Origin of the sequence: Desulforapulum autotrophicum HRM2, from assembly GCF_000020365.1 — a bacterium.
Classification (GTDB): domain Bacteria; phylum Desulfobacterota; class Desulfobacteria; order Desulfobacterales; family Desulfobacteraceae; genus Desulforapulum; species Desulforapulum autotrophicum.
The window spans coordinates 1,152,585-1,383,270 of sequence record NC_012108.1 but is presented as its reverse complement, the minus strand read 5'-3'; the positions used below and the strand labels follow the sequence as shown (position 1 = coordinate 1,383,270).

Here is a 230,686-nt window from a genome sequence, read left to right as displayed (position 1 = left end):
TTGACCAGTGCAGGACAGGTGACAACCCCGTCAATCACCCCGGTTTCCATGGACAAATACACATCCCCCAGGGGCATGAATACGGGTGTGGCCCCCAGGGCCTGGATGGCCCGAGTCTGGAGGCCTCCCGGGCTTCTAATCTTCATGCCCTGCAGATCCTCAAGCCGGGTCACAGCCCGGGTTGTCCAAAGATGGGCCATGACGCAGTTGTTGATGTGGAGCACCTTGACATCCTTAAACTCGGGGCTGAGCATTCTGTCGTACATGGCCATGCCCGCCTCAACCCCCTTCCACTTTGCCGGACAGACAATGGGGGAAGAAAGCACATCGGTCAGAGGAAAACGGCCCGGGGTCCAGCTAAGTGTCGCATACCCCATATCCGAGAGCCCTGTTTTGACGATGTCAAAATGGTCGGGCCCCTTTCCAAGGGCACCACCCGAATACATGGTATAGGTGATGCGGTTGTTGCTTCTCTTTTTCATCTCCTCAAGCATGGGTATCCAGAGTTTCTGAACATCGGCCCCGGATGGCACATGCCAGGTGCTGAAACGGATGTTAATCTTTTTCTTGTCTGCAAAAACGGGGTCAGAAGAAAAAGACACAATTACCATTGCCGATAGAACCGCTAAAAAGAACCTTGTTATTCTATGTTTTTGAGCCATTGTACTGCTCCTTGTATTTTTTCCATTTAAATACTCCAGGGACCCGGGGTTCAACCCGATCTTTCATCCTAATATCTAAATAGATATCAGCATCCTCGATCAAAAGCACTATTTTTTTATATTGAATTCCAGAAAAAAGTCTGTAATAATTTCATCCCTAAAATAGATGTATCATTCAAGGCAGACTGTTCAAGGAGTTTAATGCCACGTAAAAATTATCGGCTCATCATCATCATAAGCCTACTGCTGCTCACGGGGTTCATCGGCACAAGCGTTACAAGCTATCTTGTATCAAGTGCTGCCCTGAACCACCACATCACCCACACAGAACTTCCCCTGACCGGTGACAACGTCTACTCGGAGATCCAGAGGGACCTGCTGAAACCCACTTTTATCGCCTCCCTCATGGCGGCAGACACCTTTCTTCGGGACTGGGTCATCCAGGGAGAAAGGAATCCCCAAAAAATTGCCCGTTACCTTGAAGAAATTAAAGTCAAGTACAACACTTTTTCCAGCTTTTTTGTCTCAGACAACACCAAACAATACTACTACTCAAAGGGCATATTAAAAACCGTTGAAAGACAGGAGTTTCGTGACCAATGGTATTTCCGCATCAAAGACCTTGACACGGACTACGAGATCAACCTGGATCCAGACATGGCCAACCAGGACACCATGACCATTTTCATCAACCACAAGGTATATGACTATGACGGGAACTATATTGGCGCAACAGGGGTGGGCCTTGCCATCCATGCGGTGAAAAAAATGGTCAACACCTACCAGGAACGGTACAATCGTACCATTTTTTTTACGGACAAGGAGGGCAACATCACCCTCCACGGTCAAAATTTTTCAAAACCTGTTAAAAACATCTTTGAGGTCAAGGAAATTGCTGAACACCGCCAGGAAATTCACGCGGGCAGCCCCTTGTCATTTCAATACAAAAAAGACAACAAAAACATCTATGTGAACAACCGGTACATCCCTGAATTTGGCTGGTATCTCTTTGTGGAGCAATGCGGAGATAAGGCCATTGCAAAGGTCCGCAACACCCTTGTGCTAAACCTCGTCTTTTCCTTTGGCATCATCGGCCTGATCCTCATTGTCACCAACCTCACCATTGCCTCGTTTCAAAAACGCCTTACAAAAATGGCGTCAACGGACAAACTCACGGGAGTCTACAACCGCAGAGCCTTTGACATCATCATTGACCAGACCCTCAAGGAGATTCAACGAAAACAGACCCCCCTGTCGATCATCCTGTTTGACCTTGACCACTTCAAACGGGTCAACGATACCTACGGCCATCTGGCAGGCGACTATATCATACAAACGACCGTTGGAACAGCGGCCCGCACCATACGTAACAGCGATATTCTCTGCAGGTGGGGCGGAGAGGAATTTCTCATCCTCCTCAAGGGATGCGACCTTGGGGATGCCATGAAAACAGCGGAAAAGATACGAACGGCTGTGGCATCACAACCCGCCCGATATGGGGACGATCAGATCTGCGTCACCATCAGCGTGGGTGTCACTGAACATACAGGCCAGGACACCAAGGAGACACTTCTCAAACGAGCGGACAAGGCACTTTATCTGGCAAAGGCCAGCGGAAAAAATCGCTGTGAAACAGAGACCGTTCGTCCCGGCCCCATCACCCCCTGATACAGGCGTTTTGTCCCCATGGACAGGTTTCCCCGGCTCACCTTCATGGAATAATCGGGTTCACCCCCTTAGATCCTGGAATGGATCAGTCCAGTACCACGAATTCAGGGTCACTACCCGACCCTTCCACATGGGTTTGCGTCCGGTAAAGCATACCGCCAGGCCCAAACTCATACTCGGGCATCAGACTTATCCCTTGAAGATGGTGCTTTGTCCGATAAAATTTTCCATCCGACCCAAATTTATAATCGGGACACTCGGACCACCCCATGGGATGGGCAATTGTTCGAAAGAGCAACCCATCCCTCATGGTATAAATCGGAAAATTGTCTGTAACGACCCCATTGCTTCCAATCCTGTTGATTTTCAACACATGGTCTTGGTTCATTTTTTTGCCTCCCATAAAAAACAGTTGGGTAAAATGGTTCAAGGCAAACAAAAAACCCCGAACCGATGAATATCGATTCAGGGTATCCCTTTTCTTCTCCTGAATATCGCCAGGCGTTCCCTGTCCACGGGGAGTCCGACATGTCAATCAACCAGGCAGGTCTTCTGACTCACGGATCATTCTAATGGCTGCGTCTTCCCATCGTCTCACAACACGAAAGTGACATATTGCAGCGTTCGTTCCCGTTTACAGCGGCGGGCCCATTCCGGAATTTCACCGGATTCCCTATTATGCTCGAAAAGAGCACCTGATTATGTTTAAATAGATGCAACCCGGATAAAATGTCAACAGTGAAATAATCTTTAACCCAAAACAAGCAGAGAAACCATGGATAAAAACAAATTGTGCATCATTGATGAGACCCTGAGGGAAGGTATGCAACATCGGGGCATGGTATTTTCCTCGAACCAGGCCATGACCGTGCTCAACTTCCAGGAACGCTTAGGCGTTGACATCTGCCAGGCAGGTTATCCCCCAGCCCATGAATCGGAACAGGCAAAGCTCAAACACTTGTCTGCGTCAGCAGTTGAAAAAGGTTATTCCATACGGGTTGCCGCCATGGGCCGGGCATGTCTCGAGGATGTACAAACCCTTTCAGAAACTGGCACTTTGGACTTCCACCTCCATGCCCATGTGTCAAAAGAAAAGTGGAACAGCCCCATGGACCAAGCATTTCCAGACCTTGGAACAACAGTTGAAACAATCAGGGCCAACTGCCCGGGATCCCAAATCTCACTTGCCTTTCTGGACATTGGACGCACCGATCCTGAATTCCTTTCAAGGGCGGCCCTATACCTAATCAAAGAACTCGCCCTGGACATTCTCTCCCTGCCCGATACCTCGGGCATCATGGGCCCCAACCAGGTGCACGACGCCATTGCCCCCATTGCCAGGCTTTCCAGGAACAGTTCCACACGGCTTGCCGTCCACTGCCATAACGACCTTGGCATGGCATCGGCCAACACGGTCATGGGGGTTGTGGCAGGCGCAACCGTTGTTGAAGCCTCCGTGTTCGGCCTTGGGGAGAGAAACGGGCTTGCTGACCTCTACACCACGGCAAGGGTGCTAAAGGATCAGGGGTATGCCCTGGATCTGCGACTTGAAGATGTCGACACCTTCAGGGAATACTACCGTTACATTGATGGGGTATGCCGGCAACAGACAGGGGAACCACTTCTTACCTACAACACCCCCTTTTTCGGGGATGGGGTAAAGACCCATGTGGCAGGTACCCATGGCGGTTCAGGGTTTGGCCTTGGCGGCGAGGAAAAAATATTTCTAAATGTTTTGTGCGGCCAAAGGCTGGTGAAGCAGTACCTTGACCAGAAACAGATTCCCCATGACCTAAGTGGACTTGCGTCACTGACCCAGTCGATAAAAAGGGAAAGCGCACGTTTGCACCGGCGCCTTGAGCACAATGAGATCGCAGCCCTTGCCGCAGCACCTGCCCTGAAAAATTGGGTTGACGAAAATGCAAGGGAGTAATAAAAAGGCCTTTTATCAACTTTAACTGTTGGTTTTTTAAGCCATACAGGAGCCATCCCCCATGAACAGGTATAAGGATGAGATCATCCCCCTTTTAAAAGAGCTGATTGAATTTAAGAGCACGGCCTCAAGACCCATAGAAATCAGCAGGTGTGCAGACTTTATTGAAACCTACGTCAAACAGACCGGTGCCCGATATACAAGAATTGACCACAACAACATTCCCTCCATCCTTGTCACCCCAAAAGGCAAAGTAACCCCGGTGCTTCTCATGGCCCACTTTGACGTTGTGGAGGCTGAGGACCCTCTTTTTACCGCCGTTGAAAACCAGGGGAATCTCTATGGCAGGGGCAGCAATGACGACAAATATGCAGTGGCCGTCTGCCTTGTTCTGTTAAAAAAATGGATGGCAACCCTTGAAAAAAATCAGCAGAGCCAGGCCCATCTCCCCTTTGGCATCCTGATCACCGGCGATGAGGAGACAGGCGGTTATGACGGGGCCCAATACGCATTGAGACAGGTCAAGGCCAATTTTGCCATTGCCCTTGACGGCGGGAATCCTGAAAAGGTGATTCTCAAGGAAAAAGGAATGCTCCAACTGGAACTTGCGGCCCATGGCAAGGCGGCCCACGGTGCAAGGCCCTGGCTTGGGGTCAATGCCATTGATCTCCTGGTCGACGACCTTCAAAAAATCCGCCCCCTGTTCATGGACAAGGCAGAGGGCCACTGGCACAAGACCCTGAACCTGGGCATCATCCGGGGGGGAGACTCGGTTAACCAGGTGTGTGACAAGGCCTGGGCCCTCCTTGACATCCGATACACGGAAAACGACGACCCAGACCAGATTGTGGCAGATATTGACGGTCTTACCCACTCGACAATAACCATCAAGGAAAAGGAACCGCTGTTCACAGGAGGGCATTCAGACTACCTTGACAAACTTCTATCCCTTGTTCCCCAAGCAGTCACGGGCAACGAACACGGTGCAAGCGATGCACGGTTTTTAGGTGACTTAAACATTCCCGGCATCATCTGGGGTGCCAGGGGCAACCAGACGGCCCATGCAAAGGATGAACATGTGGAGATAAAGAGTGTAATCATGGTGTTTGAGACCCTGGACAGATTCATGGATTTAATCGAAAAAGAGAATTCCCCTAACAGACGTTAACCCGATTTCATTTAACACAAATTTATGCTATCTTTTCCCCCTGAAAATTTAACGGTAATTGTGTGATGTGCAATAATGGGGGAAGGATGGTCAAATTGAAGTCAGACAATGCAATTATTTTAAAGAATGTCTCATTTTCCTACAACCGGGGCCTTGTGCTTGACAGGGTCAACCTCTGCGTCGAAAAGGGGGATTTTGCTACCATTGTGGGTCCCAACGGCGGCGGAAAGACCACCCTGCTCAAACTTTTTCTCGGGCTGTTGAAACCTGACACCGGCACCATTGAGGTGCTTGGCACCTCTCCTGAAAAGAGCCGGCTCAGGGTCGGGTACATGCCCCAGCACTCAACCCTTGATATGCATTTTCCCGTAACCGTCATGGATGTGGTACTCATGGGCCGGCTGGGCAATAACTTCTGGGGCAGATACTCAACCGATGACAGGGCAAGGGCCGTAAAAGCCCTTCATGAGGTGAACCTTGGCGAACATACACGACATCATTTCAGCCAGCTGTCAGGCGGTCAAAAACAACGGGTGCTCATTGCAAGAGCCCTTTGCAGTGATCCGGAACTGCTGCTCCTTGACGAACCCACATCCAACATTGACGAAGAATCTGAAGAGGCATTGTTTACAATATTAACGGAGCTCAACAGCCGCATGACCATACTCCTTGTCTCCCACGACATTGGATTTACCTCCCAGGTGGTAAAAAGCGTAATCTGCGTCAATCGAAAGGTGAACATCCATCCGACCACCACCATGGACGGCACCCTGATCAAGGATATTTACGGCGGGGATCTCAAAATGATCCGCCATGACCACCGATGCAGCGAAGGGGGCCACTCCAATGACTGATGTGTTAAACCTGCTCACAGACCCTGACCTTGTTTTTCTACGAAACGCCCTGATGGTCGGCATCCTGGCAAGCGTTTCCTTCGGGGTGATCGGCACCTACGTGGTCACACGAAGAATCAGCTATCTGGCAGGGGCCATTTCCCACTCCGCCTTTGGCGGAATTGGTGCAGCCCTATACATGAATAAGGTGCTGGGATTTTCCTTTGTCCAGCCCATTCATGGGGCCATTGTCTCAGCCCTTGTGGCTGCCGTTATCATGGGTCTTGTAAGCCTCTATGCAGGGGAAAGAGAAGACACCGTGATCGGTGCTATCTGGGCCGTTGGTATGGCAACAGGGCTTTTGTTCATCGACATCACCCCGGGTTATTTTGAAATCTCAAGCTTTCTGTTCGGCGATATTCTCCTGATCTCATCCCAGGATATTGTTCTGGTGGTGGTGCTTGACCTTGTCATCCTTTTGATCACCACCCTTTTTTTCAACAAGCTCCTTGCCGTATGTTTTGACGACGAATATGCCACCCTACGGGGGGTAAATTCGGGCAGGTATTATATTCTTCTGCTCTGCCTCACGGCACTGACCATCGTACTGCTGGTTCGGATTGTCGGCATCGTCATGGTCATCGCGCTTTTAACCCTTCCTTCCGCCATTGCCGGAAAATTCACCTCCAGCATGGGAAGAATGATGCTGCTTTCGATCTTGCTGTGCATGGCATTCAACGGTGCCGGGCTTGGAATCAGCTATTCTGCCTCACTTTCAAGCGGGCCCACCATTATCGTCCTTGCAGGCCTCACCTATCTTAGCGTCATTGCCGTACAGCGACTCATCTCCCTTGTTAAAAATGGCTCACACTGAATTGGCAGGACAAAAATTCAGGCAGGGACATTGACCGTCATGGCCACAGTTTCGGGCAAGACAAGGGCAGGTTTTATCTGATAAAAGAATCCATCAGACAAAACCTGCCTCGTTTTTTTTGTATTAAACACCACAGACCTATTTCAATCAAAGGTTTTCATCGATCGCTGAGACCAGGGCAGAGACTACTTCGGCCAGCCGGTTATTTAGCGGCTGACCGAAAATCCGTGCTTGAATGGCTCAAACACTGACTATGTTGGTGGTACTGTAAGAAGGGAAAGCGGGGCAAATGTCAATAATCGTCATATCTGACAGCTACAGGTGTACTGGAAAACCTCAAACCATATAATTGTCAAATATGACGATATAAGTATGCGAGATGTTAAGCTCTTTATTTTTTATATTTCTTAAATGTTAGAAATGGACAGAGTTTACAAATATCAAATCCAGGATAGGTTTCACCGGTTCGTGGGAAAGATACTCCTCCGTCTCTGACGGTTCGTTCTAACATCCAGTGAACGGTTGGTTCCATTTGTGTATAGGGCATTATCCAGTTAATTTCGCCTTGCTCTGTCTTTCCGGCAGTGTAACTACTGCTACACATCTGGGTAATGTTGAATTTTTGGGTTACGTGGCATTGAACGCAACCATGGCAAATTGATGAATTCATGGTCATGATATTTTGCAGGGGATGGTTATCAAAAGCTGCATTCCAGTCATTTCCCAAATGGTAGGATTGGAGAGTATCGCACATACCATGAATAAGATCAGGTGTAAAAGGGGCTTTGTGCAAAGGAGCTGTAGCAAAGGCTAAAGGCTCTTTAGCCAATCGTTTTTTTGTTTTAACAAAACGTTCGGCCTGATCCCAGTCTTTGGTATATTTCAAATGACTCTTTATTTCAGCATCGTCAATTTGTTTCCAATTTAATACAAATTTTGCATTTGCACAGCCCATTTTATCTGCTGTTCCAAGGAGGACTTCTCCGCCTTGTCTGGATGCTGCGACATAGGCACAAAAAGTAATCGGTTTGAGAGCAGTTTTAAACTCAACATTCTCTTTAAAAGCATCCAACTCAGCCTGATCAAAAAAGTATTTAACTGCTACTGGATAATACTTCATTTTCAAAAGGTTTCTTAACGTAAAAACGATATCTGAATCAGACAGTTTACCGCCATTTTGTTCAGCATTTTCTAAAAGACGTTTAGCTAGCTCCACATCATCCATATACATATCTGTATCTATAGCTTTTGAAACTCCCACATCAGTCATACTTAGTCTCCCTAAATTAGATAATAATTATTAAAACAATATTTCCTGCTACAATCCATCAAATCGGGCATAACTATAATCCCGACTAATGATGGGACCTACACTACAAATCGTATCAACATAACCGACCTAACGTATCAACCATACTGAGCTTGTTTTTGTAAAACAATAATTGATTTACATACATCACAAAACATCAGGTTTTCACGTGGTCGAGCATAGCAATATCCATACCAACCGTTATAGGATTAAAACGGGCGGGCAACTCCCGGCCTGTAAAAGAATCAGCCGTTTCGCAGCCATCTCCAGGCAGGGGCAAATGAGTTATTACCCGTTTCAAGACCGTGGAACACCTTAAAATGCAATAAAAAAGATGCGGTGCAATAAAAAAGATGCTATTCACAACCCACCGGGATCAAACCATTTCCCACCCCAGAAGCAATTAAGCAACGTTTTTATTGCACCTCTTGTCCATCAAATCCCAGCCATTCCCCCCATCCACCGGTCCGACCGAAGGGTTAATCAAAATTGACGTTGGGTTAAAAAAAATATTGTACTGCAAAATCAGGGGATTAAAAAAAAAAGTTTTTTTTTATCCAGAATCCGGCAACAGGGAGGCACACAGTTTGCTAAAGGTACTATCCTGAAATTTACACTGTTCTGCACCTCAGCGTTTGGGAGTACCCGGCTTTTAAGAGGGGTGTATCAATTAATTTGTTTTAAGGAGAAGATAGATGAAAAATGTTTTTGCTCGATTATCTACTTTTACAATGGTTCTCCTGTTTTGTGCCATGCCCGCCCTGGCCCAAAACACGGGAACCCTTTCCGCATCAAGTTATAGCGTAGGCGATGTGGTCACTGTGACCGGTACCATTGAACCCGGTGCCGAGTTATTCCTGAGCATTGCCGCCAAGGAACGGTTTGCACCCCAGGACACCACGGGAAAGACCGAAGTTAAACAGCTTGCCAAGGATGCCGATAAAATAGGCTTCACAAAGGAAACCAGCATCCCGGTCCTCTACTATATGATCACCTCCAATCCGGAAAAATTCGGAACAGTTGTGAAAAAGAAATTCGGTGGCCCCTCGTTCTTCACCCAAAAGGGAAAAAGAGGGCTCTACAGCACCACCATGTTCAAGCTCAACAGCTGGAAGGATCTGGACGATCAGACCCGGTCAATGCTCAACGCCATCACCAGCGAAGCCGAGTGGAACTTCTACAAATACGCCCACGAATCAAACTACGGTATCAACACCATCACAAAAGAACTGACCCGGGTGGGTAAGGTAACCATCTTCTCCAGAAGCATTCTCAACGACTTTGAGAAATCAGGTTCTTATTGGGACAAGGGCACAATAATTGACCTTGATAAAACCACAGGAAAGTTCACCGCTTCATTCAAAACCTACCGTCACACACCCCCTGACACAGCATTCAATGTATCTGTAAACGGAGAACCTGTCGGAGATTACACCCTTAAATCCAAAGGTTTCTGGCTCACCAAGGGTGGCCGGTACATGAATCCATTATGGATTATCATTGGCGCCATCCTTGTGGGGGCTTACTTCTCCATGATCGGTGCTGCCGGCGGACTGCTCATGGCCGCCTTCCAGGCAATGGTGGTTCAGACTGCAGGTCCCATCGGTATCAACGCGGCCAACGTTCTTCGTCCGTCCAACATCGCCCTGACCCTGTTCTCACCCCTGGGTTCCTTTTACCGGTTTGCCGTAAAAGAAAAAAGGGTGGCATGGCCCGTGGGTCTTTCGTTTGGTGTGGGTATCTTTATCGGTTCCGTATGGCTGGGCAAGTATGCCATTGAATACCTGCCAATGAGTTCATACAAGGAATGGCTTGCCGTCCTGGTTGTGCTCATGGGCATCAAGACCCTCCAGGAACTCACCCCCAAGGCCATGGAAAAGAGAAAAAACATCAAGGCCATGGTTCAAAAATTCAACGCAGCCGTTGCCAAGGCAAAGAAAGAAGGTACTGCCGCAGAAATGGGTTCCATCGAGCCTGTCAAGGCAAGCCTGGTCGACTACCGCTTCAAGTTCTGGGGTGAAGAGTTCAGGATCAATCCCCTTCTCTTTGGTATCCTGGGTTTAGGTATTGGTATTGTTTCAAGAAGTTTCGGTATCGGCGGCGGTTTTCTCCTTGTGCCGGCCATGACAAGCCTTGGAGCACTGCCCATGTACGTTGCCGTTCCCATCGCCCTTGTTGGAACCTGCTTTTCAAGCATCGGGTCGTTCATCGGTTATATCCTGAACGGTTACCTTCCGGATCTCTGGCTTGCCATCTCCATCATCATCGGCGGTTTTGCCGGCGGTATGCTCGGAAGTCGTCTCCAGACCCTGTTCAGCGAAATTCAGCTCAAATGGGTTCTGGCCATCACCCTGTTCTTCCTGTTCTTCAGATTTTTTAAGATTGAGATCTGGATCTAACTCTGGTAGATTCATCATATAACCAGGCAGCAAATGACAGGGGCGTTGCAGTGGCAACCCCCTGTCTGATTTTAACCATCTGAGAAAATTGTTTTTTACAAAGGTGCAAGCCCCATGGACGCTTTCCTTGACACCCTCTGGGATCAGATTTTAATTCTCAGCCTCAAGACAGCAGCCCTGCTCGATATTCTGCTGTCACCCCTTTCCTTCCTAGGTCCGGTTGTCATCATATTTTTACTGGCATTGGCCGCAGTCGGAGTCTCTGCTTTTTTAAGTGCCGTCTACTCCACAAAACGGCATCAGCACCTTGAAAAGGAATTTAAATACTGGTTTGACCTGCGCCAGGAGGCCACAAACCACCCGGAAACGGACAAGGGAAAAGCCATGGCCAAAAACATCGACCAGGCCAAACTCAACCGGGCCTATTACGACTACTTTTTCGAAGGATTGATGAAGAGCCTCCTCACCACCTGGCTGCCGATCTTTACAATACTGGCCTATGTGAACCTGTCCTACAATCCTGAAGCCCTTGGCAAAAAGTTTGGCTCCGAAACTCTTTTTGTGATTGGAACCCTAAAAGCAAGCGCCATTTTCTGGTATGTTGTCTCCCTGGTGGTGTCGTTTGTTATCGTCGGCATTACAAAACATCTGTATAAAAAACGCAAGCCATAAGCCCAATGAGACAAATCCGCATTACATACACCCTTTTCACCCTCATCATCTGCGGTGGTATCTTTTCTCCCTGCCCTGCCCTTGCCACCCAGATGCATGCAGGATCCGAAGGCATCCTTGTCCACCAGTTGGGTCACCTTTTTTTTCTCATCTCCATGGTGACCCTTATCTTCACCATCAACGGCCAGGGTCTTGACAGGGAACGGGGATGGAGACAGATTCAGTTTTCAGCCGCTTTATTCATCGTCTGGAACCTGGACGCCATGGCTGTCCATTTCCTGGACAACCAGATATCGGCCGTGGATGTAAAGACCCTTTCCGTGTGGGCCATCAACATCGATCCAGTCAACGGCAGTAAGGCCCTTGCCAATTTCTATTATATTCTCAAGCTGGATCATCTCCTGTGCGTTCCTGCCATTTTTCTCTTCTTTCAAGGCCTGTCAAGCCTGTTAAAAAAGGAGGAGACATGATTTTTCCATACATGCCTATCCTTGCAGTGGATGTCATGGGAGCATTTGCCATGATCATCATCGCAGCCATGTCCCTGCACAAGGCACGCCTGCTCAGGGAGAAAGTCCCGGACAACATGGTCTATCTCTACCTCATGTGGATCTGTTCAGGCTTTACCATCTTTGCGGTGTCACGATCATTCGGCCACATCGTCAAACAGCTTCTGATACTGTCTTCCAACAACGACGTCTGGCAGATCATCTCCCCCTATTCAGGCACCATCAACACGGTATCGTTCATGCTGGTGGGTCTGATCACCCTGTTTTTCAAGCAGAGCTGGAACATCAACCGGGAAATCCTCAAAAGTCAGCGGGACCTTGAGACCACCCACATTGAGCTTGTTCACCTCAACCAGAACCTTGAACACAAGGTCATTGAGCGCACGGAAATGCTCACCACAAGCGAGCACAAATGCCGAAGAATTTTCGAGCAGTCCCTTGACACCATTCTTGTAACCGACAGCCAGTGGCGGATCATAGAGATCAACCCAGCCGGCATCACCATGACCGGTTACACCAAGGAAAAGATGGTCAGGGGCAAAATGCATGTCAAGATGCTCTTTGCCGACCAAAACGAGTGGATGGGCCTCCAGGAGCATATCAACGCCCATGAATTCATTCTCAACGAGGAAACCCTTTTTGCCCGCCCCAACGGAGAGACCCTGCTGGTCATGATCACCTGCGGTGTGGACTATGGTGCCTTTGGCTGCCAGAAAACCTACCACTTCATCATCAAAAACATCAACGATAAAAAAATGATGGAAAAGCAGATGGCCCAGGCAGAAAAACTTGCGGCCCTGGGCGAACTTTCGGCCGGGGTGGCCCATGAAATAAACAATCCCCTTGGGATTATCCTCGGCTATACCCAGCTGATGCTCAAAAACGAACCAGAGGGAAAAAGCAACAACCACGACGATTTAAAAATCATAGAAAAACATGTACATGCCTGCCGAACCGTTGTTTCCGACCTTTTAACCTTTTCACGAAAAAGCTCAACGGACAATGGCCAGGTCAATATCAACAAGGTGATTGACGATGTGGTAAAATTTCTGGGGAACCACCCGGACCTGAGGATGGTTGACATCCTCCTGGACCATGACCCCAGCAATCAGCTAATGGTTACGGGAAATGAGCAGGAGCTTCGTCAGGTCATGATCAACCTTCTCATCAATGCGGGCCATGCCGTAGAAAAGAGGGGGGTCATAACCATAACAGCCCGGGCAAACACAAAAAACCAGGTCCTTATTTCCGTTTCTGACAATGGATGTGGCATTGATAAAAAAGAACTGTCTGATATATTCAACCCCTTTTTCACCACAAAACCCGTGGGCGAGGGAACAGGCCTGGGCCTGTCGGTCAGTTACGGCATCATCTCCAACCACGGCGGCGACATCACGGTTAAAAGCACCCCTGGGACAGGCACCGTATTCACAGTGATACTTCCCCGGACACCTGAACAAAAAGAGGCAGATCAATGAAGGGAAATGTTCTTGTTGTTGACGACGAACGGGACATGGCCATGCTCCTTAAGCGCACCCTGGAACCTGAACTCGACTGCACCGTCACAACGGTATTTTCTGCTGAAATGGCCCTTACCGTGCTTTCAAGGGAGTCCTTTGACCTTGTTCTCTGCGATATCCGTATGCCCGGCATGGATGGATTTGAACTCCTCGACCAGGTGGGCGATCTTTTCCCAGATCTCACCATGGTCATGATCACAGCCTTTGGCAGCATCGATGTTGCCATAAATGCCATCAAACAAGGGGCCTATGATTTCATATCCAAGCCCTTTGACCGGGACGAAATCATCTTCAGGGTAAAAAAAGCCTTGGAGCGCAGCCTGCTTTTAAAAGAGAATCAAAAGCTCCACAACGAAAAAAAAGGACAGTTTGGAAAGCTCATAGGGGAAAGCCCTGCCATGGCGGCCGTGTTCCAGAAAATCGCCATGGTGGCCGAAAGCAATATCACAGTGTTGATCACTGGAGAATCAGGCACGGGCAAGGACCTTACTGCCCAGTCGATCCACAGCCTGAGTCCCCGCAGGGATCACCAATACATTCCCATCAATTGCCCCACCGTGCCGGAACACATCCTGGAAAGTGAACTCTTCGGGTATAAAAAAGGCGCTTTTACCAATGCCATCCGGGACAAAAAAGGGCTGTTCCAGGAGGCGGACCAGGGCACCCTTTTCCTTGACGAAATTGGCGACATCTCCCCCACCGTCCAGACAAAACTGCTTCGTGTTCTCCAGGAACGCGAAATCAAACCCCTGGGAGACACAAAATCAATAAAAATAGATGTGAGGATCATTGCCTCAACCAATCGGAACCTCCAGCAGAAAATCATTGACGGCGAGTTTCGGGAAGATTTCTTCTATCGCCTCAACGTTTTTACCATTGAACTTCCACCCCTGCGGGAAAGACTCACCGACATTCCGAGCATCGCCCAGCACCTTGTGATCAAGCACTGCAAAAAGCTGGGCCGTCAGGAAAAAAAAATCTCCCCACGGCTGATGACACTGCTGATGGAACATGCCTGGCCCGGAAACGTGCGTGAACTGGAGAACACCCTGATCCAGGGCATCCTTTCAGCCGACACAGACACTATCACCTGCTCAGACGTCTCCCTGGAACCCATGGTTCCCCACCTGTACAACCCTGACGCCATGAATTATGATACCCTCCAGGGTCTGCCCTACAAGGAGGCGAAGGAGGAGATGCTCCTCCGGTTCAACCACAACTATATCGGGGCCATGCTGTCGCTTTCAGGCGGTAATGTCACCCAGGCCGCCAAAAAATGCGGTCTTGAACGCCAGGCCCTGCAGCAGATCATGCGCCGGTTTGACATTTCAGCAGATATGTATCGGTGAAAGAGATCAACTGCCAGCAAAGGCTTAAATGCCTCTGTTTGCAATACTTCGGTGTTTCATAAAAAGATTAAAAGGAAAATTTTTGAAGAACTGGAAACCCTACCTTGCCGGTGTATTGGTGGTGCTTATATGGTCAGGTTGGATAACAATCTCCCGGTATGGGGTGCACACCCGACTTACCCCGGCAGACATAACCCTGCTTCGCTATTGTACGGCGTTTTCCGTCGTTTTACCCTTTGCCGTTCGCTATCCGTGGAGAAAATTTACGCTGTATCAGTATCTGGTCGTTGGCCTGGGTGTTGGTTTTCCATATACCATGGTGTCGTTCTACGGCCTTATTGAAATTCGAGCGGCCCATGCCGGGGTGCTGGTCAATGGAATGTTGCCTGTGTTTGGCGCCATTGCCGCATTGTTGTATTTCAAGCAACGGGTTTCAGCTGTGTGCTATGGTGCCATTGCGCTTATTTTTGCGGCAAATATTGTCATGATCGGGGGAAACTTTTTTTCATCCGAGCATTTGTTGGGAATTGTCCTGTTGCTCTGCGCCGCTGTTATTTATACCTTTCACATGGTGGGTGTACGGCTGTGGGGATTCACCTGGAAAGATGTTTTTGTAGTCGTTCCAGTTGTAAATGTGGCACTTTTTCTACCGCTCTGGTTCTTTTTCCCATCAACGGGTTTCAAGGTGCCTGTCCCAGAGATGGTTTTACAGGCAACATATCAGGGACTTGTCGTGAACATTGTGGCATTGTCCTGTGTAGCCTATGCCATACGCCATTTAGGAACAATTACCGTCTCATTATTCATGTCATTTGTTCCTGTAATCACTGCAATCTTTGCCTGGCTGTTACTTGGAGAAAACCTGACTGGTCAAGAGATTACAGGCATTGTAGGTTGCACCGGCGGACTGCTCATCTATAGTCGGGGATAATTTATTACCCCTGGAGATTGTCTCAATTACCAGTCCCCCTCTTCAATGACATGAGATTAAAAATGGATCCATCCCTCAGACTGGAAATTTCTCCGTTCCATGGCAAGCTCAAATTAATCCAACTTTGAAATATGTGCCCATTAAGGCAACGAAGAAGACGGCTTAAAAGACAAGCCATGTGGGAGGTTTTATTTTGATCATGGGCCTAAGTTAAATTAGTGTCGAAATTCTTGAATCTTTACAACCATAATAAAAACTTGATATAATACATTCTTAAATGCCCTACTTTAACATAACGATTTAAGATAATTAATGTTGCACTTAAGCTTTTTATGCCAATTGCCGACGGTGTAATCGCAGATCCAAGGAGAAAAAGAACAATGGGCATAAAAGTTTTTATGGATAAAAATAAAATGGCGACATTTTCCTGTCCAGAATGCAAAAAAATCAGACAAATGGATGTCTCCCAATTTTATAATATTGTTAAAGAAGTCAAATTAAAATATACCTGCACTTGTAAACATAAAATATCTGTAATTCTTGAAAGACGTCAATTTTTCAGAGAAAAGGTATACTTGGAAGGATGCATCCTAAAAAATTTAAAAAAATACGCCATGATGGTGGTTGATATTTCAAGATTTGGTCTGAAAATAGAACTTATAGAAAAACTTGAACTGAAAGTGGGTGAAAAAATTCATGTTGAATTCATACTTGATAATTTAAATCGATCAAAAATATATAAAGGCGTAATAGTGAGGACCGTATCTTCCAAAGAAATCGGAGTACAATTTGAATCCTCTGACCATTATGACAAATTTGGACCCTACCTTCTTTTTCATTTTAGTTAATTCAAACCTCAGTGAAATCTGTTTGAGAAACAAGGCATTGCATGCGGGGTCATCACACTGAAAATTTTAAAACGGATAACATCATTGTTATCGCAGCAAGGATGGCAGACCTTGCTTATATTCGGCTAACTGAAGCTTAATCAAATTCCCCCCCTAAAGACGGTAATAAGGATTTGCCTGTGGAACCTTTCCCGGAAAAAAGAAAATATCAACGACATTTACATAAGTCTCCAATAGATCTCTACCGCATTGATTATAAAAACAACCGTTATTCCGCTGAGATGATTGATTATTGTTATACCGGGCTATCCCTGATGACCAATGAAAAATTAGTTTTAGGTGAATTGGTATATGTTGAGGTGAAAAATTGTGACTCGACCATCCCCTTCCCAACAGAAAAAGCAAATTACAGTGGCATAGTCAGGTGGGGGATACGATATCCTTTAACCAACACTGAAACGAATTCTCTTTACAAATATGGAATCGAATTTTCAACAAATAGTCATTGATAACTCAACCTTCGGGGGATTGGCTGCTTAAATTTTTCTCAAACTATAAAAAGTCGATACTGATAAAAAAGCTCCGTTTTCAAGTCAGGGACACCGCCAAAATTTGGTACATACCAGATATGGTGGTAGGCGTTTGTGATAAAAATAGGCCAATCTACACATTTTATGTTGCAGGGGTCTAATAAAATAAGATATTAATCAAGAAGATTTAAAACCTAAAAGTCAAAAACAATATGGCTTGCCTTGTCCCATTAAGATCACTAGTGGTTAAATTTATACTTATTTCAAAAAGGTTTGAATAATGAAAATAACAATTACAGTAGAACTTGATCAAGAAGCGACTCAGATGATCGCAAACCCTTTGGAAAGCATTTCACAAAAGATAACCAATCTGATCGAGTCTTTTGAGAAACATAGCCAGGTAATAAAAGCTACCCCGGAAGAATCAGCGGTCCCACCGAACGAAATAAAAGAAGACCCTATCCACGATAGGCCTGTACAAACCCAAGAGCCGGCGAATAGCATATCCGACAGAAAGAATATTAGAAAATCCATATTAGAGGCGATTAAAAGCAAAAAAACCGGTTTCAAGGCCAAACAAATTCAGGAAATAACCGGTTTCACGGGCAAGCAGATCTCGAACAATATTTTTCATCTAAAGAAGGCTAAACTTGTCAGGAAAACACCTAAGGGCTTTTTTGTCTATATTCCACCCCAGGAACCCAGTATCAACTCAGACTTGGATTAAATCTATTTCGCAGCAGGGGATTTCCCTTTTCCACCGTCTCTGATATAACTCTTTGGATGAACCATCAAAAATCGAGGGAGGGCTGAGCAGGTGGCAAACTTTTGGACAGGTCTTTTTTTCAGGTGGATGATTCCGTTAATATGTTGTGTTTTTCTGATAACCGGTATGCCCGGAAAAAGTTTTAGCTACAGCCAGTCAGACTATCGTAAATTCAAGTCAGATATCATTGACTACCAGGGACATCTGAATCCTAAATTTAAAAAAAAGAGTCGCAAAAAAACCCGGTATATTATCGTCCATACCTCAGAACTTGGACTTTCAGCCACATTAAGGGTGGTGTCCGAAGGCAAGCAATTTAAAAACGGGCGCTCGACACCGGGGGGGCATGCCAACTATGTAATAGCCAGAAACGGCGTGACGTATCAGATCATGGACAAACAATTTCGTTCAGACCATGCCGGGTTATCCATGTGGAATGGCCAAAATGACATAAGTTCAGTTTCCTTGGGCATTGAGCTTGTCGGACACCATTATGCCCCGCTTACATCAGCACAATACCGGTCAGTTGCCATGCTGATTGATATGCTTCAGAAGGCATACGGACTTGATGACAAGGCCGTCCTGACCCACAGCCAGGTCGCCTATGGAAGACCAAACCCATGGTTCAATGAAAATCACAGGGGACGAAAACGGTGTGCAAAGAACTTCAACCGGTCCAAGGCAGGTGTGGGCCTTGGCTGGCAATATGACCCCGACATCCGGGCAGGACGACTCATGCCTGACCCACAACTTGCAACCCTGTTTTATGGAAAGAAAACACCCATAGCCACAAAAGACACCCCAGGAGAAGATCCGGCCCTGGGATCCAATGTGATATCCAGACAGAACACTGCCTGGTCCATAGCAGGGGATGAATATAACAGTCCTACCACGGCGTATGTTCTGGCGGATGGGCGGGTGGTTCCCGGGGATCAGGTGGAGAAAAAAATCGGCTGGGACCGCATACCAGCCCACACCCGTGTGTTGCTCAACCAGGAAAACAACCAGCCCCGGGTGGCAGATTTAACGAGTCCTGTAAAAATAATTTCAGACAATTACACAGCATGGTTCCTTGCAGGCCCGGCCTACAGGGATAAAACCACGATTTATTTTCTACCTTCAGGCAAAAGCGCTCCTGGTTCCAGGATATCTGACTGGGACGACCTGCCCAAGCAGACAAAATTAATTCTGGGATATAGGGGACCGTTCAATATTACCGATATCCAGACCGCTTTTAAAATTGCCGGCCATCACTACAAGGACGGTAAAACCGTCTATTACCTGCCCAGGGGCGAGTTGATCTGTGGAGATCAAATCACTGATTTTTCAAACCTGCCCAGGGGAACCCAGGTCTACCTGCCGGCCATTTAATCCAGGAATTGCGCAAATTTTACGATGTGTCGATCCCTGGCAGGAGTCAGCGCTTTCAAAAGCCGTTTTTTATCAGGAACAAGGCCGGCACTGTCGAAAGTTTTTCCCAAAAAAATTCAAAAACGTAACTCTTTCGACCTTAGAACACCAAAATTATAATATTCATCCCCCCTGTCAAGGTATTCTTTCCATCCACTTTTCAAACCAACAACGGAAATTACAGGCCATTGGCCGTTTTAAAAACCTTGGCATAAAATATGCTTTGCATTTTCTTTGTTCGGGGATGACTTTATTTATTGATAATTAATTGACATGATAATTTATATAATATAATTTTTTTAGATGTAAATATCATTTTAATTAAATCAAACAGGAAACCATGGAAGACAAAGAGATCGACATGATAGACAGGCAATTGATCAAACTGCTTTCTGAAGACGGCAGAATGCCGGCCAAAGAGATCGCCAAAAACCTCAAAGTTTCAGCCCCGACAATTCACACCCGATTGAATTCCCTTATCAAGCGAGGGATCCTCAAGGTTGCCGGAATGGTGGACACATTCAAGGTCAAAAATATGCTGGTTGCCATTATTGCCATCCGGGTGGATGACAATGGAAAAATGGGCCAGGTTATTGACCAGCTCATGGAGTTTAAAAATGTCCATTGGGCCGTTGCCGTTACAGGCCGCTACGACATCTTTGCCGAAGTGATTGTCACCAAAGGAATCGAATGGATGTTCAAATTTTATGAAGAAGAGATGAGTAAGATAGACGGAATCAGCCATGCCGAATCTTTTATGGTAACAAACACACGCAGAAAATGGACGCTGCTTCCGCCCCAGATCAACGGCTGGATCCCGGAACAACCTTAAGGAAACTTCTATGAAAATTAAAGAAATAACCATCTGGAAAGAGGACCTGGCTCTCACACGACCCTACACCATTGCCTATGAAACCATCAGCGCTGTTGAGAACGTGTTTGTGCTTCTTGAAACAGACAACGGCATCACCGGCATTGGCGCTGGATCCCCTGCTGAAGATGTAACCGGGGAGACAATCACGGCAACGGAAACCGCCCTGAGCCTCAAACTTGCCCCCATTCTCCAGGGAAAAGATATCAGATCCTGCTTTTCCCTGCTAAAAGAGTTAAATACGGCCCTGGCAGACACACCGGCAGCCCTGGCTGCTGCAGACATCGCCCTCCACGATCTTGCAGCCAAGACAATGGGTCTTCCCCTGGTGGATCTTCTTGGCCGGGTCCATGACCGGTTACCCACATCCATCACCATCGGGATTATGCCGGTAAAAGAGACACTGGCAGAGGCCGAGGAGTATCTGGGCAGGGGGTTTTCTATTCTGAAAATAAAAACCGGTCTTAATGTTGAAGAGGACATTGAGCGTATCATCCGGCTCAACGAGACCTTCAAGTCAAAAATTTGCATGCGTGTTGACGCCAACCAGGGCTATGAAGTTGAAGAACTCCACCATTTTTTTAAAAAAACCGTCGGCCTTGTGGAGTTCATTGAACAACCCCTCAAGGCAGAACATCTCGAAAAAATGGGGCAGCTTCCCCAGGCCATCCGGCGGGTTTCAGCGGCTGATGAGACCCTTCTCGGCCCCCGGGACGCAGCTCAGATGCTCCATGCCCCAAGACCCTTTGGCATTTTTAATATTAAGCTCATGAAATGCGGCGGTATCGCCCCTGGATTGGAAATCGCAAACATGGCCGGGCATGCCGACATTGATCTCATGTGGGGATGCATGGATGAAAGCATTGTCAGCATTGCAGGGGCACTCCATGCGGCTTTTTCCTCAAGGGCAACCCGGTACCTGGACCTTGACGGCAGCCTTGACCTGGCGCGCGATATTGTTAACGGCGGATTCATCCTGGAAAACGGATGGATGAGAACCACGGACCAACCTGGATTGGGAGTTAAAAGAATCTGATGAAATCTGAAGTAAACAACGATAAAACAAACACCGGCCTGGACAAAAAAAAGCAACCCATGATGGGATCTGCCGTTATTCTGACCAACGGCCGCCTGGACACCATAGATGCCAAAACAGCCCACGGGCTGATCCGGGGAACGGAGCGGTTTGAGATAACCGGTGTTATTGATGCAAATAGCGCAGGCCAGGATGCAGGAATGTTAGTGGACGGAACCCATCGCAACCTGCCGATTTATGCAGACATGGATACCTACCTGGCAGCCGGGGGCAAACGACCCGATTTTGCCATCATTGGCCTTGCATTGTGCGGCGGCAGGCTGGATGAGCAATGGCAGGCCCTGGCACTGGATATGATCAACCGGGGAATTTCCATTGTCAACGGCATGCATATGCTCCTGGGTGATATTCCCGTATTTAAAAAAGCGGCCAGGGACAACCATGTCCAGATTATCGACATTCGCAGGCCCAAACCCTTTGACCAGCTCAGCTACTGGTCCGGTCGTATCTTTGACATGAAAGTTCCCCGCCTGGCCGTGCTGGGAACGGACTGCGCCCTGGGCAAAAGGACTACGGCCCGCTTGATTATTGAAGCCTGCCGCAGACAAGGAACCACTGCCGAAATGATCTATACCGGCCAGACAGGCTGGCTCCAGGGCAGCCCCCATGGATTTATACTGGATACCACCACCAATGATTTTGTCAGCGGAGAGATCGAGTCCGCCATTGTCCAGTGTGAGCAAACGTCTTGCCCGGATCTCATTGTTGTGGAGGGTCAGTCTGCCATGAGAAACCCCCTGGGCCCCTGTGGCGCTGAGATCATTGTTTCGGGTAATATCAAAGGGGTGATTCTCCAGCATGCTCCGTTTCGCGAACTTTACGATTCTGCGGAAAACCTGGGATGCCTTCTGCCGGAACTGGAGAGTGAAATAAAACTCATTGAAATGTTTGGAACAAAGGTGATTGCCATTGTCCTCAACGGAACGGGTGGCAGTGACTCAGCCCTTAAATCCTGGGGACAACGCATTGGAAAAAGTACAGGCATTCCCGTGGTCTGTCCCATGCTGGAATCCATGGATAAACTCCTGCCCCTGATCAGACAATTTATCCAGGACCATGATCTGTTGCCCGACACCACGGCCCGGAAACCAAGAGCTGCCAGTCAAACGGATAACACCCATGACTGATCTGATCATTAAAAATACCAGGGTGATCTATGGGAGCAGGACAGACGTGTTTCGGGCAGGGCGTGACAACGGAGGTCACGGGAAATTGTGGCGGATCCCCGTGGAACAGGTTTTCACAACCCCCAGCCCCCTATACCCTTGCGCTGGGAAAAAGTCGCCGGGGAAAATGCCATAAATTCAACCCCGATTGGAGGACGGCATCATGACACCCTTGGTTGAAATTCACCATCTGTCCAAATTTTACCCAATCACAGGCGGGCTGCTGCACCGTAAAATGGGTGAAGCCACAGCCTATCACCTTGTCATTTTTTTTGCTTCACGCCTGTCCATGACCCCATTGCAGTCCATAAAGAGTCGTTCAGGGACAAAGCTTGCCGATTGACAATTGACCCGCCCTAACCTATAAAAGCCATAAAGGTTAAATACATTTTATTATCAATATGAGGCATTGAGAAAATGGATACACAAACAAACGGACAGCAGCGGATCGGAGTTGTAGGCGCTGGAAGCTGGGGTACGGCCCTTGCCAATCTTCTGGCACTCAAGGGTTATGGGATTGATCTGTGGGCCTATGAGCCCGAGGTAAAGGCGGACATCATCAACCACCGTGAAAACAAACTCTTTCTGCCCGACATTACCCTGTCTGAAAATATAGTTCCCACGAACGACCTTGGACAGGTTGTCAGTAACAACAAAACAATCCTCATTGTCGTACCCTCCCACACCATGCGACAGGTGGCCCTGAACATGGCAGACCAAGTGTCTAAGGAGACCATCATCATCACAGCCTCCAAGGGTATTGAAGACGGAACCTATCTCACCATGTTCGGGGTTCTTGAGCAGACACTTTCCATGCTTGACACCAATAACCTTGTGGTGCTCTCGGGCCCGAGCTTTGCAAAGGAGGTGGCCTGCAAGGTTCCCACGGCCATCAGCATTGCCTGTAAAGATCTGACGGTTGCCACACGTGTTCAGCATATGTTTGCAACCGAATATTTCAGGGTATATGTGAACGATGATCCCATCGGTCTTGAATTGGGTGGAGCCGTTAAAAACATCATTGCCATTGCCGCAGGGTTTGTGGATGGTATGGGCCTTGGACTCAACACCCGGGCTGCCGTCATCACCCGGGGGCTTGCCGAGATAAGACGTCTCGGCATACATCTTGGGGCCAACCCCCATACCTTTTCAGGACTTTCCGGGGTCGGGGATCTCATCCTCACCTGCACCGGGGATTTGAGCCGGAACTACACTGTGGGCAAGGAACTTGGCCAGGGAAAAACCATTGCCGACATCCAGGCGAAACGCAGAACAGTGGCCGAAGGGGTGAGGAACACCAAATCAGTGTACAACCTCTCAAAGAAACTCGGCATTGAGCTTCCCATCATCAACGAGGTTTACAAGGCTCTTTACGAAGGTTCCACGCCGGAAAATGCAGTCAAGCGACTCATGACAAGGCCCCTTGGAAACGAAACAAGTGAGCTTATTTGACGCCCACTGCCACCTCCAGGACAAGCGGATCAATCAAAAGAGGGCTGATCTTCTGGAAAGGTGGGACCAGATGGGCAAGGGGTACCTTGCCTGCTGCGCCACGGATGAGTCAGACTGGGCAAAGGTGGCGGCCATTGCCCAGGATCACCCCAGGGTTCTTGCAAACTTCGGGGTTCATCCCTGGCAGGTAAATACACTGACGGACAAATGGGCAAAACACCTTAAAGGGTGGCTATGCCGGATGCCGTCGGGCATTGGCGAGATCGGCCTTGATTTTACAGACCCGTCCGTTGATCAATCCCGCCAGGAAGCCGTGTTCCTGCGCCAGCTGGATCTTGCAAATCAATTGGGACGCCCCGTATCCATTCACATTCGAAGGGCCTGGGACAGGTTCATACACATCCTTAAAAGCGCAGCCCCCCTGTCCCATGGGGGGCTCATTCATTCTTATTCAGGCTCGGCAGACATGGTTCCCCTTTTTGAGCGATGCAACCTTTACATCTCATTCTCAGGATCAATCACCAACCCACGCAACAAAAAGGTGGCAAAGGCCCTGGGTGCGGTTTCGTTTAACCGTCTTCTCATTGAAACGGACAGCCCTGACCTGATGCCGAGGATTCCGGGAAAAGGCCCGGACGAAATAAACACCCCGGACAACCTTGTGGTCGTTGCACAGGCTGCAGCAGACATTCTCAACCGGCCCGTTCAGGACCTGGTGGATCAAACCTTTGATAACGGAATGCGCCTGTTTGGGGCTCTAATAACAGAAGATTAAAAATTTTATTGTCAGATCCCCGTGCACCTGTTAAATTTCCGTTTCTGTATTTTTAAGCAGCCGACCTGAACCTTATAAAGGAAGAACCTGATGAACAAGAACACCCCAGTGTACGGGGAGATAGCCGCACGACTCCGGGGATTGAGGGATGCCATAGATCTCACCACGACTGAAATGGCCCAGCGGGTTGACATGCCCGAACAGAACGTCATTGACTATGAATCCGGTGCCATGGATATCCCCGTGAGTTACCTGTTTTCAGTTGCCAAGGCGTTTAACCTGGATCCCACGGTCCTCATGTCCGGGGATGAATCCCGCCTCCACAGTTACTCCCTTGTTAAAAAAAACAATGTCATGGCCGTTGAACGACACAAGGCCTATGACTACCACAGCCTTGCCCACAAATTCTCAAACCGGACCATGGAGCCCTTCAGGGTCATTGTTCCGCCAAAACCAAAGGAGGAACTCTCCTTTAACGACCATCCCGGACAGGAGTTCATCCATATGCTGTCGGGTCGACTAGAAGTCTGCCTGGGCAAAGAAACCCTTGTCATGGAGCCGGGGGACAGCCTCTATTTTAACTCCCACATTCCCCATGCCATGCGCGGCCTTGATGACCAAGAGGCTGTTTTTCTTGATGTGCTTGCATAACCCCTTTACCGATGGAGTAACCCCCTTTATGGACAAATTATCCCCTGCAACCTATGATGGGTTTCTTAAAAGTTATTCAATAGACCCACCTGAAAATTATAATTTCGCATTTGACTTTATCGACAAACGAGCCATGGAAACCCCTGGCATGAAGGCCATGATCCATGTGGACAACCAGGAAAACTGCCATAAATTTGACCTTGATTTTTTCTCAAAGCAATCCTCAAGGCTTGCCAACGGGCTTGTCAGCAAAGGAATCACCAAGGGAGACAAGGTCATGCTGCTCCTCTATAGAAGGGTGGAATTCTGGGTGGCCATGCTTGCCCTGCACAAAATCGGTGCCATTGCCATCCCCTCACCGTTTCTACTGACGGAAAAGGACCTGGAATACAGGATCAATTTTGCCGAAATAAAGGGCATCATAGCCGAGGATACCCTCATCCCTAACGTGGACCGGGCAAGAAAAAAATGCCCGGACCTCACGGTGTTCATCGGGGTGGGTGAAAAAACACCTGTCAATGGATGGGAACGCTACACCCCCCTTGTTGACCAGGGCTCTGATTTGTTTCCACGCCCCACGGACAGCGCCGGAGGCAATGACCCCCTTCTCATCTTTTTCTCATCCGGCACCACGGGCGCACCAAAGATGGTTGTCCATACACACACCTACCCCCTTGGCCACGTTCCAACGGGCCTCTACTGGCACGATCTTGAACCCGGAGACATCCAGCTCACCCTTGCCGACACGGGCTGGGGCAAGGCCGTGTGGGGTAAATTCTACGGGCAGTGGATGGCGGGTGCCACGGTATTTGTCTATGACTTCAGGGGAAAGTTTGAACCTAAAAACCTGCTTAAAATGATCTCCCGGCACAGGGTGACTACCTTTTGCGGGCCTCCAACGGTCTACCGTTTCCTCATCCAGGAGGATCTTTCCCAGTACGACCTGTCGTGCCTGAAACATTGCACCACAGCAGGGGAATTACTGAACGACAGCGTTTTTCATACCTGGAAAAAAGAGACCGGACTCTCTATTTTTGAAGGATACGGCCAGACCGAAACCACCCTGCTTGTGGCCACATTTCCCTTTATGGAACCCAAACCCGGATCCATTGGAAAACCCGTTCCCGGTTACACCATTCATCTTCTTGACATGGACGGCCAGATCTGTCCTGCCGGGGTTGAGGGTGAAATCTGCATCAAGCTCGGTGATTGTCACCCCACGGGACTTTTCAGCGGTTATGTAAAGGAAGCGGACAAGACAGCCAGAGCCTGCGCCAATGGCTATTACCACACGGGGGACAAGGCATGGGCCGATGAGGACGGCTACCTCTGGTTCCTGGGAAGGGTGGACGACCTGATCAAGAGTTCAGGTTACAGAATCGGACCCTTTGAGGTCGAAAGCGCCCTTGTGGCCCATGCTGCCGTATTGGAGGCTGCTGTAACGGGCGTTCCAGATGATGTAAGGGGCCAAGCCGTAAAGGCCACTGTGGTACTTAAAACAGGCTTTATACCGTCGAGCACCCTGACCCGGGAACTCCAGGACTTTGTGAAAAAAATCACAGCTCCCTACAAGTACCCGAGAATCATCGATTATGTTGACGAACTGCCAAAAACCATCAGCGGCAAGATCAAACGGGCCGAAATCCGGGCAAAGGACAACGCCTGATCCATGGATATGATTGCCCTCCGGATAAGAATCCTGCCAGCAACGCCACGGCGGATGAATCCGGAGAGAAAATCAATAAATCATAGACCGCTAGGCTGGAATCCTGATAACGCGTTTTTCCGGATTTTTGTGCTCGCGGTAATAGATGGCTACATGGCCGATGAGGCCGGCAAGATGGGATGCGGTTGACGTTTCAATCTCCTGGGCAAGGGAGGTCTTGACCGTTTTTTCCTTGTAATCCACAAACTTAACCTTGATCAATTCCGAGGCGTCAAGGGCCTCGTTGATCTCGTTGACCAAGGCATCGGTCAACCCTTTCTGGCCGACAAAGGCCGAAGGTTTGATGTCATGGGCAAGCCCCCTCAGGTATTTACGCTGTGATCCTTTGAGTTCCTTCACTGTTTTCAATTTCCTTACGAAGGGGATTTTTCACTCTCCCCCCATGGTTGGGTTTGTTTAACATTTCAGGAAACAATAAAACGTTTCCTTTAAAACCGTTATAAATAGTATATTATCACACAAAGGACAACATTATTCTGCCCGAGAACTCAATCAATTTAAGGAGTAACGACCATGGCTGGTCAAGAAACGACACCAACCGACCCGCTGCAACCGGTTTCAACCCAGATCAGTTTTTTAAGAACACCCAAGGGTCGTCAGCTTCGGCGCCACTTCCGGGGAGGGCTTCGCTCCCACCTGTTTGAACTGATACGGACAAAGGATCTTGACGCAGAGGCCTACGGCACCCGAATCAATAATATCCTCATATTTCCAAGGGCAAAGCCCTTGAAAATGCTCAGGATACTCAGAAACCGCTTTAACTCTCCTGCCATGGCCTTAGAGGAAATCAAAAAGTACAGAATCCTCCTGAAATTTTTGGGGACAGATCTTGTTGCCGCAAGCGAAGAATTTATTGTGGAACACCATGAACAAGGCCTGTCCCAAATTCTTCTGTGCGGACTCCAGGAGTATGTTGAGGGAACAATCCTTGATCCCTGGCACCTTTCAGGACAAGACTGCCTGGGACATTTTTACACCCCAGATCCCGGAACCTGCGCAAGGGAATTTATCCAACAGACAGTATCCGACATCAGCAATTTTGTCACGGCCATCACCGCCATGATCAAAACAAACAGCCAGATCCCGGATCTTGCTGGGGATGGGAACCTCATGCTCACACCCCAGGGCCGATTAAAGCTTGTGGACATCAACAATATCGTCATCATACAACAGGGGCCTCAGATCCAGCTGGACGACAAGGGCTATCCCTGCTGTGATAAATCCGTGGAGGTCCTTTCCATTCTTGCCCATAAAATTCTCAACCGCCCCCTATCCCTTGACGCCCCATTTTATCAAAGGTTTCTTGCACCGGATCGAAAACAGCGGGTCAGGAAACTTGAACAGCAATTTTACCAGAGCCTTCAATGAAAAGTCTGCTGACACATTCCAATCACAGGGATTTCGTCATCCCTTATCCAAAAAACCTGTACCCTGCTATAAGGTCATGATCGAACACCATCTTTCATATTCGGTTTCAACAGGAAGAGTCTCCTTTTCCATGCGGGCGATCATGGCAGGCGCGTTGAACCTTAAATAGGGATTCACCCTTAACTCATCGTCCAAGGTTGAGACGACGTGGCCGGGATCATAGGCTTTAAGAAAGGAATCAATATGGGGGTTTTCCGGATCAATGCTTTTTGCAAAGGCCATGGCCTCCCTGACATAGTCATGCCCCGCGTACACAAGGCTCGTTCCGGGAAAGGCCGTCAACAGCTTGATGGAGGTGAAGAACCCTGCCAAGTCCCCTGAAAAGCAATTGCCAACGGTTCCGTTAAAAAGCGTGTCTCCGGTGATAAGACTATTACCCGCCTTAAAGGTAAAGCTGTCGGCGGTGTGGCCAGGAGTGTGAAAGACCCGAAGAGGCTCACCATCGATTTCAATGAATTCCCGACCTTTAAGGGCGGTGCAGGGCACAAGTTTTGCCCGGGTCCGGTCAAGCATTTCCCTGTTTCCGGAAACATGGTCATGGTGGGTGTGGGTGTTGGTCACCCATTCAATGGTTAAATTGCGTTCCCTGGCAAATTCAATCATGGGGTCTACGGCACCAGGATCAATGGCTACAGCATGGCCGTCACCATGGACAAGATAGCCAAGATTGTCCCCATTGTAAAAAAACTGTTTCACATGAAGCGCCATAAACCTTATTCCCCTTTTTTATTTCACCTAAAAGTTGCAACTTTTAGGTTTCATATTCCTGATTATGGATCACCATCACCTAAACCTGTCAACGAAAAAGAGACTTCAGCCAACCCAGCAACCCTTTCTTTTTTAGTGGGGAAGATATTTTTTCAGGCTCATTTTTATGTTTTGCAGCCGCTGTTTTCTGTTCCGATGAACGCTCTTTAGGTTGGGGCGAAATCCCGGTCACACTTTCCGATTTTTTATTCAGGGAGATTAATATCTCTTTAATAATCCTTTCCTGGTTCTCTTTTTTCGACAGCTGCAGACCTGTTTGTCTGGATAACCAGGTGGATTTCAGGTCCATCAGGGCCCCATCCCCATTGCTTCCAATCCCGGACACGCCTGCGATGTAATAGGCAAACTGAATCAATGCGGCTATATCTCTGTATTCTTTGGGTGCGGAATCTGGTTCCTGGTGGAATTCCACCCCTTTACAGATACGGGAAGGAATATTCCAGATGGTCATCAGCTTGGATGCAACAAGGGCATCCGTGGTTCCAAATTGGTCAAGTTCGACCTCGTGCAGGGAGCATCCTGCCTCACGGGCTTTGCGTACACATTTTGAAAATTCCGCAGGATGATGGATGGCCAGAATTAATTTTCCAATACCATGGAGCAAACCGCCAAGGTAGAGTTCTCCTGCCAGGGCATTCATATTTAAATTCGGATGGCCAAGACGCTTGGCTGCCGTTGCACAGGCCCAGGAAAAGGCCCAATAATCCTTAGTTGAAAACCCGGCTATCTCTGGAATTTCGGGAAGCATACGCTGGAAAAAATAGAGATTAACTGAATGAATCGTTTCTTGGAGACCGACACGGACTATTGCTGCCCGTAGGCTGAAGATTTCATCCTGTTCCCTGAAATAAATGGAATTTGCCAATTGGAGGACCATGGAAAAAAGGCCTGGATCCGGCTCAATCAACTGAACAAAAGATGAAATGTCTATTTCGTTTACCGGTTTTTGAACCAAAGCCATAAGCTTTGATCCGTTTGCCGGCATGGGAGGAAATTTAAAATCTGCGTCTAGGATACTCAATGTAATTGAATTTGCAATATTTTCTTCCACCTGCGTTTGTTTCTGTATATTCATTCTTTTTTTCCTTTCGATAGAATCCTATTTCAAATAATTTTAGCAGGTTTCAGGAATAATTCTATAAACATTTAAAACATTTTTTTTACCCTTTAGCTTTATCTCTCCAAGCAGAGCAACACTTCGTATGTTTTTCAACTCGTCCAGGTCATCTTTTATTTCATCAAACACAGTGCTGGACAAATAAATCTGGTTTGTCTTGGCAAGTGACTGGAGTCTCTGGGCAGAATTTACAGTATCACCAATCACCGTATAGTTCAGATGATTTTCCGAACCTATAAAACCTGCAACAAGCTCCCCGGTATTAATGCCAACGGTCATTTGAAGACTGTTATACAGACCGCCATGATCCTGTTTAAAGTCACGGAATGCAAGAAACATTTCAAGGGCAGTTTTTACGGCATTATAACTGCATCTTATGTCATCAATGGGGGCACCGAAAATGGCCATGATGCAGTCTCCCATAAGTTTATCAAGGGTCCCTCTGTTCTTAAAAACAATGGGAATCATGCATGAAAAGAAATTATTCAGTATATTTACGACTTCTTCTGATCCTATCTTTTCAGAAAGAGTGGTAAACCCCCTTAAATCAACAAAGATGGCACAGGCTTTTTTCCTTTCTCCACCAAGTCTGGGCACCCCGCTTTTCAAAATTTCATGAACTACATTTTTAGAAAAGAATCTTGACAACTGAAGGATTTGCTTCTCTTCTTTAATTTTACCGAAGTAAAACCTGCGAAAGGCCACAATATTCATCAAGTGGCCGCAGACAATCGAGTAGAAAAGGCCATCATTTTTTTTAAAGCCATCTTTGTCGTTGGTTAAAAGAATGAGTACACCGTAGAGATTTTCTCCGGAAACCACGGGCAGCGCATAAAGCCCACCTTCCAACCCTTTAACCGCTCCATTTTCAGCAAGGTTCTCTACGATCGTTGCTCGTTTCTCACCAACGGCAATTTTAAAGGCATCGATATTTTTAAAAACAGAACCATCAATGGGATCCTCAAAGCCTGAGTATATATATTTTTCTTCTTTATTCTGAAAATCTTCAATAATATAAAAGATAGCCCCTGAAAGATTCTTGTATTTAACCAGGCAATCAAGCTGCATGCGCCAAATCAGATCCTGATCCTTTAAATCAATGGATTTCATTGATTCAACCATTTCTTTTAAAATGGATAATTCATAAATTTTTGTTTCATATTTCTTCTGAATTGCAAGAAAGGTCTTTCTGAACTGATCTAATTGAGATTCATTCAGGTCATTCACCCCCACAAAATCATCTTTCATTGAGTTCCTTTAACATTATGAAATAATCTCAAAAACACTATCATTATCACATAGCATTCCCCTGACCTCCTCCACAATTTCAGCAATGGATCTGCTATCAAGTTTTTTGGGAATACTGTTTAAACCTTCCAGATGGTCCTTTAACAACCCATTGGTGTTATCATTATTATCCAGATCGAAAGCCATATGAAACAAGGCATTTGCAGTACCTGTAATTGCAGCAAGCCTTGAATGGATCTCTGAAGAGGATGGGTGATGGTGAAAAGAAATCGCCTGGACCAGTGAATCGGGCAAATTCCATTTTTTTGCAATTATGCCGCCGACTCTTCCATGGTTGAACCCCAAATGCTCCTCCTCAATATCGTAAACAGGCAAATTCTTTTCCTTGGATATCTCTAGAATTTTCCTGTACAGGTCGGAACAATTTTCAATTAAAAACAGTTTTCCAAAATCATGGAGAATACAGGCCGTAAAGATATCCACCCCTAAGGGTATTTCCATCTTACGGCACAAATACTTTCCAACAAATGCGGTCCCAACCGAATGCTTCCATAATTGCTTGGGATCAATCAACCCTTTCAGGTTTGAAGCTGTAAACGCCTTTGACAAACTCAACCCCAAAGCCATGTTAATTATCTCATCGGTTCCAAGCACGACTACTGCCTCTTTTACCGAATCAATTTTTTGTGAAAGGCCATAAAAAGCAGAATTAACTATTTTAAGAAGTTTTAAAGTCAGGGCTTGATCAAGTTGAACCATTTTTTGAATATCATCACTATCTGCCGCTGGATCCAATGCCAAACGATAAACCTGCAATGCTACCGATGGAATAGTTGAAAGCGTCACCCGCTGATTTAATGCTGTCAGGATCATCGCTTGATTTTTTTTAATTTCAAGCAATTTTTTTTCAAACTGCATTTCAGAAAAAAACGCTTTAAATTTATATTCAGGATCATAGGTCAGCTTATTTTCCGTCGGTTTTTCCAATTTTTCAGATAGAAAATCGCTCAAGGAAGAGTTATAGGGGAATCTCAAAAAGAATTTCTTTTGATCAGAAGAGGAAAGTTGCTTTAAGCCATAACATAAAAAATCTGATTCCATTTTTAACAGTTTTTGAAAGGTCTCCCCCCTTGCATTGTTAAAACAGGTACCGTAAACATAATCCCCGGCAAATTCTTGGTGCGCCCCATGGGAAATTGCCTGGGTTTGCTTTGCTGCAACAAGGGCACCATGACCATCCTTCGCAAAGGGATGAAGTTTTTTTTCTATTTTATGGAACAATTCTTGAAAAGAATATCCATCTTCAGGAAAAATGGATACACCGGTTTTTATAGCTGCTTTGTTTTCTACTGTTTTCTCTATTAACTGAACAAATTTAGGAATGATCTTCAGGCAACTCGATTTATCAGACGAAAATCCAAGAAATACTATTTTATTATCATCAATCACATAAACAGAATCACTGTCCCGGAAGCCCTCTTCGATCTGGGTCTGTCTTCCTATGAGTGAAACGAGTCGATCTTTGGCATTCGAGGGCTGAACTTCTGCATAAACCAGAGCTGTATCAACGCCTGCTCTAAGGCTCATACTCAATACTTTCGACATCATTTTAAGCTGCTGTATATCAACAAAAACAGAACTTTTTTCAAATCTGACAAGATTATGGATGGTAATGCCTGCACCCATTGCCCTGAGATCTTTTGCAACTATTTTTATTCTATTTTTATTGGGACTGTCGCACAAAACGGATGGTGCAAAGTTGATTAAATGAGCTATTTTTTCTTTTGAAAATTTAAATTCCTGAATAAGATATTGACCCAAGATCTTAGAATCTTCTGAATACAATTTCCTAAATATTATTCGATACTTAATCTCTTGCATAGAGGGATTACTTTTTTATCATTTCATTAAAAGTTCACGACCATAGGGGCATCTGAAACGAATAATACGACCCTGTATCGTTCACTGTCAATAAAAATATAAGAAACAGATCTTTGTGAAAATACCCCCAGGGAACAGATTTAATATCTGCCCCCTGGGAGCACGGATCAGGCGAGAAGCTTCTCAACCCTAACGGACCCGACCTTGAACTCGGGGATTTTGGCAATGGGATCAAAGGCCGTCGAGCTTGTCAGGGTGTTTGTGGGATTTTCTCCAAAATGGATGGGAAGAAAAATATCTCCCTGGGGGACGTCACTTGTGACCCTTGCAGGGGCTTCAATTTTTCCCCGTCGTGAGGTCAGAAGTACCATTTCACCGGTAGAGATGTTCAGTCGTTGGGCATCTTCAGGATTGATTTCCACGTAGCCTGTCTTCTGTTCGACATCCAGACTGTTTGAAACCCGAGTCATGGTGCCCGTATGGAAATGGGCAAACATCCGGCCCGTTGTCATGAGCATGGGAAATTCTGCGCTGATCGACTCAGCAGGTTCCTTGTACTCGATGGCATGGAACTTACCCAGCCCCCTTGCAAAGGTGGTTTTATGCAGGTAGGGGGTACCCGGGTGCTCCGGGGTCGGACAGGGCCACTGGAGTCCGTCAATGCCCATCCGCTCATAGGTCATGCCCTGATAGCTTTTGGTCAACCCGGCCATCTCATTAAAAATTTCTTCTGAAGACTCATAGGACATTGGATATCCCAGGGCCGTTGAAAACTTCGCAATAATCTGCCAGTCCGGGCGGGTGTTACCCACGGGTTCAACGGCCTTTCTTGAAAGCATGCACCTTCTTTCTGTGTTGGTAAAGGTTCCCTCTCTCTCTCCCAGGGCGGCTGAAGAGAAAACAACATCGGCAACCTGGGCGCTTTCGGAAAGAAAAATATCCTCGACCACCAGACAATCAAGCTTTTTAAGGGCATGGTCCAGATGATTTTTATCGGGGTCACTGAGCTTTGGATTTTCACCAATGACGTAGAGCCCCTTTATTTTTCCAGCTTCAATACCTGCGATCATGTCAGTCATGGTCATGCCCGGCGATGAAGAGAGCTCACAGCCCCAGGCCTTTGAAAATTTATTCCTGGCATTCTCATCGGCAACGGGCTGATAACCGGTAAAGACATTGGGAAGCCCTCCCATGTCACAGGCCCCCTGTACATTGTTCTGGCCCCGCAATGGGTTGACACCACCGCCGGCTACACCTAAATTACCGCAGAGCATGGCAATGTTGCAGCAGGACTTGACGTTATCAACCCCGGTGGTGTGCTGGGTGATGCCCATGGCGTAGAGAAGGGCCCCCGGTGCATTGGTGGCGTAAAGTTCGGCCATTTGTTCAATATCACGGGCTTCAACGCCCGTAATCTTTTCCACACGCTCGGGAGTGTAGGCCTCAACCATGGTTTTAAGCGCCTCAAAATCCTCGCACCGCTGGTTGATATATTCAGCCTGATGCCAATTATTTCGAATAATCACATGCATCATGCCGTTTAAAAGGGCAACGTCGGATCCCAGGTGATGGTGAACGGTTAAATCGGCAAATCGTGCCAGCTGGATATTTCTGGGATCAGCAACGATGAGCTTGGCACCCTTTTCCTTGGCCCGAATGATACGGGTTGCAATCAAAGGATGACAGGCCGTGGTGTTGGATCCGATAACAAAGATCACCTTGGAATCATTTTCAAACTCGGCAATGGAGTTCGTCATGGCTCCACTTCCAAATGCAGCGGCAAGCCCTGCCACTGTGGAAGAATGTCACAGCCGGGCGCAGTGGTCGACATTGTTGGTGCCAACCGCCGCCCTGGCCAGCTTCTGGGCAAGGTAATTCTCCTCGTTGGTCACCTTGGCCGACACAAGAACACCAATGGCGTCCGGGCCATGGACCTCTTTGATCTTGTTAAATTTTTTAGCTGCATGGTTGATGGCCTCATCCCAGGTGGCCTTATGCAGGCGATCTCCCTCCCTGACAAGGGGCGTCTTAAGGCGCATGAAACTGTTGATATATTCGTGGAGGTTCCAGCCCTTGATGCAGAGTTTTCCCTGATTAACCGGATGGGATTTCAGGGGCAAGGTGGAATTTATTTTTCCATCAATCACCTCAAAAAGAACACCGCACCCTGTTCCGCAGTATGAGCAGACCGATGGTACAAACTTACAGTTCATTGCTTTCTCCTATTTTCTCAGGCATCCATTGGCTTGGGTTCCAATGTGACCTTATCTCCAATGATGGTAAACGGTGATTTTTCAATGCTCTTGCCTGGTATGTAACCAAATACCTGCTCAACGATGTCATTCATCTGGCGGTAGAGAAACCGCAGGGGGATCTCAGCCGGGCAGGCATCCTCACACAGTCCGCAATCCACACATCTGCCGGCCATATGGACGGCACGGACAAGATGAAAGATCGGAATCTCGGGAGGAAGGAACCCCGGTTCCACCAGATCTGGATTTTCAAGGCTGCAGTCGGGACAGAAACAGACCGGACAGATGTTTCTGCAGCCATAGCACTTGATGCATTTACTGAACTCGTACATCCACCGGGAAAAACGCTCACCGTTATCATTCTCTGCCATGAAATCCTGGGGATCTGCATTAAAATCAATACCGTTTTTTTGTTTAAAATTTCCGGTTTTTTTAGGCTCAAGCAATGAGCAGTCAGCGTGTTCACGTGTCCTTGAGGGGCAACAGTTGACGTCTATGGTTTCAATCTTTTCAGATTTAAGCTGGTTCCAGGTGTAGAGCACGTTTAGCGCCCGTTCCGTGCAGTCCCTTGCAATCAGTCCGATCTTTAAATCCGGATTTTTTTCAGCAAGATGGGTGGCCACTTTTTCAAGGCTGTAGCGAACAGAACTGGTCTTGAGATTGTCAAGATCTTCAAGGTTGTCAAGGGTATACCCATGGGGAATGAGGTGACCACAAAAATCTCTGTAACCCAGAAAGATATCCACTGTTTTCTGTTTCAAAAGACGTTCAACCTGCCCGGTGATATCCATGTCCCCCCCCTGTCTCGTTACCAATGGCCCCAATGGGATTGGGTCCAAGGTGCCTTATTTTTTCGGTAAAATCCGTTACCACCCGTGCAAATTTCTGGGCCTCGGCAGAAGAAATCCACTCCAGATGAAGCCTTCCCTCAAGGCCCATGAATTTGAGCATCTCCTGAACAAAGGTGATCCGCTTGATCGTCATGTTATTACCATACAGGTAATGGCAGTCGCCAATGTGTCAACCACCCACCAGGACACCGTCGGCCTTGCTCTGGAAAGCCCTCAAAATATGATGGGGACTCACGCTTGCCGAGCACATAACCCGGATAATTCTCATGTTCGCTGGATACTGCATACGGCTGACACCAGCAAGATCAGCAGCACCATAGGTGCACCAATTGCACATAAAAGCAACTATTTTCGGTTCAAATACCTGTTCTTCCGAAACCTTTTCCAAAAGATACACTCCTTTATCAGACCCGGCAAAGAGCAAAAAAGCGAATCGCCGAATCCTGCGGTTTTTTTTATATGAAACCCCCACAGAAGCATTGCAACCACGGGCGTTTCATTATTCGTTGAGGCCAGGGTAATAACCCGGCTCCAGCCATACCGGTTATACTGCCATGGCACTCTTGATCTGTGCATACAGCTGCTCATTGTTAAATCCCATCAACGACGGCGCTTCAGAAGGACAGGTTGCGGCGCAGGCCCCGCACCCCTTACAAAGGGCGTCGTTAACCACGGCCACATGATTGACCTTGTCCATGGTAATGGCATTATACGGACAGACCGCAATACACCCACCACAACCGGCGCAACGTTCCGGGTTGATCTGGGCAACAATACCACCAATGTTGATGCTGTCCCTTGAAAGAACAGTCAATGCCCTTGCCGCTGCAGCTTTTGCCTGGGCAATGCTCTCGTCCACAGGTTTTGGATAATGGGCCATGCCGCAGAGAAAGACACCGTCGTTTGCAAAATCCACGGGTCTCAACTTTTGATGGGCCTCAAGGAACCACCCGGCATTGTCCGATGTCACCTTAAAGGCCTGGCCAAGCTTTGTGTTGTCCCGGGCATCAATACGGGCCGCAAGACAGAGAATGTCAGCATCCACACAAAGCCTTTGCCCAAGAACATGGTCCTTAAAAGTAACGGTGACATGGTCGCCTTCTGGAACCACCTCAGGCTTATTCTCCAGGTCATACTGGAAAAAAAGTATTCCAAGTTCCCTTGCCTGTTTGTAGAGGAATTCACGTTCTCCATAGGTCCTGATATCCCGGTATAGAATGTAAACGCCCATATCCGGGTGACGTTCCTTTAAGGCAATGGCGCTTTTGATGGAATGGGTGCAGCACACCTTGGAGCAATAGGGATGTTCTTGGTTTCTGGAACCCACACATTGAATAAAAACCGTATTTTCTGCAGTTTCAAGCCGCTTTGCATCGTCCAGAAATCTTGCATCAAGCTCTAGAAGGGTCATCACAGCTTCGTGCTCACCATGGCAATATTCAGAAGGGCTGGATTCAACGGCACCAGTTGCGATAACGGCAACCCCGTGATCCACTGTCCTGTTATTCTCACCCGTGGCAATGGTTGTCTTGAAATTTCCAACAAACCCATCAACCTTATCAATGACCGAACCCAGAAGAATTTCGATTTTGTCATCGGTCTCGACCTCATTGATAATTTTTTTCATAAAGGCAGGGACATCTTCGTGTTTATAAGTCTTGTAAAGCCGCCGGCCATTGCCGCCCAGCACCTGATTTTTTTCAACCAAAGTAACAGGATACCCCTGATGGGCGAGTGAAAGGGCCGCCGTCATGCCGGCAATTCCACCACCCACAACCAGGGCGGACTGGGTTACGGGAAGCTTGCTCTCAAACAAAGGATCAAGGCGAAATGCCTTTGCAACGGCCATGCGGACCAAATCCTTGGCCTTTGCCGTTGCAAGCTCGGGTTGATTGGAATGAACCCAGGAATCCTGGTTCCTGATGTTGGCCATCTCAACAAGGTACTTGTTGAGCCCTGCATTGATAAGGGTTTCCCTGAATAAATCCTCATGGGTCTTTGGCGTACAGGCGGCAATGACAATACGGTTCAATCCCTTGGCCCGGATCACCTCAACCAGTTTATCCTGGGTATCCTGGGAACAGGTAAAAAGATTTTCCTCCACATAGGTCACCCCGGCAAGGGTTCTGGCATAGGCAGCAACAGACGGCACGTCAACGATACCGCCAATGTTGGTGCCACAGTTACAGACAAAAACACCGATCTGGGGTTGTTCATCTTCCACCCGCCGCTCTTCTGGAAGGGTGACTGTCCGGGTTTTTGTGTTCCTTGCAGTAGATAGACCTTCAGTTGCGGCAGAGGCTGCTGCACTTGCCTCCATCACCGATTGGGGGATATCTTTAGGGCCTGTAAACACACCGCAGGCGTATACCCCGGGAATGGATGTTGAAACAGGATTAAAACTGTCGGTCTTGATGAAATTGGATGGGGTAAGTTCAATGCCCATGCCCGTTGCAAGCTCAAAACTTTCAGCACTGATTTCAAGGCCCGTTGAGAGGACCACCATGTCAAAATGTTCCCTGTTCATCACACCGAGTTCATCGGCATACCCCATGATCAGGTCGCCCGTTTCTGTGTCCGGGAGGATGGAATGGACCCTGGACCGGACAAACCTAACCCCTTTTTGCTTTGCCGTTTCAACGTAGGTGTCAAAGTCTTTTCCCTGGGTTCTCATGTCCATGTAAAAAATGGCGCAGTCCAGCGGCTGTTTGCTGTGGTCCTTTGCCATGACCGACTGCTTTACAGCATACATGCAGCAGACAGACGAGCAATAACCGTTATTGCAGCGATTCTCATCCCTTGAGCCCACACACTGAAGCCAGGCAATCTTTTGGGGCTCCTTTTCATGCTTCTTATCCGAAGGCAGCACCAGGTGTCCACCCTGGGGCCCGGTGGCTGAAAGCACCCGCTCAAACCCCATGGAAGTGACAATATCGGGATGACGCCCAAACGAGAGGTAATCAAGCTTTGACGGATCAAACGATTTAAAACCGGTTGAAAGCACCACAGAGCCCACGTTAATGGTTATCTCACGGGCCGTATCAAGGTAATTGATGGCATGGGAAGGACATACCTTTTCACAATTGCCGCACTTTCCCTTTGTGAGGTAGAGGCAATTTTCAGGATCAATGGTATATTTCAACGGAACTGCCTGGGAGTAGGACACGTAAATGGCCTTTCTTTTTCCAAGCCCTTCGTTGTATTCGTCATCCACCTTTTTAGGACACTTTTCAGCACAGAGTCCACAGGCAATGCACTTGTCCGTGTCCACATACCTCGGGTGCTGTGTCAGGGTGGCAGTGATATCACCCTCCTGTCCGGAGATACCTGTAACTTCTGTTAATGTAAGTAATTCAATGTTTGAATGCCGGCCGACCTCGACCAGTTTTGGTGAAATAATTCACATTGCACAGTCATTGGTCGGAAAAGTCTTGTCCAGCTGCGCCATTTTGCCACCAATGGCTGGTGAACGTTCCACAAGATAGACATAGAACCCAGAATTTGCAATGTCCAGAGCCGCCTGCATTCCTGCAATGCCACCGCCAACAACCATAACTGCCCCGGAGACCTTGGTCAGGGCACCCTTAATTTTATCCATAAAACAACTCCATCTGCTTTTATTGGTCTTTGTTTAACAAATCATTGTTTAACAAATCTTTTACTGCTTTGATGAGTTCATGGTCAGCAAAAGGCTTTGAAAGATAATCATTGGCTCCAAGTTTCATCGCCTTTACCGTATTGGCGAGGGTCGAATAGCCCGTAATAACAATCACATAAAGGTCAGGTTTCTCCTTCTTTACCCGCTCCAGGATCTCCATGCCGTCCATATCCTTGAGCTTCATGTCCAAAAGAAGCATGTCATAGGACCCGTTCATCACCCGTTCAAGCCCCTCAACACCGGACAAACAATGATCGCATGAAAATTCCTGTTCATTTAAAACCATTTTGCATGCCTTGCAGATCACATCTTCATCATCTATAATCAGAATTTTACGTTGAAACATTCCATTGCCTTTTTCATCTAAGATGGTTCTCCTCCTCCAAAACAGGTAGGTTTAATGTGATCAAGGTGCCAACGCCAGGCTCACTTAGAATCTTAATCCTGCCCTGATGATTTCTTATGATTCCATAACTGACAGAAAGCCCCAAACCTGTTCCACTGGACCGGGTGGTATAGAACGGCTCAAAAATTTTCTTTAAATTGTCCTTATGAATCCCGCACCCGTTGTCTTCTACCTCCACAACAATGGATTTTCCATCCTCACTGTTTTTTGAACGAATGGTAATGAGGCCCTTTTCCTCTACGGCGTGGACGGCATTGAACAAAAGATTGACCAGCACCTGTTCAAGCTGGTCTGGATCAAGGGAAAAGCTTTTGATATCATAATCAAAATCGCGCACCACCTTGATCCGCCGGATAAAAAGTTCATTGTCCATCAGGGCAAGGGATTTTTCGATCACCTTGTTTATGTTGGCCTGAATCTTCTGGGGTTTTTTCTCCCTTGAAAAATCCAGCAATCCCTGGATGATCTTCTTGCACCGCTGGGTCTCGTGCATGATAATCTCAAGTCCCTCCTTAAAGGGGCCCGGGTCCGCCTTTTTCGACAAATTTGAACTATAGAGCAGAATCCCGGTCAGGGGGTTGTTGATCTCATGGGCAATGCCTGCGGCCATACGGCCAAGGGAAGACATGCGATCGGCCTTGCTGGCAAGCTGGTTATACTGGAGAATGTGGGATTTGATCTCCTCATCGTGGTTGATGGCACAGGAAGTCTGTTCATTGACGGCCCAGGCAAAATCCAGCTCATCCTCTGAAAATTCACGTTTTTCTGAAAAATATATCCGGGTAAACCCAAAAATCTGGTCCTGGACCTTGAGGGGCACATCCACCATCATGCGAACTCCCTCATCCCAGGCCTCCTTGGGAAATTTCACCCTTGGGGCATTAAAGATATCATCAATGATGTGGATCCCATCGTCGGGTTCAGGCCAGGCCAATAGATCCTTACCGGCCAAAGGCGCCAGGGCAAGATAGCTTTCGGAAACACCATAGGAGGAGCGCACACGAAGACTGCCCAGGGAATTGTCCATGACGCAAAGAGCCCCGCCACTTGCACCAATTCCCTGGACAATCCTTGAAACCACAAGGTCAAGCACCTCATCAATATCGCTCTTAGCATGAACAACCCTGCTGACATCTCTGAAAAGCTGATAAAAAGTCTTGAATTTTTGTAGATCTGTCATTAATTCTCCCCACAGGTTATGATACGGCCTTTGGACGACGAGACTAAAAGACTACCACACCTCCAACTCAAGGCGCTTATACACGTACATGAGCTGTTTCTGGGTCAACTCACCCACATGTTTGTTGATCCACCCAAGATCTCCCGAACCAATGGCTGCCTTTGCCTCGTTCGAAAGGGTATACTCCCACAGGGCATCTCCGCCTTTTTTCATGAGGTTGTTTGAAAAACGCCTGTCTTCACTGGTTCGATTCAGAACCTTGAGCACCTCGCGTTTTTGGATGGAAATTGCGTCCAGGGAAGACTGGGAGCCGACCTTTGCAGTTTCCATATTTTTAAAATGTGCTAAAAGAGCCTCGTCAATGGAAGCTTTGATCTGATCCTCAGTAAAGGGCTTTGCAATAAAATCGCTGGCACCCAATTTTAAGGCATCCACAGCAAGAGCACTTGTTGCATACCCGGTCATTACAATGACACCTGTTTCAGGATTTGACTGTCTTACCTGCTTAATAACCTGCATACCGTCAATATCCGGCAGTCTCAGATCAGCCATGAGCAGATCGTACTCATACTGGCCGATGGCGTCCAGGGCACCGTATCCGGTATCCCTTAGATCCACATCATATCCTTGTTCATCAAGAACCATCTTCAGCCCCCTTGCAACATTGAGGTCATCCTCCATAATAAGGATGTGAGCTGCTTTCGTTGATTCAGTCTTGGTCTTTTCCTTTAATGCACCCATGCGTAACTCCTTTTTTTATATAATTTCCATAATCGGGTTTCCTGTTGTTACTAAAGGTTCTCTAAGCATGGAGCATACCAACAAAAGAAAAAAAAACGTAATACGTACAAAAAAAATCAAATCCTCATTAAAAATCAGCACCTTAAAATTTCAAATCACTCTGAACAAGCACCCACGAACCCGGTCAGTTTATTGAAAATCGTATAAAAATGCATACGGTCTTTATTAAAAGATTTAAGATTCAGCCCCCCAACAGGGACGCTCGGGCTGAATAAAAAAAAATACACCACTGGTTATATGCTTATTCAGGGAAAAATCAAGCGTGAATATCATTTTTTTTCATCATGGCAGAAAAATTTGAGCGCTGCATACCAACGGCTTTTGCGGCCTGGGTGATATTACCTTTTGCATCATCCAGGGCACGAAGAAGAAATAACCGTTCAACCGGCCGAAAACTGTCTTCAAGAAAATCTTTTCTGGCCCGCTTCAGCTCTTCAAGGGTCAGGGGGATGTCCCGTACCAGGGCGACCGGTTTAATTTCAAGGTTGTCCATGAGTTCCCGATGATCAAGCTGTTCCTTGTCACACATAATCACAAGCCGTTCAACCACATTTTTTAACTGCCTCACATTACCAGGCCAGTCAAAATTGACAAGGGCACTCAATGCATCATCGGAAAAACCATGGATTTTTTTATGGGCCTTACGGCAGAACAACCGCAGAAAATGGTAGGCAATTTTAGGAACATCATCCCGCCGCTCCCTCAGGGGGGGGATCTTGATGGGAAATACGTTCAAACGGTAAAAAAGATCCTCCCGAAAGGTTCCTTCTTTGATCATTTGAACAAGATTTTTGTTGGTTGCCGCAACAACACGGGCCTGGCTCTTTTTGATCTGGTTTGAGCCAACGGGTTTATACTCTCCTGTCTCAAGGACCCGCAGCAATTTCCCCTGGATATCCAGATCAAGATTGCCAACCTCATCCAGGAAAAGGGTGCCATCGCAGGCAGCGCCAAAAATGCCTTCATGGGCAGTTTCGGCACCGGTAAAGGCACCCTTGACATGTCCAAAAAGCTCACTTTCCATAACTGTGGATGAAAAGGTACTGCAATCAACGGCCAGAAACCTGCAAGATGCCCGGGTGCTTCTCACATGAATCGCTTTGGCAAACAACTCTTTTCCCGTGCCGCTCTCCCCATCCAGGAGTACCGTACTGTCCATGGGAGAGACCCGTTCAATTTTTTCAAATATTTTTTTAATTTCAGAGGTTTCCCCAATAATGTTACTGAAATCAAATTTATCATAGAGCTGTTTTTTTAACGAATTATTTTCTTTTACAAGCTTGATGCTTTCAAGGGCCTTGGTAACGCTGCATACAAGCTGTTCCTCACTAAAAGGCTTGGTAATAAAATCAAATGCCCCGCTCTTCATGGCATCAACCGCATTGTTTACCGTTCCATTGCCCGTCATAATGATCACGGCAAGATCCGGGCGTTGTTTTTTCACTTCTTTGAGGATATCAATACCGTTGATATGGGGAAACTGAATATCCAGGAGCACAAGATCAAAGGGGGAACTCAAGAGTTTTTTAAGCCCTTCACGGCCCGAGATTTCGATCTCCACTCTGTACCCCTGCTCTGAGAGTATCATCTTACAGCCGCTTGCAATGGCAGGCTCGTCATCAACCACAAGAATCCTTGACTCAATCATCCTGGCAACCTTTTTTCATTGATCAATCTCCATGGGTCTCCCATCCCGGTAAAGCAGAAGATACTTTACAGGGTAAGGGCTGTTTCGTCAACCCAACCTGCAATGAAGCAAGGTATCGCCCCTGGTCGCAACGAAGTTTGAAACACCTGAGTTTGTAATGTTTTGGAGAAGGTGTCATATAGAACCTAAAAGTTGCCGAAATGAATCAACCGGACCCGCCACAGGAGAACAATCCAGTTACGGCCCTGATGTTTGGCAAGACACAGGACCTGATCCGCATATTGAATAAAACGCGCAAACATCTCTCTTGCCCTGACAATTACCGGATGTCATTGGGCTGAAATTCGCCAAGCTCTTTATTTACATCCTTATAGCTCTGCTTGAATATTTTCACATGGATAACCAGCAGATATCCAACAATAAGATAGGTTAAGATCATTCTGAAGGTATGGCTCATGGGGACGGTGTTCTGGGTCCAGAAGGCCATCAAGAAATCAACCGTCAAAAGAAAGGCAAAGAGTACAAGAATATTTCTGGCACCCAGGCGAACGGCAAAGTATGAAGCAAGGAAAAGGCCGGCCAGGGTCACCCCGGGCACTGCCGAATACCATAGCGCAAGGGGCACTGAATTAAAGACAAGATTTAGAACCGTCCCCACAACGGACAGGGCCGCCATGAGGGAAATACTTGTCACAATTGCCATGGCAGGGTTGATCCGGTACCAAAAGGTTAAAAGAAAATAAAATATCGTGTCTATGCCAAACCCGATCCAACCGGAGATAATGCCCCCAACAAGGGAAAAGACAAAGAGGACGATAACATTAGAGCGGTTTAGATCTATCGTAAAATTGGGATAGGTGCGTTTGAGAAGGATTGAAAAGAAAATGATCTGGGTAAAGATAAAACCGATGGAATTAAAAATCAGGGTCAATATTTCAGGCGTGTCAATGGGAACAAAAACAATTCCGATAACAATACCAATGGTGCCACCCAAAAAACAGAGGGGAAGAAGTTTTACCATGAAAAGTTTTTTGTTGAACAAAAACCATTTAAAGGAGCCAAGTCCCATGCCATAGGCCTGGATGATGAGACTGAACTGAACGGCCGTTGCAGGATCAATGGAAAGCCTTGTCAAGACGGGAAAATAGACGATCCCAGCGGCGGCGGGGGTGGTGTTGGCAACGGTTGCGGCAACCACACCCAGAAAGGGCATAAAGTAGAACTGTTTGAGAAACGCTTGTCTGAAATGGGGGAAAAAAAACAGCCACACCAAGCCAACCAAAGCGGCCACCATATATAGCAGACGGTTTGTTCTATTCATCCGTTACAGCTTAAGCCCCCTCCCTAAAGAACATTTTTCCAGGGACTGTTCTTGGTTGCCAGAAACAATTGTTCGACTTTGCTCCTGGCCCAGGGGGTTTTTCGAAGAAATTTAAGGCTCGATTTCACCGAAGGGTCACTGTTAAAGCAACGGATATTAATCAGCTGACCCAAAGCATCCCAACCATAACGATCAACCAGGCTTTCCACGATCTGCTCCAGGGTTACCCCGTGCAAGGGGCTGTTGTCCTGCTGTTTTTTCATATAAAAATAAACCCCATGCGTAAAAAAAATCAAATTCTGACATAACACATGAGTGGGCAAAAAGAAACATCAGATTCAACCCAAATCCACCGTCTGTTTTTTTATACCTCTCCAAAGGCAGTAGTCCAAGGCTTTCTGGAACCCGAAATTTGCAAGCGTCCCCATAGAGGTTCTTATTGAAAAACTAAAATATTAATTCAGACTGCACGCATTATTTCCTTTTTTCCTGCCCACGGCAGTATGTGCGCCAATTCATCCAGAGCAGTCGTTCATTATTGAAACGGTAAGCAAAATCTTTTCCCGTAAAACAGAATCAACGGCCCTGTATGTTGAATAAAATGTCGGCAGTTTCAATGTTGATCCAAGTCGTATAAAAAAATCAACCGGAGAGATAAAACTCACCTTTTTGGGTTCTAATATCATATTTATTTCTCCCCAAAAAAGAACTTTATTGCTCAAACATATGCAAGTTTAAAACATTTTTTTAGAACACTGCATTTTTATATATATCTGGACCCTGGTCAAATATTACAAGCCGGTTCCTATTTGTTTTTATCTTCTTAAAAGATCTTATCATGGGTCATGATTACCGTGAGATCCATTATAGATGTCAACCAATTAAAAGAACGAAATTTTGCAAAACAAGGGCCGCCGAGATGGGCAGAAATGAATTTTACCCCTATCCATCCCTTCCACTAAAACACCTGAAACTATATTTGATATTCTTTAATAAGAATGATATTCAACGAATCTTGAAGATAATTAGTCTCAATTGCAATCAATCCGTCATTTTTTTATTATCAGGTTGATTATCTGTTTGATTGATGGAAGTCCCACCAATCGAAAGACGTGGGCCTTGGTTACAGCTTCAACCCCCCAGACTTTTAATAATAGTCCTGGCTTCTATATTTAGCATTTGGTGGGAAAAAACATAGGCAAAGTCTTCACTATTTGTGTCTAATTTGTGTCACTTTAAAATTGAAAAGAACTGTAATCTTGTCTATACCTTCATTGGGGGCATATTTCTGAAATAATCGTATCAGTACTGGTCTTGAGTTTTTCAAGACTGTCTTTGGCATTGAGTGACATCTGAGCGAAACTGTTTCAATTTATGTGAGCACTATAGGTATACATTTCATTTGAAAGAAAAAAAGTATAACCAATCGCTGCAAAAGCCTGCTTGATGGTGAACAGTAGAAAAAAAACAAAAATTTATTTTTTTTTTAATAGCTGGGCGTTGAGGAAATTTTGACAAAAGCAAAATCCAGATTTAATGGATTCATAATTTTACTAATAATTGTTTCTTGGCTTTTCCGCATTGTATCATTAGGACTTTTTACTTCTAAAAATTTAACTTCCCCATCTTTCCAAATTGTTAAATCTGGCCAACCTTTTCTATATTTATATGGATCTGTTGCAAATATTTGAGCTATCTTATAAATCGAATCACCACCGAGGTTTTCATACAATTGAATAAGCATCCAACCTTCTAAAAATGGAAAGTATTGCAGAACAGACTCACTTTTTGTTTGTGTCCAAGTATCGCCACCCATTTCATATACAACTTCATATTCTTCCGTTGAGATCATCCTCGCAAAGTTCTTTTTTACCTGATTTTTAGTTGCCGATTTAATGTTTTTTAGGAGCCAAGGGATTTCAAATCTATCTTTTTCAAAGGCAACATTCTGTGCATAAAGAGCCTCAATAAAAGTACATCTATGATCCATGCCTATTTCTGGAAAAGACATTGCTTTTATAAGATTAAGAATCAAACCACCTTCATGAGAATAACCTTTCCAACCACTTAGTCTATAGTAATCTAACACTGCTTCTTCAATTAAAACCCATTTGTTTGTCAGGGGGCTTTTCCATTTCTTTTTACCTCTCCGTATTAAATTAATATCAACAACTGGTGCTTTTATCTGTGCCTTTTTCTTATATGGGATTTTTTTACCTTCGAGTAGTAGTTTTGCTTTGACTAAACGATCTTCAATCGCGGCATACGTTGACCCTGCTTTAATACCTACTTTTTCATTTTTAGGATAAATTTTATTTAGCAATGAAATATATTGCTCGCAAATTGAAACCACCAAAGCGTAATCTTTTTTTTTCCTGGCCAAAATTGCAATTCTTTCAACACAATATGGTGCTGGGATCTTACCATCCCTGATTGCTGTTTCCCAATGTTCAAGCATGTCATCTAAGTTGTGTTCATCCATATAGCATTCCTTTTTTGATAGTTTAACCAGTTACTATCGGAATATCAGATGAACGTAATTTTGTAAATTGCTTTTATCTTAATACAATGTGTTTGTATTCTTATCGTGAAATATCAAGGTGTTATAGATAGAGAGCTATTACAGGGATAGTGGGGACGGATTATTGAATTCTGAGGAGCCAAGACTACAGCCAGTATTCTGCTCTGAGTTCGTTTCATTTTTAAATATTATTGAGTGTAATCCGAGGTGCTTAAACGCTGATAGCATTTTAATGTATTAAGTTGCATTCGAGAATGCACTTTCACATCTCGTAAAACGCCAATTTTAGCCAAAATAAATCATTTTTAAAGCTATTGTTATATTTCGATTGCACTAATTCCTTTAACGTCTAAATAATAATTGTTAAAATTTGAAGCTAACCAAAAATATTTCAAGGCAATCTTTTTATCGGCGCGGTTTTCAGCCATGCTTTGTTCAATTTTCGCTTTTAGAAATACAATAAAGTCATTAAGAGAATTTATGCCCAATTGTTTGTGAGCAGCATTTATTGGCACCGAGTTTGGAAACGGATTCAAAAAATAAAATCCATCATCATCTTTGAAAATGTTATTTTTAAGCATGAGTCTTTCATAGGGGCCATCCGCAGACTTTAATGCTTCAGATATGGGGCCAATCTCACATTCTATTTTTTTAAATAAATTATCAGAAATTATAATCCTTGGGTAAATTGCATGTTCACTTTCAATCATATAAGCCTCATTCATGGCAGAACCAAATACCACCCTATCTTTGTGGTATAATTCTCCATATGTAATTCCACCACGAAGGAATAATCCGTATTTTATAAAGGCTGCTGAAAGGTCTTTAACATGTGAAATAAGGTGTAATATCTCTTTGAATTCACAAGAAATAATTATTGAGTCAGAAAAAAATGTTACTTCCCTCGTATGGAGTTCATCTAAACCGAATTTTTGATATTGTGTTTTTTGATCATTATTAGATTCTTCAGCAAAATAAAGAGGGCTAATAAACTTCAATAATAATTCTTCCTGATTGTCAGCAACTAATTTCTTAAAGCCCAAAATATCCAAAAATGCTATAATTCGATTATCCATTTCATATCTCCAAGTGATACTGATAAGTATCCAAAGCATCTCCCTGGAGGATTGTCAATATGTATTGAGATTTTTAAAAATCAGAATACTTAAATCAAAGCTTATTGGAGATAAACCTTTTTGTGAGTAAACGGTCCACATGGGCATACTAAATGTTTAATTCTACCCAACAATAAATAAGGTCATTGAACTAGATAGATTTACTGCCAGTTCAGCATGACGTGGAGCAGGTAGAAGCAGAGCGAAGAGAGTTATTGCCATACCGATCTTTCGTTTATAAGCCGACAACCCTCTTGGTCACAATCCTCAATCTTGCCTTCACATGGCGGTTCTTTACATCCTGGTCCGGCATTTTTTTCGGGATACTTATTACTAAGGGGTACAAGTTTACAAAAATAATATTTTCGAGATTTCGGTTTTTTGATGCCGCGGCTATCACTAATAGGATTTCTTACAGGTTCATCAATACATTTGAAATCGTAGAAAGTACACTCCGTCATAATAAATCTCCTATTTAGGTAGTTTTTTTAGACCTAAAAACCTTAGTTTTAAAGAAAAAAAATGTCAACTTTATAATATAAAAAATTGACAGCATACTTCTGTCTATAGCCAACCCTTTTCAGGATTCAAAAATCCCCCCCGGACTATCCCTGTCAGTCCACACCTTTTTTTTAAAATCACTAAAGGAGAATGATCCTTACATCAAGATTAATCTTTCAACTGACGGTATCAGGTTTTGTATTGTACTGGTATCTTAAACATTTTTAACCTCAAAAGATTCAACCAGGGGACAATTATTCGAAACTCCAGCGTGACCCAACATTGCTTCTGTTATTCATGACTTTTTCAAAATCAGCGCCGGTCACTAATCATAGACAGATCGAACGGTTTTTAATTGCGATTTTTTAAAAGAATATAGAATACATCCCCACATATCGAGTCCTTTTGTTTTTTTGCTAAAGCTGTTATTTTAAACAAGAATTTAGTAATAACTTAGTATAAACTCCGGTTCCTATTACATGGGAGGTCTGACAAAATTGTTTTCTCAACTAAAGGAATACGTTTTAGGCCATGAAGATTGGCTTATGGAAAAAATCCTGAGTTATGCAAAGCAAAGGAATTATACAAAATACACCTCTACTTTGAAAGAAGCATGGAGGCTTTCGATCACCGGCTTGTCAAAATCCTTAATTGAGGCCTTGGATGTGAAAGGTAAAGATCTTGAACTGGGACCGCACGAAGAATACACTTCTGACCCCGCATCACATTTTGGCAGAATTGAAGCTGAAAGACACAGACAAAGAGGTATCAGTATAGACATGTTTTTGGGACTGATGAAATATTATCGTCAGTCCTATTCTGATCTAATACGTGAATCAAAATTTAAGGATGATATTAAATACCAATATGAACAAATCATCAAGAGATTCTTTGATCGTGTAGAAATAGGATTTTGTACAGAATGGGCATCTACTGGAGACGAAGATATCGTAAAGGAATTGCAGCGTAACAATCGAGTGATGACCAATGAGAAAAATAAATATCTCACTATTTTTGAAAGTCTGTCCATGCCAGTTTTTATTGTGGGTCTGGACGGGACTATAGAAAATATGAATCATGCTGCATCAGGAATGCTTCATTATGATACTGCACCGGGCACACAATACTATGGAGAGAAAGATACACTTAAATTATTTTTCATAGAAGTATTTCCTTGGTTAGATAAATCTTTCAAAAATTTCATATCAGGAACTGACACGAAAAAAACATTTGAAACGGCTATAAATGATAAAGGTCAATTCTTTTTCATTTCCTTTTCCCGCTCTCTTGATATTTCCGGTAAATTCTCTAACGCCATAGCTATTATAGAAGATATTACAAAAAGAAAAACCATGGAAAAGGAGTTAGAAAAGCTTGCCACAACAGATCCCTTAACTGGAGCAAAAAACAGAAGATCTTTCCTTAATTTGTTTGAAAAAGAAATGAAACGGTCTAAAAGATATAATTACACTCTGGCTCTGGTTATGATTGATATTGATCATTTTAAAAAAATAAATGATAATTTTGGGCATGAGACAGGTGACAAGATATTAAACCTGCTCGTCGCTAAGTGCCATAGTGTTTTAAGAGATTCAGATATTTTTGCCAGATGGGGAGGAGAAGAATTTATTATACTTCTTCCTGAAACTGATCTTCTCCAGGCATCTTCTGCAGCCGAAAGGTTACGAGGTGCATTGGCCCAAAGTGAACTGAGGACTAACGATGGCACAAATATTAATTTTACTGTCAGTATTGGCTTTACGATTTTTGGAAACAAAAACATATTAATAGATGAAATTATAAAAAAAGCAGATAAAGCTTTGTATCTGGCAAAAAAACAAGGGCGGAATCGAGCCGTTTTCTTGTAAAAAACAAGAGCGAGGAATTATGGTATTTAAGCTCAGCCCTTCACATTATTTAAGGACGCTGTTTTAATTCGTTAATGATCACTATTAGCCTGAAATAACAGTCAAGTCTCCTTGCATTCATAACACACCCGATGCTCAATAATTCAAACGGTATTTTTGAAATTTTCCAATGAATAATTTTTCAATCACAAAATAGTTGAATAGTCACGAAAAATCATCGTCGAATCAAGCCAGTCAACCGCCCACGACATATTGCAATCTGCAAGCTTAAACCTCAAATCTTATTGGAAATTATTTAATCCTCTATACCTATAAAATATAAAATGGCAGGTAATCCCGATCCCTCAATTCCCGGTTCATTTTGGAAATCCCGCAAGGTCACATTGATAAAAACAAAGACCATGGAATCGAGGATCAGGTTTTTCAAATTTGGAAGATAAAAAGATGTGGAGAATCATTAGGATAAATCTGCATTTGACGGGAATGCCAGTACTGGTATTTCCGCCAAATGGTTACGAATCGCTTCCATGGATTGTCCCAGTCGTTTTGCGATCCGCTCCTCGTTTGGAATCGAACAGTTTCTGCAGGGTTGTGTCAAAAAAGAAAGTGGGCAGGGCTAAGGGGCTCAGAAATAAATAATTCCTCAATCTTGCTTGTCTTTCAGTTCGTCTTCTGCGTTGCATCAAAGGGCACATATTTCAATATGTTCCCTTTGATACGCCTTGAATACGAGCTGAAATCCTGCACCATATTTGTGGAATTATTTATATCTGAGCCCCTAAGGCCCTGGATTGCTCCAGGGCCTTTTTTTCTATCAGCAGTTGGTAAACAGAGTTTTACCGGTTGAATCTACAACATTGAGTCCAATCACAGGACCGCCATCCAGGCGGTGGGTTGCGCAGCTGACTCAGGGGTCGTAGGCGCGGACCGCCATCTCTACCTTATTTAATATGGTCTCGTCCACCTGGCCGTTTTTGATGAGCATATTGGCCGCCTGCTTTACGCTCATGGAAATGGGCGCAAGGTTGTGGGTGGTGCCGACAATGAGGTTGGCCGTTTTAATACAGCCGTTCTCGTCGGTTGTGTAGTCATGAATCAAGGTTCCCCTGGGAGCCTCCACATGGCCGACGCCCCTGCCTGCCTTGGGGGTCACCGTGCAGCGGGTCTCCTTGCCTGTGATGGCTGGATTGTTCAAAAGCTCCAGGGTCTTTTCACAGGAATAGACAAGCTCAATGAGACGTGCCCAGTGATAGAGCAGGGTATGCTGGGCAGGCTTGCCAAAACTTTTCCTGAACTCTTCCAGTTCTTTCTGGGCAAGGGGGGTCGGAATCTGATCGCAGCAGTTGATCCTGGCAAGACAGTTAGAGCGGTAGATCCCCTTGGGTGCATCAAGATCCATGGAGAATCCCTCGTTCCAGGACTTGGCGTAGGGGTATTTTCCATAGGAAACATCCAGAGTGCGCTCGGAGATATAGTCCAGATAGTCGGTGTCTTCAAAATCGTCAAAGGAACCATCGGGGCGCATGAGACGTATCTTACCGTCGTAGAAGTTGAGGCTTCCGTCTTTGTCCACAGTGCCGATGAAACCCGTGGTAATGGTACCAAGGGTGGTGACAAGGTCAAGATACTTTGGAAAAATTTCTTCCTTGGCATGCTTGATGGAAAACTTCGCAAATTCAAGCAGTTCCTTGCTATCCTCGACCATCTCCTGCCTCTGGCTTTCGTTCATGGGTTTTGAAAACCCGCCAGGGACACCTGCAATGGGATGAATCACCTTTCCGGCAAATTTCTCCATCATCATCTGACTCTTCTGGCGCATGCGAATCACCTGACGTGCAAGATCAGGTGCGGCATTGGCAATACCCATGACGTTCCGGACGGAATAGTCGGCATCCGGTCCCATGACAAAGTCCGGGGCCGCAAGGAAATAGAAATGAAGAATTTTATCGTTGATGTGGGCCATATTCTGCATGCATTCACGCAGCAGGTGACCGGCGGGAGCAACCTCAGCATCAAAGCAGGCATCAACGGCCTTTACGCTTGACATGTGGTGGTGCCAGGGGCAGATACCGCAGATGCGGGTCACGATCCTTGTGACCTCTTCGGCAGGTTTTCCTTCTACAAATTTTTCAAATCCCCGGATCGAGTTAAAGTGGGTAATGGCGTCGGCCACATTACCCTGGTCGTCCAGCTTGATCTCGATACTGGCATGACCCTCGATCCTTGAAAGGGGCTGTATATTTATCGTTTTTCCCATAATTATCTCCTGGTTTTTTTCCCTTGTTTGACCACAAGCCTGTTGTGGGCCCCTGAAAATCTCAGCAGGCTGTCCCGATCCGGCAGCTGCGACAGGTCAATGCCGTTGCTTGCAAGGGCGTTGAGCATGTCAAGGAGCTGGTTGCCCTTTTGCTGAACAGGGCCATAGCAGCCCCGGCAGGGGACCCTGGCGGAAATACAGCGGGGTGCTTCGCCATTGGTGCCGGCACAGCCCGCCCGTGTCACAGGTCCCATGCACAGATACCCCTGTTCAAGCAGGCAGCGCATTTCGTCAATGGGTTTATCCGGATCAAATTCTGGACACTCCACAGCCCGCTTGATGCCCTTGACAGCCCCCTTGCCCATACGTTTGGTCGGACAGGTATCACAGACACTCTTAAAGGGCAGCTCAGGGGTCTCACCGTTCAACAGGGCAAGAATGGCTGTGGCAATTTGATCGGGATGGGGAGGACAGCCAGGAAGGTAGATGTCCACCTTAATGTGCTCGTCCAGGGCATAACACCGGTCGAGCAGGGGCGAGATACCCTTGGTTGGCACCTGGGCACCGGAATCCGTACTTTCCGTTGCATAGTACCGGTCAAAGAGCTCCTCATTGGTAACCGAATTGATGAGTGCAGGAATCCCGCCGTGGGTGGCACAGGTGCCAAGGGCGATGACAATGTCGCATTTTTTGCGCATCTCCATTGCCACTTCCAGATGTTCTTCATTCCTGATACCGCCACTCACAAGCCCAACGGTTGCCTTGGGGATATCGATGTGTTGTTTATCCCCAAGTTGTCCCAGATGCTTGTGATCCATGAGCACGGGAATATGAACAAAATTGATCTTGGGAAGCAGGTCCAGCAAGGTTTCTCCAAGATTCAAGATCGCAATTTCACAGCCTGAACACGAGTTCAGCCACTCACTGGCTACGTTAACGGCCATTATGCCACCTCCTCGAGGTTGAACCGGTTGGGGCCAAGCTCCTTAATTTTATTGGTGAACTCGGTCACTTTTTTTGCAAATCTGGGGCCTTCCGCCCCTGAGACCCACTCAATGGCAAACCGTTCCGGATCAATGCCGGCATCCTCAAGTATCATGTTGATAACAGCTGCTCTTGCCAATGCTTTGTTATTACCATCCAGGTAATGACATTCGCCAAGGTGTCACCCCATAACAATGACGCCATCGGCCCCTTTCTTCAAGGAATCCACCACAAGATCTGGATGGACCATTCCAGAGCACATAACCCTTATGGCCCTCATGTTGGTGGGATACTCAAACCGTGACACCCCAGCCAGGTCTCCACCGGCATAGGCGCACCAGTTGCAGAGAAAACCGATGATGGTCGGTTCAAAATTATCTGACATTATAGTTCTCCTTCATTATATTTTGCATCAAACCTTCTCAAGAATGGCATCCACCTGGGCCCGCAACTGGCCCGGAGTAAATCCATCGACCACAATTCCTTCTTTGGGACAGGTGGCAGCACAGATGCCGCACCCCTTGCAAAGGGCCCTGTCTGTCTTGATCCGCCGGTGCTGTTTTCCGTTTTCCTCAAACTCCACAAGCGTCAAGGCGTTGTAGGGACAGACATCAAGGCACAGGGCACAGCCGTCACAGTTCTGGGTCACATGGGATTTGATGGCATCAAGCTTCATGGTCTTTTTGGAGAGCACCACGCTTGCCCTGGATGCAGCGGCCTTGCCCTGGGCAATGGCCTCGTTTATGGGTTTGGGATAGTGGCACAAACCCGCAAGAAATAATCCGTCCACGGTGGAATCAACCGGCCGAAGCTTTGGATGGGCCTCGGAAAGAAAGCCGTCAGCATTGACACCGCATTTGAAAATGTTGACAAACGAAGCGGTTTCGTTGGGAATCACGGCAGTTGCAAGAACGATACGGTCGGCTGTGATCTCAAGGTCGAACTGTGAAATGGGATCATGGACCGTGACGATCAGATCATCTCCACTCCTGGTCACCCGGGGTTTTGTCTCAGGCGTATAAGAGATGAATAGTACCCCAAGATCCCTTGCCTCCTTGTAAATGTCTTCCCGCTCGCCATAGGTCCTGATGTCGCGGTTCAGCACATACACATCCATTCCTGGATTGCTCTTTTTCAGCAGCACGGCATTGGCCACGGATCCTGCACAACAGACCCTGGAACAATAGGGACGTTCCTTGTCCCTTGAACCAACGCACTGGATAAACACGGTGGAATTGACTGCGGTCAGGGCTGCCTGATCCGTTGATAGTTTTCGATCAAACTCAAGGGCCGTAACCACCCTTGGATCCTCCCCATAAAGGTATTCATGGGGGGTATAGGCCTTGCCGCCTGTTGCAAGGACACAGGCACCAAACTCAAGGGTTTCCGTTTCTTCACCCCTGGCAATTTCGCCGATGAAACTGCCCACAGATCCGGTTACGGACTTGAGGGTGGCGTTGGTAAATATCCGGATAAGATCGTGGTTTTCCACATCGGCGATCACCCGTTCAAGACCGGGCTTGACCAGTTCTCCCTTCCAGGTTTCATACAGGTCAAGGGCCACCCCGCCAAGGGCTGTTCCCTTTTCCAGCAGCACGGTCTCATATCCGTTGTTTGCAAGACCAAGGGCCGCATTCATTCCGGCAAGACCTGCTCCCACCACAAGTGCCCTTGGGGTGACATTCACGGAAACATCGGTCAAAGGATAGTTCCCAATGGCTTTGGCCACCGCCATTCTCACCTGATCCTTAGCCTTGGCTGTTGCCCGTTCAGGCTCATGGGGGTGAACCCAGGAATTCTGGTTCCGGATGTTGGCCATCTCGACCATGTACTTGTTGAGCCCGATTCCCTGGAGGGTCTCCTGGAACAACGGCTCGTGGGTTCTCGGGGTACAGGCTGCAATGACCACCCGGTTAAGGCCCTTTTCCCGAATCTTATCGGCAATCAGGTCCTGGGTATCGGTGGAACAGGTGAACATGTTGTTTTCAACATACTCAACCCCCGGAAGGGTAGCGGCATAAGCAGACACAGCCTTGACATCAATCACGCCGGCAATGTTGGTTCCGCAGGAACAGACAAACACGCCAACCTTTGGATCCTGGTCTGCAATATTGATCTCTTCAGGCCAGGTTTTTTCCCGGGTCAGGGTGTTCTTTGACTCGGACAGAACCGCCTCGACCTCAGCCGCTGCCGTTGAGGCATAGATCACTGACTTTGGGATGGCCTTGGGAGAATGGAATGCGCCGGTTACAAACACACCATCACGGGTGGTGGAGACAGGGGCAAAACTGCCTGTTTTGGCAAAATGGTATTGGGTTAAATCAAAACTGAATTTATCGGCAAGGACCATGGCATCCTGGGGGGCCTCAAGGCCGATGGAGAGAACAACTATATCAAAATACTCATTGTTGTGCTGAACCCCGTTTTCATCGGTGTAGGTCATGGTGACCCCTACTCCGTCGGGACCTGCAAGCAGGGTATGGGGGCGGGCCTTGACATAGGAGACGCCCTGGGTCTTGGACGCCTCATAATAGCGCTCGTATTCCTTTCCAACGGTTCGCATATCCATATAGAAGATCGTCTGCTCGTTGTCATCCGACGACAGATGGGAACCAGTCATCACGGCCTGCTTGATGGAATACATGCAGCAGACACTTGAGCAGTAACCGTTCTTGACACAGTTGGTGTTTCTCGACCCTACGCACTGGATCCAGGCGATTTTATTTGGTTCACCACCATCGGACGGCCGGGCAATATGACCGATGGTTGGTCCTGAAGCCGACAGATATCGCTCATACTCAAGGCTTGTGATCACATCGGGAATTTCATCATACCCGTAGTAATCAACGCCCTTGGGAGAATAGGGTTTAAACCCTGGAGCAAGAACCACGGCCCCCACGTTGACATCCACAAATTCAGGCTTCATCTCGAAATTGATGGCACCCGTGGGACAAATCTTTGCGCACACCCCGCATTTGCCCTTATTGATCATGATACAATTGTCAGGATCTATGGCATATTTTAACGGCACGGTCTGGCCGTACTTGATGTAGGCAGCCTTTCGATAGTTCAGCCCCTCGTTGTACTCATCCGGAACCTTTTTGGGACATTTTTCAGCACACAGTCCACAGGCAATACACTTATCTTCATCAACGTAACGCGGTTTTTTCTTGATGGTTACCGTAAAATTTCCCTGCTCACCTGTGACCTTTTCAATCTCTGAAAGTGTCAATAACTCAATATTCAAGTGCCGACCGCACTCGACCAGTTTGGGTGAAACAATTCACATGGCGCAGTCGTTGGTGGGAAAAGTCTTGTCCAACTGTGCCATGGCCCCGCCAATTCCCGAACTCTTTTCAACAAGATATACGTAATAGCCGGAATCGGCCATATCAAGGGCAGACTGGATACCGGAGATACCTCCTCCGGCAAGCAGAACCGAACCTACAGGCTTGTTTGTCATAAATACCTCACTTAAATGTTAGACCTAAATTTGTGAACCCATAAAAACATCAATCTCCCATGGGACTGAAGAACCGATGTCATATTTGTCGTTTAAATCGCTATTTGTCTTTAAGCAATTCCATGATCCGTTGACAGGCCCTTGGTACGGCAGCCTCAACTTCAGGGGCAAGCCCTGGATTGATCTCATTTGGTATGGCATCTGTGTGCATGCCAATGACCCTCACGTCAACACCGCCCTCATCCTTTAGCTCCTTCAGAAGATTGGAGGACGGGCTTTGGTGCAGTGAGAAATCACTGAGTTTTTCCCGGGGGACGTCCGTTAAATCAATATCAAAGACCTCACCAGGGCTTCGGCTGGGAACCGTAACCGCATCCACAACAATCAGCATTTCAGGTTTATCCTCCATGAGCAGAAGATCAAACATGAAATCCCGGATACCGGTGCCGGCGTCCAGGGCAAGGGCTGTGTCAGGCAGGGTGTAGTTTCGGTTAAGGTGCTCCACCACAGCCGGACCAAATCCGTCATTGGCAAACAAGGTGTTGCCGCACCCGAATATCAATATTTTTTTTGTGTAAATATCTGTTGTCACAATCCTTCCCTTTCCCCCACAAAAAGCACCTGCCCAAAGACCCACATTAGATAAACTGGCGCTGTTTCATCTAAACAAACTGGTGCCACACCAGTGATTGAATTCCCGTCATTTTCTGTACGCTCCATATCAAAACCAAAAGAGTCATGATTACCAAATTAAAATTTTTATGTCAAACCTATTTTAAATTTTATCAAACCATTTAATTTAAAGGTTTTTTTAATCGTCTTCCACCGATAAACCAGCCGTTGGAATGCAGGTTAAAGAGCCAAATTACACCCGTGGGAATCTTCCAATGTCCCCCATAGTAAAGGTTGACAGAAATTATTTTGTTACGCTATAGTTACCCGCGTATATATTTGTTTTACCTATATGGTCTATCAACCATCGGTAAAAGGTCGAAACCCTGATATTTTACAAAAATAAAGGTTTGATGTTTTACTGTTTATCTGTAACTCGTTGTACTTCTAACAGCATCAAGGAGGTGCCATTGAAAGAAGAACAGAATTTGTCTGATGATCAAAAAGAGGGCAGCGGCGTATCTCGAAGGGGATTTCTCAAAGCCCTGACCGGAACAGCCGCAGGTATCGGCCTTTCCCAGATGATCAACCCTGCCCTTGTTTCTGCAATGAAAAAAGGGCTTGAGAATCACCCGGTTCTCTGGATCCAGGGTCAAGGCTGTACAGGATGTTCCGTGTCGCTTTTAAACAGCGTAGAGCCCACCATTGCAAAGGTGCTGCTTGACATTATCAGTCTCCAGTACCACCCCACGGTCATGGCAAGTGAAGGAGAGACCGCCCTTCACAATCTCTACAGGGTCGCCGAAGAGTACAAGGGAAAATTTTCCCTGGTGGTGGAGGGTGCCATCCCCCTGGCAGCCAACGGTAAGTACTGCATTGTTGGCGAGCGTGACAACAAGGATATCACCATGGTCGAGATGACCACTGAACTTGGAAAAATGGCTGGGAGCGTTCTTGCCGTCGGTACCTGCGCAGCCTATGGCGGAATTCCTGCGGCTAAGGGAAACCTTACCCAGGCCACCGGGGTTCAGAATGTTTTCAAAAAATTCGACATCACGACACCTGTCGTGAACATTCCAGGATGCCCCCCCCATCCGGACTGGATCGTTGGTACCATCGCCCATCTTCTCACAAAGGGCCTGCCGGAACTGGATGAAAATGGACGTCCGCTTCTCTTTTTTGGTGAAAACATCCATGAAAACTGCCCCTACCTTGACTACTTTGATCAAGATATATACAGCAAGACCTTTACCGACAAAAAAGGCTGCAGAATGGAACTCGGTTGCAAAGGGCCTGACACCTATGCCGACTGCTTCAGGCGCAAATGGAACTCCGGCCTCAACTGGTGCATTGAAAATGCTGTTTGCATTGGCTGTGTAGAACCCGGTTTTCCAGACGCATCATCCCCTTTCTATGAGCAATCGTAAATCAAAGTTCTTAACTGAAGCCAAGGAGATTTTATCATGGCAGGTTGCAAGCCTGAAGCAGTACCCGTAGGCGCTGCGGGAAAAAAAATAAAAGTTGCCATCGACCCGGTTACCAGGATCGAAGGCCACCTGAAAGTTGAAGTAGAGGTAAAGGGCGGAAAAGTCGTTGATGCCAGGTGTTTTGGCGGCATGTTCCGCGGTTTTGAAAACATTCTTACAGGAAGGGATCCAAGGGATGCCACCCAGATCGTCCAGAGAATCTGCGGCGTATGCCCCACGGCCCATGCCACGGCATCCAGTCTCGCCCTTGACGATGCCTTTGGTGTAAAACTCACCAACAACGGCAGGGTCGCAAGGAATCTCATCCTTGGAGCCAATTTCCTCCAGTCCCACATCCTTCACTTTTATCACCTGGCCGCCCTGGACTATGTCAATGGACCCGAGGTTGCCCCGTTTATTCCAAGATACAAGAACAATGATGTAAGACTTGACAAGGCCACCAACCAGGTGGGCGTTGACCAGTACCTCGAAGCCCTTGAGATCAGAAAAATCTGCCATGAAATGGTCGCCCTTCTTGGCGGAAAAATGCCCCATGTCCAGGGCATCGTTGTCGGCGGTACCACGGAGATCCCCACCAGGGAGAAACTGGATGCATACAAAGAGCGGTTCAAAACCGTCAGAAAATTCATCGAGGAAAGATACCTTCCCCTCATCTACCTTCTGGCAGGGCCCTATGGTGATCTTCTCAAAACCGGCACAGGTTACAAAAACTGCATTGCTTTTGGTGTCTTTCCCCTGGATGACGCAGGCAACACTCTTTTAAAATCTGGTGTTTTCACGGACGGCAAATACACGGACTTTAATTCAGACAACATCAAGGAATATGTAAAGCATTCTTTCTTTGCTGACAATACAACGGGCCTGCATCCCAGCAAGGGCAAGACCGTTCCTGATCCTGAAAAAGCCACGGGTTACAGCTTTATCAAATCCCCAAGGTACAATGGCAAACCACATGAAGTGGGACCCCTTGCAAGGATGTGGATCACCAACCCAGAGCTTTCCGCCACTGGCCAGAAGGCCCTTGGCGTCAAACGCATGAGGGACATTGGAGATGCCGCTTTCTCCATCCTTGGCCGCCACATTGCAAGGGCCGAAGAGACCCTTCTTGTGGCAATGCAGATGGAACGCTGGCTGGAAGAGGCAAAACCCGGCCTTGAAACCTTTGTTGCTGCGCCGATCCCGGAGAATGCAGAGGGAATCGGTCTCACCGAGGCACCCAGGGGTGCCCTTCTTCATTATATCGACATCAAAAATTCCGTCATTTCAAACTACCAGATCACCTCGGCCACCATCTGGAACGCCAACCCCAGGGATGACATGGAACAACGAGGGCCCATTGAACAGGCCCTGATAGGTATTCCGGTTCCCGATATTGACAGCCCAGTGAATGTGGGGCGGTTGATACGATCGTTTGACCCATGACTGGGCTGTGCCGTGCACGTGCTGCACGCAGAGACAGGCAAAACAAACGTTGTTGAGATTCCGCTCTAGGATTTTGCTGCAAAAGACAAAGGGGGGATGGACGTTCCATCCCCCCTTTCACGTTTAACCCTGAAACCTTGGAACAAAAAATGAAAAAACTTCTGGTACTGGGTGTTGGAAACATTCTCCTGACGGACGAAGGCATCGGAGTCCATGCCGTCCACGAATTGATGAAGGAGGAGTGGCCCGGAGATGTTGAATTCATAGATGGCGGCACATTTACCCAGGATATTTTCTATCTGTTCCAGGATTACGAAATCATCCTGGTTCTTGACATTGTCAAGGGAGGCAAGACACCCGGTACCATTTACCGCCTTGCCGAGTCTGACCTTAGAAAAGATGAAAGCCAGACCCTCTCCCTCCACGACATTGATCTTCTGGACTCCCTGAGTATGACCGAACTCATGGGCCACAGACCCGAACTCCATGTCCTGGGCATTGAGCCTGAGACCCTGTCCTGGAGCATGGAGATGTCCCCCAGGTTCAAACAACTGTTTCCTGATTTTCTTAAAATCGCCCGCCAGGAGATAAAACGGCTGCTGGCCTAATAAACCTTGGGCGTTGAGAATCCCCTGCCAAGGACATCAAAGGTATTTTCGGTAATCATGAGAGCATCATGGTCAATGGTCAGCACAATCTCTTCCAGTCGCTTGACCTGGTGACTGTGCACCACGGTCAAAAGAATTTTTTTCTCTTCGCCGGTATAGGCACCCGTACCGTTTAAAAAGGTCGCCCCCCTTTTCAGGGAGGACAGAACGACAGGGGCTATTTCGTTGTTTAAATCAGAGACGATCAACACCATCTTGCGCTGGTTGAACATGGTAAGCACCTGGTCCAGCACCTGGGAGACGACAAAGCTCAGGGCTATGGAATAAAGCACGACATCGGTATCCAGGAATCCAAAGCTGAAGATAAAAAGCAGCAGGTTGAAGAAAAAGAGAAAGCTTCCGATCCTGATACCGAACTTCTGATTCACCATGATGCTGATAATATCCATTCCACCCAAAGACCCCAGGCTGTGAAGGGCAATACCGCCGCCAGCCCCAAAAATAGTGCCACATGCCAGGACGGCCAGGAACGGATCCTTGATCTCAATGGTCCAAGGAATCATCTCCATAAAGATGGAACTGATGATCATTCCAAAAAGGCTGTAAAAGAAAAACCGCCGGCTGATAAAAATCCAGCCAACCAGAAAGAGGGGAATGTTGATAATCAGATACCACAGACCAGGGGTAAGGATTCCGCTTGTGTAGAAAAGAAGCAGGCCCAGTCCTGAAATTCCGCCTGTGATAAACTCGTGGGGGATGGCTATCGCCTTCAACCCAAGGGCGAAAAAAAAGGCGCCTGTAGCCAAGAGAAAAAGGTTCCACACGACTGAAGATTTCAGCCGTTGTTTAAAATAACTCATTGGGATTTTACCATTATAAAAAACGTTACGTTAAATCAGATCAGAATCGGCCATACCGTTCTGGCAGGAGGAGCGTATAACGCCATTTCAAACCAGAGTCAACACTTTTTTAGCCTATAGGCCAATGGCGCCCGTCATTGCTCAAGCTAGACGGTCGACCTGTGGGGTTAGCTTTCTGACTGGTACGACAAAAAATAAACGCCGATAACAGGGGTGAACGGGAACAGGTATTGCCCGAAGCAGATTAAATGGCAGAGGTCACCATGGACGCTGAATAATCTGCCATTTCCCCTCCTCTGGAACAGACGTCAAATTCGTTCCCATATCACAACAGCGGTTTGAGCCGGGTTTCAATCTCTCCCCGGGAAAGGGCTCCCACCGTGGAATCAACGACCTTTCCGGCCTTGAAAAAGACCAGACTTGGAAGGCTCATGATTCGATACCGGGCTGCTGTTGAAGCATTTTCATCCACATTGACCTTAACGATTTTGATCCTTCCGGCATAGGCCTTTGCAAGGCCCGAGAGCACCGGCTCCATGGTTTTACAATGACCGCACCAGGATGCCCAGAAATCCACGATCACCCCACCCCTGTGGGCCAGGACCTCCTGGTCAAACGTCTGGTCCGTTGCCGTCACGGGTGCCGTAAATATCTGCTCCCTGCCAAGGGGTTGCTTACAGCGACCGCAAAGGGGCCCCTGGTCAATTCGATCCCGGGGGATCCTGTTTTTAGTACCGCAGCTGTCGCAAACAACTATTACACTTTCCGCCATTTTATCCTCCTGTATGCCCGAGACCCCATCCGGCTTTCAAGGTCCCAAGCTTTCCGGCAAGATCCACTGCCAGGACGAACAGCCCCGTCACCAGCACCAATCCCACACATTTCCGCCATGTCATACAAGGCAAACCCATTGGGCTCCCGGGTACCGAATTCATGGAGGCCCCCCGCTGTTTGCATCATACCAGGCAACGGCATTGATATCATCCCTGCACGCCTGGGGATAATCCTTTCCACCACTGGAGGCAGCATACTCCCATTCGGCTTCCGTGGGCAACCTGAATTCTTTAGGGAAGAGGTTTGATTCAGCTTTTTTGCAAAAGCATTGACCTCGTTCCACGAAAAGGTTTCCATGGGATAGTTGCCACCATTTTACACGAGTCTAAATCCAACCCAACTTTTTTAACCTGCCCATGGGAAAAAATCAATCTGGTTAAGTATTATTGCCCAAATCTCACCTTTTCCCTTTATTTTTTCAACAGGGGAATGTTAGATTCGTTGAATAAAATCAATTTTAAACCAAATTTGGAAGATCCCATGTCCGTCATCCAAAACAGCACAATAAAAGCCCTTGTTGACAACCAGCACAATTTTTTCCGAACCCGGGTTACACAGGGCTATGAATTCAGAAAGAAACACTTGGAACGCCTGGGGTACGCCATCAAAACCCATGAAGCCAGGATACACAGAGCCCTTAAACAAGATCTTGGCAAGCCCGAATTTGAAGCCTATGCAACAGAAACCGGCATCTGCCTCAATGAGATCGCCCTGACACTCAAACACCTCAAGGACTGGATGCGTCCCAGGCGGGTCAAAACCGCTCTTCTTGCCCAGCCCGGAACCAGTAACATCCTTTACTCACCCCTGGGGGTCAATCTTGTTATTGCCCCTTACAACTATCCGTTTCAACTCGCAATGGCCCCCTTAATCGCAGCCATTGCCGCAGGGAATTGTGTGGTACTGAAACCTTCGGAAATGACTCCCAGAACAAGCGAAATCATATGCAACCTGGTTCAAACCAACTTTGATCCAGGCTTTGTTGAGGTTGTACCCGGGGAAGTGGAAGAGACCAGAATTCTTTTATCCCAACGGTTTGACCATATCTTTTTCACGGGCAGCAGCCGGGTGGGCCGTCTGGTCATGCAGGCTGCGGCTCTCAACCTGACCCCGGTCACCCTGGAACTTGGTGGGAAAAGCCCCTGCATCGTCCACAGGGATGCCAACCTTGAAATTGCTGCCAGAAGAGTTGTCAGGGGGAAATTTATCAATGCCGGCCAGACCTGTGTGGCTCCGGACTATCTGCTTGTACACAGCGATGTCAAATCCATCTTTCTCAAAAAATTAGCCAATCGAATCATCCTTTGCTACGGAAAAAATGCCATTACCAGCCCTGATTATGGCAGAATCGTCAACGACAACCACTTTCAACGAATCATGGGGCTGATCGACCCCGCCCGGGTGGTGGTCGGCGGAACCTCTGACCCGTCACAAAGGTTCATTGCCCCCACAGTCATGGACCGGGTCACCATTGACGATGACATCATGCAGCAAGAAATTTTTGGTCCGGTGCTGCCGGTTCTTGAATATGAGACCATGGATGACATTTACAACATTGTCGAGAAGCTTCCGGCCCATCCCCTGGCATGTTATGTTTTCAGCAACTCAAGAAAAGTGCAGAACACCCTTACCGCCAACATTCAGTTTGGTGGAGGCTGCATCAACAACAGCCTTATGCACCTTGTCAACCACAACCTGCCGTTTGGCGGCGTCGGGTTGAGCGGAATGGGAGCCTACCACGGGTTTTCAGGATTTGAACAATTTTCCCATAAAAAGGCAATTTTAAAATCCTCCCCATGGCTGGATTTGCCAATGTTCTACCCGCCCTACAGGAAGAAATTATCCTTTTTAAAGAAAATCCTGGGATAAGGGAGAAAAGAAAAAAGAGAGGATAAATGAAAAAATCCATAATTCTACTGATTTGCCTGACCACAACTGTATGTGCGGCCGAAAATTCAACCGACCGCAACTACGGAATGGGTATCCTCAACATCAGTTCCCAATCCATTGCACAGAGTTTCAGACTGACACTGCCCCTTGTCATACCCGGCGATATTAAATCCGGTTACCAGGCAATTACCCAGGCCACCTGGACCAACATCTGGGCCCAAGAGAAAAGCTACCTCCTGGATTATGAAATGTTCAGCACCACCCTTGGGTTTAGCTACGGATTCAACCAAAACCTGGGAGTGGCAATCATGGTTGACTCCCACACCTATTTTGGAGGCAAGATGGATGGTTTTATCCAGGGGTTCCACGATCTTCTGAATATTGACCAGAACGGCAGGGCCGACTATGCCCATGGCAGGGCCGTCATCACCCGATTTGATCCGGCAACAGGTGCCCAGACCCACCAATACTCGGCCCACGACCTCAACAACAGCGGTTTGAACCTGCTGGTCAACTATACCTTCAACCACAGCAACCCCCACATGCCTGGAATCAATCTCTATGGGGTTGCCCGGTATCCGCTTCAAACTGCAGAACTCATCCACCCCCAAAAAGGAATGGATCTTGGTATCGGACTCGGGTTGTCAAAAAAGTGGCAAAAGGATTTCTACACCTATGGCGTTTTGGGTTATACCCTTTACAAGGACCAAAAAGACAGGGAAAATCGCCCTATTGAATTAAAGGACCAGCAGTTCACCGGTCTGTTTGCCATGGCCTACACCCTGTCCGAAAACCTGGCTCTGCTTGCCCAATACCTTTACTCCACACCCGTGATTGAAAAGATCCACGGTCTTGACAAGGCTTCCCACGAAATTCACCTGGGCGCCAAGTTCCGAGTGGGCAAAAAAAGCGTCATGGACATTTCCATTATCGAAAATATCATTACCATGGACAACAGCCCTGATTTCGGTATTCATATGGGGTTAAATTTTGGATTCTAAACGACAAGTCACAGGGAATGGCGTTGTCTTTTTTAAAATCGTCGTTTAACAGATCCGGGGAAGCTGTTCACCCGTGAGCATGTCAATGATCCTGGAGCCGCCAATAACGGTTTCCAGAAACACCCGGCCAGGGTCATCCGCCACAACCTCACCAATGACGGCGGCATCAATCCCGAACTCGTCTTCTCGTATGACATCAAGCACCCGTTGTGCATCCTTGGCCGGAACAAAGGCAAGGAGCTTTCCCTCGTTGGCAAGGTAGAGGGGATCAAACCCCAGGAGTTCACAGATGCCGGCAACCTCTTTTTTTACGGGCAGGTCAGACTCCATGATGCGCATACCCACCCCTGACTGGGAGGCGATTTCGTTGAGGGTGGTCCCGACACCGCCCCGGGTGGGATCACGCAACACATGGATATCAGCACCCGATGCAATCATTTTTGCCACCATGTGGTTCAACGGCGCACTGTCCGTCTTAAGGTTTGAATCAAAGGTCAACCCCTCCCTTGAACTCAAGACCGTTATTCCATGGTCGGCAATGGTGCCGCTGATGATGATTTTATCCCCGGGTTTTGCCATCTGACCGGAGACATTTACACCGTCGGGAATCACCCCGATGCCCGAGGTGTTGATGAATATCTTGTCCGCCTTGCCCCTGGGGACCACCTTGGTATCCCCAGTCACAACCGTGACACCGGCCTTTTTGGCAGCCTTGCCCATGCTGTCAAGGATCACCTTTAAATCCCGGGTGGAAAAACCCTCTTCAAGGATAAGTCCCACGCTCAAAAAAAGCGGCTTTGCCCCGCACATGGCGATGTCGTTGACCGTGCCGTTGATGGCCAGGTCCCCGATGTTACCCCCGGGGAAAAAAATGGGGTCCACCACATAGGAGTCTGTTGAAAAGGCAAGCCTGCTGCCCTGGATATCAAGTTCAGCCCCGTCGTCAAGCCTTGCCAGCAGCGGATTGTCAAAGGCCGGTAAAATCATGTCAGCGACCATGGCGTGGGAAATCTTTCCCCCGCTGCCATGGTCCAGTACGATCGTCTCTTCTTTCATTTTTCTATGAACACCTCTTAAATGTTTTTAAGGGTCATGGAAATTTTAAAATGTGCCAAACCAACGCCGGATTTTTGCCTGGTTTCAAGGCGCGTCAATGGGAGCATATTGAAATATGTGCGCATTGACGTAACGCTGAAAGCAGGTAAAAAGACAAGTTGGATGGTACATTTTATTGTTTCCATGGCCCTAACCCTGGTACCGGTAAAAAGCGGCACATGAACCTTCGCTTGAAACCATGCACGGCCCCACAGGATGGGCCGGGGTACAACTACGTTTGTAAAGGGGACAACTCTCCGGCGTCCTGAGCCCCATGAGAATCTCGCCACAGGCACACCCCTTGGGCTCACCACTGTCAACCACCTTAAGATCAAAACGGCCCAGGGCGTCAAACGAGGAAAAAGCAGGCTTCAAGGCCATACCGCTTTGGGGGATGACGCCAATGCCCCGCCAGGTTGCGTCACAGGGCTCAAACACCCGGGCCATGATCTCTTTTGCCTTCATGTTTCCCTCCTCTGCCACGGCCCTGGCATAGGCATTTTCAAGGGCAGGCGCCTTGGATTCATACTGTCTGGCAAGCATGAGAACGGCCGTTAAAATATCCACCGGTTCAAATCCGGCAATGACCGAGGGTACCCTGTAACGTTCAAACACCTCTTTATAGCCGCTGGTTCCCGTAATCACCGACACATGGCCGGGCAGCAGAAACCCGTCAATTTTAACCCCTGGAGTTTCCATGAGCGCACCAAGGGCTGCAGGGGTTGTCTTGTGGGCCGAGTGGATGGAAAAATTGGAAATATGCCGCTGGTCTGCCATGAGAATGGATGCAGCCACGGTGGGGGTGGTTGTCTCAAACCCCACGGCGCAGAAGACCACCTCCCTGTCCGGATTTTGTGCCGCAATCTCAACAGCGTCAAACACCGAATAAACAATCCTTACATCACAGCCCTTTGCCTTTTCCTGCTGAAGGGACGATACCGTTCCCGGCACCCGCATGAGGTCGCCAAAGGTAGTAACAATGGTATTTTCAAAGGAGGCAAGGGCGATAAAACAGTCAATATCCCGCTGGGAGGTGACGCACACTGGACATCCCGGTCCCGATAACAGGGTGATCTGCCGGGGCAGAACCGATCGTATCCCATGGCGGAAGATGGACATGGTGTGGGTTCCGCACACCTCCATGAGGCGCATGTCATGGGTTGCAATTTTTTTTATGGCCCCTGTGATCTGTCGTGCAAGCTCACCGTCCCTGTACTCATGAACATGTTTGATACTCATTTAAAATTCCTCTTTAATCCTTTTTATTGCACCTGCAACGACTGCCTGTCCAAGGGATATGCCCCCGTCTCCACAGGGAACCCGGGTGTGGGAATAGACGGTAAACCCAAGGTCCCTGAGACCGTCTGTCATTTTTCTTAAAATAATCCGATTGTTGAAAACACCGCCGCTCAGCACAGCCGTGGTAATGTGGGCCTGTTCGCCGACCCTGGCTGCAGACCGGACAAAACTGTCAACCACGGTGTTGTGAAACTTACTGCCCAGGTTGGGGATGGAGAGCCCCAAAGCAAGGTCGTCAACTATCCCCAGGATTGCCCGGGAAAAATCCATGACAAGCATGCCTGTCTCGTCCGTCTGAATATCAATCTTATACCCCTTGTCATCTTCTGCTGTGGAAAGGGCTTCAAGGGCCATTGCTGCCTGGCTTTCAAATGTGACATGATGCCCAAGGCCCAGAATTGCCGCAACGGCGTCAAAAAGCCGGCCACAGCTGGAGGTCATGGGGCAGTTGATCCTTCGATCCATCATCTGGATCAAAAACGCAATTTTTTCCGGATCAATTGTTCGTACAAGGGGAGTATCAAGATCGGCAACACCAGGTCCCAGGCAGTGGTAGAGCCAGGAAATACCCATTCGCCAGGGTTCTGTGGCGGCTTTATCTCCCCCAGGCATGGGAACCGAAAGAAGATGTGCCCTTCTCTCAAAACGGTCCAGGGTGCAGGTGAGGATTTCACCCCCCCAGATCGTATTGTCCGTACCAAGGCCTGTTCCGTCAAGGGTGACGGCAACCACCGGTTCATCCAGACCGTTTTCAGCCATGCACGCTGCGGCATGGGCATGGTGGTGCTGCACGCCAATGGTTTCAACCCCTTTAAGGGCGCGGGCATAGGTTGTGCTCATATACCCGGGATGGAGATCATGGGCAACAATGCCAGGCCTTATATCAAGAATAGTTTTCAGGTGATCAACGCTCTTCTTATAGAATTCAAAGCTCTTTTCATCGTCAAGGTCTCCGATGTGCTGGCTCAAGAAAGCCCGGTTCTCCTTTACAAGACAGACCGTACTTTTAAGCCCGCCACCGCAGGCAAGCACCTGGGGAATCCTGTGTTTAAGACTCACCGGAAGGGGGGCATACCCCCGGGAACGCCTCAGGAATCGTGTGCCCTTCTGGTACTGAACAATGCTGTCGTCGGCCCGGAAATAAATCTCCCGGTTATGGAGAAGAAAAAAGTCCGCAATGTGGGCAAAGGCAGAAAGGGCATCATCATTGTCAATGGAAAGGGGTTGCCCGCTCCTGTTACCGCTGGTCATGACAAGCATTTCCGGCCCTGTCTCAAACAGCAGGTGGTGAAGGGGGGTGTAGGGAAGCATGATCCCAAGTCGCCTGTTGCCGGGGGCAAGACCGGATGCAAGGGGCCGCCCCCCCGGGTCCGTGCATTTGTATTTTTCAAGGAGCACAATGGGTCGGTGAAAGGCGGTGAGAAGCGCCTCCTCCGGCTGGGTGACCTTTGTATATTTTCTCAGGGTTTCAAGATCCCTGGCCATGAGGGCAAAGGGTTTGTGGGGCCTGTTTTTCCGGGTCCGCAAGGCCATGACAGCGGCCTCGTCAAAGGCGTTTACCCCAAGGTGGAACCCGCCAAGGCCCTTTACGGCAACAATGGCTCCCTGGTTCAAATGCTCGCCTGCGGCGGTTATGGCCCCCTTGTTCAAAAGGACAACACCCCTGTTGTCAGTGAGCCAGACATGGGGACCACAGACCTCACAGGCATTGGGCTGGGCATGGAATCTGCGGTTCAAGGGATCGTCGTACTCTGCCTGGCAGTCCGGACACATTGTAAATTCGGCCATGGAGGTCTTGGCTCTGTCATAGGGCAGGTCCTTGATAATGGTATACCGGGGACCGCAATTGGTGCAGTTGATAAAGGGATATCCATGGCGCCGGTTTGTCGGGTCATTCATCTCATCAAGACAGGCCTGGCAAACAGAGACATCCGGGGAAATGAGGGCAGATCTTGGCTGGTTGGACGAGGCGCTGGTAATGATTCTGAAATCATCATACCCCCTCACCCCTGTGGGTTCAACGTTGACGGTAGAAACAATGGCCAGGGGGGGACCGCTTTCCTTGATCTTTTTACAGCAGGGGGCGATATTATCCGGGTCACCCTCCAGGATCAGAGTCACGCCCTGGGCCGTATTCAACACCTCTCCCTTGAACCCGTAAGCGTTTGCAAGCTGAAATAAAAAGGGCCGAAATCCGACCCCCTGGACAACCCCGGTAATTTCCACCCTTACCGCCGCCCGCCTGTTCATCAGGGTCAATCAGTCCTCGTCATCCCTGGTGACAAACCGGACCATCTCCCGCATATCCTCAAGGGTCTGCCGGGCAACATCCTCATCAATGCGCTCAATGGCAAATCCGGCATGGACAATCACATAATCACCGATTGCCGCATTATCGAGAAGCATGAGGCTTGCCTCCCTTGTAACTCCGTCCACATCAACCGTAGCAACGTTTTCTTTTATCTCAACGATCCTTGATGGTACTGCAAGGCACATATCTTTTCCTGAAGTTAGGGTTTATTAAAACCAAAATGCAATTTTTGATTATACCAGCATACCCCATATGATCAAGGATTTTAATTAGACCCCCGGCCAAGGGTAAAAATCAGCACCCCCCGGCCCAGGTTAGGGAGAATTGACAAGTCCCTGGAACAGGGATCTCAAAATTTTCTGGGGAATTTGATGTTCAGGAAAGAGCCCCAACTGTTCAGGGGCAGAACAGGGGGTGATTTCAGATCTGGCACAGCTGTTTGATTTAACCCTTAAACGTTCCATGACTGCCATTAGTCCTGGGATCTTAAAATTCCTGTGTTTGTCCATCCAGGTGTCGCATCTGTCATGGCTTCCCACAAACAGGACATAAAAGTTTCTTCCATCCTTAACACAAACAAGACGGAACCCCTTGCCAAGGTCGTACTTCAGACAATTTTTAATCCTGGCATCACCGTGTCGGGTCAGTTTGCCTGCCCTTGCAGGTTTCGTCCCAGCAACCAGAGCTTTGATGATGGCATCGGCCTTTTTTGCGGCAAATGCATTGACGTTTTCCATCTGCTTAAATTCATCAAGTTGATTCAGAAGCCTGGAATGGACGTGGACATAATCAATCATATTCACCTTCCATCGTAGGGTAGATTCTGCTATGAACAGCAGGATCCCTTGGATCCACAGGACGAACATCCTGATGAAAGCTTCAGGCTTGATTCAAGCTTGAACCCATTGTTGCTGTAATCAACCAGAACCGGTTTGGCTTGATCAAAAAGTTTCTGGTCCATAACGTACTCAACGCCCTTATATTCAAACACCTTATCCTTTGGCGTTTTTTCATCCACGGCCATGGCAAGCTGGGCTCCCCCACATCCGTTGTTCAAAAAAATACGTACGGATTTACTCTCTTTTCCCTCAAAATATGCCAGGACCTGATCCTGAGCAGCCAAGGTGACATCGATCATTGTATTCTCCTTTATGCTTGTTAAGTATTGTTTGTATTTTTTACAGGAATCTGCCCTGATAGACAAATTGTTAATATGGATAAAAAAGTCCCCATCCATTGATCTGCCTGATACCAGAGCAGACAACAGATCTTTCAACTTGATTTAACAGTTAGGTATGCTAAAAATACAAAAGTACTACCATTGCCCCGCGGGGCACAACAGCATCATTCAACCCAGAGGGAGAATAATAGAATGAAAAGGTTTCAAAAACCGATTTTAATCTTCATGGCAGCAGCTTTGTTTACCGTGACAACCTTCACCGTCCAGGCCTTTGCCGGGACACAAACAAAGGCTCCGACAGCAGAGGCCATGGCTGCCGACCTGCTTGTACTCAAGCCCCTGGGATTGGTCACCACAGTCCTTGGCATTGCACTCTACACCGTGGCACTTCCCCTGACCGCATGGTCCAGGGAAAGAATGGATAAGGCAGAACAGCGATTCATTATCGACCCTGGCGTCTACACCTTTGTCCGCCCCCTGGGAGAATTCAGCGACGACTGACCGACAAAAAGAAATCCATGACATTTAAGGTTCTGTCTGGTATAAATTCCCCCTTAAATCAAGGAGGGAAAAGATGTCCAAGAAACACCGAGAAAAGACGGAAACTGCCGTCTTCCTGGAACCTGTAGTGGCCAATGCCCAGGGCGAGATCTTTGAGCTGGCAGGTTATGGAGCCGTTGCCATGGCGGGCCAGGAGCCGCTAATTCTGACCCGAAGCCATACCATTGATATGCCCTTTGGCAGCGAACTCATGATGCTGCCCGACAGACAGCCCATGGTGTTCAATCTTGAGACCGATCAATTTGAGACCCTCCAGGAAAACCCCTACGTCCCTGGAGAACCCATCTTTCCAGTTGCCGTTTTTAACTCACCCGGCAATGTAAATCAGTATTTTTGCGCCTATGACGCACCAGAGGCAGAGAACCTTCTGCCCCTTTTCTCCTATGGTGCTGTGGCATGGGACGGCAACAGGTTCAGATCTGCAGCCCTTGAAATAGACAAGGAGCCCCGTCAGGACCTAAGGCTCATGCCAAGGGAAGGCGTGGAAAAGGGGGTGGAGAAAATGCGCACGGCCTATCCAGACAACAGGCTCATGCGCCACCTAGAACGCTGCGGCCTCGAATATGGATGTCCCGCGGCTAAAAACTTTTTCCTCGGCCGGTTTGAAGCCCCCCTGCCAACGGCTAGGACCTGCAATGCCAACTGCCTGGGCTGTATTTCGTTCCAGGAAGAAAACAACCTTGTGGCCTGCCAGGAGCGAATCACATTCACCCCGTCCCCCACCGAGATCGCCCAGGTGGCCCTGGAACATATCAATAAAACAGACAACAGCGTAGTAAGCTTTGGCCAGGGCTGCGAGGGAGACCCCCTGACAGCATTCCATGTGATAGAACCTGCCATTGAAATCATCAGACGGGCAACAGATCGTGGCACCATCAACATGAACACCAATGCCGGTATGCCCGACCGTCTGGAACGGCTGTTTACAGCAGGTCTTGATTCCGTTCGGGTCAGCATGAATTCAGTTAGGCAAACCTGCTACACAGCCTACTTCAGGCCCAAAAGCTTTACATTCTCAGATGTTGTAAAAAGTATTGACACGGCCGGAAGCATGGGAAAATTTGTTTCAATCAACTACCTGAACTGCCCCGGGGTAACGGATTCAGAGGCAGAATTTACCACCCTGAAAAAATTTCTTGCCAACCATCCCGTCAAGATGATTCAGTGGCGAAACATGAACTTTGATCCCAGGGCCTATTGTGCCATCATGGAGACGGCCGGGGGCAAGAGTCCCACCCTTGGCATGGCCTTCATCATCTCGGAGCTGAAACAGCTGTTTCCCCATCTCATCCACGGCTATTTCAACCCCCCCAAAGAACGATTCACCATTGCACCCTAGAAAAAATCTGAAATTTAATGGGAATCGGAGAAAACCTTATTTAATTCGGCCTTAACATGGAACCGGGTAGCCCATTACCCCAGCAGAATACTGGCGTCACTATAAAAAGTTCCGGCAATGCATGCCGTTAGCAGACACGCCAGGGTCGCTGCAATCAGCGCCTTGAATGCCACCTTTGAGATATCAGCCGTTCTTGAAGGTGCCAGGGCTGTGATGCCACCCACAAAAATGGCCATGGAAGCCACATGGGCAAAACCGCACAGGGCATAGGCTGTGATCACGGCCGATCGTGGATGAATCAATGCCTTGGTTACAATGGCCACAGACAAATCCTGGTATGCGGTAACCTCTGTCAAAATCAGACGTTCCCCGATGATTTTCGAGATCACGCCGGCATCTTCAAAGGGGATACCGATGATCAGGGTAAAGGGATAAAAAAAATACCCCAGCAATCCCTTGAGGGACCAGTCAATACCTAAATGAAGCCACTGGTTGATGTAAGTTCCCATGCCGACAAGTACCATGTCCAGCAGAGCCACAAGTCCCAGCACCGCAATAAGCAGCGCCACAATGCTGAAAACCACCTTAAGACCGGCAGCGGCCGAGTTGATAATGGCTTCAAACAGGCTGGCCTCTTTTTCATAGTGGATGTCCACGACCTGCCCCAGTGTATCGGGTATTCCGGTTTCCGGAAACAAAATTTTGGACATGATCAGGGCAGCCGGGGCAGACAAAAAAGAAGCTGATATCAGGTGCCCGGCAATGGACGGGAAACTCGAATAAAGGGTAAATACGTAAAACGCCAGGACATTGGAGGCAACTGTCGCCATTCCAGCCGTGAGAATGGTGCACAACTCGGATGGGGTCATCCGTTCAAGATAGGGTTTGACCGTAAAGGTCGATTCCACACCCACAAAAATATTGCTTGCCGCACACAGGGCTTCAGCGCCAGAAATCCGCATCAGACAGGTGAACAGTTTTGCAAACTGCTGAATAATCAAGGGCAGCACATTGTAATAGTAGAGAATGGCCACCAGACTGGAAAAGAAAATAATGGTGGGAAAGGCCTGAAACGCCAGGATAAACCCCAGGGATCCTTCAGTGCCCGGGGGAGAGGCAAGGCTGCCGAACACAAATTTGGCCCCCTCCCCTGCCGTGGACAACACCCGTACAGCCAGGTCATTCACACCCTGGAAAAATGTCACCCCTGCCGGCACCACAAAAATGAACAGGGCAAAGACGACCTGAAGGCCCAAGCCCCAGCCGATCAGGTGCCAGTTGGGTTTTTCCCTGTTTTGAAAGAATAGCCGTGAAATACTCCAGGCAATGAATAACAGGATAAATATCCCGGCAAAGCTGACCCAATTGTAAAACGCCATCTGTTTCTCCCCTGCTTTCCAATAACCGGCATGGCCGAAGCATGGTATAGGCTCTGACCACAACGAATGATACACGCCTCTAATTACAATGCTTCGGTAAAAATTTCATATAACCGTCATAGCCGGAGTATGGTATCTGTTCCGGCCGTTCAAATTGTGAGAATCCTATCCCGATTTTTTCTATCTCCCAAAACCCCTTCTTTACGATTTCTGCCAATGAAAACCCCAATGGCTCGGTTCCTTTACCCATGGATAACAGCCATCTCCATATTAACCAGTTTCGGTTTTTTGACCTGTGGAATCATAAGGCTGTCCGGTGCAAGCAAAGCTGAGCATATCAAATCACTCTTTATTGTTTCAATTTTAATTGCTGCACTGCTGATTGGTATGGTTCTCCAAAAAAGAAAGGAATTCTATCAGATTAGATTTGGGGGGTCAATTTTAGGTTGTAAATTCTAACTTAAGCCATCTTTTCGACAATATGGTTACAAACTTGGTTTTTTGGCTGAATTTTATGGCACTATACAATTTCAACTCTTTAAATTCAAATATTTGGCGCTTTGTTTTTAACAAAAGTGCATTATCGTGCCATAATAACCACTTCATAAAACAAGGTGCCAATAATTATGCAGGAGAAAAAGACCAGGTCCTAACACCCGGGAAAAAACGTGAACAACAGGATCAAAAGATGAGAGATGGTATAAAAAAACAGACCTTGGCAGACAACCAAGACACAGCCCCCCTTTCCCAGACCCGGGAACTGCTCAGAGACATGATTGGGGAACTCCTGTTCCGGGGATGTGAGGAGGGGCATAAACTCATCCGCCAGGCAGGAGAGTTGCTGCCGCAGTTGAAAAAACTGGAAACGCAATTGGCAGGGGACGGCCTGCCCTCTCCTTCATCCGACCCAAAAATGCCTGTCCCAGTAGCACCGGAAAAACTGCATCAGCTGAGTGCGGAAAGGGTGTCCGACTTGAATCTCTCGGATCTGTCGGCAGAAAGGCTATCTCCCTACTCAAGAAAAGACCTGGCCGAGGCAGCCTTTACCTTTGAAAACCAGCTCATGGCTCTTTTAGAAGATGGCAACACCATGCCATGGGAAACCTATGCCCATGCCCCGGAAGAAGAGTTGATACGGATCATAAAATCTGCCGTGGAAAACATCTGCCGGCTCAGGTGCTAATTGATCACCTGAGCATGGGCTATGACTATTCTGGATCAAGTGATTTTTGCAGGATAAAAATCTCTTAAAGAAGCCCTCAAATACCTTGACACTGGGCAGCAGATCAAGGGGCAGCAGGGAGCCCCTTGCCAAGAATAGTGGTCCACACCCCGTCGGGACAGGCGGTTTCAAGGACAGTAGCCCCGCTATTCCCCAAGGAATCAAGCACTTTCAGGGCCTCGCTTCTTAAGAGCCCGGACAGAATAAACCAGGGTTTTGCGAGAAATCCCGGGGTGGTGATGAGGTCCTTCATCACGTCATAGTGGATGTTGGCCACCACAAGATCGGCCAGCATTTCAATGTAATCTTCTCCCCTTGCCTGGATGGGAAGAATTCGATCTTCAAAATGGTTTATCCGAACATTGTTAAGGGTTGTCTTGACCGCAAGCAGGTTGAAATCAAGGGCAAGCACCTGCTCACACCCAAGGGCTGCTGCCCCAAGGGCAAGAAGCCCCGTTCCCGTACCTATGTCAATCACGGTGTTGATCGGCTGGCTTACAAACAGCGCTTCCATGTGAACAAGGCATGCCTCGGTGGTGGGATGCCTGCCTGTTCCAAAGACCACCCCTGGATCAAGGAGGATATGACGGATACCAGGCCGGTTCACAAAGGGAATCTTCCAGGGCGGTGAGATGCACAGGCTGCCCGTGGTATAGGACTCGATGGCTTCCCCGTGCCATTGTTCACCGCTCATCTGGTACGAATCCACCAGGGTCAGACGATTATCAGCCGCCACAAATTCTGCCACCGCCTGGTCTGCGGCCGACGAGAAAAAAAGGAAAGATGACCCCTCCTCACACCAGTTGCCGATAAAGCCGAAGTCATCGAACCCGTTTGGAATCAGATCAGGGGTACCCTCAAGATAGTAGATATAAAGGTTCTCATAGGGGTTGACGTTAAAATTTTCAAGATCCATCAAATGGTTAATTCCTCCAAACAAATGTGGTCACGGTCTACCTCCATCTCTTTAATTGCAAAATCCGATTCAACTGGGCTTACAAGTTGCCTTGCAAGCCCCTGGGTCTTTCGCTCAGGGGTTGTTGACTCACCGACGATACCCTGATAGAATTATTTTAGTTTTCTTTGATACCCAAATACACCCAACAAATCAAGAATAAGAGTGAATTCCCATGAAATGGATACATGTTAACGCCCGTTTTGAAGCTGATGATATGGCCCTTGCAGAAGAGCTTGTCGCGCAGATTTTTTTTGACCTTGACCTCAAGGGAGTGGTGTGCGAAGTGCCCCTTCCTGAACCGGATGAAGGGTTTGGAAGCAATGCCCTTGCACAACCGGACACCCATTCAATATCCGGTTATCTCCCTGACCTCTCCACATCTGACCTGCTTTTTGCCGACATAAAAAAAAAGGCCGATGCCCTTAAAGGGATTAACGTCACCCTTTCCACCCGAATTGTTGACGACCAGGATTGGGCCGAGTCCTGGAAAGATTTTTTCTTTGTCACCCGGATAACAGATACCCTGGTGATCCGTCCCAGCTGGCGCGAATTTGAACCAAAACCAGGGGATGTTGTCATTGATCTGGATCCGGGCATGGCCTTTGGAACGGGGACCCATGAGACCACGGCCATGTGTCTTGCCCTGGTTCAGGAGCAGATCACACCGGGGGCCTCGTTTCTGGACGTGGGAACCGGTTCCGGAATCTTGATGATTGCAGCTGCAAAACTTGGCGCAGGCACCCTCAAGGGCCTTGACAACGACGAGGCTGCCGTCCAGATCGCCGGGAAGAATCTTGAACATAACCGCATCTCTCCCCAGTCATTTGAAATCCGCTGCACCACCCTTGACCGTTATCCCCATGAAAAATTTGATCTGGTGGTGGCCAATATCCTTGCCGAGGTCATCATCAGCATCCTGCCCGAAATACACTCAAGGCTTGCCCCCGGGGGCCGGGCCATCCTGTCCGGCATTATCATTGCCTGGGAGGAAAGGGTAAAGACAGCCCTTGAAGACAACGGCTTTACCCTTGTCAAAACCACCACCCAGGGGGAATGGGTGGCCTTGGTGGCAGAACTGGTGTAACAGGCTATCCCGGAATCGCCACCAGGGCGGATGCCGGGACAATTCGTATCTTCTTTTTCAGCCGTTCCATTTCCGACTTAAGGGTCAGGTATGTGGCTCTGTAGGGATGCCCGATGCCAATGGCCGTTCCATGACGTTGGGCAACCGCCAGCAACTGGGCCAGCTGTTTTTTGATATAGTCTGCATCCTGAACATTATCCAGGAACACATCCCTCTGGGCAAAGGGAATCCTCAAAAGCCTGGCAGACTGCCGGCAGAGGGATCCCTTTGCCGTGAGGCTGTCAATGAAAAAAAGATTGCGCTGCTTCAGAACGGTAAAAATCTGATTCATCTGGGGAGAAAGGGAGGTCATCCGCGATCCCATGTGGTTGTTGACCCCTGCAACAAAAGGAATGATGTCAAGGTCCAGTCTAAGCTGGTCAAGGAGTTCGTCCGGTGTCATGGTCGATAAAAGAGCACCCGGCCCTGGGTCAATCTTTGGGTACTCCATGGGCTCCATGGGAAGGTGAAGAAGGGTCTCTGTCCCCCGTTGATGGAGTAACAGGGCAATGGCCTTTGCGTGGGGGGCGTAGGGCAGGATGGAAAGGGTAATATGGGGATCCAGCCCCGAGATGGCCAGGGATATCTTTTTGTCAAATCCGATGTCGTCAATGATAATGGCAACCCGTGGGGTCTTATCCTGCAGCACAGGCGGAACCGCAGCGGGTTCCGGCCTCTGTTTCGGCGTTTCATCGGAATCATCAAACACTTCAAACACCGGATGCTTCCGGGATGTTGTCGCCTTTTTATCCGGCTTTCTGGAAGGCTCAGGCTTTATGGAAACACGTTTCTTTGACTGGACAGGCTCGGGTTCCGGCCTGTCAGGCGTTGTCCGGGCAACAGGGGCAGCCTCTCTTTTAGCCACAGGCCTGCCCATGTATAAATCGGCAACCATTGCAAGCACGGCCACCACGCCGACAAGGACGATAACCGCCGTTGATATTTTTTTAAACTCATTGGCAATGGAGATCTTCCCGGACGCTCTGCCACGGGCGGCCTTTGTCCCCTTTTTCACCGTTTTTTTCACCGTTTTTTTTGCAGCTTTGCCGGTGCTTTGCTTTGCCGTCTTTTTCTTTACAGCCATGCCTAATCAGTACCAACAACGCCCTGGTTCAAGGTGTTGAAAATCCCATAGCTGACAAGGATGTCCAATGCCCGCTGTACCTGGGTATCATGGTTGAGCCGGTCAAGGCTGATCAATCCCTGGGCAGGAGTTGCCGGATCCGTTTCCTTGCTCTCAGTTCCCGGTTTTTTAGTCACATTTTCAGGTTCCAGGTGGTTTTTCAGATCCTTTTCCCGGATCATCCTGTCAAAGGCGGTTTCAGCCTTTTTCTCCACCTTGTCCTCCATGAGGGAAAAAGGCACTTCAATGTCAGGCTTGATCCCTTCGGCCTGGATTGACCGGCCGCTTGGGGTGTAGTATCGGGCAATGGTATACTTTAAACCGAATCCGTCCTTGAGGGGTTTTACCGTCTGGACCGACCCTTTGCCAAATGAAGTGGTGCCAAGGATCAATGCCCGCCGATGATCCTGGAGGGCACCGGCAACGATTTCCGAGGCACTGGCGCTTCCACCGTTGATCAGAACAACCATGGGATAATGTCGTGGTTTTAAATTTGGATGGGCCTCAAACACCTCGGTATGCTGCTCCAGCCGGCCCTTGATGGAAACAATGATGCCCTGATCGAGGAAAAGATCCGACACCTCGTTTGCCTGATTTAAAAGTCCGCCCGGGTTATTTCTCAAATCCACGACCAGCCCTTTGAGGGGAACAGGCCCTGACTCAAGTTCCTCCAGGGCCTTTTGCACATCCTCTGCTGTATTGGCTCTAAAATTAGTAATCCAGACATAGCCGATGCCCGGTTTGAGGGTGGTACTCCTGACGCTCTCCATTGGAATGATGTCGCGTTTTAAAGCAAAATCCAGGGATTCAGGCACGCCATCCCTGACCACGGTGAGGGTAACCGTCTCTCCCCTTGGCCCCCTCATCATCTTAACGCTCTCCCACAGCGCCATGTCCCGGGTGCTCACGCCGTCTATCTTAACAATCACATCCCCGGCCATTATCCCGGCCTGGTACGCAGGGGTCCCCTCAATGGGAGAAATAACCACAAGGATTCCGTCCTTCATGGTGATGACAATGCCGATGCCGCCGAATTCTCCCTTTGTATCGTCCTGGAGCTCGTCAAAGGCCTCGGGCGGCATAAAGGTGGAGTGGGGATCAAGGCTTGATACCATCCCCTTGATTGCGTTCTGAATCAGCTTTTCACTGTCCACCGGGTCAACATAGTTGGCCTCAATCTCCTCCAGAACCTCGGAAAAAAGCTTTAACGACTGATAGGTTTTCTCATCCCCGGCCATGGGGGAACTGTAGAAACCCGCTCCCACGATTAAAACAAGGGCAAATGCAATCACAGGCAGCCACAGCCTGATTCCTTTTTTTACTGTCTTGAACATTTCACGCTCCTTTTTTGAGCCATTTCATTGGATCCACCGGTCGTCCATGGTGCCTCACCTCAAAGTGAAGGCAGGTCCCTTTGATGGATCCAGTATCGCCTGCCAATGCAATAACCTCGTCAGTATCAACCCGTTCGCCTTTTTTTTTGAAAAACTCTTCAACATGGGCATACAGGGTATAAAAATTATCTCCATGGTTGATAATCATCAGGTTTCCATACCCTTTGAGCCATTCGGCATATATGACCTCGCCCTTAAATACCGATCGTACAGGGTCACCCTTGTCTGCCCTTATATCAATTCCTGCCTCAAATGTGAAGGAGGAGTAGTTACTATTCCGGGAAGGTCCATAGGGTGTAATGATGGGCCCGTTCACAGGCATCCCAAGACGACCCTGGAACAGAGAGAACCCTTCCTTGTTCCCAGGGGGGCCAGCCTGGAAAACAACCATTTTTTTTCCAAGTGCTTCTGCCGCCGCTTTCAAGGATGCAACAGCTGCAAGCCCAAGTCGTTTTTTCTTTTGTATTTCCTCGAGAATGATTCTTCGTCGTTCACCCTCCTTTTTCTTGACTCGCATCTGTTCGACAAGGCTTGCCTCAAGTCGTTGTTTCTCCTTTTCCAGGGCAGAAAATTCCCGGGACTGGGCAGCCAGGGCTTCCATGTCCGCCATATGACGGTCCATGAGTTCAAAGTCCTGGGCAAGAATTTTTTCAAGGGCGTTCTGCTGAAGAAAGAAATCAAACATGGAGTCGGGCATGGAGGTTAGTCCCATCCGCCCGATCATCTTCACCTGGTAAAGCGCCCTGAGTCTTGTCCCCACATAATCGCTGTTTTTATCAATGGTGGCGGCCAGGACTTTTTTCTCGTCCATGACGCTGGACATCTGGGTTTTAACCGTTTGCAGATCCTTTTTCACATCAGAAATGGCAGTCCCCATATGATTAAGGGCCACCTCTATCTCGTTGAGCCCCTCAATCATAGCAGTCTCTTTTTCGGTGAACGCCGCAACCTCACTCTGCTTTGCCGCCATCTTTTGACGAATCTGTCCGGCCTCGCTCCTTGAAACGTTCTGCACGCCAGTCGTACTCCCTTCCATGGCAGGACAGGGCAAAACCCAAAGTACAACGATTACAACCAGAACAGGGATGGGGTTTAATATTTTAAGAACTGTTTTAACGAGAAATAGCATCCAAGCCAACCCAAAAAGGCACTGCCAAAAATTATAAGCACCCAGTATTTGAACGACAAAAAGTGCACCTCGAACATCATTTTCGAAGCCACGTCATTGCCAAGATTTGAAGATATGGCAAAAAAAGTAACCCACAGGATCAAAAGCCCTGCAATCCCGCCAAGGGTTCCCTGGATAAGCCCCTCAATATAAAAAGGGGTAACGATGAAACGGTCTGTTGCACCCACAAGACGCATGATCTCGACCTCCTCACGCCGGGAGTAGAGGGCAAGACGCACGGTGTTTGCCGTGATAAAAAGAGCAATCATGAAAAACAGGCTGCTCATGGCATAGCCTGTAATCCTGAAAAGATTAAAAAAGACCAGAAATCTCCCGAGCCAGCGCTGGCCATATTCCACGCTTTCCACATGGGGCAATTTTTCTACAGCACCGGCAAACCCGGTAATGCCGTCCCATTCAAGGGCATCACCATTGATTCTTATCTCCAGGGCATGGGGAAGGGGATTCTTCTCCAGGGTTTCAAGGAAAGCGCTTTCTGTGCCCATCTCAGTTTTAAGGGAGACAAGGGCCTCCTCCCTTGAAATAAAACGAACCTCCCGGGTGTCATCCATGGCCTTTACACGAGCCGTAAGCTCTGGAACCATTGACGGGACAAAATCATCATCAAGGTATGCCACAACCTTCAATCCCCTGTTCCAGGAATTGATCACCCGGTTTACATTTTCAAAGAAAAGGGCAAAGGTGGAAACCACCAGAATGGACAGGGCAATGGTCACAATGGTGATCAGGTTCAGAAACCGATTGGAGAGAATGTCTGAAACGGCACGCCTGAAAAAATAATTCATGGATTTTCCCATTTTTAGAGCATTCTTGCCGTTCCAGCAAGAACGCCGTCAACAAGGGAGATACTCCTTGCCCGGACAGTACTGCTGATCAGTTGGATATTGTGACTTGCAATGAGAATGGTCGCCCCCCTGTCATTGTACTGCATCAGATAATCCAGGACCATCTGGGCAGAACGGTTATCCAGACTGCCCGTGGGTTCATCGGCAAGGATGATCCTGGGATTGCCTACAACGGCCCTTGCAATGGCAACCCGCTGCTGTTCGCCACCGGAGAGGGATGGGGGAAAGGCATTGGCCTTATCGGCTATACCCATGGTTTTGAGAACCGTCATGACCCGGTTTTTAATCGTTAACTGCTTTACACCAGCCGCCTCGAGGACCAGAGCCACATTGGCAAATACGGACCTGTTGGGAATGAGTTTGAAATCCTGAAAAATCACGCCGATCCGTCGCCGGAGAAAGGGTACCCGGTCGTAGGAAATCCTGTCAATGTTCATGCCGTCAATAAGGATCTGACCTTGTGTGGCCCTTTCTGCAAGGTAAATCAACTTCATGAGGGTCGATTTACCTGCACCGGATGGACCGGTTACAAAGATAAATTCACCAGCTGCAATATCCAGGGAAATATCCTTGACTGCATGCTTTTTGCCATAACGTTTGGATACGTTAAACATTCTGATTATTGAATCTTTGTTCTCCATCACATCCTTTGTTCAGAATTGCCCAAAGCCGCCAGAGCAGAATTGACTCAGGCAGAATTTACTGGTATAACTTCCCCGTTGTCAAGGAGTGCTGCAAAACAGTTTTCCTTACACGGGCCTTCACTGAATCCCGCATGTCGGCTTCTTCCTTCAGTGAAGGCTTTTATATGAAACTCTCTTCAAAGCATCATCAATTACGGAGTTTCAAATTTTGTTGTGGCCGGAGGTCATACTTTGCTCTGGCCATGCCGGTTATAATCAAAATAAAAGGATAAAATCAAATGAAAAAAAGAGTCCTGGCACTTCTCTCGAAAAAATCATTTAAATACAGCGATACCCCCATATTTACCCTTGCCTCGGGAAAAACCAGTTGTTTTTACGTCAACTGCAAGCCAGTCACACTAAGCCCTGAGGGGATGTTTCTTGTGGGGAATCTCATATTTGACGCCATAAAGGACTCACACTGCACAGCCATTGGTGGCCTGACATTCGGGGCAGACCCCATCGCAGTTGCAACGGCCTTTGCATCCCACCTCAAGGGCCACCCCATCAAAGCTTTTTCCATCCGGAAAGAACAAAAGGATCATGGGGTGATCAAATGGATTGAAGGGGATGTGGAGCCCGGAGAAAAAGTGGTAATCATTGACGATGTTGCAACCTCAGGCGGATCCACCCTCAAGGCGGTGGAAAGGGCAATGGACGAGGGGTTAGAGGTGATAAAGGTCATCACACTCATTGATCGCCAGGAAGGGGGGATTGAAAACATCAGGCGGGTGGTCAAAGATACATCGGCCATCATCACCCGGGATGACCTCATGGCCTTTTCCGGGCTATAGGAGACAAATTTGCTACTGTCCCCATCTGCCTCATTCAGCCCCCCTATCTGCCTCATTCAGCAGGCAGGATATATGTGGCACAGGCATTGGCCGATTCCCAGGCAGAAACCCGTGAAACCCTGACCGGCGGATGAAAACCTTTTAAACTGGGCTTCAGCCGGTTGGCAATGTAGATGGCGATCTGCTCGGACGAGGGTTGAACATCGGCGAACGCATCTAACTCATTGAGGTATTTGTGATCAAGCTCCTTCATGATCTTTCTGACAAAGCCTTTTATAACTCCAAAATCCACAAGCACCCCTGCCTCATTCAGTTGTTCTCCGGCCACATACACCTCAACATCCCAGTTGTGGCCGTGGAGATTTTCACATTTTTCTCCAACCATGGCAAGTTTATGGGCCGCTGCAAAATGGGTTTTCACCTTTAACTCAAACATCAATCCCCCTATTCCCAGTAATGCACTGGAAAATTCAAATTTCACTTAAATACTTTTAAAAAGATTTCTCAGCCGGTTGGATATTTTTTTTGAGTTAAGAGTGTCAAACTCCTGGAGAAGACCCTCCTGCTTCTTGGTAAGCCGTGTCGGCACCTTGATATCCACCTGAATGATCTGATCCCCCCTACGCCCGGACCGAAGTGAGGGTATTCCCTGGCCCTTGAACCTGAAGGTCTCCCCATACTGTGTGCCCTTGGGAATTGTCAGCGTCCGTTCACTCTCCAGGGTCGGAATGACGATCTCTGCCCCCAGGGCCGCCTGGACAAATGATATTTCCACCACGCACAGAACGTTGGTGTTGTCCCGCTTGAACAGCTTATGGGGCTCCACCCGGATAAACACATAAAGATCACCCTTGGGTCCGTCGCCCACACTGGCTTCACCTTCACCGTTAAGCCTGAGCTTGGAGCCGTTATCCACACCGGCAGGCACCTTTACCGTGACACGTTTAGAGACCTCCACCCTGCCTGCACCCACGCACTTGGGACAGGGATGGGGAATTGACTTACCTTTACCCCGGCAATAGGGACAGGTGGTTTTCACCTTGAAAAAGCCCTGGCTCTGGATAAACTGTCCGGACCCCCGGCACTGGCTGCAGGTCTCAGGCTCTGTACCTTCCTTGCACCCTGAACCATGACAAAGGTCACAGACATCCAGTTTACGAACGTCAATCTCCCGTTCAACCCCAAAGGCTGCCTCCATGAACTCCAGAGTCATATCGTATCGAAGATCTGCGCCCCGTTGCACCCGGGCACCCCGGCCGCCCCGGTTACCCCCAAAGCCAAAGAAATCCTCAAAAATATCTCCAAAGCTTGAAAACACGTCATCAAAATTTCCAGAACCGGAAAAACCCGAGTTTTCTAGACCCTGGTGGCCGTACTGGTCGTAGATCGGGCGCTTTTTATCGTCCGACAGAACCCCATAGGCCTCTGAGGCTTCCTTGAATTTGTCTTCAGCCTCCTTGTTCCCCGGATTCTTATCCGGATGAAACTTCATGGCAAGCTTCCGGTATTTTAATTTTAATTCATCTTTTCCAGCATCCCTTGAGACGCCAAGAATTTCATAGTAATCTCTTTTTTCCGACATATTTCCTGCGTTAAGATGCTGCCCCTGGCTGCTGAAGCTTAAAGGCAACTCCTTCCATTAAAGATTGAAATTTCAACTGCAATATGCTACCCATACCTGCTTTACAAAATTAACATAAATTAACTCACAAATCAGGATTGTCAACGATGAATATGGAGCTTGATTTTATCCGGGAAATGTTTGACAGCATTGCACCGAAATATGACTTTTTAAACCGTTTCCTGAGCCTGAGACAGGATGTTCGCTGGAGAAGGGAAATGGTCCTGGCAGCAGAAATCCCTCCAACAGGGCTTGTTCTGGATGTTGCCTGCGGCACCTGTGACGTGGCAATGGAGGCCAGAAACCAGACCGGAGATGCAGCCTTCATCATTGGCACGGATTTCTCACCAGGCATGCTCACCCTTGGTCTGCAGAAACTCAAAAAAAACCGGCGTTTTGCCACCATTCCCCTTGTGTGCGCAAACGCCCTGGCATTGCCCTTTCAATCAACACACTTTGATGCCGTCCTCATCGCCTTTGGCATCCGCAACATCATGGACAGGAAGGGGGCACTCAAGCAATTTCATGATGCCCTGAAACCCGGCGGAAAGATGGTTGTTCTTGAGCTTACCGCACCTGAACGAGGACTCTTCCGACAGATCTACCTCTTCTACTTCAAACGGATACTGCCTGTCATTGGAAGTCTTTTTTCAAAAAACGCCGGAGCCTATCATTACCTTCCAGCTTCGGTGTTGAAATTTCCCTCCCCTAAAAAATTTTCCCAGATAATGGTCACCGCTGGATTTACCGATGTGCGATGGAAACCCATGACCTTTGGCATTGTTACCCTTTTTGCCGGGACAAAAAAATAACACTGTCCAGGGGCCTATAACAACGAGTTTCTCTTTTTCTTTCTGGCACTCATACCGAGGAGAATACCGACAAAAAGAACACCAGCCCCGCTCAGAAACCACTTGACATCCTCGTTACCAAGGCTTTTCTCAAGGGCTGCATTGCGCGCCTCCTGATCCTTGTACGCCTTTGCAACCTTTTCATATTTCTCCTTGAGGATCAGAAAGTCGGCCGACTCTTTTTTCAACAAGGAATAGGAATGATCAAGGGTTTCAAACTTGGCCTTGATTCCAGCCAACTCAGCATTCTCAGCCTTGACCTTTTCAATGACCTCGGACAACGCTGAATTTTCGCTTTTGAGTCTATCAGCAATCAGGGTCTTCGGCACCTCAGATGTCACATAACGGGTCAGCACCCACCCATCTTTGCCATCGACATTGCGGACATGGGACCAGCCGTCACCACTCTCGATAAGCTCAAGGTTGTCACCGGATTCCAACATGGCTATAATTTTATGTTCAACCCCCGGCCCTGTTCGCATGGTTATTTTCATGATCCCCTTGACATAGACCGTCTCCCCAAGGGCAGTGCCGCAAATCAATGTGGAGAGGATCAGAATAAAAATTGTAAAGTTCAGTGTTGATTTCACGTTTTTCTCCTCGTTTATTGCATTTCCTCTGTACAACCAATTGACACATTTATTAACATTGCCTGAGAAATTGATCAATACTTATCAGAACACGGCAGGGGAAATTGCCCGATCATAGAATCGGGTCAAATATTAGGGCTGTTTTCCCCTTTCGTTCTTTTAAAGCAGTAAAAAAATCGCACCATTCTGTTTCTTTCAATAAACAGCAGGGCAACTATATTTCGATGCTGAATAGATACGCAAACCTGATTATTCAGCAACAAATAAATAGCAAAGATATAAAATATATCGTATAAAAAATGCTACAGGTTGGTTTTTACCCATCAAGATAAGGATTCATATGAAATTGCTGAAAACAGACACAAGGGGCTTTACCCTGATCGAGCTTATGGTTGTAGTGGTAATTCTGGGAATTCTGGCAAGTCTTATCGTACCAAGACTCATGGGAAGAACGGACGAGGCAAAACAGGTCAAGGCCCAGGTGGACATCGCAACCATTGAGACGGCGCTCAAGCTTTACCGGCTGGACAACGGCAACTATCCCTCCACAGAACAGGGGCTGATGGCCCTTGTGGAACAGCCCACATCTGAACCGGTTCCTGCAAAATGGAATGAGGGCGGCTACCTTGAAAAGGGGAAAATGCCTAAAGATCCCTGGAGCAGGGAATACCTCTATCTGTGCCCGGGAGTCCATGGTGACTTTGACATTATCTCCTATGGTGGTGACGGAACTCCTGGGGGAGAAGGCAAGGACAGTGACATCAATAGCTGGGAACTTGAATAACCGGCATGGCCGAAGCATGGTATCAGCTCTGGCCGCAACGAATGATGAAAGGCCTCTAATTGCATTGCTGCTCTATGACTTTCATAGGAAAAAGCGTTCAAAAGAGAGTGGGTTTACCCTGATCGAACTGATCATTGTTCTGGTCATAACCGGGATTGTTCTCTGGTTTGCCCTTCCAAACTTCCAGGCGTTCAACCCCTTTTCCCCGGCGGACAACGTTCTTGGAAAAACAGTTCAGCTCATTGACCGATTAAAGATACAGGCCATGACCACGGGCAGGGATTATGTCATGCATGTGGACGTTGCACAGGGTCTGATCTGGGTCTCACATGATGCAATGGATGAAAACCAGACCGATGAGGCAAAAAACAAGGGTATTCAATTTTCAGGCGACACCATCCTCTCGGGTGTCGAGTATCCCCGGGCTTTGCCCAATAACACGGACGAATTTGTAATCCGGTTTTACACGAAGGGGTATTCAGACATGGCCTTGATCCATTTAACGGATGGTGATGAGGATATAACCCTTGTCATCGAACCCTTTCTCACCAATGTTGAGCTTAAAAAAAGGATCATCTCCTTTGACCAATGCATCTAACATGGAAAAAGGAAACACCGTCAAGGGCTTTACCCTTCTTGAAATATTGGTGAGTCTCTCCATTATTTCCATTGTATTTGTCTCTTTGTTCAAGATGCAGTCTTCAAACATTCTACTTGCGGAACATGGACGATTCAACTCAACGGCTCTGCTTCTTGCAAGACAGGCAATAACCATTTGCGAACGCAGTCTTGAAGAAGACTCAACCCTTGAAGGGGATTTCGGAGATAACTTTCCAGGGTATCAATGGCGTGGGGAAGTCTCTGAATACCAAACCTTTGATTCATCCCTTATTTCGGAAACTTCAGCCAAACAGCTCAAAAAGATAACGATCGAAATTCTGCATGGGAAAGACGACTTCACCCTCACCACCTGGAGATACCTTGGTCCGCAATAACCGGCATGGCCAGCTCAGGGTTTCTGCCTTGGTCACAACAAAATCTAAGATCTTGCCGAGGATTACACATCAATGGGCGTTTCAGATAAAAGGGTTCACCCTCATGGAAATTCTTATTGCCGTTGTGATCTTCGGCGTATTGATGACCACCCTTTTCACCGCATTCAACTCGTTCATCTCATCCACAACAGCGGTCTCCCGGACACTAACAGAGGACGAACGGGTGAGGACTCTGCTGGACATCCTGGAAATGGATCTCAACGCCCTGTACATTACTCGTCCCCCGCGGTACGTACGTCCCGAGACCACTTCAGACGGGGATCTGTTCAGTTTCAATGGGGTGCAGGAAGAAATCTCAGGCATTTCGATTTCACGGCTTGGCTTTGCCTCTCTGAATCACCTTACCTTTGGACCCATGAACCATCCAGGCGTGGCAAAAATCATTTATTATGCAAGGACCAATGAAGAAAATGAAAATGAAATCGATCTGTGCCGGTCAGACCTATTAAGGCCCTTTGACGACCCGGGGGAAAGCCCCTGTGACCCCGTGCTGATCCGCAACATTCAAGGCTTTGAATTAAGCTACGTTGACGCCGAAGGCGACGAACAGACCGACTGGGACTCGGAATCAAGCACCTTTGGATACACGGTTCCCTTGTCTATAAAATTAAAAATCACCCTTAAGACACAAGGATCTCCAAAGATCGTTCAGACAGAAATTCCCCTTGTTGTTTCAAGGCAGCCCCTGGAGTGACACCCATGCACCGGCAAATGGCACCCATTTTAAACAACCAAAGGGGGATTGCCCTCCTGGTCTGCCTTGCCATCATATCCGTTCTTTCCGCAGCAGGCCTTGAACTTGGAAAACGGGTCAGGCGTTCAACAGACCTTACCATCGCCCTCCAGGCAAACTTCAGGGCCACGGAAATGGCCATGGCAGGCATCCATCTTGCCATGGTGATCCTTGAAGAGGATGCCAATGCAAACGACATTGATTCCATCCAGGAGATCTGGGCCGATCCAGAAGTGATCAATGGGGCCATCGCCTCCCTTGGATTCCCATCGGGTCAGATGACCCTCTCCATTGTGGATGAACTGGGCAAGATCCAGGTCAACGCACTGCTGGATAAATTTCCCGGCAACACGTTTAATAACGACCAGAAAGAGCTCTGGGAGCGTCTTCTGGATCTCATGATCTCAGCTGACAAATCCCAGGATGAAAGGGATCCTTCAGAGATTATCAACAGTTTAAAAGACTGGCTGGATTCCGAGGATGATGATCTTGAAACCGGCACATCTGGGGCGGAATCGGCTTACTACCAGGATCTTGTTCCCCCCTATACCTGCTCCAACGGCCCCTTTGATCTGCTGGAGGAGCTTTTTCTGGTCAAGGGATTATCCCTGGGTCTTCAGGCCAGTGAAACCCTTGAAGGGTTGGATGATACGTCCCTGGGATTTCAAGAAACCTTTACCGTTTTTGGAATGGATGATACGGTGACAGAAAAAAATCGTTACCAGTTTCCCGGATTGATCAACATCAACACAGCCAATGCGCTGGTTCTCATGGCGCTTCTTCCCCCGGGCATGGAGGATCAAGCCCAGGAACTTGTTGATTTCCGGGTTCAAAAACACGAAGAAAAAGGGGATTACCTGAACGCCCTTGACAAGGGGTGGTACAAAGAGATAGTGGGGCTGTCAGATACAGAAGAAAAGCGGTTCGACCGTCTGATCACTTACTCGAGCAATTTTTTCAGGGTAGTGTGTTCCGTCACCATGGGAGAAAAAGAACACAGGGTGACCGCCGTTATCCAGAGAAAAAAGGGCGAGGAAACCAACAGATGGGGTTGCAGAATCATCCGGATATTAAGGAACCAGTAGATGAAAAGAACGATCCTTGGACTTGACATAGGAAACTGCTCAATTAAGGCTGTTGTCGTTGAAAAGCAGTTAAAGGGGTTTTCAGTATTGAAAAGCCTGGTCATCAACTTTGACGACTTTGCCCCCCAGGAGAGTTCCCCTGAAACAGAGACTGAGAGCCCCCTTTTTCAGAAGGCGATTTCAACCCTTGTGGAAAAGATTGACCCCCGGGACATCGCCACGGTTGCCATTGCCCTTCCTTCATCCTCTGTCTCCTTCAGAAACATAACCCTTCCGTTCCGGTCTAAAAAGAAGATCCGCCAGGTCCTGGAATTTGAGCTTGCTGCCAACCTTCCCCTGGCAGACAAGCGCTATGTGTCGGATTTCACAGACCCGGGAAGGGCTGAAAAAACAGATGAGAACACCCTTTTGACTGCATCAATCCCCGACAATATTCTCAATGCATATTTCACCCCCCTAGGGGAAAAAGGTCTGAAACCAGCCCTTATCACCATTCAGGGTTACATTGCGGCCGAGTATATACTGGCAGTTGAAGACAAGGAAAAACAGGACGCCCTTTGGATAGATTGTTCCGACGATCACACCACCCTCTGCCTTTCAGTCAAAGGAAAAATTGTTCAGGTGCGTTCCCTTGGCAAAGCCCTCGGCCATGACGGCTTTGTCCGGGCCATTGTTCAAACCATGGAGGGGGAGACTCAACGTTCCTGTGGCAATTTTCTTCCTAAAAAATGCACCATCACCTCCCAGGGTGAACCGTCCAAAGCCCTGTTTGTTTACCTTGAAAAAGCCCTTGATTTTCCGGTTCATCTGGCAGAACTTGACGACCATTCCAATGCCCTGGCAGCAGCCCTTGCCCAGAACACATCTCAACCGGTTCTGAATTTCTGCCGGGAACGCTACGCCGAGGATTCGATTCTAAAACGCCATGCCAGAAACATTGCCATCCTGCTCGTGTTTACCACCATGGCTTTTTCAGCCTTTATGTTCAAGCTCCACGATGATATCCATGGGCTGGAAAAAAAAGGCGCTCTCCTTGATGGTGCAAGCGTGGCGCTTTTTAAAAGAAACTTTCCCCAAAAGGGCAGAATCGTGGATCCTTTGATGCAGATGAAAATAGAATTAGAACAGTTAAAGCAGGCCCCGGGTCTTGGCAGTATGGAGAACAGCGTTGCTGCCGCACCCCAACTGAGTTGCATTGAAACCCTTGCTGAAATCTCAAACCGGATCCCCGCCACCATTGACGTTGAAACCACACGATTCATCCTCAACCCCGGGCGGATTCTTTTGTCTGGATCCACGGCAAATTTCAATGACATTGACAAAATAAAGGGGTTGCTTGAAGACTCAGATCTCTTCAAACAGGTTGAGATACAGAGCGCCGCAGCAGATAAAACAGGAAACAGAGTCAGATTTAAATTTATGATCACCCAATAGGTTATCCGGATATGACCCTTTCAAAACAGGATAAAAAGGCATTGATCGTGTGTGCCGGCTTTCTCACGGTATTTATGGTTGTTCAATTTATTCTTCTGCCAACCCTTGACCGGAAAAAGGTTCTCAAACAGCAGATTTTGTCCAAACAGGCGTCATTGACACAGCTTGTGGCCCTTAACGAGGAATATCAGAGACTCTCGGGACTCAACAGGGTTGAAACCAATGCTGTTTCAAGCCGTGACAAAAATTTCACCCTTTTTTCCTTTCTCGACACCCTGGCAGAGCAAAGCGGCGTCAAGGACAATGTGGCCTATATGAAACCCTCGTCCAAACCGCTGAACGATAAAACATATACCCTTTCCATGGTAAAGATAAAATTGGATGCCCTCTATCTCAAGGAACTTGTGGCCTTTCTCCATGGGGTTGAAAACTTGCAGAACAATGTACATATCCGTTCCCTATCGCTGTCAAAAACAGGCAAGGACAATACCCTGATAGACGCCATCGTCGAAACTGAAACCCTGGTCAAAGGAGATGCTGCATGATGGGGGTGAAGACCACCTTTCTATATATCGGGTATGCCGTCCTGGCTTTTCTCGTCCTTTGCTACCTGCTTTTTCCCGGAAAAACGGCAGGCCACATCATGGCCCAACGACTCAACAACATCACCCCGGAACTCCAGGTTGAGCTCTCCCCCGTGAAACTGGTACCTCCCCTGAAATTAAAGACCATAAACCCCGTGCTGACTCTTTCTAATGGAAAGGCCATCACCCTTGGTTCACTTACCCTCTCCCCGAAACCTTTCACTCTTTTTAGTTCAAGAAAAGATCTGGATTTCAGGATAGAGGCATTTAACGGTGTTGTCACAGGCACTGTTTCAGTACCATCCGGGACATCTCCCTCCGGGATAACCCTCGTGTCAACGCTTGCAGGGCTTGAAATTAAGTCTCTCCACTATGGCAACACCGCAATGGATATCCTGGCGGACTTCAAGCTGGATGGAACCCTTATGTACACCCCCGGGCAACCCTTGCCGGGGATTGCCAAAGGCGTCTTTCACCTTTCAAACCTCAAAACCGAACTTTACACCCCTGTTCTTGAGCAGCTCAACCTGTCTGAATTTAACTTTACCAGCGTTGAGATTTCCTGCACCCTCCAGAATAACCGGTTGGAGATTACCCGTTTAGATGCCAAAGGCGCTCAATTTGCCATGGCCCTGACGGGCACCTGCCTCCTCAATCCATCAATGGAGAAAACCCGGCTGGACCTCAAGGGCAAAATCCAGCCAACCCCCTCCTTTGTTACAGCCTTTGCAGGATTATCCTCTGTTACCATGCTTTTTGAAGACAAAAAAAATGGGGGCATTCCGTTTACCCTTTCAGGAACCGTGGAGAAACCGATTTTTAAATTATGAAAACGATTTTTACAGGTTTAAATATTGTCTTGCTGACGGTTGCCATCTACTTCTGCGTTACAATCATGTACAACCGGATAGAGACCGCAACCTTTTCCATTCCTGAACTTTCCGCTCCCGGAAAAAAAATTCCGGAATTGATTGCCCAGGATAAACAAATGCGCCCTGGGACACTTTCCACAGCCATCATCCAAAGGAATCTATTTAAGGCTGCGATTACGCCTGAAAAAGAGGAAAAGCCCACGAAGATTCAAGAGGAGACAGTGCTTGTCCCAACGACACTCAACCTGAAACTATGGGGAACCGTGGTGGGAATCGGTAGACAATCCTTTGCCGTCATTCAGGAAGAGAAGACCAGAACCCAGACACTGTTCCACGAAGGAGACTCGGTCTCAAAGGCCCTCATCAAAAAGATACTTCGATCGAGCGTGGTTCTGAACTACAACGGGGAGGACCAGATCCTGGAAATGGAAGCCCAGACACCCACGGGGCGTGCCGCCACCCCTGCCCCCATGTTGAACAACCCGAACGATACATCAACCATGACCATTGAGAAATCCGTGATCGATGATGCCATCAACAACATGGAAACCCTGACAAAACAGGTAAGGGTCAGACCCCATTTTTCCAAAGGGAAACCCGATGGATTATTGATCTACGGCATAAGAAACAATACCCTTTTCAACAAACTGGGATTGAAAAACGGTGACATCCTCATGGGTGTTGACAACAAAGAGCTCAACTCCATCAGTGATGCCCTGGCCCTTTACCAGACTCTGAGCCAGGCATCCGAAGCAAAACTGCAAATAAAAAGGCGAGGTAAGACAAAGGAGATCATTTACAATGTTCAGTAATAAACTTGCAGTGCTGCCTTTTCTTGCAACACTGGCTATCATTCTTTTTTCACCCCTTTTACATCAATTACCCCAGGCCCAATCAGCGGATGCAAACATTGCTGAAAACCATATCTCCATTGACTTTAACAACGTTGATATCAACGTATTCATCAAGTTCATCAGTGAACTGACCGGAAGAAACTTTGTGGTGGACCGGAGAGTCAAGGGGAACGTCACCATTATCTCTCCTTCAAAAATCTCTGTAAAAGAGGCCTATGGCGTATTTGAATCCGTGCTTTCCATCAATGGGTTTACCGCAGTTGAAGCAGGCCAGGTGATCAAAATCATCCCCTCGCCCGACGCACGGTCTGAAAATATCGACACCCGGATCTCAAAGGGAGGAGAATCACCCAAGGACAGGGTTGTCACCCGGATCATCGCCCTGAAATATGCCGAAGCAGATGAACTCAAGAAACTCTTCACGCCCCTGATATCCAAGGGCAGCGTGGCCCTTTCCTATTCCGACACCAACACCCTCATCATCACGGACACCCTCTCCAATATCGAACGTCTTTTGACCATCATTGAAGCCGTGGATGTCATGGGCATTGGAAAAACCATTTCCGTGATTCCCGTTGAAAATGCCGATGCCGCAAAGCTTGTCAAAAACCTCTCGACCATCTTCACAGCCAGAACCCGTACCGGAAAAGGCAAGGCTGATGTAGATATGATTGTAAAATTTGTGGCAGACGAGCGCACCAACTCCATTGTGGCCCTGGCAAGCGATATTGAAACCGACCGGATAAAAAGGCTGGTCAGCCTTCTGGATAAAAAAATCCCCAGGGGGGACGAAAAGATTCGAGTCTACTACCTGGAACATGCCACTGCTGAAGACCTTGCCAAGGTGCTCCAGGAGATGCCCGTGAAAAAAAGCGCCCAGAGCACCGAAGGAAAAAAGACAGCCCCGGTCATCTCGGACATGGTGAAAATCATGGCAGACAAGGCCACCAACAGCTTGATCATCATGGCGGAAAAAGAGGATTATCCGGTTCTGGAAGAGGTAATCCACAAACTCGATATTCCAAGGGCCATGGTTTATATCGAGTGCCTCATCATGGAGGTGAACGTCGAATCCGGTTTTGAATTGGGCACCCAGTGGCAGATCGGTGACGGATATGACACGGATTCCGACGGCAATGATCAGGGGGTCTATTTTGGCAGTTTCAAGGGCAGCGACGGCGGCAGCTTTACCAGCGCTGCGGCAGGTGGCCTGGGTTCTGGTTTTTCTGCAGGCATCATGGGCAAAAGCATTACCATCGGAGGGGTCTCCTTTCCCACCCTTGGTGCCGTAATCCAGGCCTACCAGTCAGACAAGGACAGTCACATTCTCTCCACCCCCCAGATTCTCACCACGGACAATGAAGAGGCAACCCTGACCATCGGCAAGAACGTTCCCTACCAGACCCGGTCGTCTGTTGATAATGACACCACCTTAACCACTTCCTCCTACAATTCATACGAGTACAAGGATGTGGGTATCACCCTCAAGATCACCCCCCAGATCAGCAAGGACAGGCTGGTTCGATTGAATGTTTACCAGGAAATCACCAAGCTTGACAGTTCAGCCAGCCAATCAACCGACCGCCCCACAACCCTGAAACGAAAAATAGAGACCACCCTGATCGTCGAAGACGGGAACACCGTCGTCATTGGCGGACTGATTGATGAAACCCTCTCAAGCTCAGAATACAAGGTGCCCTGCCTTGGGGATATCCCGGGCCTCTCCTATCTGTTTAAAACCACCTCCACGGGCGATGAAAAGACAAACCTGTACGTGTTCCTCACCCCCAGGGTGGTCAAGAACCCCCTTGAGGCCAGCGAACTTTATAAAATCAAACGAAAGGCCATTGATGAAGTACGCCAGCAGGGAGAGATAAAGCTGTATCAGACCCCAGGGGACAAAGAATGAGCCTCCAGACCTTTATCGAACATCTTGCCCAAAAAACCTTTGTGGATGAAGATGCCGTTCAGATTATTGAGGGAATTTATGGACATCAGAACAGGGGATTCACTGAGTCCCTTGTGGGTTTAAAGCGTTTCCCGGAACAGGCGATTCTCATGGCACTTGGGGCCACCTACACCATACCCTTTAAACCCGAACTTACCACGGCCAATACCCGGATAGAGTTTACAGAAGTGGTGTCCATCCATTTCCTCAAGAAATTTTTGATGGTTCCCCTGGTAAACGAGACCCGTCCATCAACCATTGCCATTTATGACCCTTCGGACCTACAGGCGGTGGATGATCTTGCTGCCATACTTGATCTTGGCGATTATGATCTCGTTCTTGCCCCAAAAAGCGAAATTCTTTCCGCCATCAACACCATGTTTAACCAGAGTCCCGACAATGTGCAGCAAATGGTCGAAGATCTGGAAGGCAACAGCGCCAACATCATCATGGAAATCGAACAGACGGCCGATCTTCTGGATGATACAAGCGATGCCCCTGTCATACGGATGGTCAACCACATCATCTCAAGGTCGGTCAAGGCCAATGCCAGCGATATTCACATTGAGCCCTTCCAGGAGAGCCTCCAGGTAAGATACCGCATCGATGGTATCCTCTATGAAATGCTCTCTCCCCCCAAATGGATACAGTCTGCCCTGATTTCAAGAATCAAGGTCATGGCCAAAATGAACATTGCCGAAAAACGAGCCCCCCAGGATGGCAGACTTGAGGTGAAAATCGGTGAACAGAAGATCGACATCCGGGTTTCAACGGTGCCCACGGCCTTTGGGGAACGCCTGGTCATGAGGCTTTTGAACAAATCAGGCTCCCTTTTGAAACTGAACGAATTTGGTTTTTCAAGACAAAACATGACCACCATCAAAGAGCTGATTACCCTGAACAACGGGATCGTACTTGTCACCGGGCCCACGGGCAGCGGCAAAACAACCACCCTCTATGCCTCCCTGTCGGTGATCAACTCTCCGGACAAGAACATCATCACCATTGAAGACCCTGTGGAATACAACCTCATGGGCATCGGACAGATCCAGGTCAACCGTAAAACCGGGGTCACCTTTGCCGCAGGTTTAAGATCTGTTGTCAGGCAGGATCCGGACGTTATCCTTGTGGGGGAGATCCGGGACCTTGAGACGGCAGAAATCGCCATACAGTCGGCCCTGACAGGCCACCTTGTCTTTTCAACACTGCACACCAACGACTCGGCAGGGGCCGTGACCCGGCTTACCGATCTTGGAGTGGAACCCTACCTGATCACCTCCTCGGTCAAGGCGGTCATTGCCCAGCGACTGGTCAGAATCCTGTGTGAACAATGCAAGGAATCGTACACCCTGAGCGCTGAAGAGCTTGCCCTTTTAAAAATCACCGATCCTCCTCCGGGCGGATGCAGGGCGTTTAAAGCCAAGGGGTGCGCCAGATGCTTTAATACAGGTTACTCGGGCAGGCAGGCCATCCTTGAGATTATGAAGATTGATGAAACCCTTAAATCCATGATCCTCAAGACCTCGGATTCCAACCAGATCAAAGCCATCGCCCTGGAACACGGTATGCAGACCCTTCGCCAGAACGGAATTGAAAAAGTACTCAAAGGCACGACAACCGTTGCAGAGGTGCTCCGTGTTACCCAGGAATAATCTCTTTTTCCCCATTGGCCGGGTCATGATCCTATCCATGACCCTTGCCATAATCCTGACCCTGCCCATGGTCATCGCACCGGCCAATGCCCGGGGACAGGGCGTTAAAAGCCAGAAGGACAGTACCCAAAGCCATCCTGTCATGGAGTTCTACAATCGATATATCTCCCCTGTGGACGGTAATCGCTGTCCCATGTATCCCACCTGCTCCGCCTATACCCAAGAGGCAGTGGAACGCCACGGGCTGTTCATGGGCTGGATCATGGCATGTGACCGACTTGTCCGGTGCGGAAGGGACGAGACCCGCATCTCGCCTGCAATCGTAATCAACAAATCCAGGGTAACCCTGGACCCGGTCTCGGCAAATGATTTCTGGTGGTATAAAAAACCGTGAGCCCATCGTCCCCATCAAACTGGGTTAAGGCACTTAGGGCCATGGAAACAATAAAATGTACCATCCAACTTGTCTTTTTACCTGTTTTCTGCGTTACGTCAATGCGCACATATTTCAATATGCTCCCATTGACGCGCCTTGAAACCAGGCAAAAATCCGGCGTTGGTTTGGCGCATTTTAAAATTTCCATGGCCCTTATCCCTTCGTTGTTTTTCATCCTGGTGGTCATGGCTGTTGATCCGACGTTTGGGTCAAACAAGGGGGGAATTTATATTGATGCCGACATGCAGTATGGGTATGCACAACAATGTTTTAACAGCGGGGACCCGTCAACGGCCCTGGTGGAATTCAAACGGTTCATCCATTTTTTTCCTGAAGACACAAGGGTGAGGCAGGCACAATTTTTAACAGGCCAAGCATACTATGCCACCAAGAGATACGAAGAGGCTCGAAAAATCTTTGAAACCTTTCTTTTTCCCTTTTCCCAGGATCCCCTGGTCATCGAAGCCTATTTCATGGTCTCTCGAACCCTTGAACAAATGGACAAGGCCGGTCAGGCCGAGACGGTTCTCCAGAACCTGCTACTTCTGACCGATGACATTGCAACCAAGGATCGCGTCCATGCATCCCTTGGATGGATGGGCCTGAAACAATCCCAGGGCATGACGCCCCTTGCCCTTGAAAAGGCTGAAACACATATCAACAGTCTCAGCAGGTCCGGAGCCGACACCTACAGTCGTGACAGGGTGAACAAAACCATCTCCACCATTCGTGCAACAAAAAAAAAGAGCCCCACCCTAGCGGGGCTTACGGCAATATTTCCAGGCATGGGATTTTTCTACTGCGAGCGTTACCAGGATGCCCTGGTTTCGTTTGTTCTGAACACAGCCCTGATCATGGCGGCCCATGAATCCTTTGAAAGGGGCAACCCTGCCCTTGGCGGGGCCATTACCTTTGTTGAAGCCGGTTTCTATGCCGGGAACATCTACGGCTCCATATCAAGCGCCCACAAGTTCAATCTTTTAAGAAACCAGACAAACCTTGAATTATTGGAACAGGCGGTTGACCCGCCCCGCTAGTTTGACCATCAATTTTACTCAACTTTCGGGATTGGCTGTTTAAAGTTGAAGTCCAAAAGTTGAGTCAATTTTACCCAATGGCAGAGACAATGATCAAACAGCTGCCTCACTTTGGAGAACGATGAATGAAGGCTGAAACAGCCAGAACGCTGAAGGTTGAGATTCTTTACCCCCAGGACCTGAATCTCACCTGGGAGAAAGCTGACTTCAGGGTTGGAGATAAACAGCGCATCCTGGAAGAAAAAATTTACCACAGATACACCGCCACCCAAAACACCGATAATGAAAAATCCAGTGAGCAAGAGTATTGGATGCTCTTTCTTGGATCATCCGATCCCCTGATTCCCCTCACCCCTTCCCTTGATTTCTTCAGAACTTTTGCCGATCAATTTCTGGAAGAATTAAGAACGACCCCTGATATCGAAACCCTCAGGGAACAAACTCAAATTGAACCGTTGGACCAGGCCCTTGGGATCCTTGCCGGTCAAGCCCCGCCCATGGTCGGGTCGGAATATCTGAACCTTGATTTTCTGACCCGGCTGTGGAAAAAACTCAACCTGGTCTTCACAGGTCAGATAAAAGCATACACGGGAACAGTCGAAGCATACCTGAACGAGTTAAGCCCACGCATCCACCTGGCAGGGCGGGTCTATTTTCATCTGGTTGAAAGTAAGGACCCAGCCTATCCCTTCCAGTTCCTTGCCACCTACACGGCTACCACGGGTTCAGGCAAACACAGGCCCCTGGAGTGGGCCCTGGAAGAGTACAAAGAGGACCCTCCCAAAATGCTGGAGCTTCTCACCACCGTCCACAGGGCCGCAAAACAAAGCCCTTTGCTCCAGGAAATGATCGAAACAGGAGAGCTCTTTCACCACCTGGCATGGGAAACAGGGGAAGCCTTTGCCTTTCTCAAGCAGGTGAAACATTTTGAACATTGCGGCATCCTCTGCCGTATTCCAAACTGGTGGAAGAAAAAAAGCGCTGCCCCCTGCCTTAAAATCAGCCTCGGCACAGGGGAACCATCCATTGTGGGCATGAACGCTTTAATTAATGTGGATGCCACCCTGTTCATTGGAGATGATCCCCTTACCGAGGACGAGGTAAAGGCACTTCTTGCAGAAAGCCAGGGGCTTGCCCTGATCAAAAACAGATGGGTAGAGGTGGACCCGGTAAAGCTTGACAGACTATTGTCTGCCTATACGGCAGCCATGAAGATGGCTAAAGGCGGGGCCCTCACCATTGGTGAAGCCCTGGCCCTCAAGCTTCATCCGGAAAAGCTGGCCCACCTTGATGACCTCACACATCTGGAAATCTCCAATGGTGAATGGCTGGAACAGGTGATCTCCAAGCTCAAACAACCTGAATCCATAACAAGGGTACTCCCGGACAAGAAATTTCTGGCAACCCTCAGGCCCTACCAGCAGGAAGGGGTAAACTGGCTTGCCTTTCTGGACTCCCTTGGATTTGGTGCCTGCCTTGCCGATGACATGGGCCTTGGTAAAACCGTCCAGGTCCTTGCCTTTTTAAACATTTTAAAAACACGAGACCCCGGACAAACCTCTCTGCTTGTGGTGCCGGCCTCCCTTCTTTCAAACTGGGAAGCTGAAATCCACCGTTTTCTGCCAACGCTCAACTACCATGTAGCCCATCCTGGATACCAGAAACAGTCCAGGACCCGAAAAACAGCCGATACAGACCCGGCAGATCAATGGGAAGGGTTTGACCTTGTGATCACCACCTACGCCATGGTCCAGCGCCATGGGTGGATGGCAGATGTTGCCTGGAGGACCCTTATCCTGGATGAGGCCCAGGCCATCAAGAATCCGGGAACAAAACAGTCCAGGACAGTTAAAAAACTTCGATCCCGCACCCGCATCACCATGACCGGAACCCCCATTGAAAACGCCCTGTCCGACCTGTGGTCCCTGTTTGACTTCATCAACCCAGGATTGATGGGAACGGCTGGAGAATTCAAGACTTTTTCAAAACAGCTCAAGAATAATCCCGCAGGCTATGGACGGTTAAAGCAGGTGGTCTCCCCCTATATATTGAGGCGGATGAAGACGGACAAAACCATTGTTCCTGACCTTCCGGAAAAGGTTGAGATGAAAACCTTCCCGGAACTGTCCAGAAAGCAGCAGGTACTTTATATGGATTTTGTAAAAAAACTTGCAGACAAGCTTGAATGTTCCGACCCGGGAATCCAGAGAAAGGGCCTTGTGCTTTCAGCCCTTGTAAAGTTCAAGCAGATCTGCAACCACCCTGACCAATACCTTGGCACAGGTGACTTTATTCCTAAAGAGAGTGGCAAATTCACCCGGCTCATGGAAATCTGCGCAACCATCCATGCAAAGCGTGAACGGGTGCTTGTATTTACCCAGTTCAAAGAAATGGTGGCTCCCCTGGCAGAATTTCTTGAGACCGTGTTCCACCAGAAGGGACACATCATCCACGGCAGTCTCAACGTCAAAAAAAGACACCAGGCCATTGAAGAATTCCAGGGAAAAGCGTATATTCCCTTTATGGTGATCTCCCTCAAGGCCGGTGGAACAGGGCTCAACCTCACCCGGGCCAACCATGTGATCCATTTTGACCGATGGTGGAATCCAGCCATTGAAAATCAGGCAACGGACCGGGCCTTTCGCATCGGCCAGACCCGGGGGGTGCTGGTACATAAATTCATCACAAGGGGCACCATTGAAGAAAAAATAGACCTTATGATCGAAAAGAAAAAAGCGTTGACCAACCAGATCATTTCCACCTCTGACACCCAGGGCGCCTGGATAACGCAGATGGACAACAAAGAACTCATGGAGCTCTTCACCCTTAAGATATAGCACCGGAAAGATTGATTAGTTTTTGCCCAAACACGGGTTCTCGATCAGCCACTAATTAGAACCGCAGATGAAATTTGAAATTCTTTTAGGAGTTGCACCAGGAATGAGTCGATATGGGTATGGTTATCCAAGATATGTTAGCGTTGCACAAAAAAAGGCCAAGGCCGAGAACACACTAAAAAAGCTCAAAAAAAAGGACCCCGACATCTCACCCATAGAGATCCAGGGAACAAAGCTTGCGAGCTCCTGGTGGGGCATCTCCTGGAACAAGAACCTTGAAGGGTATGCAGACTTCTCCAACAGAATTGGAAGGGGGCGCTCCTATGTACGCCACGGAGCCGTGCTCGACCTTAAAATCAAAGAGGGAAAAATCTTCTCCCTGGTCCAGGGGGGCGCATCCAGGCCCTACATCGTCAAGATCAATATTCACAAACTCAAATCCACCGCCTGGGAAACCATTCTCCAGAAGTGCCGGGGTAAAATCGACTCCATGGGTGATCTGGTGGAAGGAAAGCTTCCAAGGGCCATGGAAACCCTGCTGACCGATTCTAAAAACGGTATATTCCCCTCCCCTTCTGAAATCCAGTTTGACTGCTCCTGTCCAGATGGTGCCTCCATGTGCAAACATGTGGCAGCCACCCTCTATGGCGTTGGCGCAAGGCTTGACAATGATCCCTCGCTGTTTTTCACCCTCAGGGGAGTCAATATGGAAGCCCTTGTTTCCCAGACCCTTAAGAACGAGGCAGATACCCTTTTAAAAAGGGCCAGATCAAAGAGTTCTGGACGAATCATCCAGAATGCAGACCTTTCATCAACCTTTGGCATTGAAATGGAAGGGGGCAAAAACCCGCCCCTGGGACAAAAACACAAAAAATCCAAACCAAAACTCGTAATTTCACCGGCAACAAGTAAAAAGAGCTCTGTCCCAAAGGATGCAAAACCCCTCCTGCCTGGAATTAAAAGCAGAAAAAAGCCTATGAATAATAACCCGGACTACGACCTTGTAGTGGCTATGATCAGGCGGCGGCGGGTCAAAGGAATCGGATTCAAGGAAATAAAAGAGCGCACCGGAATCGAAGACACAAAGATACGCAACATCCTGTTCCGGGCAAAGCAGAAAAACGAGATCAAGAACATAAGCCGGGGACTCTACATCAAAGAAACTTGAGATATCTTTATTCTTCTTCTGTTTGTAGCCACGCCGGACCATCGACTGTTCTACTCAACGCTTACAGAAACCACCACTTATAGGCATCTTGAATTTTTTCCCAGGGGCAAGTGGTTTACCGAACTGGTAAATATTCGGGTCAATAATTTTTTTATCATTTTTTTAAAAAAGTCCGGGACACGAATAAAATAATTTAACACAAGAAAAGAATGAATGCTTCTTGTCAAAAAAAAGGGGGGGGCCAACCATGGGCGCCTGACTTGGCGTTACTTCACAAGCTGGTTCATCTCAAAAATGGGCAGGCAGACCGAAAGCACAATGAACCCCACCACTGCCCCCATGACCAGGATAATCAGGGGCTCAAGCAGGGCGGTCATGGCCGTTACGGACACTTCAACCTCCCTTTCGTAGAGATCAGCGGTCTTTTCAAGCATCCGTTCAAGCTGGCCGCTCTTCTCTCCGATCTTGATCATCTCAACGGCAAGGGAGGGAAAAACGCTTTCAGCACCAAGGGAAACGCCCAGTTCTCCGCCCTGCTCCACCGCCTTGGATGCCCGGGAAATGATCGCCGAAATGACCCGATTGCCTGCCGTTGCCCGGGATATCCCAAGGGCGGTCATCATGGGAACGCCGTTGGCGAGCAGGGAAGCTAAAATCCTTGAAAACCTCGCCGCTGACAGTTTTTTCAAGAGATCACCAAGCTTTGGGGTCAAAAAAAGCGTCTTGTCGATCATATAGGCTCCCCGCTCGTTCCTTGCCGTACAGTAAAGGGCAACGACGCAAAGAAAAGGCACCAGGAGGACTGCCCACCAGAACCGCTTTAAAAATGAACTGACGGAGATGAGAAACAGGGTTGGCCCGGGCAGGGTCTGATTCATGTCGGAAAAAATAGCAATGATGCCCGGCACAATATAGGCCAGAAGAAAGAGAAGGACCAGGGCACCCACAATGGCCATGAGCACCGGATAGGCCAGGGCTGCCTGGATCTTTTTTTTTGTCTCTTCCCTTTTTTCAGTAATGTCTGCCAGCCGTTCAAGCACAATTTCAAGGGTCCCGGACGATTCCCCGGCCCTTATCATGTTGATATAAATCGCTGAGAACAAAGAGGGATACATGGCCAGGGCCTCGGCAAAGCTTTTTCCCTCCTCAATGGAACCCTTGATCTTTGAGAGAACCTTTTTCAGAGGTTTAGATCTTGTCTGTGTCACAAGGCTTGACACGGCTGAAATCAAAGGAAATCCCGCAGAAAGAAGGGTGGCCAGCTGGCGGGTAACCATGGCAAGTTCAGCATTTTTGATACGTCCGAAAAAAAACCGCCCGGCAAATGATTCCCCAGGTGCATCTCCGCTCCCGGGCTGCTCGGAACCGACCTCAGCCATGGTCGTGGGGTAGATACCCTTTTCCCTTAATTTTGATCGTGCAGAAACAAGGCTTTCCCCATCTATGATGCCGGTCTTTTTCCTCCCCCGACGGTCAAGGGCCTTGTATTCAAAAACCGGCATGGATCGTCACTCCTGAAAAAAGGTTATCCCCTGCTGTGTCCAGCAATGCCGACAGCAGCCTGGAACCCCAGGTCAAAGGCGGCAAGGTTCATGTCCACAAAGGCCTTTTTGGTCCGGGTTTCAATGGCCCGCTCAACGCTTGTCCGGGTCAGGGGAAGGGCTCCGGTCTGGATCAAGGCCCCCACAAGTACGATGTTCATGGTCATGGGACTTCCGGCCTGTTTTGCAAGGGCCATGGCGTCAAATGCGATAAGCCGGGCAGTTTTCTCCCGGATCAGAGTTTTAATGGTTTCTATTTCAGGATAAACCCCCTTGCCAATGGCAACGGTAAACGGCGGAACCGGATCAAGGTTGGTGATCACGGTGGTATCCTTGTTGCATCGGTTCATGGCCCTCAGGGTTTCAGAAGGTTCAAACCCCAGAAGCAGGTCAGCTTCGCCATCGGAAATGATGGTGCTTTCGGCATTGCCAAATACCAGGGCCGATTCCACCACCCCCCCACGCTGGGCCATGCCGTGGATTTCGCTCATTTTCACCGGGACCTTGCAGGCAAGGGCCGCATCGCCAAGCACCTTTGAGGCAAGCAGGTTCCCCTGACCGCCGACCGCCACCATGATTAATCGTTTTACATCCATATCAACTCTTTTCCTTATGATTTACGGGTCATTTCTTCAGGGGAACAATGGCATTTTCCGGACAGATCTGGGCACAGAGGGCACAGCCCACACAGGTGTTGGGATCGATCTTGACTCTTCCCTCTTCAATGAAAAATGACGGGCAGGCAATGGAATCCATGCAGTCCCGGTGATTTTTGCAGCGGTCGGTCACGGTAAAGGCCCGGGGTTTGAGAAGCTTAAGGCTCCGGGCATGGAGGGCGCAGGCCTCCTTTGAGATAATGACGGAAACCCCCTTGAATTCAAGGGCCGACCGGATGGCCTCAATGCTCTTTTTCACCTTAAAGGGTTTGATGACGGTTATGTGCTCAACCCCAAGGGCCTTGACAACATTTTCAATGGAGATGCGGTTATACCCCTCAAGGTTGAAAAGCCCCATATCAACGCCGGGGTTGGGCTGGTGACCGGTCATGGCCGTGATGCCGTTGTCAAGGATCACAAGGGTGAAGTTATGATTGTTGAACACGGCATTGGCAAGGCCTGTCATGCCCGAGTGAAAAAAGGTGGAATCTCCGATAAATGCGATGACTTTTTTGTCCGTTGCCTTGGAAAACCCGCAGGCGGAACTCACGGAGGCACCCATACACAGAACAAAATCTCCCGTGGAAAGGGGTGGAAGAAAACCCAGTGTGTAGCACCCGATGTCAGACGGACAGATGGTATCCATATCCTTGGCCGCCTGTTTGACCTCATAAAAGGTCGCCCGGTGGGAACAACCGGAACACAGGTTTGGCGGACGCTGGGGGATTTCGGGAAAAGCTGAGGTGTCCACCGGGGACTTGCCCGTGTACTTGATCCCGAAATAACCGGCAATGGTCTTTTTCACCATTGCCGGATCAAACTCGTAGAGGCGTGAAAACAGGTTGTCACCCTTTCCCTTGATGGGAATAGTAATTCCGGCGGACTGGGCAATGGATCGGACCGCCTCCTCCATAAAGGGTTCACCCTCTTCAACCACCAGAACCCGTTCACACCCGGACAGAAAATCAACGATCAACTCATCGGGCATGGGGTTGGAAAGACCAATGCGCAAAATTTTGACCCGGTCCTTGATGCCAAGGTCGTTTACACCATCCACGGCATAAAGATAGCTTACCCCGCTGCAGATAATTCCCAGACTGCCGCTGCCTTCGACCCGGTTGTGTTCACTGGTATTGGAAATCTTCCGGGCCTGTTCAAGGTTATCAAGCAGCTTGACGTGGAGCTTCCTTGACACGGCAGGCACCGTAACATAGCTGAAGGGATCCTTTTTAAAATCACCCCTTGTATTTCGCTCACCCAGGGTGCCGAGCCGGACAAAGGCACTCGAATGGTTGATCCGTGTGGTTGTCCGTAAAATAACGGGTTCCTGGAGCTTTTCAGACAACTCAAAGGCCGCCTTTGTCATCTCCTTGGCCTCGGCAACGGACGAAGGCTCAAGCACTGGAATCCCGGCAAGCTTGCCATAGTATCGGTTGTCCTGCTCGTTCTGACTTGAAAACATCGAAGGATCATCCGCCGTTAGAATGACAAGACCACCCCTGACACCAATATAGGCAAGGGTAACGAGGGGATCGGCCGCAACATTGAGCCCGACGTGCTTCATCATGCACATGGTTCTGAGCCCGGAATTTGCAGCAGCAGCAGCGACCTCAAGGGCAACCTTCTCGTTGGTCGAGTATTCAAAGTAGAGATCTGTCTCCTGGGAAATCTGGAAAAGGTTCAGGGAGAGCTCAGACGACGGAGTCCCCGGATAGGTGGTGGCAAAGGCAAGGCCCGCTTCAACAGCCCCCCTGGCAATGGCCTCATTGCCCAGAAGCATGATCTCCTGTTCCGGAGTGTTCTGTAAAAGTTTGTGCATACAAAGTTCCTTTCTATTTCACGATTGTTAGGCGTATAATTTTTCAGCCTCAACAAGGGAAGCAGCATACCCCTTGAACCCCTCAACATCCTCACATGAGTTGATGGAATGGGAGGCAAAAAAGCCCTCAACCATGGTTTTTTCACCATGTTTCATAAGCCCCAGAAAGAGAACAGGAACAAGACTCAAACCCTCACCTTTGATCACCCCATGGACCATTGGCGATTCGCCCTGGTAAACAGCATAAAAGTCCTTGTGGGCAGGCATGATCTGGACGATCTCAGGATGGTGACTGTGGGTGTGATTGTGTTCACTACAATTATTACACATTGACGATACCCTCTCTTTATTTTTTAATCGTTTATGGGTTTAACCCTTGCATTGATAATATATCTGACCTCTTTGTCAAGGAATAAAATCCCAAGACACACCTCCCGAATCTGGGGACCTGAATCAGGCAGAGGGCTTGCCCAGGGTTTCAATATCCTGGCGGGTGAACCGGTAGACGCTGTTGCAGTTATGGCACCTTAACTCAACCGGGAACGGTCCGTTGTCAAGGATGTCTGCAATATCTTTTTCGGGAAGGGCTGCAAGGTGACCTTTCATGATCTTTTCACTGCACCTGCAAAAAAATTCCACCCGATGATTTTCCAGAAATACAGGATTCAATCCCTGGAAGTGAAGGTTGACAAGGGCCTCTGGTTCTTTGTTGTCGGCAAAGGAGCTGCCCAACGAATCGATATTTCGAAGCATGGTCTGGGCCTTGGCCATAGTATCATCATCGGCTCCGGGCATTGCCTGCAAGTAAAGACCGCCTGCGCCGGTCACTTCACCCTTTTCATCAAAATGAACGCTCAGGTTGAATGCCGTGGGTGTCTGCTCACTCTTGAGGAAATAGTTGGCCAGATCCTCTGCAATGGTTCCATACTCAAGCACCACCTGGCCTGAATAGGGGTGTTTTGCCTCTTCCAGGTACTTTGTCACCGTTAGGAAACCGGCGCCAAACAGGGAAGAAAGGGTGGTGGCCGCTTTGTCCATATGAGCTGAAAACCCAGGATCCTTAAGATACCCCCTTACCTCGCCAAACACATTGGACTCAACATCAAGCCCCTGAACGGGCCCTGAACACTGGATAGCCATGCTGATTCGGTCCCTGGCCTTAAGGTTTGCCGTTAAAAGGGCTGCGGCAATGTATGCCTGGCCCAGGACCAGGGTCTCAAGCCCTCCCAGTTCATGGTTTGCACGCATCTCATTGACCATACGGGTGGTCTTGACAACGGCTCCCCGGATCATGCCATCTGCCATCATGAAGCGGTAAAGTCTGTCCTGGGCCGAGGCCTTGAGCTGTTCCTTGAGATCTCCCTTAAAAATATCTTTTTTTATCATTTATCTCTCTTTTTTCAATTTTGCCCCGGGTTATAGGATCCCAGGGGATCTTTTCTGTCAATGCTCCTATACTGGATCGCCTCTGCAATGTGTCGGTGCAGGATCAAAGGTTCGTCCTCAATGTCGGCAATGGTTCGTGCAATCTTCACCACCCGTCCGTGGCCCCGTGCCGACATACCAAAGGTATCAACGGCCCTTGCCAGGAGCGCTACCGCCGCCTTGTCAAGGGAGGCAAACTGCCGGATCTGGGTTGCCCCCATCTGGGCATTACAATGGATGGGTGCCGCCTGGAACCGTTTAACCTGGTTTTCCCTTGCCCGTTCCACCCGTTCCCTGACGCTGGCTGAACCTTCGGGTCGGGTTGAGCCGGTAAGCTCCTTAAAAGGAACACGGGGAACATCAACATGAATGTCAATCCTGTCAAGCAGGGGACCTGAGATCCGTCGCCGGTAACGCTGAATTTCCCCATCAGAACAGGTACACGGTTTTATACCATCGCCATGGTAACCACAGGGGCAGGGATTCATGGCCGCCACCAGCATGAACGAGGCAGGATAGCTCACCCTTGAACTTGCCCTGCAGATGGTAACCACCCCATCCTCCATGGGTTGACGCAACGCCTCAAGCACGTTTCTCTTGAACTCGGGGAACTCATCCATGAACAGTACCCCGTTGTGGGCAAGGCTCACCTCACCGGGTTCCGGCACCCGGCCGCCCCCCACGAGACCGGCATCCGAGATGGTGTGGTGGGGAGACCGAAACGGCCTTTTGCTCATAAACGGCCGACCCGGCCCAAGAAGGCCCACCACCGAATAGATCTGGGTTGTTTCCAGGGCCTCGTCAAAGGTCAACGGTGGCAGAATCGTGGAAAGCCGTTTTGCCAGCATGGTCTTGCCGGAACCCGGCGGTCCTGTCATGCATAGATTATGACCGCCTGCTGCAGCAATCTCAAGGGCTCTCTTTGCATGGCTCTGCCCCATGACCTCACAAAAATCAGTTTCTCGGTCCGAGCACTCCCCAGTTAAGGACAAAAAATCCGTCGTTACAGGATCAATGATTGCTCGTCCAGAAATAAACTCGACAACCTCAGACAGACTCCTGGCCGGGATCACCTTTATATCCTTGACAATCGCTGCTTCGGCCCTGTTAGCAAAGGGAACGATCACCCCGGCGAACCCGTTGTCTTTTGCGGCAAGTGCTGCGGAAAGAACCCCTGGAACGGGTTTTACCCGTCCGTCAAGGGAGAGTTCTCCAACCATGAGAAATTGGGAACACTTCTCCAGAGGGACAACTCCTGACGCAGACAAAATCCCCATGGCAACGGGCAGATCAAGGCTTGTCCCCTCTTTTTTAATGGCAGCAGGGGCAAGATTCACAACGATCCTGTCAACGGGAAATTTGTACCCGGAATTTTTAACGGCGCTCTTTACCCGCTCACGGCTTTCCCTCACGGCAGTCTCAGGCATACCCACCATATTGAACATGGGAAGCCCAAAGGAAATATCCACCTCAACATCAACAATATAGGCATCAATCCCGGCAACGGCAGCGCTCTTAACCCTTGAAAGCAAAGCAGCTCTCCTTAAAAACCCATTAAAATAATTAGCGACACTATAGCATGCACCGTCTAAAAATAACAATTATACTGGGCAATGGCCAATTATTTTGCCTTTTTGGACAAAATAACATATAGATGTTATCAACATATAATACACTGGAACGGGCTGACCGCAGCCCATGAACCCAGGGAGCGATAAAAAATTTCACCATGGAACATCATTACCATCAACAAACCCTTGCCCAGCCGGTAACCTGCGCAGGCATTGGGGTCCATTCCGGGAAGCACAGCAGAATCATCATACAACCGGCCCCTGTAAACCACGGGATTCGATTCCGGCGGCTGGACCTTCCCGGAACCCCGGACATCCCGGCCCTGTTTAAAACAGTTGTGGATACAAGTCTTGCAACGGTAGTCGGTCGGGACGGCGCCATTGTATCAACCATTGAACACCTCATGGCCGCTTTTTCCGGCCTCGCCATTGACAATGCCCTGGTGGAAATCAACGGGTATGAAATGCCCATCATGGACGGAAGTGCAGAGACCTTTGCCCGGGAAATCTCCCGGGCCGGGATCCACCGGCAGGATTCACTCCGGTGGTACTTTGTCATGACCCGGCAGATCCGGATTGAAGATGGGGACAAATTTGTGGAGATCGTTCCAGGCAAGGGATTCACCATTAACTGCACCATTGAATTTGACCACCCCCTCATCGGCCGACAGGAGATTTCCTTTGATCCCGTTCACGAGGATTTCCATAAAGAAATTAGTCCAGCAAGGACATTCGGATTTCTCCAGGATCTAGAATATTTGAAAAGATTCAGCCTTGGCAGGGGAGGAAGCCTTGATACAGCCGTTGTCATAGATAAGGACACAATACTCAACCCGGGTGGCCTGAGGTTTCCAGACGAATTTGTCCGCCATAAACTCCTGGACAGCCTTGGGGATTTTTCCCTTCTCGGCATGCCCATCCAGGGTCATATTACCACCTACAAATCAGGCCACGCCCTGAACCATGCCTTTATCAAAGAGCTCCTCGCCCAGAAGGATGCCTGGGAAACAAGAACCGTGGCCGTGGAGGACCTCCCCCGCCCATGACCTTCCCCTTGGGAAAATATCTGATCAGAGGCGCATTCTCCATTGTAATCACCCTTTTCATGGTCCTGCCCCCCCTTGGTGTGCTGGCATCCCAGAATGCAATACTTGACAATATCATCCTGACAAACACCCGGGACGATCTGATTGTTTACTTTGATGTTAAAAACGCATTTACCCCTGAAATTGAAAAAGCCGTACACAATGGTATTCCCGCATCCTTCTCGTTTGTTGCAGCAATTTACAGGGCAAGGCCCGTCTGGTTCGACAAAAAAATATCTAGCCTTGAGATCACAAACACCCTTAAATATAACAGCCTCAAGCAGGAATTTACCGTCTACCGCCCCTGGCGAAAAGAGTCCCCAATTGTGGTTACCTCGTTTGACGAGGCCAAAGCCCTGATGGTTGAAATCGACAATCTCCTGGTAACCCCCCTTTCAACCCTTACCAGAGGGGAACGATACCAGATCAGAATCAAGGCGGAACTGAGCAGGGTCACCCTGCCCCTTTACCTCCACTATGTTCTGTTTTTTGTCTCCATGTGGGACTTTGAAACCGACTGGCATACAATGGAATTTATCTATTAGCACCACCCCATACAACGACAATGGTAAAAGATAAGACAAACAGCAACCCCAATTCTCCTTCATGGGAACGGGCCAGACGCAAGAGGGAAGGCACACTCATTCTGGCCATCCTCTTTACTGTGGGGCTGCTCACCTATGCAGAGACAAGGATTACAGGTTTTGACACCGGTTTTCCCGTGTCCAGCACGGTGCTGATGTTCATCCTCATCAACACGAATCTGCTGCTGCTCCTTGCCCTGATCCTTCTTGTGTTTCGAAACCTTGCAAAACTCTACTATGAGAAAAAGAGCAAAATCCTGGGCACAAAACTCAAGACCCGGCTCGTGGCAGCCTTTGTCACACTGGCCCTTGTGCCGACCACCGTGCTCTTCTTCTTCTCCATCCACTTCATCACAACTTCCATTGCCTTCTGGTTTAATGCCCCTGTGGAGCAGGCCCTTGAGAATTCCCTGTCCGTGGGGCGCCAACTCTACGGCTATGTTGAGGAAAAAAACTGCTTTTTTGCTAAAAGAGCCACCTTCCAAATCCATTCACAAAAGCTTCTGGCCCCTAAAAACAGCAAGGAGTTGAGCCGTTATGTCCAGGTGGTCCAGCGGGCGTTTAACCTGGATGGCATTGAGATTTACACCCCGGATGCCAGAAGGACCACCCTCTCCCTCTCAAAGGAGCTGAAAAACAGCTACTTCGGCATCCTTACTGCTGATGAACTCATGAACATACATGAAGGCAAGACCTCAAGGACCATTTCCGGCAACGTGGAAGGGGGTGAGACCATTCGGACCATCACCACCATTCCCTTTGGTGGTGACCCCCAGAAAAGCGACGCCTTTCTTGTGGTCACAGCCCTTATCTCCCAGGACCTGTCCCAGGATCTGGCATCCATTTCAAGGGGCGCTGAGGAGTATCAGCAGCTCAAGATGATCAAACGCCCGGTTCAGATTTCCAACTACATCGCCCTCTCCATTGTGGCGCTTCTGGTGATTTTCTGCGCCGTGTGGTTTGGGTTTTATCTGGCAAAATCCATCACCATTCCCCTGATGAAATTTGCCGAAGGGACCCAGCGGGTCACCCAGGGGGATCTAAACTACCAGATCGATTTTCAATCCGACGACGAGCTTGGCACCCTGGTGAATTCATTCAACTCCATGACAAGGGAACTTGCACTGGGCCGGGAAAAACTTGCCAGTTCCGAAAAAACCATGCGCCTGCAGAACATTGAAATCGAAAAAAGCCGCCAGTACATGGAAATTGTCCTTAAAAACATCTCAGCCGGGGTGATTTCGCTGTCCAACACCGGGGTAATCACAACCATCAACAAGGCTGCCGAAACCATGCTTGACATGGATGCCGTTGAAACACTTAACCGCAATTACAAGGAGATCATCCGGGGCGACCACCTGGCCATCGCCAAAAAGATTGCCGACACCGTCTCATTTGCAACAGAAAGCGTGGCCTTTCCGCTGTCAGCAACCATCAACGGCAGCCCCAGACATTTTGCCGTTCACTTTAATGCCCTCAAGAGTGACACCAATGAAAACATGGGGGTTGTCATGGTTTTTGACGACCTGACCGAGCTTGAAAAGGCCCAGCGCATGGCTGCATGGCGGGAGGTTGCACGAAGAATCGCCCATGAGGTAAAAAATCCGCTCACCCCCATCAAGCTGTCAGCCCAGCGTTTAAAGCGAAGATACTCCAAAACCATCAATGAAGAGGTGTTTGACAAATGCACGGAAATGATCGTTGTTCACGTTGATCTGATTCGAAACCTTGTCAACGAATTTGCAACCTTTGCACGCTTTCCAGACACCAATGCCAAACCTTGCAGAATTGAAGAGATTCTTGATGAAACCGTGGCCCTTTACCAGGAGGGACTTGAAAACGTGGAGATCACAACCGCTGTTTCCGGTGACCTTCCAGCCATTAACCTTGACCGGCAGCAAATGAAGCAGGCATTTATCAACCTCTTTGATAATGCGGTTGCCGCCATTAACAAGCAGGGAAAAATAAATATCGATATATTGTTTGACCCCATCCTCTCCATTGTCAGGATCGAGATTGCCGACAATGGAAAGGGCATCTCCGATGAGGAAAAAACCCGGCTCTTTGAGCCCTACTTTTCCACCAAAAAATCGGGAATGGGACTGGGGCTTGCCATTGTCAGCTCGATAATCACCGATCACAAGGGCATGATTCGAGTACAGGACAACCAACCCGTCGGAGCAAGATTCATCATTGAGCTTCCGGCTTAGGGAACAGGCTTCATGCCTGCCCCCGCTGATTAAGGAGAAAAGATGTATCCAGCAATTTTAATCGTTGATGATGAGGCGTCCATAATAGAATCCCTGGAGGGAATCCTCGCCGATGATGGTTTTGAAGTCTCCCACGCCTTTAACGGGTATGAAGCCCTTAAAAAAATAGAAGCTGAATCTCCCGATATCGTACTTCTTGACATCTGGATGCCGGGCATGGACGGCATCGAAACCTTAAAAGAGATAAAAAAGAATTTTCCCAACCTGCCTGTTGTCATGATCACCGGTCATGGTACCATTGAGGCAGCTGTGGACGCCACAAAATCAGGGGCCTTTGACTTTCTTGAAAAGCCCCTCTCCATTGACAAAATCATCGTAACCATTAACAACGCCCTCAACTTCAGACGTCTTGAAGAGGAAAACCGCTACCTTCGCAAAAAGACCATTGAGCGCCACTCCATAAGCGGTTTCAGCCCAGCCGTCCAGAATCTCAACCGCCAGATCATGAATTCTGCCCCCACGGATGCCGGCATCCTCATCACTGGGGAAAACGGAACCGGAAAAGAGCTTGTGGCAAGAACCCTTCACCAGTTCAGCACCCGCCCTGAGGAACCCTTCATTATTGTCAACTGTGCCGCCATTCCTGAAGAGACCATTGACAGTGAACTCTTCGGCCATGAACGAGGGGCCTTCCCGGGAGCCACGGCAAAGAACAAGGGCAAATTCGAACTGGCCTCGGGAGGAACCCTCTTCCTGGATGAGATCGGAGACATGAACCTTAAAACCCAGGCAAAGATATTACGGGCCATTGAGTCAAAAACTTTCCAGAGAATTGGTGGCGGCCGAACCTTGAGCGTGGACGTCAGAATCATCGCAGCAACTAACAAGGACCTCACGTCTGAGATTGCAGCGGGCAATTTCAGGGAAGATCTGTTTTACCGGCTCAACGTGATACCGGTCACTGTTCCGCCCCTGAGAGAACGCAAGGAGGACATTCCACTGCTGGTGGACGTCTTTTTAAAGGCTGCGGCCCAAAAATCGGTTAAAGGTCCCAAGAATATGGATTCCAAAGCCATGGCCATGCTCGTTCAGTATGAATGGCCAGGCAATGTCAGGGAACTTAAAAACCTCATAGAAAGGCTTGCCATCATGGTCCAGGAGGAGACCATAAAAGTCAGGGAAATCCCCAGGCCCTACAACAACACCTTGAAAAAAAGCGGAGACAGGGTGTCGGAACTTTTGTCTGTAAACAACTGGGACCAGGCCAGAAAACAGTTTGAGAAAGAATTCTTCAGAAAAAAAATAGATGAGGCCAAGGGAGACCTTGGAGCGGCGGCAGCCAGGGCAGGAGTAGATCAAAGCATGCTCCCTGTTGGAGTACAAAGAAATAAATGAGAATCATCAGCGGTAAATACAGGGGAAAAAAGCTTATCACACCCAGGGGCTTGGAGACCCGTCCCACATTGGATCGGATCAGAGAATCAATCTTCAACATCATCTCCCAGCGGATCGCCAACGCAAGGGTGCTTGATCTGTTTGCAGGAACAGGTGCCCTTGGCCTGGAAGCATTAAGCCGCAATGCAGGGTTTGCAACCTTTGTGGACAACAGCCGGGAAGCCTGCACCGTCATCAATAAAAACATTGCCCTCTTACAGTTTGAACATTGCACAACGGTCATCCAACATGACCTGACCCGGGCGGGCACCCTCGCCCGGATTCGTCCAAAAAAGTTTGACCTGGTGTTCATGGATCCTCCCTACCGCAAAGGCCTTATTGACGCAGTACTTGAAAACAGCGAATTCATAGATCTTCTGGCCGACAATGCCCTTGTTGTCTGCGAACATGGTGCCCAGGAAAACCCGGGAATAAATATTTCAAAACTTGACATTACCGATCAAAGGAAATACGGAAAGACACAAATTACCTTTTTAACGCTGAACAACGCTGAACTCATCTTGTAAAAGGGACGAACAGATATGAAAACCAACGAGAAAATTGCCATCTATCCCGGTTCTTTTGACCCCCTGACCAACGGCCACATGGACATCATTGACAGGGCTTTGAAACTCTTTGACCGGGTGATCGTGTCAGTGATGCACAATCCCAAAAAGAGCTCGCTATTTTCCGTTGAAGAGAGGGTGGATATGATCCGGACGTGTTTTAACAGTAAGCCAAATCTTGAGGTCGATTCCTTTGATGGACTTCTGGTCGATTACACCCGAATAAAAAATGCTATTGCCATTGTTCGAGGCATGCGGGCCATCTCAGATTTTGAAAATGAATTCCAGATGGCGCTCATGAACCGAAGGCTTAATCGTGATGTCCAGACCATATTTCTCATGACAGGCCTCAGGTGGATCTTTACAAGTTCGTCCATCATCAAGGAAGTGGCAACCTTTGGCGGAGACATCACCGGCATGGTTCCCCAACCCATCAAGCTCAAAGTGCTTGAAAAATTTCCCCTTAAACAAGGGAGTTAACTATGGACCTGTGGCAACTCAGAGTGTTTGTCAATGTGGTGGAACAGCAGAGTTTTTCCAAGGCAGGAGAGGTGATCCATCTCTCCCAGCCAACGGTGAGCAGTCACATCAAAGAACTGGAAGAATATTTTGAATGTCGCCTCATGGACCGCATGGGGCGCAATACCGTTCCCACCAAGGCGGGAGAACTACTATTTTCATATGCCAAACGGCTGCTCAGGCTCAGGGATGAGACAGAATCAGCCATCTCCGACTTCCTTGGCAAACGCAAGGGGCACCTGGTCATCGGCGGCAGCACCATCCCGTCGGGCTATATTCTTCCAGCAATGATCGCCCCCATTGCCCAGGCGTTTCCCGAAGTTTCCCTGTCGTTTGTGGCAGGCGACACGGCAGAGATAATCAACCAGATCACCAAGGGCGACATAGAGGTGGGCATTGTGGGTGCAAGGGTAAAATCCCCCCTTGTTGCCCAGGAAAAACTGGTGGATGATGAGATGAAACTCATAGTTGCGTCATCCCACAAATGGTCGGACAGAAGTTCGGTGACCCCGGATATGCTCTTGACTGAGCCCTTTCTTGCACGGGAAGAGGGCTCCGGGACCTGGCGATCCATCACCCGGAATATGGAAGAGGCAGGTTTAAACACCAAGGCTCTAAGGATCATAGCCACCATGGGAAACACGGCATCAATGATACAGGCCATTCTGGGGAATGCCGGGATATCCATCCTCTCAACCATTGCCGTGGCCGATCTTCTGGCCTCAGGTCGACTCAAGGCATTGACGGTGGAGGGCCTTGACCTCAAAAGAAGTTTTTACATTACCACACATGGTAAACGAACACTGTCTCCCCTTTCAAAAACCTTTATCAAATTCCTGAAAGAGCGGTTCCCAGAACTGTGAACCCCAGACGTCAAGGTAGCCGGGTGACACCGGGACATTCGTCGCACAACTCGTTCACGCGGGTTTTAAAATATTTCCAGAAGGGAAAGGTTCGACACTGGGAAGGTCTTGCCCCATAGATCGAGCACCCTTTTTCCGGCAAAAGAAACACACACGGACAATCATCGTCCAGGACAATCTCTCGGATGGAGAATCTGTTCCCAACCCTCCTGAAGTAACGTTCAATACCGTCAATCAGGTTGATCTTCAACAGATCACAAATGGCCTGGACCTCCTGGCGCGTGGCCCATATGTTTCCGGGTTCTCCCCTACAGCAGAGACTATTACAGGTTTCGCATGCCCTTGGATCAAAACAGAAATCAAACCCCGGTTTTGTTAGTGGCGCCATGGTCCATCCAGATTAAACAAGATATTTTATGACCACAAACCCTGCAACAAGAAGCAGGGTAAATACCGTGGCAAGAAGATTAAAATAGCGATCTATAAACCGTTTTATTCCGGGTCCAAACCAGTATATCAGGCCGCCCAGGAGGGCGAACCGCAGGGTCCTTGAAACGGCCGAAGCAAGAACAAAAACAAAAAAATCCACACCAAAGGCACCTGCGGATATGGTAAAAAGCTTGTATGGCAGGGGAGTGAATCCAGCAATAAAGATAGCCCAGGCATCGTAATGTTTATAAAGGGCCGTGATATAGTCAGCCTTGTCGGCAAGGTCGTAAAATGCAATAATTCTCCCGCCGATGGTGCCCATGAACTGCCAGCCGATAAGGTAGCCTGCAATCCCCCCCAAAAGAGAACCCACACTGCACACCAGGACGAAATAAAAGGCCCGAAACGGCGCACCCACGGCAAGGGCGATGAGCAGAAGATCCGGTGGAATGGGGAAGAAAGAGGACTCGCAAAAGGCAAGAAAAAAAAGAGCCCAGACACCACCCGGTCTCTCGGCCCAGGAAAGAACCCAGTCATAAAGTCGCTTGACCATCCCTATTCCTTCCAGCCGTGCTCGCCGATCAGCTTTACAAAACGGCAGCCTCCGAGATTATCCGTGGTAATTTTATCGGCTTTTTTTTCAATCCGAACAAGCTCCTGACTGCACAACCCTCCCACAGGCATAACCAACCTGCCGCCCACGGCAAGCTGGTCAAGGAGAGGTTGGGGAATCTGAGTACCACCGGCGGTAACAAGGATGGCATCAAACGGCGCCTCCTCTTTCCACCCCAGAGTGCCATCGGAATACCTGGCAACAATATTGTGATATTTAAGCGCATCAAAAAGTTTTCTGGTTCTTAAGAACAGAATGTTGTTACGCTCAATGGTATAGACCCTGAAAACAATCTCTGCAAGCACTGCTGCCTGGTACCCTGAGCCTGTCCCGATCTCAAGCACCCTTTCATCTCCAGTGAGCTCCAGGGCCTGGGTCATTTCGGCGATGATATAAGGCTGGGATATGGTCTGGGCCTCCCCAATGGGAAGGGGGAAATCCCCATAGGCACTGTCAGTAAGGGCCTCACTCACAAAAAGATGCCGGGGCACCGTTTCCATGGCGGCAATGACCCCGGGGTCGGTAATCCCCCTGGCCACGATCTGCCGAGCGACCATCTTATGACGCCATATCTCAAACTTTCTCTGTTCTGAATTCATGGCGGCGAGTTTACCAGCACCCTTTGTTTCAGTCAAGCAGATAGGCGGACAGATTTCAAATATCTCCTCCTGTTTAGCCCTTGCTTTTTCAATCAATGGCAGTTATAGGATAATCCAATGAACAAACTAAGAGACATCCTGATTGCCACGGCAGTATCCTTTACAGTATCCGCCATAGGTACGGCAGGATACATGATCATTGAGGGATGGACTTTCCTTGACTCACTTTACATGGTCGCCCTGACCCTGAGCACCGTGGGATACAGCGAAGTACACCCTATCAGCCCAACAGGCCGGGTGTTCACCATCTTCCTCATCATTTCAAGCGTCAGCGTGGTTTTGTACATGGCCGGCATCATCGTCAAATTTGTCGTTGAAGGGGAGATAAGATCAATACTTGGGAGAAGAAAATTGGATAAACGTATTTCCAGCCTGACGGATCACTATATTGTATGCGGCTATGGAAGAATCGGAAGAATCCTGTGCAATCAGCTCACCGAGCAGACCTCAGACGTTGTTGTCATGGAAAAAAGCCCGGAACTCGTGCCTGTCCTTGTGGAGGATAAGATGCTCTATCTGATCGGAGATGCTTCGGATGAATCCCAGCTGCTCAAGGCCGGAATCAAAAGAGCGTCCCACCTCATCGCAGCCCTTGCCACGGATGTTGACAATGTCTTCCTGGTGTTAACAGCCCGGCAGCTCAATCCGGGAATCAAGATCATGGCCCGTGCCGAAAAAAAAGCGGCAATGGGAAAGCTCTATGCTGCCGGCGCCAACCGGGTGGAATCACCCTACGACATTGGTGCCGTTTCCATGGGCATCCGGCTGTTGAGACCCAGTGTCAGCAATTTTTTGGACATTGCCCTCACCCGAAGGGAAAGGGCCATTCAGATCGAAGAGTCACCGGTTTCGGCCAAATCAACGCTTGTGAACATCATGCTCAAAGATTCAGGCATTCGGCAAAAGTACAACCTCATCATCATTGCCATCAAAAAATCAGACGGAGAAATGATCTTCAATCCCTCATTTGACACCTACATGGAAGAGGGAGACACGGTCATTGCCATGGGGAAAAGCAGTAACCTCAAGCGCTTTCACTTGGCACTTGCCCCCAAATAACAGGAGGGAACAAGCGATCGTTCCCTCCATGCCGGCTATATCTTGTAAATGACGCGCTTGTCTGTGATGATGATATCCAGATTATATTTCCTTGACTCCATCTGGACATGATCAACCACCTGTTCTTCAAAGGCAATGGATATTTTGCGGGTGGTCTCGGGAAGCTTTGCAATGAGTCGGTTATAAAAACTTTCCCCGAACCCTAAGCGACCGCCCTTTTCGTCAAAGGCGAGCCCTGGGATCACTGCAATATCGATCTGGTCAAGATTGACCTTTTTGCAGGTTTCAGGATCAGGTTCCAGAATTCCCTGGGATCCTTTAATCAGGTCCTTCTCATAATCGTGAATCCTGAGCAGGTTGATGGCATGCCTTGAATCTGAAAAACAGGGGATCACTATCCCCTTTCTGACATCAAGGCTGATTCGTATGATGTTCCCTGTTGGAATCTCATGGCTTCTCTCGATATAGAGAAGGGAAAGCTGGGCCTCCCTGAAATTGGCAAATTCAAGGAGATTCTGCTCTACCTGGGCCTGTTTCTCAGCTAATTCCGCCTTTGTAAATTTGGAAAGCTGTTGTGAGATTCCGGCAAGAAGATTTTTTTTACTATCTTTGCTGTCATCCATAAGTATAATTTTCCCCCATCAAATTTTTAAAAAATATTATACACAAGCTGGCAATTGTCAACCTGCAATAATCATTGACGTATCTTATGTGTCATGATATTTTTTTTAGATGGGCAAAATATCATATAACTCCTAAATCTTCGCACACAGGCAGGCAGGTATTTAAATGTTGGAAATCAAGTACGTTAGAGAGAACATAGAAGAGGTAAAACAGGCCTTGGCCAAACGGGCCGGCAAGGCTGATTTTGAGGGTTTTGCCAGGGCGGAAAAAAAAAGAAGAGAACTTCTTCAGCAGATCGAAGAGCTGCGGCACCAGAGGAACACTGTTTCAGACGAAATTGCCAGAATGAAACGCAACAAAGAAGATGCCGGGACAAGCATTCTTGAAATGCGGACCGTTTCAGACGAGATCAAGACACTGGACAAGACCCTTGCAGAACAGGATGATTTTATCCAGCAGTTCATGATGGCAATTCCCAACATGCCCCACCCGGATGTTCCCATGGGAGCCAGCGATGCAGACAACACGCTTGAAAAAAAAGTCGGAACACCACGCAGCTTTGACTTTCCCATCAAGGCCCACTGGGATATCGGCGAAGACCTGGGCATACTTGATTTTCCAAGGGCAGCAAAGATAACAGGGGCAAGATTTTCTCTGTACCTGGGAAGCGGCGCAAAACTTGAGCGGGCCTTGATCAACTTCATGCTTGATCTTCACACCAACGAACACGGATATACAGAGACCCTCCCCCCCTTTATCGTGAACAGGGAAAGCCTCCTGGGAACAGGCCAGCTGCCAAAATTTGAAGAGGATCTTTTTAAAATTGAGGGTCAGGAGTACTACCTCATCCCCACCTCAGAGGTTCCCATGACCAACATTTACAGGGATGAAGTTCTGAATGAAGAAAACCTGCCCATTAAATTCACGGCCTACACCCCCTGTTTCAGATCCGAAGCAGGCTCCTACGGCAAGGACACCCGGGGATTGATCCGCCAGCACCAGTTCAACAAGGTGGAGCTTGTGAAATACACGACCCCTGAAACCTCCTACCAGGAACTTGAATCCCTTTTAGCCAATGCTGAAACGGTCCTGAAACGCCTGGGACTCCCCTACCAGGTGGTTACCCTGTGCAGCGGTGACCTGGGTTTTTCCGCGACTAGAACCTATGACATTGAGGTTTGGATGCCGGGCCAGGATAAGTATCGGGAAATTTCATCCTGCAGCAACTGTGAGGCGTTCCAGGCAAGACGGGCCAACATCAAATTCAGGCGGGCAGGCCAGAAAAAACTCGAATTTGTTCACACCCTTAACGGATCCGGACTTGCCGTTGGTCGAACAGTGGCAGCAATACTGGAAAATTTTCAACAACCGGACGGTTCCGTGGTCATTCCGGAAGTCCTCAGACCATACATGGGCGGCAAGGAGACCATCACCAATGAAACCCGATAACTTTCCAAAAGAGATCCAGCCGTTTCTTGTTCCCAGTCCCTGCGGGGATCTATGCTACCGCTGCCTTGGATGCAAGGGGGAATTTCCCATCACCAAACTTCTTTATGTCTGTCCCGACTGCGGGGAGGTTCTTCTCATTGAGGATAGGGATATCCAACGGCTCAACAAAATTTCAGGCACCACCTGGCAGCAGATCTTTGACTATCGACGAATGCTCAAGATTCCGGCCCTCAAAGGAATCTACCGCTACCATGAGTTTATCGGGCCCAATATCCCCCTTGAATCCATTGTCTATCTCGGTGAAGGCCACACCCCGATTGTGGAGGCCAACCAACGACTCCAGGATCTTGCAGGGATTCGGTTCTTTTACAAGAACGACGGACAGAACCCCAGTGCATCGTTCAAAGACCGGGGCATGGCAAGCGCCCTTTCCTACATCAAATACCTCATTGACCAGCAACTTGTGTCAGACATTATTGCCGTGTGTGCCTCCACCGGAGATACCTCAGCCGCTGCAGCCCTTTACGCGTCCTATCTTCAGCCACACATCAAATCGGCCGTACTTCTGCCCCACAACAAGGTGACCCCCCAGCAGCTCTCCCAGCCCCTTGGAAGCGGCGCCAGTGTGTTTGAAATTCCCGGCGTATTTGACGACTGCATGAAAATAGTGGAGAAACTGTCCGAAGAGTACAACGTGGCGTTGCTCAACTCAAAGAACGCCTGGCGCATCCTTGGCCAGGAGTCTTTTTCCTATGAGGTTGCCCAGGATTTTGAATATGAGATGCACGACAAGGTGATCGTGGTTCCCATTGGCAATGCCGGAAATATTTCAGCCCTGATGAGCGGTTTCATCAAATTCTTCAATGCCGGAATCATTACGGACCTGCCAAAGATCATCGGCGTCCAGAGTGAGCACGCAGACCCTGTTTTCCAGTACTATCTTGAGCCAGACCGATCAAAACGGCAGTTTAAGCCCGTGACGGTGAAATCAAGTGTAGCCCAGGCAGCCATGATCGGCAATCCCGTTTCCATGCCCAGGGTCATTGCCCTGGCAGACCGATACAACACACTTGCCGGTGAACAACGGGTGTTTGTAACCCAGGTAACAGAGCAGGCCATCATGGACTGGCAGCTTGAGGCCAACCGAAACGGACACATTGCCTGTACCCAGGGCGGCGAAAGCCTTGCAGGGCTGGTTGAAGCCCTTAAACAGGGCATTGTCACCAAAACAGAAACTGCCATCGTTGATGCAACGGCCCATGCCATGAAATTTTCCGGATTCCAGGACCTCTACTTCAGTGAAAAGATACCAGAGGCCTTCAACATTCATTCCAACCAGAGGTTCATCAACCGCCCAAAACTTGTGATGCCCAAGGACAAGAAAAATATCCCCGGCCAGGGAACCCCCCTTGGCAGGGAAGATTTTAACCGGTTTGCTGAAGATGTATCAAAAACCATTGCACAGGAACTGAACCTTACCACAAACCTATGAAAATACGGCACATAGCAAGGGGCATCCTGACTTTCACCATCTGCTTTGGATTAATTTACCCCCCAACCGGGATGGCCGCAACTCCATCAATCAAAACGTCATTTAAGCGATACGCGGTCTACCCCTATAAGGACCGGAAGGTGATGTGCGAACGTTACCAGGTGGCAAAGGATGACTGGCTCTACAAGATTTTCAGGCAAAAAGGGGAAATCTCAGAAAAAGATTTCCCCCTTTTTCTGACCATGTTCAAAGTCCTGAATCCCGGAATAAGCAATATCGACGCCATCAATCCCGGCCAGCGAGTCCTTATTCCCCTGAAGACAATTTCACATGAAGATTTCGACGAAACCTCTCCTGGAATTGTGGATGTACCGGTGATCGAGTTCAGCACCCTCCATGCGAAGATGTCCACCCGCTATAAAAAACACCGGGTAAAAAAGGGAGATACCGTTTCTGAACTCATGGACTCGGAGTTCCTGAACAGGGACGGCACCCTGAACCCCCAAGGGTTAGCCCTATTTACCCTTGCCAACCCCGGAGTGAGCCGGCCTGACCTCATCCAGGAAGAAACGATATTAAACCTGCCCCTACCCAGGGCTCCGGAATCATCTTTTCCGGCCAGGCCCATCAGTTCAGAAACATTGACCGCCTTGAAAAAATACAGCCAGACACGCCATGGAGAACTCCTGGAGAGTGGAAAATATTACTTTCCGTCAAAGGGACAAGCCGATCAGGTCCTTGACCTTGCATACACCCCCCTCATACAATTTAAGAATGGCTCCAAAACCATCATGGTTCCTGAAAAAAATCTCTACCAGACCCTGGCAGCGGCCATCCGCACCTTCTGGTCTGATGTGACTCTGGTTGAGATTAAAACAGCCCTTGAGGCCATGGCAGCGCCTTCTTCCGCCGAAGTCCTGCCCGGGACGAAAAAGGAAACAGACAGCCACGGAATTCCCTTGGACCACAGACTTGCCGCAAAAGAGCTCGTTGAATATGCAGGCTTTGAGTACACCCCCGATGCCACCATAGACCTGGCTGTGGGATCCCAGGACCTTGATATCAGGGTCGGAAAAATTTCCCGCCAGGGAAAACCTGACCTTTTTGTTGAATTTGGAGATGTTTATGGTTTTGCACTGGACCGCATACACGACAAAGGGTATGAACTGATATCCCTTTTCCCCAGGGAAACGACCCATCAAATTGCCGTAAAACTCTTCACAGGGTTAGGCATACAGGTGGTCGAGAACCCTTCTTTTATCAGTACCCGAACACACAGAACCGTTACCATTCCCGGCATATACATCCCATCCGCCCCAAGGGAGATCATGCTCCTGGATGGTGATCCTGACCTGGAAACAACGGATTTTTTACGCGAAAAAAACATATCTCTTTTACGCATTGATCTCCCTGATTCGGGAGCATCGCCTTGGAAATAAGGAACACCAATGAAACAGGTTATCATTCCCATCCTCATTTGTATTACCCTCACGGCCTGCGCCACAAACACCATTGAACAAAGAAACATTGCCGAGGCCACCATGGCCCTTGGGGAAGCACACCTGAACCAGGGCAACTATACAGCCGCACTAAAGGAGCTTCTTGCTGCAGAAAAAACCCTCCCCAATGACCCCTATCTCCACAACGATCTGGGAATCACCTATATGGGAAAAGAGCGATTTGACCTGGCAGAGAATCATTTCAAACGGGCCGTGGCACTTAAACCCGACTATATCCAGGCCCAGAACAACCTGGGTGCAGCCTATCTTAAACAAAAAAGATACGACAAGGCCATTGAGTGCTATCAGCAGTTTTCAAAAAACCTCCTCTATATGACACCGCACTTTGCCTTCTCCAATATGGGATGGGCCTATCTGGGCAAAAAGGATTATATCCTTGCAGAAAAAAACTTTTCAAAGGCCCTGCATCTGGAACCCGATTTTATCAACGCCATCCATGGCCTTGCTTTGACCTTCCTTGAATCCGGCGAACTTTTCCAGGCTGAAACCCTTTTACAAAAAAAGCTGAAAAAAATGCCCCAGGCTTCGATCCTTTATGCTGATCTTGCAAAAACATATGAGCAGATGAACCAGCCGAACAGGGCTCAAAAGGCATGGAAGCAGGTCCTTGTCTTTGCCCCGGAGGGCACCCCCCTGGCCCTGGAGGCAGAGTCAAGGTTGAACAACTGAAGCCTAGGGAACCCTTTTTAAATAAACGGACATGGCCAGAGCAGGGGATCTGCTCCGGCCACAATGAAATTTGAAACTTTTCCACCGGCGCTAGGTCTGTGGATGTTGCATAGACCTGCTCAATGTCTGCATTTCAGGTGCTGGCAGGACAACCATTTGACCAAACATATCCTGTTCTCCCGTCAAAGGAGAGCTCAACAACCCCGCCATTACGGTTGTTAAAATGGTCGACAGCCCTTACGCAGACTTTCCCACTTCGACCCTGTCTCAACACCCAATGCCCCAGGGTTGAGTGTTTCTGCTCTGGGGGAGAAACAGCAGAACAACCCGCTGTGAAAGTAATATCAATCGATTTTGTATGGGGGACATGAACAGATCAATCAAGGGATGCAAGGGATGCCGTGATTATGGATGTTCCACAAATAAAAAGTTCCTGGCCCAATTCAATGGACTTTACAATGGCGGTCCCAGGGGAATTCAAAAAAAGCCCCTGGTTGTTGTTACCGTCAAGAACTGATCTGCAGGCGGAGACCCCCTTAAAAATCAATTCATTTTCTGCTCAAGCTGAACAATGGTTGGCGTGATAAATATCAACAGTTCGTTCTTGGTATCTTCAGTGCTGTCACTTCCAAATAGCTTACCTAAAAGCGGAATATTTGAAAGACCGGGAAAACCGGTCTCAGACGTTGAAGAGGTATTTTTAACAATACCGCCGATCACGATGGTGTTTCCGTCATTCACCAGAAGTTCGGTTTCCGCCTCATTGGTTGAAAGGGAGGGAACCCCGTCAACCACGCTTGCCAGATCATTCTTGGTAATCAGCACACTCATGCCAATTCGATTATCCGGTGTGACGTGGGGAGTAACCTCAAGCAGCAGATCGATATTCTTGAATAGGACCGACGACCCCCCGGAATCGTCCCGCTCCAGGTAGGCATATTCAAGTCCCTGTTTGATCTTGGCCTTTTTATTGTCAAGGGTAAGGATTTTAGGGGAGGAAATAATTTTAACGTCCCCCTTTATCTCAGAGGCGGACAGAGTGGCATCAAGTGCCAGCTCGGTTCCGAAAATACGGCTGAAATCAAACCCCAGGCTTCCATCACTTGCCACAGGATAATTCATTATCACGTCAAACCCGCTGTTTGCATTATTCTTTGACACACTCCAGTCGATCCCAAGGGATTTGGAGAAATTTTTATTCACCTCAACGACCCTGGCGGAAATCATGATCTGGGGGGTCACCTTATCCAATCGATGGATAAGTTCCTTTGCCTGATCAATCTTCTCCCTGACATCGGTCAGGATGATCATGTTGGTTCTTGAATCCACACTCAATACTCCCCGGTCCGGAGTAAGGATTTTTTCAAGGTGGGGTTTCACATCTGTTTCTGCACTAGAGTAATTAATGGGAATGTACTCAGTCACCAGAGGTTCAAGGCTCTTTCTCTGCTCAAGGGTTGCCTTGTGGGCCGTGATGGCGTCCTGTTTCTGCTTCTGCTCCTGGGCCAGGGTGGACAGGGTGGCAATGCGGACAATGGAGCCCTCCTGAATCTGGCCAAGCCGGTTCATCTTCAGGACCAGATCAAATACCTGGTCCCAGGGTACTGGCTTATCAAGGGAAATGGTAACACTGCCTGTGACATCCTTGTCAACGGCAAAGTTCTTGCCGCTCACACTCTGCAATATTCTAAAAACATTTTTGATGTCTGTTTCATAAAAATCCAGCCGGATCTTCTCACCGGTGTAGACCTTTTTTTCCATAAAACCGGGCGTTTTGTCTGCCTCCTGCTCAAGGGGAGCCTTTGCTGCAACACTGGTATCGTCGGTATCGTATTTGACGGTCACCGGCCCTCCACCCGATATAACACTTCTTCTGGCAGGCTCAAAGGGCGGCGGGTCAATGGTTGACGGCTCAAAGGTAAGAAAAATTCCATCCCCGGTCTGGGCGATATGATAGGGAACCTGTTCACGCATTTTAACGGATAGGGTTGAGGCAGACTGACCCTGGGAACGCTGGACAGGCACAATACGTTCAACGGCTGACCTGAAATATGTAGTGACCAGAGGACGACAACGATGGGCAGGAATATCAACACCATAGAGTTTGAGTTTCAGGTTATTCCCGTCGCCCTTTTCCATATCATACCGAACAGGCTGGGAGGTTTTCACAAACACCTCGGATTTACCATCCTCTGCGTTGTTAAAAAAGATACCCGTTACCTTTGCCGGCCCTTTGGGAATAAAAAGGGGAGGGGCTACTGTTTTGGACTCCGGGCTTAAGGCATTCACTGCCGCTTTTTTCTGATGGTCACTGTCAAGGTCCTTTAACTTGTGAAAAACCATGGTCAGTCCAGATGCCTGGGAACTCACCTCATAATCAAGATTTTCATTTAGAAGAATGTCCACCCTGGCTGTTTTCATCTCATTGTCGGTATAATTTGCAACAATTGAGTTGATCTGGCCCATACCTGCGAACGTGGACGACAGGACATTCTCAGAAAGCGAGGTCTCTGGGAGATAGACGGCAACCCCAAGGGGAAAGGTCTGCTTGACAGAAGTATAGGTAAGGGTATTGTTGGAAAGGATGTTCACCACCATTGTTTCAGGAGTTTGATTCAACTCAATGGCGGTTATGGTTCGCTGTTTGGCAGGTATTAATGGTGATGTCTCAATCCTGCCCACCTGTTTCTGTCCTGTACATCCACAAAAAAGAAACGCTGCCAGCATCAGGCAGACCCCTTTTCCCACAAACCTTGACAATTTGATCGCTATCACCGGATGAGACATATATTAACCCTCATTCAACTGTTTATGAAGTTTCATTTCCTTGATACGAAGAACAGCCTTACCCCTGAAGTCTTTAACCATCTCCCTGATCACAATCCTGTCTTGCAGTATCTGCTCCACTGCGCCACCGTCCTTGCCAATATACGTACCGATTTTTATCACATATCCCTTGCCGGACGCCTCTTCCACCATGGCAACTTTCCCGGATTCAGCCAGCACAACGGCAACCAGACGGATCTGGCTCAAATCAAATTTTTCAAGGGGGGTGAGCTCCCGGGTCGGTTTTTTCTGTCCCTCATCCGCTGGAATCGCCGGTTTGGCCTGGGTCTCGATCAGGGGTCTGAAAGGATCAATCTTGCCTGTTGAAGAGTAAAGCGCCAAATGAAACGGGGCAGAAAGGGAGGGACCTTGTTCGGGTGTCGGCTCTGACGGTAAAACTGGGGTAGAAACTGATTCCTCCTTTGAAATGGCCGGTTTATCGTTGACCGTCGGCAAAGGCGGTTCCTGGGGGATCTTGACCGAAATAACCGTTGGTCGTGACTCAACCTTCTGCCGGGGCGGGTCCTGACATGCGGTCAGACCCAGGGCAACCAGACACATTGCCACCACAGGGAACGACACCGTTGTTATTTTAATCCATGCATGCATGAGGTCTCTCATTTTTTCTTCTTCTTTTTATTTTTATCGTCTTCCTTTTTTTCCACAAACATATAGGTGACGGCATTGCAGGACGCTTCAAGGTCGTCCGATTTGTTTTGGGACGTCATGGTGATGTTATCAATGTTCACGATTCTATAAAGCCTTGCCACCTGGTCAAAAAAAGCGGCAATCTCATGGTATCCCCCCTGGACCTTGATGGACACAGGGATCTCAGCATAGAACTCTTTATCAACCTGGCCCTTGGGTTGAAACAAGAGAAACTCCAGCCCGGCATCACTGCCGGAGCTTGATATTCCGGTCAACAGCGAAGGGATCTCTTTTTTATCCGGCAACGCCTTCATGGCAAGGTTGAACCGGGCCTGGGCATCGGCCATCTTTTTTTCATATTTCTCAAGGGTCGCAGCCTTTTGCCTGTAGGTAACAAGGGTTCTTTTCAGGGAAGCAAGCTTGTTTTCAAGTTTTTCCATGCGTTCCTGCTTGGGCATATAGATAAAATAGACATAACCCCCTATAACGAGAACAATGGTAATCAAACACACAAGAATTCTCTGAACCATTGAGAGGTCCCCGATTTTTTCAAAAATCGGGGCGGTCTTTTTACCGATTTTAGCGCCCAGGCTCTCCTTGTTTTTATTTTTCATTTTTTCACTGTATTCTTCGTTTCTGGGTTCTTCTGAACCGTTTTGTTGCAAAGCAACTCAAACTCCTTCATCTGGAGGGTCTTATCAATCACTTTCATCTTGATATTTTTCAAATCAACACCCGAAAACAGCGGAGAAGCTTCGATGCGGGTCATAAAGTCTGCAACGGTCTTGTTGTCATAGGCGATCCCCTTCAGTGTCACAGTGGGATCTTGTGTTTTAATGCTGGTGATCCACATTTGTTCAGGAACCACAAGACTGGTCATGGCATCCAGAAGGGTAACTGGTTCCCATCTTCTCGCCTCAAGGGTCTTAACAATCTGAAATTTTTGTTCAAGAACGGCCAGATTTTTCATTATTTGGGTAACCCTGCCTGCCTTTTCCTTGTACAGGGTAATCTGGGAATTTACATCGCTGATATCACCCTCGATCCGGTCCATTCGTTGATTCATCTGAATGGTAAAATAAATCAGGGCAAGGATGAAAAAAGCAAGGGTCAGAAAAAACATGGAAACCTGTTGCCGGATATTTTCTTTACGCCGTGCGGCCCTGAAGGGTAATAGATTTATCCGTATCATTTATCATCCACCCTTCTTAGGGCAAGGCCAAGGGCAATGGGAGCAAGGGGGGCCATTTGATCGAGAAACTTGCCCGGAAAAACATCGCCATTGATGATCAGGCCTGAAAAAGGGTTAAGCATGGAAATATCCGTGGGAATCTCATGGGCAAGGGCTTCTGAAAAACCCTTTAAAAAACTTCCTCCACCGCAAAGCACCAGCCGATCAATATCGCCCTCATTGGATTTGGACTGAAAGGTGTTCACAACATTTGCGATTTCAGAACACCATTTTTCGATCCCCCCGGAGCAGATATCATCAACATCTTTTCCCAGTGTCCCGGTTTTTTCCCGACCTGAGGCCACGGTTTCCGCAACCTCCTGGGTACACCCAGTGGCAGTCATGATCTCCTCCAGAATATGTGCAGTTCCAAAAGAGCCCTCCCGCATCATAAGGGAAACATTGCCCCTTAAAATATTAAGTGATGTTTTTGAATACCCCACATCAACCAGCATGGTCACATCCTCTGGGCCTCCGGTGTCAGCGGTCTCATAGATATTCTGAAGGGCAAAGGTGTCAACATCAATGATACAGGGGTTCAATCCGGCCCTGCGGGTAAGCTCCATGTATGAGGCGACCAAATCTTTCTTTACCGCCACCAGAAGAACGTTCATCTGGTCTGGGGAAAAGGCACTGGTTCCAAGAATTTGAAAATCAATATTTACATCTTCAATGTCGTAGGGGATATACTGTTCCGCCTCAAAGCGGATGGAATCCTGAAGCACCTTTTCTGATACAGTCGGCAGACTGATGGTCTTTATAACCACGGAGTAACCGCCCGTTGATATGGCGATATTCTTTTCTTTAATTCTGTGGGTCTTGAAAAGCGCACGAATAGCCTCGGCAACCCCTTCAACATCATGAATCACGCCCTCGACAATTGCTCCCGGGTCGATCCTGGTGATGCCAAATTTCTTGAGGACAGGGCCTTTTGAGCTTTCCCTGATTTCAGCGACTTTTACCAGGGAAGACCCGATATCGAGCCCCACAAGATGATCTCGTTTTCTAAAAAGCATAGCCTCTTTTCTGTCGACCCTAAAAAGCCACTTTTAAAACAACCGGCCTTACAGGCAAAAACGACAGACCACATTTTGGTTGATAACCACAGTTATTACTACTATACTCAGACCCCTATAAAGTATCTGATAATAGAGTTAAGTCAAGTACAATCATTGATCAAATAAAAAAAAAATACGATGCAACTGATTTTTCTGCAAACAAACGGAGTAATTTAATGACGTTCGAAACAAATATCAAGGAGCGAAGACCCTTCAGGCTGGTCAAATACTTTACATTCACAAGCCTTGTTGTCATGTTTGCTGCCACCATAATCATCTCAGCCATAAACACCCACTGGGTAAGGACCATTCTACAGCAGAAGAGTGAGGAGTATGCCCAGCTTCTTGTGGAAAATCTCAACCATCAGGTTTTTTTACAGTTCATCATTCCTGTGGTCCTTAAATACGGGCAGATCAAATTAAGGGAAGAGGTACAGTACAAACGCATGGACCAGGTAGTAAAAACAACCCTGCACAGCTTTAACGTGGAAATGGTCAACCTTTACGACATGAACAACATTATTTCCTACAGTTTTGATACCTCCCGTATAGGAACAAAGAATGCCGGAGGCTCAGGGTATGACAATGCCGTCAAAAACATTTCTAGTTCCCGTCTCCTGCAACATGGATCGCCTCTGGAACTTTTTTTCGGCGTTCCAGCCGAGACCAAAATCGTAACTTTTGCCCCCCTGAAGGCTGAAAAACCCCTTTCCTCTATTTCTGGGCCTATCCTCGGGGTCGTTGAAATTGTCCAGGACATTTCCAAAGACTATAAAAAGATATTTCGAATGCAGATCCTGGTCACCATCACCTGCTGCATTGTCATGGGGTCCCTCTTTATCGTGCTTATCTTTGTGGTCAGACAGGGGGAAAACATCATTGACAGGCGTAACCAGGAACAGCTGAAACTTGAGGAAAAACTCAGGCGGGCAGAGCATCTTTCCGCCATTGGGGAGATGACCGCAGGGGTTTCCCATGAAATCCGAAACCCCCTTGGCATTATCAAGAGTTCGGCGGAACTTTTAAAGAAAAAAATGGAAAAACTTGGTACATCGACCACCATTGTGGATATCATCGTGGAAGAGTCCCTGCGCCTCAACAATATTATCAAGGATTTTCTGGATTATGCGCGTCCCAGGAACCCGGATCTCCATCCGTGCAGAATCAAAGAAGTTCTTGAGAAAAACATCGCTGCCATCGAGCCACTTATCCAGGAAAAATGCCTTGAAATTGAAACAAGATTCAACGACAATATCCCCAAAATCATGGCCGATGCACCCATGCTCTACCAGGCCTTTTTAAATGTCCTCCTCAATGCCATCCAGGCCATGGATGACGGAGGCAGGATCATCATCAGTGTGTTTGCAGACAACAGTAACATTATCATCCTGTTTGAGGACGAGGGAAAGGGGATCAGCGAAGAGGCGTTGAAAAAGATATGGAATCCCTTTTTCACCACAAAGGATATGGGCACGGGGCTTGGACTCGGCATCGTTAAAAACATCATTGAATCCCACGACGGCGAGATAGATATTTCAAACAGGGCGTCCATGGGTGTTCAGGTGGAAATTGTAATACCGGCAAAGGAGAGTTCATAATGGAAAAGATTCTAATCGTTGATGATGAAAAAAACTACCCCACCATCCTGGGAGAAGTTCTAAAGGAAGAAGGCTATACCCCTGTCACCGCATCAAGTGCCCTCATGGCCTTGGATATTCTCAACGACGATTGCATTGACCTTGTGCTGTCCGACGTCAATATGCCTGGAATGGACGGAATCGAGCTTCTGGAAAAAATCAAGGAGATCACCCCCAATACGCCTGTCATCGTAATGACGGCCTATGGTAGCGTTGAAAAGGCCGTTGATGCCATGCACAAGGGCGCCTACACCTATATTCTAAAGCCCTTTGAAAACGACACTTTAGTTGCCCACATCGCAAAGGCCATTTCCATTCAGAAGATTGTCCAGGAGAACTGTACCCTGAGGGATGCTGTAACCTCGGCCTACAGTTTTGGCAAAATCATCGGCAAGAGTAAACCCATGCAGGATTTGTATGAAATCATCACAAAGACAGCCCCGACCAGGGCCAATATTCTCATCCAGGGAGAGAGCGGCACGGGAAAGGAACTGGTGGCAAAATCCATTCACTACAACAGCCCCAGAAAAGCCAAGCCCCTCATTGCCGTCAACTCCTCAGCCTTTGCCGAATCCCTGTTGGAAAGCGAGCTGTTCGGCCATGAAAAAGGGGCGTTTACCGGAGCCGCTGCCATGCGCAAGGGTCGATTCGAAATGGCAGACCAGGGCACCCTGTTCCTCGATGAAATCGGCGAACTGCCCATGGGCATCCAGGTAAAACTGCTCAGGGTACTCCAGGAACGAACATTTGAAAGGGTCGGAGGCAATACTCCCATTGTAGTGGACTTCCGATTGATCGCTGCAACCAACAAAGACCTTGAACACGAGGTTAAGAAGGGTCGTTTCCGGGAGGACCTTTTTTACCGGCTCAACGTGGTAAAGGCAGAGATACCTCCCCTAAGGGAACGACAGGAGGATATCCCTTTGCTGATCAGTCATTTTATTGAACGGTACGGCAATGAACGCAAATCCGCCAGGCCGGTTCTGGGGGTAAACCATGATGCGGCCCAGCTCTTTTTTGACTACCCATGGCCCGGCAACGTAAGGGAACTTGAAAATGCCATTGAACGGGCCGTTATTCTATCTTCAGGCGACTACATCACAGCGGCCGACCTTCCTGCAAAGATGAGGCAGGCCATGTCACCCCCCCTTCATCTGGATGGAATTCCCGAGAATGCCGGGCTGTCCGAAACCCTTACCGCTGTGGAAAAACGAATGATTCAGCGGGCAATGATGCTCACGGACAATGTACAGACAAGGGCGGCAAAATTGCTGGGCATCGGCAAAAGCGGCCTGAATCAAAAACTCAAAAAATATGGGCTGGGATAAAGACAGCAAAAGAAATGAGTTCAAAATAATGAACCTGGCAAGAAAACGCCCAGACCCCTGTGGGATGGATCTGAAGAGCATTTTTACACCCGACAGAACAAAAACAACGACCCCATCGGTTCAAAATATTGAACTTTACGGTCCCCTGCCAAAGCCGTCACCTGGAAAAGAAAAACGGTTTTAAAATAATTTGTTGATCAAAAGGACTGTTTGCAAAGAGTTTCAGGCTTACAACAAAAAAAGATAGCAAAAATAAAACGTGTTGGCAGGAGATTTGCATTTATTTAAATCCAAGGTTAACGAAGTTTAGCCTTCATCTTTTTCCTCCTTTTCTTAAAAAGGCTGCCCTTGGAAACTTTTTTCAAAGGCAGCCTTTTTAAGTTTTAAAAAGAAAACTACAACTGATGAATTCTTGCCTTGGCCATGGGTGCGTACATGGAATCGCCATGCTCGTTAACAATTTTCTGGAACAGCTGCTGGCTTTCCGCTGTATCCCCCCTGTCTGCCAGAAGCAGTCCAAGATTAAACAGGGCCTCTCCCTTTAACAGGGTCGTTTTGGTTTTAATAATCTTCCTGAAATAGGTTTCAGCCTCAGCTTTTTTTCCAAGGAATAGACAGGTACGCCCCAGGGAGCCAAACAAAAGGTTCTCCATGGCCGGATCCGCCTTAAACTCATTGAGTGCGCCAAGATACATGTCATGGGCCTCTTCAAATTTTCCGGCGTCAAATGCGATCTTTGCAAACCGCACCCTGGCCTGGGACGACGCAGCGGTATTGGGATAGGAGGATATAAACTCGGCAACATCCGCCTTTACCGCCTCATACCCCTTTACCGGATCAGTATCACTGTACCGGGAGAGAACCTGGGCCAGGAACTCGGAAGCCTTGTCCTCTGAACGATGAATACTGTACAGGGTCCCTGAAAAAATGGCCGCAATAGCCACAATCGCCCCTATTCCCAGGGCTATCTGTTTTTTGTAACGGGTTGTTGCATTGGCCCATTTCTGAAGAGCCTCCAAAAAGGGATCCGGCTGCCCAAGCTCTTTTTTACGTGCATTTGATATTTTATCGACCATTTTTTCCTCTCATTCAACGTCTATGGATTATCTGCAATTACCACACCAGGGGCTTGTATATCCATCCCCTGTCACCATCACCATGCTCCACCTCAAGCCAGTCAGACTGTTGCTTAAGAACCTTAAATGGAACACCCCTTTCTACTGTAAAGACAATTGGATGTACGGGACCGGGCCCCGATCGAACATTACAATTGCTCTTGACCGTTATGACCGATGGCGCATCTCCCACCAGGGAACCGTGTATCCATCCCATATCCCCTTCAAAGTCCTTGAACTTCAACCAGCTGTCTTTTTTCTCCACAATCAAAATCGGATAATAGGTCTCGACCTGCCACAGGGTTTCATAGTTGGTCCCCGGGCCCGATCGGACATTGGCAATCTTTGAGGTGATACAACGTCGTTCCTGTGCCCATGCACCCTGACAAAACCATGCACCCATACAAAAAAAGATCGCCACACACAGGGTTATGTCACGGCACAGCCCTGTATTTCGTTTACCCATTGCCCTGCCGGACCTGCCTGTCAATGCATACAAAAAATACCTCCTTATCCAAAGCCCAGTAATTTTCCCCCCTGGTATACCAGAAACGAGAAACTCCATGCAACGGATGTTGTATAAAAAAGAGAAAAACATGCCCACCCCCCTGAAGTCTCTTTCCAGATGGCTGAGACCGTTGCAATACAGGGGACATAAAGAAGAACAAAAACCATTATAGAAAGGGCCGAAAGGGATGTCATGCCCGAGGCATGGAGGGCATGATCAAGGGCGTCGGTTTGACCGTCCCCGACCCCATATAAAACGCCCATGGTGGAGACCACCACCTCCTTTGCCACAAGGCCGGTGACAAGGGCCACCCCGGCACGCCAGTCAATGCCGATGGGTGAAAACACCGGGGCAAGCATTCGGCCAAAACGACCGATGAGAGAATTTTCCACAAGGGCCTTGTCCCTTTGTTTTTCAAGGGTTTCCAACCTTGAATCAACCGCCTGGACAAGATCTTTACGAGCCTGGGTTTCAGGCTGGGCCATGATTTGTGACCGTTCAAGGGTCACTGGGGCAGCAGCCCGGATATACTGGTCCACAACAGCCTGGTCCCTGGGAAAGGTGGAAAGGGCCCAGATGATGATCGAGCCCACAAGAATCACCCCTCCCATTTTCCTTAAAAACATCTTGCTTCTATCCCACATATGGATCATCAGACTCTTGAACATGGGCACCCGATAGGGCGGAAGCTCCATGACAAAAGGGGCATCCTCTCCCTTGAGAAGGGTTGACCGAAACAGTCGGCCTGACACAATGGCAACCACAATACCCGTGGCATAAAGTCCAAAAATCACCGTCCCGGCCCTTTGCGCAAAGAACGAGCCCGCCAGGACGATATAAACTGGAAGCCTTGCCGAACAGGACATGAACGGCGTGATCAAAATGGTGAGAATGCGGTCCTTTCTGTTCTCCAAGGCCCTTGTTGCCATAATAGCGGGCACGCTGCACCCAAACCCCATGAGCATGGGAATAAAAGATTTTCCATGGAGCCCCACGGTATGCATGATCCTGTCCATTAGAAAGGCAGTTCTAGCCATGTAACCGGTGTCTTCAAAAAGGGCAATGCAGAAAAAAAGAATCAAAATATTGGGCAAAAAGACAATGACACTGCCGATACCTGCTACAATCCCGTTCAGGACCAAATCCCGGAACAGCCCAGAAGGAAGAAAAGAGTCAAGCAGGTACGAAAAAAGGCCCACACCTGAATCGATCCACTCCATGGGGTAGACCCCAAGACTGAAGGTCATCTGAAACATGGCCCAGATAAAAAAAATGAAGATGGGAAACCCGAGAAATCGGTTGGTCAACACCCGATCAATGCTCCTTGAAATATCGGCCCGCTTTCTCGCTGACACCGTGACCACGGCCCTGACAATGCCTGCAATGAATCCGTATCGCTCGTCGGTAAGAACGATCTCAGGATCATCCTGGAACCGCTCTTCAATCTGGGCACGCCCGCGTTTTGCAACATCAAGGACCTCGCGGGCAGCCTGTGTTGCCATAGCGGCAAGGTTTCCCTTGACCACGCCGTCATTTTCCAGCAGCTTGATGGCGGTCCACCTCCCCGGCCAATTGTCCAGGTCAAGCCCCCCCCTGTCCATGGCTGCCTCAATTTCCCGGATAAGGGTTTCGATCTCCCGGTTGTAGGTTACCTTTCGACCGGATTTACCCCCTGATGCGGCCTGGGCCTCCTTGATGGCCGTCTCAACGAGCAGGTTCGTGCCCTGGTCCCGGTTACCAACGGTGAAAATCACCGGCAGGTTTAACAGGGTCGATAACTTAGCAGCATTGATGGAAAGCCCCTTGGATTTTGCCAGATCAGCCATGTTCAGCACAAAGACCACAGGTCTATCAAGCTCCATGATCTGCATGGCAAGGTAGAGGCTGCGCTCAAGATTTGCCGCATCAATGATGTTAACCACCACATCGGGCTTTTCATTGAGGATAAAATCCCTTGCAACAATCTCCTCCAGGGAAAAGGGAGTCAGACTATAGGTGCCCGGCAGATCCACGAATTTAAGATCAAGCCCTTTGTGTTTGACCACACCCTCTTTTTTTTCCACCGTCACCCCGGGCCAGTTGCCGACCTTTTGCCGGGCGCCGGTGAGATTGTTGAATATGGTGGTTTTGCCGCAGTTGGGGTTTCCAGCCAGGGCGATTGTAAGCTGATTCATGGATTTTTCACCGTTTTAACCCCTTCAACACTGATTTGGGCCGCCTCCTCCACACGCATGGAGACATGGTAGCCCTTGACGATCAATTCAATGGGGTCCTTAAGGGGCGCGTACTTTTCAACATACACCGTTGCACCCCGGTTGATACCCATCTCAAGGATTCTCCTTCTCAACCGGGTCTCGCCTGCCACCCTGACAACCACCCCTTCCTGGCCCTGGCGCATCCGGCTCAGGGGGATAATCTCCTGGGGTGCTTGAACGGTTCCTGAATCCCCCCGGCCCTGGAACGCCAGGGACGGGTGCCGATCTGAACCGCGCTCGACCATCACCTTCTGGGCAAGGCCCTGACCAATGACAAATCGACTCTCCCCAAGGGCGATGACCAACTGCCCCCCGGCCTGGGTGGAGACCACCTCAATAGTATCTCCTATCCTGAGACCCATGGAGATAAGGCGCATCTGTGCGTTCTTCCCCCCCTCAAACCCCTTGATCACGAGGAACTCGCCTTGCTTTGTTCGGGAAAGAGGCACAAGGAGAGACCGTTTTTCCAGACAGTCGGCACAAATGCCGTAAATCTCCATCTTGTGCTGGAGCATATGAAAACCATAGGCTGCGGCAAGGTTCACCTGCTGACGTTCCAGGGCCTCATCCCGGAACTCTATGATGGTACCGCACTTGGTGCATACCATGTGATCATGGTGAAAACCCAGATGACGGTGCTCATACCGGGGTGGCCCGTCGTCGAATTTAAGCTTCTGGGCAAATCCAAAGCGGCACAAAAGCTCCATGGTTTCGGCAAGAAACCCCGCACCCAGGGAAATCCCCTCGTGTTCGAGCCTTGCTGAAATATCCCGGCAGGTTTCATGGTTCTCACTCTTCAGAAAAGACTCTAAAACCTGAAACCGTTTATCCAGTTCATCCACTCCTTCCTGGGCCAGAAGCTTCCGAAACTGTTTTTTCTCTTGTTCATGCCTCTCATTCATAATAATATTCCTGTTTTAAAATAACAGATTAAATTATTACACACATGATGAGATGTCAACCAGAACCAGGAACAATGGGGATAGAATTCAAATCCGCCCATAGGGAATAAGATGAAAGAAAAACAACAAAACAACGGGGCCGGATATGAAACCTGCCCCCCGGGGATAGCCCAGGGGATCACCATCGGAAAAAAAGCGGTCAGCAACCGCCTCTTTCTTGCCCCCATGGCAGGCCTTGGCCATGTGGCCTTCAGGGAACTTGTGGCAGAATTCGGCGGGTACGGCCTGCTGTTCACCGGCATGTGCAGCGCAAAAGCCCTTCCCCATGAAAACCCGGCCACCTCACCGGTGTTTAAATGGCGTAAGCAGGAACTTGCCACCCTTGTCTGCCAGATCTTTGGCCCGGATCCCCAGTCCATGGCTGCGGCAGCACAACGGATTGAAGCCGAAGGCTTTTTCGGGGTTGACCTCAACTTTGGATGCTCGGTTGCGGCCATCTGCAAACGCGGATGCGGGGCCGAAATCTTAAAAACTCCGGATCTTGCCGTGGAGATCCTTGCCCGGGTAAGGGCCTCGGTCTCCATCCCGGTTTTTGTAAAATTCCGAACGGGCTGGATTAATGATCCCAGGCCTGCAATCGATCTGGCAAAACGGTTTGAAGACAACGGGGCTGACGCCCTGGTATTCCACCCCAGGGTTGCCCCGGACCGGCGGTCAAGGCCCCCCAGGTGGGAGCAGATCTCCCTTATAAAAGAGGCTGTCACCATTCCCGTGTTCGGCAACGGCAATGTCTTTGACGCCAATGACCTGTCAACCGTGGTCAAACAGACTGGCTGTGACGGCATCGCCATCGGCCGCATGGCCGTGTCAAGGCCATGGATCTTTGCCCAGTGGACCAAGGGGTTCACACCGACCATTGGCACCTACCACCACACGGCCATCAGGATGACCGAACTTCTGGCCAAACACCATGGCGAGCGGTTTGCAGTTAAACTCTACAAAAAATTTATCCCTTATTTTTCGGCAAGTTTCCGCTTCGGCCACAGCATCTGCAAGGAGTTGCTCAAGGCAGACACCATGGACGAGTTGAGAGACAACATTAACGGGGTGTTTGAACGGGACCCTGAAATCATTGCCCGGCCCAACCTCAACCTTTTCCTATAACCGGCACGGCCGGAACGAGGTATGGCTCCGGCCTCAACGAATTTTTAAACACCTTTATTGACAATGCTTTGGTGAGTGTTTCATATAAAAAAAAAAGAAGCAATGAGCCTGTGTGATGGCGGGTTGAGATTACATGGACTTCCAGGAAACCCCCACCGGACCCGTCCATGGACTGCTCCGAGGGAAATGGTAGCTCTTCCAGCGTCCTGCTGACCGCTGCCATTTAATCCGCAAGGACAATACCCGTTCCCGCCCGCCTCTGGTGTCGAGTTTCTATTTTCATTGTGCCAACCGGGACATGGCCGCTATATTGATTGTGGGGATGACAGTCGATGACCGTTTGCTGAACATTGAGAAACAAAGGGGATCAGATTTTCGGGCAAGGAAAACCCAATGGGCCGCAAACTGTCTGAGGGAGCAAAGCGACCGAGTTTTTGCGGCTTGGGTTTGCCTTGTTCGAAAATCCCCCGACTTTCTTGGTTCAGCAAACGGTCATCGACTGACATCTGACGTAAGAATAGAGCCACATCAGCGAATAAGATGCTGGCGGCGGTAATGAAAATTCAGCCCTGGCATTATTGCGGAGTCAGGTTTAAAAGCCTTGCAGCGTTTCCGCCGAGCACACGCGCTTTTTCAACATCCAGAACGCCGGACCTGTCAAGGTCTTTAAAGTAGCGGGCAGGTTTGAGCAACGGATAGTCGCTGCCAAAGAGCACCTGGTCCATGACACCTGCAGCAAGGGCCACCCGGTACACGGAGGAATCATACAGGAACGGGGATGCTGCCGTATCGTACCAGATATTTTTAAGCACATTCTTGGTCTCTTTTTTCATGAGATTGTAAAAAAGAATACCCCCCCCCCAGTGGGCAAGAATAATGTTGTTTTCGGGAAACCGCAGGGCAAGGGCATAAATCTGCTCCAGGGTCACGGGCGTCTTTCCCGGATAGTTATGGCCCACTGGCTCATTGGTATGAACCATCACCGGCAGGTTGCCTCTTTTCATGCAGATTTCCATGATCGGCTCAAGGCCGTCAAGGGCGGCCGCGTCAATACCGGACAGGTAAAAGGCAAGCTCCCCCACCCCGGAGAGTCCCGCATCAAGGCAGCGCTCCGTCTCCTTTGCCGCACCCTCAAACGAAAGATCAAAACAGGCAAACCCCCTCAATCGGTCAGGATATTTGAGTGTGGACTCAATAATATAGTCATTATTTCGACGAACAAGATCTGGATCCGCCCATGGAAATCCAAAAACCACGGAAAGATCAACCCCCTGCTCATCCATGGTGGAGATCAACGTCTCGACACCGACCAGCTTGGATTTTGGAGAGCCATACAGCAGGTTAAATGCAGGTTCCATTGTGCAGCATTGCTCACGCCCGGAACAAATATTTTCTGGAAAAATATGAGTGTGACAATCAACAATCATTTTAACGCCTCCCCTTTGTCCCCATTTTATATTGGGGGTCAGATCCATCAATCAGGACCATAAAAAAGTAGATATTGATAAAATAATCATCTTTACATATAATACCTTTTTTTTGCAAACAAGGAATTATTGGACTCTAACAGATGAAATATTACCCAGTGGGCCTGAACATTCAAGATCGAAACTGCCTTGTTGTGGGCGGTGGCAGGGTGGGGGCCAGAAAGGCAGAAACCCTTGCCCGTTGCCGGGCCAGGGTCAAGGTGGTGAGTCCCTGTTTTGATGAAACCCTCTGGAACCACCTGGTTTCCACGGTTGAACTTGTCAAAAGGGAGTACCTTCCTCAGGATCTCAAGGGAATGTTTCTCGTGGTCGGCGCAACCGACAACAGGCAACTCAACAAGACCATCGGCAAGCAGGCCAGACAGGCGGGGATTCTTTTCAACGGGGCAGACCTGCCGGAACTGAGCGATTTCATTGTGCCAGCCGTTGTGAAAAGAGGAGATCTCACCATTGCCGTGTCCACTTCGGGCAATAGTCCGGCCTTTGCAAAAAAAATCAAACACCAGCTTGAAGGCCGGTTTGGCCCTGAATATGAACGATTTCTCTCCCTGATGGGCAAAATCAGGCAGAACCTCCTTGCCCGGGAACACGCCCCGGGCAGCCACAAAAAGATATTCAAACAGCTGATTGACAGCCAACTGCTCGATCGCATGAGGGAAAATGACCAGGAGGCAATCGAGCGTTTGGTCGTGGATATCCTTGGCAACCGACACGGGGTTGAAACTCTTTTCCAGGAAAAAAACAAATGACACTTAACATCTGCCAAAAAGTTTTGCTCTTCATTGCAACAGGGGCCTATTTTTTGAGCGCAACGGGTTACATCCTCTATCTCTTTATCCAGAAAGACCGATTCCAGCACACCGCCTTCGGGCTGGTCTGTTCCGGTGCTCTCTTCCACGTCCTGGCAATAGGCCTTGCCACCTTTATCATGGGCACCCTGCCCGTTTATGACCTTCACCAGAACCTGTCCATTGCAGCCCTTGCACTTGCGCTTTCGTTTATTGTGCTCAGATTCAGGTTCAACCTCAAAATCCTCGGCATCTTCACAACCCCCCTGGTTCTCACCATGATGATTGCAGCCCTTTTCAGCCCTGAGGTCAAGCCTGAGGCAGATTCAATCCTCAGGGGGTTCTGGCTCATCTCCCACATCCTGTTGATTTTTACCGGTGAGGCAGCCCTTGCCCTTGCCTGTGGCGCAGCCCTTCTCTATCTTGTCCAGGAAAGGGCCATCAAGCTCAAACGACGTGGATTTTTCTACAAACGACTACCCTCCCTGGACCTGCTGGATTCCACCAGTTACTCATGCCTGATCACAGGGTTCACCATGCTCACCATGGGGCTTATAATGGGACTGGTCTACGCCAAGTCGGTGTGGGGCCGATTCTGGGATTGGGACCCCAAGGAAATCTGGTCTGCCGTGGCCTGGCTTGTGTATGCAGCCATTCTCCACGGCCGGCTCACATCCGGGTGGCAGGGAAGACGATCGGCCATCATGACCATTGTGGGATTTGCCGTTCTTGTCTTTACCTTTCTTGGCGTAAACCTATTGATCGGTGGTCACCACCAGATTTTCACCAAATAACCGACATGACCGGAGCGTGGTATCTGCTCTGGCCACAAAAAACAATGAAACACCTCTGTTTGCAATGCTTCGATGGAAGTTTCATATAAAATTAGGAACACAATGCCAGAAATCATTCTCATTGGACTGAACCACAAAACAGCACCTGTCTCCCTCAGGGAATGTCTCTCCTTTCCACCAGAACAGACCCTGGACGCCCTTGAAACGCTCCTGGCAACGGTGCCGGTCAAAGAGGCCCTGATTTTCTCCACCTGCAACCGCATGGAAATTCTTTTTGTCCCCGGGAACGAAACAGCCACAGACCAGGTTGTCCAGTTTCTATCCGATTATAAGGCATTGCCCATCCAGGAGTTTGAGCCTTCCCTTTACACATACCGGAACGACGATGCGGTAAAACACCTTTTCAGGGTAGCAGCAAGCCTTGATTCCATGATAGTGGGGGAACCCCAGATCCTGGGTCAAATCAAAAAAGCCTATAGAAAAGCCATTGCCAACAAGGCCTCAGGCACCATCCTCAACCGCCTCATGCACAAGGCGTTCAGCGTTGCTAAACGGGTGAGAAAAGAGACAGGCATAGGCGACAATGCCGTTTCCATAAGCTACGCCGCAGTCGAGCTTGCCAACAAGATTTTCAGCGACCTTGACCGGAGAAGCGTCATGCTCATGGGCGCAGGAGAGATGGCCGAGCTTGCCGTGGAGCACCTTATTTCAAACGGGGTGAAACAGATAATCGTGGCAAACAGAACCTTTGCCAATGCAGTCTGTCTGGCCCAGAGGTTCCAGGGGCAGGCCATTAAATTCGAAGAGATGGAAACCTTTCTGTGTGATGTGGATATCATCATCAGCTCCACCGGTGCAACCCAGCATGTCCTGACAAAACAGCAGGTAAAAAAAGCCATGGCCCAGCGGAAAAACCGCCCCCTCTTTTGCATCGACATTGCCGTTCCAAGGGACCTTGATCCCGGCATCAACCAGATCAACAACGCCTACCTCTACGACATTGACGACCTCCAGAACCTTGTCAACGACAACCTCGAAGAGAGATCCCGGGAGGCGGTCAAGGGAGAGAGACTGGTGGAAGAGGCAGTGGTTAAATTTCGTTGGTGGCTCGACAGCCTTGCAGTTGTGCCCACCATCAAGGATCTGAAACGAAAACTTGAATCCATTGCAGACAAAGAAGCGGAGAAGACCATCACAAAACTGGGTCCACTTGCACCGGAACAGATCGATGCAATAAAACGACTGACAAGATCTGTGGCACGCAAAATTATGCACGACCCCATCCTCTTTTTAAAAAATACGGGGGAACACAGAAACGACGCCCATTATTTGAGTGTAGCCCGGCATCTTTTCAACCTGGACCCTGGGTTTGAAGATAACGACCGATGATTTTAACGCTTTACATACAAAATCTTTCGGCGTATAAATATCAATTTAAAACTTGACCAGAGATTTGAACAAATTGAATTCAACTGGCTTAGTTTGATCAGCGAAAAAACGCCTAAGCAAAGGACAAAAAAATGAAAGACAACGACCTTATTTTTTTTAAGAATCTTTTGGCTGACCGACTCAACGACCTGCTTTCCCATGCCGACGATACGGTAACCGGTATGACCGTTCCCAAAGAAAACTTCGCCGATCCCACGGACAGGGCATCCCATGAGGCCAACCGGAACTTTGAGCTCAGGATAAGAGACAGGGAGCACAAACTGATCAAAAAAGTAAAGAAAGCTTTGAAACGAATTGAAGACGGGACATTTGGTATGTGCGAAACCTGCGGGGAAGACATCTCCATTGCAAGACTCAAGGCAAGACCCGTCACAACCCAGTGCATCGATTGTAAAACAAGGGAAGAAGTCCTTGAAAAAGCCCTCGGCATTTAACAGGAACTGTTAATTGATAGATCTTCACATCCACTCAACTGCATCAGACGGCACCCTTTCTCCCCTGGAGATAGTAAAAACAGCAGTAGATTCAGCCATCAACGCCATTGCAATAACAGACCACGACACCACCGACGGTGTTCGTGAGATCATTGAAGCGGGGGTTCCCCAAACCCTTGAGTTGATAACCGGTATCGAGATAAGCGCCACACCACCGCCGGGGTTTGAAATCAACGGCAGTCTTCATATCCTGGGGTACGGCATAAGCATCTACGACAGAACCCTCATCCAGACACTCGAACAACTCAAAAAGGCAAGGGCCAACCGAAATCCGAAAATCATCCAGCGACTTAACCAGCTCGGGTTCGAACTTACCCTTGAAGAGGTAGAGCAGATCAGCGGTCCGGGGCAGACAGGTCGCCCCCACATTGCCCAGGCCATGGTCAAAAAAGGATTTGTCGACTCGTTTGACCAGGCTTTTGACCGATTCCTTGCCAAAGGCAAACCCGCCCATGTGGACAAGGAACGGTTAAGCTGCCAGGCGGCCATCGACCTGATTCTCGGGGCTGGAGGACTTCCTGTACTTGCCCATCCAGGTCTGATCGACCCAGGTGAAAACAGATCCGTTAAACCCCTTATCACGGCACTTGCAGACATGGGACTGAGGGGCATTGAGGTATACTACACGGACCATTCAGAAAAACAGACAGACTATTTTGCCACCCTTGCCACCCAAAAGAACCTTTTTCCCACAGGCGGTTCAGACTTCCACGGTGCCATGAAACAGGGAACCACCATGGGCCAGGGGAAAGGCAACCTTTACGTTGCCGACGACATCTATCGTACCCTGGCCAGGGAAGTAGAAGCCCTGCAGGATGCCAACCCCAGACTTGAAATACTTGAAAAAAACCTTGGCCACACATTCGCCAACAGGGAGCTTCTGGAAAACGCCCTGCGCCACAGCTCCTATGTCAACGAACTCCAGGCAAATCAGGTTCCCGACAACCAGCGCCTTGAATTCATGGGCGATGCCGTCCTGGGGCTCACCATCGGCCAGATCCTCATGGAGGAGCACCCTGGAATGAACGAGGGAAGCCTTTCAAAGGCAAGGGCTGCACTGGTAAGCGAGCCGGCCCTTGCGTCCATGGCGCGCCAGATTGATCTTGGTCGCTTTATTCGGCTGGGAAAAGGAGAAAGACTCTCCAGGGGTTCTGAGAAAAATTCGATTCTTGCCGATGCCTTTGAGGCTGTCATGGCAGCCATCTATCTTGACTGCGGGTTCAAGCAAACCTGTGCCCTTGTAAAAGAGCAGTTCATCTCCCAGATCAAACTGATCAACTCGGCACCGGAAATCGAAGATTTCAAGAGTATGCTTCAGGAGTTTGTCCAGGAAAAAGGCAACACGCCTCCCTGTTACACCATCCACAGAGAATTTGGACCCGACCATGATAAAACCTTTTCCATTTGCGTGAAGGCGTGCGACATTGAATCCATGGGATCTGGAAAGAGCAAAAAGGCGGCCGAACAGCATGCGGCCCAGAATGCCCTGAAAAGTCTTAAAAAACTGAGCCGATAAGGCATGTTCATGCCGACAGCAAAGCCCCTTGTCGTTCCCATCTTTATTCCCCACCAGGGATGCCCCCATAAATGTGCCTTCTGCGATCAGTCGATCATCACAAGTGAACGACGAGCACTGCCCCATGAAACGCAGATACGCCAACAGGTTGAGACCTGGCTTGGATACAGGGGAGACAGGCGTTCAGTAGAGCTTGCCTTTTTCGGTGGAAATTTTTTAGGGCTTACCCCTCATGAAACAAGGACCCTGCTCCAGATCACACAGCAGCTGATCCTTGAAAAAAAAATCCACTCCGTCCGCTGCTCAACCCGACCGGACACTATCCATGAACAGAGCCTGGACATGGCAAGTCAATTCACCCTTGACACAGTGGAGATAGGGGTTCAGTCCATGGATGACCAGGTGCTTTTAAAGGCGAACAGGGGGCACACTGCCCAGGACACCATAAGGGCGGCAAAGCTCCTTGACGATTACAAGATTAACAAAGGAATGCAGATGATGGTCGGCCTTCCCGGCGACACCCCTGATAAGGCCATTGAAACGGCCAGGGTAATCGCTGATCTTAAACCTGCCTTTGTACGGATCTATCCCCTCCTGGTGCTGAAGAACAGCCTTGTTCACCATTGGTACGCCCGGGGCGAGTACACCCCCATGGCCCTTGACGATTGCGTAACCCTTGTGGCGTTCCTCCATGAAATCTTTGAGGACAAAAAAATTCCCGTAATCCGCATGGGACTCCAGACATCGGATCTTCTCCAGGACAGCGATGTAATGGTGGCCGGTCCATGGCACCCGGCCTTTGGCCATCTGGTCTTTTCCAGACGCATGCTCAACCGTGCCATTGAAATGCTCGACCAGATCACAGACTTAAAACACGGCCCCACCGAAAAAAGCACCATCATCCTCAAGGTCCATCCGGTTACAGAATCACAACTCAGGGGCGACAAAAACCATAACCTGAAAATCCTCAGGGCCCGCTACACCAAGGCCGAAATAGAAATAGCGGCAGACCCTCTGGTTACCCCTGGTCGACTTGTTGTGAATCGTCCCGGACGGTGTAGCCCTCAGATTCCAAATTTGTAAAGATCGTCGGTATCTGTTGCTATCCCTGGTTCTGGTGTTTTCATGGTGGGAGCGGTTCCGTCCTTAAAGCATTCAAACAGCGTCTCCTGGGATGCGCCACTGGGCAAAAGTCCTGTCTTTGCATCTATCTTCACAAAAACAATGCCCTCGGGAACATTAAAGGTACGAACCGGACGCCCCTCAAGGGCTCCTTTCATATATCCCAGCCAGATGGGACTTGCTGCCCTGGAACCGGTTTCTCCATTTCCAAGGGATCGTTCATTGTCAAACCCCACCCACACACCCGTGGTGTACCTTGGGGTATATCCCATGAACCAGGCATCGTGTAAATTATTTGTCGTTCCTGTCTTACCTGCGGCAGGGCGGTCTAAAGCCTTTACCCGCCAGCCTGTCCCCGACTTTACAACGCTCTCCAGCATACTGGTCATCATGTAGGCCGTGGTCATGTCCATGATCTTTTCCCGCTTGAGCTCCGAAGATTCAATCACCTTGCCGAACCGGTCTTCGATCCGCGTAATAAACACCGGGTCAATCCTGTAACCCAGGTTGGAAAAAACCGAATAAACATTGACAAGTTCCACAAGGGACATGCCCGAAGAACCCAGGGAAATTGACAAATCCCGGTTGATTTTGGCCGTAACCCCAAGCTTTCTGGCGTAGTTAATCACATAATCAATGCCGATGTCCTGGAGAATCTTTACAGTGACCACATTTCGAGATTTTATCAGGGCCTCACGCATCAAGGTCGGACCATAGAACTTCTCCTTGTAGTTGTGGGGCTTCCACACAAAATTACGGGTATGATCCTTAAAGACAACGGGGCTGTCGATGATGACGGTTGCCGGGGTATACCCCTTGTCAAGGGCTGCGGCAAAGATCACCGGCTTAAAAGCACTTCCCGGCTGGCGCCTGGACTGGATGGCTCGATTGAACTGGCTGTCCAGATAATCCCTGCCCCCGATCATGGCCTTGACCTGACCGGTTTCGGCCTCAATGCTCAAAAGAGCAGCCTCAACAAGGGGCGTCTGCTCCAGGGTGAAACGAAGGGCCTTTTTCTCCCCCGGTGAAACAGCTTTAACCAGCACGACATCCCCTGTATCAAACACCTTTTTCGGCGAATCCACCTTGTCCGCCCAATAGGCCTTCTCCACGTCGGGATGCCTTGCCCAGGTAATATCCTCCGCGGGAATAACACCCGTGACGTTACCCACCCGAACCACAGCTTCCCTGTCGTTCACTGCCGTGACAACTGCCTGGTAAACAACCCCCGGCTCCACAGAATCAACGTCCATGGTTGTGGCCACTTGTGCACAAAAGGCCTCGACCTCAAGGCCTGCAAGGTGCTTGACCACTCCCCGATACCCCTGACGGCGGTCAAGTTCCCTTACCCCCTTGACCACCTCTTGACGGGCAATTTTCTGCAACTCGATGTTCACGGCCGTGTAAATCTTCAAACCCTGGGTATAAAGGACGTCCCTGCCGTATTTTTCCTCCACATAACGCCTGACATGCTCTGTGTAGCAGGGAACCCGTTCAATAAACCAGTTTTTCCTGGGTTTAATGTCAAGAACAGTATTGATGGCGTCCGTAGCCTCAAGGTTAGTAATGTAACCATCCGCCTTCATGCGATTGAGCACATAAATCTGCCGCTGGCGGGCAAGCTCGGGATTACGGAACGGGGAGTAGCGACTCGGGGCCTGGGGCAAACCGGCAAGCAGGGAACACTCGGCAAGGTTCATCTCCCGTGCATGTTTCCCAAAGTAGTTTTCACTGGCCGCCTCCACCCCATAGGCCCCATGGCCAAGATAAATTTGATTCAGATAAAGGTAGAGGATTTCATCCTTGGTAAAGGTCTGATCAATGCGATAGGCAAGAATGGCCTCCTTGAGCTTACGCTCATAGGTCCTGGCCGGTGTCAGAAAAAAAGATTTGGTCACCTGCTGGGTGATGGTGCTCCCCCCCTGGACAATGGCACCGGCTTTCAGGTTTTTTACAAAGGCCCTGAAGATACTGAGCAGATCAATCCCGGGATGCTCCCTGAACCTTGAATCTTCAGCTGCAACAACGGCATTCTTCAGATTATCGGGCATTTCTGACAGGGGAATAACGATCCGTCGCTCATTGTAAAATTCACCGATCTTCCTGCCGTCGTCTGAAAACACACTGGTAACAATGGGAGGGGTATAATCCTTGAGGGAAATGATCTTTGGCAGATCACGGCTGATATAGAAATAGAGTCCTGAGAGTCCTGCTGCTGCAATGATTCCAGAGCCACAGAAGAATACCAGGGTCCATTTTAAAAGGGTGAAGGCGACCCCCCTCTCTGTTTTCTTTTCCCGGCGCTTTAAAATCTGAGCCTTGCTTTTCTTTTTTGTCATGCCAACCTGTTGATAATTTAAATTATGCGTACCATTTACAGACTGCACCTTATTAACAGATAACCCCGTTCAAGGCAAGCCTGGACTGAAAAACTGTTTGACATCCCCCAGATAAAAGGATAAGTATCTAAGTTTTAAAATAATTTAGAAGGGGGCACCTCCATAATGGTTGAACTTGACTTTAACAAAACAGGCGGTCTGATTCCTGCCATTGCCCAGGATCATGAAACCGGCGAGGTACTCATGCTTGCTTACATGAATGAAGCTGCCTGGAACAAAACCCTTGAATCAGGCATGGCAACCTACTTTTCCAGATCAAGGCAATCCCTCTGGAAAAAAGGAGAAACCTCGGGCCATGTGCAGGTTGTCAAGGAGATCAGAATTGACTGCGACAACGATACCGTACTTCTCAAGGTTGAACAAAAGGGCGGCGCCGCCTGCCACCTGGGATACAAAAGCTGCTTTTTCAGAAGAGTGGTGAAGGGCGATGACCCCGTAATTATGGAACAACAAATATTTGACCCAAAAAAGGTATACAAATGAAAAAACTATTAAAACTTGGCATCCCTAAGGGAAGCCTTCAGGATGCCACGATCGCCCTTTTCAAGCGATCCGGCTGGAAAATAAACGTTAACGGACGAAGCTATTTCCCGGACATTAATGACGAAGATATTGAATGTGCCCTGTGCCGGGCCCAGGAGATGTCCATCAATGTGGAGAGCGGCGTGATTGACGCAGGCCTCACCGGCAAGGACTGGATCGCCGAGCACCAATCCGACGTCCATGTGGTCTCAGACCTCATCTACTCCAAGGTGAGTGCTAAACCGGCAAGGTGGGTCGTTGCCGTTGCAGGTGATTCGCCCATGAACACCCTTGAGGACCTCCAGGGAAAAACCATCTCAACCGAACTTGTTCAGTTTACCCGCCGCTTCTTTAAGGAACGCAACATCGACGTGAACGTTAAATTCTCCTGGGGAGCCACAGAGGCCAAAATCGTATCAGGCCTTGCCGATGCCATTGTGGAGATCACCGAGACCGAAAGTACCATCCGTGCCCACAACCTCAAGGTGATCCACGAAATCATGCAGACGAACACCCAGCTCATTGCCAACAGGGCTGCATGGGAAATCCCGGCTAAGCGGGAAAAAATTGAGCAGATCGCCCTTCTCCTCCAGAGCGCCCTTGTGGCGGGTAGACTGGTCGGTATCAAGATGAATGTTCCCGAAACCGTTATCGAAAAAATCGTCTCCCTTTTACCCAGCCTCAACGCCCCAACCGTTGCATCACTGTACAAATCCACCTGGTTTTCCGTTGAGACCATTGTTGACCAGAGCATGGTCCGAGATCTGATCCCTGTCCTGATTAAAGAGGGAGCCGAAGGCATCATCGAATACCCCCTGAACAAGGTGCTTTAATGAAAACGCCCCCTCCTTTAAAAAGAATGCGTCCGGCAAAAAGGACCCAGGAGATCACTCCCTTTATTGTCATGGAGATCCTTGAACGAATCCATGAAATGGAGGCCGTGGGCATTGACGTGATTCATCTTGAAATCGGAGAACCTGACTTTGAGATTCCCAAATGTGTCAAGACAGCCACAATGGAAGGGTTTGAATGCAACCAGACCGGCTACACCCACAGCCTTGGTGATATCCGGCTCAGACGGGCCATTACAGCATACTATTTTAAAAACTACGGGGTTGAAATTGACCCGGAACAGATCCTGGTGACTTCGGGAACCTCCCCTGCCATGATGCTCCTTTTTTCAGCCCTTGTGGATCCTGGTGATGAAATCATCATCTCAGATCCCCACTACGCCTGCTATCCTAACTTCATCCGTTTTGCCCAGGGCATTCCCATTACCGTGCCTGTGTTTGAAGACCAGGGGTTTCACTACACCCCGGAAGCCATTGAGGCAAAGATAACAGATCGGACAAAGGGAATCATGATCAATTCGCCGTCCAACCCCACGGGAATTGTCATGCCCCAGGAACGGATGAAGGAAATCAAGGAACTTGCCCAGTCCTACGGCATCCCCCTGATCTCCGACGAAATATACCACGGCCTGGTCTACGGAGAAAGGGCACCGTCAATCCTGGAATTCACCCGGGACGCCTTTGTGTTTAACGGATTTTCAAAACTTTTTGCCATGACCGGACTGCGCCTTGGCTACATCATTTCACCCAAAACGTTCATGCGCCCCCTCCAGGTTCTCCAGCAAAATTTCTTTATTTCGGCCAACTCACTCATGCAGATTGCAGGAGCAGCCGCCCTTGAAGGGGCTGAAGCTGAGACACAGATCATGCGCGAAACCTATGACCGGCGCCGCAGATACATGATTGACCGACTCAAGAAAATGGGCCTTGGCATTACCAATGAGCCCACCGGCGCCTTTTATGTGTTTGCCAATGCAAAGAAGTTTTCCACAGACTCCTACGCCCTTTCCCTTGATATTCTTGACAAGGCCCATGTGGGAGTGACACCGGGAATCGCCTTTGGAAAAAACGGTGAAGGCTATCTGAGATTTTCCTACGCCAACGCCATGGAAAACCTTGAAAAGGGCTTGAACAGACTGGAACAGTACTTTAGGTCAAAAATATGATCATCAAAGATGTCGAATTTATCAAAAGCGCCACAAAACCCAGCGAATACACTGAACCGCTGTTTCTGGAGGTTGCCTTTGCAGGCCGCTCAAACGTTGGGAAATCGTCGCTCATCAACACTTTGATCAACCGAAAAAGCCTTGTCAAGACAAGCTCCAAACCCGGCTGCACCCAGCTCATCAACTTCTTTCTTCTCAATGGAAATTTATCGCTTGTGGATCTTCCGGGATATGGCTATGCAAAGGTCTCCAAAAAAATAAGGGCACAGTGGGGACCGATGATCGAACGGTATCTCACCGTCCGGGAAACCCTGAGGGCCATAGTCCTTTTAATCGACATGCGCCGGGAACCCCAGCGAGAGGAGCTGGATCTCATCAACTGGTTTACAGCCCACGCCATCCCATACCGCATTGTTTTAACCAAGGCGGATAAACTGTCAAAGACAAAACAGCAGAAAAACATCAGCGCCATTGCCAAAGGCCTTGGCATGGAGCAGGATAGGCTCATTGCCTTTTCCTCAAAAACAAGGCTGGGTAGGGACAGGCTCTGGCAAGAGCTTGACACCATGCTGAACCCTTAATCGCTGTATTCAGGAAAAAAGACCCTATGATTAAAGACACACCCCAGGAGACTGATTTTAAAGCCGGTTTCATCGCCATTGTCGGTGCACCCAATGCCGGAAAATCAACCCTTCTCAACACCGTCCTCGGACAAAAAATCTCCATCACAAGCAAAAAACCCCAGACCACCAGGGACAGAATTCTCGGCGTGGTTGAAAGACCCGGGGCCCAGATCATCTTTGTGGACACCCCCGGCATCCACAGGGCCCATTCCCTGCTCAATAAAAAAATTGTGGACCAGGCCCTTTCCGCCGTGGACGATGTGGATGCCGTCCTTCTAATGATCGATGTAACCTCCAAGGACACCGAGTCAGAAGCCTTGATTATTGAACAGCTTCAAAAAAGGAACAAGGCAGTTGTCCTGGCCCTGAACAAAATCGACCTGGTCAAGAGCAATGAGATCCTTCCCCTTATTGCCCGGTACGCATCCCTGCACGAATTCAAGGCAGTGATCCCGGTTTCAGCCAAGACCGGTGATCAAACGGAAAAACTCCTTGCTGAGGTTCAACGTTGCCTGCCTCCTGGCCAAAGGTTATTTCCCAAGGACACCCTTACCGATGTTTCCCAACGTTTCATTGCCGGCGAGATGATTCGGGAAAAGGTGTTCCGGCTGACAGGAATGGAGATTCCTTATTCCATTGCCGTAACCGTTGACGCATTCAAGGAAACACCCAGGCTCACCGAGATCCACGCCACCATCCATGTGGACCGGGATTCACAAAAAGGGATCATAATCGGCAAAGGCGGACAGATGCTCAAACAGATCGGAGCCAAGGCTCGCATGGACATCCAGCGCATGACCGGAACAAAGGTGATGCTCAAACTCTTTGTCAGGGTCACAAAAAACTGGAGCCGGGACGAACGAATCATGAAGGAATTCGGGTATTAGGGTGGATGTTTTTTATATTCCAGTCGACGACGAAACCCAAAAACGCCAGCGCCAGAAGGCAAGGGATCTCAGGAACAGCCAATGGTGGAAAAGACGCCGATCCCAGGGTATCTGCCACTACTGCAACAAGGTTTTCCCACCAAAGGAACTCACCATGGACCATCTGGTCCCGGTATCCAGGGGGGGGATGTCCGTGAAATCCAATGTGGTTCCCTGCTGCAAGGCGTGCAACACTAAAAAACGCCAACTCCTGCCCCTGGAGTGGGACGAATACATGCAGACCCTCTCAAACAAATAAAAATCCCCGGGGAATGAATTTACGCCCCAGGGATTTCAGGTGTTACTGGTGATTATTTTTTGGTATTGCAAAGCCTGTGAACCGTCTGTGCATGCCATTCCCCCCGACCTGAGAAGGTAGGCTGACCCAGTGAAACCAGGCGCTGGGCAACCTGATCAAAGGTTGCACCATCCTTTCTCATGGAGTTTACGATCTCCATGACCGCTTCCCTTGACATGATCTCAGTCCTAGCCTCTTCCTGGTCGGCGATTTTTAATTTTTCAGCCTTTGTGCGCTTGAGAACCTTTACCTTCTTCTCTTCAGGCACATCTGCAGCCGCTATTTTTTCAGCAGCCGCTTTTTCCGCAGCGGCTTTTTCCTCGGCAAGTTTCAACGCCTTTGGCTTTCTTCCCCTCCGCTTTTTAACCGGAACGACCGGCTCGGGCTCCTGGAATGCCTGGGGTGCTTCCTGGTAAACCGGCTGGGGAGCGGATTTCACAAACACCTCTTCAACAGGCGCATCTTCCTGATATTCCCCATCCTGGAAAGCATCGTCAGCAAGCTGCGGAACAGCAATCACCCTGAGATACTCGGCAATTTCTTCCAGGGAATCAGCCTTACGCTCTTCGGCAGCGGCCCTTCGTTCATGGACTGCGGCAAGAAACTCCTGATTTTTGATCATGGTATCGGCAAGGACCATTATATTTTCAATAACTTCAGATGAGGGCATCATGGGGTTGGGGTCCATGGGCATCTGATTCTGGGGGTTGGTTCGCATGGGCCGTTTCCCATTTCCAACCCTTGGATTCTGGTAGGAACCATTTGAATGAAAATGGGAAGAAGAGTTGTAGTTCGGTTGCTGACTATTGTTGTCAAATCCCCGGCGGGTCTTTGCAGCAGCACGGTTATCCTTCTGACCTCCTCGAAGGTTTTGAAGAAAATCGTTCATTTATAAAATCTCCTAAAGTTTAAGACGCCGAAAAAACTCAGCTTATTGTAACGTATTTTTCCAGGCTGATCCGACCATATTTCTAAGAATGGGGCGATACAGAGTGGAAACTGGAAATCGGCATGAAAATATGCCTCTGTTCAAGATTCATCTTTATCCTGGATTTGCCGCGAGTTGTCAAGGATTATCTGTGATATTTCTTTGTAATTTTAAAAACATACGGAATCGCACTGCAGCAAATACCTGTACAGCCCCCGGCGCTAACCGGTAATCCGGGGTTAAAATAACCCTTTAAAGAGAAATTGCCTTGACAAAGGCCTTGCTTCGGGATCATATATCCAACTTAATTTAATTTTCTCAAGAAAGGAGTCCCAATGGAATTATCCATAACTGAAAAAAAAGAAAAAGGAACCCGGCCGGAAGACGCCAAGCTTGCCTTTGGAACCACATTCACAGACCACATGTTCAACATGGACTACTCCATTGACAAGGGATGGCACAATCCCCGCATTGAACCCTTTGCCAACCTGGTCCTTTCCCCTGCCACCATGATGCTCCACTACGGCCAGGGCATCTTTGAGGGGCTCAAGGCCTACAAAACCGAAACAGGAGAAATCCGTCTCTACAGGCCAAGGGATAACTTCAAACGCCTGAACAAAAGTGCAAAGGGACTGTGCATTCCGACCATTGACATTGATTTTATCATGGAGAGCCTGAAAACCCTTCTTCGCCTTGAAAAAAACTGGATCCCAGAGACCCCGGGCACCTCGTTGTACATCCGGCCCACCGTGATTGCAACCGATCCCTACCTGGGCGTCAGGGCGTCCCACACCTACCGTTTTTTTATCATTCTGTCGCCGGTTGGGGCCTATTATTCAGCAGGATTTAACCCGGTCAACATCTGGATCTCAAAGGACCATGTCCGGGCCGTTCGGGGGGGTATCGGCGAATTCAAAACCCCAGGCAACTATGCAGCCAGTCTATTCGCCTCTGAACAGGCAAAAAAAGAGGGGTATGCCCAGGTGCTGTGGCTTGACGGGATTGAACGTAAGTACATTGAAGAGGTCGGGGCCATGAACATCTTCTTCTGCATCAACGACGAGGTTGTCACCCCGAAACTTAACGGCAGCATCCTTCCAGGCATTACCCGGGATTCCGTCCTCACCCTTGCAAAACGCTGGGGAATGAAGGTGTCGGAACGAAAAATCAGCATTGACGAACTCATCAAAGCCCATGGCGACGGCACCCTCAAGGAAGCCTTTGGATCGGGAACCGCTGCCGTCATCTCCCCTGTTGGCGAAATGCGTTATGGAGACAAGGTCCTGACCATTGCAGACGGGAAAACAGGTCCCGTGGCCATGAAATTAAACAAGGCCATCACGGACATCCAGTACGGCAAGGCTGAAGATACCGAAGCCTGGATCGAAAAAGTATAAAATCTAAAGCTTTAAATTCTTTCACAAAAAAGAAGGTGTCCCCACAGAAAAGGAAGCTGTTCCAAGGGTTGTCATGGAATTTATTCAAATTCTTGACAACCCTTTTTTTATCTGATTATGTATGACCGAGCGCTCGATCAACTTTTGGGCGTTCATCCGATAGCCTCCCGGGTCTGCACCCGAAACCCGGATTGATACAGCAGAAAAAGGAGCAAAAATGGCAAAAAAAAAGACCCCTCTTGTTCACATTGGTGAAACAATAAAAAAGGTCAGGCTGGAAAAATCCGTTGATCTTGATTTCCTTGCCAATGAAACTGGCCTGTCCATTGACTTTTTAAAGAAGGTGGAATCAGGGGAGCAGCGCCCTTCGGTGGGCTCCCTTCTCCAGATTTCCAGGGCACTGGGCATTGATTCCGGCTACTTCCTCAAGGACCAGGCGTCAAATGCGGAAAAACGGGCAGAGGCCTATACTAAACGCACGGACAACTATGCCTATACCCCCCTCACCCCAGGGGCGGAGAACAAACATTTAAAGGCCTTTCGCATCCTTGTTGAGGCAAACAAATCCCACGGAGGTGTCGGTTTTCGCCACGAGGGAGAAGAGTTTGTCTATGTACTCAAGGGAGCGGTTGAAATCGCCGTGGGAGACCATGTAAACCGCCTTAAAGCAGGTGAATCCCTTCACTTTAATTCCAGCATTAAGCACGATCTGAAAAACTCGGGTGACACGGATGCTGAACTCATTGTGGTCGTATATAGCCCCTAGGCCGGAAAAGGAGACAGAATGTCATTCAAATTAAGCGATGAACAGTTGATGATCCAGAGCATGGTCAGGGAATTTTCCAGGAAGGTGGTTGCGGCAACGGCAGCTGAGCGGGACCAGACCAAGGAATTTCCCTGGAAAAATTTCAAGCAGATGGGTGAACTGGGTCTCATGGGCATGATGATTCCCACAGAGTATGGCGGGGAAGGAGCAGACGCGGTATCCTATGTATTGGCCCTGTCTGAGATTGCCTATTCATGCGCCTCCACATCGGTGGTCATGTCTGTGCAAAATTCCATTGTATGCGAAAGCATCAACCGCTTCGGAACGGAAGAACAAAAACAAACCTTCCTCGTCCCCCTGGCACAGGGTGAGATCATCGGTGCCTTTGCCCTGACAGAACCCGATGCCGGTTCAGATCCGGTGAGCCAGACTACAACGGCAGTTCGTGATGATAACAACTACGTGATCAACGGCACAAAACGGTTTATCACCTCAGGCAAAAACTCCAGAGCCGTCATCGTAACGGCAAAAACCGACGAAACCGCCCGCCACAAAGGAATCAGCGCCTTTCTTGTGGCAAAGGACACCCCCGGCCTCATCGTTGGCCACATGGAAGACAAAATGGGGCTCAGGGCTTCGGACACCACGGATCTTATCTTTGAAAACTGCCGAGTACCGGCCTCAGCCCTCCTGGGCAACGAAGGAGACGGGTTTAAAATCGCCATGGCAGGCCTTGACAGCGGCAGAATCGGCATTGCCGCCCAATCCCTTGGCGTGGCCCAGGCAGCCCTTGACGCCTCGGTCAAATATGCAAAAAAAAGAAAACAGTTTGGCAAGGCCATTGCCAACCACCAGGGTATAAGATGGCAGATCGCCGATATGGCGACCCAGATTGAAGCGGCACGCCAGCTTGTCATGTCGGCTGCCAGCATGAAGGACAGAAAGGAAAATTACACGACCCAGGCTTCAATGGCGAAACTGTTTGCATCGGAAATGGTCAACCAGGTGACGGCAAGGGCCATCCAGATCCATGGAGGGTATGGTTTTACAAAGGATTATCCCGTGGAGCGGTTCTACAGGGATGCAAGGGTGTTCACTATCTACGAGGGGACATCCGAAATTCAGCGCATTGTCATCTCAAACAGCGTCCTCAAGTAGGGATCCAGGTAAGTTTCAACGGGGTCATAGGAGATGTGGGGGACACCCGAAGGTGTCCCCCACATCTCAGACACTAAAAAATCTTTGCGGCAAGTGCAACATCTTCAGGGGAAAAAACAAACAGACACTTGGTATCTGCCGGAGAGACCGATCCATAGACATAGTTAATGTTAATTCCCTCCGTGCCGAATTTCCTGGTAATCTCGGCAAGTTTTCCAGGAACATTCTCAATATCAATGGCAATGACATCCTTGGTGTCAAAGATATAGTCATGTTTATTCAAAACATCAACGGCAACATCGGGTTTATTCACAACAATCCGGATCAGGGCAAAATCGGCGCTGTCCCTTCGCATGGAGCTGTAATTGGCTGACGATGCGATGCGCTTCAGGGATTTTCCCCTTGCTTCGAACAGATTCTGAACATAGCTTGACGCATCCTGGATGGTGATGGCATCAATATTCACCCCGGCCTCCCCGAGAAGCGATGTAAGCGTTCCAAGTTCTCCGGGAGCATTTTTAAGAAAAAGAGCGATTTCAACCCTGATCATGCAACACCTCCTGTTATGAGTATTAATTTACATACCGGCTATCTTTAACCCCTCGTCAAAGGCTTTCATATTCAAAGGGATCAGCTTTGGTTTTTTTGAAAATTCCTTTTTAACACACTCCCTCAGAATCTCCACATCCACCATCTTGCTCTTTGCGGCAAAGGCGCTTACAGCAACAATATTGGCGCATTTTACGCTTCCAAGCCTTATGGCGGTTTCGTTGGCAGGCACGATGAGTTCGACCACATCGGTTCTGCCCGAACGAATGGGAATCAATGAAGAGTTGATCAGCACTACCCCGTCGGACTTTACCACGGGGGCGAACTTCTCAAGGGACGGTCGGTTCATGGCAACCAAGTGGGTGGGATTCTTGATGATGGGAGATCCGATGTGTTTATCGCTCACCACAACAGTGCAATAGGCTGTCCCCCCCCTCATCTCCGGACCGTAGGAGGGAATCCACATCACCTCGGATCCCTGCTCCATGGCGGCATGGGCAAGCAGCTTTGCGCTCAAGAGAATTCCCTGGCCTCCAAAACCTGCAAACATAACTTCTTTCTGCATATACTCCTCCAACAACAACGATATCTATAGGTTTTTTACGCGTCAGGCGTCTTGAACTCCCCAAGCGGATAATAGGGAAGAAGTGTATCTTCAGCCCATTTCATCGCATCCAGAGGTGTCATGCCCCAGTTGGTCGGGCAGGTTGACACAATCTCCACAAAGCTGAAGCAGCGATTTTCCTTCTGAAATTCAAAGGCCTTTTTGATCGCTTTTTTTGCCTTGTTAATATACTTGGGTTTCAGTACCGTCTCCCGGGCGATGTACCCGGGTGTGGCAAGGCTTGAAAGAAGCTCACACATGCGCATGGGCATGCCGGTTTTTTCAACATCCCTTCCGGCAGGAGCTGTGGTGGCCCGCTGACCGGGCATGGTGGTCGGGGCCATCTGGCCGCCGGTCATGCCGTAGATGGCGTTATTGATGAAAATGGTGGTGAACTTTTCACCCCTGTTAGCCGCATGGACAATCTCACCCATGCCAATGCTGGCAAGGTCACCGTCACCCTGGTAAGTAAAGACCATGAGATCAGGTCTCACCCGCTTGATTCCCGTTGCCATGGCAGGCGCCCGGCCGTGGGCCGCTTCCTGAAAATCACAGGTAAAGTAGTTGTATGCAAGAACAGCACACCCCACAGGGGCGATACCCACGGTCCTTCCCCTTATGCCGAGCTCGTCAATGACCTCTGCAACCAACCGGTGTACAATCCCGTGGGTGCATCCGGGACAATAGTGGGTGTGGGCGTCGGAAAGAGCTTCAGGCCTTGAAAATGTTTTTCCCATTATAAATGTTCTCCTTGGCAGACGCTTTAGTTGTTCAATAATGACTTGACATGGTCGATAATCTCTTCAGGGGTAGGAATATCCCCTCCGCACTCTCCATACCAGGTCACCGGGCGCTGCCCCTTGACGCAACGATCAACGTCCTCGACCATCTGCCCCATGTTGAGCTCGATGCTGACAACGTGGCTGCAGCTTGCCTTGACAGCCGCCTCGTGGACCGCTTTTTCCGGGAAAGGAAACAGGGTCTGGGGACGGATCATGCCGATCTCAAGGCCCTGGGCTTTCATGGTATCAATGGCGGTCTTGCACACGCGACTCATGGTGCCGTAACTCACGATGAGAACCTTGTAATCTGCGTCTGTGTTGTATCCCTCGTAAAGGATTTCCTCCTGTTTCATCCGTTCATAATTGGATTTAAGCAAAAGGTTGTGATCATTCAAAGCCTTTGGATCCAGAAACAGGGACTTTACAATGTTCTTTTTGTCGCTCTTTCTGGTGTCCATGCCGCTTGTGGCCCAGTCATCTTTATTGGTAGGAGTTGTGTCAAAATTTTCCGGAAACTCAACCGGCTCCATCATCTGCCCAATGAGTCCGTCCCCAAGAATCATGACCGGTCCCCGGTACTTTTCAGCCAGATTGAACGCCTTCATGGTCATTTCAACGGCCTCCTGGACTCCTTCGGGAGCCATGACCAGAAGCCTGTAGTCACCATGACCACCACCCTTGGTTGCCTGGAAGTAATCTCCCTGGGAGGGAAGAATCCCCCCAAGCCCGGGACCACCACGCATGATGTTAACAAAAACGGCCGGACAGCGGGCCCCTGCAATATAGCTCAACGCCTCACTCATGAGGCTGATGCCAGGACTTGAAGAGGTGGTCATCACCCGTTCGCCACAGCCTGCGGCCCCGAAAATCATATACCCAACGGCGACTTCACTCTCTCCCTGGACAAAAACACCGTCAACTTCAGGCATTCTCTTGGCCAGGTATTCTGCGACCTCTGACTGGGGAGTGATGGGATAGGCAAAATAATTCTTGCACCCGGCTCGGATTGCCGCCTCACCGATCGCTTCGTTTCCCTTCATCAACACCTTAGCCATCACTTGTCCTCCATTGCTTTTTCCAGATCAGATTCAATAATCGTGATAGCCACATCCGGACACATGATACAGCACAATGTGCATTGAATGCAGTCATCCGGTCTTGCCTGAAAGGCGGGAAAGTACCCCTTGGTGCTCACAGTGTCGGAAATCTCCAGCACATTTTTAGGACACACGGATACGCACAGACCGCAGCCCTTACACCTTTCAGCGTCAATAATATGTTTTAATGCCATGAACCATAACTCCTTTTAGGAACCTTGCCTCTTCCACGGGGGAACAAGCCATCTTAAAATAGGCAATACAGGGGTTTTAAATCTTGTCAGATCAAGATCGGGGAGAAGATCCCCATGGGCCGTGATAAATTCCACGCCTATGCCAGTCCGTTCCGACACCTCCTGTATCAAGTCATATCCCTTGTATATGATATCCGGCGTTGTCTCGTCCATGAGATTGGCGTTGCTCACCAAACCGGTTATCTTCAACTTTGACGAATACTCTATCTCCTCTCTTATCCTCATGCACCCCTCCACCGTCTCGGTAAAGGGCCTGAGTGGATTCACCACCTGGATCAGGTTTATCTGTCTGCCGGCAAGGGAATCTGCAAGGGCTGCAAGCACGATGCTTCCCACGTCATCTCCCCCAGCGTCAAGGATGGTCAACTCAGCCGGATTTTTGATCAAACCCGCCACTTGGGGTGCCAGTATGGGAAGATCTGCATCCATGTATTTTTCTTCAGGCAACACCAGCCGGATTCCCTTTTCAAATAAGACCTGCCTTGCCTCCCGGGTCCTGAAATAGGGATTGACAAGGTCAAGATCTGCCATGGCCACGTCAATGCCAACAGCGCGACGGTTAAAGGCAAGGTTTACGGCGGTTTCAGTTTTTCCGCTACCATAGTTGCCAACAATAATAACAATGCCGCTCAGTTTTATATCCACATTCCTCCCCACGAACCAACATGGCCTGGACAAAATCTATGCTGCCGACCACAAAAACATTCAGAAAACGACCCCTAGTGTTTTAACACAGTCTGTTAGTAAATCAGATTTACAAGGGATTTGTAAACAAAAAAAAGAATGAATTTCAAATCTTTCCAAGCGCCTTGAGCTCAGCCGTGAGGAGTACCCGCTGATCCCCCTGGATCTCAATGGTCCCCCCCTTTACCGTGCCGCCCGTGCCGCACCGCTGCTTCAGTCTTTTGCCAAGACACTTCAGTTCGTCAGCCTCCAGGGCAAGCCCCGTGATAAGGGTGACCCCCTTGCCCCTGCGCCCCTTTGTGACGTAGGAGATCCTTACCTTGCCATCCGTCTCAATCGCCTGTCCGGCTTTACGGCACCGGCACTCCGCCACGGGCAGACTGCAGGCAGGACAGACTCTGCCGATTTCAGTGGAATATACAAGGGTGGAATTTTTTGTCTGTTTTGCCATAGTTCCTCCTGATTTTCGGATCAAACAGGGATCACCCCGCCTGGTTCCATCTTCTTCCCTTTGATTTGTCAGAAACAATGTGATATTTCCTCCTGTCAAAGGAGTTAAACATAAACATCCTATTAAATTGTCACCTGGAGTTACCTACCATGACTGAAAAGCAACAAACCATAAAAAAGAAGCGCTCTTTCTTTAAAAAGAGTTTCAGCCGCCTGATGACCGCTGCCTTCAACCGGATAAGCTTTGTAAACCTGGCAGAACGAATTGCCAATAGTGAGGCCGGCCAACCCTTTCTTGATCGATACAACAAACTTCCCCTGGACTGGCAGAACACCGACGAAATAAATTGCATCGCAGTTCGTCTGACCATGGAGCAGATCGAACGGGAGGGGGAAACCGTCTCAAGGGATGAGATAGAAGCCCTGGTCGACGAGATCGCCATCCGTTACAAACGCAAAACCCATGTGGATACGGCAGCCACCATGGGACTTGCTTTTAACCACCTCTTTGACAACCAGAATCCCGACCTTCCCTTTACCTCCCCTGATAAACGTGAATTAAAGCACATTGAAAAACTCAGGGAGTACAGACGCCAGGGATTGGGCGTAGTCTACCTTGTCAACCATTCATCCCACATGGATGAGTTCCTGGTGGATCTGCTGTGGCAGGATCTTGGCATGGGACTTCCCGTATTTGCCGCAGGCCAGAACATGATGGTTATTAAAAGCCTTGAGAAGCTCCTCATGACCGGATCCTATGTGGTGCTACGCCAGGGGGCAAGCCGCCACCAGGTTGCAGCCCTTTGCAACTATTGCAGCGCCCTGAGCCGGGCCGGGGCCCAGCAGGGCATTTTTCTTGAAGCGTGGCGGGGGGGTGCAAGAACCCGGGACGGAAGCCTGAGGTATCCCAAGCGCCTTATCACACTCAAGGGAGCCATCAACGTTGAGAGCGACCTGGTCATTCAGCCCGTAGCACTCTCCTACTCCGCCGTTCCCGAAGACCTGATGATGTGTTCAAGAAAAAGCGGCATCTCCTGGCTGCGGGGCATGGGCCTGTTAAAGACCCTGGCAAGATTTCCGATTCATCCCAAGACCTTTCTATGGCGGTCTGCAAAAGCGCTGTACGGACGGGCCTATGTCACGGTCCCGCCCCCCATGCTTTTGAGCGAACTGAAACAGGCCCATGCCCAAGATAAAACAGGCATTTCCCTTGATGAATTTGTAGCCCTGTCATCCATCAAGGAAATCGCCAGAAACAAAAAAATCATGGCCAGCCAGGTAACTGCCAGGGGGCTTGTGACGGCAAGAAAACACGGTCAGAAAAATCTTACACTGGCAGTAAAATCCGAAATTGCGGCCATCAAAGAGTACCATGTGGAAACCTTTGGCGAAGCAGCTGATTTTGAAGATTTCATCATCAACAACTCTGCTGAGGAGATCGTGAGAGACGGCCTTCGGACCCTGAAACGAAGAGGCGTTGTCAATCGTTTTGGCAAAGACCTCATCGGTCTTCCCAAGGTCAAGGACGGCATCGCCCTCTCCTACTACGCCACCCACGGAGACCGGCGGCTCTACTCACCCACAGCCAGCCAGAACATCGTGATTGTTGGGGCTGGGAACTGGGGATTTGCCCTGTCTTCACTCATCGGCAACCGGCTTCTTGACGACAAACGTTACAACAACGCGAGCCTCACTATCTTTGACGCAAGAAAAGATGTGGCCGCCCAGATGGGCCTTAACCGCCAGGGTCCGGGCAGATTCAAAGACCAGCTCCTTCCAAAAAACATTTTTGTAACCTGTGACCACCCCAGCGCATTTAGAAAGGCAAGCGAAGTGATCGTGGCATCCAAACCGGAAACCTTTGAACAGGATGTCCGAAATATTCTAAAAGTCTCGGAGCAGCCCCTTACCCTCATCGTAGCCACCCGGGGATTTATTCCCGGAATGAACTGCATCCCCTTTACTGCGGTGCGGCGGCTTTTATCCGAATACCGGCGAAACGATGTGGAGATTCTGACCATTGCAGGACCTGTTTCGCCCAATAATGTTGTTGACGAGCGCCAGATCAACGGCATCCTGGCAGGCCCTGCCCCCATCATAAGAGAAATCTCAAACATGTTTAACCCCAATCCTGAACGTCCCATACTGTCAAGCGACCCCCTGGGCGTTCAGGTCGCCGATATTCTGGCAAGGATTTACGCCATCTGGGTCAACTTCATGATTTCGTCCAAACGCATCACCCAAACCCATGAGACAGGCTTTCTCATGGCTGAAATTTCAGCCGAAGCCTGTTCACTGGCCTTGGCCCTTGGGGCAAACAAGGAGACTTTCAATGCCGGAAGCATTGCCTGGACAGCCTCCTTTATCACCCTCTGCCTTGATGGCGTGTGGCGAGACTTTGGCAGAAAGGCCGGCCTTTCCGTAAAAAAAGGCAAAACCCCCGGACGGGTTGTCAAAAAACTGAACCTCCAGTGGATCGAAGAGGGTAAAAAACTCCAATCCCTGATCGACATCAGAGAGGCACTGACCTGCGCCCATGGACTGGGCGTCAGGATGCCCGTCCTCGAAGAAATGAACGCCACCTTCCTGGGAGAGCATGAAGATACAGACGATAATTCGGAGGTTTGAGCCTTGAAATGGAAACCCTATCTCACCCCGATCCGTTCGTTTGACCCGGACGAAGCCCGTGCCTTTTTAAACCATCGTCCCGTGGACCAGGTCACCCTGGTGGATGTGCGTCAGCCGGGCGAATACCAGGCAGGCCATATTCCCGGAGCGCGCCTGATTCCCCTTCCAGAACTGGTGGATCGCCTGGACGATATCCCCAGAAATTTTCCTGTGATTGTATACTGCAGTTCAGGGCCGCGCAGCCGCGCCGCCTGCCAGCTCATGACCCTGGACGACTCTTTTGGCGAGATCATCAACCTTACAGGCGGTTTCAACGCCTGGGAGGGAGAGGCGGCACTTGGCCGGGAGAATCAGGGCCTCACCTTTTTCACAGGCGCTGAAACGCCCCGGGAGATCCTTGAAATTGCCTACGGTCTTGAACAGGGGTTAAGGGAATTTTATCTTTCCATGGACAAGCAGGTCAAAAATCCTGGGGTCCGGAGGTTGTTCGCCACCCTGGCCCGCGTTGAAACCCTTCACCAGGAAAGCATCCTCAGGGAATATCAGAGAATAATCGACCCCTCAATCAAAGAAGACCAGCTCACAGCCGCGGCCCTCCAGGGAACCCTTGAGGGCGGCATGACCACCCAGGAGTACATCGACTACTACATGCCCCAGTGGGAAGACCCCGAAGATGTGGTTTTCCTAGCCATGGCCATCGAGGCCCAGGCCCTGGATCTTTATCTCCGGGCCAAAACCCGTGTGGTGGACGAAACAAGCCGTAAAATCCTCACACGAATCGCCCAGGAGGAAAAGAGCCACCTTGTCCACCTGGGAGAACTCATGGACGGTCTGATTTCAGGCACAGCGACATGAACAAATGGAAAATAATGCTCAAAGAATTGAGTTAGTGCCTGACCGAAATATTTCACCGTCCGAATTCAGGTAGAATTGAAAAGGCAGGCAAAAACTTGAAAACAATATTGGTGACAACGAATAGGAATAACTGCCCGCCTTTGACACGATAACAATATCACCGATTTTGGCCTTTGGAAGCATGGCATCCTTAACAAGTATATCCGTTGCCGTGCACAAGCTTCCAACAATACTTACTTTCTCATGGTCGAAGGTATCCCCTTCGGGAATGATAAACTCAAACGCATCTTTTGTCGTAAACAAGGGTTCAGAAGCCTTTAGATTGCTGTTTTCAGGCGTATAGTCCATTAAGAGTTCAGCAATGGAAGGCCTTGAAAAACCATTGAGCCCTTTTTCCACAATCAGATATTTTGTTCCAAGGGATTCTTTTATGTCGACGATGCGTGTAACATACCGGCCAGCTTCGCAGGTGATAAACCTGCCGGTTTCAATGATGAGTCTTACTTTTAATTTATCGTTGAATCGTTGAATTAATCCCTGGCAGTCACAACTGAGCTTTTCAATATCAAGGGGGGTGTCATTGATCAATGAATAAACAATGCCAAGCCCTCCGCCCAGGTTAATGAACTCCATCTCCCACCCCAAGGTCTCTTTGCAAAACAAACCCAGTTCAATTATTCGTTCATAGTACCGACAAATTTTACCATGATCAAGAATCTGGCAGCGCAGATGAACATGTATGCCAACTATTTTTATATTTGAGAAACCATTGAGAAACTCTTTTTGCTTGACCAAGGTGTTCTCATCAACACCAAATTTACTGCTTGTCCCTTTCTCCCCATCCATGGAGAAGTCAATATTGATTCTGAGTCCAACTTTTTTATGTATGTTTTTTTGCTGTGCAACACTATTAATTAAGACCAGTTCATTGTAGCTGTCTGCAATAATCATGGCCTTGTCTATGGTTCTTTCTATATCTTTGGACGTCTTTCCAGGAGAAGAATACAGTATCTTTTCATACGGCATGCCTGCTTTCTGGCCTGTAATTACTTCTTGGGCTGAAGCTGCATCTGCACCAAATCCTTTAGATGCAACAAATTTAACTATGGGAGGGAATGGATTGGTTTTTATTGAATACAAAAATTCAAACTGTGGAAAATTCTCTAAAAGTATTTGAATCTGGCTGGAAATTTTTTTCTCATCATAGATGTAAAAAGATCCATCGTATTGTTTCATTAAATTTTTAATAATATGAAAATCGTTTTCCATTAACGCCATTCCCTTGGGGTGAATTTGTTATTTTCCTGCCTTTGTCCGGTTGCAGGCAGGCGGTACCTGGGTTGACCGGCACCAGGCACCCCCTGGAAAATTTGCCGGCCAGGCATTGGCCCTGTTCGTTCTCTTTTCAGGAGTGCGGCCCTGAAAGAGTTCCAGGACCGCCACCTTGACCAAGGCCTTGCCCACTTCCGGAACCGAACGCTTCCGGCCCGACGTCTTGCCCCTGTAACCGTCCTTGTCCAAATGATCAGGCGATCATTCTTATGAAAGGTCTGGTTCCAGGCAGTGATTCATCAGATGTTTTACACCATCATTCTGCGAATCACACAGGGCAGAATCCCCCCGTTTTCAAAATAATCCACATCCACCTGGGTATCGAGCCTTGAGACTACCTCAAACGCAATCTCACTGCCATCTTCCTTGATCGCCTTGACCGACAGGGTCTTGCCGGGGGTCATTTTTTCCACACCGGAGATGACATAGGTTTCCCTGCCGTCAAGACCAAGGCTTTTGGCGGTGTCGCCATTGGAAAAAATCAGGGGAAGCACCCCCATACCCACAAGGTTGTTCCGGTGAATACGCTCATAGGATCCGGCAATAACAGCCTTGATCCCCAGCAGGGCTGTGCCCTTGGCAGCCCAGTCCCGGGACGACCCCGTGCCATACTCCTTGCCCCCCAGGACCACCAGGGGCGTCCCTTCTTTGGCATAGGCCATGGCAGCGTCATAGTTGAACATCTCCTTACCCTCAGGAAATTTAAGGGTAAAGCTGCCCTGTTTTGGCGCCACAAGCTCATTTTTAATGCGAATGTTGCCAAAGGTGCCCCGCATCATTACCTCATGGTTGCCCCGGCGGGCACCATAGGAGTTGAACTGTTCCGGAGCAACCCCCTTTTCAACCAGGTATTTACCGGCCGGGTACTCTTCTGGAATTTCTCCGGCAGGAGAAATGTGATCGGTGGTCACAGAATCCCCCACCACAAGAAATGCCCGGGCATCCCGGATGTCACCAGGCGGTTGAACGTTCAGGGAAAACCCGTCAAAATAGGGCGGGTTCTTAATGTAGGTCGATGTTTTGTTCCAGGCAAAAGTGGTGCTCTGGTCAATGTCAAGGGCCTCCCAGAACTGATCCCCGTCAAAAATGTGGGCATATTTTTCTTCAAAGAACGCCTGTTTGACGTGTTGTTTAACAAGTTGGTCGATCTCGTCAAATTCAGGCCAGAGATCTGCCATAAAGACGGGTTCTCCGTTGGGATCAAGGCCCACGGGTTCTGTGGTAAGATCAATGTCCACCCTGCCGGCAAGGGCAAACAGCACCACCAACATGGGCGATGCCAGAAAGTTTGACTTGATCTTCTGGTGGATGCGGGCCTCAAAGTTTCGGTTACCAGAAAGAACGGCAGCCACATTTAACTCATTGGTATCAATAATCTTTTCAATTTCAGGGTGAAGCGGTCCGCTGTTACCGATGCAGGTGGTGCAGCCAAAACCTGCCACATGAAAACCAAGGGCATTGAAAAAAGGGACGAGCCCTGCCGATTCAAGGTATTCCATCACCACCCTGGAGCCGGGCGCAAGCGACGTTTTCACAAATGGCGGCACCCTCAGACCCCTTGCAACGGCATTTCTGGCAATCAGCCCTGCCCCCATGAGCACGTGGGGATTGGAGGTGTTGGTGCACGAAGTGATGGCGGCAATGACGATGCTGCCATCACCAATCCTGATGGGCTGACCGTTTAACTCCATGTCAAACTGTGGTTTTGAACTGGCCAGACTGTCTTGAAAACGCTCTTTAAGATCTGGAAGGCAGATGCGGTCCTGGGGCCGGGCCGGGCCTGCAACACACAACTCAACCGTTGAGAGGTCCAGTTCAACCACCTGGGTGAAATCAGGCGTTGTTTCACCAGTGTAGAACATGCCCGTGGCTTTTGTATACGCCTCCACAATCTTTGCCCTTTCTTTCCTTCCAGTGATTTCCAGGTACTCAAGGGTCTTTTCATCCACCGGAAAGAACCCGAGGGTGGCTCCATACTCAGGCGTCATGTTGGCAATGGTCGCACGGTCGGTCACGGAGAGACTCTTCATGCCGGGCCCAAAATACTCGACAAATTTTTCCACCACATTGACCTTGCGCAACATCTCTGTGATTGTGAGCACTAAATCGGTGGCCGTTATCCCCGGTTTAAGACGCCCCACAAGCTTGACCCCAATCACCTCTGGGATGGACATATAATAGGGCTGACCCAGCATGACCGCCTCGGCTTCAATGCCACCAACCCCCCATCCCATGACGCCAATGCCGTTGATCATGGGGGTGTGGGAATCGGTCCCCACCAAGGTGTCGGGATAAACAACCGAATCTCCGTCTTCACTGTCTGAAATAACCACCCGACCCAGGTGCTCCAGGTTCACCTGATGGCAGATGCCTGAATTGGGCGGAACGACTTTAAAATTGGAAAAACTCTTCTGAGCCCATTTTAAAAGCTCGTACCGCTCACCATTGCGGCTGTACTCCAGGGCCACATTTTTTTCAAGGCAATCCTGGGTGCCAAAGTTGTCCACCTGGACAGAGTGATCAATGATCAATTCAGTTGGCACCTTGGGGTTCACCGATGCGGGGTCCTTGCCAAGGGCCTTTACGGCATCCCGCATGGCCGCAAGATCCACCACAGCCGGTACCCCTGTAAAATCCTGCATGAGCACCCGGGCCGGGTAGTATGGAATTTCAACCGGGGTATCATAGGATTTCTGCCAGTTAACGATATTAAGAAGATCGTTCTCGTTCACCACCTTGTTGTCAAGCTTTCGCAGCAGGTTCTCCACAAGGATTTTAATGGAAAAGGGCAGTTTATCAAGGGTGGCCCCCCTGTCTGCAGCAAACTGATTAAAGTCAAAATAGGTGTGACGGACTCCATCCACCTGGAACGATTTTAAATAATCTCGATTTTTCATGAAAAATCCTCTTTGCGGTTAAAGGCATATGGCATATGGCTAATATATACGGGGTTGAATCTCCAATATTTAAAGAAAAACCGCTCCCAGAGCAAGTAAAAAATATTTCGACAGGTTCAGTCAAGCAATGCAGGTGTGACAGCGGCCATGTATATCCCCCCGTCTTTCCAGCAGACTGCCCACGTCCAAGGAAAGGATTACCAGGGTTTTCTGGCAACACTGGCATCCATATCTGTCCCGGACGGCAACCACCGGGCATGGGGTATAGTCCCCCTGCCGCAAAAGCCCGGCAACTCAACGGATCTGGCCAAATAGCGCTCTTGCAGGGTTTCCGATTTTTTGTTTTGAACTTAAATACATTTAGGAGTGTGGGAAACCCTCCAGATCAATATCCCTTCATTTCATCCCTGGTAAAAGGCTTTTGGGGTGATTTCTTGAGTATAGCCGCCATGATTGCGTTCATTGTATTAATATCGTTATCAAACCCGCCATGGGAAGTACTGGTAGTCAACCCTTTTTTACCGCCCTTGGAATAGTTGATAGACAGGCCTGGATACGGGATCAATTTCTTTGAATAACGCTTCATCCCCAGGATCGGTTTGTCCGTTTGCCGCTCAAGGGCACGGGACACCAGACAAAGCAGTGATTTCCGATATACAAACGCAACATTATCATCCTGTTCAAGTTTTTCCGTAAGGTTATAAACAGAGAGGACTGGAAGTCTGACTCTTGGATCCCCATTCTCCTGCTTCTTCAACCTGGGTTCATAATGGGTCTTATAAAAATCCATGGAACAGGCCGGAGCCATCAGGCTGCAACTCTCAATCAGATCTGGAACCCCAAGACCATCAAGGGCATCCAGCAAATGCCCAAGTAAGACAGCACCGGTACTATGCCCAGCCAGATGAATCTTCAAATGAGTGTCCTGCAATGCCTCTGTAAACGTCTTGAGGACAAACAATCCATCGCCTATCTCTCCGTTGCTTTTTGATTCAAAGGGCCGATGAGCATCATTTTTCATCTCTTCCCAGATCGGAGTGACCGGTTTACGGACAAAATCCTCTATCAACATATCACGTTGTTCGATCAATTGATCACGCCAGTCACTGAAAAAACCCTCGGTACGCTTCCCACTGAAGGCGCGGAGTACAGAATCCTTCAACTCTTCAACCAGACCTGTATCATACATGATATGAAAAGGATAAATTCCATTACGTTTGAAGCCTTCTTTTAATGCGCGAATACGCTTGGCCGATGCGCCTGGATCGTTTAAACCGCCATGGGCGTATATAAGCAGATGATCGTATCGTTTGGAATCAGCAGATTCCTTTATAAGATCTGCTGTTTTCACAACATCATCAGGAGCACTCCAGTATTCACCGCGTTTCTTGAAATTACCATCATCAAAATGGACAAAGTGGCCCGCAATTTCCAGCCGTTTTGGTGCAGATTTTACAGATTCTGCATCAAAGGTGACCTGGGAACGGGAAGAGAGCCCAAAGACGTCGGGGGTCGGGATGGCCAGCTGAAAAACCCAGCCATCACTGATATTTTGCAGCCAATCCTGGTACAGCCAAAGGGCATACCCTTTAGTCCCCCACCTGGCTCCCCATGAATTTTGAACGATGAACCCCTGACTGTTGTAACCAACAATGGCAAAGGCATGCCCCCCTTCCGGAGTGGTTGAAGGCTTGATGATGGCCAGCGTATTCTTGCTTGCAGCCCTGGGGGAGAACCAACCCGAGTGAACGGTGGCAGAAACATAAATTGCGCCCACTTCATTGAGGGCAGCATGGTAGTCGGTAATTTCCGGGCGCAGGCGATAGTAGGCCCCCACAGTGCAGGAACGAGCAGCCTTGGCACGCTCAACAGTCAGATCTCCTGGATTCTCCGGCAAATATCCCCAGTCCCCTTCACTGCACACACCCATATTTTTCCAACCCCGTATTGCACCACGGCAGCTGGAACCGGCATAGTCTTCACCGGGCCATTCATCATGTTTTTTGGCCATTTCATAGAGCATTCGCGGACTGGCAATAAATTGCAAATTTCTTTTTTTCACATTCAGCAGATTAATGACCGCGGCCAGACCAAACCCCGTACAAGCGCCTTCTTTTCCCTGATCGAGAATATCTGTCCCCCCCCGGTAATCTATTTCCGGCAACAGTTGAATAAGGGCAGGCTCATACATACGATCGCGGATATCCGTTGTATCCTTCCGTGCATTAAGGATCCGTTGTTCGCCGGCAATCTTTACACTTGGAAATGATTTCTTTACCATACGCTCCTCCTTTCCTGGGTTTCAAGGCCTTAAAGACACGAATATCTGACGATATTATCAATTTCCTGAACTAAAAGAAAAACCGACAAAACCTTTTGGGTTATGCTGAAGCCAAATTTTCAGTATATGATAATTTTAGAAGAATGTGAGTTGCAAGTCAAGCCATACCCCGTTGTCCAGAACATTATTGGCATAATCACCGGGACTTCGCCAGAATTTGGCCGGATACGCAAGGCACCGGACATGCAGCTGTAGTCATCTACTGCAAATGTCCGTGCATCATATGCCGCCTGCATTAACGGACTTATCCAGCTTTTGGGTTGACACGCTGATCGTCTAGGCGTATTTATTTTATTAGCATATGCTAACTTAAATCAATAGTTGTTCCAGGAGGAAAGATGTCAGCATTACCCGAACCTGTAGCCCAGGCATGGAAAGAGCACAAGGGACCTGTTATTCTCACCACAGTAGGAGAGGACGGGGTCCCCAATTCAATATATGCAACCTGTGTAAGCCTTTACGGCGATGAAACCATCGTGGTTGCCGATAACTATTTTGACAAGACAAAAAAAAATATCCTTGCGGGAAGTAAGGGCACCCTTCTCTTTATCACCAAGGAAAACAAGTCCTTTCAGGTCAAAGGGTCCTTTGATTACCTGACCAGCGGCGAGATCTATGACGATATGAAAAAATGGAATCCAGCCAAACATCCAGGTCATGGCGCAGCTGCATTAAGAATAGAAGCGATCTATTCAGGTGCAGAAAAACTTTTATAGTGTTTGAGTCGCATCATTAAAAAAAATTAGCCGAAACCGGCTAATTTTTTTTAATGATGATAAATTAATTTGCGAGGTTTCCATGTCCTTCAGAATCTCTCCCATATGGTGGCCGGGAATTTTCCTGACATCTCCTGTTATCGCCCCTTGGCTACTGGTAAAAAATATCAGGTATAGGAGAAATCTGGCTCGGGCCAGCCGGCTTAACCAGCAGAGAATCAAAGCTGCCGTTTCCCTTGATCTTCCAGAACTGGATTTCCTGGAGATCACGGTGGTGGTGGACTGGAGAGCCGAACCTGATTTTATGGGAGATGCCGGTGTCTCCTACCTGTTTAAAACAGACCTTGGATCCATGCTTTTTGATGTGGGGTTTGGACCCTCCCGTCCATCCTTTAGCCAAAATGCCCACAAACTTGGGTTTAACCTTGATCAGGTTGATGCCCTGGCGATTTCCCATTTCCACTGTGACCACATGGGAGGTCTTGCAGCCCAGCATTCCCGGAAAGTAGCCCTGCCCGAAGAACTGATGCCCACCCAGGTTAAACCCTGCTTTCTGCCGGACTGGGGGGAGGCCCCGGGATTTGATACCGAGGTGGTCACGGCTCCCAGGATGCTGGCAGCAGGCATCGGCACTACCGGTCCCCTGGCAAGAAGTCTTTTTATGATGGGCTTTCTTGAGGAGCAGTCACTGGTGGCAAGGGTTCGTGGTAAGGGGTTGGTGGTTTTCACCGGTTGCGGTCACCCCACCATTGAAGTTATCCTGGACATGGCCGGCCGTTTATGTGATGCCCCCCTTCACTGTGTTGGCGGCGGGCTTCATTTTCCCATAAGCGACGGCAGGGGCAACCTTGCCGGCATTCGATTTCAAACCATTCTCGGGACTGGAAAACCGCCATGGCAGCGCATTGGAAACAGGGATCTTGACCTCACCATTGCTGCCCTTAATCAGGCTGCTCCTGACAGGGTACTTCTTTCAGGTCACGATAGCTGTGACGTTTCCATCAAAAGGATGGAAACCGAACTTTCGGCAAATACAGAGGTGTTGAGTGTCGGTAAAACCTATGCCCTAGGTTTAAGATCAAAGGAAATTTTATGCTGCTGAACACTTACAAACTTGAAATTGTCAATTCCGAATGTATGCCCCGGGCAATGGGCGTTCTTTTTTTTGCCCATCTGGACCAGGAAGTTACCAAGGCCATTCCTTTTAACTTTTGCAGCACTCGTCATGCCAAAACCGGCGGGAATCTGATGCAATCACGATCAGATACAACCCTTATCAGTCCTGGCGGTTGGTGCCCTTTCCCGCACCCATACCATTGATTAGACTCTCAAGCTTTTTTTTTGCATGTTCTACCTTAGCCTTTGCCTTGGCAACTTTCCGAAAAGCAATCTCTTCGTCTTCCAGGGCCAGATCCGCAGATTTTAAAATAACCGTAAATTCATCACTCTCTTTTGGATGATTTACAAGTTGCGCAGTCAATGCTTCGGTTTTTGCCTGAAGCTGGAGAGACTCTTTCATGGCTGCCTCATATTTGGCCGTGCTCTGCGTGACATCATCTTCAGCCTGGGCAAGCTCACCCTGGGCCCCGGTGTCAGGTTCCGCTTCCAGATCAATATCCTGGGCCGCCATGACAAGCGCTGTCATGGGAAGATATGGCAAAAGCTTCATCAATGAACCGCCATTGGCATCCAGCACCTGATTTTCCCTGATCCGGCAAGGCAAAAACACGAGTGTTGTCCCGGCAGACATTTCAATAATCGTCCTTACGCTGTCATCGGGAACAATGACAGGGTCAGCATCAATACGGATGTCTTCCATCAGTTTCATCAACTCATTGTGTTCGACATCCCTCCCCCCATCGGTCTCACATGAAAGCACACGGATGGCAGCCCCGGACCAGGTGATGTGGCGGGTTACCAGATAGGCAAGCAACAGCATCAGGCGGCTGGCGGCATCGTTCTTCCACCAGACATCAATGCAGCGTTCCTTTGGCTTTTGGGCCTCAATTTTTTGCCATCGATGATCATCGGCATTCAAAACAACAATATTTACCCCTTCCCGGTAGGCAATTCTCAGGTTTTCTGCATACCGGCTGGCATCAATGCCCGGAATGCCCTTTCCCAGTTCATCCATCCAGTTGATCAAAACAGTGTTCGCCTTCAAGGGGCCTAGACCGAACGACTGGATGATGATCGGCAGGGCCTGGGAAATATCAAAAACAGGTACAACCAATGGATAGGCCGTGCTGTTAATCTCTTTTATCTGGACGGATAATTCCTGGAAAGCCTTAACCTGCTGGCGTTTTGTCTTTATGCCCTGCCCCATAACCAGGCGGACGGCTGCCGTCATTCCGGAACCCCCTTCAAGCCATCCTGAAAAACCAAGAATGGACTTCAACCGCTTTGAGTCCCGGGTAAACGCCAGGATAAACGGCCGCCAGTCCCGATCATGCTCAACCTCTGCAGCGGCGGCATTGAGATTCTCCTTTATCTGCTTCAGATAATGGGATCGTCGGCTGTCTGCCCAGCGGGCAAGGCCTCGTTTCTGTTTTAAGTACTGATAAACCGCCAAAAGGATAAAGACCGCCATAATGCCACTCTGGATATCAATGGCCAGGATGGCACCGGCACAGGTGATAAATCCGGCCAGGCTCAGCCAGGGATTGAACCAGCGAAATCTTGGTCTGAAAGAGGGGCTTTGGGTTCTGGACTCATAAAAGGTGGCATAATTGATCAGGGCATAGGAGATCAAAAAAAACATGGACACCACCTGGGCGATAAGATTCAACTGCCCAAGCGATATGGTTGCAAGGGCGATCACGCCGGACAGCAACACCCCACGCCTCGGATTATCGGCTCCCCCCTCCCCTTTGGCAAAGGGATTCAATATTTTAAAAATCTTATCTTTTGCAATGGATTGTAAAATCCGCGGTGCTCCCAAAAAGGATGCCATGGCCGACGAAAGGGTTGCCGCTAACATACCGGCTGAAATAAGCCCGGGAACGAGTGCAACCTTTTTCATAATTGCGTAATCAACCATCAACTCTGCATTTGGAACAGTACCGGAGAGCAAGATGGCCACAAGGTAGTATACAACCATGGAAAGGCCCACGGCCAGAAAGGTACCCAGGGGGATGGCTCGCCCAGGATCCTTTAAATCTCCAGACATGTTGACCCCTTGCGTGAATCCAGTCACGGCAGGAAAAAAAACCGCAAAAAGAACCCAGAAAGGCAATCCCCCTTCCGATGCCCAGAAATTTTGTCTGATCAACCCGGAGTCCCAGTGCATCAAGCCGCCTGCAAAAAAAGATACCAATGCCAGTGCCAGCAGCGCCATAACAACATATTGAAATTTGGTTGCCCAGTCAGCGCCCAGCCATGCAAAGAGAAACAAAAGCACAACAGAGACTGCAGCAATGGAAGAGGACGACACAAAGGGCACTGGAGGCAGAAACGTCAACAGGGCTTCGGCAAACCCCACGCAGTAAAAGGCAATGGAGATGGATTGGGCCAGGAACAATACCAGGCCAATGGCGCCTCCGAATTGAACCCCCAGGGTCCTGGAAATCAGGTAATAGGCCCCGCCACCCTTCACCTGGATATTGGTTGCAATGGCGGACAGCGACATGGTGGTCAGAACAGAGACAAGGTTTGCAATGGTAATAAGGACCAAAACCTTTCCAAGCCCTGCATGTCCAACTGTATACCCCATTCTCAGGAAAAGAATCAGCCCGAGGATGGTTAGAATACTCGGAGTAAAAACGCCTGAAAAGACCCCCAGTTTGTGATCCTTTGGTTCTGGATGGTCTTTGACGGGTTTTCCATTCATTTCATTCAAGAGAAGATGTATCCTTTCTTCATTGCCTTAGACAACAAATGTGTTTTTGGCCCATGATCGGAATAAAATCTTCCAAATCAATAATTCCAATTCCGTTTATAACACGACATCAGGGTTCAACTGCTTTGTCAAAAGCAATGGTTCTTTCATGTGACAACAGCAGATCCTTCATGCTGAAAATAAACATTCTGCATGCCTGGGTAAAAAGACGGTTGACAAGAAACAGGGTAGACAGATCAAGGTGTTCCTCTTTATTTACCGATGAGGTCTGGACAATGGTCTGGATAAATAATTTATCTGCCTGTTCCACATGGGCAAATGCTTTAATAATTGTCGCATATTGCAAATCTTCATCTTTTACTGAGAGTACGGTATTGATCTCATGGTACAAGGAAACCAACCGCTCTCTGAACCGGTCATACTGGCGGTTTAAAAAGGCAGAATCAGACGATTCAAATTCATCAAAATCCGGTCGGATACCCTTGAAATTTTTTGCTGAGTTCATGATGTTTCTGGATGCAAGAATTGCTCTTTCCAGGTCCTGGGAAACAGCCTTATCCAGTTTCTGGGTCTGGATAAGTGAATAATAGGCAATAATGGCTGAATGCAGTTCTTTTATGTCAGAATAAAAAGCCTCAATTGACACTTGCTTTTTTTTCCCTTTTTCAAAGGGCAGAGGTTCCTCAAAAACAAGTGTCTTGTTTATATTGAGGGATCTTAAGGTATATAGCTGACATTCCTGCAGCAGGTGAATAATTTCATTTTTCAGCGCGACAACAGCCGCTTCAACCTCTTCTGCCGGGGTATCGATGATATGAACACACAACTGAGCCTTCCGCTCGGGAAAAAGTTTAACAAGATACCGGGTCATCACTTTGACAATCGGTAAAAAAATTATCACCCCTGTGATGTTGAACACGGTATGAAACAGGGCCAGTCCTACAGGGCCATTGGTGGTAACATCAATAAATATTTTTACGACCATAACCATTACCGGCAGTGCGACAAAAGCAATAATACCGGTCACAAAATTGAAGGCCAGGTGGCTGGCAGCCACTCGTTTTTTGGGTGGAGATCCACCAATGGCCCCCAGAAGAACAGTGGCGGTTGTCCCAATATTGGCACCGATAACCATGGCCGCTGCCATTTCAAATGTCATCAACTGGCTGTTTAAAGCGGCAAGCGTAATGGCTATGGTTGCAGCACTTGCCTGCATAAGAGCTGTGATCACGGCCCCGATAACCAGGCACATCCACAGGACCAGGTCTTTAAATTGTCCTGGATTAAAATTTTGTGAAAAATTTTCCACACTGGTTTTCATGTAATCCAGACCAAGGAACAAAAAGCCAAAACCAATCAGCAGCCGGTTGATATAAGACAACCGGGTCCCGGGTTTAAATAGAATCAACCCGGCCGCACCTAAACCGATGAACGGAAGGGCAAATGTTTCTATCTTGATTTTAAATCCCAGGGTCGCCACAATCCATGCTGTAAGCGTGGTACCGATATTGGAACCCAGAATTACGCCAATGGCATTTTCCATGTTCATGATACCTGCACCCACAAAGGCAAGGACCATAAGTGATACCGCTGAACTGCTCTGGAGCAAAGCCGTAACCAGCGTACCGTTTGCAATGGCTTTCAATCGGGTATTGGTATAATCACGAATAATTCGCCGAAAGGCCTTCCCGGACAGATCTTTGATTGAATTTTCAAGCAGTTGCATGCCAAACAAGAAAATCCCCAATCCTGCCAGCAACTTCCAATAATCAAATTCAAACATGAATGCTCGCAGAAATAAGGGTTATTGGGATATCCAACCTGATTTTGACATATCATATCTTTAATCAGAATCAAATGTGAATCAAACAAAACAGCTTTAGATAGTGAACCACCTAAATTTCATATATTTCTTTACAAAGTGTAAAAAAAATTGACAGGAATTGGGCCGACTTACACAAGAAATTTCCCCGTGGATCTGCCAACCACAGACGCTACCCTTCCATACCCCCATGGCACGCCAATTGCTTTTAAATTAGGCGTAAGCTTCTATCCGATACAGAGAACACATCGCTTAATTCTGCATCCTTTGCCGGTGCCAGGGGATGCATGGAATCGCTAACCCGCAAGGAGGATATCATGAACGATACATCTGAATCCATGGTCTACAAACCTGGCCAATACAGGAAAAAAAGGTTGAGCGTTTCTGAATGGAGCAATGCTCATATCAGAAACTGGGCAGACAAACAGCGGAAAGATGCAGCCCAGGAACTCAAGGAGATACAACCTGATGCCATCTGCTTTTCCCGGAAAATCGGCGTTGGCGCACTGGAAATAGCAGACCTTGTGGCCCAAAAAATAAATTTCCGGGTGGTGGATCGTGAAATCCTTGAGCATATGGCAGCAGATGCAAATCTTACACAACGGACGGTTGCCTTTTTCGACGAAAGATACCCGGGCAAGATGAGCGATTTAATGGCCATGCTCATAAAAGAGAAATCCTTTATGAAAAACGATTATGCAAGGCAGCTTGCAAAATCAGTCGTGGCCCTTGCCAACCTTGAACCCACCCTCTTTGTGGGACGGGGGGCTCATCTGCTCCTGCCAAGGGAAAAAGTCCTTGCTGTTCGCTTTATATGCAGCCTTGAATTCAGGGTAAAACGACTGGCCAAAGAACTTGGCATACCAGACAAGGATGCCGAAACCCGACTTAAGAAAATTGATGAAGAACAGAGAAAATTCTTCAAAACCGTGTATGATAAAAAAGATGCCTCACCCTATGAATTTGACCTTGTGATTAACAGAGATTATATCACAGATGCAGCGGCTGCAGCTGAAATTGTTGCCGCAGCCCATGGGCAGAAATTCAAACAAATCTGAACCACCTGAATATCTGAATTAATGAGTTGTGGACACCCCACGCAATTCTACCCGGGTATACCTACCCGGCAAAATCACTCAGGGTGTCCCAGACTCTTCTATCTCAGTTGAGACAGCGCTTCATCCCACCATCCTTTCTTTGCCATTTCCGTTATTCCCGACTATTTTCAATATTTTTTGCTTTTATAATCAGGCAATATTTGATATATTCAAAAATTTACCTGTAATTTCATTAATTCTGGCTGCCCAGACGGTTGCTGGAAAGAAATTACACTTTTTAAACGCGATATTTATTTTTCATCATAAATATCCATATATAAAATCCAGGGAGATTAACCATGACTGAAGCAATCAAGTCGGGCGATACAATAAAAGTTCACTATACAGGCAAACTTGAAACAGGTGAGGTGTTTGACAGCTCCGATGGCCGGGATCCCCTTAAATTCACCATTGGATCAGGTCAACTCATCAAAGGCTTTGACCAGGCAGTCATAGACATGACCGTTGGAGAAAAAAAGACCGTCACCATTCCCCCGGAAAAAGGGTATGGCGAACGCAGTGAGGACCATGTTATTGAACTTCCCAAGGCAACCATCCCAGAGGGCATGGAGCTTGCCGAGGGCATGCAGCTTCACCTGAGTGATCCCAATGGGAACCCGGTTCCTGCCGTGGTTGCCCATATTGGCGAAGATGCCGTTAAGATGGACATCAACCACCCCCTTGCAGGCAAGACTATTGTTTTTGACATTGAAGTGGTTGAAACAGGCCTTGAGCCCGATGCCCCCCACCAATGTGGCTGTGGCACCCACGGCGACAAGGGCGGCTGCGGAAGCACCGGCGGATGCGGATGTGAAACCGGCGGCGGGTGTGACTGTTAGGTTTAAATAAAACAGAGGGGGAGGCAACAGCCTTCCCCGAATCAATCGTTCCACTCGATCATCAAGTTTTTTAGATTCACTTCGAATCGGCAGACGGGAACAGGTGTTGCCCTTCTCTCATTCTCACAGCCCGTCCATGGTCTGCTCCGAGGGAAATGGCAACTCTTTCGGCGTCCATGCCGACCGTTGCCATTTAATCCGTTCAGGGCAACACCCGTTCCCGCCTGCCTACTGCTATCGTGTTCCATGGGTTGTTGTGTCCGCAAACATGGGGATTGTAAATAACTTGATAATCGAGTTCCAGGGTGACTGTCGCTATCTCAGATCACCACCACCCGGGGAAGGGGTTTGATAAACTCCTGTCGAAGACTGAAGGTGTAGGCCCCCTGGGTGGGGATCATGAGTATATCTTTTTCCCTTATTTCTTGTCCAAAATAGGCGTACCCCCACACATCATGGGGTGTGCACAGTGAGCCCAGCACATGGCAGGGCTTTTCCATTGTACCGCTCCGTGTCAGGTTGATCACTGGGAAATAATCAGTCTCAAATCGCTCCCACCCAACGGCATTTGTTCCGGCGTCGGTAATCACAAGATCAGGGGCTTTCTTGTCAATGACCTGGATGATGATGTGCATGGCATCGTTACAAATCCACCGTCCCGGTTCAAAACAGATCCGGAATGCACCCAGGGATAGAATTTTCTCCCGGATAACCTGCCCAAGGGTTTGGGCAAAGGTCTCAATGGAAGATGCCGGAATCATTTGATGCCCAAGGGGATCGTCCGATACAAGCCACTCCCCCTGGGAAGGCCAGTACCCCCCGCCAATATCGATGAACTCACAATCGTCGAAAAACGACGGTGGCATTTTTTTCAGTGTATCGCCAAGAATTCGGATCAGCTCCACCTGCCGGTCAGGAACAAGATTCCAGGACGAATGAAACTGAACCCCCTTAAAGGCCATGTACGAATGATCTTTGATCGTTTCATAAAGGGGTAAAAGCGCCTCCATGGGAACGCCGAATTTGCGCCACAGTCCAACCGTATGGTGATTCAGACGGAGACCCACCCTGAGGCGCTTTTTTCGCCGCTCCACCAGGGCCATGAGTCTTTGACACTCGCCAGGACTGTCCATGAGGACCGTTACCCGGTCAGCATTTTCAACGGCAAGTTCAAGCTCTGGATCAGTTTTCCCGGGGCCGCTGAAGATGATGTCCGTTGCCCCAAGCCCAAGGGCCGTCGAGAGCTCAATCCCGCTGGACACATCCAGCCCAAACCCCTCGCCCAGAACAATTCTTGACACGTCGGAAAGATTATTGCTCTTCATGGCGTAATAAAAGGATGTGCTGGGGAGCTGTCGTTCAAATGCAGCCCTGAACTGTCCGGCCCGCTCCCTTAAAACTGCCTCTTCAACAAGGTAAAGCGGAGAGCCATGGACCTTGGCGGCATTGAGATAAATTTGTCTTCGTTCAAGAATTGCCTGGACAAAATCATGGACAAAGGGCTCCTGCATCAACCGGGGCCGGGAATTTTCAGGTGTGGCAATATCGTTCATTGTTATTGGATCTCTACATTAATGAGCCTGGAAATCCCAAGGCAAAAGTCGTCAAAACTGTGGCCTGCCAGGCCATGGGGGAGCGCAACAATCACATGCCCCAGCAGCCATGAGTCATAATCCTGGGGGGGCATGGTGATCACATGGCCCGGCTTGCGGGTCAAATGTATTTTCCTGATGTCTGCCCGGTCGTTGAGCCGGTTCAGATCAATCCCCGTGAGAGTCCCGCCCCTGGGGGCGAAAATCCGCACGGCCATGAAGGGTTTAAACCCATGGGGGCCGTTGAGGATGAAAGGGCGTTTCTCTGCAAAGTCAAGGGTAAGGCCCAGAATGTCGAGGTTTCCCGATTCAACCAGCAAAAAAGGAAGGCAATCCCCCCCGGGCCGGGGAGTCATTTCAATGAGCATGGGTCCATCGTCGTGCATGATAAAATCAACCATACAGATACCCCGTTCAATCCCCAGGGCCGCTGCCCCCTTGAAAAGCAGGCGTTCAAGCCGGCCATGGGCCATGCCGGTCAGGACCGGTGCCGGAATCTCGTACCCCAGGATCGTTCCAAAGGGCTTGCCGGCCATTTTTATTTTACGGGCCGTTCGGACAATGGTCACGGCCCTGTTTTCAACAATAAAATCACAGCTGAATTCAATTCCATGAACCAGTTCTTCTGCAAGGATCCCACACGCCTGGCCCCCATTCGTTTTAAACAGCGGCCGTGTGGCCCGTTCTGCAAGCCCCTGGACCATGGCATCAAACGCCCGTTCACAATCAGCTTTAGTGGTGCAGCTGAAGACAAGTTCACTTCCGCTGCCCCAGGACGGTTTTAAAACAATCCCGGCTTCCATCCCGGCCATAAATCCCACAACCTGCTCCAGGGTGTTGACCCGCATTGACCGTGGACAGGCAACACCATTGGCCTGCCAGATTCTTTTACACGCCTGCTTATCCCGGCTGTTTCCAATGGCTCCTACACCTGGATAGTCAAGGGAATAACGGGCTGCAATCATGGCGGCCGTTTCCATGGATTCACAATCAAAGCAGGCTACTCCCGTGGGGTGCTGACCCCATTGGGAAAGATGGTCGTCAAGGGCTGACACGATTGTATCAATACGACCACTGTCAATGGGGCAAAGCATCTCCTCTTCCTTCCCAGGGAAGGGTTCTTCGGCCCTTTGCCTGAGTTCGGGGTCGGTCAGGAAAAGCCCGCGGCCGGGGTACTTTTTTCTAATCCAGTCGATATAATCCGGGGTGGTGCCGACAACAACCACCCTGGCATTGTCAGGCACAGGCGACCGCCATTTCCTGGAATTCTCCGTAGTAACGGGCAGAGTGTTTTTCCATGTTAAGCTGATAAAGGGGCACGGGTGTCAAATTGAACCGCGATTTCCAGTTAAAGTCACCGCAAAGAAAATCCACAGTTTCAATTTTTTCCTTACAAGAACGGTCCATATGGTGGAAATTAATCAGTTTGGCAACACCTGGAAATTCCGGGTTGGTAGCGCCGGCAAGGAGGGTGTAGCTGTTGTTCCATAGTGCCCCCATATCCACGGCTGCAATATCACCATCCACAAGCACGGTGGTGATGCGAAGCATCCCCTTTTTGTGCAAAAGAGCGGACAGGTTTTCAAAGGCGTAATGGAATCGCGAATCCCTGAAATATGAATTTTCTCCAAAAGCGGCCATGTTCATCCGCAGCATCTGATCAAGGTCATCCAGGCGGTTAAACCGATAGGTCACCTTTCGTGTGTCAAATTTCTTGAGTTCAGCCCTGAGTTTTTTCCTCATTTTTCCTGAAAAAGATTGCCAGTAACTCTCAAATGAAAAATCGTAGAGCCTGGGGAAAAACAGATATCCCAGCTCGTCCGGGGTCACCTGGTCCATGCGGCAAAACAGGGGATTCTGGACCAGGTATCGAAGATGAACCGATCCGGGAACAGAGTCCACAAGACGTTCAAACACCTCAGGGGTTCTGGCAATGATCCTGTTCTGCTCAAGCCAGGTTTTTCCATGCCAGGTTTCACCAGGGAACTGAATGTATTTATTTTCCTCTCCATCCCAGCAAAGGGGCAAAAAGCCCATAATCTTTTGATTTCCCTCAACCACATGAAAGCTCAAGGGCCTTAAGAAGGCATCATGGAAACACGACCGAACCTCCCATAGGTCAAAAAGGCCCTTGGCAGGCCATGCTTTTTCCCATACGAACCGGCACTCTTCAGGATCTTCATAGACTGAAATCTTCATGACACCACCTAATGACAGGGGGTAAGTTTGATTTTAGTTGCGAAATGGGCTGACATACGCGTGCCCCTGGTCAGTCTTGCAACGAATGAACGGTTCATGGTTTTATCTCCTTTTATCTTTTTCAAATACAGATCAGTTACAAACATGGTTTTGGATTTACCACTGTTCCTTTGGGTTTTCTTTAGTGTTTTCCTTCCACTGTGACTTTTTGCCAAGTTTCCTCCTGCGGGTCTGGATTTCCATCTCATCTTCCCAGGAAAATTCCTCGTCATAGGAGTCTTTAAATTTAGGGGTCTTCTGCTTTGGCTTTTTCTCTATTTCCTTGGTCATGTTCTCACCTTTAGGGTTTTTCCTGTGGCCGTGCAGTTCAGAATCCGCAAATCGCCCGCCAGGGTGGCTAATATGTTTCAACCAAAACAAAGCACATCCCGTGCCTCCATGATTTTTTTCCTTAAAAAAACAATTAAACAGCATAAAATTAGATGGTTAGCATTTCAATTGACCCCCACAGCCAAAAGACACTACCGGTATTTTTTTACCGAATATAAAAAAGGGGTAAGAGAATACCGATTTTTAGAATTAAACCATGGATTGAACAGGTTTAAAGCCCCCTGATCAAGCCGTCAATCTGGTTTTAACCTTGTCATTTTACAAATTATCAGTTAAGAAAGGAAGTTATCCAAGGACCAAAATGGTATTTTTTTACCGACAAGGAAAAATCCACATGCTCATCAGACTGGTGTGCGCAGTTAAAGACAAAAAACTCCATGCAGACCTTGAAAAAAGACTCTCCATTTTTGACGTTCAGTTAAAAATGATCAGCAGTCAAAAGACACCCTGGCAGAATCTGGTCCGCAGCTGTGCCGACATCTTTGTGGTCAGTAAATCACTCATTCCAAAGCCCATTGAATCCAGCGTGGCCATGCTCAACAATCTACCGGAAAAGCCGACAACCATTATCATCCACGACCGGGAATCCTCCGAAGAGCATGCCAACCTTCTGGCATCCGGGGCAGATGTGGTTCTATATTCAGGGATCTCACGGGGCAGCCTCATTGAAGCCATTGAAAGCACCCTTGAATCCAGGCGGCAATTCTACCTTGTTGACCGGTTTGACCAGCAGGGCAGAATCAAACCCAAACTCAGTGATTTTTTCTCAAACAGCAAAGAAATGCAGCTCTTCCTCGACGAGGTGCAGCAAATCGTCACAACTGATGCAACCCTTTTGATCCTTGGAGAAACAGGGGTGGGAAAAGAACATCTCTCCAAGGCCATCCATGGGGAGAGCCACAGATCCCAGGGTCCCTTTATTGCCATCAATACCGCGGCCATCCCGGAACAGCTCATCGAAAGCGAGCTGTTCGGCCACGAGCAGGGGGCCTTTACCGGGGCGGTGCGATCCCGCAGGGGGGCCTTTGAACTTGCCCACGGAGGAACCATTTTCCTGGATGAAATAGGTGAAATGCCAATGCCCCTGCAATCCAAACTGCTCCGGGTCCTCCAGGACTTTGAATTTACCCCCGTGGGGGGAGAAGTCCCCATCTGGGTGGATGTCAGGGTCATTGCTGCCACCAACAAGGATCTTGAAATGGAAATTGCCAAGGGAAATTTCCGCCAGGATCTCTATTACCGGCTGGGGGTCATGACCATGACGCTCCCCCCACTTAGAAATCGCCAGGAAGACATTCCTGCCATGGCTAACCACTTTCTCAGCGTGTGCAACAAAAAAATCGGCCGGGAGATCAAACAGTTCTCAGGGGTGGCCCTGGAAGCCATCTGCAACTACAGCTGGCCCGGAAACATTCGGGAACTGATCAATGTGATTGAACGGGCCGTTCTTCTGTGCAAGTCAGAAATCATATCCTTGAATGACCTTCCCAGCACCTTCCAGGAAAGTTTCTCCGAAATGCCCTCCCTGCCCAATCTCCAAAACATCGACACCAGCACCTGGACCGGCAAAACCCTTGTCCAGGTAAAAGAAGAGGTGCTCAACCGTGTTGAAAAAAGATACATTGAAATGGTCCTCAAAAAAACTGCGGGCAAGGTCGGGGCCGCTGCAAGGATAGCGGGAATCCATCCAAGGGGCCTGTATGGAAAGATGAAGAAACTGGGCCTTGACAAGGCAAATTTCAAGCTGTAATAGGGTTTTTCAAAAATCCTCTTAACCGACAGAAATGATCCTGAACAATTTACCAAGACCGGCCTCTCTCTTCACTATTTCTTCATGAAAGCTGTGCTATGTTCTGCATCCATGAATACACCAGCAGACCAAACAACATAGGGAACAGCGATGTACAACGGCTTTAACCCTTGGCACCCCCCCCATGGAGATAGTTTTTTCACCATGGCAACGGTGCCTTTTTTACTGATTCTTACGGCAGTTTATTTTGAATACAGCGGGCTCGACATCTGGTGGGTTTCCCACTTTTATGACGCTCAAACCCGTTCCTGGCCTTTCAGGAATCAGTGGCTGTTTGAAACTGTCATCCACCAGTGGGGAAGGCATCTGGATCTGGCAGCCGGCATGGTGTGGCTGGTGTTGTTTGCCCTGTCATTTTTCTCTCCGGCCCTTAAAAACCAGCGGCGAATTATGGTTTACTTTCTGGTGGCAGCCGGTGCCGGACCACTACTGGTGGGTGCCGGCAAGCACCTGACCCACATCTATACCCCCTGGGATCTGGCACTTTTTTCAGGCACCCTTCCCCACATCCGGCTGTTTGATCCTGTGCCCCAGGGCCTTCCCGTGGGCCATGCCTTCCCGGCAGGCCATGCCTCCGGGGGCTACGCCTTTGTATCCCTTTATTTTGTCATGGACCACCTGGGGGCTTGCCGAAAAGTATACGGTCTGATGACCGGCCTGGTCCTGGGACTCATATTTGGTCTGGGCCAGCAGGTCCGAGGTGCCCATTTCCCGAGCCATGACCTATTTACCCTGGTCATCTGCTGGTACGCGGCCCTAGTATTTTATCTTATTTTCTTTCCCCGGCAATGGTCCTGGGCCGTCAACAAAAATCCCCAAACTATGCCAACCCAAGGAGTACCCAAATGATAAATAAATTTTTCAACCATCCCAAAACACGCTTTGCCATGGTTTTCCAGACAGCCGTTGTTGCCCTTGCAGGTTTTGTTCTGATGCGATTGGTTTTTCTGGTCAGGACCTGGTCCCTTACCGACCATGGCATCACAGACCTGCTGTATATGTTTGGCCAGGGAATCGTGTACGACATGGCCTTTATCGGCTACGTCTGCATTCCATTCGTCATTGTTCTTTTCCTGATACCCAACAAATGGTTCAACACGGCCATGGTCCGGATTGCGGCCCAGGCAACCCAGTTTTCCATCGTGTATGCCCTTTGCTTTTCCATGGTTGGCGAATGGTTGTTCTGGGACGAATTTGGTGTGCGGTTTAACTTCATCTCCGTGGATTATCTGGTATACCGCCGGGAGGTCACGGACAATATCCTTGAGTCCTATCCCGTATTCTGGATTTTACCTATCCTCATGATCCTGACGGCGTTGATCTTTTACCTGATGCGGCCCTCGTTTTTAAAGGCAATGGCCGTGGATGAACGATTCTCCACAAGGGCGAAAATTGCCCTCTGCCTGCTCCTGGTTCCAGTGGCATCATTTTTTTTCCTGGACCAGTCCCAGCGCAATCAGTCCAGCAACAACTATGTGAATGAAATTGCCTCAAATGGCCCCTATCAGCTGTTTGCCGCCTTTCGCAACAACACCCTTGACTTTCGGCAGTTTTATGCCACCGCAGATGACAACATCCTGTCACAAACCCTCAAACAAGCGGTGTTTGAACACGACGAAAAGCCCTACTCTCACAACCTGTACAACATTGCAAGGCACACCCAGCCCCCAGCGCCACCCAAACACCTCAACGTCCTTCTGATTTCCGTGGAGAGCCTGAGCGCAAAATTTCTCACCCGCTTTGGCCAGCAGGAAAACATCACCCCGTTCATGGATGATTGGTTTAAAAAGGGCCTGCTCTTTACCAATTTTTATGCCACGGGCACCCGGACCACACGGGGCCTTGAAGCCATCACCCTTTCCATCCCGCCGACACCGGGCCGATCCATCGTAAAAAGACCGGATAACGACCACATGTACAGCCTTGGCAAGGTGTTCAAGGACAAGGGATATGACACGGCATTTTTCTATGGGGGTCGGGGGTATTTTGACAATATGAACACCTTTTTTTCAGGCAACGGCTACAGGATTGTCGACCAGACAAGCCTCAGCGACCAGGAGGTCTCCTTTAAAAATGCCTGGGGGGTTTCAGATGAAGATCTATACAACCGGGCCATAGTTGAAGCTGACAGGGTTTCTGGTTTAAACAAACCTTTTTTCTTTCATATCATGACGACCAGCAACCACCGGCCGTTCACCTATCCCGAGGGAAAAATTGATCTCGTTCCCGGTGAGGGCAAAAACGGCGCAGGCCGGTCCGGCGCCGTAAAATACACCGATTATGCCCTGGGACAATTGATAAAAAACGCAAAGGGCAAACCCTGGTTTGACAACACCGTGTTTGTGGTTCTGGCCGACCATTGTTCCTCAAGCGCCGGCAAGGTCGGCCTGCCCATTGACAAATACCATATTCCCCTTTTCATATACTGCCCAGGGCAATTTCACCCCCAGGAAATAGACCGGTTGTCAAGCCAGATGGATCTGGCACCGACCCTGCTCTCTCTGCTCGACTTTTCCTACGACAGTCTGTTTTTTGGCAGGGACATACTTGCCCCTGATTTCAAACCCAGGGCCTTGATCGCAAATTATCAGAAACTGGGTCTGCTTACGGAATCCGAACTCGTATTTCTCTCTCCAGGCAAAAAGATCAGCCTTGTCAACAGGAATTCAAAGGAACCGACCCTTAAAAAAATAAAAAAATCTTATCCCCTTGTTCAAAAATTGGTGGCATACTATCAGGGTGCTGATTATATCATTAGAAACAGGATCAACAGATGGTCAGACAGCAAGGTTGCCCTTGTCTCACCCCTGGAATCCACACACAAAGGCATGAAATGACACCATCAAAACCCACGGGACTTACCCGCATCATCAAGGCTGGAGGATATTCCCTGGCCGGATTAAAGGCAGCCTTTGTCCATGAAGCGGCCTTTCGACAGGAGATCCTTGCCCTGATAATCGGGTTGCCGGCGGCACTTTTTTTCGGTAAAACCGGCATGGAAAGGGCCATGCTCATTGCATCCCTTCTGGTTGTGCTGGTCACAGAGCTTTTAAATTCAGCCCTGGAGGCAACGGTTGACCGAATCGGCCTTGAGCGTCATCCATTGGCCAAGCAGGCAAAGGATCTCGGATCAGCCGCTGTTTTTGTCAGTATTCTCCTTGTCATCATTGTATGGACCCTGGTCCTATGAATATTCTCATTGTGGACGACGACTCAGAACTCCTTGACCATCTGCGCAGGGCCCTGGAAAGAAAACATTACCGCATCGAAACAGCTGAGAATGGCGAAAAAGCCCTGGACAAGATATTTGAAATCACCTATGACCTGATCCTGCTTGACATCATGCTTCCCCTAATGGATGGGTTGAGTGTCCTGAAACATATGCGCCAGGCCGGGCTGAACACGCCCGTGCTCATGCTCACGGCAAGGGGGGATGTGGAGGACAGGGTCAAGGGGCTTGATTACGGGGCGGACGACTACCTGGCAAAACCCTTTTCCATGGCGGAATTAATGGCCCGAATAAGGGCGCTCCTGAGAAGGGACGGCAAGCGGGACACCATTCTTACGGCAGGCCCCTTAAGTCTCAACACCATAAGCCGAACGGTTACCCTGGACAATGGGCCCATCAGTTTGACATCCAAGGAATTCTCCATTCTTGAATTTCTGCTGCACAACAGGGGAAGCGCCGTGTCACGGTTCAACATGGCCGAGCATGTGTGGGGAAATGAGTTTGATCCTTTTTCCATGTCAAATTTTGTTGACGTGCACATCAAAAATTTGAGAAAAAAAATATCCCCCCCCGGTGATAAGTACCCTCCAATCATCAGAACGATCCGGGGCATTGGTTTCATCATTGATGACACCCCATGAAGATACGCAAACGAATAACCCTGTGGATTTCCGGAACAGCCCTTTTGTCGACCATTGTGTTTTCCGCCATTATTTTTTTTGAGCTCACCCAGGAACCATTTAAGTTCATCGACAAAGAAATAAAGCATATGGCAGAGGCCCTCGTGGATCGCATGGCCCTTCAGGGGGAAAAGCCCCCCCCCTACGACCTCTCCCAGTTACCCTACCACCCGGATCTTTACTGGATAAAGGTAACCGATACCCAGAAAAACACCCTGTACAGCTCCAGAATCACCCGGTATACGGACATCCCCCCTTCCAGGAACAAAACCTCGTACATGGTTGAACGATCCATCCCGAAATCACAAATCCGTCTCGGACAGGATGACCATGGAGACGTTATGTTCAGGGTCATGGTCATTGAAACCCGTCTTAACGGTCTTCCTGTTTCAGTTCAAATTGCCAAACCCATTGAAGATCTCGAGGAAGAGATCCTTGAGCTGCTTCAAAATATTGCTGTAAGCCTTACCCTCTGCACCCTGATCATCATCGTTCTAAGCTACAATCTTGCCGGGAAGATCCTCAAACCCGTGGTTGACATCACCCGAACGGCAAAAAAAATCAGCGAAACTTCCCTGGACAAACGTATCCCCCTGGAACCAAACAAAGACGAGATGTATGAGCTTGCAACGGCCCTGAACAAAATGTTTGACAGGCTCCAATATTCGTTTAAACGACAAAGGGAATTCATCGGTAATGCCTCCCACGAGTTGAAAAGCCCCATTACCCTTTTGATGCTCGCCCAGGAAGAGATGCTCATGAATGATAACCTGCCACCATCAACCAGCGACAGCCTCATGCGCCAGCTTGCCACCACACGGCGAATGAGCCATTTGGTTAAAAATCTGCTGGATCTTTCCCGGCTGGAACAGCAGGAAACCCTCACCCGCAAACAGGTGGACTTGACAGCCCTTGCAAATCGCGTATTTGAAGACTATAAAGAGATGCTGGCGGCAAAGAACATCTGCACCCGGATTAACCTGGAAAAGGACCTTTTGATTCAAGGAGACCCGGAAAAGCTGTTTCGTCTCCTGATCAACCTTGTGGACAACGCCATCCGCTATAATTTAGAAGCGAAAGGCACCATCATCGCCACGGGTAGACAGACAAACGGGAACATACAGCTTGAGGTGTCCAACACAGGAAGAGCCATTCCCTGTGAGGATCTTGAGCTGGTTTTCGAACAGTTTTACCGGGTGGAGAAATCCCGTTCCCTGACCCATGGCGGCTCAGGTCTGGGGCTTGCAATCGCCAAAAAGATCGTTGACCTCCATGACGGCACCATTGCCATCACGAACGAACCGGACGGGTTGATTCGAGCAACCATTGTTTTACCCGTCTTTGCAGGCCCCCGGGCTGGTCCTTAAATCCTGAAAGGTGAAATGAATGAAATGGTTCAAGCTAAGTCTCATCCCCATCGTTTTTTTTGTTACCACCATTGCAGCGCTCATTTTTGTTGCCCCGTTTTTAAATGACTTTAACAACAAGGACGAACTCAAACTCACAGGACTCACAGGCCACGTAACCATACAGCGGGATGAGCATGGGATGGCGTATATCCATGCCGAAAATCTTGGGGATCTTCTCATGGCCCAGGGATTTGTGACAGCCCAGGATCGGCTTTTCCAGATGCAGTTGACCCGCCTTGCTGCCCAGGGAAGGATCTGCGAGCTTGCCGGCAGAGCGGCAAAAGATTTTGACGTACGCATGAGAACCATCGGTCTTCACAGAATAGCAGTAAAACACGCTGGACTTCTTGATGATCAAACAAGACAATTCTTTCAACGATATGTGGACGGAATCAACGGCTTCATTGAGTGCTGCCCCGGGGATCTTCCCCTGGAATTCAAGCTTGCCGGAATCAGGGCCGAAAAATGGACGGTGGCCGATTCCCTGGGCGTTCTCTATTATATGGGGTACTCAACCTCGGCAAATTTAGCCAGTGAGATAACGGCCCAGATGCTGCTGGAAACAGTTGGGTATAAAAAAACCTGTACACTCATGCCGGTCAACATCAACCCAGACGATCCCCTTGATACGGGCGATTTGTCCATACCTTCCCAGGAACGCCTTTCCTCATCAACAACCGGCATCAACAATCTTTTGGCCTACACCAGTGACAGAAAACTTCGAGCCGGAAGCAACAACTGGGCAATATCTCCAGCGCGTTCCGCCTCAGGCAGCGCCATTGTCGCCGGCGACCCCCATCTGGACTCCCGCACACTGCCCGGCGTCTGGTACCCTGTGGGCCTGATCGCACCGGGAATACGGGCAGTGGGGGTTCAAATTCCCGGCATTCCCGGCATGACCATTGGCCGGACTGACCACATTGCCCTGTCCGTAACCAATAATTACGGAGATATGGTGGACCTGTATGTGGAGACCCCTGACCCTGAAAACCCTGACAACTACCTTGAAGGCGATAAATCCATTCCCTTTGTCCAAATCAAGGAAACCCTTAAAATAAAAGACAAGACTGCCCCCCGGGGATTTTTGACAGAACCCATAACCATAAGGGCCACCCGGAGAGGGCCTGTGGTATCCAGTATCTTTCCAGCCCTTAAAACCCACAAACTCATCAGTTTAAGATTTGCACCGGCAGAATCCATGGATCCTTCCATCGGCCTATGTCATATTTTAACGGTCAAGACTGCCCAGGAACTGGCTGGGGCCTTGAAACAGGTTTCCATCCTCTGCCTGAACTGGGTGTTCGCCGACAATAGCGGAAACATCGGCCACCAGGCCTCGGGCAGAATCCCAATCCGCCACAACCAGGACGGCATATTCCCCTTTCCGGTAAAAGACGCCAGCGACAACTGGCACGGATGGATTCCAAGGGAAGAGATGCCCGGCACCATCAATCCTGAAAAAAACTGGGTTGGCACCTGCAACCAGAAGACCATACCCCATGACTTTCCCTATTATTATTCGTCCTATTTTGCACCTTCGTATCGGTACAGAAGATTGCAGAAGTTAATGGCACCAAGCCGTAAACAAACCGCAAATGACATGTGGCGTCACCAGAGGGACACAAAAAATGTCATGGCGGAAAAAATCGCTCCAATCATGGCAAAGGCCCTGATGGACCATGATGATACGGCGAACATGGGCAAACGGATCGCCGCCTGGGATTTAAGGGATGACCCGGACAAGGTGGCTCCGGCCATTTTTCAAACGGTTTATCATTTTTTTGCCATACTTGTTTTCCAAGATGAGCTTGGAAAAGAAAAAACGACTGACCTCCTGGGCAACTGGTATTTCTGGCAGGAACGGCTTGAACAATTCATTCTTGACAGGAGTTGCCCGTGGTTTGACAATATCCTTACCCCCGATAAAACCGAATCCCCTGGGGATCTATTCCATCTGGCGGCAATAAAAGCCGCGGCAATGTTGACGCAAACCCTTGGCAATGATCCTGAAAAATGGCAATGGGGAAGACTTCACACCCTTGAACTTGTCAACCCCATTCGAAGAAAAGGTCTGGGTAAAACGCTCCTGGGAACGGGTCCAATGCCCATTGGCGGGTCCGGAGAAACCCTTTACAGGGGATTATATGATTTTAACATCCCCTTTGCCGTCACCCACTGCGCGTCCCTTCGCATGGTTGTTGATCTGGCCGACAGGGATAAAATCCTGGCTGTCCTGCCCGGAGGCGTTACCGAAAGGACCTTTACCCCCCACCAACGAGACCAGGTCGAGGCATATATGTCTGGCGAGCAACAGTACTGGTGGTTCAGTGACAGGGCCATTGATGAACATCAAACATCAAAATACGTTCTCAACCCCTGACACTTCACAGTTTGAAAAACAAACGGCAAAATCCAAGAGGCCCTAAAGGCTTATGAAAATATAACCGCCCCGGCCAAATCCAAATGGTTTGAAGATATGGTTGTAATCTGTGGAGATCCCCCTGTAAAAGGTATCAAAACCCACCTTGTAGGGAAGGGGTTGGGACTGGTCCACATCCAGAATGGTTACCTTGCCGGTATCCAGGTCAAATCCACCCACGGGCGAAATATGGGGAATATTCAAATCCTGGACAAAGCTTCCCTGGTCAAAGTGGGCAATGATAAGGCAATTGCCCTGGTTTTCAAATTGTTCGAGCCTTGACACCAGGGTCTCCCTTATGGACCGGGATAATCTGCCAGGCCTTTCAGCCTGAACGGTCTCAACTGATTTATAATTGATGGCATAGGCGTCAAGGCTTGCCTTCACCACCTGGGCCAGCACGGCCAGGGGAAGCCCCCTTTGTCCATGGTAGCCGTTGTCCCCCATGCGTTCTTTCCAATGGGCGGCTTTTACCTTGTCAAGGATTCCCTGCTGGGTAATGGGGGTAAGGTTCAGGGGACGCTCCTTTTGAAGAATGGCATTGATGACACCCACCACTGAGGCAACCGAGCATGAGGAGCCATGGAACTGCTTGACATGGTGGCGGAATAAAAAATTTTTCACCTGGTTTTCACCCTCTTTATGGGGCGTAGAAATAAACTCAGCCCGGTTGGGCCCAAAGGTCCCGGTCCTGGTTATTTTATGAAAAAAATACCTAAGGTAGAGACAGGTGCGCATGATCAGTCTGGATATGTACATATGGGTTTATCACCTTCCATGTTGTTTTTTAATGATTTATGGAATCAATATCTGCCTGAAATCTTTTTTGTCAATAACCTAGACCTTCGGTTTGAGTAACTGGGTCTTTTTCCATGATTATCCAGGGAAACACCATTTGGAAGACGCTCTCCTCCTGTACTTTGGGCATGGCATGTGTTTATATGATTCAACATTGATATTTAAATTTAAGAAAGGGTTGAATAAATGTTCTTTGCAGACAAGCCATATATTTCGGATTTCTTTAAAATGAGCGTCAGGGACAATGGCATCCCCGTTGTGGATACGGATACGGCAAAACAGATGGACCTCTATGACGGTACCAAACGGATCAGCGAGGCCCAGGCCGTTGAAACCATTCAAAAATTAAAAGACCCCATTCTCTATACCACTTCGGAAAATGCCATCGGCTGGATAGCAGCGCATCTTGCGTTCAGCGACCTTCCGGGAAAGATCGAATTGTTTAAAAACAAGTTGAAATTCCGGGAATTGACAAAATCCCTTTTTCCGGATTTTTACTTTAAAGGAGTCGGGGTTGAACACCTTGAAAGAATTGAATTTCACCAATTGCCCCTGCCGTTTATCATCAAACCCATTGTCGGTTTTTTCAGCATGGGAGTTTACAAGGTATCAAATATCCATGAATGGGGCAACGCCATTGAGGCCATCAGGACAGAAATCGATCAAGTCAAAAATCTATACCCCCAAGAGGTAATGGACCCAAGTGCCTTTATCATTGAACAATGCATTGATGGAGATGAGTTTGCCGTTGATGCCTATTTTAACAGCCTTGGCGAACCGGTTATTCTGAATATCCTGGAACATGTTTTTTCTTCAGACAGTGACGTCAGCGACCGGGTTTACATGACCTCCAAAAAATTAATAGAGACCAATCTCAAGGAATTTACCGAATTTGCAGCAAAAATAGGCCGTCTGGCAGGGGTAAAAAACTTCCCCGTCCATATTGAACTCAGAAGAGACTGTTCAGGCATTTTGTTGCCCATCGAAGTCAACCCCATGCGGTTTGGCGGCTGGTGTACCACCCCGGATCTTGCCTATCTGGCCTATGGGTTTAATCCCTACCTCTACTATTACCTGCAAAAACAACCCGATTGGGCCGAAATTCTCAAGGACAAAGAAAACAGACTCTTCAGCGTCGTCGTACTGGACAATTCCACGGGCCTGAAAGCAGAGGAAATCGAATCCTTTGACTATAAACGCTTGATTTCAACATTTGAACGGCCAATGGAGCTGAGAAAAATTGATTTTAAACACTACCCTGTGTTTGGTTTTTTGTTTACTGACACCCGGGAGGACAATTTCATTGAGCTTAAAAACATACTGGATTCAGACCTTAATGAATTTGTAACAGCAAAATCATCTGGAGAAAAGAAATGACAGGTTTTATCGATGGGATTTATGGGAAGGGTGACGATGAATTCCCGGCTGAAACAAAAATACGCTATGATAAATTCATCACTGCCCATTTAGCCTCTGATATCATCCATGCGCCAGGCGTTGGGATTTGTGAGCGATTGGAAAGACAATAGATGGTAGAGATAAAAAGAAGGCTTCGCATTTTTATTGTTTTCTTTATCTGTGTCACCCTTTTTGGCACTCTGGGATTTATGTTCCTGGAGAACCAGTCGTTCCTGAACGCCCTCTATTATAACATCGTCACTATGTCAACCGTCGGCTATGGGGACATTCATCCCACCCACCCAGCAACAAGACTTCTGGCCATTTTTATTATTGTACTGGGCGGCGGCACCTTTATCGGGGTTATTGCCAACGCCTCGGAAATGATGCTTCTGAAAAGAGAAGTGGAACAACGGCTGAAAAAACAAAACATTGTGCTGGGCATTTTTTTCAGTGAGATGGGATACCGTCTTCTCCAATTTTTTTCATCCTGTGACATCGACCGGGAGGAGTTAGCGGATATGATGGCCATAGATGTGGGATGGTCTGAAAAAGAACTGCTGGCAATGGCTAAAACCTTTAAACGAACCGGGTTGAAAGTTGATATGCCAAAGGTTGATTTAACCGACCTGAATCAATTTCTCAACAAACGGCACACCTTTATGCTCAGGCTTCTGGAGAACCCTGTTCTGGTCGAACACGAAGGATTTACCGAACTGCTTCTGGCATTGGCCCACATGGGAGAAGAGTTGAGCAGCAGAGCAAGCCTTACGGCACTTCCGGGATCTGATTTAAAGCACCTGGCAGGTGATCTCAACAGGGGATATCATCTGCTGGTTAAAGAATGGCTCTCCCACCTTATTCATCTTAAAAAGAATTACCCCTATCTCTATTCCCTGGCCGCCCGGAAGAACCCATTTAACCCGAAGGCATCAGCAGTAGTGGACAACAGTTGACCCAGAACCCGTTCCTTTGCCTGCCGCTTTCTGACTCATCTTTTACCCACCGCCTCAACGGAAATTTGTACCTGGACGGTGTCACCCACCACCCCCATTTTGACGAATTTTCCGTCTCCCACCCCAAAGTCAAGGCGGTTAATAGAAAATGCGGTGTCAAAACCGATAATTTGCTCTTTTTTATTAAACGGGCTGGGAATGGCGCCATGGTAAATGAATGGAATCGCCATGGTTTTATGGATTTCTTTCAGGGTCATAGTGCCTTCAACAAGATAGTTGCTGCCATCCTTGTGGATGATTTTTTTTGATTTAAAATGTATGTCGGGAAACCTGTCAGCGGAAAAAAAATCATTGGATCGCAGGTGGGTGTCCCGTTTGGCGTTAGCGGTGTTGATACTTTTGACTTTAACGGTGAAATCAAACGAACTCTGGGCCAGGGCCCTGGGATCAAAAACAATGTTTCCTTCAAAATCAGAAAAATGTCCCCACACCGTGGAAAAAACATGTTTTACACCAAACCGGATACTGGAATGGTTTGCATCAATGACCCACGCATGGGCCAGGGCCTGTGATGATCCCACGAACAGCAGAAAGATCAGGATAAACAACGTGATTTTTTTCATTACACTCTCCTTTATCTTTGGTCGTCCGTTCCAGGGCAGTGGGACTCACCCGGTTCCTATGACCTGTCCCATGGGTGATCCACCCCACCCAGAACTTTCATTTGTTAAAAATACGTCTGTAATAAATACGTAAAAAAAGGAGCATTGCCCCGCCACTGGCTGAAAAAAGTGCTACCCGGGGTATGCCGCTGTCAAAAGATTCGCTGACAAATAGAATATGAACCAGGAGGAGCGTCTCAATAAGGGGTGTCATCCACCGGTGAAGTCGTTGCCAACTGTTCCAAGAGAGCCCCAACCGGGATTGCCACACGGACATCCCCCCTACTCCCACCACCAGCAACAGCACCACCACACCCACCAATTCCGGCCAATATCGTTTCTCCAGGGGGAAAAAGGTAAAATTTTCAGCGGCAACGATGAAAAAAAGGTGGAGCAGACCCAGTCCCAGGATGATTTTGCCGCTTGTTTTATGGAAAGAATAAAGATGTTTCAAAGAAAAGATTCTTTCCAGTACAACAAAACGTGAGACGGGGATGACCTGGAACAGGATGAGCATGGCAGCTAAAAGTCCCAGCATCTTACCGCTGCGAAGCATGATTCCATCAACTCCCAGTTTGTAATAAAGGCTGGAAGATTCAAATAAAAACGGAATCGTCGCAGCAGCGACTATCAATAGGATCCCACCACCCAAGACAACACCCTGCAGCAAGATCCGGGTACTTTTTTTAAATGGAGGTAACTTTTTCATGGCTACCTTCCTTGTCACTGTGAATGACGGGGAACGGTGTCATTGTCGGGCAAAAAAACGTGCAATCCTCCCATGGGGTCAATTGGCGGCTTCTGATTTCATGTTGAGATAGTGCTGTCGCTCAAAATAAGTATGGGTATTTTTGTCAAAAATGGCTTCATTTTCATGGATCAGCCGGGAGCAGTCGTCAGGCCATGGACCACATGCCATGACAACGGTGTCTCCCAGATTAAATTTTTGTTTGCAGGCCGCGCACCCTTCTTTATTATATGTGTTAAGGATGTCAAGGGTTACGATATATTTTGTTTTTGATTTAAATGTCTTATTCATGAAGGTCCTCCTATGCTGGCCCATCAAAGTCGTTTTTTTAAAAGAACTTTTAATTTCGCAGGCTCTATTAATTAATAATAAGGAGTGTTTTGGTTGGGTGCAAGCGCTTCTGTAATTAAAAACCAATTGTAACCTAAAATTTGCAAGCAGCAAAATTTTTCCCATTAACATTTTCAAGTACCTGGGCCCGAGACTCTGTTACCAGCCGTGAAACATCAATACCAAGAACCTGTCGGATGTCATCATCCCCAGCTTCAAGGGGCGAACCGGTACATATTATCAGCTCCCCCGAAGTGATGCTTATGACCGGGAAGATCATGCAACGGCTGAGAATCTGTTCAGTTCCACTCCGTGAGAATAAATCCCAGCCCCACACGATTCACACTGTGGTTGTAGTCCAGAAGGCTCTCACCATACCCCAGGTAATACTGGAGATATCCGCTGATGCGGTTGTTCAGGGGGAAACTCCAGTCAAGCTGTATGGCCCCCCGGTTCTCGTCATCGTCAAGGTTGTTTCTCACCATCATGGAATACCGATAGTTTTTCCAAAAATAAGACGTCCGGATCTCGCCATACCCCAGGTAATCTTCGATATCCGGGTTATCGTCACTCTCGCTGTCCTCGGGAATCCGGTACCAGGATTTAAGTTCAACGACCAGGCTGTCGTGGGTGGAAAAAAGACCTTTACGTTCAAATCCAAAATTGGCAACAATCCTGTTCCAGCTCCGGGACAAAGATTCGGCCCTTCCGTTGGACTGGTGGTTCATCCCAAAATTGATTGTTCGAAGGGTCATTCCCAGAACATTCAGCTCCATGGGCAGGTTTAAAAGCAGCTCAGGCTCATAATTGGTTTCGCGAAACGGGGAAGATTGGTCAACATTGTAGACCTGCCAGAATGAACGCTGGGTGTACCCGAGCCACAGATCCACATTATTCTTTCCCCCAATATCCTCCCAGAGTTTGGTCTTAAAGCTCAATTGAAACGTGGCCTCGGACTTTTGCACCTTCCTGCCGGGAAAACCATCCTTGATGGGATCCTCATTGGGGGAAAAGTTAAAGGAAAAAGGAAGGATATAGTTGGAACGATGCATCCGGATGGCAAATTCACCCCGGGACTGATCCCTGTCAAGCTCCCACAACCGGGAGAGATAGGAGGGCTTTGCCACAGGAGCCACACAGGTGTCGAGCTTGTTCACAGGTTCAGCCTTTTCCACGGATGCTGACCCTCTGTTGGCCATCCCATCGTAGCATTGAAGGCGGAGCAGATCGTCCTCAATGGCGGCACATTGACTGAGGTTGTCTTGAACCTCTGCCCGGGAAACGGCAGGCAGCATACACGATAGAAAAACCACCGCCCCCAAAAAGAACATGGCTTTTCGAAATCTAACCATCAATATCATGATTTTCCTTTCCCAAGGATGAAGCCCTCTCCAGGATAAATCGTTCTCTCCGACACCGGGACGGGTTGTTTAACTTCAGGCCACCGGCCCGCCTGGGGTTCAGCGCCTTCACTACCCAGGGCAGACGGCCTGGTATCTGCCATGATCGGATGTCTACGAAGATCCATCCCTGGGACGTTACAGCTGAACTCAATGGGAATATGGTTGGGATCAAACGAGTAGATGGAATGGATAAAACCGTGGTCTATCACCTCTGAGACCCAGAACCCGGCAGTCTCAAGTTTCTGCTTTAACTGCCAGAGGTCCTCCTGGGATTCAACCCCCACGGAAACGTGGTCAAATGCCAACGGTGTTTTAACTGGAGCACCATGGTCTTTTTCAGGAATTTTCTCGACCTGTGGCCATTCAAAAAAGGCGATCATGTCATGCTGGGAGATCTCAAAAAAATAATGGCGGTAGCCTGGACGGCCAAGGCCTGCCACAAGGCGCATACCTAAAAGATCCCGCCAGAAACGGATGGTCATATCAATATCTGCCGTAGCCATTGCCAGATGGTTGATGCCTGTATACGTCACCATGGTCTTGTCCCTATCATGATTCAAAGGTCACCAGGATATCCTCGGCCCGCCGTCTCCATTTTGGCGGTGCCATTTTAAAATCATCCCCCACATACCCCACGGCCAGGAGCAGGGGAATCCAGAAATTATCCGGAATATTAAATGCCTTTCTCACACCGTCATGGTCAAACCCGTCCATGGGGTGGGTTTCAAGCCCCAGATCTTTGGCGGCAAGCATCAACGACATGGCAAAGAACCCCGTATTTTTGCAGGCAAATGCCTGCTGTTTTTCAGGTGTTTCGCCGTAAAGGGAGGTACGGGCATCGGCAAACCACTGACGCTGTTCCTCCTTCATGGCCCCTGATTTCACCATCTCACTGAAATTTTGTTCAACAATGGGATGGCCCTCTTTCCAGGCGTCCCGATCGGCCAGCACAATCAGAACCACGGGAGCTTCAGTTACCTTTGGCTGGTTCCAGGCAAGTTTTTTGAGCCGTTCTTTTTCCCCGAATTTTCTCAACGCCACAAGGCTCCAGGGCTGGAGGTTAAACCCCGAGGGTGTCATAGCTGCGGTTTCGATCACCTCTTTTAACAGCGCCTCAGACACCTCTTTTTTGGGATCAAAGAAATTGACCGACCGCCGCTGTTTCATTACCTCATGAAATTCCATATCAGGTTTCCTTCGTTTAATGGTTAGGTTTCAGGGCAGAAATGATTCAGGTAAATTTTCCTGAACAAGAATTTCTCTTACCGTTTGTCCTGTTTCATGGGCCTTTTTTGCAATGGCTGAGGCCCTGTCATAGCCCACATGGGGAACCAGGTAGGTGGCCATGGCAAGGCTTTTTTCGATGTTAGCCCGGCATGTTTCAAGATTAGGCAAAATTCCCTGGATACATTTTTCAGCAAAAACAGCCGCTGCCGACGAGAGCAGCCCGATGGACTGCAACAGGTTATACCCAATGACCGGCAGCATGGTGTTGAGTTCAAGATGGGCCGTCTGGGCGCCAATGGTGATGGTGGTGTCGTTCCCCACAACCTGGGCCGCCACCTGAATGACGGCCTCTGGGATCACGGGATTGACCTTGCCCGGCATAATCGATGACCCTGGCTGGAGCGCAGGAAGGGTTATCTCTCCAAGACCTGCCCTGGGACCGGACCCCAGCCATCTAATATCGTTGGCTATTTTCAACAGGCCCACTGCAATGGTTTTCAGAGTGCCACTCACTTCCAGGGCTGCGTCCTGGGCACCCTGGGCCTCAAAATGATTCTCTGCCTCATGGAAGGTGAATCCGGTTTCATGGGATATCGCCTGGATGACCTCCCGGGCAAAACGTTCATGGGTGTTGACACCCGTACCAACGGCAGTGCCGCCAAGGGCAAGGGCACAAAGGTTTTTCCCTGCCGTCCGGATCCTTGCAATGCCAAGTTCAACCTGCTTTGCATATCCTGAGAACGCCTGGCCCAGGGTCATGGGAACGGCGTCCTGGAGATGTGTCCTTCCGATCTTTTTTACCGCTGAAAAAGCGCTGCTCTTTTCTGAGAGCACCTTTAACAGCAATTCAAGGGCAGGAATCAGGGCCGTATTGATCTCGACCAGGGCCGCCATGTGGATCATGGTGGGTATCACATCGTTGCTCGACTGCCCAAGATTCACATGATCGTTTGGATGAACCGGTTTTTTCCCTTGTTTTTCACCCGTGAGGATCTCATTTGCCCGGGTGGCAATCACCTCGTTCATGTTCATGTTGGTGGAGGTTCCGGAACCCGTCTGAAAGACATCCACCACAAACTGGTCCGCAAACTTGCCGTCAATCACCTCCTGGCAGGCTGAAACAATGGCCGTTGAGAGGGTCTCATCCAGCAAACCCAGACGGACATTGACACGAGCACCATGCTTCTTCACCAGGGCGAGCATGCGGATGAACACCGGTTGAAACACCATGCCGCTGACCTTAAAATTATCAACGGCCCGCTGGGTGCTTGCCCCGTAATAGGCATCCATGGGCACCTCAACCATGCCCATGGCATCTTGTTCCCTTCGATATTTCATCCAGCCCTTCCGTCATCACAGGGTTCATCGTTCTCGTTGAGCCTTGAATGTTCTGCCGTGGAGGTTTGGGTACATACATTTTCAGCCGAGACTCTTTTTCCAAGGACCGTCAGCACCGGTTCATAGTCCGGTTCGGTTTTAAGCTCCGGCACAAGCTTTGAAAAAATCACCGTTCCTTGTTCATCCATCACCACAACCCCCCTTGCCAGAAGTCCAGCCAGGGGACCGTCAACAATTCTAAGGCCGTAGGCCCGGCCAAAATCCCTGTTCCTGAGTTCTGTTACCGGGATGACATTCTTCAACCCTTCGGTTTCGCAGAACCGGGAATGGGCAAACGGCAGATCAAGGGAGACACAGAGGACAACGGCGTTTGCATAGTTGTTGATTTCACTGTTAAAACGCCGGACCGACGCAGAGCACACCGGCGTATCCACGCTTGGAAAAATGTTCAGCACCACCTTTTTTCCCGCCACATCCTTTAGCGAAATGTCCGTCAAATCTGTTTTGGTAAGCAGAAATTCAGGTGCTTTTTCTCCAACTTGGGGTAAATCCCCTGACGTATTTGCCGGGTTACCACCAATTGTAAACTTAGCCATAATATCCTCCTGTTTTGAATTTAAAAGAACGCTAAAGAATACCATTCTTTTATGGATTAATCGAACTATTTGTCAGGCCGTTTGTCAAGGTCAGGCCTTGATCATCCTTTTGGCCAATGAAAATTTTACCCGGGAGGAATTCGACTGACCCAGCATTGTTCTTTCCTCCCAGTGGTTTTTCCTGTATCCTTGAAGGTATTATACCCATGATTAAAGGGGGACGAACATGTATATCGCAAAATTCATCCACCAGGGACGACCCCGGTACACCCTTCGCCAGACCTGCTGCCAAAACAACGGGACACTCACCTTTAAAGACCTTGCAGACCTGGGCTGTGACCCGTCAAAATTCATTGAATACCCGGGAGGCAACGCCTTTTATATGGCAGAGACCCTGTTGGACCAGTTGGAAGCATTAGACATTGACGTGGATGCGGACCATCTTGAAGATCTGTTTCTGCCGTTCCTTGATCCGGAAATTTACCGGGCAGTGGAGGTTTTTCTCAACCGATCCCAAACGACCGCCCGGTTGACCCCCCAAGAGGCAAACACCCTCCACCAATCGCTTTCCTCCTTTGACAAAAGAAGGCTCCACTACCTCAAGTTCGGCACCATGGACCAGGGTCCGGTTGCCACAATGCCGGCAGCGATCATGGGGGACCTTCATGGAAAATGCAGGGACGAAATCGAACAATACTTTATCCGCCACGAGGCAGCCCTTGGACACACGGAACTTAAATCCTACCTCTTTGTCGCCTTTGACCTCCAGCGATTTTTTTCCGGCATTCTGGCCAGAAAGATGCCCCAGGCCCTGGACCAGGAACGGGTGGACAATCATTTTTTAGAAGAGATATGTGCCATCCATGAACGCCTGTTCTCCAAAGATTCTGCTGGCACAGGATCAACCCTTCACCCCTATCTGGTGCGATACCTGATCTTTTTTTATGACAATGAATATATGGGTTCCACTCTGCTGGATGATTTTGCACGACAATTCATGGACCGGCACCGATCCTTCCGCCCTCCTCCTCCCCGGCCAAAATTCAACCTGGACAAGGCCTGCTCCATTTTCGGAATTTCCAGGAACAAGCTAAACAGGCTTACAAAAAAAGAGCTCACCCAAAGATACCGACGGCTTGCCCGGACCAGTCATCCGGACAGGGGAGGCACCCCCGAGGCCTTTGTGGCGCTCACCAATGCCTTCCAGCGCTTAATCGGCACCGTCACCTAATGTCCTTTTTCGACCGGGATCGAAGCCGGATATTGAGCATTTCCACCCCCATGGAAAAGGCCATGGCAAAATAGATGTAGCCCTTGGGAATATGAAAATCAAGCCCTTCGCCAAGCAGCGTTACGCCCACCCGGATCAGAAAAGCGAGGGCCAGCATCTTAAGGGAGGGGTGGCCATCCACGTCCCAGGGTTTGTGATCCACTCCCTAGGACCTCCGGTTTTGAAATAATACTTGCTCCCAACAGTAGCTGTGCGTAATATGCCATGGATACGTGGCAAACACAAACAAAGTTCCACCTTTGCAACCAAACTTAATCGGGTGACAGATGACTACTGAATTTTCCCTAGGTACGGGGAGTAAGGATCAGGCAATTGCTGATAAAGAAACAACAGGTAAACTCGGCACCTTTGCAGGCGTTTTCACGCCCAGCGTTCTTACGATTCTGGGAATTATCCTGTTTTTACGCCTTGGATATGTGGTGGGGAATGCAGGTATTGGCAAGTCTTTGATCATCCTTGTCCTTGCCAACACCATATCGATCCTTACCAGCATCAGCCTCTCTGCCGTTGCCACCAACCTCAAGGTCAAGGGCGGAGGGGATTACTACTTGATCTCCCGAACCCTTGGAATGGAATTTGGCGGTTCAATCGGCCTTGTGCTGTTTCTGGCCCAGTCTATTTCCGTGGCCTTTTACTGCATTGGTTTTGCAGAGGCAGTGGCGGTCTTTGTCCCTTCATCCACAGCCATGACCACCCGACTTATCGCCTTTGGCGCTGTTTCCTTTCTGTTTGTTTTTGCCTGGCTCGGCTCAGACTGGGCCACCAAATTTCAATTTGTGGTCATGGCCCTTCTTATAGCGGCACTGGGATCGTTCTTCTGGGGCGGGTTTACCCATTGGGACTCGGCACTGTTGACAGCCAACTGGGTGAACACGGAAAGCACGGTTCCTTTCTGGATTCTGTTTGCCATTTTCTTTCCTGCCGTTACCGGTTTTACCCAGGGAGTGAGCATGTCCGGGGATCTGGCAGATCCGGGAAAAAGCCTGCCCCTTGGAACCTTTCTTGCCGTGGGCGTTTCCATCCTTGTTTACCTTGCCTCAACCTTGATCTTTTCCGCCTCCCTGCCCAACCAGCAGCTTGCCTCAAATTATGGAGCCATGAAGTCCATCGCCAAATACGGTTTTCTCATAGACGCTGGTGTGGTCGCTGCCACCCTGTCGTCGGCCATGGCCTCGTTCATGGGAGCCCCCAGAATCCTCCAGTCCCTTTCGGCGGACCGCATATTCTCCGTCCTCAATCCCTTTGCAAAGGGCAGCGGCCCAACGAACAATCCAAGACGGGGAATCCTGCTGTCGGCGGCCATTGCCATTGCCGTCATTGCCCTGGGGCAGTTGAACCTCGTTGCCCGGGTGGTTTCCATGTTTTTTCTCATCTCCTACGGGCTGCTCAACTATGCTACTTTTTTCGAAGCAAGAACAGCAAGTCCATCTTTCAGACCCCGATTCAAATGGTTCTCACCCCACCTGAGCCTTGCAGGGTTCCTGATCTGTGCAGGCGTGATGCTGGCCATTGATCCCAAAAGCGGGGCAGCAGCTATTGCCGTTCTGTTTGCCATCCACCAATACCTCAAACGAACGGACAAACCTGCAAGATGGGCTGACAGTTCCCGGGCCTATCACATGCAGCAGGCCAGAAACCATATCCTGGCCGCAGGCAAGGAGCTGTCCCATGACCGGGACTGGCAGCCCCGCCTGCTGATCCTGGACCACGGCAAAGAAAAACGTGACATGCTGCTGACCTTTTCATCATGGATCGAAGGGGGTTCAGGGTTTGCAACGGCCCTCCACATCCATGAGGGAGAAGGCCTGGTTGCCGTAAGAGAACGTAACGTCATCCAAAAAGAACTTACGGGATTTATCCGGGAGAGGGATCTGCCCATGGTCCCCCTGGCGGTATGGGCTCCGGAATTTTCAGAGGCCCTGGAAACCGTCATCCAGAGCACGGGATTTGGCCCCATAACCCCCAATACCGTTGTCCTCAACTGGTTTGACAAACCAGGGGATACGATTCCATGCCGGAATCAGTACGCCTTTGTTCAACACCTCAGGACCCTCTTTCGTGCAGGGTTTAATATTGTGGTGATGGAAGTCACCCCTCGGGTCTGGGATCAACTCCAAGAGATACCCGCCGAACAGCGATTCATTGACGTATGGTGGCAGGATGACGCCACAAGCCGTCTAATGCTTTTGTTTGCCCACTTGATGACCCGGAACAAAACCTGGCATGGGGCTGTCATTCGTGTGCTGACCAAGGGCAACGGCACCCGGATTGAAGCTGAGAAAAAAGCCCTGGGCAAAATTCTTGAAAATGTGCGCATTGAGGCCCAGGCCGTCATTGTCCCGTCGTTTGCCTCCGAGGTTGTGGTGGAAAACTCCAGGGCCGCCGCCATGGTCTTTCTGCCCTTTACCCTCAAGGCCAATCATCTGACAGACCCAACGGGCAAATCTTTTGTCAATTCCCTCCCCCGACTGCCCATCACGGCCCTGGTGCTTGCAGCAGAAGATATTGACCTGGAATCCGAGCCTGAAGAGGGGGCAACCGCCTTGATTGCAGCCGCCAGCGACGCCCTTGAGGCAGCCGACAAAAAGGCTGAACGGGCTGAAAAACGAGCACGTGCAGCCCGGGAAGCCCTTAATGCCCTCAATGCAAAGCTTGCAGAACTAGAGAATGGCACTGAAAAGGCCATCATTATTGACGAACACAAGGAACTCAAACAGGAACTCACAACGGCCGAGGAAAAGGCAGAAAAGGCCTTCCGCAGTGCAGCCAAGGCCAAGACAAAGGCCGTGGATGCACAAAAAACAGCCGAAGAAATCATGGACGATGCAGCCGTCAAGAAAATGCCGGGAAAAGGGTAAGGCCCATGATTTTTGATCATGGGGATAGTGATCAGAGCCAGTCTTTTCGCTTGAAATAGTAAAACATGCCCCCCACAATGGCGACAATGAGCGCCCAGAAGGCAAAATAGCCCCACCGCCATTCAAGCTCCGGGATATACTTGAAGTTCATACCATATATACCCGCAATAAAGGTGAGGGGAATGAAGATGGTTGCCGTGATGGTCAAAGTCTTCATGATTTCGTTGGTCCGGTTGTTGACGTTGTTCATAAAAATGTCGTGGAGCCCTGAAATCAGCTCCCGAAAGGTGTCGATGGTCTCCAGAATCTGAACGGTATGGTCATGGACATCCTTGAAAAAAATAATATTACGTTCATCGACCAGATCAAACGCCTCTTTTTCAACGGTATTGATCAACTCCTTCAAAGGTGTAATGGCCCGCCTCAAGGCAACGAGCTTTCGTTTCATCTCATTGATGGCGTGGAATGTTTCTTTGGATATGGAGGTTAACAGCGCATCATCCAGGCCTTCAATTTTATCCCCAAGAATTTCAAGAAGGATGAAATAGTTGTCAACCACCGTGTCGATGAGGGCATAGGTGAGGTAATCGGCTCCTTTTTTCCTTATCCTGTTTTTGGAACTTCTGATTCTGTCCCTCAAGGGATTAAACACCGTTCCCTCGCGTTCCTGGAACGAAATAACAAAATTCTGCCCCAGAATGATGCTGAACTGCTCGTCAACGATCTCATCGGTCTCTTCAACATAATAAAGCATCTTAAAAACAATAAAGGTGAACGAATCAAACTGTTCGATTTTCGGGCGAATCCCCGTATGAACGATATCCTCCAGAATGAGATGGTGGACATCGAAATGCCTGCCGATTTTCTCGATCAGCTCGATATCATGGAGACCATCGATATTGATCCAGGTGATGGTTGGCTCAGCCTTAAAGGGAAAGCACTCTTCAATCTCCTGAACCTCTTTTTCCCGGATCTGACCCCCATCGTAATCCATGATTCTGATCCGGGTTTTTTCAATCTTTCGCTCACCGATATGTACCATGGTGCCGGGAGAAGTACCGGCTTTTTTAGATACATTGTTAACGGTTTCCATTTTAACGGGCTCCATGATTTTTATTTTATCAATGACAGATCCAAAGGGCTGTTTCGTTGAGTTCCTTGAATAAAATCGAACAGACCGGTCCTTTAAAAAGGCGCTGGAGCAGATTTCTTTTCGTGCCCGATCGGCCCAGGGCAACGGCCGCATATTGTTCGTCGTTCACCCCATCAAGGATCGCCCCAGCCACGTTGTCTGTTATTACGGATTTATGACGGACAAGATCGGCCGGAAACCCGTAGTCCAGCAGCATCGATTTGCACTTTTCAACGGCCCGGGTAATATCTGAACTCTTTTCACACGTTAAAATATCAAGCCGATGCCTGTTTTCATGGCTGAGAATAAATCCCACGTGATCGGCCATGCGAAGGCAGGATTCTGAACCATCAAGATAGAGCAACACATTTTTCCTTTGGGGATGCGACGCCCTGCAAAGCCAGACGGGAAAGGACAATTTCTGATCAAACACCGCCCTGCTCACACTGTCATCAAAGGCCTCTTCAAGCATTGAAAGCCCCCTGCGTCCCAGAACAACGGCATCATATTTCCCTCGTTCTCCTTCCCTGATAATATCTGCAGCTGTGGAAAAGACCCGGGACTGCAACTTTATCTGCAGATTATCCTTAAGGCATCCCAGGCTGACGCACTCCTTGATGGCGTTTTCCAGCCCCTTTTTCCCCTTGGCCATGATTTTTTGCCCTTGTTCTTTTTGCAATAAATCCGCCTCAAGGCTTCGCTCGTTATCCCATACCGCCGGTGGTTTGGGTGCAGAATAAAAAAACGTGGCATTGATATGCTGCATCTCTGAAAAAAAATTTGCAACAAACCTGACACCAAAAAGACAACTCTTTTCCTCGGATACGGCAATTAAAAAATGTCTGTTCATGGGATGCTCCTTGTCTGGGGGTTTAACGATTTAAACACACAAGAAAAAAACACCTGTCCTGCATATCTCCATTCTCGTTTAAAGCAACAAAACAATAGACAGGGGGATAAACGAGACAACCGTTGACACCATGATAGCGGCAGATGCAAGCTCAGTATCGCTGTTCAACTGTGCCGACAACACATAAATGGCCGTGGATGTCGGCAGGGCAAAAAAAATAATGCCCGCCTTGAATGGAACCCCTGAAACAGCGAACAGCTTTAGCAAGAAAAACCCCACTATGGGCAGAATGGCTGTTTTCAATAGGGCTGCAATCATGGAATTTACGGTGTTCAGCTTGAGTGAGGCCACGCTTAATCCCCCCCCGATGGACAAAAGGGCAAGTGGCAGGGTCACGGATGTCATCATTCGAAAGGTATTGTCAAGAAAGACCGGAAAGCTGAACTCAAATTTAGAGAACAAAAGCCCGGCAGCACACCCAATGATCAGGGGATTGGAGATCAATGCCCGCAAGAGATAACTTGCGTTTTCCCGGGGGGTGCCTTTTTTTCCCGAATACCAGATCAATGTGGAAACGGCCAGCACATTGATAAATGGGATGGCAAACCCGATAAGGATGCCAAAATACCGGACCCCGGTTTCCCCAAGGGTGGTCATGACAACGGCCATCCCGATGTAGGTATTAAACCGATAACAGGCCTGGGAAAAAGAACCGGCCTGGAAACTTGGAACGTTGAACACACGGATTGCACCAAGGCTCAGTAGATACACCACAATCACGGAGAGGATTGCGGCAGCGCATAGATTAAAACCAGCACCGCCATCCGTTGTTGCACCGCCGATCTTCCAGAAGAGCATGACCGGAAAAAAGATATAATAAACCAGCCGATCAGAGGTTGCGAGAAATTGCCCATTGGTGATCTTAAAATGTCTGAGCATACCGCCAAGGGCGAGCAGGCAGAACAGGGGAAATATGGCATTCAGGATAATCATGCCACAAAAGATATGTAATTTTTTGACTTATTACAAATTGTTTTTTGGCATCCAGGATTCGCCAGGTTGTAAAATGATCGAAAATCATCTATCCTCAGGCCAATGTGAAACAAAATTCAAAGAAAGGATTCACAAATGAGCAGACAGACACCGGCCTTCCGGTTTGGCATCCAGACTAAAATTTTAATTCCCATGGTTATAATGCTTTTTGCATCCATACTGGTCATATCCATCTATTCATATCTACAGCAGAAACGCATAATCAATAATTTAATGAACAATATCGTGACAACCGCTCTGGAACAAATCATCCAGGGTGTTGATCAATCGGAAAACGGCATCTCCGCATTGAAGACAGCTCTGAACAAGAACTACCTTCGCCAGGTAAGGGCTATCAGGAAAATTTTCGAGGTGACCCAGCAGCCACCGACAACGGAACAGGCAATTGCACTGGCAAAGGATATTGGCGTGGATGAAATACATGTAGTCGACGCAGACGGTATCCTTAAATGGGGCAACATCCCCGAATTTTACGGATTTGATTTCCACACCACAGATCAAACCCAGCCCCTGATAGCGGGATTGACACAAAAACGATTTGAACTTGCCCAGGCCCCCCAGGCAAGAGGGACCGATAAGGTTCTGTTTCAATATATAACCGTTGCAAGGCAAGACCGGCCCGGATTGATTCAGATTGGCGTCCAGCCCAGGGAGCTTCAGGAACTGATACAAAAGACAGACATCCAAGCCATTATACAGGGCCAGAAGGTCGGTGAACAGGGTTATGCCGTTCTCATCGACATTAAGGGAACAACAATTGCCGATCCAGATCCCCAAAAAATCGGCACAGACATCACCCGTTTTAATTGGGGAAAACAAATTGTAGATCAAAGACAAGGCATGCTTAAATATCTTTTCAACAAAGAAGAATACCTGTGTGCCTTTCAACAAAAAAATGACAAAATCGTCATTGCAACTCTTCTGACTGAACCGTATATGACCCCGTTAAAGGACCTGAAAACCCGAATGTTCATGGCTGCCATCCTTTCCATTCTGATTTCATTTATGGTTGTCTTCCTCATCAGTAAACGCATTGTTATTTCAGTCAACAATGCAGTCACTGGCCTCAAAAACATCTCAGAAGGAGAAGGAGACCTCACCCAGAGGCTTGAGATAAAAAGCAGTGACGAAGTCGGAGAACTTGCTCACTGGTTCAATGCCTTTATCTATAGAATGCAGGAAATTGTAAAGGATATTTCAAGTAATGCCGTCACTCTGAGCGCATCCTCAACCGAGGTTTCCGATCTTTCCATACAGATGTCCCAGGAAGCTGGGGGCATGTCCGAAAGGTCTGCCATGGTTGCTGCGGCGGCCGAAGAGATGAATTCCAGTATGTGTTCCGTGGCTGCCGCAAGTGAGCAGGCATCCTTGAATATCAACATGATGGCAACTGCCACGGAAGAGATGACCAGCACAATCAACGAAATCGCACATAATTCAGAAAAAGCCCGTTCCGTAACAGACGAGATGGTCGCCCATGCCAGGGTTGTCTCTGGAAAGGTGAACGAACTGGGAAGGGCAACAATGGATATCGGTAAGGTCACAGAGGCGATAACAGATATATCTGAACAGATCAATCTGCTATCGTTGAATGCAACCATTGAAGCGGCCCGGGCTGGTGAGTCAGGTAAAGGCTTTGCCGTGGTTGCCAATGAAATCAAGGAACTTGCAAAGCAGACGTCGGTGGCAACCCTTGAGATAAAAGAAAAAATCGGCGGGGTTCAGCTCTCCACAAAGGAAACCGTTGCCGAAGTTGACAAGATTTCAACGGTTATCAAAAATGTCAATGAAATGGTTACAACCATTGCAGCGGCAGTTGAAGAACAATCTGCCACTACAAATGAAATCGCCAGCAATGTCTTACAGGCATCCAAGGGAATCCAGGAGGTGAACCAGAATGTTGCTGAAAGTTCAACGGCTTCCGAACAAATAGCCAAAGGAATCTTCGAGGTAAACCATGCAGCCACCCAGATGTCGGGCAACAGCTCTAAGGTGAACACCCGTGCCCATGACCTGTCCAAACTTGCTGAAACCTTAAAAAAGCTGGTGGAACGATTTAAGATTTGAGTCATTTCGCAAAAAACAGATCTGATCAAAAAACCGTTTTTACAGTCGGTGCCTTCCCCTCCTCCTTGTGTTTCAAGGCCGATTCTGTTTCAATCAGATTTTTCAATCTGTCTGCAAAATAGATGTTTAGCTGGAAGGTTGGCCGTCCCAGCTGGTCAGGAATGGTTGACAGAACCAGAAGGTCACCGTTTCTCTCCCAGTAAAGGGCGGTTGCATTGGGCTGACTTTTATCCCAGTCAATCCCGCGGGGGGCGCCGTATTTTTGTTTCAGGGTTTCTCCAATGCCAAGATCGTCGTATTCAAAATGAACCCTGATCAGCAAAGGGGTCAGGTTATAATCGGAGAACAAAAATTCAACATAGCTGAAGGCAAGCCCCTTATCTTTGGCATAGCGATACATCAGCTTGATGGTTTTATGCTCAACCCGTTCCCTGGGAGGCGTGTTAAGTTTTTCATTAATGGTGTGAAAGCCGGGGAAATAGTCGGCTAAAAAGGTTTCGGTGTTGATCTCAAGGTCGATGGTGTTGTTTCCCTGGGTGGCATCAGCCCCAAGCAGATGGCCCAGACGCTGCTGCAATTTCCTGGAATAGATTGTATTGGTGCCGACTTCCATGAAACTGAAACTTTCAGGGAGGGTCTTTACCGCAGAATCTGCCACCAGGCCATCGTCACTGCAACCAAAAATTAGAAAACAGAAAAACAGGGCCAGGGGGATCAACATGGTGGGTATATATTTTTTTGAATGTTTCATACTGTTTTTTTACATCAATCAGAGCCTTAATGCAATAGCCTGGGAAAGGTCAGGAGAATGTTGGCAAATCCTGGCCAACAGCTTTCCCAGGCATCTGCCATGGTGTACTCGTTCTCACCCATTGCCCCAAGAACGGCAAGAAAGCGCCCTGGTGCATGGACGTGATCTGATAAAAAAGCTTCTGATCCAAAACCACGGTGGCAAAAATAATACCAATTGTGATATAGGTAGAAACAAAAGGTGCACAAAACCATAACAACCCGTTGATACTATTGGAGCAAAAAATACAATGCCCATATCACCAGAAGAATACATAAATCCAGAAACATTTGAACGAATCAAAACCTTCGCCGAAGACAAGGATACGCCCTTTCTGGTCATTGATACGGCAACGGTTGAACGTCGGCTGGAACAACTGATCAATGTCTTTCCCTATGCCAGCATATATTATGCGGTAAAGGCAAATCCGGCAATTGAAATTCTGACCATGATGCGGGATAAAAATGTCAATTTTGACATCGCCTCGATCTATGAGCTGGACCGGGTCCTCTCCCTGGGCATATCTCCAGACAGAATCAGTTTTGGCAACACCATAAAAAAAAGCAAGGATGTCAGATATTTCTATGAAAAAGGTGTACGCATGTATGCCACAGACTCTGAAGCAGACATCCGCAACATCGCAAGGGCGGCCCCGGGCTCCCGAATTTATGTCCGCATATTAACCGAAGGCACGCTTACAGCGGACTGGCCCTTGTCCAGAAAATTCGGCTGCCAGTTGGACATGGCCATGGATCTCATCATCCTTGCAAAGGATCTGGGCCTTATTCCCTATGGAATTTCGTTCCATGTGGGATCCCAACAGCGCGAAATTGGTGCCTGGGATGCTGCCATTGGAAAGGTAAAGGGCATTTTTGACCGCCTTGAACAGGAGGATGACATCAATCTGCAGATGATCAACCTGGGTGGGGGATTTCCAGCAAACTATCTGTCCAAAGCCAATGACCTTGAAACCTACGGACAGGAAATCACCCGTTTTCTTACGGAAAGCTTTGGGGATGATCTGCCCCAAATCATCCTGGAACCTGGCAGGTCACTGATAGCGGATGCAGGGGTCATGGTCACCGAGGTGGTGTTGATTGCGCGAAAATCCAGAACAGCCCTCCACCGCTGGGTATATCTGGATGTGGGAAAATTTTCCGGATTGATCGAAACAATGGACGAATCCATCAAATACCCCATCTTTACCGGGAAAAAAGGTGAGGTGGAAGAGGTGGTTCTTGCCGGGCCAACCTGCGACAGTGCCGACATCCTGTACGAAAATTATAAATACAAACTGCCGCTGAACCTTGCCATCAGTGACCGGGTTTACTGGCTCTCCACCGGTGCATACACAAGCAGTTACAGCGCCGTTGAGTTCAACGGGTTCCCGCCGTTAGCGGTCTATTTCATATAACCCACATGTCCTGGCGGGCACAACGAAGCATGAAACTCGACAGTAGTAGGCGGGCGGGAACGGGTGTTGCCCTGAACGGGTTAAATGGCAACGGTGGACACGAGGTCCAAGGAGTTGCCATTTCCCTCGGAGCAGGCCATGGACGGCCTGCGAGAATGAGTGAAGGGCAACACCCGTTTCCGCCGGCCGGTCGAAGCGAGTTTCATATAAACCGGCACGGCCGGAGCATGGTATCTGCCCTGGCCACAACGAAGCATGAAACTCGATGATACAGGGGAGGCGATAGTACCATTCCGCCCCCTTTGGTTCCCCTGACCGGAACGGTAAACGTCGGGGAGATGCGCCGATGCAAAAATGTCAATTCCAGTTGAACAACGGTGTCAGCCTCTATCGTCGGGTTTTAAACCTTGCATCTCCTGCTTCCAGAAGGTTCAGAATCTGCAGGTAGGTGGTGTATCGTTCGTTTGAGATCCTGCCGCTTTCCACACCATCTGCAACGGCACAACCAGGTTCCGTACGGTGCAGACAATCCCTGAAACGGCATAGGCCATGGTCCATGGCCCGTTCGAATCCGGGAAAATAGCCGGCCAGATCCCGGGGAGAGATATCAACAAGCCCAAACTCGTTGAAACCAGGGGTATCCACGAGTTCACCACCGCCCGGAAGTGAATGAAGGGTGGAAACCGTGGTGGTGTTACAGCCCCGACGGCCGGCCTCATAGAGTTCTCCTATCCTGAGGTCCAGGGTCGGGCAGATGGCATTGAGCAACGAACTTTTGCCAACCCCTGTCAAACCCACAAAAAAGCTTCGCAGGCCCCCTCCTTTGCCCAGAAACGACTCCAGGTCATGGAGACCTGCCCCTGTGACCGCACTCACGACAAAGAGATCCACAGCACCCTGGTAAATTTCCTTAAACCCGGCGATGAATCTTTCAGCACCTTCCAGGTCACCTTTGTTGATAACCAGCACAGGCGTAAGATCGGCCTGCCTTGCCGCAACAATGGCCTGGTCCACATATCCAAAGGGAGGCACAGGCAGGGACGACACCACAATGCCGAGAACGTCCAGGTTTGCACCGACAATCCGGATACCGCCCCGGGAGTCCCTTCGGCAAAGTTCCGTCCTGCGGGGTACCCTTGTCAGACCGTGCTCTCCCACGTCTACGCTGTCACCGACAACGTGGCCTGAACGTCTCTTCACCTTTACCATCTGCCGTTCTCCAGATTCAAACAAAATATCCACGGCAATCCCATGGTGGGCAACGATCACGCCCGGACGATTATTTTTCATACGGCAAAGCCCCCTAGTTCATCCATTGCGTAAAAAAGGGCATATTGACAATAAAACCCTCCTCCAGTAAAGTAGAATAGAATATCATATTCCTTTTTATTTTAAAAGCTTGAAGCTTATCGAGACTAAAAATATACTCAAAAGAATCTCAGGTTATTGCGCTCGAACTTTCCCGCTAACATAGAAATCCAGCATGACCTTTATGAAGGTTCAGACCGGATTCTGGCCAATCCAACAGAAACACACGAAATCATCATGAACCTTTCCACCAAGGCCTATCATGCCATGGAAAAAACGGTTTTAGCCCGGGACCTGTTATTAAAGATACGCAGCGTTCTTGACCTGAAAAAAGGAGGATAAAAAAGGCAAAATGTTATCAGATACCTTACTGATGCTTGACCTTACCGAGGTGGAGGAGAGGCTCATTCAGCAATTGACCCGTCCCTTTGAAATCCGTATGATGTCTATCAAACCGTTCGATCCCCAGAATAACGCTTCTTTATTCCATGGTAAAAACATCTGTATGGTTATCCTCCATGCCGGTCCGGATCAAACTGACACCATTACCGGAATCCATGCCATTAAGAAGGCCTTGAAAAGGCCTGTTCCCCTTCTCGTGCTGATACCTGAAGTCCCACCGTCACCCTTGAATAAATTCATGAAAGCCGGTGCGGACGATTATGTTGTGATGCCGCTGGATGCGGACAGCTTTGCCATGCGGTTTTATGTGCTGCTTGAATGCGGCCAGGCCATCTTACAGACCCAGCAGGACAACGAACCTGACCTGGATGCCTGGCAGGTGATCGTGGGATACATCCAGGAAGGCCTCCGTTTTTTTACCCCCAAATCCCAACTTACCCTAAAGGGCAGGCGCCCCATTTCCGACCGCTGGATCCCCGAAAAAAGGATTGCCGTGGGAGGAGACGCCGAAATATGGCTTGTTCAGGACCGGGGAAAAGCAAAAAAAGCCGTTGCAAAAATCCCCCACTCCCCCGGGATGAACGTCAATGCCCTGCGTGCAGCAGCTGTTCTCAAGCGGCTGGTGTATCATCCCAATATTGTTCATCTCATTGAGGTAATAAAGGAAAATGACCGATTTATACTCATCCAGGAATATGTGGACGGTATGACCCTGTGGGATCTTCTGGCAACCCGTCCTTCGGCCCGAAAAAAAGAGGCCCTTTTTCTGCAACTTCTTTCCGTGGTTGCCTATGCCCATGGCCATGGGATCATGCACAGGGACATCAAACCCGACAATATCATGGTCCGGTTTGACGGCAGGTTGAAGCTGCTTGATTTCGGCAGTGCAAAAAAAACGACCTGGAAGGATCACGACACGTCCCCCCAGGGAACCTTGAACTTTATGCCCCCTGAACAGTTCGAGGGAAAGACCTGCCTTGCAAGCGATGTGTGGGCCCTCGGGATCATCCTCTACCTTTTTACGATCAATCGCCTGCCCCTTTGCCAGGACAACAGTGTTTATCCCATGGACGTTGAAATGGAAATGACCGTGGTGGCTCCCCGTGACATCATACCGCATGTCCCGGTTCACCTGGAACAGGTGATCATGACCTGTCTTTCAAAGGATCCGGCAAAGCGCTACAGGGATGGATCCATCCTCAGGAACGACCTGCTGGGAAGACTTCCGGATTTTGGAAACGGAAGTCAGATACCAGGCTGGTGAATAAAACTTACACCCCCAGGGAAAGGCGCAACGCCAACGCCTCGGGCAGGCCTGCGTCCATTATCCTTTTTGCCGCCCCCTTAAGGTCATAGGCCACCCTGTGGAACTCAACCACTTCCTCAAGGGTGTCGTAAATAAGGTAGGAGGCCCGGGGGTCGCCATCCCTTGGCTGGCCGATGCTGCCACAGTTGAATATCTGACGATTGACTCCGGCCACGGGGACCACTGCCCCGTTTCCAGGTTTCCGGATATACATGCAAAGAAAATTTTTGCGGGTAATGACGGCTGCCGAATGGGTGTGGCCAGCAAAGAGAATTTTGGCCCGGGTCAGAAAAAAAGTCCGGGAAATCAATGATTTTTTTGAGATATAATACCAGTCTGAGATACCACATGGGTTGGCATGGCAGAAGAACAGGTTCCCTGTTTTAATATTTTCCTTCATGCTTTTCAGAAAAACATGACTTTCCGGAGACAGGCGCATAATTGTCCATGACAGGGCCTTGGCTGCAGTAACGCCCATGTGATGCCCCCCCCCTGTGGCGGCATTATCATGGTTGCCGACAATAAAACGAATTCCAGGCATGGTTTGAACAAGGCGAATGCAGGCGTTGGGACTGGCCCCGTAACCCACAATATCGCCAAGGCACATATAGTGGCTGATCCGCCGGGTGGCAGCATGCTCAATAAAGGCCTGAAGCGCTTCCAGGTTGGAATGAACATCTGAAAATACGGCAATTCTCATGGCATTATCCCATGTTCAAAGGATTCACAGAATAAACAATACGCCACAAGCATAATTTCTGTCAAGGACAAGCATGGGAAAAGGTCGGCCTATGGAACCGGATCAGCGAATAAAAAAGGAGTTGCCCAATGGGTGGCAAAATGAAATAAAGGCCTGCAAGGGATTACGATTAAAACCATACCAAACCATTAAATTTAAAGGAGTACCCATGCTGAAAGTATATGCTGCCCATTGGTGTCCCCATTGTACAAAAACCGTTGACTACTTAAAAAAGAACAATATTGAATTTGAATACATTGAGATAGAAGCGCAGCCGGACCAGACCATTAAAAAGATCATTGAGGTCAATGGGGGTGACGACTGGGTCATTCCCACCCTTGAATTTAACGGCAAATGGAGACCTGGCAAGGTTTATAACGAGTTTGAACTTCACTTTGATTTAAAAGAGATGGGCGTCATCGGCCAGAAATAAAAATAAAGCTGTCCCAGGCAGATTGACTCTGGCATTTCCCCCGGTGCAGACGTTTTTTTCATTTACACTGTCGTCCTGGTTTGCCTGCTTGACAATTGAGACGACCGGTCATATATTCCCTTCCATGGAAAAAAGAGCCAAGAAAACAGACACAAGAATAAAACTCATTGAAACCGGACTTACTTTGTTTGCCAAAAATGGGTATAACGGCACGGGCATCAAAGAGATTGTCGATGGGGCGGACGTTCCCAAGGGATCATTCTATAATTACTTCAGAAGTAAAGAAGCCTTTACCGTTGAAATCATCCGCCATTACTCACAAGCCCTGTCGAATATGTGGGATGCGTCTCTTGCATCGGGCCCATCCGATGATCCCCATGGGGCATTGCGCAACAGCTTTGAAATGATCGTTGGCCTTCAGGAAGGAGCCGGAGTTAAATCAGGATGCCTGATAGGTAACCTCGCAGCAGAAATCAGCGAGGCAAGCGATCTGTGCCGCCAGGAAATGCATCGGTCAACCACTGCCTGGAAGGACCGGGTTTCATTTTACATCGAGCAGGGTCAAGCAGGGGGGAGCATCCGGAACGATATTTCTTCCCGTACCCTGACAGAGTTCATCTGGAACGCCTGGGAAGGGGCCCTGCTTAATATGAAGATCGCCAATTCTACTGACCCCATAAAAGAATGTATTTGCGTACTGTTTGACTTTTTTCTCAAACCTCAAAAGAATTAACCAAAGGATAAACCCATGTTAGATTTCAATTTCCATAATCCGACCAAAATACTGTTTGGCAAGGGCAAAATAGCTGCTATCAAACAGCATATCCCTGGGAAAAGCCGGGTGCTGGTACTATATGGCGGCGGCAGTGTCAAAAAGAACGGTACCCTGAATGAGGTGTTTGCAGCCCTTGACGGATATACCCTGTTTGAATTTGGCGGTATAGAGCCCAATCCCTCGTTTGAGACATTGATGAAGGCCGTTGAAATGGTGCACAAGGAGTCCATTGATTTTCTCCTGGCGGTTGGCGGCGGGTCTGTCATTGACGGAACCAAGTTTGTTGCAGCCGCAGCCCTGTTTGAGGCAGACCCCTGGTCGATTATGGAACAGGGGGGTGCACCAATCCAAAGGGCCTTGCCCATGGGAGCCGTATTGACCCTCCCTGCAACGGGCTCAGAGATGAATTGCGGCGGCGTGGTAACACGCAAATCCATACAGGCGAAACTTGCCTTCCAGAGCCCCCATGTCTTTCCGGTTTTTTCCGTACTGGACCCTGAAAAGACCTATACCCTGCCGTTGCGGCAGATCAGCAACGGTGTTGTTGACGCCTTTGTCCATGTGGTCGAGCAGTACCTCACCTATCCGGTAAAGGCAAAGGTTCAGGATCGGTTTGCCGAAGGGTTGCTGCTGACCCTGATTGAAGAGGGACCTAAGGCCCTTGACAATCCAAAAGATTACGATCTTCGTTCCAATCTCATGTGGACGGCAACCCTTGCCTTGAACGGTTTGATCGGGGCAGGTGTGCCCCAGGATTGGGGCACCCACATGATCGGGCATGAACTCACGGCCATGCATGGCCTTGACCACGCCCAGACCCTTGCCGTGGTCCTGCCAAGCCTGCTGACCGTATGCAAAGAAAACAAACAAAAAAAGCTTGTCCAATATGCTGAACGTGTCTGGGGACTCAACCAGGGCGGTCAGGACCAGCGCATTGAACAAGCCATTGATTTTACCCGTCAATTCTTTGAAAAAATGCAGGTAAAAACCAGGCTGTCTGATTACGGCATCGGCAAAGAGAGCATCCCCGCCCTTGTGGCGCAACTTGAGGCCCATAAAATGGTACATCTGGGTGAAAGACGGGATATCACCCCTGATGTGAGCCAAAAGATCCTGGAACTGAGCCTGTAACCAGGACCAGCCATTGAAAAAACCCAGACAATAACGGAGGTTCTTATGTCACAGACAAAACAGCACAATCGCCAGATTCTCCTGGCAAAACGCCCCAAGGGCGCCCCTGTACCTGAAGATTTTAGTTTGGTAAAAGTCCCTGTGCCCGAACCTTCCCAGGGCCAGATGCGGCTTCGCACGGCGTATCTCTCCCTTGATCCCTACATGCGGGGCAGAATGAGTGCCGGGCCGTCCTATGCAGAACCTGTGAAGATAGGTGAAGTGATGGTCGGTGCCACAATATGCCGGGTGGAAGCGTCCCGACATCCTGACTACACGGATGGAGAGTGGGTGCTTGCCCATGGCGGATGGCAGGATTACGTCCTTTCCGATGGTACGGGCCTGACCCCATTAGGCCAAGCCCCTGAAAACCCCTCCTATGCCCTGGGGATTCTGGGCATGCCCGGCTTTACTGCCTACATGGGGTTGCTCGATATTGGCCAACCGGTAAAGGGAGAGACCCTGGTGGTTGGAGCGGCAACAGGGCCTGTGGGGGCAACGGTGGGCCAAATTGGAAAGCTCAAAGGATGTCGTGTTGTCGGCGTTGCAGGCGGCAGGGAGAAATGCAGCTATGCAAAGGAAGTGCTTGGTTTTGATGAGTGTCTGAACCACAAATCTTCAGATTTTGCACAGGCCCTGGCCCGGGCCTGTCCCAGGGGAATCGACGTCTATTTTGAAAGCATCGGGGGCAAGGTGTTTGATGCGGTCCTGCCACTTCTCAATATAAAGGCCAGAATCCCCGTGTGTGGTCTCATTTCCCAATACAATGCCACAGCCCTTCCCGACGGCCCGGACCGTTTGTCCAGACTCATGGGAACCATTCTGGTCAAACGTCTGAAGGTTCAGGGATTCATTATCTTTGACGATTATGGCGACCGGTATGACGAATTTGCCCGACAGATGTCCCAGTGGCTGGAATCAGGAAAGATCAAATACCGCGAGCACCTGATTGACGGGTTGGAGGCTGCACCCAGCGCCTTTATCGGTTTGCTGCAAGGACAAAATTTCGGAAAACTGGTCGTCCGGGTAAACGACCAAAACTAAAAGTAGTCCCAAAACAGAAACCCGGTTATTTTTTATCTAAAACAATAACCCGGCCCCGGGAGGTAAAGGAAATCCCCTGCTGGTTCTGGGTTCCTATCATAATGGCTTCAACGATCGGCGAATTAGCAGGAATTTCAGACGCCCACTCCACCATGAAGTTGGCACCTGATCCGCCGCTCTGGTCTTTTTCAGCAATGATATATCGATAGGATTCAAGGGGTTTCAGGATAACAGGTTTGTCTAAACATTTTTTCAAACGCTTTCCCTGGGTCTCGTAATAGTCAACGTGGTTGATCCTTATGGAATGATTTGGATCGATGTTTCGAACACTCAATGTGATCGTCAGCAACAAAAAGCGTTCTTTGTTTCCAATATAGATATGGGAATAGGATGGCACATAAATCATTTGCCCCCTGGACAACCCAGGGGGCTGGTCTGCAGAGATGGAAACATTCACAAAACTGAAACTGATTAAAAACAGTATTACCCACATCAAAAAAACTTTTTTCCCCATGCAAAATCTCCCCTCTTCAAATCACCATGTATTGAATCCAGTATCACCTTTTGGGTATTATCCCCTTTCTTGACAAATTTATCCACACCAATATTCTTTCAGCTCTGGATAAAGGTATGGGTTACCCGACGCCTCTACCCAAAGTTCTTTCAGGCCGATATTTCCGCTGATACAAAAAGACATGGAAAACAACGCCTGAACAGGATGTCACAGGGCACAGGGGGCATTCTGCATGGGAGCAAAGCACCCCTTGTATGTTGCTGCCAGCACTGAGAAAAACAACCGGTCATTTACGATCAAAGCGTTGGGTAATCCGTATAACCCTTTGACCCGGTGGTGTAGAATGTTGATTCATCCCAATGGGCGATATCTGCTTTGGCGGCAAATCGTTCAACCAGGTCAGGATTTGAAATATAGGGTTTCCCATAGGCGACCAGGTCAGCCATATTCTCATCAAGGACCGTGTTCCCTTTGTTTCGGTCAAAGGCAGTATTGATCATCAGCGTGCCCCGGTAAATCGGTCTGTATCGTCGCGCGATGTGAGGTTCAGCGCCAACCACGTCTGTGACGTCGTTAAACGGCTCTGACAAATGAAGATAAGCCAGATTGTAATCATTGAGCCTGGAAACGATGTAGTCAAAGGTGGGAATACTCTCTTCGTCCAGTGTCATGCCAAAGATGCCGTTGAGTGACGGGTTAAGCCGGACACCGATACGGTTTTCAGGAACGTGTTTTTTTACTTCTTCAATCACTTCAAAAAGGATCTTCGCCCTTTTTTCAATGGACCCGCCATATTCATCACCTCTCACGTTGGAGGTACGGCTGAAGAACTGGTGAAGCAGGTAACCGTTCGAGGAATGGATCTCAACACCATCAAAGTTTGCTGCCATGGCATTTTGAGCCGCTTTACCATAATCAGAGATTGTCTCTTTGATCTCGTCCAGAGTCATGGCCTTGGGGGTCACGGTGTCCTTGAAGCCCTGGGGCGTATAGGACTGGGAATTGGGATTCAATGCTGACGCAGACAGCGGCAGTTCACCATTGTGAAAATCAGGGTGGGACATGCGCCCCACATGCCAGAGCTGAATAAATATTTTTCCACCCCTGGCATGGACAGCCTTTGTCACTTTTTTCCAGCCATCCACCTGCTCCCTGGAATAGATCCCCGGAGTATTTATATACCCCACAGCCCGTTTTGAAATCTGGGATCCTTCGGTAATAATAAGGCCAGCCGAGGCTCTCTGGGCATAATATTCAGCCATGAGATCCGTTGCCACGTGGCCTGGATTGTCCGCCCTGCTGCGGGTCATGGGGGCCATAACTACTCGATTGGTCAGCAAAAGATCGTTCATCCCATAGGATTTCAATAAAGCCTGCTCTTTTTTCATTATGTTATTCCTTGTTCTGCAGTAGTTAAAAATTATATTATCATGGATGATCTATTCATGGGGTTCGATATCGCCCCTTCTGTATTCAAACAATATCACCCCTGCGTTGAGGATGTCTGTATGTGTTGTTTTTTATGGCAATAAAGATATGACCGGTCGTCTTATGTGTCAACCAATAAAAAAAGCTAAATCAGGTATGGACAAGATTTCATGCTACGCCCCTGTTGGTGGAACCGGAATCCGGGATTTTTTCGAAGCTGGCAGGGTCAAGCGACTCATTTTTTTAATCCCTGTTAAAAATCAGATATTACAAAGGATTGATTTTTTTCTACAACAAGCAGATAGTTATCTATGCTATAATAGTCATGTCCCTGCAGGTACAATATCACGATTGCTGAAAAATAATTGTGAAAACAACATCAACAGAAAGGAAGGATTCATGTCCATTATTACTATATCCAGGGGCTCTTACAGCCGGGGAAAAGAGGTTGCGGAAAAACTTGCCCAGCGCTTGGGCTATGGATGCGTCTCCCGGGATATCCTGCTTGAAGCATCTGATGAATTCAATATCCCCGAAATAAAGCTTGTCCGGGCCCTGCATGATGCCCCCCAGGTCATTGAACGGTTTAACAACGGCAAAAAACGATTTGTCAGTTTTATCCGTTCGTCACTGCTCCAGCATGTCAAAAAGGATAATATTGTCTACCATGGCCTTGCCGGACACTATTTTTTAGGCAACATTCCAGGCATCCTCAAGGTCAGAATCAATGCCGATATCAACGACCGGGTGTCAGAGGAAATGAAACGGGAAGATATCTCCCATGACCGGGCCCTCTATATCCTTAAGAAAGACGATGATGAACGTCGGAAATGGGGGCTTCAGCTATACGGAACAGATACCTGGGACAGCAGACTCTATGACGTGGTCCTGAACATCAAGACCATTACCGTGGATGATGCCATTGATATCCTGGTTAATCTGGTAAAAAAACCCGCTTTTCAGACAACCCTGGAATCCATGGAGGTGATCAATGACCTTGCCCTTGCAAGCAGTGTCGAAGCAGCCCTGGTAAAGATCGCACCAACGGTCCAAGTCACCTGCAACAGCGGAACCGTTTACATCGCCAGGGACAAAGAATCTGGTTCTCCAGGCAATGAACTTGCTGCCGTGATCAAAGAGGTTGCCATGGGCACTGACGGCGTCAGGGAGGTGGTTTTTCAGTTTAATCCAGCCCAGGAGCAAAATCACCATGTCAACCCGTTTCATAACATCGGATAGACAGTCTGACATAAACCACCGATCATGGGCAACAGATTCACCCATGATCGGAGCCCCATCCCCATGGGAGAATACAGGCACCCCTGAGAAATCAGGCAATGGTGTTGGAATTTTTCGCCCCATGGTTTCGCCGGTACAACACCACGCCCAGTAAAACCGCCTGGACAAGATAACAAAGGGCCAGCAGAGAAAAACCAGTGGCGGTTTTTAAGACCTTCCCGAATGATCCAAGCAACGGCGGAGCCAAAAAGAACCCAATCCCCCACAACAGGTAAAAGGTGCCGGACACGGTTCCCTTGAGGGAGTCCCCCACGCAGTTGTTCAACCATGCCAGGGCTGACACACAAAAGCCCCCGAGCCCGAAGCTTGCCGCAAAAAGCCATGAATAGATCTCCCATGCCCCCTTTCCCGGAAACATCCCAACCCCCATAAAAACCGCCATCAGACCAAGAACCATGGTCTTGCCAGAGCCATACCGGTCGGACAGGGGGCCGATGATGGCCTGTGACAGGCTTATGGCGACATAAAAAAGCATGAAAAACCATCCAATATCCCTATGGGAGAATCCCACATCCTGGATGAGAAATCCAGGCAAAACCGTGAGAAAGATGCCGTAACCGGCTCCGTAAAGAATAATGCCGCCGAACACGGCAAAGGTGGAAGAATTCTTGACCAGGGCCATGAACGCCACCTTGTCCACAGCACCTTCCGTAACGGATACCTTTCGATCCGGATTCTTGACTGCAACAAAGATGAGGAGCACTCCCACAAGGCCTGACAGGGCAAACAGCAGAAAGGATTCGTTGTTTACCCAGTATGGTGACACGAGAATACCTGCAGCGCTTCCAGCTGTCAGCCCCAGGTGAATGGACGCATTGTAAAGCCCGATAACCTTTCCCTTTGAACGGGGGTAAAGAATGGAGACAAGGGCCGGAGCAAGGGCCCACAGGGGCGCTTCCCCGATGCCCTGGAGCATTCGCCCGAAAAAGATCATTTCAGGAGTGTCTGAAAAACAGTAAAAAAGCCCGGATGCCGAACAGGTCAGATAGCCTGCCAAAAGAAATCTCCGGAATCCGAACCGGTCAGAGAGTCGCCCCATGGGAAACTGAAGCAGCACAAAGGAAACGGCAAAGGCCGAGGCCAGATAACCCACAGACTGTAAAGAACCGGTAAGGGCGATGATTTTTTGTGGAAGCAGGGGAACGATCATTCCGACCCCGAACATGAAAAAAAAGATTGCCACATTCAGCGCAATGATGGATCGGTGTTTCAGCATGAGTGTTTTTCCCGTGATTACAGATCTCTTTTCCCGTGATTACAGAGCGCCTTGATCCGCGCTATACCACAACCACATCCTCCTGGATGGAGGAAAGGGATTCAAGACCGGATGGTGTGACAACCAGGGAGTTTTCGATACCCACCACCCCCCTGCCCGGCAGAACCACCTTGGGCTCCATGGCAATCACCATATTCGGCTCAAGGATAAGGGTCTGGCCCTTTGCAATAAAGGGAAATTCGTCCAGCTCAAGCCCTATGCCGTGGCCGGTAAACCGGATTCTGCGATCTCCCACCCCCATGAAATTGGCTGCATATCCCCGATCTGCGGCAGCCGCAACCATGATCTC

Annotated in this window: 214 protein-coding genes and 1 riboswitch (2 of these 215 only partly in view); of the genes, 110 read left to right on the top strand and 104 right to left on the bottom strand. The window is 48.8% G+C overall.

Annotated features, from left to right (window positions below):
• On the bottom strand, positions 1-662 hold the 5' portion of the coding sequence (locus HRM2_RS06050; protein WP_015903120.1) for a TRAP transporter substrate-binding protein. The gene continues 391 nt to the left of window position 1, outside the view; only the first 662 of its 1,053 coding nucleotides appear in the window; it begins with the start codon at positions 660-662; its stop codon lies beyond the left edge, outside the window.
• Positions 663-863: 201 nt separating this feature from the next.
• Between HRM2_RS06050 and HRM2_RS06045 the strand changes: the two genes are divergently transcribed.
• On the top strand, positions 864-2,330 hold the full coding sequence (locus HRM2_RS06045; RefSeq protein ID WP_015903119.1) for a sensor domain-containing diguanylate cyclase: 1,467 nt from the start codon (positions 864-866) through the stop codon (positions 2,328-2,330).
• A gap of 85 nt (positions 2,331-2,415) precedes the next feature.
• On the opposite strand, the gene HRM2_RS06040 is transcribed toward HRM2_RS06045, so the two are convergent.
• The gene (locus tag HRM2_RS06040; RefSeq protein ID WP_015903118.1) at positions 2,416-2,718 is read right to left on the bottom strand and encodes a hypothetical protein; all 303 of its coding nucleotides are present in this window, start codon (positions 2,716-2,718) and stop codon (positions 2,416-2,418) included.
• Between the two features lie 137 nt (positions 2,719-2,855).
• A riboswitch (cobalamin riboswitch) is annotated at positions 2,856-3,044 on the bottom strand.
• Between the two features lie 61 nt (positions 3,045-3,105).
• On the opposite strand from HRM2_RS06040, the gene HRM2_RS06035 reads away from it, so the two are divergent.
• The 4 genes from HRM2_RS06035 (at position 3,106) to HRM2_RS06020 (ending at position 7,138) form a co-directional block, all read left to right on the top strand.
• Complete coding sequence (locus HRM2_RS06035) at positions 3,106-4,263, top strand: hypothetical protein (protein ID WP_041273089.1); 1,158 nt, start codon at positions 3,106-3,108, stop codon at positions 4,261-4,263.
• 61 nt (positions 4,264-4,324) lie between these two features.
• Positions 4,325-5,431 (top strand): M20 family metallopeptidase, encoded by a 1,107-nt coding sequence (locus HRM2_RS06030; RefSeq protein WP_015903116.1) that lies wholly within the window; start codon positions 4,325-4,327, stop codon positions 5,429-5,431.
• An 86-nt stretch (positions 5,432-5,517) separates the two neighbouring features.
• On the top strand, positions 5,518-6,285 hold the full coding sequence (locus HRM2_RS06025) for a metal ABC transporter ATP-binding protein (RefSeq protein WP_015903115.1): 768 nt from the start codon (positions 5,518-5,520) through the stop codon (positions 6,283-6,285).
• Positions 6,278-7,138 carry a metal ABC transporter permease gene (locus HRM2_RS06020; RefSeq protein WP_015903114.1) on the top strand — a complete coding sequence of 287 codons (861 nt, stop codon included), beginning with the start codon at positions 6,278-6,280 and terminating at the stop codon, positions 7,136-7,138. Before HRM2_RS06025 ends, HRM2_RS06020 begins: the two co-directional genes overlap by 8 nt.
• A 391-nt stretch (positions 7,139-7,529) precedes the next feature.
• Here the strand turns inward: HRM2_RS06020 and HRM2_RS06015 are convergent, their stop codons facing one another.
• Positions 7,530-8,408, bottom strand: coding sequence for a DUF169 domain-containing protein (locus HRM2_RS06015; RefSeq protein WP_015903113.1), 879 nt, complete (start codon positions 8,406-8,408; stop codon positions 7,530-7,532).
• Between the two features lie 734 nt (positions 8,409-9,142).
• On the opposite strand from HRM2_RS06015, the gene HRM2_RS06005 reads away from it, so the two are divergent.
• The 18 genes from HRM2_RS06005 (at position 9,143) to HRM2_RS05920 (ending at position 27,058) form a co-directional block, all read left to right on the top strand.
• The gene (locus HRM2_RS06005; protein ID WP_015903112.1) at positions 9,143-10,846 is read left to right on the top strand and encodes a sulfite exporter TauE/SafE family protein; all 1,704 of its coding nucleotides are present in this window, start codon (positions 9,143-9,145) and stop codon (positions 10,844-10,846) included.
• A gap of 114 nt (positions 10,847-10,960) precedes the next feature.
• Positions 10,961-11,518, top strand: coding sequence for a hypothetical protein (locus tag HRM2_RS06000; protein ID WP_015903111.1), 558 nt, complete (start codon positions 10,961-10,963; stop codon positions 11,516-11,518).
• A gap of 5 nt (positions 11,519-11,523) precedes the next feature.
• The gene (locus tag HRM2_RS05995; protein WP_015903110.1) at positions 11,524-11,988 is read left to right on the top strand and encodes a hypothetical protein; all 465 of its coding nucleotides are present in this window, start codon (positions 11,524-11,526) and stop codon (positions 11,986-11,988) included.
• A complete protein-coding gene (locus tag HRM2_RS05990; RefSeq protein WP_015903109.1) occupies positions 11,985-13,505 on the top strand; it encodes a two-component system sensor histidine kinase NtrB in 1,521 nt (506 codons plus the stop codon). The genes HRM2_RS05995 and HRM2_RS05990 overlap by 4 nt, the downstream gene beginning before the upstream one ends.
• Positions 13,502-14,896 (top strand): sigma-54-dependent transcriptional regulator, encoded by a 1,395-nt coding sequence (locus tag HRM2_RS05985; RefSeq protein ID WP_015903108.1) that lies wholly within the window; start codon positions 13,502-13,504, stop codon positions 14,894-14,896. Before HRM2_RS05990 ends, HRM2_RS05985 begins: the two co-directional genes overlap by 4 nt.
• An 82-nt stretch (positions 14,897-14,978) precedes the next feature.
• Entirely contained in the window at positions 14,979-15,827 is an 849-nt protein-coding gene (locus HRM2_RS05980; RefSeq protein ID WP_041273689.1) for a DMT family transporter, read from the top strand.
• A gap of 332 nt (positions 15,828-16,159) precedes the next feature.
• The gene (locus HRM2_RS05975; RefSeq protein ID WP_083776527.1) at positions 16,160-16,675 is read left to right on the top strand and encodes a PilZ domain-containing protein; all 516 of its coding nucleotides are present in this window, start codon (positions 16,160-16,162) and stop codon (positions 16,673-16,675) included.
• Between the two features lie 179 nt (positions 16,676-16,854).
• Complete coding sequence (locus HRM2_RS25890) at positions 16,855-17,184, top strand: PilZ domain-containing protein (RefSeq protein ID WP_015903105.1); 330 nt, start codon at positions 16,855-16,857, stop codon at positions 17,182-17,184.
• Positions 17,185-17,485: 301 nt separating this feature from the next.
• Positions 17,486-17,932, top strand: coding sequence for a hypothetical protein (locus HRM2_RS05970; RefSeq protein WP_015903104.1), 447 nt, complete (start codon positions 17,486-17,488; stop codon positions 17,930-17,932).
• Between the two features lie 165 nt (positions 17,933-18,097).
• Positions 18,098-19,342 (top strand): N-acetylmuramoyl-L-alanine amidase, encoded by a 1,245-nt coding sequence (locus HRM2_RS05965; RefSeq protein ID WP_232364207.1) that lies wholly within the window; start codon positions 18,098-18,100, stop codon positions 19,340-19,342.
• Between the two features lie 379 nt (positions 19,343-19,721).
• Complete coding sequence (locus tag HRM2_RS05960; protein WP_015903102.1) at positions 19,722-20,213, top strand: Lrp/AsnC family transcriptional regulator; 492 nt, start codon at positions 19,722-19,724, stop codon at positions 20,211-20,213.
• A gap of 10 nt (positions 20,214-20,223) precedes the next feature.
• Positions 20,224-21,288: a mandelate racemase/muconate lactonizing enzyme family protein gene (locus HRM2_RS05955; RefSeq protein ID WP_015903101.1), complete on the top strand. Its 1,065-nt coding sequence runs from the start codon at positions 20,224-20,226 to the stop codon at positions 21,286-21,288.
• A complete protein-coding gene (locus tag HRM2_RS05950; protein ID WP_015903100.1) occupies positions 21,288-22,475 on the top strand; it encodes a DUF1611 domain-containing protein in 1,188 nt (395 codons plus the stop codon). Before HRM2_RS05955 ends, HRM2_RS05950 begins: the two co-directional genes overlap by 1 nt.
• Positions 22,476-22,677: 202 nt before the next feature.
• Entirely contained in the window at positions 22,678-22,857 is a 180-nt protein-coding gene (locus HRM2_RS05940) for a hypothetical protein (protein WP_041273086.1), read from the top strand.
• Positions 22,858-22,931: 74 nt separating this feature from the next.
• Positions 22,932-23,966 (top strand): NAD(P)H-dependent glycerol-3-phosphate dehydrogenase, encoded by a 1,035-nt coding sequence (locus HRM2_RS05935; protein ID WP_015903099.1) that lies wholly within the window; start codon positions 22,932-22,934, stop codon positions 23,964-23,966.
• Positions 23,953-24,741 (top strand): TatD family hydrolase, encoded by a 789-nt coding sequence (locus HRM2_RS05930; protein ID WP_041273085.1) that lies wholly within the window; start codon positions 23,953-23,955, stop codon positions 24,739-24,741. The genes HRM2_RS05935 and HRM2_RS05930 overlap by 14 nt, the downstream gene beginning before the upstream one ends.
• Before the next feature lie 90 nt (positions 24,742-24,831).
• Positions 24,832-25,392 (top strand): helix-turn-helix domain-containing protein, encoded by a 561-nt coding sequence (locus HRM2_RS05925; protein ID WP_015903097.1) that lies wholly within the window; start codon positions 24,832-24,834, stop codon positions 25,390-25,392.
• Between the two features lie 28 nt (positions 25,393-25,420).
• Positions 25,421-27,058, top strand: a complete 1,638-nt coding sequence (locus HRM2_RS05920) for an AMP-binding protein (protein ID WP_041273084.1) — start codon at positions 25,421-25,423, stop codon at positions 27,056-27,058.
• A 90-nt stretch (positions 27,059-27,148) separates the two neighbouring features.
• Here HRM2_RS05920 and HRM2_RS05915 read toward each other — a convergent pair whose 3' ends face one another.
• Positions 27,149-27,457, bottom strand: coding sequence for a YhbY family RNA-binding protein (locus HRM2_RS05915; protein WP_015903095.1), 309 nt, complete (start codon positions 27,455-27,457; stop codon positions 27,149-27,151).
• Between the two features lie 174 nt (positions 27,458-27,631).
• On the opposite strand from HRM2_RS05915, the gene HRM2_RS05910 reads away from it, so the two are divergent.
• A complete protein-coding gene (locus HRM2_RS05910; RefSeq protein ID WP_015903094.1) occupies positions 27,632-28,486 on the top strand; it encodes a hypothetical protein in 855 nt (284 codons plus the stop codon).
• Between the two features lie 66 nt (positions 28,487-28,552).
• On the opposite strand, the gene HRM2_RS05905 is transcribed toward HRM2_RS05910, so the two are convergent.
• The 17 genes from HRM2_RS05905 to HRM2_RS05820 all read right to left on the bottom strand — a co-directional run bounded on the left by HRM2_RS05905 (position 28,553) and on the right by HRM2_RS05820 (position 49,274).
• Positions 28,553-29,242: an MBL fold metallo-hydrolase gene (locus HRM2_RS05905; protein WP_232364206.1), complete on the bottom strand. Its 690-nt coding sequence runs from the start codon at positions 29,240-29,242 to the stop codon at positions 28,553-28,555.
• Positions 29,243-29,342: 100 nt separating this feature from the next.
• Positions 29,343-30,389, bottom strand: coding sequence for an HDOD domain-containing protein (locus HRM2_RS05900; RefSeq protein ID WP_015903092.1), 1,047 nt, complete (start codon positions 30,387-30,389; stop codon positions 29,343-29,345).
• A gap of 39 nt (positions 30,390-30,428) precedes the next feature.
• A complete protein-coding gene (locus tag HRM2_RS05895; protein ID WP_015903091.1) occupies positions 30,429-31,679 on the bottom strand; it encodes an adenylate/guanylate cyclase domain-containing protein in 1,251 nt (416 codons plus the stop codon).
• 15 nt (positions 31,680-31,694) lie between these two features.
• Positions 31,695-33,560, bottom strand: coding sequence for an HDOD domain-containing protein (locus HRM2_RS05890; protein WP_015903090.1), 1,866 nt, complete (start codon positions 33,558-33,560; stop codon positions 31,695-31,697).
• A 167-nt stretch (positions 33,561-33,727) separates the two neighbouring features.
• Complete coding sequence (locus tag HRM2_RS05885) at positions 33,728-35,773, bottom strand: formate dehydrogenase H subunit alpha, selenocysteine-containing (protein WP_015903089.1); 2,046 nt, start codon at positions 35,771-35,773, stop codon at positions 33,728-33,730.
• Positions 35,774-35,790: 17 nt separating this feature from the next.
• Positions 35,791-36,603 (bottom strand): protein FdhB3, encoded by an 813-nt coding sequence (locus HRM2_RS05875; protein ID WP_015903088.1) that lies wholly within the window; start codon positions 36,601-36,603, stop codon positions 35,791-35,793.
• Complete coding sequence (locus HRM2_RS27550; RefSeq protein ID WP_332306316.1) at positions 36,581-37,000, bottom strand: hydrogenase iron-sulfur subunit; 420 nt, start codon at positions 36,998-37,000, stop codon at positions 36,581-36,583. Before HRM2_RS27550 ends, HRM2_RS05875 begins: the two co-directional genes overlap by 23 nt.
• Positions 37,001-37,207: 207 nt before the next feature.
• Entirely contained in the window at positions 37,208-40,261 is a 3,054-nt protein-coding gene (locus HRM2_RS05865) for an FAD-dependent oxidoreductase (protein WP_015903086.1), read from the bottom strand.
• 19 nt (positions 40,262-40,280) lie between these two features.
• The gene (locus tag HRM2_RS05855) at positions 40,281-40,667 is read right to left on the bottom strand and encodes a response regulator (protein WP_015903085.1); all 387 of its coding nucleotides are present in this window, start codon (positions 40,665-40,667) and stop codon (positions 40,281-40,283) included.
• A gap of 13 nt (positions 40,668-40,680) precedes the next feature.
• A complete protein-coding gene (locus HRM2_RS05850) occupies positions 40,681-41,907 on the bottom strand; it encodes an ATP-binding protein (RefSeq protein ID WP_015903084.1) in 1,227 nt (408 codons plus the stop codon).
• Between the two features lie 51 nt (positions 41,908-41,958).
• Complete coding sequence (locus HRM2_RS05845) at positions 41,959-42,648, bottom strand: response regulator (RefSeq protein ID WP_015903083.1); 690 nt, start codon at positions 42,646-42,648, stop codon at positions 41,959-41,961.
• Positions 42,649-42,964: 316 nt separating this feature from the next.
• A complete protein-coding gene (locus HRM2_RS05840; RefSeq protein ID WP_015903082.1) occupies positions 42,965-44,356 on the bottom strand; it encodes a sigma-54-dependent transcriptional regulator in 1,392 nt (463 codons plus the stop codon).
• Between the two features lie 319 nt (positions 44,357-44,675).
• Complete coding sequence (locus HRM2_RS05835) at positions 44,676-45,677, bottom strand: sulfite exporter TauE/SafE family protein (RefSeq protein ID WP_015903081.1); 1,002 nt, start codon at positions 45,675-45,677, stop codon at positions 44,676-44,678.
• Positions 45,678-45,700: 23 nt separating this feature from the next.
• Entirely contained in the window at positions 45,701-45,940 is a 240-nt protein-coding gene (locus HRM2_RS05830) for a VF530 family protein (protein ID WP_015903080.1), read from the bottom strand.
• 252 nt (positions 45,941-46,192) lie between these two features.
• Complete coding sequence (locus HRM2_RS26960) at positions 46,193-46,363, bottom strand: hypothetical protein (RefSeq protein ID WP_015903079.1); 171 nt, start codon at positions 46,361-46,363, stop codon at positions 46,193-46,195.
• Between the two features lie 800 nt (positions 46,364-47,163).
• Positions 47,164-48,159, bottom strand: coding sequence for a VRR-NUC domain-containing protein (locus HRM2_RS24980; RefSeq protein ID WP_015903078.1), 996 nt, complete (start codon positions 48,157-48,159; stop codon positions 47,164-47,166).
• A gap of 356 nt (positions 48,160-48,515) precedes the next feature.
• The gene (locus HRM2_RS05820; protein ID WP_015903077.1) at positions 48,516-49,274 is read right to left on the bottom strand and encodes a hypothetical protein; all 759 of its coding nucleotides are present in this window, start codon (positions 49,272-49,274) and stop codon (positions 48,516-48,518) included.
• A 1,019-nt stretch (positions 49,275-50,293) separates the two neighbouring features.
• Between HRM2_RS05820 and HRM2_RS05815 the strand changes: the two genes are divergently transcribed.
• A complete protein-coding gene (locus tag HRM2_RS05815) occupies positions 50,294-51,682 on the top strand; it encodes a sensor domain-containing diguanylate cyclase (RefSeq protein WP_148214569.1) in 1,389 nt (462 codons plus the stop codon).
• Positions 51,683-52,589: 907 nt separating this feature from the next.
• Here HRM2_RS05815 and HRM2_RS05810 read toward each other — a convergent pair.
• The 5 genes from HRM2_RS05810 to HRM2_RS05785 all read right to left on the bottom strand — a co-directional run bounded on the left by HRM2_RS05810 (position 52,590) and on the right by HRM2_RS05785 (position 58,978).
• Positions 52,590-53,939, bottom strand: a complete 1,350-nt coding sequence (locus tag HRM2_RS05810) for a Ni/Fe hydrogenase subunit alpha (protein ID WP_015903075.1) — start codon at positions 53,937-53,939, stop codon at positions 52,590-52,592.
• Between the two features lie 2 nt (positions 53,940-53,941).
• A complete protein-coding gene (locus HRM2_RS05805) occupies positions 53,942-54,883 on the bottom strand; it encodes an NADH-quinone oxidoreductase subunit B family protein (protein ID WP_015903074.1) in 942 nt (313 codons plus the stop codon).
• The gene (locus HRM2_RS27355) at positions 54,883-55,308 is read right to left on the bottom strand and encodes a hydrogenase iron-sulfur subunit (protein ID WP_015903073.1); all 426 of its coding nucleotides are present in this window, start codon (positions 55,306-55,308) and stop codon (positions 54,883-54,885) included. Before HRM2_RS27355 ends, HRM2_RS05805 begins: the two co-directional genes overlap by 1 nt.
• Before the next feature lie 27 nt (positions 55,309-55,335).
• Positions 55,336-58,386, bottom strand: a complete 3,051-nt coding sequence (locus HRM2_RS05795; RefSeq protein WP_015903072.1) for a 4Fe-4S dicluster domain-containing protein — start codon at positions 58,384-58,386, stop codon at positions 55,336-55,338.
• A 100-nt stretch (positions 58,387-58,486) separates the two neighbouring features.
• Positions 58,487-58,978 (bottom strand): hydrogenase maturation protease, encoded by a 492-nt coding sequence (locus HRM2_RS05785; protein WP_015903071.1) that lies wholly within the window; start codon positions 58,976-58,978, stop codon positions 58,487-58,489.
• A gap of 490 nt (positions 58,979-59,468) precedes the next feature.
• Between HRM2_RS05785 and hysB the strand changes: the two genes are divergently transcribed.
• From hysB to hysD, 3 genes are all read left to right on the top strand, one after another.
• The gene (gene hysB / locus HRM2_RS05780) at positions 59,469-60,425 is read left to right on the top strand and encodes a NiFeSe hydrogenase small subunit (RefSeq protein ID WP_202944691.1); all 957 of its coding nucleotides are present in this window, start codon (positions 59,469-59,471) and stop codon (positions 60,423-60,425) included.
• 36 nt (positions 60,426-60,461) lie between these two features.
• Positions 60,462-61,976 carry a NiFeSe hydrogenase large subunit HysA gene (gene hysA / locus HRM2_RS05775; protein WP_015903069.1) on the top strand — a complete coding sequence of 505 codons (1,515 nt, stop codon included), beginning with the start codon at positions 60,462-60,464 and terminating at the stop codon, positions 61,974-61,976.
• Between the two features lie 80 nt (positions 61,977-62,056).
• Positions 62,057-62,515: a NiFeSe hydrogenase maturation protease gene (hysD, locus tag HRM2_RS05770; protein WP_015903068.1), complete on the top strand. Its 459-nt coding sequence runs from the start codon at positions 62,057-62,059 to the stop codon at positions 62,513-62,515.
• Here the strand turns inward: hysD and HRM2_RS05765 are convergent.
• The 3 genes from HRM2_RS05765 to HRM2_RS26510 all read right to left on the bottom strand — a co-directional run bounded on the left by HRM2_RS05765 (position 62,512) and on the right by HRM2_RS26510 (position 64,492).
• The gene (locus HRM2_RS05765) at positions 62,512-63,375 is read right to left on the bottom strand and encodes a YitT family protein (protein WP_015903067.1); all 864 of its coding nucleotides are present in this window, start codon (positions 63,373-63,375) and stop codon (positions 62,512-62,514) included. The genes hysD and HRM2_RS05765 overlap by 4 nt on opposite strands.
• Positions 63,376-63,700: 325 nt before the next feature.
• Positions 63,701-64,147, bottom strand: coding sequence for a thioredoxin (trxA, locus tag HRM2_RS05760; RefSeq protein WP_015903066.1), 447 nt, complete (start codon positions 64,145-64,147; stop codon positions 63,701-63,703).
• A 159-nt stretch (positions 64,148-64,306) separates the two neighbouring features.
• Positions 64,307-64,492 carry an SUMF1/EgtB/PvdO family nonheme iron enzyme gene (locus HRM2_RS26510; RefSeq protein ID WP_148214568.1) on the bottom strand — a complete coding sequence of 62 codons (186 nt, stop codon included), beginning with the start codon at positions 64,490-64,492 and terminating at the stop codon, positions 64,307-64,309.
• 197 nt (positions 64,493-64,689) lie between these two features.
• Here HRM2_RS26510 and HRM2_RS05755 point away from each other — a divergent pair, with 197 nt between their 5' ends.
• Both HRM2_RS05755 and HRM2_RS05750 read left to right on the top strand, forming a co-directional pair.
• Complete coding sequence (locus HRM2_RS05755) at positions 64,690-66,078, top strand: aldehyde dehydrogenase (protein ID WP_049770526.1); 1,389 nt, start codon at positions 64,690-64,692, stop codon at positions 66,076-66,078.
• Between the two features lie 26 nt (positions 66,079-66,104).
• Positions 66,105-67,100, top strand: coding sequence for a DUF3187 family protein (locus tag HRM2_RS05750; RefSeq protein ID WP_015903064.1), 996 nt, complete (start codon positions 66,105-66,107; stop codon positions 67,098-67,100).
• 45 nt (positions 67,101-67,145) lie between these two features.
• On the opposite strand, the gene hypE is transcribed toward HRM2_RS05750, so the two are convergent.
• The 6 genes from hypE to HRM2_RS05720 form a co-directional block, all read right to left on the bottom strand.
• On the bottom strand, positions 67,146-68,156 hold the full coding sequence (gene hypE / locus HRM2_RS05745) for a hydrogenase expression/formation protein HypE (protein WP_015903063.1): 1,011 nt from the start codon (positions 68,154-68,156) through the stop codon (positions 67,146-67,148).
• A gap of 189 nt (positions 68,157-68,345) precedes the next feature.
• Positions 68,346-69,434, bottom strand: coding sequence for a hydrogenase formation protein HypD (gene hypD / locus HRM2_RS05740; protein WP_015903062.1), 1,089 nt, complete (start codon positions 69,432-69,434; stop codon positions 68,346-68,348).
• Positions 69,435-71,744, bottom strand: a complete 2,310-nt coding sequence (gene hypF / locus HRM2_RS05735; RefSeq protein ID WP_041273681.1) for a carbamoyltransferase HypF — start codon at positions 71,742-71,744, stop codon at positions 69,435-69,437. It lies immediately after the preceding gene.
• Positions 71,745-71,753: 9 nt separating this feature from the next.
• A complete protein-coding gene (locus tag HRM2_RS05730) occupies positions 71,754-71,990 on the bottom strand; it encodes a HypC/HybG/HupF family hydrogenase formation chaperone (protein WP_015903060.1) in 237 nt (78 codons plus the stop codon).
• A 129-nt stretch (positions 71,991-72,119) separates the two neighbouring features.
• On the bottom strand, positions 72,120-72,602 hold the full coding sequence (locus HRM2_RS05725) for a hypothetical protein (protein WP_015903059.1): 483 nt from the start codon (positions 72,600-72,602) through the stop codon (positions 72,120-72,122).
• A 29-nt stretch (positions 72,603-72,631) separates the two neighbouring features.
• Entirely contained in the window at positions 72,632-72,943 is a 312-nt protein-coding gene (locus HRM2_RS05720) for an IscA/HesB family protein (protein WP_015903058.1), read from the bottom strand.
• A 234-nt stretch (positions 72,944-73,177) separates the two neighbouring features.
• On the opposite strand from HRM2_RS05720, the gene HRM2_RS05715 reads away from it, so the two are divergent.
• Both HRM2_RS05715 and HRM2_RS05710 read left to right on the top strand, forming a co-directional pair.
• Positions 73,178-73,486: a hypothetical protein gene (locus HRM2_RS05715; protein ID WP_015903057.1), complete on the top strand. Its 309-nt coding sequence runs from the start codon at positions 73,178-73,180 to the stop codon at positions 73,484-73,486.
• 73 nt (positions 73,487-73,559) lie between these two features.
• Complete coding sequence (locus HRM2_RS05710) at positions 73,560-74,885, top strand: radical SAM protein (protein ID WP_015903056.1); 1,326 nt, start codon at positions 73,560-73,562, stop codon at positions 74,883-74,885.
• Between the two features lie 74 nt (positions 74,886-74,959).
• Here HRM2_RS05710 and HRM2_RS05705 read toward each other — a convergent pair whose 3' ends face one another.
• Complete coding sequence (locus HRM2_RS05705) at positions 74,960-76,264, bottom strand: NupC/NupG family nucleoside CNT transporter (RefSeq protein ID WP_015903055.1); 1,305 nt, start codon at positions 76,262-76,264, stop codon at positions 74,960-74,962.
• Between the two features lie 688 nt (positions 76,265-76,952).
• Here HRM2_RS05705 and HRM2_RS05695 point away from each other — a divergent pair.
• A complete protein-coding gene (locus tag HRM2_RS05695) occupies positions 76,953-77,447 on the top strand; it encodes a hypothetical protein (protein WP_148214567.1) in 495 nt (164 codons plus the stop codon).
• A gap of 103 nt (positions 77,448-77,550) precedes the next feature.
• On the opposite strand, the gene HRM2_RS05690 is transcribed toward HRM2_RS05695, so the two are convergent.
• Positions 77,551-78,402 carry a 50S ribosomal protein L11 methyltransferase gene (locus HRM2_RS05690; RefSeq protein WP_015903053.1) on the bottom strand — a complete coding sequence of 284 codons (852 nt, stop codon included), beginning with the start codon at positions 78,400-78,402 and terminating at the stop codon, positions 77,551-77,553.
• A 214-nt stretch (positions 78,403-78,616) separates the two neighbouring features.
• Here HRM2_RS05690 and prmA point away from each other — a divergent pair, with 214 nt between their 5' ends.
• Complete coding sequence (gene prmA / locus HRM2_RS05685; protein ID WP_015903052.1) at positions 78,617-79,528, top strand: 50S ribosomal protein L11 methyltransferase; 912 nt, start codon at positions 78,617-78,619, stop codon at positions 79,526-79,528.
• A gap of 4 nt (positions 79,529-79,532) precedes the next feature.
• On the opposite strand, the gene HRM2_RS05680 is transcribed toward prmA, so the two are convergent.
• From HRM2_RS05680 to ftsE, 5 genes are read right to left on the bottom strand one after another with little or no spacing between them, the layout of a single operon-like run.
• A complete protein-coding gene (locus HRM2_RS05680; protein ID WP_041273073.1) occupies positions 79,533-80,651 on the bottom strand; it encodes a divergent polysaccharide deacetylase family protein in 1,119 nt (372 codons plus the stop codon).
• A gap of 2 nt (positions 80,652-80,653) precedes the next feature.
• Entirely contained in the window at positions 80,654-82,024 is a 1,371-nt protein-coding gene (locus tag HRM2_RS05675) for a S41 family peptidase (protein ID WP_015903050.1), read from the bottom strand.
• Position 82,025: 1 nt separating this feature from the next.
• The gene (locus tag HRM2_RS24975; protein ID WP_232364205.1) at positions 82,026-83,120 is read right to left on the bottom strand and encodes a murein hydrolase activator EnvC family protein; all 1,095 of its coding nucleotides are present in this window, start codon (positions 83,118-83,120) and stop codon (positions 82,026-82,028) included.
• Positions 83,121-83,176: 56 nt separating this feature from the next.
• The gene (gene ftsX, locus HRM2_RS05665) at positions 83,177-84,058 is read right to left on the bottom strand and encodes a permease-like cell division protein FtsX (protein WP_015903048.1); all 882 of its coding nucleotides are present in this window, start codon (positions 84,056-84,058) and stop codon (positions 83,177-83,179) included.
• A 14-nt stretch (positions 84,059-84,072) separates the two neighbouring features.
• Entirely contained in the window at positions 84,073-84,759 is a 687-nt protein-coding gene (gene ftsE / locus HRM2_RS05660; protein WP_015903047.1) for a cell division ATP-binding protein FtsE, read from the bottom strand.
• Positions 84,760-85,040: 281 nt separating this feature from the next.
• Between ftsE and pyrE the strand changes: the two genes are divergently transcribed.
• The gene (pyrE, locus tag HRM2_RS05655; protein WP_015903046.1) at positions 85,041-85,595 is read left to right on the top strand and encodes an orotate phosphoribosyltransferase; all 555 of its coding nucleotides are present in this window, start codon (positions 85,041-85,043) and stop codon (positions 85,593-85,595) included.
• A 52-nt stretch (positions 85,596-85,647) separates the two neighbouring features.
• Here the strand turns inward: pyrE and queD are convergent, their stop codons facing one another.
• A complete protein-coding gene (queD, locus tag HRM2_RS05650) occupies positions 85,648-86,031 on the bottom strand; it encodes a 6-carboxytetrahydropterin synthase QueD (protein ID WP_015903045.1) in 384 nt (127 codons plus the stop codon).
• A 45-nt stretch (positions 86,032-86,076) separates the two neighbouring features.
• Positions 86,077-87,177 (bottom strand): molecular chaperone DnaJ, encoded by a 1,101-nt coding sequence (gene dnaJ, locus HRM2_RS05645; RefSeq protein WP_015903044.1) that lies wholly within the window; start codon positions 87,175-87,177, stop codon positions 86,077-86,079.
• A gap of 152 nt (positions 87,178-87,329) precedes the next feature.
• On the opposite strand from dnaJ, the gene ubiE reads away from it, so the two are divergent.
• Positions 87,330-88,028 carry a bifunctional demethylmenaquinone methyltransferase/2-methoxy-6-polyprenyl-1,4-benzoquinol methylase UbiE gene (gene ubiE, locus HRM2_RS05640; protein ID WP_232364204.1) on the top strand — a complete coding sequence of 233 codons (699 nt, stop codon included), beginning with the start codon at positions 87,330-87,332 and terminating at the stop codon, positions 88,026-88,028.
• A gap of 14 nt (positions 88,029-88,042) precedes the next feature.
• Here the strand turns inward: ubiE and HRM2_RS05635 are convergent, their stop codons facing one another.
• Positions 88,043-88,657 carry a TIGR04211 family SH3 domain-containing protein gene (locus HRM2_RS05635; RefSeq protein WP_015903042.1) on the bottom strand — a complete coding sequence of 205 codons (615 nt, stop codon included), beginning with the start codon at positions 88,655-88,657 and terminating at the stop codon, positions 88,043-88,045.
• 340 nt (positions 88,658-88,997) lie between these two features.
• On the opposite strand from HRM2_RS05635, the gene gspG reads away from it, so the two are divergent.
• From gspG to HRM2_RS05560, 15 genes are all read left to right on the top strand, one after another.
• Entirely contained in the window at positions 88,998-89,441 is a 444-nt protein-coding gene (gene gspG, locus HRM2_RS05630) for a type II secretion system major pseudopilin GspG (protein ID WP_015903041.1), read from the top strand.
• Positions 89,442-89,457: 16 nt separating this feature from the next.
• Positions 89,458-90,039, top strand: coding sequence for a pilus assembly FimT family protein (locus HRM2_RS05625; RefSeq protein WP_148214566.1), 582 nt, complete (start codon positions 89,458-89,460; stop codon positions 90,037-90,039).
• 1 nt (position 90,040) lies between these two features.
• Positions 90,041-90,436, top strand: a complete 396-nt coding sequence (locus HRM2_RS05620) for a type IV pilus modification PilV family protein (RefSeq protein ID WP_041273071.1) — start codon at positions 90,041-90,043, stop codon at positions 90,434-90,436.
• Entirely contained in the window at positions 90,384-91,190 is an 807-nt protein-coding gene (locus tag HRM2_RS05615) for a prepilin-type N-terminal cleavage/methylation domain-containing protein (RefSeq protein WP_015903038.1), read from the top strand. Before HRM2_RS05620 ends, HRM2_RS05615 begins: the two co-directional genes overlap by 53 nt.
• 5 nt (positions 91,191-91,195) lie before the next feature.
• On the top strand, positions 91,196-92,314 hold the full coding sequence (locus HRM2_RS05610; RefSeq protein WP_015903037.1) for a type II secretion system minor pseudopilin: 1,119 nt from the start codon (positions 91,196-91,198) through the stop codon (positions 92,312-92,314).
• Complete coding sequence (locus HRM2_RS05605) at positions 92,315-93,748, top strand: PilN domain-containing protein (protein ID WP_015903036.1); 1,434 nt, start codon at positions 92,315-92,317, stop codon at positions 93,746-93,748. It abuts the gene before it with no gap.
• Between the two features lie 11 nt (positions 93,749-93,759).
• Positions 93,760-94,293: a type II secretion system protein M gene (locus HRM2_RS05600; RefSeq protein ID WP_015903035.1), complete on the top strand. Its 534-nt coding sequence runs from the start codon at positions 93,760-93,762 to the stop codon at positions 94,291-94,293.
• Positions 94,290-95,162 (top strand): type II secretion system protein GspN, encoded by an 873-nt coding sequence (gspN, locus tag HRM2_RS05595; RefSeq protein WP_015903034.1) that lies wholly within the window; start codon positions 94,290-94,292, stop codon positions 95,160-95,162. Before HRM2_RS05600 ends, gspN begins: the two co-directional genes overlap by 4 nt.
• On the top strand, positions 95,159-96,016 hold the full coding sequence (locus HRM2_RS05590; protein ID WP_015903033.1) for a type II secretion system protein N: 858 nt from the start codon (positions 95,159-95,161) through the stop codon (positions 96,014-96,016). Before gspN ends, HRM2_RS05590 begins: the two co-directional genes overlap by 4 nt.
• Positions 96,006-97,967: a type II secretion system secretin GspD gene (gene gspD / locus HRM2_RS05585; RefSeq protein WP_015903032.1), complete on the top strand. Its 1,962-nt coding sequence runs from the start codon at positions 96,006-96,008 to the stop codon at positions 97,965-97,967. The genes HRM2_RS05590 and gspD overlap by 11 nt, the downstream gene beginning before the upstream one ends.
• Entirely contained in the window at positions 97,964-99,658 is a 1,695-nt protein-coding gene (gene gspE / locus HRM2_RS05580; protein WP_015903031.1) for a type II secretion system ATPase GspE, read from the top strand. Before gspD ends, gspE begins: the two co-directional genes overlap by 4 nt.
• The gene (gene yidD, locus HRM2_RS05575; RefSeq protein WP_015903030.1) at positions 99,642-100,052 is read left to right on the top strand and encodes a membrane protein insertion efficiency factor YidD; all 411 of its coding nucleotides are present in this window, start codon (positions 99,642-99,644) and stop codon (positions 100,050-100,052) included. Before gspE ends, yidD begins: the two co-directional genes overlap by 17 nt.
• Before the next feature lie 188 nt (positions 100,053-100,240).
• A complete protein-coding gene (locus HRM2_RS05570) occupies positions 100,241-101,131 on the top strand; it encodes a tetratricopeptide repeat protein (RefSeq protein ID WP_232364203.1) in 891 nt (296 codons plus the stop codon).
• 125 nt (positions 101,132-101,256) lie between these two features.
• A complete protein-coding gene (locus HRM2_RS05565; protein WP_015903028.1) occupies positions 101,257-103,968 on the top strand; it encodes a DEAD/DEAH box helicase in 2,712 nt (903 codons plus the stop codon).
• 103 nt (positions 103,969-104,071) lie between these two features.
• On the top strand, positions 104,072-105,136 hold the full coding sequence (locus tag HRM2_RS05560; RefSeq protein WP_015903027.1) for an SWIM zinc finger family protein: 1,065 nt from the start codon (positions 104,072-104,074) through the stop codon (positions 105,134-105,136).
• Positions 105,137-105,402: 266 nt separating this feature from the next.
• On the opposite strand, the gene gspF is transcribed toward HRM2_RS05560, so the two are convergent.
• From gspF to HRM2_RS05530, 6 genes are all read right to left on the bottom strand, one after another.
• Positions 105,403-106,638: a type II secretion system inner membrane protein GspF gene (gspF, locus tag HRM2_RS05555; protein ID WP_015903026.1), complete on the bottom strand. Its 1,236-nt coding sequence runs from the start codon at positions 106,636-106,638 to the stop codon at positions 105,403-105,405.
• Positions 106,639-106,661: 23 nt separating this feature from the next.
• Positions 106,662-107,273: an indolepyruvate oxidoreductase subunit beta gene (locus HRM2_RS05550; protein ID WP_015903025.1), complete on the bottom strand. Its 612-nt coding sequence runs from the start codon at positions 107,271-107,273 to the stop codon at positions 106,662-106,664.
• A gap of 28 nt (positions 107,274-107,301) precedes the next feature.
• Positions 107,302-109,152 (bottom strand): indolepyruvate ferredoxin oxidoreductase subunit alpha, encoded by a 1,851-nt coding sequence (gene iorA, locus HRM2_RS05545; protein WP_015903024.1) that lies wholly within the window; start codon positions 109,150-109,152, stop codon positions 107,302-107,304.
• A 27-nt stretch (positions 109,153-109,179) separates the two neighbouring features.
• The gene (locus HRM2_RS05540; protein ID WP_015903023.1) at positions 109,180-109,482 is read right to left on the bottom strand and encodes a hypothetical protein; all 303 of its coding nucleotides are present in this window, start codon (positions 109,480-109,482) and stop codon (positions 109,180-109,182) included.
• 123 nt (positions 109,483-109,605) lie between these two features.
• On the bottom strand, positions 109,606-110,538 hold the full coding sequence (locus HRM2_RS05535) for an Hsp33 family molecular chaperone HslO (RefSeq protein ID WP_015903022.1): 933 nt from the start codon (positions 110,536-110,538) through the stop codon (positions 109,606-109,608).
• Positions 110,539-110,552: 14 nt separating this feature from the next.
• Positions 110,553-112,109, bottom strand: a complete 1,557-nt coding sequence (locus HRM2_RS05530; RefSeq protein ID WP_015903021.1) for a YifB family Mg chelatase-like AAA ATPase — start codon at positions 112,107-112,109, stop codon at positions 110,553-110,555.
• A 197-nt stretch (positions 112,110-112,306) separates the two neighbouring features.
• Here HRM2_RS05530 and lpxC point away from each other — a divergent pair, with 197 nt between their 5' ends.
• Genes lpxC through HRM2_RS05495 form a run of 7 tightly spaced genes read left to right on the top strand, consistent with a single transcriptional unit; the run spans position 112,307 to position 119,409 of the window.
• A complete protein-coding gene (gene lpxC, locus HRM2_RS05525) occupies positions 112,307-113,194 on the top strand; it encodes a UDP-3-O-acyl-N-acetylglucosamine deacetylase (RefSeq protein ID WP_015903020.1) in 888 nt (295 codons plus the stop codon).
• Complete coding sequence (locus HRM2_RS05520) at positions 113,191-113,778, top strand: DUF4390 domain-containing protein (protein ID WP_015903019.1); 588 nt, start codon at positions 113,191-113,193, stop codon at positions 113,776-113,778. Before lpxC ends, HRM2_RS05520 begins: the two co-directional genes overlap by 4 nt.
• A gap of 20 nt (positions 113,779-113,798) precedes the next feature.
• Positions 113,799-116,027: a sensor histidine kinase gene (locus tag HRM2_RS05515; RefSeq protein WP_015903018.1), complete on the top strand. Its 2,229-nt coding sequence runs from the start codon at positions 113,799-113,801 to the stop codon at positions 116,025-116,027.
• A 42-nt stretch (positions 116,028-116,069) separates the two neighbouring features.
• Positions 116,070-117,422, top strand: a complete 1,353-nt coding sequence (locus HRM2_RS05510; protein ID WP_015903017.1) for a sigma-54-dependent transcriptional regulator — start codon at positions 116,070-116,072, stop codon at positions 117,420-117,422.
• Positions 117,419-117,988 carry a 16S rRNA (guanine(966)-N(2))-methyltransferase RsmD gene (gene rsmD, locus HRM2_RS05505; protein WP_015903016.1) on the top strand — a complete coding sequence of 190 codons (570 nt, stop codon included), beginning with the start codon at positions 117,419-117,421 and terminating at the stop codon, positions 117,986-117,988. Before HRM2_RS05510 ends, rsmD begins: the two co-directional genes overlap by 4 nt.
• A 15-nt stretch (positions 117,989-118,003) precedes the next feature.
• Positions 118,004-118,507: a pantetheine-phosphate adenylyltransferase gene (gene coaD / locus HRM2_RS05500; protein ID WP_015903015.1), complete on the top strand. Its 504-nt coding sequence runs from the start codon at positions 118,004-118,006 to the stop codon at positions 118,505-118,507.
• A 2-nt stretch (positions 118,508-118,509) separates the two neighbouring features.
• On the top strand, positions 118,510-119,409 hold the full coding sequence (locus HRM2_RS05495; protein WP_015903014.1) for a selenium metabolism-associated LysR family transcriptional regulator: 900 nt from the start codon (positions 118,510-118,512) through the stop codon (positions 119,407-119,409).
• A gap of 10 nt (positions 119,410-119,419) precedes the next feature.
• Here the strand turns inward: HRM2_RS05495 and HRM2_RS05490 are convergent, their stop codons facing one another.
• Genes HRM2_RS05490 through HRM2_RS05480 form a run of 3 tightly spaced genes read right to left on the bottom strand, consistent with a single transcriptional unit; the run spans position 119,420 to position 121,050 of the window.
• The gene (locus HRM2_RS05490; protein ID WP_015903013.1) at positions 119,420-119,797 is read right to left on the bottom strand and encodes a YkgJ family cysteine cluster protein; all 378 of its coding nucleotides are present in this window, start codon (positions 119,795-119,797) and stop codon (positions 119,420-119,422) included.
• A 12-nt stretch (positions 119,798-119,809) separates the two neighbouring features.
• Positions 119,810-120,391, bottom strand: coding sequence for a YqaA family protein (locus HRM2_RS05485; protein ID WP_015903012.1), 582 nt, complete (start codon positions 120,389-120,391; stop codon positions 119,810-119,812).
• Positions 120,392-120,393: 2 nt separating this feature from the next.
• Positions 120,394-121,050 (bottom strand): protein-L-isoaspartate(D-aspartate) O-methyltransferase, encoded by a 657-nt coding sequence (locus HRM2_RS05480; RefSeq protein ID WP_015903011.1) that lies wholly within the window; start codon positions 121,048-121,050, stop codon positions 120,394-120,396.
• Positions 121,051-121,167: 117 nt separating this feature from the next.
• On the opposite strand from HRM2_RS05480, the gene HRM2_RS05475 reads away from it, so the two are divergent.
• Complete coding sequence (locus tag HRM2_RS05475; RefSeq protein WP_015903010.1) at positions 121,168-122,169, top strand: potassium channel family protein; 1,002 nt, start codon at positions 121,168-121,170, stop codon at positions 122,167-122,169.
• 35 nt (positions 122,170-122,204) lie between these two features.
• On the opposite strand, the gene HRM2_RS05470 is transcribed toward HRM2_RS05475, so the two are convergent.
• Complete coding sequence (locus HRM2_RS05470; RefSeq protein WP_015903009.1) at positions 122,205-122,792, bottom strand: 5-formyltetrahydrofolate cyclo-ligase; 588 nt, start codon at positions 122,790-122,792, stop codon at positions 122,205-122,207.
• A 166-nt stretch (positions 122,793-122,958) separates the two neighbouring features.
• On the opposite strand from HRM2_RS05470, the gene serS reads away from it, so the two are divergent.
• The 5 genes from serS to HRM2_RS26945 all read left to right on the top strand — a co-directional run bounded on the left by serS (position 122,959) and on the right by HRM2_RS26945 (position 128,440).
• Positions 122,959-124,242 carry a serine--tRNA ligase gene (gene serS / locus HRM2_RS05465; RefSeq protein WP_015903008.1) on the top strand — a complete coding sequence of 428 codons (1,284 nt, stop codon included), beginning with the start codon at positions 122,959-122,961 and terminating at the stop codon, positions 124,240-124,242.
• On the top strand, positions 124,229-125,734 hold the full coding sequence (gene thrC, locus HRM2_RS05460; RefSeq protein ID WP_015903007.1) for a threonine synthase: 1,506 nt from the start codon (positions 124,229-124,231) through the stop codon (positions 125,732-125,734). Before serS ends, thrC begins: the two co-directional genes overlap by 14 nt.
• The gene (locus HRM2_RS05455) at positions 125,731-127,173 is read left to right on the top strand and encodes a M24 family metallopeptidase (RefSeq protein ID WP_015903006.1); all 1,443 of its coding nucleotides are present in this window, start codon (positions 125,731-125,733) and stop codon (positions 127,171-127,173) included. Before thrC ends, HRM2_RS05455 begins: the two co-directional genes overlap by 4 nt.
• Positions 127,174-127,182: 9 nt before the next feature.
• A complete protein-coding gene (locus tag HRM2_RS05450) occupies positions 127,183-127,923 on the top strand; it encodes a tetratricopeptide repeat protein (RefSeq protein WP_015903005.1) in 741 nt (246 codons plus the stop codon).
• A 367-nt stretch (positions 127,924-128,290) separates the two neighbouring features.
• Positions 128,291-128,440, top strand: a complete 150-nt coding sequence (locus tag HRM2_RS26945; protein WP_187149338.1) for a hypothetical protein — start codon at positions 128,291-128,293, stop codon at positions 128,438-128,440.
• A 26-nt stretch (positions 128,441-128,466) separates the two neighbouring features.
• Here the strand turns inward: HRM2_RS26945 and HRM2_RS05445 are convergent, their stop codons facing one another.
• The 5 genes from HRM2_RS05445 to pilM all read right to left on the bottom strand — a co-directional run bounded on the left by HRM2_RS05445 (position 128,467) and on the right by pilM (position 133,644).
• Complete coding sequence (locus HRM2_RS05445) at positions 128,467-130,650, bottom strand: type IV pilus secretin PilQ (RefSeq protein ID WP_015903004.1); 2,184 nt, start codon at positions 130,648-130,650, stop codon at positions 128,467-128,469.
• Between the two features lie 63 nt (positions 130,651-130,713).
• Positions 130,714-131,370: a pilus assembly protein PilP gene (locus HRM2_RS24970; RefSeq protein WP_015903003.1), complete on the bottom strand. Its 657-nt coding sequence runs from the start codon at positions 131,368-131,370 to the stop codon at positions 130,714-130,716.
• Positions 131,367-132,011 carry a type IV pilus inner membrane component PilO gene (locus HRM2_RS05435; protein ID WP_148214563.1) on the bottom strand — a complete coding sequence of 215 codons (645 nt, stop codon included), beginning with the start codon at positions 132,009-132,011 and terminating at the stop codon, positions 131,367-131,369. Before HRM2_RS05435 ends, HRM2_RS24970 begins: the two co-directional genes overlap by 4 nt.
• Positions 132,008-132,589 (bottom strand): PilN domain-containing protein, encoded by a 582-nt coding sequence (locus HRM2_RS05430; RefSeq protein WP_015903001.1) that lies wholly within the window; start codon positions 132,587-132,589, stop codon positions 132,008-132,010. The genes HRM2_RS05435 and HRM2_RS05430 overlap by 4 nt, the downstream gene beginning before the upstream one ends.
• Positions 132,586-133,644, bottom strand: coding sequence for a type IV pilus biogenesis protein PilM (pilM, locus tag HRM2_RS05425; RefSeq protein ID WP_015903000.1), 1,059 nt, complete (start codon positions 133,642-133,644; stop codon positions 132,586-132,588). Before pilM ends, HRM2_RS05430 begins: the two co-directional genes overlap by 4 nt.
• Before the next feature lie 218 nt (positions 133,645-133,862).
• Between pilM and HRM2_RS05420 the strand changes: the two genes are divergently transcribed.
• Both HRM2_RS05420 and HRM2_RS05415 read left to right on the top strand, forming a co-directional pair.
• Positions 133,863-135,284, top strand: a complete 1,422-nt coding sequence (locus HRM2_RS05420; protein WP_015902999.1) for a sensor histidine kinase — start codon at positions 133,863-133,865, stop codon at positions 135,282-135,284.
• Positions 135,284-136,651, top strand: a complete 1,368-nt coding sequence (locus tag HRM2_RS05415) for a sigma-54-dependent transcriptional regulator (protein WP_015902998.1) — start codon at positions 135,284-135,286, stop codon at positions 136,649-136,651. The genes HRM2_RS05420 and HRM2_RS05415 overlap by 1 nt, the downstream gene beginning before the upstream one ends.
• 395 nt (positions 136,652-137,046) lie before the next feature.
• Here HRM2_RS05415 and HRM2_RS05405 read toward each other — a convergent pair whose 3' ends face one another.
• The 4 genes from HRM2_RS05405 to HRM2_RS05390 are packed head-to-tail and all read right to left on the bottom strand — an operon-like array spanning position 137,047 to position 141,431.
• Entirely contained in the window at positions 137,047-137,727 is a 681-nt protein-coding gene (locus HRM2_RS05405) for a tetratricopeptide repeat protein (protein ID WP_015902996.1), read from the bottom strand.
• Between the two features lie 37 nt (positions 137,728-137,764).
• On the bottom strand, positions 137,765-138,265 hold the full coding sequence (locus HRM2_RS05400) for an SH3 domain-containing protein (RefSeq protein WP_187149337.1): 501 nt from the start codon (positions 138,263-138,265) through the stop codon (positions 137,765-137,767).
• 11 nt (positions 138,266-138,276) lie between these two features.
• Positions 138,277-140,448, bottom strand: a complete 2,172-nt coding sequence (feoB, locus tag HRM2_RS05395; RefSeq protein ID WP_015902994.1) for a ferrous iron transport protein B — start codon at positions 140,446-140,448, stop codon at positions 138,277-138,279.
• Positions 140,445-141,431 (bottom strand): FeoA domain-containing protein, encoded by a 987-nt coding sequence (locus tag HRM2_RS05390; protein WP_015902993.1) that lies wholly within the window; start codon positions 141,429-141,431, stop codon positions 140,445-140,447. The genes feoB and HRM2_RS05390 overlap by 4 nt, the downstream gene beginning before the upstream one ends.
• Positions 141,432-141,542: 111 nt before the next feature.
• Here HRM2_RS05390 and HRM2_RS05385 point away from each other — a divergent pair, with 111 nt between their 5' ends.
• Positions 141,543-142,595, top strand: coding sequence for a tRNA dihydrouridine synthase (locus HRM2_RS05385; protein ID WP_015902992.1), 1,053 nt, complete (start codon positions 141,543-141,545; stop codon positions 142,593-142,595).
• A 575-nt stretch (positions 142,596-143,170) separates the two neighbouring features.
• On the opposite strand, the gene HRM2_RS05375 is transcribed toward HRM2_RS05385, so the two are convergent.
• Positions 143,171-144,022 (bottom strand): amidohydrolase family protein, encoded by an 852-nt coding sequence (locus HRM2_RS05375; RefSeq protein ID WP_015902991.1) that lies wholly within the window; start codon positions 144,020-144,022, stop codon positions 143,171-143,173.
• Between the two features lie 143 nt (positions 144,023-144,165).
• Here HRM2_RS05375 and HRM2_RS05370 point away from each other — a divergent pair, with 143 nt between their 5' ends.
• The 6 genes from HRM2_RS05370 (at position 144,166) to HRM2_RS05345 (ending at position 150,206) form a co-directional block, all read left to right on the top strand.
• Positions 144,166-144,831, top strand: coding sequence for a precorrin-2 dehydrogenase/sirohydrochlorin ferrochelatase family protein (locus HRM2_RS05370; RefSeq protein ID WP_015902990.1), 666 nt, complete (start codon positions 144,166-144,168; stop codon positions 144,829-144,831).
• Positions 144,828-145,664: a c-type cytochrome biogenesis protein CcsB gene (gene ccsB / locus HRM2_RS05365; RefSeq protein ID WP_041273067.1), complete on the top strand. Its 837-nt coding sequence runs from the start codon at positions 144,828-144,830 to the stop codon at positions 145,662-145,664. The genes HRM2_RS05370 and ccsB overlap by 4 nt, the downstream gene beginning before the upstream one ends.
• 102 nt (positions 145,665-145,766) lie before the next feature.
• Positions 145,767-147,053: a glutamyl-tRNA reductase gene (gene hemA / locus HRM2_RS05360; RefSeq protein ID WP_015902988.1), complete on the top strand. Its 1,287-nt coding sequence runs from the start codon at positions 145,767-145,769 to the stop codon at positions 147,051-147,053.
• Positions 147,054-147,184: 131 nt separating this feature from the next.
• The gene (gene dksA, locus HRM2_RS05355) at positions 147,185-147,547 is read left to right on the top strand and encodes an RNA polymerase-binding protein DksA (protein ID WP_015902987.1); all 363 of its coding nucleotides are present in this window, start codon (positions 147,185-147,187) and stop codon (positions 147,545-147,547) included.
• Positions 147,548-147,560: 13 nt separating this feature from the next.
• The gene (gene rnc / locus HRM2_RS05350; RefSeq protein ID WP_015902986.1) at positions 147,561-149,123 is read left to right on the top strand and encodes a ribonuclease III; all 1,563 of its coding nucleotides are present in this window, start codon (positions 147,561-147,563) and stop codon (positions 149,121-149,123) included.
• A 9-nt stretch (positions 149,124-149,132) separates the two neighbouring features.
• Positions 149,133-150,206: an elongator complex protein 3 gene (locus tag HRM2_RS05345; protein ID WP_049770404.1), complete on the top strand. Its 1,074-nt coding sequence runs from the start codon at positions 149,133-149,135 to the stop codon at positions 150,204-150,206.
• Here the strand turns inward: HRM2_RS05345 and HRM2_RS05340 are convergent.
• Positions 150,188-152,584: a penicillin-binding protein 1A gene (locus tag HRM2_RS05340; protein WP_015902984.1), complete on the bottom strand. Its 2,397-nt coding sequence runs from the start codon at positions 152,582-152,584 to the stop codon at positions 150,188-150,190. The two genes, HRM2_RS05345 and HRM2_RS05340, sit on opposite strands and share 19 nt — an antisense overlap.
• A 165-nt stretch (positions 152,585-152,749) precedes the next feature.
• On the opposite strand from HRM2_RS05340, the gene hisI reads away from it, so the two are divergent.
• The 6 genes from hisI to HRM2_RS05310 are packed head-to-tail and all read left to right on the top strand — an operon-like array spanning position 152,750 to position 156,991.
• A complete protein-coding gene (gene hisI, locus HRM2_RS05335) occupies positions 152,750-153,127 on the top strand; it encodes a phosphoribosyl-AMP cyclohydrolase (protein WP_015902983.1) in 378 nt (125 codons plus the stop codon).
• Positions 153,124-153,999, top strand: coding sequence for an ATP phosphoribosyltransferase (hisG, locus tag HRM2_RS05330; RefSeq protein ID WP_015902982.1), 876 nt, complete (start codon positions 153,124-153,126; stop codon positions 153,997-153,999). The genes hisI and hisG overlap by 4 nt, the downstream gene beginning before the upstream one ends.
• Before the next feature lie 26 nt (positions 154,000-154,025).
• On the top strand, positions 154,026-155,183 hold the full coding sequence (locus HRM2_RS05325; RefSeq protein ID WP_041273671.1) for a pyridoxal phosphate-dependent aminotransferase: 1,158 nt from the start codon (positions 154,026-154,028) through the stop codon (positions 155,181-155,183).
• Complete coding sequence (gene yihA / locus HRM2_RS05320; RefSeq protein ID WP_015902980.1) at positions 155,180-155,764, top strand: ribosome biogenesis GTP-binding protein YihA/YsxC; 585 nt, start codon at positions 155,180-155,182, stop codon at positions 155,762-155,764. Before HRM2_RS05325 ends, yihA begins: the two co-directional genes overlap by 4 nt.
• Positions 155,765-155,790: 26 nt before the next feature.
• Positions 155,791-156,693 (top strand): GTPase Era, encoded by a 903-nt coding sequence (gene era / locus HRM2_RS05315; protein ID WP_015902979.1) that lies wholly within the window; start codon positions 155,791-155,793, stop codon positions 156,691-156,693.
• 1 nt (position 156,694) lies between these two features.
• Complete coding sequence (locus HRM2_RS05310) at positions 156,695-156,991, top strand: HNH endonuclease (RefSeq protein WP_015902978.1); 297 nt, start codon at positions 156,695-156,697, stop codon at positions 156,989-156,991.
• A gap of 52 nt (positions 156,992-157,043) precedes the next feature.
• Here HRM2_RS05310 and HRM2_RS05305 read toward each other — a convergent pair whose 3' ends face one another.
• Positions 157,044-157,919, bottom strand: a complete 876-nt coding sequence (locus HRM2_RS05305; protein WP_015902977.1) for a hypothetical protein — start codon at positions 157,917-157,919, stop codon at positions 157,044-157,046.
• A gap of 374 nt (positions 157,920-158,293) precedes the next feature.
• Here HRM2_RS05305 and HRM2_RS05300 point away from each other — a divergent pair, with 374 nt between their 5' ends.
• The 3 genes from HRM2_RS05300 (at position 158,294) to HRM2_RS05290 (ending at position 161,279) form a co-directional block, all read left to right on the top strand.
• The gene (locus HRM2_RS05300) at positions 158,294-159,355 is read left to right on the top strand and encodes a branched-chain amino acid aminotransferase (RefSeq protein ID WP_015902976.1); all 1,062 of its coding nucleotides are present in this window, start codon (positions 158,294-158,296) and stop codon (positions 159,353-159,355) included.
• A 217-nt stretch (positions 159,356-159,572) separates the two neighbouring features.
• Entirely contained in the window at positions 159,573-160,121 is a 549-nt protein-coding gene (locus tag HRM2_RS05295; RefSeq protein ID WP_015902975.1) for a helix-turn-helix domain-containing protein, read from the top strand.
• Positions 160,122-160,139: 18 nt separating this feature from the next.
• On the top strand, positions 160,140-161,279 hold the full coding sequence (locus HRM2_RS05290; protein WP_015902974.1) for an acyl-CoA dehydrogenase: 1,140 nt from the start codon (positions 160,140-160,142) through the stop codon (positions 161,277-161,279).
• Between the two features lie 73 nt (positions 161,280-161,352).
• Here HRM2_RS05290 and HRM2_RS05285 read toward each other — a convergent pair whose 3' ends face one another.
• The 7 genes from HRM2_RS05285 to HRM2_RS05255 form a co-directional block, all read right to left on the bottom strand.
• Complete coding sequence (locus HRM2_RS05285) at positions 161,353-161,829, bottom strand: amino acid-binding protein (protein WP_015902973.1); 477 nt, start codon at positions 161,827-161,829, stop codon at positions 161,353-161,355.
• 27 nt (positions 161,830-161,856) lie between these two features.
• On the bottom strand, positions 161,857-162,393 hold the full coding sequence (locus HRM2_RS05280) for a 2-oxoacid:acceptor oxidoreductase family protein (RefSeq protein WP_015902972.1): 537 nt from the start codon (positions 162,391-162,393) through the stop codon (positions 161,857-161,859).
• Between the two features lie 35 nt (positions 162,394-162,428).
• Positions 162,429-163,169, bottom strand: a complete 741-nt coding sequence (locus tag HRM2_RS05275) for a thiamine pyrophosphate-dependent enzyme (RefSeq protein WP_015902971.1) — start codon at positions 163,167-163,169, stop codon at positions 162,429-162,431.
• Positions 163,170-163,195: 26 nt separating this feature from the next.
• On the bottom strand, positions 163,196-164,269 hold the full coding sequence (gene vorB / locus HRM2_RS05270; RefSeq protein WP_015902970.1) for a 3-methyl-2-oxobutanoate dehydrogenase subunit VorB: 1,074 nt from the start codon (positions 164,267-164,269) through the stop codon (positions 163,196-163,198).
• Entirely contained in the window at positions 164,269-164,505 is a 237-nt protein-coding gene (locus HRM2_RS05265; protein WP_015902969.1) for a 4Fe-4S dicluster domain-containing protein, read from the bottom strand. Before HRM2_RS05265 ends, vorB begins: the two co-directional genes overlap by 1 nt.
• Before the next feature lie 15 nt (positions 164,506-164,520).
• On the bottom strand, positions 164,521-165,210 hold the full coding sequence (locus HRM2_RS05260) for a P-loop NTPase family protein (protein WP_015902968.1): 690 nt from the start codon (positions 165,208-165,210) through the stop codon (positions 164,521-164,523).
• 145 nt (positions 165,211-165,355) lie between these two features.
• A complete protein-coding gene (locus HRM2_RS05255) occupies positions 165,356-165,700 on the bottom strand; it encodes an SUI1 family translation initiation factor (RefSeq protein WP_015902967.1) in 345 nt (114 codons plus the stop codon).
• Positions 165,701-165,849: 149 nt separating this feature from the next.
• Between HRM2_RS05255 and HRM2_RS05250 the strand changes: the two genes are divergently transcribed.
• Both HRM2_RS05250 and HRM2_RS05245 read left to right on the top strand, forming a co-directional pair.
• A complete protein-coding gene (locus HRM2_RS05250; protein WP_015902966.1) occupies positions 165,850-168,327 on the top strand; it encodes a 1-acyl-sn-glycerol-3-phosphate acyltransferase in 2,478 nt (825 codons plus the stop codon).
• A gap of 3 nt (positions 168,328-168,330) precedes the next feature.
• The gene (locus tag HRM2_RS05245; RefSeq protein WP_015902965.1) at positions 168,331-169,182 is read left to right on the top strand and encodes a rhodanese-like domain-containing protein; all 852 of its coding nucleotides are present in this window, start codon (positions 168,331-168,333) and stop codon (positions 169,180-169,182) included.
• 18 nt (positions 169,183-169,200) lie between these two features.
• Here HRM2_RS05245 and HRM2_RS05240 read toward each other — a convergent pair whose 3' ends face one another.
• From HRM2_RS05240 to acnA, 3 genes are read right to left on the bottom strand one after another with little or no spacing between them, the layout of a single operon-like run.
• Complete coding sequence (locus HRM2_RS05240) at positions 169,201-170,418, bottom strand: type III PLP-dependent enzyme domain-containing protein (RefSeq protein ID WP_232364202.1); 1,218 nt, start codon at positions 170,416-170,418, stop codon at positions 169,201-169,203.
• A gap of 60 nt (positions 170,419-170,478) precedes the next feature.
• The gene (locus HRM2_RS05235) at positions 170,479-170,703 is read right to left on the bottom strand and encodes a hypothetical protein (RefSeq protein WP_015902963.1); all 225 of its coding nucleotides are present in this window, start codon (positions 170,701-170,703) and stop codon (positions 170,479-170,481) included.
• 59 nt (positions 170,704-170,762) lie between these two features.
• Complete coding sequence (acnA, locus tag HRM2_RS05230; protein ID WP_015902962.1) at positions 170,763-173,411, bottom strand: aconitate hydratase AcnA; 2,649 nt, start codon at positions 173,409-173,411, stop codon at positions 170,763-170,765.
• A gap of 147 nt (positions 173,412-173,558) precedes the next feature.
• Here acnA and HRM2_RS26940 point away from each other — a divergent pair, with 147 nt between their 5' ends.
• A complete protein-coding gene (locus HRM2_RS26940) occupies positions 173,559-173,726 on the top strand; it encodes a hypothetical protein (RefSeq protein ID WP_187149336.1) in 168 nt (55 codons plus the stop codon).
• 70 nt (positions 173,727-173,796) lie between these two features.
• On the opposite strand, the gene HRM2_RS05225 is transcribed toward HRM2_RS26940, so the two are convergent.
• Positions 173,797-175,692 carry a C1 family peptidase gene (locus HRM2_RS05225; protein ID WP_015902960.1) on the bottom strand — a complete coding sequence of 632 codons (1,896 nt, stop codon included), beginning with the start codon at positions 175,690-175,692 and terminating at the stop codon, positions 173,797-173,799.
• Positions 175,693-176,090: 398 nt separating this feature from the next.
• On the opposite strand from HRM2_RS05225, the gene HRM2_RS05220 reads away from it, so the two are divergent.
• Together HRM2_RS05220 and HRM2_RS05215 are read left to right on the top strand one after the other, a co-directional pair.
• Positions 176,091-176,468 (top strand): pyridoxamine 5'-phosphate oxidase family protein, encoded by a 378-nt coding sequence (locus HRM2_RS05220; protein ID WP_015902959.1) that lies wholly within the window; start codon positions 176,091-176,093, stop codon positions 176,466-176,468.
• Positions 176,469-176,550: 82 nt separating this feature from the next.
• Positions 176,551-177,570 carry an MBL fold metallo-hydrolase gene (locus HRM2_RS05215; protein ID WP_015902958.1) on the top strand — a complete coding sequence of 340 codons (1,020 nt, stop codon included), beginning with the start codon at positions 176,551-176,553 and terminating at the stop codon, positions 177,568-177,570.
• A gap of 174 nt (positions 177,571-177,744) precedes the next feature.
• Here the strand turns inward: HRM2_RS05215 and HRM2_RS05205 are convergent, their stop codons facing one another.
• Positions 177,745-180,297 (bottom strand): amino acid permease, encoded by a 2,553-nt coding sequence (locus tag HRM2_RS05205; protein WP_049770525.1) that lies wholly within the window; start codon positions 180,295-180,297, stop codon positions 177,745-177,747.
• 118 nt (positions 180,298-180,415) lie between these two features.
• Positions 180,416-182,089, bottom strand: coding sequence for a Na/Pi cotransporter family protein (locus tag HRM2_RS05200; protein ID WP_015902956.1), 1,674 nt, complete (start codon positions 182,087-182,089; stop codon positions 180,416-180,418).
• A 356-nt stretch (positions 182,090-182,445) separates the two neighbouring features.
• On the opposite strand from HRM2_RS05200, the gene HRM2_RS05195 reads away from it, so the two are divergent.
• Both HRM2_RS05195 and HRM2_RS05190 read left to right on the top strand, forming a co-directional pair.
• On the top strand, positions 182,446-183,186 hold the full coding sequence (locus HRM2_RS05195) for a cytidylate kinase-like family protein (RefSeq protein ID WP_041273065.1): 741 nt from the start codon (positions 182,446-182,448) through the stop codon (positions 183,184-183,186).
• Positions 183,187-183,524: 338 nt separating this feature from the next.
• The gene (locus tag HRM2_RS05190; RefSeq protein WP_015902954.1) at positions 183,525-184,064 is read left to right on the top strand and encodes an FKBP-type peptidyl-prolyl cis-trans isomerase; all 540 of its coding nucleotides are present in this window, start codon (positions 183,525-183,527) and stop codon (positions 184,062-184,064) included.
• A gap of 320 nt (positions 184,065-184,384) precedes the next feature.
• On the opposite strand, the gene HRM2_RS05185 is transcribed toward HRM2_RS05190, so the two are convergent.
• The 4 genes from HRM2_RS05185 to HRM2_RS26935 form a co-directional block, all read right to left on the bottom strand.
• Positions 184,385-185,617 carry a diaminopimelate decarboxylase family protein gene (locus HRM2_RS05185; RefSeq protein WP_015902953.1) on the bottom strand — a complete coding sequence of 411 codons (1,233 nt, stop codon included), beginning with the start codon at positions 185,615-185,617 and terminating at the stop codon, positions 184,385-184,387.
• A 2-nt stretch (positions 185,618-185,619) separates the two neighbouring features.
• Complete coding sequence (locus tag HRM2_RS05180; RefSeq protein WP_015902952.1) at positions 185,620-186,900, bottom strand: ATP-grasp domain-containing protein; 1,281 nt, start codon at positions 186,898-186,900, stop codon at positions 185,620-185,622.
• Positions 186,893-187,855 (bottom strand): GNAT family N-acetyltransferase, encoded by a 963-nt coding sequence (locus tag HRM2_RS05175; protein ID WP_015902951.1) that lies wholly within the window; start codon positions 187,853-187,855, stop codon positions 186,893-186,895. The genes HRM2_RS05180 and HRM2_RS05175 overlap by 8 nt, the downstream gene beginning before the upstream one ends.
• 156 nt (positions 187,856-188,011) lie before the next feature.
• Complete coding sequence (locus HRM2_RS26935) at positions 188,012-188,185, bottom strand: hypothetical protein (RefSeq protein ID WP_015902950.1); 174 nt, start codon at positions 188,183-188,185, stop codon at positions 188,012-188,014.
• A 394-nt stretch (positions 188,186-188,579) separates the two neighbouring features.
• On the opposite strand from HRM2_RS26935, the gene HRM2_RS05165 reads away from it, so the two are divergent.
• The 7 genes from HRM2_RS05165 (at position 188,580) to HRM2_RS05135 (ending at position 197,753) form a co-directional block, all read left to right on the top strand.
• Positions 188,580-189,995, top strand: coding sequence for a sigma-54 interaction domain-containing protein (locus tag HRM2_RS05165; protein ID WP_041273064.1), 1,416 nt, complete (start codon positions 188,580-188,582; stop codon positions 189,993-189,995).
• A gap of 204 nt (positions 189,996-190,199) precedes the next feature.
• Entirely contained in the window at positions 190,200-190,904 is a 705-nt protein-coding gene (locus HRM2_RS05160; protein WP_148214561.1) for a phosphatase PAP2 family protein, read from the top strand.
• Positions 190,901-192,892, top strand: coding sequence for an LTA synthase family protein (locus HRM2_RS05155; RefSeq protein ID WP_049770403.1), 1,992 nt, complete (start codon positions 190,901-190,903; stop codon positions 192,890-192,892). The genes HRM2_RS05160 and HRM2_RS05155 overlap by 4 nt, the downstream gene beginning before the upstream one ends.
• Positions 192,889-193,245 (top strand): diacylglycerol kinase, encoded by a 357-nt coding sequence (locus HRM2_RS05150; RefSeq protein ID WP_041273063.1) that lies wholly within the window; start codon positions 192,889-192,891, stop codon positions 193,243-193,245. Before HRM2_RS05155 ends, HRM2_RS05150 begins: the two co-directional genes overlap by 4 nt.
• Positions 193,242-193,925: a response regulator transcription factor gene (locus tag HRM2_RS05145; protein WP_041273062.1), complete on the top strand. Its 684-nt coding sequence runs from the start codon at positions 193,242-193,244 to the stop codon at positions 193,923-193,925. The genes HRM2_RS05150 and HRM2_RS05145 overlap by 4 nt, the downstream gene beginning before the upstream one ends.
• Positions 193,922-195,331 (top strand): sensor histidine kinase, encoded by a 1,410-nt coding sequence (locus tag HRM2_RS05140; RefSeq protein WP_015902943.1) that lies wholly within the window; start codon positions 193,922-193,924, stop codon positions 195,329-195,331. Before HRM2_RS05145 ends, HRM2_RS05140 begins: the two co-directional genes overlap by 4 nt.
• A gap of 19 nt (positions 195,332-195,350) precedes the next feature.
• Positions 195,351-197,753 (top strand): penicillin acylase family protein, encoded by a 2,403-nt coding sequence (locus HRM2_RS05135; RefSeq protein ID WP_015902942.1) that lies wholly within the window; start codon positions 195,351-195,353, stop codon positions 197,751-197,753.
• Between the two features lie 42 nt (positions 197,754-197,795).
• Here HRM2_RS05135 and HRM2_RS05130 read toward each other — a convergent pair whose 3' ends face one another.
• Positions 197,796-198,551 (bottom strand): phytochelatin synthase family protein, encoded by a 756-nt coding sequence (locus HRM2_RS05130; RefSeq protein ID WP_015902941.1) that lies wholly within the window; start codon positions 198,549-198,551, stop codon positions 197,796-197,798.
• A 225-nt stretch (positions 198,552-198,776) separates the two neighbouring features.
• Between HRM2_RS05130 and HRM2_RS05125 the strand changes: the two genes are divergently transcribed.
• Genes HRM2_RS05125 through HRM2_RS05120 form a run of 3 tightly spaced genes read left to right on the top strand, consistent with a single transcriptional unit; the run spans position 198,777 to position 200,944 of the window.
• Positions 198,777-199,967 (top strand): ATP-grasp domain-containing protein, encoded by a 1,191-nt coding sequence (locus tag HRM2_RS05125; protein ID WP_015902940.1) that lies wholly within the window; start codon positions 198,777-198,779, stop codon positions 199,965-199,967.
• Positions 199,964-200,119 (top strand): hypothetical protein, encoded by a 156-nt coding sequence (locus HRM2_RS26930; RefSeq protein WP_187149335.1) that lies wholly within the window; start codon positions 199,964-199,966, stop codon positions 200,117-200,119. The genes HRM2_RS05125 and HRM2_RS26930 overlap by 4 nt, the downstream gene beginning before the upstream one ends.
• Positions 200,120-200,944 (top strand): potassium channel family protein, encoded by an 825-nt coding sequence (locus tag HRM2_RS05120; protein ID WP_015902939.1) that lies wholly within the window; start codon positions 200,120-200,122, stop codon positions 200,942-200,944.
• A 35-nt stretch (positions 200,945-200,979) separates the two neighbouring features.
• On the opposite strand, the gene HRM2_RS05115 is transcribed toward HRM2_RS05120, so the two are convergent.
• The 8 genes from HRM2_RS05115 to tpx form a co-directional block, all read right to left on the bottom strand.
• Positions 200,980-201,567, bottom strand: a complete 588-nt coding sequence (locus tag HRM2_RS05115) for a YceI family protein (protein WP_015902938.1) — start codon at positions 201,565-201,567, stop codon at positions 200,980-200,982.
• Positions 201,568-201,664: 97 nt separating this feature from the next.
• The gene (locus HRM2_RS05110; RefSeq protein ID WP_015902937.1) at positions 201,665-202,315 is read right to left on the bottom strand and encodes a ferric reductase-like transmembrane domain-containing protein; all 651 of its coding nucleotides are present in this window, start codon (positions 202,313-202,315) and stop codon (positions 201,665-201,667) included.
• 78 nt (positions 202,316-202,393) lie between these two features.
• Entirely contained in the window at positions 202,394-202,645 is a 252-nt protein-coding gene (locus HRM2_RS05105) for a hypothetical protein (protein ID WP_041273061.1), read from the bottom strand.
• A 338-nt stretch (positions 202,646-202,983) separates the two neighbouring features.
• Positions 202,984-204,036, bottom strand: coding sequence for a phospholipase A (locus HRM2_RS05095; RefSeq protein WP_187149334.1), 1,053 nt, complete (start codon positions 204,034-204,036; stop codon positions 202,984-202,986).
• A gap of 5 nt (positions 204,037-204,041) precedes the next feature.
• Positions 204,042-204,623, bottom strand: a complete 582-nt coding sequence (locus HRM2_RS05090) for a VOC family protein (RefSeq protein ID WP_015902934.1) — start codon at positions 204,621-204,623, stop codon at positions 204,042-204,044.
• 13 nt (positions 204,624-204,636) lie between these two features.
• Positions 204,637-205,272 carry a nitroreductase family protein gene (locus HRM2_RS05085; protein WP_015902933.1) on the bottom strand — a complete coding sequence of 212 codons (636 nt, stop codon included), beginning with the start codon at positions 205,270-205,272 and terminating at the stop codon, positions 204,637-204,639.
• A 30-nt stretch (positions 205,273-205,302) separates the two neighbouring features.
• The gene (locus HRM2_RS05080) at positions 205,303-206,652 is read right to left on the bottom strand and encodes a class II fumarate hydratase (RefSeq protein ID WP_015902932.1); all 1,350 of its coding nucleotides are present in this window, start codon (positions 206,650-206,652) and stop codon (positions 205,303-205,305) included.
• Positions 206,649-207,248 (bottom strand): thiol peroxidase, encoded by a 600-nt coding sequence (gene tpx, locus HRM2_RS05075; protein ID WP_015902931.1) that lies wholly within the window; start codon positions 207,246-207,248, stop codon positions 206,649-206,651. The genes HRM2_RS05080 and tpx overlap by 4 nt, the downstream gene beginning before the upstream one ends.
• A gap of 226 nt (positions 207,249-207,474) precedes the next feature.
• On the opposite strand from tpx, the gene HRM2_RS05070 reads away from it, so the two are divergent.
• Positions 207,475-208,479 (top strand): J domain-containing protein, encoded by a 1,005-nt coding sequence (locus HRM2_RS05070; protein ID WP_015902930.1) that lies wholly within the window; start codon positions 207,475-207,477, stop codon positions 208,477-208,479.
• Here the strand turns inward: HRM2_RS05070 and HRM2_RS05065 are convergent.
• Entirely contained in the window at positions 208,472-208,681 is a 210-nt protein-coding gene (locus HRM2_RS05065; protein WP_041273059.1) for a hypothetical protein, read from the bottom strand. The two genes, HRM2_RS05070 and HRM2_RS05065, sit on opposite strands and share 8 nt — an antisense overlap.
• A gap of 124 nt (positions 208,682-208,805) precedes the next feature.
• On the opposite strand from HRM2_RS05065, the gene HRM2_RS05060 reads away from it, so the two are divergent.
• Positions 208,806-211,397, top strand: a complete 2,592-nt coding sequence (locus HRM2_RS05060) for an amino acid permease (RefSeq protein ID WP_015902928.1) — start codon at positions 208,806-208,808, stop codon at positions 211,395-211,397.
• 31 nt (positions 211,398-211,428) lie between these two features.
• Here HRM2_RS05060 and corA read toward each other — a convergent pair whose 3' ends face one another.
• From corA to HRM2_RS05045, 3 genes are all read right to left on the bottom strand, one after another.
• The gene (gene corA, locus HRM2_RS05055) at positions 211,429-212,505 is read right to left on the bottom strand and encodes a magnesium/cobalt transporter CorA (RefSeq protein ID WP_232364201.1); all 1,077 of its coding nucleotides are present in this window, start codon (positions 212,503-212,505) and stop codon (positions 211,429-211,431) included.
• A gap of 13 nt (positions 212,506-212,518) precedes the next feature.
• On the bottom strand, positions 212,519-213,379 hold the full coding sequence (locus HRM2_RS05050; protein WP_015902926.1) for an adenine nucleotide alpha hydrolase family protein: 861 nt from the start codon (positions 213,377-213,379) through the stop codon (positions 212,519-212,521).
• A gap of 78 nt (positions 213,380-213,457) precedes the next feature.
• A complete protein-coding gene (locus HRM2_RS05045) occupies positions 213,458-214,372 on the bottom strand; it encodes an AEC family transporter (RefSeq protein ID WP_041273057.1) in 915 nt (304 codons plus the stop codon).
• 135 nt (positions 214,373-214,507) lie between these two features.
• Between HRM2_RS05045 and HRM2_RS05040 the strand changes: the two genes are divergently transcribed.
• The gene (locus tag HRM2_RS05040) at positions 214,508-216,499 is read left to right on the top strand and encodes a methyl-accepting chemotaxis protein (RefSeq protein ID WP_015902923.1); all 1,992 of its coding nucleotides are present in this window, start codon (positions 214,508-214,510) and stop codon (positions 216,497-216,499) included.
• Positions 216,500-216,524: 25 nt separating this feature from the next.
• Here HRM2_RS05040 and HRM2_RS05035 read toward each other — a convergent pair whose 3' ends face one another.
• Positions 216,525-217,250 (bottom strand): hypothetical protein, encoded by a 726-nt coding sequence (locus HRM2_RS05035; RefSeq protein ID WP_015902922.1) that lies wholly within the window; start codon positions 217,248-217,250, stop codon positions 216,525-216,527.
• Positions 217,251-217,539: 289 nt separating this feature from the next.
• Between HRM2_RS05035 and HRM2_RS05025 the strand changes: the two genes are divergently transcribed.
• Together HRM2_RS05025 and HRM2_RS26500 are read left to right on the top strand one after the other, a co-directional pair.
• A complete protein-coding gene (locus HRM2_RS05025) occupies positions 217,540-218,703 on the top strand; it encodes a type III PLP-dependent enzyme (RefSeq protein WP_015902920.1) in 1,164 nt (387 codons plus the stop codon).
• Between the two features lie 29 nt (positions 218,704-218,732).
• Positions 218,733-218,972, top strand: a complete 240-nt coding sequence (locus tag HRM2_RS26500; protein WP_148214560.1) for a hypothetical protein — start codon at positions 218,733-218,735, stop codon at positions 218,970-218,972.
• A 118-nt stretch (positions 218,973-219,090) separates the two neighbouring features.
• Here the strand turns inward: HRM2_RS26500 and rsgA are convergent, their stop codons facing one another.
• Positions 219,091-219,993 carry a ribosome small subunit-dependent GTPase A gene (gene rsgA / locus HRM2_RS05020; RefSeq protein WP_015902919.1) on the bottom strand — a complete coding sequence of 301 codons (903 nt, stop codon included), beginning with the start codon at positions 219,991-219,993 and terminating at the stop codon, positions 219,091-219,093.
• Positions 219,994-220,363: 370 nt separating this feature from the next.
• Here rsgA and HRM2_RS05010 point away from each other — a divergent pair, with 370 nt between their 5' ends.
• A complete protein-coding gene (locus HRM2_RS05010; protein WP_015902917.1) occupies positions 220,364-221,677 on the top strand; it encodes a serine/threonine protein kinase in 1,314 nt (437 codons plus the stop codon).
• Positions 221,678-221,684: 7 nt separating this feature from the next.
• Here HRM2_RS05010 and HRM2_RS05005 read toward each other — a convergent pair whose 3' ends face one another.
• Positions 221,685-222,419, bottom strand: a complete 735-nt coding sequence (locus HRM2_RS05005; protein WP_015902916.1) for a metallophosphoesterase family protein — start codon at positions 222,417-222,419, stop codon at positions 221,685-221,687.
• 208 nt (positions 222,420-222,627) lie between these two features.
• Between HRM2_RS05005 and HRM2_RS05000 the strand changes: the two genes are divergently transcribed.
• The 4 genes from HRM2_RS05000 (at position 222,628) to HRM2_RS04985 (ending at position 225,880) form a co-directional block, all read left to right on the top strand.
• Positions 222,628-222,891, top strand: a complete 264-nt coding sequence (locus tag HRM2_RS05000) for a glutaredoxin family protein (RefSeq protein WP_041273662.1) — start codon at positions 222,628-222,630, stop codon at positions 222,889-222,891.
• Positions 222,892-223,015: 124 nt separating this feature from the next.
• A complete protein-coding gene (locus tag HRM2_RS04995; RefSeq protein ID WP_015902914.1) occupies positions 223,016-223,624 on the top strand; it encodes a TetR/AcrR family transcriptional regulator in 609 nt (202 codons plus the stop codon).
• A gap of 15 nt (positions 223,625-223,639) precedes the next feature.
• Positions 223,640-224,797: an iron-containing alcohol dehydrogenase gene (locus tag HRM2_RS04990; protein ID WP_015902913.1), complete on the top strand. Its 1,158-nt coding sequence runs from the start codon at positions 223,640-223,642 to the stop codon at positions 224,795-224,797.
• 45 nt (positions 224,798-224,842) lie between these two features.
• Positions 224,843-225,880: an NADP-dependent oxidoreductase gene (locus HRM2_RS04985; protein ID WP_015902912.1), complete on the top strand. Its 1,038-nt coding sequence runs from the start codon at positions 224,843-224,845 to the stop codon at positions 225,878-225,880.
• 25 nt (positions 225,881-225,905) lie between these two features.
• Here HRM2_RS04985 and HRM2_RS04980 read toward each other — a convergent pair whose 3' ends face one another.
• Both HRM2_RS04980 and HRM2_RS04975 read right to left on the bottom strand, forming a co-directional pair.
• Positions 225,906-226,394 carry a DUF3124 domain-containing protein gene (locus HRM2_RS04980; RefSeq protein WP_015902911.1) on the bottom strand — a complete coding sequence of 163 codons (489 nt, stop codon included), beginning with the start codon at positions 226,392-226,394 and terminating at the stop codon, positions 225,906-225,908.
• Between the two features lie 296 nt (positions 226,395-226,690).
• On the bottom strand, positions 226,691-227,782 hold the full coding sequence (locus HRM2_RS04975; protein WP_015902910.1) for an alkene reductase: 1,092 nt from the start codon (positions 227,780-227,782) through the stop codon (positions 226,691-226,693).
• Positions 227,783-228,221: 439 nt separating this feature from the next.
• Between HRM2_RS04975 and HRM2_RS04970 the strand changes: the two genes are divergently transcribed.
• Positions 228,222-229,061, top strand: coding sequence for a cytidylate kinase-like family protein (locus HRM2_RS04970; protein ID WP_015902909.1), 840 nt, complete (start codon positions 228,222-228,224; stop codon positions 229,059-229,061).
• A gap of 91 nt (positions 229,062-229,152) precedes the next feature.
• Here the strand turns inward: HRM2_RS04970 and HRM2_RS04965 are convergent, their stop codons facing one another.
• The gene (locus HRM2_RS04965) at positions 229,153-230,337 is read right to left on the bottom strand and encodes an MFS transporter (RefSeq protein WP_015902908.1); all 1,185 of its coding nucleotides are present in this window, start codon (positions 230,335-230,337) and stop codon (positions 229,153-229,155) included.
• Positions 230,338-230,398: 61 nt separating this feature from the next.
• Positions 230,399-230,686, bottom strand: partial view of a M24 family metallopeptidase gene (locus HRM2_RS04960; protein WP_015902907.1) — the 3' portion only. It continues 912 nt past the right edge of the window; 288 of the gene's 1,200 nt are visible here — the last part of the coding sequence; the start codon falls outside the window, past its right edge; it ends in the stop codon at positions 230,399-230,401.

Excerpts from the sequence above, each read along its gene's own strand:
- hisI (WP_015902983.1), top strand. The coding sequence starts at position 152,750 with ATGGTTGAACTTGACTTTAACAAAACAGGCGGTCTGATTCCTGCCATT.
- HRM2_RS05935 (WP_015903099.1), top strand. The coding sequence starts at position 22,932 with ATGGATACACAAACAAACGGACAGCAGCGGATCGGAGTTGTAGGCGCT.
- HRM2_RS05730 (WP_015903060.1), bottom strand. The coding sequence starts at position 71,990 with ATGTGCCTTGCAGTACCATCAAGGATCGTTGAGATAAAAGAAAACGTT.
- ubiE (WP_232364204.1), top strand. The coding sequence starts at position 87,330 with ATGGAGCTTGATTTTATCCGGGAAATGTTTGACAGCATTGCACCGAAA.
- HRM2_RS06035 (WP_041273089.1), top strand. The coding sequence starts at position 3,106 with ATGGATAAAAACAAATTGTGCATCATTGATGAGACCCTGAGGGAAGGT.
- HRM2_RS05680 (WP_041273073.1), bottom strand. The coding sequence starts at position 80,651 with ATGGCTGTAAAGAAAAAGACGGCAAAGCAAAGCACCGGCAAAGCTGCA.
- gspF (WP_015903026.1), bottom strand. The coding sequence starts at position 106,638 with ATGCCGGTTTTTGAATACAAGGCCCTTGACCGTCGGGGGAGGAAAAAG.
- HRM2_RS05805 (WP_015903074.1), bottom strand. The coding sequence starts at position 54,883 with ATGGCCGTTAACGTAGCCAGTGAGTGGCTGAACTCGTGTTCAGGCTGT.
- HRM2_RS05765 (WP_015903067.1), bottom strand. The coding sequence starts at position 63,375 with ATGAGTTATTTTAAACAACGGCTGAAATCTTCAGTCGTGTGGAACCTT.
- HRM2_RS05895 (WP_015903091.1), bottom strand. The coding sequence starts at position 31,679 with ATGAAAGATGATTTTGTGGGGGTGAATGACCTGAATGAATCTCAATTA.
- HRM2_RS06040 (WP_015903118.1), bottom strand. The coding sequence starts at position 2,718 with ATGAACCAAGACCATGTGTTGAAAATCAACAGGATTGGAAGCAATGGG.
- rsgA (WP_015902919.1), bottom strand. The coding sequence starts at position 219,993 with ATGAAAAATAATCGTCCGGGCGTGATCGTTGCCCACCATGGGATTGCC.
- HRM2_RS06005 (WP_015903112.1), top strand. The coding sequence starts at position 9,143 with ATGAAAAATGTTTTTGCTCGATTATCTACTTTTACAATGGTTCTCCTG.
- HRM2_RS05495 (WP_015903014.1), top strand. The coding sequence starts at position 118,510 with ATGGACCTGTGGCAACTCAGAGTGTTTGTCAATGTGGTGGAACAGCAG.
- HRM2_RS05145 (WP_041273062.1), top strand. The coding sequence starts at position 193,242 with ATGAATATTCTCATTGTGGACGACGACTCAGAACTCCTTGACCATCTG.
- HRM2_RS04985 (WP_015902912.1), top strand. The coding sequence starts at position 224,843 with ATGTCACAGACAAAACAGCACAATCGCCAGATTCTCCTGGCAAAACGC.
- HRM2_RS05275 (WP_015902971.1), bottom strand. The coding sequence starts at position 163,169 with ATGGGAAAAACATTTTCAAGGCCTGAAGCTCTTTCCGACGCCCACACC.
- HRM2_RS05710 (WP_015903056.1), top strand. The coding sequence starts at position 73,560 with ATGTCCAAGAAACACCGAGAAAAGACGGAAACTGCCGTCTTCCTGGAA.
- HRM2_RS05305 (WP_015902977.1), bottom strand. The coding sequence starts at position 157,919 with ATGAACGATTTTCTTCAAAACCTTCGAGGAGGTCAGAAGGATAACCGT.
- HRM2_RS05010 (WP_015902917.1), top strand. The coding sequence starts at position 220,364 with ATGTTATCAGATACCTTACTGATGCTTGACCTTACCGAGGTGGAGGAG.
- dksA (WP_015902987.1), top strand. The coding sequence starts at position 147,185 with ATGAAAGACAACGACCTTATTTTTTTTAAGAATCTTTTGGCTGACCGA.
- HRM2_RS05625 (WP_148214566.1), top strand. The coding sequence starts at position 89,458 with ATGGTATCAGCTCTGGCCGCAACGAATGATGAAAGGCCTCTAATTGCA.
- HRM2_RS05565 (WP_015903028.1), top strand. The coding sequence starts at position 101,257 with ATGAAGGCTGAAACAGCCAGAACGCTGAAGGTTGAGATTCTTTACCCC.
- HRM2_RS05070 (WP_015902930.1), top strand. The coding sequence starts at position 207,475 with ATGTATATCGCAAAATTCATCCACCAGGGACGACCCCGGTACACCCTT.
- HRM2_RS05535 (WP_015903022.1), bottom strand. The coding sequence starts at position 110,538 with ATGATAAAAAAAGATATTTTTAAGGGAGATCTCAAGGAACAGCTCAAG.
- HRM2_RS05105 (WP_041273061.1), bottom strand. The coding sequence starts at position 202,645 with ATGAATAAGACATTTAAATCAAAAACAAAATATATCGTAACCCTTGAC.
- HRM2_RS05285 (WP_015902973.1), bottom strand. The coding sequence starts at position 161,829 with ATGATCAGGGTTGAAATCGCTCTTTTTCTTAAAAATGCTCCCGGAGAA.
- HRM2_RS05470 (WP_015903009.1), bottom strand. The coding sequence starts at position 122,792 with ATGGATGACAGCAAAGATAGTAAAAAAAATCTTCTTGCCGGAATCTCA.
- HRM2_RS26930 (WP_187149335.1), top strand. The coding sequence starts at position 199,964 with ATGACAGGTTTTATCGATGGGATTTATGGGAAGGGTGACGATGAATTC.
- HRM2_RS06000 (WP_015903111.1), top strand. The coding sequence starts at position 10,961 with ATGGACGCTTTCCTTGACACCCTCTGGGATCAGATTTTAATTCTCAGC.
- hypF (WP_041273681.1), bottom strand. The coding sequence starts at position 71,744 with ATGAACAGGCGGGCGGCGGTAAGGGTGGAAATTACCGGGGTTGTCCAG.
- HRM2_RS05220 (WP_015902959.1), top strand. The coding sequence starts at position 176,091 with ATGTCAGCATTACCCGAACCTGTAGCCCAGGCATGGAAAGAGCACAAG.
- HRM2_RS05435 (WP_148214563.1), bottom strand. The coding sequence starts at position 132,011 with ATGAAAAATAAAAACAAGGAGAGCCTGGGCGCTAAAATCGGTAAAAAG.
- rsmD (WP_015903016.1), top strand. The coding sequence starts at position 117,419 with ATGAGAATCATCAGCGGTAAATACAGGGGAAAAAAGCTTATCACACCC.
- HRM2_RS24970 (WP_015903003.1), bottom strand. The coding sequence starts at position 131,370 with ATGAGAGACCTCATGCATGCATGGATTAAAATAACAACGGTGTCGTTC.
- hemA (WP_015902988.1), top strand. The coding sequence starts at position 145,767 with ATGCCAGAAATCATTCTCATTGGACTGAACCACAAAACAGCACCTGTC.
- HRM2_RS05080 (WP_015902932.1), bottom strand. The coding sequence starts at position 206,652 with ATGAAATATCGAAGGGAACAAGATGCCATGGGCATGGTTGAGGTGCCC.
- serS (WP_015903008.1), top strand. The coding sequence starts at position 122,959 with ATGTTGGAAATCAAGTACGTTAGAGAGAACATAGAAGAGGTAAAACAG.
- HRM2_RS05600 (WP_015903035.1), top strand. The coding sequence starts at position 93,760 with ATGACCCTTTCAAAACAGGATAAAAAGGCATTGATCGTGTGTGCCGGC.
- HRM2_RS05890 (WP_015903090.1), bottom strand. The coding sequence starts at position 33,560 with ATGCAAGAGATTAAGTATCGAATAATATTTAGGAAATTGTATTCAGAA.
- HRM2_RS05045 (WP_041273057.1), bottom strand. The coding sequence starts at position 214,372 with ATGATTATCCTGAATGCCATATTTCCCCTGTTCTGCCTGCTCGCCCTT.
- HRM2_RS05125 (WP_015902940.1), top strand. The coding sequence starts at position 198,777 with ATGTTCTTTGCAGACAAGCCATATATTTCGGATTTCTTTAAAATGAGC.
- HRM2_RS05450 (WP_015903005.1), top strand. The coding sequence starts at position 127,183 with ATGAAACAGGTTATCATTCCCATCCTCATTTGTATTACCCTCACGGCC.
- era (WP_015902979.1), top strand. The coding sequence starts at position 155,791 with ATGATTAAAGACACACCCCAGGAGACTGATTTTAAAGCCGGTTTCATC.
- HRM2_RS05720 (WP_015903058.1), bottom strand. The coding sequence starts at position 72,943 with ATGATCGATGTCACCTTGGCTGCTCAGGATCAGGTCCTGGCATATTTT.
- HRM2_RS05875 (WP_015903088.1), bottom strand. The coding sequence starts at position 36,603 with ATGGATATCACCGGGCAGGTTGAACGTCTTTTGAAACAGAAAACAGTG.
- pyrE (WP_015903046.1), top strand. The coding sequence starts at position 85,041 with ATGAAAAAAAGAGTCCTGGCACTTCTCTCGAAAAAATCATTTAAATAC.
- HRM2_RS04990 (WP_015902913.1), top strand. The coding sequence starts at position 223,640 with ATGTTAGATTTCAATTTCCATAATCCGACCAAAATACTGTTTGGCAAG.
- HRM2_RS05215 (WP_015902958.1), top strand. The coding sequence starts at position 176,551 with ATGTCCTTCAGAATCTCTCCCATATGGTGGCCGGGAATTTTCCTGACA.
- HRM2_RS05050 (WP_015902926.1), bottom strand. The coding sequence starts at position 213,379 with ATGAACAGACATTTTTTAATTGCCGTATCCGAGGAAAAGAGTTGTCTT.
- HRM2_RS05830 (WP_015903080.1), bottom strand. The coding sequence starts at position 45,940 with ATGAAAAAACAGCAGGACAACAGCCCCTTGCACGGGGTAACCCTGGAG.
- ccsB (WP_041273067.1), top strand. The coding sequence starts at position 144,828 with ATGACACTTAACATCTGCCAAAAAGTTTTGCTCTTCATTGCAACAGGG.
- HRM2_RS05390 (WP_015902993.1), bottom strand. The coding sequence starts at position 141,431 with ATGAATGAGAGGCATGAACAAGAGAAAAAACAGTTTCGGAAGCTTCTG.
- HRM2_RS05725 (WP_015903059.1), bottom strand. The coding sequence starts at position 72,602 with ATGATTGATTATGTCCACGTCCATTCCAGGCTTCTGAATCAACTTGAT.
- HRM2_RS05190 (WP_015902954.1), top strand. The coding sequence starts at position 183,525 with ATGACTGAAGCAATCAAGTCGGGCGATACAATAAAAGTTCACTATACA.
- HRM2_RS05300 (WP_015902976.1), top strand. The coding sequence starts at position 158,294 with ATGGAATTATCCATAACTGAAAAAAAAGAAAAAGGAACCCGGCCGGAA.
- gspE (WP_015903031.1), top strand. The coding sequence starts at position 97,964 with ATGAGCCTCCAGACCTTTATCGAACATCTTGCCCAAAAAACCTTTGTG.
- tpx (WP_015902931.1), bottom strand. The coding sequence starts at position 207,248 with ATGGCTAAGTTTACAATTGGTGGTAACCCGGCAAATACGTCAGGGGAT.
- vorB (WP_015902970.1), bottom strand. The coding sequence starts at position 164,269 with ATGGCTAAGGTGTTGATGAAGGGAAACGAAGCGATCGGTGAGGCGGCA.
- HRM2_RS05160 (WP_148214561.1), top strand. The coding sequence starts at position 190,200 with ATGGCAACGGTGCCTTTTTTACTGATTCTTACGGCAGTTTATTTTGAA.
- HRM2_RS05135 (WP_015902942.1), top strand. The coding sequence starts at position 195,351 with ATGAAATGGTTCAAGCTAAGTCTCATCCCCATCGTTTTTTTTGTTACC.
- HRM2_RS05520 (WP_015903019.1), top strand. The coding sequence starts at position 113,191 with ATGACCTTCCCCTTGGGAAAATATCTGATCAGAGGCGCATTCTCCATT.
- HRM2_RS05835 (WP_015903081.1), bottom strand. The coding sequence starts at position 45,677 with ATGAATAGAACAAACCGTCTGCTATATATGGTGGCCGCTTTGGTTGGC.
- HRM2_RS05605 (WP_015903036.1), top strand. The coding sequence starts at position 92,315 with ATGAAAAGAACGATCCTTGGACTTGACATAGGAAACTGCTCAATTAAG.
- HRM2_RS05475 (WP_015903010.1), top strand. The coding sequence starts at position 121,168 with ATGAACAAACTAAGAGACATCCTGATTGCCACGGCAGTATCCTTTACA.
- HRM2_RS05255 (WP_015902967.1), bottom strand. The coding sequence starts at position 165,700 with ATGGCAAAACAGACAAAAAATTCCACCCTTGTATATTCCACTGAAATC.
- queD (WP_015903045.1), bottom strand. The coding sequence starts at position 86,031 with ATGTTTGAGTTAAAGGTGAAAACCCATTTTGCAGCGGCCCATAAACTT.
- HRM2_RS05325 (WP_041273671.1), top strand. The coding sequence starts at position 154,026 with ATGCGTCCGGCAAAAAGGACCCAGGAGATCACTCCCTTTATTGTCATG.
- dnaJ (WP_015903044.1), bottom strand. The coding sequence starts at position 87,177 with ATGTCGGAAAAAAGAGATTACTATGAAATTCTTGGCGTCTCAAGGGAT.
- HRM2_RS06030 (WP_015903116.1), top strand. The coding sequence starts at position 4,325 with ATGAACAGGTATAAGGATGAGATCATCCCCCTTTTAAAAGAGCTGATT.
- prmA (WP_015903052.1), top strand. The coding sequence starts at position 78,617 with ATGAAATGGATACATGTTAACGCCCGTTTTGAAGCTGATGATATGGCC.
- HRM2_RS04975 (WP_015902910.1), bottom strand. The coding sequence starts at position 227,782 with ATGAAAAAAGAGCAGGCTTTATTGAAATCCTATGGGATGAACGATCTT.
- HRM2_RS05690 (WP_015903053.1), bottom strand. The coding sequence starts at position 78,402 with ATGGATCTTGAAAATTTTAACGTCAACCCCTATGAGAACCTTTATATC.
- HRM2_RS05615 (WP_015903038.1), top strand. The coding sequence starts at position 90,384 with ATGGGAAAGACGACTTCACCCTCACCACCTGGAGATACCTTGGTCCGC.
- HRM2_RS05610 (WP_015903037.1), top strand. The coding sequence starts at position 91,196 with ATGCACCGGCAAATGGCACCCATTTTAAACAACCAAAGGGGGATTGCC.
- HRM2_RS05110 (WP_015902937.1), bottom strand. The coding sequence starts at position 202,315 with ATGAAAAAGTTACCTCCATTTAAAAAAAGTACCCGGATCTTGCTGCAG.
- HRM2_RS05950 (WP_015903100.1), top strand. The coding sequence starts at position 21,288 with ATGAAATCTGAAGTAAACAACGATAAAACAAACACCGGCCTGGACAAA.
- HRM2_RS26500 (WP_148214560.1), top strand. The coding sequence starts at position 218,733 with ATGAAACTCGACAGTAGTAGGCGGGCGGGAACGGGTGTTGCCCTGAAC.
- HRM2_RS05620 (WP_041273071.1), top strand. The coding sequence starts at position 90,041 with ATGGAAAAAGGAAACACCGTCAAGGGCTTTACCCTTCTTGAAATATTG.
- HRM2_RS05910 (WP_015903094.1), top strand. The coding sequence starts at position 27,632 with ATGGCTGGTCAAGAAACGACACCAACCGACCCGCTGCAACCGGTTTCA.
- yihA (WP_015902980.1), top strand. The coding sequence starts at position 155,180 with ATGATCATCAAAGATGTCGAATTTATCAAAAGCGCCACAAAACCCAGC.
- HRM2_RS05510 (WP_015903017.1), top strand. The coding sequence starts at position 116,070 with ATGTATCCAGCAATTTTAATCGTTGATGATGAGGCGTCCATAATAGAA.
- pilM (WP_015903000.1), bottom strand. The coding sequence starts at position 133,644 with ATGCTTTTTAGAAAACGAGATCATCTTGTGGGGCTCGATATCGGGTCT.
- HRM2_RS05250 (WP_015902966.1), top strand. The coding sequence starts at position 165,850 with ATGACTGAAAAGCAACAAACCATAAAAAAGAAGCGCTCTTTCTTTAAA.
- HRM2_RS05955 (WP_015903101.1), top strand. The coding sequence starts at position 20,224 with ATGAAAATTAAAGAAATAACCATCTGGAAAGAGGACCTGGCTCTCACA.
- HRM2_RS05490 (WP_015903013.1), bottom strand. The coding sequence starts at position 119,797 with ATGGCGCCACTAACAAAACCGGGGTTTGATTTCTGTTTTGATCCAAGG.
- HRM2_RS05185 (WP_015902953.1), bottom strand. The coding sequence starts at position 185,617 with ATGAACGATATTGCCACACCTGAAAATTCCCGGCCCCGGTTGATGCAG.
- HRM2_RS05085 (WP_015902933.1), bottom strand. The coding sequence starts at position 205,272 with ATGGAATTTCATGAGGTAATGAAACAGCGGCGGTCGGTCAATTTCTTT.
- HRM2_RS05060 (WP_015902928.1), top strand. The coding sequence starts at position 208,806 with ATGACTACTGAATTTTCCCTAGGTACGGGGAGTAAGGATCAGGCAATT.
- HRM2_RS05240 (WP_232364202.1), bottom strand. The coding sequence starts at position 170,418 with ATGAAACAATACGATGGATCTTTTTACATCTATGATGAGAAAAAAATT.
- HRM2_RS05140 (WP_015902943.1), top strand. The coding sequence starts at position 193,922 with ATGAAGATACGCAAACGAATAACCCTGTGGATTTCCGGAACAGCCCTT.
- gspG (WP_015903041.1), top strand. The coding sequence starts at position 88,998 with ATGAAATTGCTGAAAACAGACACAAGGGGCTTTACCCTGATCGAGCTT.
- coaD (WP_015903015.1), top strand. The coding sequence starts at position 118,004 with ATGAAAACCAACGAGAAAATTGCCATCTATCCCGGTTCTTTTGACCCC.
- HRM2_RS05985 (WP_015903108.1), top strand. The coding sequence starts at position 13,502 with ATGAAGGGAAATGTTCTTGTTGTTGACGACGAACGGGACATGGCCATG.
- corA (WP_232364201.1), bottom strand. The coding sequence starts at position 212,505 with ATGGAGCCCGTTAAAATGGAAACCGTTAACAATGTATCTAAAAAAGCC.
- HRM2_RS05025 (WP_015902920.1), top strand. The coding sequence starts at position 217,540 with ATGCCCATATCACCAGAAGAATACATAAATCCAGAAACATTTGAACGA.
- HRM2_RS05940 (WP_041273086.1), top strand. The coding sequence starts at position 22,678 with ATGACACCCTTGGTTGAAATTCACCATCTGTCCAAATTTTACCCAATC.
- gspN (WP_015903034.1), top strand. The coding sequence starts at position 94,290 with ATGATGGGGGTGAAGACCACCTTTCTATATATCGGGTATGCCGTCCTG.
- HRM2_RS05095 (WP_187149334.1), bottom strand. The coding sequence starts at position 204,036 with ATGGTTAGATTTCGAAAAGCCATGTTCTTTTTGGGGGCGGTGGTTTTT.
- hypE (WP_015903063.1), bottom strand. The coding sequence starts at position 68,156 with ATGAAAGAAGAGACGATCGTACTGGACCATGGCAGCGGGGGAAAGATT.
- HRM2_RS05455 (WP_015903006.1), top strand. The coding sequence starts at position 125,731 with ATGAAAATACGGCACATAGCAAGGGGCATCCTGACTTTCACCATCTGC.
- HRM2_RS05405 (WP_015902996.1), bottom strand. The coding sequence starts at position 137,727 with ATGGTCGATAAAATATCAAATGCACGTAAAAAAGAGCTTGGGCAGCCG.
- HRM2_RS06020 (WP_015903114.1), top strand. The coding sequence starts at position 6,278 with ATGACTGATGTGTTAAACCTGCTCACAGACCCTGACCTTGTTTTTCTA.
- HRM2_RS04970 (WP_015902909.1), top strand. The coding sequence starts at position 228,222 with ATGTCCATTATTACTATATCCAGGGGCTCTTACAGCCGGGGAAAAGAG.
- HRM2_RS05855 (WP_015903085.1), bottom strand. The coding sequence starts at position 40,667 with ATGTTTCAACGTAAAATTCTGATTATAGATGATGAAGATGTGATCTGC.
- HRM2_RS05280 (WP_015902972.1), bottom strand. The coding sequence starts at position 162,393 with ATGCAGAAAGAAGTTATGTTTGCAGGTTTTGGAGGCCAGGGAATTCTC.
- HRM2_RS06025 (WP_015903115.1), top strand. The coding sequence starts at position 5,518 with ATGGTCAAATTGAAGTCAGACAATGCAATTATTTTAAAGAATGTCTCA.
- HRM2_RS05090 (WP_015902934.1), bottom strand. The coding sequence starts at position 204,623 with ATGGTGACGTATACAGGCATCAACCATCTGGCAATGGCTACGGCAGAT.
- HRM2_RS05005 (WP_015902916.1), bottom strand. The coding sequence starts at position 222,419 with ATGAGAATTGCCGTATTTTCAGATGTTCATTCCAACCTGGAAGCGCTT.
- HRM2_RS05925 (WP_015903097.1), top strand. The coding sequence starts at position 24,832 with ATGAACAAGAACACCCCAGTGTACGGGGAGATAGCCGCACGACTCCGG.
- HRM2_RS05840 (WP_015903082.1), bottom strand. The coding sequence starts at position 44,356 with ATGATTGAGTCAAGGATTCTTGTGGTTGATGACGAGCCTGCCATTGCA.
- HRM2_RS05485 (WP_015903012.1), bottom strand. The coding sequence starts at position 120,391 with ATGGTCAAGCGACTTTATGACTGGGTTCTTTCCTGGGCCGAGAGACCG.
- hysD (WP_015903068.1), top strand. The coding sequence starts at position 62,057 with ATGAAAAAACTTCTGGTACTGGGTGTTGGAAACATTCTCCTGACGGAC.
- HRM2_RS05040 (WP_015902923.1), top strand. The coding sequence starts at position 214,508 with ATGAGCAGACAGACACCGGCCTTCCGGTTTGGCATCCAGACTAAAATT.
- HRM2_RS05715 (WP_015903057.1), top strand. The coding sequence starts at position 73,178 with ATGAAAAGGTTTCAAAAACCGATTTTAATCTTCATGGCAGCAGCTTTG.
- HRM2_RS06015 (WP_015903113.1), bottom strand. The coding sequence starts at position 8,408 with ATGACTGATGTGGGAGTTTCAAAAGCTATAGATACAGATATGTATATG.
- HRM2_RS05345 (WP_049770404.1), top strand. The coding sequence starts at position 149,133 with ATGCCGACAGCAAAGCCCCTTGTCGTTCCCATCTTTATTCCCCACCAG.
- HRM2_RS05445 (WP_015903004.1), bottom strand. The coding sequence starts at position 130,650 with ATGCTGGCAGCGTTTCTTTTTTGTGGATGTACAGGACAGAAACAGGTG.
- HRM2_RS05370 (WP_015902990.1), top strand. The coding sequence starts at position 144,166 with ATGAAATATTACCCAGTGGGCCTGAACATTCAAGATCGAAACTGCCTT.
- HRM2_RS05195 (WP_041273065.1), top strand. The coding sequence starts at position 182,446 with ATGAACGATACATCTGAATCCATGGTCTACAAACCTGGCCAATACAGG.
- HRM2_RS05515 (WP_015903018.1), top strand. The coding sequence starts at position 113,799 with ATGGTAAAAGATAAGACAAACAGCAACCCCAATTCTCCTTCATGGGAA.
- ftsX (WP_015903048.1), bottom strand. The coding sequence starts at position 84,058 with ATGAATTATTTTTTCAGGCGTGCCGTTTCAGACATTCTCTCCAATCGG.
- HRM2_RS05675 (WP_015903050.1), bottom strand. The coding sequence starts at position 82,024 with ATGTTCAAGACAGTAAAAAAAGGAATCAGGCTGTGGCTGCCTGTGATT.
- HRM2_RS05965 (WP_232364207.1), top strand. The coding sequence starts at position 18,098 with ATGCCCGGAAAAAGTTTTAGCTACAGCCAGTCAGACTATCGTAAATTC.
- HRM2_RS05900 (WP_015903092.1), bottom strand. The coding sequence starts at position 30,389 with ATGAATATACAGAAACAAACGCAGGTGGAAGAAAATATTGCAAATTCA.
- acnA (WP_015902962.1), bottom strand. The coding sequence starts at position 173,411 with ATGAAAAATCGAGATTATTTAAAATCGTTCCAGGTGGATGGAGTCCGT.
- HRM2_RS05590 (WP_015903033.1), top strand. The coding sequence starts at position 95,159 with ATGAAAACGATTTTTACAGGTTTAAATATTGTCTTGCTGACGGTTGCC.
- HRM2_RS05385 (WP_015902992.1), top strand. The coding sequence starts at position 141,543 with ATGAAAGAAAAACAACAAAACAACGGGGCCGGATATGAAACCTGCCCC.
- HRM2_RS05705 (WP_015903055.1), bottom strand. The coding sequence starts at position 76,264 with ATGGCGTTTTACAATTGGGTCAGCTTTGCCGGGATATTTATCCTGTTA.
- HRM2_RS05990 (WP_015903109.1), top strand. The coding sequence starts at position 11,985 with ATGATTTTTCCATACATGCCTATCCTTGCAGTGGATGTCATGGGAGCA.
- HRM2_RS05295 (WP_015902975.1), top strand. The coding sequence starts at position 159,573 with ATGGCAAAAAAAAAGACCCCTCTTGTTCACATTGGTGAAACAATAAAA.
- HRM2_RS05975 (WP_083776527.1), top strand. The coding sequence starts at position 16,160 with ATGCCAATTGCCGACGGTGTAATCGCAGATCCAAGGAGAAAAAGAACA.
- HRM2_RS05420 (WP_015902999.1), top strand. The coding sequence starts at position 133,863 with ATGACGTTCGAAACAAATATCAAGGAGCGAAGACCCTTCAGGCTGGTC.
- HRM2_RS05960 (WP_015903102.1), top strand. The coding sequence starts at position 19,722 with ATGGAAGACAAAGAGATCGACATGATAGACAGGCAATTGATCAAACTG.
- HRM2_RS05200 (WP_015902956.1), bottom strand. The coding sequence starts at position 182,089 with ATGTTTGAATTTGATTATTGGAAGTTGCTGGCAGGATTGGGGATTTTC.
- HRM2_RS05480 (WP_015903011.1), bottom strand. The coding sequence starts at position 121,050 with ATGAATTCAGAACAGAGAAAGTTTGAGATATGGCGTCATAAGATGGTC.
- HRM2_RS04980 (WP_015902911.1), bottom strand. The coding sequence starts at position 226,394 with ATGGGGAAAAAAGTTTTTTTGATGTGGGTAATACTGTTTTTAATCAGT.
- HRM2_RS05175 (WP_015902951.1), bottom strand. The coding sequence starts at position 187,855 with ATGAAGATTTCAGTCTATGAAGATCCTGAAGAGTGCCGGTTCGTATGG.
- HRM2_RS05415 (WP_015902998.1), top strand. The coding sequence starts at position 135,284 with ATGGAAAAGATTCTAATCGTTGATGATGAAAAAAACTACCCCACCATC.
- iorA (WP_015903024.1), bottom strand. The coding sequence starts at position 109,152 with ATGCACAAACTTTTACAGAACACTCCGGAACAGGAGATCATGCTTCTG.
- HRM2_RS05995 (WP_015903110.1), top strand. The coding sequence starts at position 11,524 with ATGAGACAAATCCGCATTACATACACCCTTTTCACCCTCATCATCTGC.
- HRM2_RS06045 (WP_015903119.1), top strand. The coding sequence starts at position 864 with ATGCCACGTAAAAATTATCGGCTCATCATCATCATAAGCCTACTGCTG.
- HRM2_RS26960 (WP_015903079.1), bottom strand. The coding sequence starts at position 46,363 with ATGATATTAGAACCCAAAAAGGTGAGTTTTATCTCTCCGGTTGATTTT.
- HRM2_RS05205 (WP_049770525.1), bottom strand. The coding sequence starts at position 180,297 with ATGAATGGAAAACCCGTCAAAGACCATCCAGAACCAAAGGATCACAAA.
- HRM2_RS24975 (WP_232364205.1), bottom strand. The coding sequence starts at position 83,120 with ATGGAAGGGAGTACGACTGGCGTGCAGAACGTTTCAAGGAGCGAGGCC.
- HRM2_RS05165 (WP_041273064.1), top strand. The coding sequence starts at position 188,580 with ATGCTCATCAGACTGGTGTGCGCAGTTAAAGACAAAAAACTCCATGCA.
- HRM2_RS05695 (WP_148214567.1), top strand. The coding sequence starts at position 76,953 with ATGAGAGATGGTATAAAAAAACAGACCTTGGCAGACAACCAAGACACA.
- HRM2_RS05150 (WP_041273063.1), top strand. The coding sequence starts at position 192,889 with ATGACACCATCAAAACCCACGGGACTTACCCGCATCATCAAGGCTGGA.
- HRM2_RS05570 (WP_232364203.1), top strand. The coding sequence starts at position 100,241 with ATGGCCCTTATCCCTTCGTTGTTTTTCATCCTGGTGGTCATGGCTGTT.
- HRM2_RS05130 (WP_015902941.1), bottom strand. The coding sequence starts at position 198,551 with ATGTACATATCCAGACTGATCATGCGCACCTGTCTCTACCTTAGGTAT.
- HRM2_RS05000 (WP_041273662.1), top strand. The coding sequence starts at position 222,628 with ATGCTGAAAGTATATGCTGCCCATTGGTGTCCCCATTGTACAAAAACC.
- hisG (WP_015902982.1), top strand. The coding sequence starts at position 153,124 with ATGAAAAAACTATTAAAACTTGGCATCCCTAAGGGAAGCCTTCAGGAT.
- HRM2_RS05810 (WP_015903075.1), bottom strand. The coding sequence starts at position 53,939 with ATGGGAAAAACGATAAATATACAGCCCCTTTCAAGGATCGAGGGTCAT.
- HRM2_RS05290 (WP_015902974.1), top strand. The coding sequence starts at position 160,140 with ATGTCATTCAAATTAAGCGATGAACAGTTGATGATCCAGAGCATGGTC.
- HRM2_RS04965 (WP_015902908.1), bottom strand. The coding sequence starts at position 230,337 with ATGCTGAAACACCGATCCATCATTGCGCTGAATGTGGCAATCTTTTTT.
- HRM2_RS05755 (WP_049770526.1), top strand. The coding sequence starts at position 64,690 with ATGTCCGTCATCCAAAACAGCACAATAAAAGCCCTTGTTGACAACCAG.
- HRM2_RS05920 (WP_041273084.1), top strand. The coding sequence starts at position 25,421 with ATGGACAAATTATCCCCTGCAACCTATGATGGGTTTCTTAAAAGTTAT.
- HRM2_RS24980 (WP_015903078.1), bottom strand. The coding sequence starts at position 48,159 with ATGGATGAACACAACTTAGATGACATGCTTGAACATTGGGAAACAGCA.
- HRM2_RS05155 (WP_049770403.1), top strand. The coding sequence starts at position 190,901 with ATGATAAATAAATTTTTCAACCATCCCAAAACACGCTTTGCCATGGTT.
- HRM2_RS05550 (WP_015903025.1), bottom strand. The coding sequence starts at position 107,273 with ATGGATGTAAAACGATTAATCATGGTGGCGGTCGGCGGTCAGGGGAAC.
- HRM2_RS05820 (WP_015903077.1), bottom strand. The coding sequence starts at position 49,274 with ATGGATAATCGAATTATAGCATTTTTGGATATTTTGGGCTTTAAGAAA.
- trxA (WP_015903066.1), bottom strand. The coding sequence starts at position 64,147 with ATGGCGGAAAGTGTAATAGTTGTTTGCGACAGCTGCGGTACTAAAAAC.
- lpxC (WP_015903020.1), top strand. The coding sequence starts at position 112,307 with ATGGAACATCATTACCATCAACAAACCCTTGCCCAGCCGGTAACCTGC.
- HRM2_RS05845 (WP_015903083.1), bottom strand. The coding sequence starts at position 42,648 with ATGGGTGCATTAAAGGAAAAGACCAAGACTGAATCAACGAAAGCAGCT.
- thrC (WP_015903007.1), top strand. The coding sequence starts at position 124,229 with ATGAAACCCGATAACTTTCCAAAAGAGATCCAGCCGTTTCTTGTTCCC.
- HRM2_RS05750 (WP_015903064.1), top strand. The coding sequence starts at position 66,105 with ATGAAAAAATCCATAATTCTACTGATTTGCCTGACCACAACTGTATGT.
- HRM2_RS26940 (WP_187149336.1), top strand. The coding sequence starts at position 173,559 with ATGTATATCCCCCCGTCTTTCCAGCAGACTGCCCACGTCCAAGGAAAG.
- HRM2_RS05815 (WP_148214569.1), top strand. The coding sequence starts at position 50,294 with ATGGGAGGTCTGACAAAATTGTTTTCTCAACTAAAGGAATACGTTTTA.
- HRM2_RS26935 (WP_015902950.1), bottom strand. The coding sequence starts at position 188,185 with ATGACCAAGGAAATAGAGAAAAAGCCAAAGCAGAAGACCCCTAAATTT.
- ftsE (WP_015903047.1), bottom strand. The coding sequence starts at position 84,759 with ATGGAGAACAAAGATTCAATAATCAGAATGTTTAACGTATCCAAACGT.
- HRM2_RS04995 (WP_015902914.1), top strand. The coding sequence starts at position 223,016 with ATGGAAAAAAGAGCCAAGAAAACAGACACAAGAATAAAACTCATTGAA.
- HRM2_RS26945 (WP_187149338.1), top strand. The coding sequence starts at position 128,291 with ATGAACAGATCAATCAAGGGATGCAAGGGATGCCGTGATTATGGATGT.
- HRM2_RS05120 (WP_015902939.1), top strand. The coding sequence starts at position 200,120 with ATGGTAGAGATAAAAAGAAGGCTTCGCATTTTTATTGTTTTCTTTATC.
- hypD (WP_015903062.1), bottom strand. The coding sequence starts at position 69,434 with ATGAGTATCAAACATGTTCATGAGTACAGGGACGGTGAGCTTGCACGA.
- HRM2_RS05970 (WP_015903104.1), top strand. The coding sequence starts at position 17,486 with ATGAAAATAACAATTACAGTAGAACTTGATCAAGAAGCGACTCAGATG.
- HRM2_RS05850 (WP_015903084.1), bottom strand. The coding sequence starts at position 41,907 with ATGACAGATCTACAAAAATTCAAGACTTTTTATCAGCTTTTCAGAGAT.
- HRM2_RS05375 (WP_015902991.1), bottom strand. The coding sequence starts at position 144,022 with ATGATTGTTGATTGTCACACTCATATTTTTCCAGAAAATATTTGTTCC.
- HRM2_RS05540 (WP_015903023.1), bottom strand. The coding sequence starts at position 109,482 with ATGTGTAATAATTGTAGTGAACACAATCACACCCACAGTCACCATCCT.
- HRM2_RS05035 (WP_015902922.1), bottom strand. The coding sequence starts at position 217,250 with ATGAAACATTCAAAAAAATATATACCCACCATGTTGATCCCCCTGGCC.
- feoB (WP_015902994.1), bottom strand. The coding sequence starts at position 140,448 with ATGAATCAGCTTACAATCGCCCTGGCTGGAAACCCCAACTGCGGCAAA.
- HRM2_RS05225 (WP_015902960.1), bottom strand. The coding sequence starts at position 175,692 with ATGGTAAAGAAATCATTTCCAAGTGTAAAGATTGCCGGCGAACAACGG.
- HRM2_RS05115 (WP_015902938.1), bottom strand. The coding sequence starts at position 201,567 with ATGAAAAAAATCACGTTGTTTATCCTGATCTTTCTGCTGTTCGTGGGA.
- HRM2_RS05430 (WP_015903001.1), bottom strand. The coding sequence starts at position 132,589 with ATGATACGGATAAATCTATTACCCTTCAGGGCCGCACGGCGTAAAGAA.
- HRM2_RS05560 (WP_015903027.1), top strand. The coding sequence starts at position 104,072 with ATGAGTCGATATGGGTATGGTTATCCAAGATATGTTAGCGTTGCACAA.
- HRM2_RS05340 (WP_015902984.1), bottom strand. The coding sequence starts at position 152,584 with ATGACAAAAAAGAAAAGCAAGGCTCAGATTTTAAAGCGCCGGGAAAAG.
- gspD (WP_015903032.1), top strand. The coding sequence starts at position 96,006 with ATGTTCAGTAATAAACTTGCAGTGCTGCCTTTTCTTGCAACACTGGCT.
- HRM2_RS05265 (WP_015902969.1), bottom strand. The coding sequence starts at position 164,505 with ATGGCATTAAAACATATTATTGACGCTGAAAGGTGTAAGGGCTGCGGT.